This is a genomic window from Paenibacillus sp. P13VS (assembly GCF_015143645.1).
Classification (GTDB): Bacteria; Bacillota; Bacilli; order Paenibacillales; family Paenibacillaceae; genus Paenibacillus; species Paenibacillus xylanilyticus_A.
Genome location: NZ_WYEV01000011.1, coordinates 1 through 163,241, shown reverse-complemented (window position 1 = coordinate 163,241; position 163,241 = coordinate 1). Strand labels below are relative to the sequence as shown.

Genomic DNA, 163,241 nt, shown 5'->3' with positions numbered 1-163,241 from the left:
ATTTCCCAGTATGTAAGACCCCTTGAAGACGACGAGGTAGATAGGCTGGGGGTGGAAGTGCAGTAATGCATGGAGCTGACCAGTACTAATCGGTCGAGGGCTTATCCAAATTGCAGGTTTTAAGTCGCAGGTTTCGTTTCGGATCTAGTTTTCAGAGAATGATCTCTGAGCGTATAGCAGCATCGTTTGGTGGCGATGGCGGAGGGGTTCCACACGTACCCATCCCGAACACGACCGTTAAGCCCTCTAGCGCCGATGGTACTTGGACCGAAGGGTCCTGGGAGAGTAGGACGCTGCCAAGCGATTCCCTTTGGGGTATTTTTTTTGCCCCCCTCGTAGAGGAAAAGGGATTTATATACGGGCCCTTAGCTCAGTTGGTTAGAGCGCACCTCTGATAAGGGTGAGGTCGGTGGTTCGAGTCCACCAGGGCCCACCATACAAGTTTTATGAAATTCACGGGGTCCCCGGAAAGTAATCGGAATAAACCTCGAAGCTATACTTCACTTTGTGGGGTAAACAAACATGGGGCCATAGCTCAGCTGGGAGAGCGCCTGCCTTGCAAGCAGGAGGTCAGCGGTTCGATCCCGCTTGGCTCCACCATTCCCTGATAGCTCAGTTGGTAGAGCACTCGACTGTTAATCGAGTTGTCACAGGTTCGAGTCCTGTTCGGGGAGCCATATGGAGAGGTGTCCGAGTTGGCCGAAGGAGCACGATTGGAAATCGTGTAGGCGCCACAAGCGTCTCGAGGGTTCGAATCCCTCTCTCTCCGCCAGAAGATTTTTTAGTAAGGCCCGTTGGTCAAGGGGTTAAGACACCTCCCTTTCACGGAGGTAACAGGGGTTCGAATCCCCTACGGGTCATATATGGAGGCTTAGCTCAGCTGGGAGAGCATCTGCCTTACAAGCAGAGGGTCGGGGGTTCGAGCCCCTCAGCCTCCACCATATAACTTTTATAACGACGCGGGGTGGAGCAGCCCGGTAGCTCGTCGGGCTCATAACCCGAAGGCCGCAGGTTCAAATCCTGCCCCCGCAATTATACTTTCCTAACAGAAAGTGATCTGGAACCGTGGTGTAGTTGGCCTAACATGCCTGCCTGTCACGCAGGAGATCGCGGGTTCGAATCCCGTCGGTTCCGCCATTTTAATAAATTCCACACTTTACACCGTGCCGGTGTAGCTCAACTGGTAGAGCAACTGACTTGTAATCAGTAGGTTGGGGGTTCAAGTCCTCTCGCCGGCACCATTTAATACCTTCACATCTTAATCTATAGTAGAATGTATATTATAGACAAGGATGGGAATACTGAGATACTCTCAGGTTGAATTATGGCGATTGTGGCGAAGTGGTTAACGCACCGGTTTGTGGATCCGGCATTCGGGGGTTCAATTCCCCTCAATCGCCCCATGATTTTATTGGGGATTAGCCAAGCGGTAAGGCAACGGACTTTGACTCCGTCATGCATAGGTTCAAATCCTATATCCCCAGCCATTTTATTAAGAGTCATTAGCTCAGTTGGTAGAGCACCTGACTTTTAATCAGGGTGTCGAAGGTTCGAGCCCTTCATGACTCACCATTTATATTTTGCGGTCGTGGCGGAATTGGCAGACGCGCACGGTTCAGGTCCGTGTGGGCTAACCCCCCGTGGAGGTTCGAGTCCTCTCGACCGCACCATATATTCTGCGGACGTGGCTCAGCGGTAGAGCATCGCCTTGCCAAGGCGAGGGTCGCGGGTTCGATTCCCGTCGTCCGCTCCAATAATATATGCGCCCTTAGCTCAGCTGGATAGAGCGTTTGACTACGAATCAAAAGGCCGGGAGTTCGAATCTCTCAGGGCGCGCCATTATTTCCATTAATATCGGGATGTAGCTCAGCTTGGTAGAGCACCTGGTTTGGGACCAGGGGGTCGCATGTTCAAATCGTGTCATCCCGATTTTTATCATTATGCGGGTGTAGTTCAATGGTAGAACTTTAGCCTTCCAAGCTAATAGCGTGGGTTCGATTCCCATCACCCGCTTACAGTAAGCCTCTTGCCTTGTGCAGGAGGTTTTTTTATTTTTCTATTTATACTCTCATATGTACCTCATCTTATATGAACAGCTCAGAATGTAGTAACTTGCTCTTGCCGAATGATTTTGTTTAAATAGGTAGATAGAGGAATATTATGGGTAAAAATGGTTCGGACTTAAAGAGGAGGAATCGTGTGAAAAGAGCACTTGTTATTGGAGGACATGGAACGTTAGGAAAGGCGATTGTTGCCAAGTTGAATGAGCTGTCTGTAGAAGTGGTTACAGCAGGCAGAAGCTCAGGTGATTATCAGGTCGATATGACCTCAACAGACAGTATTAAGGCTCTTTTTGAAGCTGTGCAAAGCATTGATTATGTCATTGTCGCGGCTGGGCAGACACATTATGCCAGACTGGAAGAGCTGACCCCTGAGAACAACATGATTAGTGTACAGAGCAAATTGCTGGGCCAGGTCAATATCGTGTTGATTGGTCAACACTATGTCAATGACAATGGGAGTTTCACGCTGGTTAGTGGTATTATCAAGGATCATCCTATTGCACAAGGTGCTTCTAGTGCTATGGCCAACGGAGCAATCGATGCGTTTACCAAAGCGGCAGCCTACGAATTGCCAAGAGGTATTCGTCTGAATTCGGTCAGCCCTAATTTGTTTGAAGAGTCTGCTGAGAAATATAGAGACTTTTTCATTGGTTTTAACCCGGTACCTGTGGAACGAGTGGCTAATACGTTTATTCAAAGTGCGCTGGGCATCGAAACGGCACAAACCTTTAAAGTATACTAAATATTCAGAGTAGGCTGATCAATTCATCGTTGAATCGTCAGAAAGTTTAATGCAGGCAGCATCTAGTTGATCTCCATAAAACTAAGCTTGCTAAAATAGGATGATATTACTTAGGATACACCCAAAGTAAAAATAACAAAGGACATTAACAGGATAAACCTGCTAATGTCCTTTTGATTATATCTATGCTTTGCAATTCCAGGCGATTAGTATCTTTCCAAAATCGTTTGAGTCTTCAGGCCATCGGCAGGTATAAGCCAGTTGTTGCTTTCCAACACTTGCAGCAGCTCGGTACGCAGGCCGGATACAGCTGCAGCATCTTCGGTTTTGAAAGAAACCTCTACAAGATTCTCGAAACCTGTCCCATCTGCGTTGCGAATAGGCCATACCTCAAACGACAGCTCTTGTCCATTCCATGTACCTGCATAGCGTTGGAACGTTACAGGGCCGTGAGCACGGGATTGTGAGAGCGTTTGTTTACCCCAGTTGGAAGAGGACCAGTTTTTCAGTTTGCCTGGCAGCTTGTCCAGGAGCATATCGAGCGCATCCTTCTCGGAAGGAAGCTGCACGCCTGTAGCTTTGGTATCCACCTTTTTGGTATTGGAGAAGCTCAGCGTTTGTTTGCCATAACCCCAATCGATCTCAGCCTCATAGTTATCATCTGATGCATCAAATCCCTCTTGATTAGCCAAGGTCAGTGCAGCGTTAATGTCACCGTTAATTACGGGATAGCGCTTTTTGTAGGTCAATTCATAGTTGTTTTTGTCATCCTTCTTCCGGAAACGGACATCCCATCCCGCTTGGTTCAGATTCAGAGCATTGGTGTCAAAGTACTCAGCGCTGATGTTTCTCGGTGTAGAATCCAGGGACAACGTCTGAATAACTTCACTGCGAGGCGTTCCATTCGAGTTCAATACCAGCTCCGGTTTAGCCAGAAACTTCACTTCGTAGGCAGGTACGGCATTGGCAGCCGCTGAAGCCTGGGGTGCCTGGAATGCCAGACTGCTCCCCAATGTGACGATACTCAGCATCAATGAGGTTGTTACCTTTTTCCACTTTTTCAAAACCAATCACTCCCTAGGCTGGATTAATGTACAGACCCACTTTAGCGCCCGAGTATATGAAAGTGATTAACGTTGGACAAGCATTGCGTTAACCCTGCATAGATTTGATGAATGGCGAACGAGAGTTTTTATGGGATCAAGCCAAGAAATGAAGGGGAGCCCGAGACTCCTTCTTGAAGAACTTCCTTGAACCGATTCATTTGAACCGAAGGATGTCGATCCTTATTATGGACCGTGTATATATGCCTAGGGGCTTGTTCCCCGGGAATGGGCAGAACTTGAATCAAGCCATGCTGCTCCTCCCACTGAACGGCCATGCGCGACATGAATGAAATATGACCACCAAGCAGAACCAGCTGCTTGATTGCCTCGAGTGAATCCATCTCTACCGTACTGCGAAGCCGCACGGCATGTTGTTCCAACCATTGGTTGGTCAAACGGCGAGTGCTTGATTCGTTCCCATGGAGGGCGAAGGGAATCTGAGAAATGTGGTCAGGTTCAAGCACTTCTCTACTAGCCAGAGCATGCTGAGGAGCACAGATTAATACCAGATCATCTGCGCATAGCGGATCGGCTTGAAGGATCGGACCAACAAACGGTTCAGAAGAGATGACTCCCAGATCAATCTGGTGCCGCATTAACATCTCGCGAATGACAGGCGATGGTTTGACCGATAACACAATTCGAATACCGGGAAACTCTTGTGAGAATGTATTTAGCATCGGAGGCAGCAGATAGGTTGCAGGTACATAACTCGCCCCAATGTGAAGCGTGCCCCGGTAGAGGCTGTCGTATTCTTGGACTACCCGGCGGGCCTCCTGGGTCAGGGCATTGATTTTAACAGAATAATGAAGCAGGGCCTGTCCAGCCTCCGTTAGGAACGTCTTCCCGCTGCGCGATTCGAATAATCGCACTCCCATCTCTTCCTCCAGGGATTTCATATGAAACGTAACCGTGGGCTGCTTAATGCCCAAAATCTCTGCGACACTGGTCATGTGATGATGCTTGTCAATCAGCTCTACAATTTGCAGTTTAATCAAATTCAACGAATTCACACTCCTCTCCCTTATCCAGGGCCTCCATAATAGAAGATGATTTAATGCTTGTTTTCATAAACACGGAGAGTACAGGACCAATCTGAGAAAGCGAAGCTAAACCCTTTCTGAAAAAAAGCTACTTCGGAAGCATACACTTCGCCTTGATCTCCTGATGTCTCCCTTCGAAAAGGGGATCAAGGAAATTCGGGGATAACAATGAACAGCGATCGGAAGATGGTGCTGTAATCTGTGCAACCAAATGAAAAATTAATTTGAATCACCTTATATAGATTTAATCTATGAACATCAACAGAATTCATCTAAAAAGTTAATTTCATTTTTACATTCCAAACATACAACTCGCGAGAGCGGGAGTTAGACTGAGTACAGTACAAGAAGACAGGCAGGGATGCTTATGAAAATGGAGATTTCAGGAGTTCAAAAATCATTCAATCGCACGCCTGCACTATTGCCTACGGATCTCACGCTTCAGCATGGTCAGTTTACAACGCTGCTTGGTCCATCAGGCTGCGGAAAAACAACATTACTGCGGATGCTTGCCGGACTGGAGCAGCCGGATGCGGGAGAGATTGTTGCGGGTGATCAGTGCATCTTTTCAGCAGCCAAGCGGATTGATGTACCTACCCATAAGCGTAATCTGGGCATGGTGTTTCAGGATTTTGCATTATGGCCGCATATGACGGTATATGAAAATGTGGCATTTGGCTTGAGAGCCGGAAAGCAGAAAGCAAATTTACGGCAGAAGGTAACCGAAGCACTTAGCATGGTTCGCCTGCAAGGCATGGAAGATCGTTATCCTCATCAGCTGTCCGGTGGACAGCAGCAGCGGGTTGCTTTTGCCAGAGCGGTAGCCGTAAGACCTGGTGTTATTCTGTTCGATGAACCACTTAGTGCACTCGATGCTGTACTGCGGGAAGAAATGCGGATTGAGATGATGTCCCTCGTTCGGGATATGGGGCTAACCGCACTATATGTCACTCACGATCAGGTGGAGGCGATGTCGATGTCGGATGAGATTGTGGTCATGGAGAAGGGGCGGATATTGCAAAAAGGTAGCCCCGAGACGATCTACTCCTCGCCAAGCGATCCATTCGTTGCTTCGTTTATCGGCAAATCCAACTGGTTAGCACCTAATCAGTCCATGGTACGGCCGGAGCATGTGACCTGGAACAGGATAAGTCATGACGACCTGCGTTATCAGGCCACGGTACTGAGTGTCAGCTATGTAGGGGAGCGTTATGAAATCCGGGTTCAAATGGAAGGGCTAGGCATATGGACGGCTTACCTGGATCGAAGAGTTCGCGTAGGCGAGCAGGTTCAGCTGTATATCTCGCCGGAGCGTATCTGCCGTATGAACGGGCAGGATCGCATGGATGCGAAGCGGGAAGTTATAGCTGCAGCAAACTAGAAGCTTGAATGAGGAAATGAGAAGAAGTTTAAGTTTACTCGAAAAAACATATAACCAAGGGAGATGGAATGTGATGTTGGGAATGAAAACACGGAAAAAAAGCGCATTGCTGCTGTTAACAGCGGTGATGAGCATCAGCTTGTTCGGATGTAGTACGAATTCTACCGCTGGAAACGCAGGACAATCTGCGGGAGAAGGCAGTGCTGCAGCAGCACAACCAACCGAAACAGCAGGCGGCAAACTGGTGTTGTATAGTGCAGGGCCGCAAAAGCTGGCAGATAATATCGTGAGCGGGTTTACAGCTAAAACAGGGATTGAAGTAGAGATGTTCCAGGGAACAACCGGTAAAATTCTCGCCCGTATGGAGGCAGAAAAATCCAACCCTGTGGCCGATGTAGTTATTCTTGCCTCTTTGCCTTCGGCACAGGCACTCAAGGCTGACGGTTTGACGCTCCCATATCCTGAAGCAGCCAATGCCGACAAGCTGAACAAGGACTGGTCAGATGCAGAAGGTAACTATTTCAGTTCAAGTGCTTCAGCACTCGGAATTGTGTACAACACCAAGCTGGTGTCTACGCCACCGACGAGCTGGGCTGAACTCGCTACACCAGCCTGGAAAGATGCTGTAAATATCCCGGATCCAACGTTGTCTGGCTCTGCACTGGACTTCATTACAGGGTACCTGAGTGTGAAAGGTGACCAAGGATGGGATCTGCTGGACAGCTACAAAGCGAACGGTGTCGCCATGGCAGGTGCGAACCAGGAAGCTCTTGATCCGGTAATTACGGGAGCTAAAAGCATCGTTGCAGCAGGTGTTGATTACATGGCCTATTCCTCCAAGGATAAAGGTGAACCACTAGATATCGTATATCCAGAAGAAGGGACTGTAATCAGCCCAAGACCGGCTGCCATCCTGAAATCAAGCCCGAATGTAGAAAACGCCAAGGCGTTTATCGACTATCTATTGTCCGATGAAGCACAGAAGCTGGTTGCCGATGCGTACCTGATCCCGGGCCGTGAAGATATTGAAGCGACCAACCGGGCCAATCTGAAAGATATTCCTCAGCTGAAAGTGGACTGGAACTGGATGAGTGAACACGGTGATGAAACAGCGGCTCGTTTCTCCGAGATTTTCAAATAAGACTGCTGAAACATATTGAAGAACATTCGGCAACACGTGTGACGCGTGTTTTGGTGGAAGTCATGTGAGGTGAAATCAGTGAAACCTGTTGTACTGGACAACAACCGTATTTTTCGGAGAGTGGGCGTGATTCTGGCCCTCTTTCTGCTGACTATAAGTATTGGCGTACCCTTGCTGCTGATTTTCTGGCAGAGCGTGTATCCGGATGGACAATGGGACTGGATGGCTCCGATCCGGACGATTACTGGTCATCATTTGTCGGGTGTGCTGCTCAATTCTGTCTGGCTTGGCATCTGCGTTGTTACCGTCACCACCTTGCTGGCCCTGCCGCTGGCTTGGATGATGGCCAAGACCCGAATGGGCCAGCACCGCTGGGTGGATGTGATCCTGATGATTCCGTTCATGACACCTCCGTATATCGGCTCCATGGGCTGGATTTTGTTTATGCAAAAAGGAGGATACCTGCAGCAGTGGGTGTCATCAGCTGAGAAATGGAGCGAACTCTTCTTCAGTTTCTGGGGCATGGTGCTGATTATGAGCCTGCATCTATTCCCATTTCTATACTTGCTGCTGCGGGATGCACTGATTCGCATTGGCGGCAATCTCGAAGAAGCAGGATCAGTGCACGGAGCACCAGCAGGCTATCGGTTCAGACGCATTATATTACCCTTACTGTTATCTTCCTACGGGATGGGGATTATGCTTGTTTTCGTTAAAACGATTGCGGAATTCGGAACTCCGGCCACCTTCGGCCGCCGCATCGGATACTATGTCATGACCTCGGAGATCCACAAATATATCTCCAGTTGGCCGATTGACTTCGGTAAGGCCACCTCACTGGCATCGGTCTTGTTATCCGTATGTCTCGTCATGTGGTACATGCAGTCTGCTATGAGTCGTAAATTCACGTACCGTCTAGTGGGAGGCAAAGGACAGCGGTCCAAACGGTATTCCCTTCGCGGGGGAGCAGGCTGGCTATGCGGTCTGTATCTCGCGGTACTTCTCATTCTCTCCGTGGGGATTCCGTACTTCTCCATTATTGCGGCGTCGACGATGAAGCTGCGCGGGGCCGGATTGTCTCTGGACAATGTAACACTGGATCACTATCGGGATCTGCTCTCTTGGGGCTCGGTTAGCATGAAAGCCATCGGAAACAGCCTGGGATTATCCCTCGCCGCTTCCACCGTTGCGGTTGTGATTGGTACAGGTTTTGCCCTGGCGATTGGCAAGTCATCCTCATTCATGCAGCGAGTCATTGATCTGTTTAGCCTGCTTCCCAACACCGTACCCGGCATTGTCATGGTTGTGGGTCTGATCCTGTTCTGGAATTCACCTTGGATGCCTGTCACCCTGTATAACACGTACGGGATGGTGGTTCTGACGTATGTCGTACTGTTTTTGCCATATACGGTGCAATACGTAAAATCGAGCTTTACTCAGATTGATGGTACTTTGTTTCAGGCAGGTCAGGTGTTTGGCGGAAAGCCGCTGTATATCCTTCGGCGCATTCTTGTGCCGCTCATCATTCCCGGCATGCTGGCCGGTTGGATGATGACATTCACCATTGCTACACGCGAGCTCGTAGGCTCATTGTTGATTCTCCCGCCGTCCATGCAGACGTCGGCAACATATATCTTTGCCCAGTTTGAACAAGGTCAGGTCTCGCTCGGAATGGCCATGGCGGTTGTAACGGTCGGCATGACCGTACTGATGCTGCTCGGCATTGAACTACTGAATTCAAAGAGAAAGTGGAATGCATCATGATCAAACTGAACATATGGGGCGGGGCAGGGGAGCATGGCCGCTCCGCCTATCTCTTGAGCGGAAACAGAACTCACATTTTAATGGATTGTGGCGTGAAAAAAGAAGGAGCGGGAGCATACCCGCTTATCCAGCCCGAACTTGTATCAACACTGGATGCTGTTCTGCTGTCCCACGCGCATGAGGATCATTCCGTTGCTATTCCTTTATTGTATAAAATGGGCTATCAGGGTGAAGTATGGACGACACGTGAGACAAGGGAGCAGCTGAATACCTATTTCCGGGCGTGGCGCAGCAATCTGGAGCGTGCAGGACATGATCTTCCCTATGAGGAGACAGACGTGGAGTCCATACGTTACAGGTATCTGGAGGATCAGGCGAAGCCTGGGATCTGGTTCGAGATGATTCCTGGTCTGCACGTGTTATGGGGACGCAGTGGTCACCTTGCAGGATCGGTATGGTTTGCACTTGAGATGGAGGGTAAACGGATCTTCTATTCCGGGGACTATACGTCCGAGTCCATGCTTTTACAGGAAGATTGTGCGGCAGAGGCGCTGAGATTGGCAAGCCTGTTCAGGGGCAGGGAGCACAAAAGCAGCCGTATAAATCATTCACGATTGACTCAAGGCTTGGCTGTTAGTGATGGCATACCATTTGCTGGAGAACCGCGGGTGGAACTAGCGATAGCAACTGAGAATTCTGAAATTTCCAAGATATCCATGACTCCTTTGTTAACAAAGAGCGGCTTGAATCAGCCGTTGGATCTGGCGATTGTGGATGCTGCATATGGAACGGACCGGGATACGCAGGCAGACAAGCTGGAACAATTGGACCGTGCCATACGCCAGACCATTGCTCGGGGTGGTAAGGTGCTTTTACCAATGCCTTCGGTAGGCCGTGGTCAAGAGATCATACTGTGGGCACATCAGCAGTTCCCTGGCGTTCCGATGATCGTTGAACAGGGGCTAGTAGATGGCATGAAGCAGCTGTTGCGTGTCCCGTACTGGCTAAGAGAACAGGGAACACATCTCGAGGGTCTGTTAACGGGCGCCATTGAACGATTTCTAAAGGGACAATCCTGGCATTTGCCCAAAAGTCAGGAGGATCGGGGGCGACTGCTGAATCAATATGGTGCTTCCCTATGGTTTATTCCCGACGGCATGATGCAATCTTCCCTTGCCCGTTGGTACTATAGCCAGCTGGCGGCGAGTGTTGAAAACCTGATCCTGCTCACCGGGCATGCGGCTGTGGGCACTTTTGCACAGCAGCTAGCACAGAATCCGGCGGAGTATGGGATCTGTGAGGTGCAGAAGATTCGTTATAAAGTGCATCAAGGCTGGCTGGATGTCGAGAGAATGCTGCAGCGGCTGCCTGCTCGGCATACCTTGCTTGTGCATGCAGATAAGGCCGAGACGGACAGATTGAGAGAGGGCTTGTCCATAACATGTCAAAGTTCAGGAGCAGTTTATTCGCTCTCTCCTGGAGATGAGTTGTTTTTTTAGAGTAGATGCACAACGAATTAGAGATGCTTTTATAGGCGTCTCTTTTTTATTTTTACACAGAAATCCCCGGGGAAGGGGAAGTAAATAAGTAAATCAATTTGCCTCAATTCACAGCTATATTGCCTGAAGTTGTTTCTATCTCCACAGAATGTGTCCCCTTTCCTGTCATTCCCCGTGACGAGTGTCTTTCTTCAATTATGTTCTTCAAGTCCATTGCATGGGAGCGCCTCCCGCTTTTTGATTTCAACACCCAGTTCACATCAGGATTCTTATCGCCAAGATTTAACGTAACAGTTCCGCTAGTGGAAGCGATCTGTAGATTTGAACGAATATTATCCATATTTAACTGAATAGAACCGCTTTTCCCTTTAATCGATAAGTCAGATCGTATATGATTGGCTGTTACTCTTCCGGAGGAACTTATGACCTGTAGATTACCTGTGTAATCCATAGGGACTCTAATCTGGATCGAAGGCTTGTTCATAATATTGAAAATCCGAAAAGCATGATTATTCATAGAAACTTTTATTAGCTGCTCGTCTTGATCGATATTAATGACAGGCTTACCATCGTAAGCTGTGATCGAGACTTCCATTGATTTTAGTTCCTTTGCGGATTCGATAACTACCGGAGTACTACCGTTTTCAATACATATGGTGTCCACGGATTCAAGGGATACGCTCTGTGTACCTGTAACAGCACTTCCTTGGCACGAGCTCAGTAATAGAACGATAGATAACAGAACAATACCACGTGATAAAACCATTATATGTGACGTTCTCATTCATTCACCTCATTTTCAGTATTCGTTAGGGCTTAATTTTACACACTGACGCAACGTCAGGATCAAGCCCTATCACAAAAAATAAAGCTTGAAGCTGACGTTACGTCAACTTGTATAATGAACGCTATCTTGAATCCGACGATCCTAAAAGGAGGTTAACGATGAAAACCGAAGATATTCTTATATACAGTTGTGTTATTATCGGGGCAGGGATAGGCCTGACCTTAGACAGTATATTGCCGGGAGTTTTGATTGGGTTAGGAGTGGGCTATTTGTTGAAGTATGCGTTGTTAAATGAGAAAAATAGGGATACATGAATGTGTGGGAGGTGCTGGGCCCTTGTATATCCATATCAAGGATCTTGCTCGCAAGACAGGTATCACGGTTAGAACCTTGCGATATTATGACTCCATTGGACTGCTGAATCCGGCCTCCAAGACAGATGGTGGGCATCGACTATACGTGCAAGAGGATATGAGAAAGCTTCAGCAAATTCAATTTTTCAAAAGCCTGGGGTACTCATTGAAAGAGATTCAGGATATCCTCACTGATCCTAAATGGAATTGGGAGCAAGGCTTGAGGGGCCAGTTGGCTTACATTATGGAGGAACAGGAACGGTTGCGCTCCATGGAATCGTCCTTAAGGGAATTGATTCATAGTCTTATTGTTGAAGAAGGGGATCAGGGGGAAGCCGTTCAGAAACTGATTCGGTTGACCAAGCATAGTACGGTTAAACGGCATTCTTTTAGAGAAGGTATGTTTAGCAGCGATGAGATAGAGCAGTGGGAGAAGCTGCCCAAGATGGGAGGGAATGATCCAGACTCCCTGGAGTGGATTGCACTTATTGGCAAGTTGCAGAGCTATATGGAGGATCCTCCCGACTCCGAAAAGGTACAGAATGTCATTCGCCGTATGCTGGAGAAGCAAAAGGAGCAGTTCAAGGGAGAGGATGCGTTCCTGGATAAATTATGGAGTGCAAGGAAGTCAGCCCAATCGTCGGAGGAATTAGGATTATATCCATTGGAGCCGGAGCTGCTGCATTATATGGAAAAGGCCTATCATATCTTTCTGGTTAACGAGAGAGGTCAATCTGGTGCTGAGTCCAAATAGGTTGTAGGGGGCTACAGACTAATGAATTCTGAATTGCTGGTTTACGTTGGGGGATTTGCATTGTTGGATACCTTAAGTCCGACCCTTATCGGGGTGACGTTGTATTTGATGATCGCAGAGAACCGAAGATTCGGCTCAAGGCTTATGATATATATCATGACCGTCATGATACTCTATTTTTTGCTTGGCTGTGTGCTCATGTTAGGTCTTGAAATATTGAAGGAGGTATTCACTTCCTTTTTCGAAAACAAAGTAGTGAGCTGGTTTCTGTTGATCGGGGGCGGGTTGCTTTTTGCAGGCAGTTTTTTTATTAAGCCGAGTCATACCAAAAATAAAAACTACCACACCCCCCGCTCTACGGGAGTTATGGGTCTGCTTGCAATGGGATTGACCACATTCTTGTTGGAAGCTGGGACAGCCCTGCCTTATTATGCAGCGGTTAGTCTAATGACGACCGAAGGACTAATCACAGTGGAATGGGTATCCATTTTACTTGGATATAATCTTGTGATGGTATCTCCCCCCATAATTATCTATATGTTGTATATTTGGCTGGGCTCCTCTGTGCAAAAGAGAGTCGAAAGGCTGCAAAATAAGTTGGAAAAGCAGTCCGGCTCGGTACTGTCTTGGGTGATGTGTATTGCCGGACTGGTTCTCATCTTCAATGTTCTTGATTATTTATAGCGTTTTCTCTATTAGGGCCAGGTTGCTGTCAAAGACTGGCCCTATAAGGTTAGCTTCTTATTACAGTTACGTGATATTGGGATTGCGAAACAGAAGAGAAATGGAATGTAAAGGATGTCCTGGGGACGCCCTTTGCTAAACATCATGCTTATGGTTCACGTTGAATGGGGTGTTCAAGTTCTGAATGACCCATCAGACTATCCAGTGCTTCACCATCTACAAGCACTTCCAATTGATTTATTTCATCAAACTGAAACATCGTTGTAGTTAAAGCTTCCAAGGCCAGCAATTCTCCACTGCTGCCAAGCTTGGCTTCATCGGGGATATGCACATCCAAAGTCAACGTATCCTCGGCAGATTGGACGGAGAGCAGTTCAACCTTTTCCCATAGAGAGACCAGTCCAGTATCGTCATTGTTTTGTAAGGCTTCAAATGTTTTTTTGTATTTTTCGTCGGTCTCTACAAACTCCAGCTCAACTTCTCTTTTTTCCAGTTCCAGCACCTGTGTATCGGCGAAGTATACTTCAACAGTCTGCTTCTCTTCCTTGTTCGGCTCAACCTGAGTCCCGCCATTGTTGGAAGGCTGTACGCTTCCGGAATGGTTGGGTTCATTCGTTCCGGATTCACTCACTGGTTTCTGGGCACACCCTGCGGCCATGATAAGAATGAACAAGAATAGTAGTCCGTATCCCATCTTTCGTTTCAACAAATCACATCCTCCGTATGGTATAACGTTATTTTTTATATCCCTAGATATTCCTTAATTCCATCAACTATTGCTTGTGCAGCTTTCGCCTGAACTTCTTCGGATGACATGGCCTTCTCTTCAGCCGCATTGCTCAGGAAACCGATTTCCAGAAGCACGGCAGGCATGGTGGTTTCTCGGATCACCTGCAAGTTGCCATTCTTGACACGCCGATCCTTGAATCCCAGAGCCTTCACCAAGCGTTCATGAATGATATTGGCCAGGTCCTTGCTGCTGCTGCGCTGATAATAAAAGGTTTCTGTACCTGATGCCTGAGGTGAGGATGTGGCACTGTTGCCGTGTATAGAGACAAAGACATCCGCATTTAACTCATTCGCCAGTTTAACGCGCTCGGAACGTGTGGGATAGGTATCGCTGTCACGTGTCATGACCAGATCAATATCAGGCTCATTGAGCAGAAGAGCTTGTACTTTTAGACCCAATGCCAGAACGTATTCCTTCTCCGGTTTATTGGTGATACTTATAGTCCCTGGGTCACTGCCTCCATGACCTGGATCAATCACGACGACCTTGCGTCCTGTATCGATGACGGGAGTCACTGGCACGGGCGGTATGCTATCCCCCGAAACGTTGAGATCGATCAGCAGCTTGCCGGCAATCACGTTTTGATCGAACTGCACGTCCTTCACATTGTTTAATTCAACCACAATCCGAACTTGCCCGGGATCTCGTTTAAATAGGGAATATCTCACTTCCGATACATTGGGATATCCGGTTACATCCAGTTTTCCATTAAACCCCTGATCAAGCGGCTGTGCCAGGTCACCAAAGACGGTTCCAGGCAGATCCACAACCAGTCGATCCGGGTTCTTCAAGGTAGATATGACAGGCTGCACTTGTTCCCCATCCATGGACACGACAAGCTGATTATCGGCAAAAACAATATCTGTTACATGGGTTAACGACGTGGTGTCGCTACCTCCTGAATTATCTCCAGATGCTTCGTTGGATTCATTATTGCTGCCAGTTAAGTATACGATCTTCTCCTGGTTGTTCCACTTTACGCTAAGCCCCATCTGTTCACTGACAAAACGAATGGGTACCACCAACGTTTGGTTTAAAATTTGTGGAGCCGTATTCAGGGTAACCTGTTTGTCAGCAACCATGGCTTGCTTCTGATCAACGGTGAGAGATATTACTTTTTCATTTTGCTGTATCTTCACCTGACGGGCTTGTTGATTCCAGTCGACATCAAACTTCAAATTTTCTGCAACGACTCGGATCGGGATCATCACATTTTTATTGACGATGGTCACCTGAACGTCATTCGGAAGAGACAATTGCTCTCCATTTAAGAAGATTTTAGACGTGTTTGCAGCGGCATTTACCTGAATAGGAAACAGAAAAAGGAAGAACAGGCTCATAAACATAAGTACAATTATTTTCTTCATGAATACACCTCAACATTTTTAGAGCTTGTAACTCACCGACATGGAAATTCAGAGTTTCTATCGGTAAAAAACAATTTATCTCCCATAATTTTACTACATTATATAAACAACGAAATTGTAAAAATGTTTCTTTTATTGATTTATTTCATTTATGTATGGAGAAATTGTACTGATTTACACTGGTTTTAAAAGGAATTACGTATGTTAAATGGATAAGTGTAATTAAATTTCATAATATAATTGACTTGTGAAATTTTATATCATATACTGGGTGAAATTATGGCAGGATTCGTGGACATGAAGTTTGGCAGGAGGTAGGAAAACATGGATACAGGCAGCTATCCGATGTGGGAACAGTATCGCTTGAAGCAAGATCATTATGTCATAGGGCTCATGTCCGGGACATCCCTTGATGGGACAGATGCAGCTCTGGTACACATTCAGACGGATGCCAGCGGGGCATTAGCCAATATCAGCCTGATGGATTTCATCTGTGTTCCATATTCCAATGAGCTGAGGAACGTATTGATTCGATTGTGCTCTCCAGAAACAGCGAGGGTGGATGACCTGACGACGGCACACTTCGGCGTATCAGAATGGTACGCACACAGTGTCATGAAGCTGATTCGTTCGGCAGGCCTCTCGCCTGGACAAGTGGATGCGATCAGTATGCACGGACAAACCGTGTGGCACTCACCGGTCCCGTCAGCGTTTTCCGGACCGGAGGGAAGTCTTCAAGTGGCATCTACATTGCAGATCGGTGAAGGGGCCGTCGTGCGGGAACGGACCGGACTGCCGGTAATCAGTAATCTGCGTGCAAGAGATGTAGCTGCTGGCGGAGAGGGAGCACCGCTCACACCATATGCGGATGCTCTTATGTTTCGCAGCACGACAGAGGGCCGACTGGTACAAAATATCGGCGGTATTGGCAATGTGACCGTGCTTCCAGCTGCTTCATCGCAAGTAGGCATCTCTGCATTCGATACAGGACCGGGAAACATGGTGATAGATGCCATTGTGCGACAGGAAACGAACGGCAGACAGCATTATGACCCCAATGGAAGCATAGCCGCCAAGGGGACACCTGTTCAGGACCTGGTGGAGCTGTGTCTGGACGACGATTATTTCAGAAGAATACCTCCCAAAAGCACCGGGCGGGAGGTTTACGGTGCTGCTTATGCAGAGCGTTTGATGGACCTGTCAGCTGCACGTTCCTTATCCCTGGAAGATACTTTGGCTACGGCCACTTGTTTGACAGCAGAGACCATTGTGCGGGCTGTAGAGGACTTTGTGCTGCCGAATGTATCGATCTCGGCCATGCTCGCTTGCGGCGGGGGAACTTCGAATGCCACATTAATGAAAATGATTCAAAGCAGACTTCCGAAAGGTATCCGATTGGAGCGGACCACAGATTATGGCATCCCAGACGATGCCCGCGAGGCTATTGGGTTTGCACTCCTGGGTCATGAAGCACTAATGGGTAGAACGAATACACTTCCGGAGGTCACTGGGGCCAGGCATGCTGTCATTTCGGGTACCCTTACACTGTAGATACGAGGTTACGATCCGGCAGCAGAATGACGAAGAGCGTTTACGGATTAGACTCGAGTGAAATTATAGGATAAAATGCTTGTACATGAACACAGTACGGAAAGGTGGAACGAATGGAAGGCATGAAAGGTGGACTCGTACGTTTACGCGCATTAATGGATGACCTGACCCCGTCGGAACGGAAGATTGGGGCCTACATTCTTGATCATCCCCAGGAGACGGTCCAGTCTTCCGTGGCACAGCTGTCCGAACGGAGCGGTGGCAGCCCTGCTGCCATTATCCGTCTGTGCAAATCATTGGGGGTATCCGGATTTCAGGAGCTGAAGCTGAAGATTGCGGGCGATTTGCAAACGGGTGAGCAATATCACTATACGGAGATTCGTCCTCAGGACTCGATGGAGAGCATCATTCAGCATGTATCCGCAAACAATATCCAATCGGTGAAGGACACGGTCCATATACTGGACCCACGACTGGTTGAGCAGGCTGTTGATGCACTGCACCGGGCAAAGCGGATTTTTTTCTATGGCGTAGGGGCCTCGAACCTGATTGCACTGGATGCACACTACAAGTTCATGCGAATCAATCGCACAAGCTTTTCGTTTGCGGATCCTCACATGCAAATTTCCTCTTCCACTACCCTTCGTGAAGATGATGCCGTTGTATGTATCTCCTACTCGGGGGAAACCTCAAATGTCATTTCGTGTCTGAAGCATGCTCTCGAAGGTGGAGCAGCAACAATCAGCATTACCAAATGGGGGAGTAACACGCTCAGCAGTCTGGCGGATGTGCCCTTAAAGATTACTTCCACTGAAAGCGATATCCGAAGTGGAGCCACATCTTCGCGAATTGCGCAGCTGAATGTAATTGATATTCTCTACCTGGCCATTGCCAGCCGGGATTATAACCAGTCTATTGAGTATCTGGAGAAGAGCCGTCAGGCTATTTTGGAACATAAATGATGAAGCGGAAAAATCCCTTACTGTATATAACAGAAGGGATTTTTTTTTTGGACCCATGCTGATGCTGATCGGGCGTAAAAAATAAGTGAAAAGGAGCCAAGATCAATATCAGGCTCCTGTAAAAAAAATATGAGTTAACGCATACTCTTTGCATTCGATCAGGACGGCCCTGCAATAGCTGTACGAACGAAGCCGTCAGCCAGATCCAGTCTGCGCCGTGCTTCGAGCGCATTCACGTCTGCCATCAGCATGACGATGGCTGTTTTAACGTGTCCGCCTGAGGCAGTGAAGGTCTGTTCAATATCGGATTCACTCGCACCGGTGGCAAGCTGTATCATTCGTTTGGCCCGATGGACAAGCTTCTCGTTGGAGGGGTTCAGGTCGACCATGAAGTTCCGGTAAACTTTGCCCAGTCTGATCATGGCTGTAGTCGTCAGCATATTCAGGATCATTTTCTGTGCACTGCCTGCCTTCATCCGAGTCGACCCCATCACAACCTCGGGGCCCATGACCGCTTCAATGCTCACATCAGCCAGGAGGGTCATTGGTGTACCGGCATTATTGCTCAGGCTGATGACACCTGCTCCTTTTTCCCTCGCATACTTCATTGCTCCGATGACATAGGGAGTTCGCCCGCTGGCAGCAATGCCCACCACAACATCATTCTTATTCAGACCATGCTCACTCAGATCAGAGGCGCCTTGGGATTCACTGTCCTCAGCTCCTTCCACAGGATCCTTCACGGCCCGAAAGCCCCCTGCGATAATGCCCTGTACCATAGAAGGTGGTGTTCCGTAAGTTGGTGGACATTCCGAAGCATCAAGTATCCCCAATCTGCCACTGGTTCCTGCACCGACATAGAACAGTCTTCCTCCCGACTGAAAGGCTTCCACAATTCGATCTGCCGCCCGTGCAATCACGGGGATGAGCGGTTGGATTAATTCGGCAATGCGTTGATCTTCCCTATTTATCAATTCCATAATCTCTGCCGAGGGCAGCTCATCTATATGATCCGTCTGCGGATTAGGCTGTTCCGTTAGCAATGAGTTAAGCATATGGTTCATCAGTATGGCCTCCTTATCTCTTTCAAAGTGATCCATGAAGGGAACATCGCATTTTGGCCAGCTGTGCCGCACCAACCGCCGGAGGCGGGGCATTATCCTGCTGGACAAAGCCGAGCTCACCGTAGGTTGCCGATAGTTTGTGTATAAATTCGCTTCGGAATAAGGCAGAGTGACGGAACAGAGACCCTGACAGGACGACCTGAGCCGATTTAAATGTGACATGACGGGCAATCAGAGCCTTGGCTGTATTCGCCAGTTGCCCTGCTTCTTCAGTAATGAATGCCCTGGCAACTTCATCGCCATGTTCCCCGGCTTCAACGGCAAGACGGGCTAGAGATGCCGTATCGGACTTACCCCAATCGGATTGATATACCTTCTTCTTCAGTTCAAAGGGAGAGTGCAGACCCAGCTCTTGCAAAATGAGTGGGGTTAGTTTGGTTGGGGGTAGAATGCCATCATGGCTTTGCATAACAGCCTGAAGCGCTCGTTGCCCGATGCGATAGCCGCTGCCTTCATCCCCAAGCAGGTGGCCCCAACCCCCAGCACGATATCGTTCACCTTCCGGTGTAAATCCATAAACAATAGATCCTGTACCTGATATACATAAGACTCCCTGAGTATGACCAAGTACGGCCATAAGGGCGATCTCCCCCTCAGATACAATCCAAACAGGACAAGCCTTCACACTCTGATGAAGACTGTGATTGGTATAGTCTGTTACGGCTTCAGCAATCATCTGTCTCTCCTGCACGCTGTCTACACCTGACATTCCAAGACATATACCTTCACAATTTGTCGATAAATCAGTTCTTAGGTTAAACAGCCCATCCAGTACCCTCCGCAGTTCTGAAATGGCCTGATCGGGTGGTACGCTGTGTGGATTGGTAGGTCCGCCGCTGAACCGGGCAAGAACTTCACCAGATTCAGAAATGATTGCTGCATCAGTATTGGTACCGCCTCCATCAATGCCTGCATATACTCGCAACTTGGCTCACCTCGCTTGCGTAGGTTTTCTTTTTACATAGTATAAGAGCATAAAACGAAAAAGTAAAATTAAATTTTATGTTAAAAAATAATATTGAATTTTTATTTCATAGCTCATATAATGAACTCAATCTACAATTTTGGAAGGAATTAATACTGTTAATGTCATGTAAGTTGACGTTAATATTGCATTTAGTTGAACTCTGCATAAACGCAGGTCAATGGACGGGGAGGTGCTGTTCCTTACTGCCGCACTTACGGGGCGGTTCATCATTTTTATGTTCAAGGATTTCAAAGGGGCATCGAGTTTGGCAAAGGAATGATTGGGAAACGACTCGCGAAGGAGATGAAGGGATGAAGAAAAAGGGTCTGGTTTTGGCAATGGTACTAATGATGGTCTGGATTACAGCCTGCGGAAATAGCGGTGGGGCTGCTTCGGAAGACCCCAATGCGGACGACACCGTGACGGTATGGACCTATCCGGTGCATGGTACTTATGAAGACGAATTGAAAGAGCTGATTGCCGACTTCAATAAAGAACACCCGAACATTACCGTGAAGACGGAGATGCTCTCCTGGGCGGAAGGACCCAAAAAGTTCGATGTGGCGCTAAATGCGGGAAATCCGCCGGATCTGTACTTTCACAGTGTGGATGGAACGTATGTAAATACGGGACTTGCGCTTGAACTGGATAGCTATCTGACTCCCGAGATCAAGGACGACTACCTGCCCGGTACGCTGGAGTTAGGTCAGATTCAGGGTAAACAGTACGGCCTGCCGTTATATCAATTCCAATGGGCTTGGGGAGGCAACAAACGTATTCTGGAGGAGGCCGGCATCGATTGGAAGTCCATTCAGCAAAATGGCTGGACCTGGTCGGAATTCAATGAAGCAGCCTCCAAGCTCACCAAAACGCTGGATAGCGGAGCTAAGCAGTATGCACTCGTTACCGACGGCACTTCCCTTGATTTCATTGAAATGCTCTCCCGGAATAACGGCATGATCGACGTTCTGGATCAAGAGGGTGCGTTCCAATGGAATGATGGCCGGATTCTAGATACGCTCTCATTTATCAAAATTCTGATGGACCAAGGTTACATGCCGAAGGAGACAGCAGCTATTGCCCCGGCGAAACGGACGGATATGTTCTATGCAGGAGAGACTGCCATGATCTCCAAGGCCATTCCTTATTACGATGTGATGATCCAGAACCGCAACAAGGACATTGATGATGGCAAAGTGCAGGGAGAGAAAATCGACTTTGTCCTACTGCCTGTTCCGCATAATGACAATCAGCAAGCGGCAACTACAATGGGCGGTGAAGGGTACGTAGCCTTCAAGCAGAAGAAGGACAAAGGTGAACAGCATGCCAAGAATACGTTCCTGGTTATGGAGGCGTTAAGCGGTGCAAAAGCGGGGAACTCTGCCAACGAGCTCGCACTCCCTTTTGTGAGACAATCTCAAGTTGATCTGTTTGCAGGCAAAGAATTGGGCAAACCGGATAATCTGGAGGCTGCCCAAGTAATGGCTGAGAACATTGCAATGCCTGTTGTGCTGGAGCTGGACATTGATAAGGCTTCACAGCAAAAGCAATTCAAGGAGCAGGTTGTAAAACCGAATATTCAGGCCCTGTTCTCGGGAGAGAAAACGCCGGAGCAGATTGCAGAAGACTTTAAGAGCAAAGGCCAGCAGATGTTTGGACAATAAAAGAAAAACATAGCGCATATGTAAGACCACAACGATTAGGAGAGGAGGATTTGCCATGCAGACCGCCCTTGCGCCAAAGTCGTCCGCACCCCGGACTTCCCGGATTGCCCGGCTTTGGCGAGACTATGGGTGGGCGTATTTATTTATCCTGGCGCCTGTCCTGCTGTTTCTCATCTTCACCCTCTATCCGGTTCTGACCGCTCTTGTGATGAGCTTCCAGAAATATAACATTATGAATTCAACCTGGGTTGGACTGGATAATTACGAGCGTCTGATCAAGGATGAAACGTTCTGGAAGTCGATTAAAAATACAATCATCTTCACTGTGGGTACGGTTCCGGTCAATATTCTCATTACATTTGTCCTGTCTTATTTCATCTTCCAGATGAAAAGCAAGTGGCAGACCTTTTTCAAAGCTACCTTGTATCTGCCTGCGGTGGCATCAGGAGTAACCATCTCCATCGTGTGGCTGGCGATCTTTGATCCGACCGATTCGGGGCTCTTGAACCGCTTCCTTGGCCTTTTCGGACTTGATCCGGTGATCTGGCTGGGCCAGTCGGGAACGGCACTGTTTTCACTCATCCTGATGAACTGGCTCGGTTCGCATGGTGCAGGCATTATTTTGTATCTCGCAGCCATGGGAGGCATTCCGAAATCGCTGTATGAAGCAGCGGACATTGACCATGCCAGTGGATGGACCCAGTTTAGCAAAATAACCTGGCCGCTCCTTAAGCCAACCACGTTGTATCTGCTGGTTACGGGTGTAATTACATCGTTTCAGGTATTTATCTCCGTATACTTGATGACACAGGGCGGACCCAACTTCGCAACAACAACAATCGCCTATCTGATCTACGAAACGGCGTTTAAGTTCTATGAGTTCGGATTGGCATCAGCGCAGTCCTTCGTGCTCGCAATCATTATCATTGTCATCTCCGTTATCCAGTTCAAGTATTTCTCAAGCGATATTGAATGTTAGGCATTTTGATATTTTGGATCTAGCATCCGGGGGTGAACAAATTCATGAAATCAACTCAGAAAAGGACGCTGCTTGTCGTAGCCTCCATTCTGCTGGCCGTTTGGGCACTGGTGACCATCATTCCGATGTACTGGATGCTCGTCGGTTCGGTACAGGACACTACGATGTCTGCCTCTTTCAAACCGCAGATGATTCCGGAGCAGCTGTCGCTGTCACCGTATGAACGTTTTTTTGCCAAAACCGATGCGTGGCGCTGGCTCTATAACTCATTATTGATCTCGATCATTCTGACTGTGACGAATGTGTTTTTTGCATCCCTCGCGGGATATGCATTTGCCAAGCTAAAATTTCCCGGCAGCCAGGCCGTATTCTGGGTTTTGCTTGGCACGATGATGATTCCGGCTCAGGTGACGCTGATTCCGCTATACATCCTGATGGTCAACGTGTTTGACCTGGGGGACACGTATACAGCGATCATTCTGCCAGCGGCGGTCAGTGTGGGCAACATTTTCTTGATGAAACAGTTCATGTCGACACTGCCGACATCGCTGATACATGCGGCACGCATTGATGCATGCAGTGAGTTCGGCATCTTCTGGAAAGTGATTCTGCCTATGGCGAAGCCGGGGATTGCTGTGCTTGCCATCTTCACCTTTGTGGCTTCATGGAATGAATTTTTCTGGCCTTTCTTAATCACCAATTCCAATGAAATGAGAACCATTCAGGTGGGGCTGGCTTCGTTCGTATTTGCCGAATCAACCGACTTCGGTGCCATGATGGCCGGGGCAACCATTGGTGCTCTGCCCATGATTATTTTATTCTTCTCATTGCAGCGTTACTTTCTGCAAGGGATTACCATTGGTGCAGTTAAAGGTTAAGGCTAACTAGCCTTCAGACAAGCGACAACGTAAAGGGGGATCTACCTATGGCACGCGTGGAGTTTCGCCAAGTGCGCAAAGAATTCAAAGACGATCATAAAGGAACGTTCACGGCTGTGGCCGGCTCGGACTTTGTTATAGAAGATAAGGAATTCGTTGTGTTTGTTGGTCCTTCGGGTTGTGGAAAAACAACATCACTGCGAATGATCGCCGGTCTGGAGAAGCAAACGAGCGGGGATATTGTCATCGGCGATCGGGTCGTTAACGACCTGCATCCGAAGGACCGGGATATTGCAATGGTATTTCAGGATTATGCACTCTACCCGCACATGACCATTCGGGAGAATCTGTCCTTTGGCCTGAAAAATCTCAAAAAGCCAAAATCCTATATTGATGAGCAGGTGCAGAACGCTGCTTCCATTCTTGGGCTTGAGGCAATGTTGGAGCGCAAGCCGCGTGAATTGTCTGGTGGTCAACGTCAGCGGGTAGCGGTGGGCCGGGCCATTGTCCGTGATCCGCAGGTATTCCTGTTCGATGAACCCCTGTCCAATCTGGATGCGAAGCTGCGTGTGCAAATGCGAGTAGAACTGGGTGAACTGCACAAGCGGCTTGGAGCTACCATTGTGTATGTCACGCATGATCAGGTGGAAGCCATGACACTCGGAGAACGAATTGTGGTCATGAATCATGGAGACATTCAGCAGGTAGCCTCGCCAAAAGAGCTGTATGCGAGTCCTCGCAACATGTTCGTTGCCGGATTCATTGGTTCTCCTGCCATGAACTTCATTGATGCACGCATTGAAGGAGATCAGGTTGCCGTGGAAGGAGCATCCTTCACCTTGCCGGAGGAGGTGCTCGTCCGTCTGAAGAGCCATCAGGGCAAGCGAGTGATTCTTGGTCTGCGCCCAGAGCATATTTTTGGAGATGATGTCGCACCTAATATTCCAACAGACCATATGCTGCAGGCTCGTGTTCAGGTTGTGGAGCATCTGGGCTCGGAAAATCTGGTGTACTTTCACCTTGGTGCCCGTACCGTAACGGCCAAAGTACATCCGGAGACCCATGCGTACGTTGGTATGGATAAAAACTTCGTGCTGGACTTGCGAAAAGCACATTTTTTCGATCCGGAGACTGAGCTGGCCATTGGCCGGGAGTAGCCAAGCAAGAACCATTAGAAGGAAGGGTAAGAAAGGGGAGATGCGGGATGCGCAAATTAAGTGAGGTGCTGGTCAAATCCGGGGTTGAGATCTACCGCGACATTATTCCTGTAGCCTTGTTCAGTGCAGCCAGCTCGTTGGTTCTGGTTCCCATTCTGATGCTGGCTCCGCTGCCGATCGCGATCATGCTGCTGGCCGTGATCTATATGCCCATGTTGTTCGGTGTTTGTTACACCATACATCACAGGCTGGAACGGAAGGAACGCCGTAATGGACCCCGCGATCTGTGGGCAGGCACCTTGAAGGGAATTATACCTGGTGGTGCAGTAGGTATCCTCATTGCTGTGCTGGGCTTCATCCTGTGGTCAACCTGGTGGTATTACGGCGAACAGGGCGGCATGCTGGGGACGGCTGTGAGCGTATTCCAAACGTTCTTCGTACTCATGGCCCTGATGTCACAGTTCTATACCTGGCAGCTTGTATTGCAAAAGAATATGGGAATCATCCAGGCGATGGGGGAAAGTGTGAAGCTTTTTTTCCGCCATCCAGGGTATACGATGGGAGCTTGCTTTCAAGCTTTATGTCTGACGGCATTACTCGGTCTAACTGTGGTTGGTTTCGGAGCGTTATTCGCAGGCATGTTCGCCATCTATCAGCATAAGGTTGCGCAAAATGTGCTTGAGCCTCAAGAGGAACCCAACATGTCTGCTGGCAATGATCATCAACATGCGGGGTGGATGAGTCAGGAGAATGCCGGATGAGCAGAGGGGCTATCGTAAGAACTGGACTTGACCGATTGTTCGAGGGGGATTCCCACCCGTGGTTGCTGGGGGGTTCCCGCCTTGGTCTGATAACGAATCCAACCGGCATTACGTCTGATTTTGTCTCTTCAGTGGAGGTGTGCGCCGGATTAGCAGATGCGGAGCTGACGGCATTATATGCCTGTGAACATGGATTGGACGGTGAGCTTCAGGCCGGAGTCCGATTCGGGGATACGGTGCATCCGCGTTTGGGCATCCCTGTGTTCAGTCTCTATGGAGAACACAAGAAACCGACCCCATCCATGCTCGCCGGAGTGGATACCGTGCTGTTCGACATTCAGGATATAGGTGTTCGCTACTACACATACGCCTCAACCTTATTTCAAATGATGGAGGCCTGTGCTGAAGCAGGCAAACGCATGTTGGTGCTCGATCGTCCCAATCCGCTTGGCGGGGAGGCAGTGGAAGGCGGGGTGCTGAGTGCGGGATACGAATCACTTGTCGGTGCCTGGCGTATTCCGATCCGCAGTGGATTAACGGTCGGTGAGCTGGCCCTAATGGTGAACAGCCAGGCCGATGTTCCATGTGAACTTGACGTCATCACGATGGACGGGTGGAAGAGAGACTTTCATTTTACGGATAGGGGACTGCCCTGGATGCTCCCATCGCCCAACGTACCTACCTTAAATACGGTACAGGTATATCCGGGTACTTGCCTGTTCGAAGGTACTAATGTGTCGGAGGGGAGGGGAACAACAATCCCGTTCGAGTGGATTGGAGCACCGTGGATCGATGGGCACCAGCTGGCTGCACGATTTCGGAGTTATGGGTTGAAGGGGGTGCATGTGCATCCTGTGTACATGTCTCCGACGTTCTCCAAGCATGCAGGTGAGTTATGCGGAGGCATCCGGATCTTTATTACGGATAGCAGCGAGTTCCGGGCTGTGGAAACAGGACTTGTTCTACTGCATGAACTGGCTTCGCTCTATTCCGAAAAATTCCACTGGTTGGAGCCGCCGCGGCCTGGTTCGAGGTATTTTATTGATTTGTTGACAGGAGGCAAGGAAGTCAGGGAAGGGATACATATCCAAGAGAAATTATTCGATCTGGTTGAAACATGGAATGCGCAGGCGAAGGAATGGGGAGAGCGGCGTAAGCCGTTTTTGTTGTATCCATGAGAGGTGCATTGATGCGATGCCTAATGAGGGATGATATTCGTCGTAAGGAGGCGCGGAATGACGGAGCTACTGGAGCAGTACCAACATAAGCTGGCAAGGATGACTTTGCGTGAAAAAATTGGACAGATGCTGCTGTGCGGTTTTCATGGTACCGAAGCAGCTGGAGATGTAGAACGCCTGCTTCGTACGTATCCGATTGGAGGCGTAATTTATTTTGCGCGTAACATCGAGTCGCCAGAGCAGGTAGAGCGGCTATCTGCCGGGTTACAGGGGATTGCAGCTAAAAGCGGTCAACTCCCACTCTGGATATCCATCGATCAGGAGGGGGGCATGGTTGCGCGGATCACGAATGGGGTTACTCTGATGCCGGGACAGATGGCCATAGCCGCCGCGGGTTCCAACGAAAAGGCGTATGAAGCAGCATATATCAGCGGGCTGGAGCTAAAAATCGATGGGGATCAACATGAATTTTGCTCCGGTCCTCGATATTAACAATAATGCGGCGAATCCGGTTATAGGAGTTCGATCGTTTGGTGAATCACCTCAATCGGTCGCAGACTACGGTGTGAAGACCATCGCGGGGCTTCAGGGGGCAGGTATTGCTGCGACAGCGAAACATTTCCCTGGTCATGGAGATACAGATACGGACTCTCATCTGGATCTTCCCGTAATCATGCACGACAGAGAGCGGGTGGAACGGGTGGAGCTCGTCCCCTTCCGGGCTGCCATAGCAGAAGGAGTGGATGCCATAATGTCCGCCCATATTTATTTTCCGGCACTGGAACCAGAGCGGCTTCCGGTGACGCTGTCACATACTGTACTGAGTGGGCTGCTGCGGCAGGAGCTTGGATATGAGGGGATCATTGTAACGGATTGCATGGAGATGAATGCCATCGCTGTTCATTATGGTACGGTTGAAGCTGCGGTGATGGCTGTTGAAGCAGGAGCCGATCTTGTACTTATCAGCCACACAGCCAAGCTTCAGGAGGCAGCCTTCGAAGCATTGGAAGCAGGAGTGAAGAATGGACGGATCAGCGAAAAACGCATTGATGAATCCGTTGCCCGCCTGCTCATGTACAAGGAGAAGCATGGACTGCTCCAGATAAACATGCACACAGATGATGAAATTGTTAGTGGCGGGTCAGAACGTTCATTATGCAAGGTACGGAATGATCAGACATCATCAAATGAGCAGCTGGAGCGCAGCAGTCTGCAGCATCAAGAGGTGGCGAGGTACATTAGCGAGAGGAGCATCACGCTGGTGAGAGACCAGCTGGATATGCTTCCGCTGAAGCCGGAACGAACACTGGTGATTACTATTGCTGCATCGGTGACAACCATCGCCGACGAGCAGCTCAGCCAGGCTGTTACACTTGGTTCTGCATTGGCGAGACATGGACTTGATGTGATCGACTTAACCGTAACCCCGGAGGACGTTGCGCTTTCATCTGCCCGCCTGCTTCAGGCTGCGGAAGAGGAGAGCATCAGCCAGATCGTGGTGGGTACCTATAATGCGAGCAGTCCTTCAGGTGACCCGCAATGCCGGCTAATCGGATGGCTTCAGCAGCTGGGTAAACCGCTGGCTGTTGTAGCGCTGCGGAGTCCCTATGATCTGCTGGCTCTTCCGGACGCGAAAGTCTATGTAGCGGCTTACGAGAGCCGTCCGCTTGCCATGGATAGTGCCGCCAGAGCAATGATGGGGCATATCCCTTTTACCGGAAAGCTTCCCGTGAGTCTGATATAACATCTGTATCAGCTGTTCATCAAATGTACTTCATACAATAGAGGAGTTAATCTCCCAACGGTAACATGGCATTACCTAAACGAAAGAGACGACCCTAAGGAGGGTCGTCTCTTTCGCTGCGTATAAACCATTATTGCAATTTTAATGCTTTGGCTGTGCGCTGTTCTACTTCATCCATCAGAGAGGTCATATCCATACCCGCATGATTACCAAGCAGAATAATCGTTACGTCGTCTGATAGATTACGAGAGAAGGCTGTGGCATAACCGCCTCCGCTGCCATTGTGGAAGACGGTGCGATTATTGCCTTTCTCCTTGAGAATCCAGGCGTAGCCGTAATTTTTGTCCGAATAGGGCTTGTACATCTGTTCAATTGTCTCCTGACTGAGGATCTGATCGGTGTACAGTGCACGGTCCCATTTGAGCAAATCGTCTACCGTCGAATAGATCGTCCCTGATCCCGATTGTGACACGTAATAAGGAGCAGGCACCCACTTGTTATTTTCTGCAACGAAACCACTAATGGTTTTGACCTTGCGTGATGCCTCTCCCGAGTTTTTCATGCCGAGCGGGGTCAGAATTGTTTGTTGAACATAGTCGGCATAACTCATGCCGGATACCTGTTCAATCACATAGGCTAGCAGCACATAGCCGCTATTGCTGTAGAGATAGGCAGTGCCCGGTTCGAACTTCAGCGTTTTGTGCCTGATCTCCTCTACCGTTTCTTCCAGTGAGGTTCCCTCACCCCGGCCAAATGCAGACGGAAGCCCGGAAGTTTGAGATAACAGCATATGCAGAGTTATCTCGTCACCCTTTGGAATACCAGAGATGTATTTGGAGATGGGATCTTCTACATTCAGCTTGCCATCTTCCGCGAGGCTGAGAATGGAAGCTGCCGTGAAGGATTTGCTCAGTGAAGCAATTCTTGTTTTCTGATCCGGGCGGTTCAACGTTTTTTCATCGGCCAGTCCATATCCTTGGCGAAGCAATACGTCACCATTGCGGGCTATCAGGGCCATGCCAGGGAATTGGACTTCACGTAAATAAGCATCCACGCTGGTCACTTCCTTGTCCAGCAAACTGACTTGGTCTGTTTGGATGTTCACGCTCATCTGACCCGATGAGGTGCGGCCGACTTTAATATCGGCTTTCAGGGCATTCGCTATAGGACGGACAGGTACCATAAGCGTACCGTTAACTGTACGGGATTTCACGCCTGCATCGAGGCGGACATGGTTGACCTTGATCGAGTCGCTGCCGGCCTGGTACACCAAAGTATCACTTCCAACGGTGATGGTAGCCGTTTTGGTACGGTTATCCCATTTCAAGGAACCTTTCACCGACTGGACGACATCCCTAAGGGGTACGTATGTTGATCCGTTATAGATCTGAGGTGTATTCTTCCAGGATTGTGGTTCGCCATTCACTTCAATAAGAACTGCTTGCGTGTTCTGTGCAGCCGATATGGATGTGCTGAATTGTCCCAGCATCGGCCCTGCAACCAGAATAAACGCGAGTAGAATACGAAATAGGGATAAATAGGCCTTGGAAACCGATTGATGCTCGTGAGGCGATCTGCGTGTGATTTGAATCCTCTCCTTCCAGACTCTTCATGAATAACCAGCTTAAAATATTGTAAACGATCTCGTGAAGAGGGTCAAAATGGATGGAGAACAAGAGAATAGAAGAGCCTAACAAAAATAATAGAATTTCGATGATATTTAGTATTCATACATAATGTTTTCATGATGTTCGTCCGATAAAAAGAAAGGTGAAGATGATGATGGGGGATAGTTCATATGAAGAAAAGGTTTCAACAATGGTTTGCGCCAACCGTTAAAAAACGTCTGGTCGCGGCGCTGCTTCTATTTTTGATTGTGCCAAGCATCACCGTTGGTTGGTTATCTTACGATAAAGCAGCAGAACGGGTCAGGGAGGAGCTCCTGCATTCTGCACAGGCCAAAACAGAGATGCTCAGTTTACAGATTGATCAGATGCTCAACATGGAGAAGGATAACGCCGCACAGCTTGCTGCGGGTTTTACTTCCGAGGATGTTATTAATAAATCGCCTGCACTGCAAAAACAAATGGACCATATGTCTGAAAATCATAAAGAACTAGGCGTTCTGACGATCGGTGCCGAGGATGGAAGCTGGATGAAGTCACCTGATCCTGGACAACAGATCTATGATCCGCGGGAACGCAGCTGGTATACGATGGGCATGGCAGCAAGTGAACCTATTATTTCGGATACATTCCAGTCCGCAACAACAGGAGAGTGGGTCGTGACAGCTGCTGCCAAGCTGGCTGATGGCAAAGGTGTATTTGGAGCCAATGTAAGTCTTAACCACTTGAAAGAAAACGTGGACCAGATTCATATCGGTGAAAAAGGAAAGCTGTACATGTTGGACAATGGCGGAAAGTTCCTGTTCCATTACAATATCGAATCGGGTGTGCAGTCCGATCAAGACTACATTAATGAAATGTACACGAGCGACAAAGGAACCGTAACGTATACGTATGAAGGACAAGAAGTGGAAGCTGTATACTTTACCAACCCGGCAACGGGGTGGAAAATCGTTGGTGAGATGCTGCCTTCCGAAGCGGATGAAGCAGTTAGACCGATTATGATTCGAACCTTTACGCTTGTGGGAAGTTCACTCGTCATCGGTATGATCCTGCTCATATTCATCATCCGAGGCATAGTTCGTCCATTGCAGCAGCTCACCCAGGCCGCTTCCAAGGTCAGCGCCGGGGACCTTACGGTTCGTGTTGGACTGAAGCGGCGGGATGAATTTGGACAGCTTGGAGACAGCTTCGATTCCATGACTTCATCGCTGCGCAATGTTCTTGGAGAGGTGCACGATACGTCGAGCCAGCTCGCGGCATCTTCAGAGGAATTGATGGCCAGTTCGGAACAGACGTCCAAAGCCACAGAACAGGTCGCCGAGCTAATGCAAAATGCAGCAGAAGGAACGACCAAACAAAATGACAGTCTTGCGGCAACGGGGCAGCTTGTCGGAGAGATGTCCATTGGGGTCAAAGAAATCTCTTCCAGCGCTGAAGAGACAGCCCGCATTGCAGGGGAAGCTTCGAACAAGTCCGAAGCCGGAATGGTAACCGTGGAAGAGGCGGTCGCTCATATTCAGCAGGTCAACGAAGAGAGTGAAGCCATGGCAGCGGTCATTGAGGATCTCCGGGCAAAAAATGAAGAGATTATTCAGATCGTTACCGAAATTACCTCCATTGCAAAACAGACCAATATTCTCGCGTTGAATGCGAGCATTGAGGCCGCCAGAGCTGGAGAGCAAGGACGCGGATTTGCTGTTGTAGCCAATGAGGTTAAAGCTTTGGCTCACAATTCAGGAAGTTCTGCCGAGCGGATTAATGAGTTAATGCGTGAAATGCAGGAGAAAACGTACGCGGTGCAGTCCACCTTTGCACGTACAGGTGAAGGTATGATGAAAGGTTCGGAGCTGATTACCGAAGCGGGCGATGCGTTCCGTACCATTCGAGATGCGGTGCAGCTCGTTGCTGCTCAAGCCGGAGAAGTGTCTGCCGCATCCCGTCAGATTGATGGAGGAATGAATCACGTAACCAAAGCGGTCAATGATACCATTGTCTTGTCTGATCAGATCGCATCCGGTACGGAGGATGGCTCTGCTGCAGCGCAGGAGCAGCTGGCCACGATGGAAGAAGTAGCAGCTTCCTCTGCCGCATTGTCTCGAATGGCTGAAGATCTGCAGAGCATGATTGAACGTTTCAGGCTATAACCGATTAAGTGGAATAAACCGGTGCCTCTGTGTTAGAAGGGGATAAACCGTAAAGTGCCAGCGTCAGCATGACGATGACAACGAGACTGCAGGGTCAATTCCCTGTAGTCTTTTTTTATTGGAAAAAGTATGCCTTGGTAACTTCACTGGAGAGCTCAGCTCATTGAGAAGAGAGCAATACAGGAGGTGATGATTGACATTAAACAAACAAAATTATATTATATCTATAAATAAACAAACCTAACGCGAATTATTGAATGATATCGATGGTCGATGGGGATATCTAAATAAAAGCATAAAAAGGAGTTAGTCTTAATGAAATCATCGGAACCATTATTGCAGACGGCTACGCTCGAAGAGATCAAGCGGGGATATCTTGCGGAAGGGCCAACCTTTACATGCATCTGCTGTGGCTATAAAACGGAAGCGGGAATTATCTATCCCGAGGAAGGTGTTCTCTATGAGGCAGAAAGATATATGCGTGTTCATATCGAGAAGGCCCATGGATCTGTTTTTGAATATTTGCTGGAGCTGGATAAAAGTGTAACAGGTTTGTCCGACGTGCAGCGGGGGTTACTTGGCCAGTTTTATGAAGGGAAGAAGGACACCGAAGTGCAGAAGGCACTGGGGATCGGCAGTGCGTCCACCATTCGGAATCACCGGTTCGTGCTGAAGGAGAAGGAACGGCAGGCCAAAATCTTTTTGGCATTAATGGAACTGCTAAAAAGCAAAGATGATTATGCTCCTGCCGAGCTCGTATTGCCTGTCACAAGACATGTGCATACGATCAACGATAAACAGTTCGATATCTCGGAACAGGACCGGGAAAAAGTGCTGGCCAAGTATTTTCCAGAAGGAACAGATGGTCCGCTATCGAGTTTTCACATGCAGCAGAAGCATAAATATATCGTTCTCACTGAAATTGCCAAACGGTTCGAGCCAAAACGCCACTATACCGAGAAACAGGTTAACGAGGTTTTACAACAAATCTATGAGGACTACGTGGAACTGAGGAGATATCTGATCGACTATGGTTTCCTGAATCGTGAAGAGGACGGCAGTCAGTACTGGTTAAACCTCACGGCAGAGCAAGAAGAGAACAAGAATACTAAACAAACGAAAACGGGAAGCGGGAATGGAGAGAATGAAGAAATGAATCGACGCAAAGAGCTTCAGGAGCAGGCCAAGGAGATCAAGACGGAGGCCGGAATATACCAGATTCGGAATGAACGAAACGGTAAAGTCTATCTGGATAGCACATTGAATCTGAAAACGATCAATGGGCAGAGATTCATGCTGCAAATGGGCAGCCATCTGAACAAGCAGCTGCAGGCGGAATGGAATGAATACGGTGATGATGCGTTTACGATTGAAGTGCTGGAAGTATTGAAAAAAGAGGATAACCCCTATTTTGACACCAAGGATGCACTCGCCAAATGTCTGAATCGTTGGATGGATCAGCTTGAGCCATATGGCGAACAAGGATATCACGGGGACAAAAAAGATAGTAGTGCGTAATTCCCCAGCACATTGATTTCTGGCTTACCAAGTCCATGGCCTTAACAGGTTATGGGCTTTTTGGCGTGATAGATCTATTGAATCTGTTCTGTAAAGGAGAAATCTGTCTCTCCCTCATTCGCTTAACTTGTGGTATATTTCTAAATTAATATAAAGGAAACGTATTTACATCTCTGAAGGGATGAGAAGGAGTTGCAGCAGAATTGGATAAATCAATGCCCATGGTCACAAAATCGGAAGACATCTTAGAGACTCGGGATCATGCCACGTTTATGCAGGGGGTAAAGGATTGCATTCCAACCCTGCTTGGCTATCTGAGTATTGGGTTTGCAGCAGGCGTCATCGAAATGACAGCAGGACTCAGTATGGCGGAAATCGCCCTGCTGAGTCTGATCTTATATGCAGGTTCGGCCCAATTTATTGCCGCAGGCATGCTCGCATCAAACGGATCGGCAGCAGCGATCATATTCACGATTTTCTTTGTCAATCTGCGACATCTATTACTCAGTGCAGCCGTATCTCCGTATTTCAGGCACCTGACCCCACTCAAAAACATGTGGATTGGCTCCCTGCTCACGGATGAATCGTTCGGAGTGGCGATGACTCGCGCAATTGGCCGCAAAACATTAAGTGAACGGTGGATGCATGGATTAAATATTACAGCTTATCTGAATTGGTTCGCAGCCAACATGGCAGGAGCCTATTTCGGGCGCTGGATTACGAATCCGGAGCAGTTTGGACTGGATTTTGCCCTGCCGGCCATGTTTATCGGCCTAATTGTGCTTCAGTTAATCCATCGTCAAAACAGAAAGCTGCACATCAATGTAGCCATTATTGCTGTGGTGTGTGTGGTACTCGCAAGTATGGCCTCTTTGGGCAGCATGAGCATTATAGTGGCTGCAGTTGTTGCAGCAACGATGGGAGTTGTCATGGAACGATGGAAGTAAGATGGGATGTATTTTGGATTATTATCGGGTCCGCCTTGTTGACCTTTATTCCCCGGGTGCTGCCCCTAATGCTGTTTAGCAAAATACAGATTCCGGTATGGCTGCTTCGCTGGCTGGAATATGTGCCTGTTGCCGTGATGGCAGCACTGATTGGCCAGGAGCTGTTGATGTCTGGCAACCAGCTGGTACCGCTCACCCAGAATGCTGCACTGTGGGCGGCCCTGCCTACCTTTGTGGTAGCGATCTGGACGCGAAGTCTTCTCGGTACGGTTCTTGTGGGCATTGTAGCGATGATGATTTTGCGTTATGTGATCGGGTAGAGACGCAAGCTGTACAGGTAATTCCTTCAGACTAACGGTTAATAATGTTCTATAGACCTATGTAGTAGAGCTGAAGTATCCGTTAAGAATGAAGGGAGCGAAGGTGAATGGCTAATACGAGGAAAAAGATACTGATCACAGGAGCTGCTGGCGTAATCGGTCGCAGTCTGCTGGATGGTCTGAGGGAAATGGACAAGTATGATATTGTTGCGGCTGACCTTCAGGAGGAACCAGGAACAGGTATTGTCCCCATGGATGTTACGGACGCGGAAAGGCTGCAGGAGCTGATGCAAGGAGTGCATACCGTGCTGCACATTGCCTGGGCCAAGGATGAAGAGGACTTCTTGGGCAAAGTTCTCCCGATTAATGTAACCGGTGCTTACCATGTATATGAAGCAGCACGAATGAATGGTGTTCAGCGTGTCATTTTTGCAAGCTCTAACCATGCAACCGGCTTTTACCGTACAGGTGAAGAGATTGAGGTCGACGACCCCTATCGTCCTGACAGCTTCTATGGTCTCAGCAAATGTTATATTGAACTGCTTGGCCGATATTACGTGGACAAGTATGACCTCTCTTCATTCAACATTCGGATCGGCAACTTCTCCGGCGATGATCATCCGCATTCCGAGCGCTCTGCCCATATCTGGATATCTCCGAGGGACATGGTGCAGCTCGCGGTGTGCTGTATTGAAGCTGATTCCGGGATGAAGTATCTTAATCTATACGGAACCTCCGCGAATAGCGACAATTATTATGATATCGGTTATTTGGCTGAAAAAATTGGATACCGTCCAGAAGACGATGCTGCCGAGCTCTGGGAAGAGGCGAAGCGCAGAGGTGCGCCGGATAAGCAGGATGAGACGAAATATCAGGGCGGAGGATATGTGGCAAAAGACCAGAAGGGCGTTTAGTTGAACTTTTGAAAACGCTATTCTCTATTGAACCGGAAAGGGATAAAATGGAGACGGTAGAATCAAGGTTTCCATTTTACATAAGAGGAAGGAACGGTTCAAATCATGAGTACAAGTCCATCCGTTATATTGTTTCAGGGAGACTCCATTACAGACGGAGGAAGATCGCGGAACGATGATCCGAATCACTTTTTGGGACATGGCTACGCTTATCTGATCTCAAGCAGACTGGGTGCGGAGCTGGCAGAGAAGCAGCCCACCTTCTACAACAGGGGAGTCAGTGGGGATCGCGCATCCGATCTGTATGCACGCTGGAATGAAGATACCTTTAGTTTGAAGCCGGAACTGATCAGCATTCTGATTGGTGTGAATGACGCCTGGCGTATAATCAATAATGAGCCCAGCGGGGTAACGGATCGTCTCGGACGGGCATATCATCATCTGTTAGAAGAGACGCGGGAAGTGCTCCCGAATACGGGGCTCGTGTTGATGGAACCCTTCATTCTGAAAACCGGTGCTACGGTGGACAAATGGGATGCATGGCAGGAGAAAATAGGCCAATATCAACGCCTTGTCCGGGAGCTCGCGGGTCAGTTCGGTGCTGTGTTCGTTCCATTGCAGGATATGCTCAATCAAGCGACAGAGAAGGCAGAAGCATCCTACTGGTTGTGGGATGGTGTGCATCCAACGGCGGCAGGTCATGAACTGATTGCACGTCAATGGTTGTCTGTCGTACAGGACAGCAAACTTAAAATCCAGTAGGAATAAGAGCAGAGGGTCCTGTGCGACCCTCTGCTCTTATTTACATAGAAGAACATTCAAAAATAAATTATAGAAAAGTGGAATTTCTAGAAATCAATTGTTTTATTTCCATAACAGAGGGTAATTAAGAAGCGTAGCACACTATACTCAATACCCGATAAGGAGTGAATTCAAAATGGCACAGAATAACCAAAACGGAAAAATGAGCCGTGAAGAAGCAGGACGTAAGGGTGGAGAAGCAACCTCCAAGAATCATGATCATGAGTTTTATCAAGAAATTGGCAGCAAGGGCGGAGAGGCAACCTCGAAGAACCATGACAAGGATTTCTATCAGGAGATTGGCAGCAAAGGCGGGGAAGCAACATCCAAATCCCACGACCGTGAGTTCTATCAAGAGATTGGACGTGAGGGCGGAAGCGCCCGGGGCAGCAGTGACGGAAATGATGATCAGGATGGCAAAATGAGCCGCGAAGAAGCAGGGCGCAAGGGTGGACAAGCCCGGTCACGGAATCGGAAAAATTAATTGTTGATATAGAAGCAAGCGTGAATAAAACGTAATTCCAGCAAACAAGGCCAGATCTCACCTGTGGAAAAGGGTGGGTCTGGCCTTGTTTATTCATTTAATATTGATTGTGATAATCTAGGCAATATGTGGTTCAATGGCTTGGCGATAGCTGAGCAGGGATTCATCAATGATGGTATGCAAGAAAACAGGATCCATGCCCTGCAGCAGTGATTCTGCATAACGCCAGGCGTTTTCTTCAATACGCAACCGAATCTCTGCCTGCTCATGAGCCGATAGGGGCCCATCAAGAAGGCTGGACAGATATGCTAATTCCGTATCCTCGGCATGACCCAGTTCATGAGCCAGAATGACATAAATATAGGCTTGCAATGGAGCTAACGTACCGAAGAGCATCCGGCATTGCTCCATGATCTCTTTTTTGTACAGATATACGGTGTGACTGCCCATGTGATATTTACCCCCGACGAGACGATTGTCCGGAAAATGGGATTCGACCTGCACAATCACTCGGCTATCCGAGCGCTGCAGCAGCTCCGTTACAGTCTGATCAAATAATTCAGTATTCAGTATGGTTCACCTGTCCTCATAATGGAATAAAATGCATATGCAATGAGTACCGACAACTCTTTTACGAGAAAACAGTCTGAAAAGTTTCAGTTATTTTCATATTATTTGTTCTTTTACATAAGATTAGCCGAATTCCCTTCATTTTTACTACTTGATAGGCTAAAATGAAATCGGTTACAAAAATGGGGAGGAATTCTTATGACGGTTCACCCTGGATTACGTTGGACGACAGATACAATCGCTGCGGCTATGAAACATGGAATGTCCGATGGTTTGGAGATTATCCATCACTGGAAAGACAGGCTCACGGACACGTGGAATGACCCCGTTTACGCCGGCTTTTGGTCGGATTTAGAAGTATATGAACAGAAGGCACTTACGGAGAACCTGCCAGAACTATCTTTTTCCCTATTTCGTCAATTCAGGGATACGGGTGAGCGTCAAGCGTATGAGCAGGCTTATTTTGAAAGGCGCGGTAGGCTTGTTTCGCTGGGGCTGCTGGTGGCGGTATCGCCGTCTTCCTCTCGTTTGCATCTGCTGGAGGATCTGATCTGGAGTGTTTGTACCGAACAAACCTGGTGTCTGTCTGCCCATATACCGGAAGGGGAAGAAGCTGGCGCAAGAACACATATTGATCTATTCGCTGCAGAGACCGCACAGATGCTGGCAGAGCTGGTCGTAATACTGGATGACATGCTGGATAAGCGCCTGATCCGGATGGTCAAGGCGGAGGTAGAAGACAGGATATTTACTCCATTGTACAGGGAGCAGCGGACTTACGGTTGGGAAGAAGCAAATCACAACTGGTCAGCCGTTTGCAGTGGAGGATGCGGAATTGCTGCTTTACTTTTATTGGAGGATGAGCGGCTTCGAACCATGGCTGTGCAGCACACCATTCGATCCATGAATGCCTTTTCGAGTGGTTACGGGACGGATGGAGGATGTGCTGAAGGTGTGGGCTACTGGGTGTATGGGTTCGGATTCTATACCTATTATGCAGAGATGCTGAGATTGTTCAGTGCAGGTGAACTGGATATGTTGTCAGATCCCAAGACGGGAGCGATTGCTGCTTTCCCGGGAAATATTCATTTGTCGGACGGGGTGTATATTAACTATTCGGACAGTCGTGAGCGGGAGACGATTCCGTCCGGATTGCTTTCCCTTTTGTCCGAAAGGCAGCAGATTCTAATCGATTCAGGGCTTCACATCCCGCTTCTCTCCCAGGATCCCTGCCGCAGGTGGGCTCATGCTCTCCGCAATGTACTGTGGACTAATCCGGCTAAGTTCGATAGTGAGACTGAATCGGGTGAGCCCGGGGCTCCGATTTACTTGGAGGACTTATCGTGGGTGATAGCACGAGGGACGCTGACAGCAGGTGAACAGCAGGAAGTGAAGGTGGCCTTTTCGGTAAAAGGAGGTCATAACGCAGAGCCTCATAATCATAATGATCTGGGACACTTCATCCTTCATGGCGGCGGTGAAAACATTCTCTGTGATCCAGGTTCAGGCGAGTATACTCAAGCCTACTTCGCACCTGGCAGGGAAAGCATTTTGCAAATTGGCTCTCAGGGGCACAGCGTTCCTGTCATTGAAGGGACCCATCAGCAATCCGGAAGACAAGCTGAAGCCAAAATGCTACATATTAAGCACCTGCCTTCACAGGGGATAGAGGCTGAATTGGATCTGACGTCGGCTTATCCTATGGCTCCTACACTGGCAAGATATATCCGGCGATTACGATGGCACGGTTCAGCCGGAAATTCCGAAGCAGAGCTTTTCCTTGAAGACCACTACCAATGGAGTCCACCTTCTTCCGGTATTCAGATCGGGGAGCGCCTGATTGGAGAACCGCGAGTCGCCCAGCATTTTATCAGTCGAATCGAACCTGTCTTGCAAGAAGCAGGAGTACGATGGGAAGGAAGCAGGGCTGTGGTGTTCATGGAGTACGATGTGAAATGCTGGAGTGCACAGATCGAAGTGATCGAGACCGTGGATCATGATCATCTGCCACAGAAGTTTTACCGCACCGGATTAATCTTACGGCAAACCGCAGATGAAAGTGGAGTAGTACAGGAGACAAGGTGCAGCTTCAAATTCACCATGTATCCGAGGTAATTCAATTCGAAGAATCAGAATCAAAGACAATCCGGAGTGGACCGATGCAATGAAACCACTGAAGGCGGTGTGCAGATCTAGTCCATTAAAGTTGCGTACGTATATGAATAAATAAGGATACGAAAAGAGGAGGCAAAGCTCGTGAGTACATCGACATCGGTAACATGGATTGAAGAAGCTTGGCGGCAGGGCGCGGACAAAACCATTCGCAACGCACAGCGAATCAAGGATACCTTCCCACACATCTCTCCGCAGGGGACGTATGACCAGAACGATCCGGAATGGTGGACAGCCGGCTTCTGGCCAGGATTGTTATGGCTTGTGTACGGAGAGTCCCCGGAAAATGTGGATGCTGCTTCATTGTCCCGTATTGCAGATAGCTGTGAACGGCAGCTGGAGGGATGCCTCCGCAATCCGGATTCGGTAGATCACGATCTGGGTTTCATCTGGCTGCTCAGCGGCGTAGCATCCTACCGCCAGAGTGGCAGCATGGACAGCCGGCGGCGGGGCTTGCTTGCTGCCAATCTATTTGCTGCTCGCTTCAATGTACGTGGTCAGTTCATTCGTGCCTGGAACTTCAGCTCGTCCACAATGGATACGCGCGGCGTAGCCATCATCGACAGCATGATGAACCTGCCGCTGCTCTACTGGGCATCCGAAGAGAGCGGCGATCCCCGCTTCCGCTTGCTGGCGGAAGCACACGCGGACACGGTTGCGCGCGAGTTCGTTCGCGCAGACGGGTCCATCTGCCACGTGGTGGAGTTCGACCCACACACGGGGCAGAAGCTGCGAGAGCATGGCGGACAGGGCCATGCTCCGGGTTCCGCTTGGGCGCGGGGCACCGCCTGGGCGCTGCATGGTTTTGCGCTGTCTTACCGGTATACGGGCGAAGCCCGCTATCTGGAGACAGCGGAACGCGCGGCCGATTTCTTCCTCGCCATGCTTGGCGAAGATATCGTGCCGTTCTGGGATTTTCGCGCACCGGCGGAGCATCAGGTGGCGTGGGATTCGTCCGCTGCTGCGATTGCGGCGAGCGGTCTGCTTGAGCTGGCGAAGCTGTCGCCACGCGGAGAGGAGTATGCCGCAGCGGGCGAGCGTATCGTTCGCGGCCTGCATGAGCGCTACAGCTCAGGCGAGTCAGCTGCGGAAGAGGGGCTGATCATGCAGGGAACCGTGCATTACCCGGAAGGAAGGGGATTGAATGTGCCGATCATCTACGGCGATTATTTCTATATGGAAGCGCTGGCGAAGCTGCGCGGACGTCCGGGACTATTTTAACCTCAAACATGTCGGAGAATGAAATCGGTAAAATAAAAAACCACCTGAAGCAGCCTATCTTTCACTGGCTGTTTGGGGTGGTTTTTCGTGAGTTTGATGATTTATTTATTTTTCTTCGATGGCACGCGCCTGAGGATCACAAAGTCGGCTGAAGATTGATCGGGATATCGCTGCGGGATGATCTCTTGAACCTTGAAGTCGGGATAGTCAAATAAATAATGGAACAGGTTGCGATCCTGGATCGTGTCCACGCCTGGGTTGCCGTTTTCCTTCAACCGGGTGTAGAGAACAACCCATTCCTTCGATGAATGCAAAATATCATATAAGGTATTGCGGAAATCGGTCTCATCCGTGATGTGGTACAGCACATCCAAACACACTGTAAGGTCTGCCGTCAGAAAACCCCTATTGATCCACAGGCCAGGTGTATATAACATGAAGCTTTTGGAGGAGTCCGTGGCAAATTTTGAGGCACACAGGCGCACCGAAGAAGCAGCGACATCGACACCAAGGTATTGTTTATAATTCATATATTGCAGCTGGTTGCCGTCGCCACATCCAAATTCGATTACGCTGGTAATGCCCTCCTGCTGGATCAATCCGTTCACAATCTCTGCTTTGAACTCAGCCAGAACCCCGTATGATCCACGTCCAGAAGTTTCTCCGGAACGGTATGTCTGCTCCCAATATCCAATGTAATCAAAGGGCTGCCGCATGTTTCTCCTCCTATCAAGTACAATTCAGTCGCTTGGCGCTTGCAACATAGCATTATAGATAGGTTATGCGGAATGCTGGCGGGTATGATTCCCCGGAGAAGGATGAGACTGCGGAATTGTTTTCCAATCATTTTTCTGAAAAATCGCTGAAAGCCTAAACATCTGGAAAGAACTTGCCGACATTAAAATTAAGGAAAAAAATGATGATAATCGGGGGGAAATGATGTTAAAGCCAAGATTGACCAAGTACATGGTGATGATGCTGGTATTCGTGCTGAGTATTTCCAACGTAGGCTTGGCCGCTGCGGCAGATAAGGAACTGTCCAAAATAGTGGTTTCCAAAAATGAAGTGGCGCTTGAAGTGGGAGAATCGAGTTCTGTAACAGCTACAGGAGTCTATACGGATGCTTCAACAAGCAATATTACAGTGAATGCAAGCTGGAGCAGTGATGACACTGCAGTGGCTACGGTATATAACGGAACAATTACAGCCAAAGGTGAGGGACAGGCAACCGTCATCGTATCCTATGAAAATAAGCCACAATCCATTCAGGTGAACGTCACCAAAAAGGTTAAGGCGTTGACCAAAGACAAGCAAACCATTGATATTCGTAAAGGTGAATCCGAGCAGATTACACTGACTGCAACTTACAGTGATAACAGTTCTGAATCCGTATCCGATATCGCAGAATGGTCTTCTGATGACGATCAGGTAGCGACTGTAGTTAATGGTAAAGTTACCGGACAAAGCGCGGGTACAGCATTAATTACAGGTAAGGTAGGAAAACAATCCGTTACCGTAGAGGTAAACGTCGAAGTCGTGAAGCGAATCGATACAGATAAAAAGCAAGTAAACCTCTTGTTGAACAAAAGCGACAAAGTCGTTTTGACAGCAACATATCCGGATGGAACGACCATGGATGTAACTTCTCTTGCTGATTGGAGTTCCAGTGATGAGAAAGTTGCTGATGTGCTGAAGGGTACCATCACAGGTTATGCCGCGGGATCTGCTGTAATCACAGCTAAATACGGTACAAAAACCGTTTCGATCGATGTAGACGTGGACCGGACAAGCAATCTGAAGGTCGACGAGCAAAAGTTATTCTTCAAATTAAGCAATACGGATCGCTCCAAACAACTGACGTTGACGGCAATCTATCCGGATAGCTCAGACGCAGATGTAACCAATACGGCAGTGTGGACATCCAGTAACGAAAAGGTTGCTACTGTATATAAAGGTCAAATTACAGCCATTGGCCAAGGTTCAACTACAGTTAAAGCCAGCTACAGTGGTAAAACCGTTGAAATTACGGTAGATGTAGACACCGCTCGTTATCTGGACGTTGTAGACGTTGAAGATAAACTGGCGATGAGTTTGACCGGAACAAAAGAAAAAGAACTTACGGTCAACGCGGAGTATGTGGATGGAAGCACGGAGAACGTGACATCCAAAGCAACGTGGACTTCAAGCGATGAAGATATCGTCTATGTATCTGCAGGTAAACTTACGGCTTACAAATCGGGACAGGCAACCATTACAGTGGCTTATGGCGGCAAAACGGTCAAAATCACTGTAAGTGTAGATGTGCCGGACAAATATGAAATGCAAAACAAGAAAAAATCTATCGGTGTGGGTGATACCTTTACTGCAGAGGTTCTAGCTGTATATGGCAACACATCCAAAGTTGTTACTGAAGATGTGGAATGGAGCAGCAGCAGTGATAAGGTTGCCGAAGTGTCCAAGGATGGCGAAGTAAAGGGTATTGCTGTCGGCAAAGCAACCATTACCGCTAAAGTGGATGGAAAAACATTGACCATGTCTGTTGAGGTTGGTATGGCAAGCGGCCTCGAGGCAGACGTAAACTTTATCGCACTGGCTTCCAAAGAAACACAGCAGATTACTCTGACGGGTACAGATGAAGACGGTAATACGCTGGATGTAACTTCAGAAGCAACTTGGAAAACGAGCAATGCTCGGGTAGCTGATGTTAAAAAAGGCTTGGTAACAGCAAATGGTAGCGGTAAAGTGAACATCACAGCAGAATATGGCTCCCAAAAGGTTACGATTGCCATTGAGGTGGATGTCATTGCCCGCATTGAAGCATCAGAGCCAGCCGTATCTCTGAAATCTGGCGAGACAGCTGATATTACCGTTGTGGCGTATTTTAATGACGGTAGCGAACGCGATGTAACCGACAAAGCCGAATGGAAAACCAACAGCTACAAAGTAGCTCAGGTAACCAAAGGTAAAGTAAAAGCGGTTGGTTCAGGTAAAGCGAAAGTAACAGCGAAATACGGCAGTAAATCCGTAACCGTGGCTATCGATGTAGACACATTGAAATATCTGCAAACCGATAAAGTGACCCTGACCATGAAACCAGGGGATAAGGTTACCGTGGTAGCAACGGCAACGTATGCAGATGGCAGTGAAGCAAATGTCTCCAAACCGGCACTCTGGAAGTCCTCCCGTATTGCAACAGCGTCGGTGAAGGATGGGATCATCCAGGCTAACGGCAAAGGTAAAGCGACCATCACGGTGAGTTATGCTGGCGTGAAAACAAAAGTGACCATCGTTGTTGAAGCGAAATAAAACTTAAAACTTGCCTTGAAGGTGAGATGTAAACGGGAAAACGGTGATGCCAGCTTGGATGCTGACACCACCGTTTTTTTTGGTATAAACAATTATATTTTCTCCATCAACGGATTACATCGTATGAGACAGAACCAAGGCACCATAAGCAAAAGCGATAACAATTAAAATAGCTGGATGCAGTTTGGTCTTGGTCATGACCCATAAGGAGATCCCCGCAATGATCAGTGTCTGCCAGATCCCGATGGAGTCGGTGGATACTTGGCCGAATTCCCATGTGAGCAGAATCATAAGCACCGCAATAACTGGCTGCACAAGCAGCGTCATTCCTTTGACTTTCGGCGATGTACGATGCTTGTTGAGCAAACGAAGCAGCAGGATCAGCGCGGCAGCAGAAGGTACAATCGTGGCAAAACTGGCGATAAACGCTCCGAACCAGCCGGCCACCTGATAACCGACAAATGCGGCAATCTTGGTAGCGATTGGACCAGGGAGCGCATTCCCAATGGCGAGCACATCGCCGAATTGCTCTGTGGTCATCCACTGATAATGGTTCACCACTTCTTCCTGCATGAGCGGGATGGAAGCAGGACCGCCCCCGTATCCCAAAATATTAGCTACGAAAAATCCCCAAAACAATTCCCACCATGTTTGAAGCATCGTTTATGACACCCCCTTGTCGGAGCTGCGTTTGGACTTGTAACGCTGAACCAGATCCAGGTGGAATACGCCATAGCCCAGGAAGACGGCAATAACGATGCCTGGATGAATATTCAGCAGCTGCAATAACACAAACGCAATGACACCAAACAGGATGGCAAAGGTTTTGCCGAGTCCGGACCATGCTTTTTTTGCGAATTCATAGGCCATCATGCCCAGCATTACAAAGATCACGGGGCGCACAGCCGCTACCATGCCTGCTACGATCTTCGACTCACGCAGTGCGTACATGGAGCCAAGCAGGGCGATGATGGCGATGCTTGTGGGTAAAATGTGTGCCAGCACGGACACGATGGCGCCGAGCACACCTTTGGTTTTGTAACCGAGGTAAGCAGCCATCTTGGTTGCAATCGGACCGGGCAGGGCATTGGCTATGGCCAAAATTTCGCCGAATTCCTCATCAGTAACCCATTGATAACGGGTGACGGCTTCATAACGAATCAACGGAATAACCGAAGGACCACCGCCATAACCTAATATCCCGGTTCGCACCATACCCGTAACAAGACCGGTGTAATCTTTCCAACTCATGCTGTTTTCCTCCTACAGTCTCATGCCCATTCGGCTTTTATAGCGTTTCAATAACAACTGTGATTCGACCTTCACAATGCCAGGCATCTTATAGAGCTTCTCCAGCAGAAACTGTTCCATCTCTTCCATGTCCGCAAAAATGCCGTGCATGTGCAGTGTGCTTGGGCCCGTCATATGATAGAGGCTGGTGACCGCCGGTTCCTCGTCCAGTTTCTCGGCCACTTCATCGAGGAAGGGCGGCTCCACATCCACATTAAAAAAGGCAGAGACCTGAAGCCCAACCTTACCCGGGTTAATAACAACCGTGAACCGTTCAATAATGCCCTTTTCGGATAATGCATTGATGCGAGCCTGAACCGCTACACGTGAAAGTCCAATCTGTGCGCCCAGATCCGTATAGGATATACGGCTGTTCTGATGCAGGGCGGCTATGATTTTCCGATCGATCGCGTCCAGGTTGTACATTTGCGGGATTTCTCCTCCTTTAGAGGAGCGTTTATCTGACATGATTGATCATCCTTTTCATTCTCTATGTGGAATCTAAAATGTAAACCTTCAAAAATGCATTTTGCATGCAGCATTCATATTTTAATGACGAATCGTAATTCGAGTCAACCTATTTATCCATTATATTAAATTTATCCGATTAAAGGCTTTCATTTTGTCATTGGCACCAAAATTGGAACGCAAAAAGGCCGCTCTTGGAATAAAACCGAGAGCAGCTCTCTTTCTTGATATTGTAGATTGTGCGTATAGGACTAGCCACACAGTGGTTCCATTCTATATACCTCTGGGAAGGTGAAACGTAATGCATGTACCCTCACCAGGCTCAGACGATAACGTTAACGTTCCCCCTGCTCCACGAGCACGTTCTTCCATGCTGAACAGTCCGACACCCTGACCTGCTGTTTGTATATTGAATCCGGCACCTTGGTCCGAAATCGTTACGACGGTGCCCTCCTGGGAATCTTCCACTGTCACCTGTGCTTCGGCTACATCTGCATACTTGGCGACATTGGTAAGTGCCTCCTGGATAATGCGGTACATGGCGATCTCCCGATTCATCTCCAGCCGTCTGCGCAGGTTGCATTCCAGATCGACTTCGATACCGTAGTGGCGGGTATAGTTCTCAATGTAAGTCCGGATGGCCGGAACGACACCCAGATCATCCAGCACGGAAGGTCTCAGTTCCCAGGCCATGCCACGGACTTCTTCCATAATCCCCGTGACTTGCTTACGCAGCGCTTCCACACCGGAATGAGGCTTGTCCGCCAGCAGCTGATCGATCTGAATCACGAGCGAGAAGAGACTCTGTCCGATTCCGTCATGCAGCTCACGAGATATCCGGCGGCGCTCCTCTTCCTGAATGTTCATGACCTGGGTCATCATCTTCTGCAATTCAGCTTCGACGCGTTTCAGCTTCGTCACTTCGCTGCGTACTGCCAGGTATTGATATGGTTCTCCGTCATTGTCGAGAAAAGGCACAATCGTTGTATTCACCCAGTAGTGGCTGCCATCTTTCGCACGGTTACGAATCTCTCCGTTCCATACTCGCCCTGAAGAGATGGTTTCCCACAGGGTTTTCATGAACGTTTTGCCGTGGTATCCCGAATTGATAATCCGGTGGTCCTGACCGATCAATTCTTCCCGGTCATATTGTGAAATTTCGCAGAATTTATCGTTCACATACTGTATCTTCCCTTTACGATCCGTGAGGGCAACGATGGAGGATTCATCCAATGCAAACTTCAGATCGCTTAGCTGATGCAGCGAGCCTTTCAGCCTGCTGCGGAATTCATCATCGGTGATATGATTGTCCAGGTCATCCAGCAGCTGCAGTACAGGCTGCTCGGCCAGTCCGCTAAGTCTGTTCTCACGTGCGCTACTCAAAGTTCAGCAACCCCTTTTTCATGGCAAACTTGACGAGTTCAGGTCTGGTCCGCAGGCCCAGCTTATCCATTAGATTGCTTTTGTGGGATTCGACCGTTTTGACACTGATGACCAGGTGCTCGGCAATTTCCTTGTTGGCGTAACCCTTGGCGATCCAGGACAATATCTCTTTCTCCCGTTCGGAAAGTGTGTCATACGGCCCGGCGTTTTCCTGTTTGGATTTGTCCAGGTATTCACTCATCAGCCGTTTGGTGGCACTGGGATACAGATACGCACTGCCCTCTGCTACGGAGCGAATGGCTGCCAGCAGTTCCTCATGCGGTGCGCTTTTGAGAATATATCCTGAAGCTCCGGCATGGATTGCACGGAACAGATACTCTTCATCATCATGCATGGTCAGAATTAAAATGGCCACGTCAGGCATTAACTTTTTCAATTCTGCGGTAGCAGTCAACCCGTCCTTGCCTGGAGGCATGCTGAAATCCATCAATACCACATCCGGTTTCAATTCCTGTGCCTTGGCAATGGCCTCATCACCATCTGCTGCATCCCCCACGATCCGGATATCATTCTTGCCGTCCAGCAGGGCGATCAGCCCGGAACGCACAACCACATGATCATCCACAACCAATAGTTGAATCACTACATATTCCCCCTGTCCGCTTCCTGGTTCTCTCTTCATGATACCAAAAAAAGCTATTCAGAGCTTTAATCTCTGAATAGCTTTTCTGCATGATTTACGCCGGGCCTGCTTATCTGTGAATGGCTCGCTGCAGCTGCTCTGGCCGCCAGCTCTGCTTCCCTGACGGTGTCCGGTGAGAACGTACATGGCTGCCTGCTGCCAACAAGCAGCACGGCACCAGGGATGCTGCTCTCCAGGAACACAGGCACGGCGATGGCGCATAATAGCCGCTCTGCGATCATCAACGGACAACGGCCAGGTGTACTGGCTGTTGTTGTACCTGCGTCCGACAGAGACGTGCGTCCTGTCCGTAGAGCAGTGCCCACAAGATCTTGTCCGGGACGCATCTCCATCCGTGTAACGCGATCATTGGTTGCACCGGAAGTGTACTTCCAGCGCAGCATGGACCCCGAGAGATAGGCCAGTCCGCAAAAATCGGTGGATGTGTTCAGGCGCAGATTATGGATCATCTCCTGAATGCCGGAAGGGAGTTCATCGTGCATGAGAGACACTTCCTTTTTGGAATTACACCATTAGATTAGACCTGGTGACATGGATATGGTTAACCTTTGACCAAGGTGTCCTGAAATATAAGTTTATACGGTAGTTCTATTGTAGTCTCATTCGTCTGAGTTGTAATTCAGGGAATTCCCCGATTTCGTTTCTGCAAAATACTGATCTTGATTAACGCACGGCCTCAATCCGTACACAGCAAGAACTTTACCATATCACAACATGCGGTTGCCTTCATAGGATGTGACTTTTCTCACAGCAAATTCAGGGAATTTCTCAGCCAGGTTCAGGTAATCCCCCGATAACGTTCACACCGGTTTCGCGATAAGATAGATTCATAAGGAAACACGAGGGGGACGAAAGTGATGGGTACGATATTTACAGAAAGAACAACCCAAGCGACAGAACGTAAAACGGAGGGAAGCAAAATGACACGAGAGATAGGTGGAATACTTTCGTTCGTAACAGCTGAAAAGTGGGCCTGGATTGAGGACAAAATGCAGCCCAAACGGGTGAAGTCGGGATATAGTCTCTTTCTGGAAGGTGATGAAGCCGGATATCTGTACTACATTCGTTCGGGACGCGTGAAAATGACCAAATCGACGGAAGATGGCAAGGAAATCATTTTGTCGATTCAGCAAAAAGGGGACCTGATCGGGGAATTTGGTGGCATTGGCGGCCAGAATCACAGCTACAGTGCAGAGATGACGGAGAAAGGCGAACTCGCGATCATCTCGCTCAGTGATCTGGAAAGCGTGCTTAGCAAACATGGGGACCTTGCCTTGAAATTCCTGCAATGGATGGCACTTTCACAGCGGATTACCCAATCGCGTTTCCGGGATCTGCTGCTCTATGGCAAAGCTGGGGCGTTGGCTTCGACACTGATCCGTGCCAGCAACTCGTATGGCAAAATCACTCCTGAGGGGATCGTACTTGAGATGAAGCTGAACCATACGGAGCTTGCGGAGATGATTGGAGCTACTCGGGAGAGTGTTACACGGATGCTGGGGGCCTGGAAAGAACAGGGTACACTGGACACACTGGATGGCAAACTGATGATTCGCGATCTAGCCGCATTGCGCTGCATGTGTGGGTGTCCTACGTTCCCGAGCTGTCCAGCAGAGTTATGCCGCCTTTAGTCTCACCACATGGATCACAGATCAATCTTCACTGGCGATTGGGGTCGTTACGGAGAAGAAAAAAGCTGATATCGGTATTAACCGATATCAGCTTTTTGGAGTTGAGCATATTCCCTCGCGAGAATCGAATAGACCAACGAATCGTGAAATGCTCCCTTGTAAAACCAATGCTCCCGCATCATGCCTTCATATTCCATGCCGATCTTCTGCATGACTCGCTCCGAAGCCTTGTTATTCGGTCGGCATTTGGCGTAGATCCGATGTACACCAAGGGTATTAAAGGCCCAACCCAGCAGTGCTTGACTTGCCTCGGCGGCATAGCCTCTACCTTGATACTGTGGATTCATCACATATCCCATCTCCGCATTGGTCCCCTCCGTGTATATGCCAACGCTGCCAACCAGCGTTCCATCTGTTTTCAGGCAGACAGCAAGGTCATATTGGGATCTGGGCTGTTCCTGTTGCGATTGCAGAACCTGTTCGATGTACGCAGTGGTATCCTGTTCTGTGTTGGGTCCCCAAGCTGTGTACTTGGTTACTTCAGGTGAAATGGTATACGTATGTATGCTTTCCCAGTCGTCCAAGTTAATCTCTCGTAAAATCAGTCGTTCTGTCTCTGCTAACATGCCATTCACTCCCCTGGGCGATAATTATGTTCATTTTACCTGTATCGATTGGATTATTAAAACAAAAAAATAACTCATGAAGCAGATTCAAGACCTGAATCCCTCATGAGTTATTGAAAAGGTGTTATTGTGGTTGTTTGCATGGAACCGCAGGATAAGTATAAGCCAATTTACGGACGATTTCCTTCTGCCACTTCGTATCACCCAAGGTGATGGCCAGGTTCAGAAGATCCAGATAATCGTCAAGCTGCAGTGAAGTCTTTTGCAGTGTTGTATTCATTGATGTTCGTTCCCCTTTAGCTATATGATCGATAATTCATGTAAAGTTCAATTGTGAATAAGAGACAACCTCAAGAATGATAATCATTATCACGTATACTTGTATTATGCTACGAACACAGCGAAAAAGCAATGTTGAGAAACCAATTAACCATTATTTTTTTTCGAAAAAAGACTGATCCATAACAGAAACGGAATATACACGCCCAAATAGGCCGACGGATAGAGAAACCAGCCATTCAGCAGAAAATGATGAATTTCCGTTGTAAATGTAGTCATATGTGCATTGGTGGAATACACATCTCCGGCAATGACCGTGGCAGCACAATAAAAACATATAAGAGCCAAGGCATGGAATAACTTTATGACCGTTCGGGAATGAAGAGCCAGAAAGACCATCACGAGCGGGACAATGATTAGAAGCAGCAAAAATACAAATCTCATGGTACATGTTCTCCTTTATCATGCTTTTGGTAAACAGTATGTGCAGTTGGGAAGCAGAGCAAACTTTTTTCAAAAATTTTACATAAACAAAGAGGAATTCATCATGTGAAGGATTAAATTAAAATGGACAACCCATTAAAAGGTAATCTGAGGAGGAGAAGGAGAACATGAAGAAGGCGTTATGGCAGCACTGGATCGGGGCATTCCTAATTTTCATTCTGACGGCAACAGCACTGCTGGGGCCAGGTTCACAAGGTCCGGTACAAGCTGCGGCAGCACCGCTTACTGTATCGCAGGCTATAGCTGCTCAGAGTGGTGGAGGAACGGCGACGGTAGAGGGTTATATTGTTGGACATGCTACCGGCTCACTTACAGCCAAATTTACATCTCCTTACGCCAATGATTTTAACTTCCTGATAGCAGATTCTCCGTCAGAGAAGGCCAACGCAAAATTGTTGGACGTACAAGTTTCCTCTTCCTTCCGCTCACAGTATGGACTTGCTACCAATCCGAGCCTTGTAGGCAAAAAGGTCATCGTAACCGGAACACTTGGTGCATACAACAGCTATGCAGGGCTCAAAAACCCAACCTCAATCACACTCTCTACCGGAACAACCAATCCTGACCCAGAACCGGGCCCAGGGACGACACTGCCTGATGGTACAGGCAAGAAGGTATTGTTCGATAATACCCATGCCCAGACAGCTGGTGCAGCAGACTGGATCATTGATGGGGCATTTTCCGACTTCGCGAACGGGCTTCGAAACGCAGGCTTTGCCGTGGATCAGCTTGAGCGCAGTATCCCGTATACTTTTGGTGAGCAGGCCATCACCTACAATACATTAAAAGATTATGATGTCTTCGTCATCGGCGAAGCCAACGTGCCGTTTAAAGCAACGGAGCAGGCTGCCCTGCTGCAATACGTACAGAACGGGGGCAGCGTCTTTTTCATCTCCGATCACTATAATGCAGACCGAAACAAAAACCGTTGGGATTCCTCCGAGGTGTTTAACGGATACCGCCGTGGAGCATTCCTGAACCCGGCCAAAGGCATGTCCTCGGCAGAAGCCGAATCTCCAGCGATGCAGGGAGTTACGAGCTCTGACTGGCTGGCAAGCAACTTCGGTATCCGTTTCCGCTACAATGCACTGGGTGACGTCAATGCCACCGATATTGTGGCTCCATCACAGTCATTTGGAATTACAAGTGGTGTAAATGCGGTGGCGATGCATGCCGGATCTACCTTGGCCATCATTGATCCGAACAAAGCCAAGGGATTGGTTTATGTACCAAACGGTGTATCCAAATGGAGCAGCGCCGTGGATCAGGGCGTGTACAATGGCGGCGGACGTGCTGAAGGCGCATATGCAGCCATTGCCAAGGTAGGTGCAGGCAAAGCCGCATTTATCGGCGATTCCTCACCGGTGGAAGATGCGACTCCGAAATATTTGCGAGAAGAAACGGGAGCCTCCAAGAAAACCTATGACGGATTCAAGGAAGTGGACGATGGCACGTTCCTGGTCAACACGGTAAAATGGCTTGCGGTAAAAGAAAGCTATACGAGTCTGTCGCAGGTATCTGGCCTGACATTGGACACACCGACGAGCCTGCTTGCCATAGAGACTCCGGCTAACTCCACAGAACCACAGCTTGAGCCATGGTCTGCTCCGGCTGCAGGATATAAGTGGTACGATCCAACGACGTTCAAGAAAGGTTCTTATGGCGCTGTTACACCTTAAGGTAGAATCTTAGAGAGCTGCTTAGCTGTTCTGGAGCCTGTTTGTGACGCTAACGTTGCAAACAGGCTTTTCCTATTTGCTGAAACATGACAAGGTTCTGACCGGTATAAATGAATCGTACCGCGGGAAACGTATAGGTTAACAATGTTGGCATCAATCCAGAAGGAGAGGCGGTAAATAATGACCCGGCAAGCAGACTGTGACAGTTCGACCATCAGACAGAGGTTGAAGGAAGATTTGCATCGTGTAGCGGATCGCATGAATCGGACATTGACCCGTTTTGACAATGACAGTGTCTGTCTGCTCGCGCAATTCGCTGAGATTCGTACCGAGATCAAGCAGATTGAGGTGCTCGCCTCTTCCTTTTATCTGGATTGTTACCTGTCTCCCTTTACTGAAAAATTCGCTGAGCTGACGGCAAGTGTACAGCATCTGTCTGATCGCAGATATGGTGCTCTTATCGTTATAGAACGTGAAATCCCTCTTGAACCTATACTTCATTCGGGTGTTGCTGTGGATGCGCGAGTGACCCATGCACTGCTTGAATCCCTTTTTATCCCCGGTGCACCGCTGCATGACGGGGCAGTTCTGGTCCGCGGCAACCAGATTGTCTCCGCAGGCAATGTCCTCCCATTGTCCCAGGCTGCAGCAGGGGAACGTAAAATGGGTACACGCCATCGTGCCGCTCTGGGGCTAAGTGAATTGACAGATGCCGTTGTACTGGTTGTTTCCGAAGAAACGGGACAAGCTTCTTTTGCCGTGGACGGGGATTTGCATCCCATAAATGTCGTTGAGACCATTCATTAACGAAAGGCGATAGGAGGCTTCCTAGCTTCGTATTCGTCTTACATCGTGATGTGATTTTGCACATTCTGAGATTATCTAGGTACAATAGAGGATGGCAAAGATACAGAAGCCTTGTGGATTACTCGCAAAAATGGTTGGAGGAGACGGTTAAACATGAGTTGGTTTGAAGTAATGGAGCAGCATGATTATGAGGAACTGGTCCTGTGTCAGGACAAAGCTTCCGGGTTAAAGGCGATCATCGCCATTCACGATACAACACTCGGCCCTGCACTCGGTGGTACTCGGATGTGGACATATGCTTCAGAAGAGGCTGCTATAGAAGACGCACTGCGCCTTTCGCGGGGGATGACATATAAAAATGCCGTATCCGGCTTGAATCTTGGCGGCGGTAAAGCTGTGATTATCGGCGACCCGCGCCGCGACAAGAATGAAGCGATGTTCCGTGCATTCGGCAGATACATTCAAGGTCTGAATGGGCGATATGTAACTGCAGAAGACGTGGGGACCTCGGAGGAAGACATGAACCTGATCTATCAGGAAACGGATTATGTAACTGGCATATCGCCAAGCTATGGGTCGTCCGGGAATCCATCTCCTGCTACGGCCTGGGGAGTGTACCGGGGGATGAAGGCAGCTGCCAAAGAGGCCTTTGGCACGGATCTGCTGGAAGGCAAAACCGTTGCGGTTCAAGGTGTCGGCAACGTGGCTATGAGTCTGTGCAAGTATTTGTACGAGGAAGGTGCCCGCTTGATTGTGACGGATATTCATAAGGATTCCGTGAAGCAAGCAGTGGATCGCTTCGGGGCAACGGCTGTTGATCCGGGGGAGATTACCGGCGTTGAATGTGACATCTATGCACCATGTGCGCTGGGCGGAACAATTAATGACGATACACTCAAAACGCTCAAAGCCAAAGTGGTTGCAGGCTGCGCCAACAACCAGCTGCTGGAACCACGTCATGGCGACATATTGCATGAGAGAGGTATCGTTTATGCTCCGGATTACGTGATTAATGCAGGCGGAGTCATCAACATCGCGGACGAATTGAATGGTTATAACTCGGAGCGTGCGTGGAGCAAAATCGGAGAAATTTACACCAGTTTGGAGAAAATTTTCGAAACCTCCCGTACCGAAGGCATTGCAACGTATATTGCCGCAGATCGTTTGGCTGAACGCCGAATTGAGCTGATGAAGAATACACGCAGCACCTTCCTGCAGCAAGGTCATCACGCACTGAGTGCTCGCCGACTGCGCGGGTAAGTCCAGAAGGAACCATGAGTTGCATACAGCTGAATGTGTTAAAAAGATAGCCAAAGAGGCAGGTATTCCCGAGGGGGGAATGTCTGCCTCTTTTTTTGGTAGGTTACCTTGGTACAGCCATATTGGCTGGGTTACTTTTGCTGCTGCATTTGATCCTTGAAGCCGCCTTTGTAGGTGGTCGTTGGTGCTTTGACTTTGTCGATTAACAGAATGCCATCATATTGTTCAGTCGGAATGAAGTTCATCGACATCGGATGAATGACTTCATCTACCATGCCGTCCTCTGCTGCAAAGACCGGGCGGAACAACCAGGCTGCAGCACCTGCAGCATCTTTGGCTTCCGAAAGATCGATATATGTATTACGGTAGCCAGACTTCATTAAGGTATACTCCAGACTGCCGCGAGGCATTGGAGAGATATCAAACGTTTGGCCTGTGGAGATCTCGCTCGCTTGTCCTTCATTCATATAAAGCCCGATCACATACATGTCATTCTGCAGCTTCTCATGCATTAATTCGCCCATGCTTTTGAAGCTGGATTGCCACAACCCGGAGTTCCCGTTATTTTCTCCGATTGGAGGATTGAGAATGCTCGATGTGCTCTTGGCGAGATGGTCATTGTGAGCCCAAAGAATGAATTTTTTACCTGGATACATGACGTCCATTAGCCACTCCAGATTATCGGCCATGGCACGATCGCGGAATTCGTAACTCTCCCGAGTGTCGTAAGCAGCCATCTCGATAAATTTGCTCCGGTCCTTCAGCACACGGATCATCATGTCAGCCAGTTTCGGGTTATCCGGGAATGACTTTACGAGTTCCTGCTTATGCTCGGTGATCCATTGAACCAATTCCTCGTACTGCGGGGCATAAGCATCCTTCACTTGATGAATGGCCGCCTTGAATTCGGGATTGTTGTCGCTGTCGATCCCATATTTGTTAAGGACGGCATACAAATCCGTGATGCCCTGCATCTCAAACACATAGAACTGCTTGCCTCTGGCAGGATCCAGACTGCTAATCCAGTCACTGATAAATTGGGTCAAGTACCCGGTCGTAAACTGCATATCATATCCTGCCAGAATCAGTGGATGATCCGTCTTGCTCTGCTCCTGAATGTATTCGTAGAGGCCAAGTGTCTCCTGCGAGTGCCAGATTGGGAAAATGGACAGCTCCATCATCTGGGCAGGCGTCAGGTTTGCGCCTTGTTCATAGGCAACGGCGGCATCCCCCATGCCGGATTCGAAGGCAATGACATCATAGCCGAGTTCCTCATGCAAAAATTTGATCATGCGCGTTTTGATGGCACTGTATTCGGCAACCCGGTGAAAGTTCTCTCCCAGGCTAACTACTTTCTTGTCCTGCAGCAATGGCTTCAGAAAGGCAAGGTCACTGTAGTTGTCCGAGGTCAGGGATGTGATCTCATGGGCATGCTCCTGCACCCACTGCTCCTTGGCTATAGGTGAGGCTGCTGCCGAAGTGGAGCCAGCAATCATGGCCATAGCCAGGCCGAGTACGGCTGTTTTTTGAATAAAACGATGTTTCAGGTTCATGATATGTATCCTCCGTATGAATGATATGTTGAAAACCATAACCCGAGGATACTGACTAATTCTAAAGAAAGTATAACGCGGAACTATAATGTCATGATTTTTCTTTTGGCAGCTTGTTGGGTCATTTAAGTGAATGGGCAGACATTGATAAAATGTGAACCAAGGAGCCTAATCTCTCCGGGACCAGGCTCCTTGTTATTGATTAAGGGATACAGTTATGAGCTGCTGACAATGCCGGGTTTCTTTTCAGTGAAATAATAACCGAGGGCCAGCAGCGGCATGATCAGGCCGATCAGTGTCGTCAGACTCCAGCCACCTGATGCGTAAGACCAGCTTCCAATAGAGGAACCAAGGGCACCACCAATAAAGAAGATCGACATGAAGATTCCGTTCACCCGTCCTCTGGCTTCGCCAGCAAGGGAGTAGATGACGCGCTGCCCCAGAACGAGATTGCCCGAGACGGCCATGTCGAGCGTAATGGCAACAACGACCAGCAGAACCAGCTCAGCAGTCGAATGTCCCTGGAATACGTACGCAAGGCCGAAGGATAGAACAGCAATCACTATGGCGAGCCCGGTCAATATCCGGGTCAGGCCTTTGTCTGCCCATCTGCCCGCGATGGGAGCCGCAATGGCCCCTCCCACCCCGGCTAGGGCAAACCAGGCAATGCCCTGCTGAGTCATGCCAAAATCATTCGCCAGCCGCAAGGGTACGGTGGTCCAGAAGAGACTAAAGGCACCAAACAAGCTGGCCTGATAAAGCGCCCGGCGGCGCAGCATGGGCAGCGTTTTAAACAGGGTACCCAGTGAAACAATGAGCTGACCATATTTCATTGCAGGCTGAGGCTTGCGTGCAGGAAGAGCACGTGATAATAGCAGAGCGAGCAGTGCAATAACGATAGCGGAGAAGATGAAGACAGCCTGCCAACCAAAAGCATCCGTAATGAAGCTTGCCACCGGACGAGCCAGCATAATGCCAAGAAGAAGGCCGCTCATGACATTGCCTACAACCTGCCCGCGCTGTTCTTCCGAAGTAAGGTAAGTCGCGTAGGGTACGAGAATCTGGGCAACGACGGAACCTACACCGATAACCAGAGAGGCCGTCAGAAATAATACAGCATGAGTGGAGAACGCTGCTGCAGCCAAGGCAACAACCAGTAATACCAGAAAGGAAGTTACGAGCCGGCGATTCTCCATAATGTCACTGAGCGGTACGATAAACAGCAGTCCGATGACATAACCAATTTGCGTTAACGTTACAATTAATCCTGCCGCAGCTGACGACAATCCTGTCGTATCACTGATCGGCCCGATTACGGTCTGTGCGTAGTACAGATTAGCCACAATGAGTCCGCATGCGGCAGCCAAAAGGAAAACCAGCCAACGGGGAACCTGTTTTGCTTGCACATCATTTTTCATGTTCATGATTATCATCCTCCACATGGTATTAAATTACTACTCAGTATGAGTCAATACAGCTGGAATCATTATTTTCTAAACAGTTCGTTCACTAATTACAAACATATAATAAACTAAACGTTTAGTATTGTAAATAGGCACAAACAAATTATTTGGGTTAATTAGCGTTGTGTTGGGAGTCAAATTGTTTATGTGGAGGGCAATTTAGTATAATGAACGTATCGTTTTTAAGAAAAAAGAAATGCAATGTATGGTTAGAAACAAGGAGGGGCTTAGATGACAGCCAAAAGAGGGCGTCCCCGCAACATGGAAACCCAGAATGCCATTCTGGCAGCTGCTTATGAGTTATTGCTGGAACATGGCTTTGCCGCGATTACGGTTGAAAAGATAGCTGAGCGAGCGCAAGTGAGCAAAGCAACCATATATAAATGGTGGCCCAGTAAGGGGGCTGTCATTATGGATGGATACATGTCGGCCATGACAGCAAGATTGCCTGTCCCGGATACAGGATCGGTATTGGAGGATGTACGTATTCATGCAAGTAATATGATTCAATTTTTGACCAGCCAGGACGGAAAGGCCATTACAGAGATTATCGGAGAAGGGCAGTCAGATCCAGGTCTTGCGGTAGAATACCGGACCAGATATATTCAGCCTCGTCGGCGTGAAGCGTGGGGAATTATTGAAAAGGGCGTAACGCGTGGCGAATTAAAGAGTGACCTGGATATCGGTTTGTGTATCGACATGATCTACGGGCCAGTATTCTATCGCATGTTAGTGACGGGAGAGCCAATGGATCCAGAGTTTGTACATAGACTATTGGATTCACTATTTGCAGGGATTAAGTCTGATTAGTGGAGCGAAAGAACGAAAGCCGAAGGGGAGCAGGGCGATTCTCATGAATCACCCTGCATGAAGGCGTATCTGGCGAGGCTGCGTCATACCTGAAACAGGGGAGAGATGGCTGGGGGCCAAGAAGCAGAAGGGTCGGAGGCAGAGGAAGGAGATTGCTGGCTTAACATGGGGGGATCGTTCCATACCACACTCGGCAATTCTCGTCGCAATACAGGGGCTACATCTTGGGCAAAGCGCTCCACTTGCTCCAGCTGCTCACTATGACTGAGTCCATCCACACTAATGCTCAGCACTTGATGTCCAAACGCGGCGTGGTAGTCCATGATTTTCTCAATGACCTGTTCCGGACTACCAATAAGCACGGGGCCACGTGCAATGTTATCTTCCAGATCTGTGAAGGGTGACTGATTATGCTGTGCGGCTGCGGTAGCATGAAAAGCATTATAGTAAGGTTTGTAGCGACGAATGGCCTCCTCACGAGTATCTGCGAGATACAGGCTGCCTGCTCCCGATCCGATCACCGCGCGGCTTGCATCATGACCATAATGATCGAGGCGTTCAAGGTAATGGTCAATCAATGCTTTGTATTTTGCCTGGGGATGAAAAGAATTCGAAGTGAAGAGCGGCTCACCATATTTCGCTGCCAGTTCAGTAGAGAGGGTACTCGACGCGCTGCCATGCCAGATTGGAATGGATTGCTGGAGTGGTCTCGGCCAAGTGGTAACCTCATGAAGGGGAGGTCGATACGTGCCCTGCCAGGTTACGTTCTCCTCCGTCCACAGGCGCTTCAGCAGTTCATAACGTTCAGCAAGGGAAACCCACTGTTCCTCTTCACGAATGCCAAACAGCGGATAGTGCCGGGGGTCATTGCCTTTCCCGATGATCATCTCCAGCCGCCCACCAGATAACTGATCCAGCGTTGCATAATCCTCTGCAACCCGCACTGGATCGAGTACACTTAGAACAGTGACTGTGGTAAGCAACCGGATACGTGAGGTAGCTGCAGCTATAGCAGTCAATACAACTGGAGGTGAGGAGGACAGAAAAGGTGCCCCGTGCCGCTCACCAATCCCGTATGCATCGAAACCCAAACGTTCGGCCAGTCTGGCTTGCTCCAGAATGTTGTGGAATTTCTGCTGTGTCGTGAGAGCTTCGCCAGTGACCGCATTAGGCAGGTTCATCATGAGGCTAAACAAGGCAAATTTCATCTGAACTTCTCCTTGAACTGGATTGGCCAGTATGTGTTGTTTAATCCTATGGAAATAGTAGGATATTATGAATTAAACTTACTGTAACATGTCCGTTTCGATTCTTCTAATGGATTTTTTCTATAAGACGAAATATATTCAATATAAATGTCTAAATGTGCAGGAAATTGCCACGATTTTTATTGACCGCTGTAAAATTTAGGATTAAAATTGTACTTATCATAGAAATTCAAATTTCTGGATTTTCATTGTGGAGGTGGGAGACATGGAACCTACAACTACGATACGCTCAAATATTGAGGATTACATCAGGAAACAGGGGTATACCCTTCAATACTTTGCTGATATATCGGGGGTTAACGCCGGGACGTTAAGTGCAATTATCAAAGGTACACGGCCGATCGCCATGGCTCAATTGGACCTCATCACTCAGGGCATGAAGCTGGAAGAGGGCCACTTCTACGAAATATATGGTGCTGAATGTTTTGTGGAGTCCGCACCGCACTGGAGAAGGCTGGAGCCGTTCCTGCAACGCTGCGCTGAGTTGGACAAGCTGGACTGCATACAGAGGGTAATTCAGCAAGTGACGGATGATCGCTCCTATGTGTCCGAATTGTTCGAGCTGGCCGAGTATATGCTTGAACGTGATCAGAAGAAGGCTGCGCGAATGCTGTACGAATGTGTCGCCGAGTGCGAGAAGTACCAGCACTCCGAACGTCTGGCACTATGCCATTATCGCATTTTCACCTTGTCTCTTGGCCAGGACCAACATGAGAATCTCAGGGCCGCAGTTCACTTCGAGCCGTATATTAACCGGCTGGATGAAGAGCGACAGCTGGACGCGATCAGGGAATTGGCTAATACATATAGTGGATTGCGCCACTGGGATAAGGTATTTCAATTAGCTGGTGAACTAGAGCAGCGAGTTGGCTTTTTGGAACAATATCAAACGAAGAAAAAAGGTTTAGATAACCATAGAGTTTCCAAGCACCCTCTATTCACCTATAGATCTTATGCGCATTTATTGATGTCTAATGTGTGGGGCGAGCGGGGAAATTACGAAAAGGCTTTGAATCTTACAACGCTGTACTCCAATGTTGTTGTGGATGACCCTACAGCAGAGGATCTTATATTTATTAAAAGATTTAAGGATTGGGCGGAAGTTAATTCCTACCTTTATAAATTGATGTTGGGTGATTACGAAGCCTTAAATTCCTATTTGGATTTTATTGATGAAGACGAAAATGAAACACTTCTTGGGTTGGTTAAGGTTATGGAAGCAGCAAATCTATACAATTTGAATGTAGACCACGCCCTCAGGAGGTTTGATCTATATATTCATCTTTTATTTGAGGAAGGCAATCACGAAACTAGCTATGTGGTTCAAGTCAAAGATGATAGGTACACCAAATTTTGGGCGGAATTAGCGTTCTATCAGCTATCTAAGGAAAGATATGAAGAAGGATTTAGGAGTTTAATGACTTGTTTGTCATCAGCTCATAAAATCAAAGATGACTCAACAATCATTTACTGTGTAGGTTTATTCGAAGAATACAGGCATCAAGCGACTGAATCTGTGAAGCTAAATTATTCAAATCTTATCAAGGAGGTTTATGGTCGATATGCTAAAAAAAGCCACGTTAGTATTAATGCTGTTTAGTTCAATCCTTTTGTTTACAGGTATGATTAACCCTATGGATTCCATGAGAAGTTCTGTATCTAGTCACGGTACAGGTGGATACTAAAAGGCCTTTGGTTTGTGTATAGATTTTGTTAAATGTGGACGAGCGTTCTTTCCGAATTCAGGAAATGAACGCTCTTTTGTGAATGTATTCTAATATGAATCACAGTAGTAATTTAGTTATGTTAATAGTTAGCTGCAATTAAGAGTTGGTTAATTGGAATCCGTACGTGAAAATAATTATTTGATTCTATACAAGATGTGGAAAGTGAATGCGGTTAAACACCTAAAGTTGGTTAGTCTTTAGTCTATATCTTGAATTGTTGCAAAATGCTTGGTAATGAATGAATACCCTCTGTAAATAAACTTTTTGATTTGCAAAGGAATAAAATATGAATTTTTTGGCAATCTATCCTAAAATGGTCTATAAAGAAGGGGGTGCATGCTATGAAAGGACCAAGTCAGGTTGTGGACCAGATTGAACGAAACAGGCAAGAATTAAGTCGTTTGGCGGAGCATCATGGCATGCAAGACTACAAAGTCCTTCAACAATCGATGGTACTGGACGAACTGATTAATGAATATAACCGTTTTAAATATAGAAAACAACAATATAGGAACAGACAGCCGATTGCATAATGCAGTCGGCTTTTTAGTTTCAAGAAAACGACGTAGTATTATTCCATCCACTGGTAAAGACATCTCGTCTTATTGAATTAATTAGTTCATAGAAATAGTCGACTGTAGAGCGGTACAGTCGGCTTTTTTTGTTTTTCATTGAAGGGAGGGTTGGTTTATCTTGAAATTCCATACCAATCCCAGTGTTGGCAGGATAGCCAACCATCAATGAAACTCGTTATGATATACGCCAACTATATATCCAGCGTAGTTTTTGAAGGTGATTCATGAATGACAGAAGTGGGAGGGATCCATTAAATGGACAAGGTGCTAGGTTGTTCAACAAGAAACATGAACCTGCGTACGAAGCTGCTGGTGTTGTTCGTTGTTCTCACTTTGCTTCCGCTAAGTTTGCAGGGAGTGGTCAACTATTACCATTTTTCACAGACGATTGATCGAAAAACCGAGCAGTTCACCATTGATATGATCCGGCAGATCAACACCAATCTGAATCGGCTGTTGAAGGATTTCGAGCGTATATCGCTCTTGCCGCTCTATGATCAGACGGTGCTGAGTATTCTGGGAAAGTACAACGCCCCAATGGGGACTGCTGCTTGGGCAAGGTCCGACGATTACTTGAAGATGAAGCTCTATACTTCGGGTCAGGCCTATGATCGTCCGGAAATTCGCGGCATTCACTTGATCTCGAACAGTGGCATTCTGTTCTCCAATCTGGATTCATTGGCGGTGAAGCCGGTATGGGACAGTAGGCAGGATCATTGGTTTGCAGAGTTGGACGGATCGGAGGGAGAGTGGCGACTGCTCCCTCCGCATCATCCGAGCTATTACACAGACAAGGTTGAAGAAGCCTATATCTCCGTTGCCCGAGAGCTTCGTGATCCAGGCACGCTTAAACGACTGGGATATATTCTGATTGATATCCGGCTGGACGCCTTCCGCAAGCTGCTCTCCAATCTGAATTTTGAGGAAAATGCGAGTCTCATGATTGTGGACAGTAAGCAGCGGCTTGTGTTTGAGCGAACTTCACTCGGTGGAAAATCCACATACAATCAGCTGCTGCAGCTGGAGCAGCTTCAAGACTATGCAGGAAATCAAAAGGTGGAATTGGATGGGAGCTCCTATCTGTATGTACGGCACCATTCAAACTATTCTGGATTATCAGTCATTAGTCTTACACCCATTTCTGTCATTCAAAAGGAATCAGGTAAAATGCTTTCGTTCACTTTTGGATTCGCTATTCTGTGCATGGCGGGCGTAGCCATTCTGGCGGCTCTTATATCCTATCGTGTAACAAGGCCGTTAATCAGCCTGAAGCAAAATATGATTCGGGTGGAGCAGGGTGACTTTACCCAGCGTGTGGCAAGTTTCGGCAGTGATGAATTCGGACAGATTGGCCGGGGGTTTAATCGAATGATGGAAGAGATTCACCGCTTGTTTAACGAGGTGTTTCTACTCGGTATTCGAGAACGGGAAGCGGAGTTGTCAGCACTGCAAAGTCAGATCCATCCTCACTTTATATACAATACGCTGGAGTCCATTAATATGATGGCCATCCGCAGGAAGCATGCAGAAGTGTCCAGCATGGTGACGGCGCTGGGCAAGCTGCTGCGTTACACCATTGATAAGGTGGATCGAATCGTACTCCTTCAGGAGGAATTAGCTTTTGTGCAATCATATGTACGCATTCAACAGGTGCGTTATAACGGAAGGCTGCAGGTGATTTTTGAGGTTGAAGAAGAGGTCATGGATGGTTTAATTCCCAAGCTGATTTTGCAGCCGCTCGTGGAGAACGCAGTATACCATGGAATTGAAGAGCAGGAGGATGGGGGAATGATTTGGATATCGGCCTTGAAGTTTGATCAGGAGCTGCTGCTTACCGTTCGAGATAATGGTGAAGGTCTAAGCCAAGAAGAGATTGACCAATGGAACGAGTCATTCTCCCAGCTCCCCTCGAGTGAATTCCTGCGTTGTAATGCTGGAGGTCATTTAGGGCTCACCAATATAGCACAACGGCTCCATCTTATTTATGGACAAGGCGCCAGTCTGAGCGTTGACGGAAGTCTCGGGCAGGGTTTGGCTGTCACAATTACTATACCGCTGCAGGAGAAAGGGGATAACGTGCATGTATAGCGTTTTGCTTGTAGAAGATGAGAGGGTTATCCTCGACGGGTTACGAGAGTTGATTATTCAAACAGCTCCTGAGTTTCGCGTTATTGGTGAGGCTTCTGGAGGAACTGAGGCTCTGGATTTTATGAGAAGTAATGTGCCTGATGTACTGATTACGGATATTCGCATGCGAGAAATGGATGGACTAACCCTGGTATCCAAAGCGCGGGAAATGTACCCCGAACTGCTGATCATCGTCATCAGCGGCTATGGCGAGTTTGAGTATGCGCGCAGAGCGATGGAATATGGCGTACTGAATTACCTGCTGAAACCAGTGGAACTCCAAGAGTGGGTTACCGCCATTCATAAAATTCAATTGCTGCTGAACCGCAGGTACGGCATTTCATCCAGCCAGACGTTAGATACAACGAAGGAAGCACAGTGTAACAGTGGAGATACCCGGAAGACGATTCGTGATGTAAAGGAATATATCAGGCTTCACCCGGATGGAGATCTGCGCCTGCAGACCGTAGCAGCAATTGTTCATCTGAACCCAACCTATCTAAGCCAGCTCTTCAAAAATGAAACAGGGATAACCTTTTCTGAATACATCGCTGAGGTGCGCATGGAGCGGGCCAAGTGGCTGTTGGTCAACACCCAACTGAAAATCTATGACGTTGCAAGGTTGTCCGGACATCAGAGTCCCAAACACTTCATGCTGGTGTTCAAACAGCAGGTGGGTTGGACGGCAGGGGAATATCGGAACCGATTCAGTACGGATGAGCAGCTATAGCAGGTGTCCTACAGCATAAGTCCTTGAAAAATCGTACCATTTCTATAGCTGGCGTGATTTAGAACAATTGATTCCTTCGCTATAATTTGGTTGCACGTGTACACCACTAAGCCACAAGGGGGATTTCCATGAAAAAAGCAGGATGGATGTTCATGCTCGTATTCATCATTGTTGCATTAACTGGCTGTGCAGGCTCCAATTCCGGTAGTGACCCTGAGAATGCATCCGCAGGAGATGAAGAGGTTGAACTGAAGTTCATGATGTGGGGAAATCAGGCGCACATGGACGTCTATAACAAATTGATTGATAGCTTCACACAGGAAAATCCGGGCATCAAGGTGACGATGGAATCCGTACCCTTTGCGGAATACCAGCAAAAAATATCTGTGCTTGCAGCTGGAGGCTCGCTACCGGATATCGCCTGGGTCTCCGAGCGGATGATTCCACAATTCAAATCCAATCACATTCTGGCAGACGTATCCGAATTCAAGGATGATGCAGCGTTCAAGCTGGATGACTATATTCCAAGTACGCTGGATCTGTTTCGGGATGGTGAACAACTGCTTGGCTTGCCGTTCTCCACGCCTCCGGTCGTCATGTTCTACAACAAATCGCTATTCGACCAGGCTGGTCTTACGGATCCCAACACGCTCGCCGCTCAAGGACAATGGACGTGGGAGCGATTTGAAGAGACAGCGAAGGCGATTGCCAGCAAGGAAGCGACTAATCGAATTTATGGTGCCAACTTTTTTCGCGATTGGAAGACTTGGGCTGTTCTTTCCTCCTATTCCTGGTCCAATGGCAGCGGGCCTTTTGATGAGAGCATGACGAAGTTTACCTGGAATGATCCTTATGGTGTGCAAACCTTGGAATTGCTTGAACGGATGATGTTCACCGATGAGTCGCATCCGAAGGCAGGCGAGCAGGTCAGCTTCGATGCTGGTAATGTGGGAATGTTCTTCGACAACTACAGCTACGTGTCCAAAGCAAGAGAGATTGTGGACTTCGAGTGGAGTATTGCCCCGATGCCTTCAGGATCTCAGGGTAGTGTGCCCATGCTGGGTCAGGCAGGATATGCCATGTTTAATGACAGCAAACATCCCGAAGAAGCAAAGAAACTGCTGAAGTTTTTTGCTAGCGAACAGGGAATTCAGGCTACGGCAACCTACTTTGTTCCTCCGCGTACCTCTGTGCTGAATTCTGATGTTTTCATTAATCAGCCGAATAATCCTAGCAAGGAACATATTGTTCAGGCAGTCATTGATGAAATGCCGAAAGCTCGCTTGATTCCGGGCCACATTCGATGGCAAGACATCGACAATGCAGTATTGCAGGGTTTCGATCGATTATTTGCCCGCTTAGCCACACCTCAGGATAATCTGAAGCAGATGCAGGAAGAGATTCAAGGCCTGCTGCAATAATTAAATAATGGCATATCTAAAGGAGGTAACGGTATGGGGCAATTGGAAGAAGCGCTGAACGGACAACGCATGTTGCTTGTAGTCAGCCTGCCCGCTAACGATGCAGCACTGGCCCGGGCAGCCATTGAAGAAGGGGCAGATGCACTAAAAGTACATTGCAATGTCGGACACCGCGCCAGTGGAAATCATTTTGGTCCGCTGGATGAATACATTGAAAACTTCCGTGAAATCCGCTCCCAATTCAACGGTCCGCTTGGAGTGGTCCCGTCGGGTAGCATTGATGGGATTCAACGGGAAGATGTGATAAGGCTTTCCGGTTTGGGTTTTGATTTCTATTCCATATATGCTCACCATTTACCATCCTTCATGCTGGGTGAGCTCGGTCTGGATAAAACATTCGCGATCAATGAACACTACGATCCTTCCCTGGTTAAGGAGGCTAAACATTATGGTTTTACCGCGTTAGAAGCATCGATTGTCCCTGGAGAAGAGTATGGGACATCGCTAAGCTTCGCAGATGTCCTCCGGTATCGCCGGTTAGTGATGCAAGCAGAGCTTCCGGTGTTGGTCCCTTCCCAGAGGAGACTGGTACAGGAGGATGTGCAGGTGCTGCATGATACGGGGGTTAAGGCGATTATGCTCGGGGCCGTCGTAACAGGTAAAACGGAGGAGCAGCTGCGAAAAGCCGTTAACGGGTTTCGCAATGCCATGGACAAACTGAAGTAGAAGGAAGACGGATGAGATGAGGAGGGCCAGCGTTGACCAATTCACGCAAATATTCAGGAAGAGGACCGCTTGCAAGAGAGGCCCAGATTGCAGGATGGCTATTCGTATCTCCGATGGTTCTTGGTTTTACTCTGCTGCTGCTCTTTCCCATGGGCCTTGCGTTATACATGAGCTTGACCGATTGGCCATTGCTCGGAGACCATCACTTTATTGGGCTGAATAACTACCGCGAGATCATGGTAGATAAGATGTTCTGGCGGGTACTGGGAAACACCGTATATTTCACAGCTGGACTTGTTCCGCTCAATATCGTGCTGGCGCTTTTACTGGCTTTGCTGTTATCCAAAAGTCTGCGTGGCATCGGAGTATTCCGCACTGCCATCTTCGTTCCGGTCATGACGTCACTTGTTGTGTGGGCCATTGTGTGGAAGCTTATGTATGCGACAGAGTCGGGACTGATCAATCAGCTTCTGTTGATGATAGGCATCAAAGGACCGGCTTGGCTCTACAATCAGGATCTGGCGATGCCCGCGGTGATTGTGACCAGTGTGCTAAAAAATGTTGGCCTAAATATGGTACTGTTCATAGCCGCAATTCAGCAGGTACCCAGATCACTGTACGAAGCGGCCAAACTGGATGGTGCAGGCAAGCAGAAGACTTTTTTCCATGTGACGCTTCCAATGATTACACCTACGGTATTTTTGACCGTGGTCATGACGGTTATTGGATCGCTCAAAGTGTTTGGGCAGATTTATGTAATGACACAGGGAGGTCCAAGCAATAGCACCAAGGTGTTAGTCTATTACATCTGGGAAAAGGCTTTTAAACTGTTTCAATTCGGTTATGCTTCCGCATTGGCGTATGTGCTATTTTTTATCGTAATGATTTTGACGCTGCTGCAATGGCAGCTGCGAAAGAGGTGGGTTTTCAATGAAGGCGATGCCTAAGCCATCTGTTCATACAGCAGGAGGGGCAGTGGGTACGTATTTATTGCTGACCTTGATCTCGCTGATCATGATTGTACCCTTTATTTGGATGATATCCACATCGTTCAAGGAGCCTCAGAGTATATTTACGTATCCACCGCAGTGGATACCGGAATCGTTCCGATTTCAAAATTACATCGATGTCTTTCGATTAATTCCATTCCATCGTTTTTATTTGAATAGTGCGTATATTGCTGTTTTGGTTGTCCTGGGCACGGTATTCTTCGCCTCCCTTGCGGGATATGCTTTCGCCAAAATTCCATTCAAGGGCCGCAATGTGGTATTCCTTGTGTTACTCAGTGCCATGATGATTCCTCATGAGGTGACAGCAATCCCGATGTTTTTGTTTATGCGGCAGCTGGGCTGGATTGATACACATCTCCCGCTGATTTTACTTCCAATCTTCGGGGCAGGTGGTGTATTCGGAATCTTTGTGATGCGACAGTTTTTTATTACGGTCCCAACTGAACTGGAGGAAGCAGCGATGATTGATGGCTGCAGCAGGTTCCGGATATATGCGCGCATCATGCTGCCAATTGCCAAACCCGGCATGGCGACGCTGACGATCTTTACCTTTGTCACCATTTGGAATGAGTTTTTTGACCCGTTAATTTTCATTAATTCACGCGAGTTAATGACGTTACCGCTAGGCTTGTCCCTGTTTACGGATGAAGTGGGTACGGCCTGGCAATATTTGATGAGTGCTACGGTTATGGCGACTATGCCATTGCTGATTGTCTTTTTCATAGCTCAACGGCGATTCATTGAGGGTGTTGCGATGACAGGACTCAAAGAATAGTCAGCTAAACAAGGAGAGGAGGAGTAGAATGAACGACCTAAGGAGCATGAAGATAGAACAAGCGGATGTTGTCATTGTGGGTGGAGGCCCTGCTGGCATTGCGGCGGCAATCGCTGCCGGACGACAAGGCGTGCGTACGGTGCTGGTAGAACGGTATGGGTTTGTTGGTGGGATGTCGACCGCAGCTATGGTCTATCCTTGGATGACATTTCACACGGAGAGGGGCGAGCAGGTAATTAGAGGTATCGCTCAGGAGATCGTTGACAGGTTGAAGGAGCGGGGGGGATCTCCAGGACATCTTCGCGATACAGTAGGATTTGTGCATAGCGTTACACCATACCACCCGGCCATTTATCAGGTGGTTGCTGCGGATATGCTGCAAGAGGCAGGTGTTCGGCTGTTGTTACACAGCTTCGTGGATGAAGTGGTTGCTCTGGAAAATCGGGTGGAAGCGGTTAGATTAACAAACAAATCGGGCCGAATGGAGCTCAGGGCAAAAGTATTTGTCGATACCAGTGGAGATGCAGATGCAGCTTATCTAGCTGGCGCTGCTATCGCAAAGGGACGGGATGGAGATCATCAGTCCCAGCCCATGACCATGAAATTTCGAATGCGTGGCGTTAACCTTGAGCGAGTCAAGCAGTATATTCTGGAGCACCCGGAAGATTTCTATGCCAAAACACCTGTTGCAGAGCTGGATCGTATTCCGTTAACCGGGGTGAGTGGTTTTTATTCGCAATGGCAGAAGTCAGGTATTCCGATTAACCGTGATCAGGTATTATTTTTTACCGGGCCTGCTGAGGATGAAGTGTTGATTAACTGTACCAGGGTCCAGGGACTGGATGCTACCAATGCGGAGGATCTCACCTCTGCTGAACAGGAAGGCAGGAAGCAGGTACTCATGATTGCTGAGTTCTTGCAGCGCGACGTGCCTGGATTCGAGCGGGCTTCGATATCTGCAGTTGCTCCCCAGATTGGCATACGTGAATCGAGACGGATTATTGGACAGTATTCTTTGACGAGGGAAGACGTAGTTACGGGGCGAAAGTTTGACGATGTGATCGCCAGAAGTGGTTATCCCATTGATATTCATGATCCTTCTGGTCAAGGCGTAGCGGCTGCATTTATAGAAGGGGATGGAGCATACGATATTCCATATCGATGCCTGATCTCCAGCAATATCCGAAACCTGCTGGCAGCAGGACGCTGCATCTCTACCACGCATGAGGCCCATGCTACGACAAGATTGACTCCCAGCTGCATGGCTACGGGGGAGGCAGCCGGAACATCAGCTGCATTGGCAGTGCAAATGAAGCTTGATCCACTGTCAATCCCGGTTGCGTTGCTGCAGAAAGAATTACGGCAAAATGGAGTGGCGATTTGAAATTGGAACCAACACGCAAATAATAAAGAGTCCAGCTAGACACAGCGATGTGTTTAGCTGGACTCTTATGTGCATCCACAATGCCTTTCGATTGATCTAACCGAATCAATTCATTCTTGCCTCAAGGCGCCGGGCTACGATGGAAAGGGTGTAGTTGATGACAAAATACAAGACCGCTGCGAGCAGGAGCGCCGGGATTACGTAATCGAAGCTCTGGCCGCCCAGGATCTGCACGTTGTGCATCAGCTCCGGCAAGGAGATGATAATGGCCAGGGACGTATCCTTCAGCAGGGAGATGAATTGACTGACCATCGGCGGCGACATGCGGCGCAGTGCCTGAGGCATAATGATGCTGCCCAGGGTCTGCATATAGCTGAGACCGGAGGAACGGGCGGCTTCCACCTGTCCGCGCTCAACCGATTTGAGACCGCTGCGAACGATTTCGGCGATCATGGCGCCTTCGAATAGGCTAAGCCCAACGACGGTGGACCAGAAGACGGACATCTTAATCCCCAGTTGGGGCAGGACAATATGAATGAAGAAGATGATCAGTAGCAGCGGCAGGTTCCGAATCGTATCCACAATAACCGCAATGATCTGTGACAGAACCGGAATACGTGTATACCGGATGGTACCCAGCACGGTGCCGAGAACAAAGCTGAAGACGATTGACAGTCCTGCCACCTGCAAGGTGATCAGGAATCCATGCAGCAGGAAACGAAGGTTGGGCCAGGCATAAGCCCCGCTAAAGTCCATAGTACATCGACCTCCTTCTGTGAGTAATGCTTAGGCTGAATAGTGGTATGGCTAAATCACATGGTAACCTGCCCGGCCGGCTTATTTTTCTTCGGCTTGCCCTTGCGGCCTCGTGCTTCGGCGTCGCTCTGTCCAAACCTGCGCTCCATATAATGAACCAGAAAACTGAGCGGCAGCGTTAGTACGAGGTAGAAGAGTGCAACAATGGTATACACGCTCAGCGGCTGGAACGTATCCGAATTGACCAGATCGGCAAAATACATCAGGTCCATGCCGGCAACAACGGCAAGAATGGAGGAGTTTTTGACCAGGTTGATAAATTGATTGCCGATGGATGGAAGCACGATCTTGATTGCCTGCGGCAAAATGATCAGGTTCATGGCCTGTACGTAGGACAAACCTGAAGATCTAGCGGCCTCCAGCTGTCCCCGGGGGACGGTCTGAATGCCTGCCCGGATGGCTTCTGCAATAAAAGCTGCCGTGTAGATGGTAAGACCCAGCGTACCGGAGACAAACCCGTCCAATGAAATGCCAAGGGAGGGCAGTCCAAGGTAAAAAAAGAACACGACCAGCAGAAGCGGAATATTTCGAATGAATTCCACAAAAGCGGTACCGATCCAATTGAGCGGCTTGATGGGGGATATCCGGAAGATGGCCATGATTGCGCCAAGGATAAAACTGCCGATCAACGCCATGATGCTTACTTGAATCGTATTGAGGAATCCCTCCAGGAAACGATCGGAATGCTTGAACAATACATCAAAATCCAATTTGCCCATGTAGGCGAAGCCTCCGTTCTCCAGATGTGAAGCGGCGACTCATGCTGTACGGGTGGTTTAGTCCCTACAGATGAAAACCGCCGCTCGTTCATCGTTAATCGAGGTTACTCGGGCTTGGTGCCAAGCCATTTTTCATGTAACGTATCGTATTCACCACTGTCTTTCATGCTCTTGAGCAGGCTGTTTACTTCTTCTACAAAAGCAGAGTCGCCTTTGCGGATGGCCATTCCATATGGCTCACTTGTGAAGTTGCCACCAACCAGCTTGTAGTTGTTGTCCGTTTGCTGCATGCCGATCAGAATGATATTGTCCGTCGTCAGTGCCTCACCTTTGCCTGCTTTGAGCGCAGTGAAGGCATCCTGATAGTTGTCGAATTCCAGCACTTCGGCATCCGGAGCCTTTTCACGAATATTCTGTGCAGAGGTTGAACCTTTAACTGCGAGCACTTTCACGCCTCCAAGGCTCTCCAGTCCGGTGATGGCACTATCATTTTTTACAAGAAGGGACTGTCCTGCCTCGAAGTAAACGTCACTGAAATCCACCTGCTCTTTCCGCTCGTCCGTGATCGTCATGGTAGCGATGATGATATCGATGTCACCGTTCTGGAGCATGGGAATCCGGGTTTTGGATGTGACCTCTTTCAGCTCAACCTTGGTCTCGTCCCCAAGGATCTGTTTGGCAAGTGCCTTGGCAATATCGATATCGAATCCTTCGACCTCACCACTTGCCGGGTCCTTCAAGCCAAAGAGCTTTGTATCATATTTGACCCCGGCAATCAGCTTGCCGCGCTCCTTAATCTGTTCAATGGTTCCTTTGGCTGCAGTATTCTCATCACCGCCACCACTACCGGTACTGGTAGCTTCCTCTCCCGTACTACAGCCGGCCAATGCCAGCGAGAGAACCAAAACAAGGACGAACGACGGCCATTTCAGCAAATTCTTCATGAATAAAGACCCCTTTCAAAATGAAATATTCTATCATTCTCAATGATGAATTAGACGACTTAGGAACTGCTGTGCCCGCTCTTCCCGCGGGTTATCGAAAAATGCTGTGGCAGAAGCCTCTTCCACAATCCGCCCTTCGTCCATGAAGATGACACGGTCTGCCACTTCACGGGCGAAGCCCATTTCATGGGTAACGACAACCATGGTCATGCCATTATGTGCGAGAGAGCGCATGACATCCAGGACTTCCCCGATCATTTCGGGGTCGAGCGCAGAGGTGGGCTCGTCAAATAGCATAATTTTGGGCTCCATGGCGAGTCCCCGCGCGATGGCGACCCGCTGCTGCTGTCCACCGGACAACTGGGAGGGATAGCTGTCAGCCTTGTCGGCAATGCCAACACGGGTTAAATATTTCATTGCCGTAGCAGCTGCCTCCGCTTTGGGCTGTTTGCGTACCTTTACTGGGGCAAGTGTAATGTTATCGATGACTTTTTTGTGAGGATAGAGATTGAAGTGTTGAAATACCATGCCAATGTCGCGACGGAAGAGGTTGATGTCCACCTTTTTCTGATGTAAAGGGACACCGCTGACGACGAGTTCGCCTTCCGAAATGGTCTCCAGACGGTTGATGCAGCGGAGCAGTGTACTTTTGCCGGAGCCGGAAGGGCCAATAATGACAACGACCTCTCCTTCTTCAATGTGGAGATGAATATCTTTGAGGACATGAAAATGACCAAAGTGCTTCTGCACACCCCTAAATTCAATCAAGAGTAACCCATCCTTTCTGCAACGTTGATTTGAAAAAGGAATAATAAGGAATAAATTGAAACTAGTTATTTAATCATACATAGTCATCCTTCTTCTGGCAATTGGTTTGTAATAAAACATGACATAAGTACGAGGTTGCGTAGGGCTGCAGGCTAAAAGTGCGTTATGTATTTGTTAAGTTGGTAAGTTGTTTGTGACGAATCCTGACAGAAAAATGAATCGAATCTCCTAGAGTTTTTACAACCTTTGGAATAGATGTATAGAGTATACTGATATTGATACCTATTCTATGTCCAGGGTAACGGAACAAATAACCTCAAATTCTAACGCTACATGGCAAAAAAGCACAACCTTGGTCCAGATCCCGTTGATATGATGGGTGATAATACTCATTCCTGAAAGCGATGCTATGTCAATCACAGTCCAATCCCAATACAGAGAAGAGAGGATGTTCTGAACGATGAATACATACTACTCCCCATTACGTACAGGAGAAGGTATCCAAGCGGATACGAAAGCCTATGAGGTTGCTCTACCTGACATTCCTGCTCGGGATTTCCGCATCACGGACTACGGAGCCAAAGGAGACGGCGTGACGGACAACACGGAGGTGTTCAGGCTTGCTATAGCGGCGTGTGCTGAAGCAGGTGGCGGACGAATCGTTATTCCGGCAGGAGTCTGGCTGACAGGTCCGATTGTGCTTCGCAGTCGCATTGAGCTGCACACAGAGGTGGGAGCATTGGTTACGTTCAGTCGCGAGTTTGATCATTATACTCTAATTGCTTCGAGCTTCGAGGGGTGGCAGGTGGTGCGATGCCAATCTCCAATTGACGGAGAATCGTTGGAGGATATCGCGATTACAGGTGAGGGAATATGGGATGGCAGCGGAGAAGCATGGCGTCCAGTCAAACGGTCCAAGATGACCGCTTCACAATGGAGTCGACTCGTTGCTTCCGGTGGTGTTGTAGAGCGTTCGGGTGAAAATGAAGAAATCTGGTGGCCTTCGGCCTCGGCCCTCGAAGGTGGCGCCATCGCCAACCGGCTTCATATGGAACAGGAGCGTGATTTGTCTGCTTATGAGGGAGCTAGAGACTTTTTACGTCCGAACATGGTCAGTTTGCGTCGGTGCAAGCGGGTGCTGCTGGATGGTCCAACATTCCAGAACTCACCTGCATGGAATCTGCATCCGTGGGCATCGGAGCATGTTACCATACGTAACGTGAGTGTGCGAAACCCGTGGTTTTCACAGAATGGCGATGGGCTGGATATTGAATCATGCCGTCATGTTGTCGTGGAGCACAGTGTGTTCGATGTGGGGGATGATGCCATCTGCCTGAAATCGGGCAAGGACGCCGAAGGCCGAGAGCTCGGTCTGCCATCTGAATATATTACCATTCGGAACTGCACCGTATATCATGGTCATGGCGGATTCGTTATTGGCAGTGAGATGTCGGGTGGCGTACGGCATGTGCGGGTATCGGATTGTACGTTTATGGGGACGGATATTGGACTAAGGTTCAAAAGCGCCCGCGGGCGCGGTGGAGTTGTTGAGGATATTGAAATTCAGCGTATCTATATGAAAGATATCATCATGGAAGCCATCTCATTTTCCTTTTTCTATGCGAATATGGAAGGATCAGCCCGCGGCAGCGATCTGTTTCAGGACATTAGTGAAGAGACCCCGGTGTTTCGTGATATTCGCATATCGGATGTTATCTGTGCAGGTGCAGAGATGGCTTTATTCGTAAGTGGGCTGCCGGAAATGCCTCTGGACGGTGTAGTGATCGATGGATATGACGTCACTGCTCGAAACGGTATACAGTGTGCTCATGCGAAGCACTTGAGAATTGCCAATCTTAGAGCCCGGATTTCCGAAGGATCATTGATCCATCTACACCAGTGTAAGGGAGCTGAAATAGAGGGAATTCAGGGAAAAGGGCCTGACGGCAGGCTTCTGATTGTAACAGGACACGAGTCTGCCGGAATTGTGTGCCGGGAGGACGATGCAGATGAGGAAGGACGCCAGATTTCCATGGGTCCTGAGGTAAGAAGCGGTGTGCTCATCCGCAGATAAGAGTCCTTGATACGAATGAATAGTAAGTTGTTCGTTGATTCACATTCAGCCGCAGTGGTGTAGCATGTGTCTCCAGATATCATCCTGATTTTTGTGATATAGAGACACCTTCATCCGGGTAGGGCTACCCACTCGGCTTCTATCTTCAACTTTCCAAGATTCCCCCGTATTAGCGATGCTCTTTTCGATAGCGCAAAGGGGTGGTTCCGGTCACCTGCTTGAATGTTTTGTTGAAATGAGCCGTGTGCTCAAACCCGACCTTCTCCGCGATCAACTGCACCCGCTCCTGGGTGGACAATAGCCGCCGCTGCGCTTCCCGCACCCGCACGACCCGTAAATATTCACTGAAGCGAAAACCGGTAAATCGGCTGAACATCCGGCTCAGATAGGATGGGCTGATATAGAAACGGGCTGCCGCATCCTCCAGGGTAAGCGGTTCGTTGTAATGTCTGTTCACATAAGCGGCAACCTCGCCGATTTTATCCTGCATCGGGTGAATTGGGCCGGGTGACATCAGGCGACTATTCTCTTCTACCCGATAGATATGAATCAGAAGCTGAGCAAGCAGGCTTCGGACAACCATCTCATAGTGAGGGCGGCGCTCCTTGCATTCGCGCAGCATCTGCCATAGCATGCGTTCCATCTCTTGCTGCTCGGATTCGGGGAAGTGAAGCAGCCTTGATCGTTCGAAAGGGAGCAGACCGCACACACCGAGTTCCATCCCGGTGGCAAACGAAGGAGAGAAGCCGATAAGAATTCGTTCGAATCCGGGCTTGTTTCCTCTGGACGTTGTATGTACATCATGCGGATTAATGAGGATCAGATCACCTTTTCTCGCGGTCAGGAGCTGGCCGTTCATGGAATACACCCGTTCTCCTTCAAGCAGGTAATACAGCTCGTAAAATGGATGAGCGTGAGGCTGAGGCATGGCATTGCCTTCATGTCTGCGCATGTATTCAATGGTGAATGAATTTTCCCCAATGCGATATTTGGGTCCAATTCGATCCTCAATCATACTCATGATCAGGCTCCCTTCGACTTCGTCTGATTTACGTTTATATCCATATCATAACGGAAAATCCAGTTTGTTGTAAACGCTATCAAAAGTTTCGTTTAAATGGAATGCACGGGTTCCAAGGGTGACAAACGAACAGCGATGTTTTACAGTAGGGAGAGTGAGGCCAAACTCTGGAAGAGGGTCTCCAATATGATTTGGAAGGAAGGAAACAGGTTATGACGACACATGAATTATCGCCTCTGGTTGCTGCGCTGGATATGCAGCCCCACGTTGAAGGCGGTTGGTATAAGGAAGTATGGAAGGCTTCTTATCAAATCCCGCAATCCGTTCTGCCGGAAGCTTATTCGGGTCCAAGATTCTCCGCAAGCTCGACGTACTTCCTGCTGCACCCGCATGAAATTTCCGAGTGGCACACCGTTTTGTCCGATGAGCTGTGGTTGTGGCACAGCGGAAGTCCCATTGAATTGAAACTGGGCGGCAAAGGAGAAAACCCTGGGAATGAGGAAGTGCTTGTACTCGGCATGGATCTTGCTGCAGGGCAATCGCCGCAGGTACTTGTTCCAGCCGGAGTATGGCAAACGGCACGTCCGCTTGGCGACGAGCCTGTGCTGGTAACGTGTGTGGTTGCGCCAGGGTTCCACTATGATGATTTCAAGCTGGTTTCCAAAGGCTGATCGGTTACAGCGATTGAATGGCAAAATCCCGATTCGGATGCAGATGCATTCAAATCGGGATTTTTTGGTTTTTCTCTTATTCATGAAGCTTGTCTAAATGACTGAGCTTAAAAGTTAAAGTTATCCGGATCCGAACCAAAGCGTTTGTTTTCGTTCAGTCCATTAATCTGTTCAATCTCATCCGCAGTCAGTTCAAAATCATATAGATCAGCATTCTCTCGAATACGCTGTGGCGTAACGGATTTTGGTATGGTTACGATGCCGTTTTGAAGATCCCAGCGCAAAATGACCTGTGCGGGGGATTTGCCGTACTTCGCTGCAATATCCTGAAGAAGCGGGTGCTCCAGCAGATTCCCTTGGCCGAGTGGAGACCAGGCCTCAATCTGGATCTGGTGTTTACTGCAGTAGTCCCGGAGCTCCGATTGAATCAGCAGCGGGTGAAGCTCGACCTGATTCACAGCAGGTTTGATAGTGGCATCCGTCATCAGATCCTCCAGATGGTGAATCTGGAAGTTGCTTACGCCTATAGCGCGGATGCGTCCTTCCCGGTGCAGTTTCTCCAGTGCTCTCCACGTATCCTTGTATTTGCCCTTGACTGGCCAGTGAATCAAATAGAGGTCCAGGTATTCAAGTTCGAGTCGTTCCATGCTGGCTTCGAAGGCGGCCAATGTTGATTCATAGCCTTGGTCGCTGTTCCATACTTTGGTGGTAATGAACAGATCCTCGCGGGCAACTCCGGATTCACGAATACCTTGGGCTACACCGGTCTCGTTGTTGTAGGCTTTGGCTGTATCGATGCTGCGATAACCTGCCTGAATGGCCGTTTTGACGGCTTCAACCACTTCTTCTCCATCTTTCACTTTGAATACGCCAAAACCCAGCCAAGGCATTTTGACTCCGTTATAGAGTGTCGTTGTGTCCTGCACGTTTTTCATGATCCGAATTTCCTCCCCTATTCCTTCAATTGTCCCACTATGTAATTACCCTGCTGCAAGGCAGCCAATCGTATATGATAGGCCATCTTTCCTGATTATACTAAAAGCCCTTGGGAAAGGAAAAAGATAGGCAGCAATTTTACGGAAAATCAATCTCTTTTGCTCTTTTTTGGCAGCTGGAGGTTTGGTTTTGGTGCTTGCGGGTGATAAGATGAAGTATACGCGATGTGGAAGCGAAAATAATGAAAAGTAAAGTGCTAATTAACCGCTTTGGAATATTCACATTCGAAAAGAACGGAATATGCACGGAAGGGTCCAATTGGGATCAGTCGTGTGATTAATGATAAAGGAGCAAGAATGATGGCTAAACCTAAACAAACCAAAAAGGCAGCAGCCTGGTCACTCGTCGTAATGGGGGCAGGCTTTGCCGCTTCATTGCCGTTTCAGGGCAGTGTTGTAGGCAAGCTGCTGGTGGGTTCATTTGAAGCGGGATTGGTAGGGGGGCTTGCCGACTGGTTCGCTGTAACGGCATTGTTCCGACACCCGCTCGGCATTCCGATTCCGCATACGGCCTTGCTGCCGAAGAACCGGGATAAGATGACGGAGGGCCTTGTTTCTGCGGTGGAGAACAATCTGCTCAATAAAGACAGCATTACCGAGAAAATTGCCGGTTTCAAGGCAGCGGAAACGGTGCTCGACATCATGTCACGTGAACTTCACAATGATGGCGTCAAAACGATGATCGACACGATGTGCAAACGTATTCTGGCTGGGCTGCCGCTGGAGCAGATTGCGCCGCTGGTTGCGAGCGAGATCAAATCACAGGCCGGGGCTTTCGACCTTGGACCGATCCTGGAACGGGCGTCCATTCAACTGAGTGAACGTGGATATGACACGAAGGCACTGGACTACGGCTTGAAGCAGGCGGAAGAGTGGCTGGTGAAGCCGGAGACCATCACGTTTCTGGGTGAGAGCGGCATGAAAGCGATTAGTGGCATTCAAATGAATGGCCTTATGCAATTTGCCATGAATGCCTTCCTTGGCTATATGAACGAGGAGAAGCTTGGCAGCATCCTGCAGGGATATTTGTTTGACCAGGTAGAGGATATGAAGCGTGAGGGAAGTGCCCTCCGGTATAAGGTGTTAGGTCTGGTTCGAACTCAAGCGGTGCGTCTTGCCTTGAGCGAAAGTGTTCGCGGCGGATTGAACGGCTGGAAAGACAGCCTGCTGGACAGCTGGAACGCGGAAGAAACCGTGCTGAACAAGCTTACCGAACTGAGGGATAGAGCACTCACCGCTATGGAGGATGGAAAATATGTGGAGACGTATGCGCTCCCTGCCATTGAGCGGGTATTGTCCGATCTGCGCTCAGACGGTGCATTGCTGGATGGCATGAATGCCAAGATTGTCGAAGGCGTAACAACGCTGCTGGAGAAAAACCATTCCAAGATCGGTAATCTGGTCCGTGAAAATGTTGATAAAATGGATAATGCCTCATTAATCTCATTGATTGAGGACAAGGTAGGCCAGGATCTTCAATGGATTCGGATTAACGGTGCCGTGACCGGGTTCGTTATCGGTATTGCGCTGACTGCCCTGCGGATGGTACTGGAATAAGATTATAGGCTTAGTAAATTGGAGGGCTGCCCCTAATATGGGTAGCTCTCTTTTGCGTGTCTGCGCAAATACCGCAAAATTGTTGCAAAAATCAGGAAAATGGGTAATGTAACCCGAATCCTTTACTGGAACCATTTAGGAGGAAAGTTATATAAAAACGATGCCGTGAGCCGATGTAGGCATGTTGATTTTGTACTATGATGCAGTTAACAACATTAAATTGAATGAATGAAAATCAAAGAGAAGGTGATCATCGTGCGGTGGATACGCAAATTATCATGTTTATGCTTATTAACCATATTATCTGCTTGTATTCTGGGAGGGTGTCAAAACATGAAGGAAAGTGAAAAACAAGCCTATTTTACTGAGGCGGAGACAGAAGCAATAAAGTATTTTAAAGATAAGTTTGAGTTGAACGTCGTTATTACAAATAAGGAATTGCTACCTGAGATGGCGCTGGACTCCATCGCGCTGGAGGGACATGTGGCCGAGCATGAGGATCAGGAGTTTACGATCTCATATGATTATAACGAGAAAAAGATGAAAAATTTTGGCATGAGTCCTGCCATCAAGGAAGCGATTATAGCTAAAGGCTATGACCCTTATGAAAAATAGAAGTCCAATGATTCTTTTTGGAGGTGAAGCAGTGTGGGGGACGCGCAAAAAATTGATGATGAAACATATCGTTTAATGTCCGAACTGGCTTATGAAAATGCAAAAGCGGGCACGGAGTATGCGAATCTGCCTGGCTGGCAGGTTCTCGAAGATACGCATGGTAATTCCTACTCCGGATTCGATGCCGTGACATTTTATAACCCGGAAACCGAACAGGCTGTCATTGCTTATCGGGGCACAGAGGGAAGTGCCGGATGGGATCGAAAAGGCCGTGACTTTTACGCGGATGGACAGATTGCCATTCCGGAGCTGGGAAGGAAGATTGAGCAGAGCACGGACATCACACCCGATTGGTTATCTAGTGGAATCCAGAAAGTCAGGGATGTGACAGGTATAACCACCGTGGAGAATGCTGTGGGGGAACTGGATAAAAAGCTGGATAAGACATTCAGCATAGGTCCTAACCAAATGTATGAAGCCGAAGACTATGCCAAAGACATGCAGAATAAATACAAAAATTTGGATTTCTCATTGACGGGACATTCGCTCGGAGGAGGAAATGCACAATATGCGGCTGCATATACAGGGCTTCCGGCAGTTACGTTCAGTGCACCTTCCGTGATCTCAAGCCTCACGCCAGAGATGAAACGAAAGGCGGAGGAAGGTGGATTTGATGATCAGATTATTAACTATGGGCATCCAGGAGATTTTGTAGCAAGTGGTTTTTTCGGAGGGTATGATCGTCATGTTGGGTCCATGTATTACATCAATTCCAACTACAAAGACATGAATGACAGCATGAGTATGATGGATAAGATTAACAATACATTTGGCGGAAAGGAATACCATGACCTGAAACAATATCAGTTCGAGAATGGTTATATCTCCAATGATTTGTACGATCCGGTCACAGGTGAGAAGGTGGGATATTCTCCACGTCAGCCGTCGAATGCTTTGTTGGATCTCGCTGCCTTCATGCGAAATATAGGGGCGCAAGCAAGCAACTTGACCAGAAACATGGCTGCAATGGGGGCCGCTTCCGGTCTGATTCAGGTAACGCCGGAAGAACTGAAGAGCGTCGCTTCCCGTTGGAAGCAAAATGCACAGCAGTGCAACGCTGAGCTCAATCAGGTGCGCAGCCGCATGGCTCAATATCTGCATACCAGCCGCAGTCGCAGACTGGAACCTATTGTAACCCAGCTTGATGCGTCCATTAACGAATTAAGTACATGGCATATGAAGCATACGAGTCAATTCCTCGACTTCATTGATCAGAAGGCAGATGCCTTCCGCCAGGCGGATGAGAGTCCGGTTCATTTTAATTAAACACCGGAGCAGCCAGGAGATCGATAATGATATGTACATAAGGGGAGGGGATAAGCATGAGCGGACAATTGCTGGTGGAACTGAATGACCTTCGAATTGCGGAGAAGGAGCTTACACGGCTGCTGGCCCGCCTGCAGGCAGATGAGCAGGAAGCCAGAGCCCTGTATGCGCGGCTGAATGACTGGAAGGGTCAGTCGGCTGACTACACCAGGCAGCAGATTGAAGGATTCTTCGCAGGGCTGTCCAGTCGAATCCATTCAATAGAACAGCAGAAGCAGAGCTTGCTGCAATATATTGAGATCATGATTCAGACGGATCAGGAACGTTAATCGTAAACGTTGAAAACGAAGAATGGGAAATCTGATCTTACAAGAAAGAGCCTTGGCATATCTGCCAGGGCTCTTTTGTTACGCTCAACTATATTTAAAGACTGTGTATTATTTCTTTTTGCGGCGTGTGGCGAGTGCAATGCCCAGGAAGGACATAATCAGTGCCAGAATGGATACGATCAGTGTTGCCTGCTGCAGCTTCAATGTACCCGGATCTGAATCCGTATTATTCGGCTCACCTGTAACGGTATCGGTTAATGCATCGCCGAGCGTGGTATCATCGTCAGACTTGGTGTCGTCTGCGGCATTGTTATCTCCAGCGGCTGCTTCGTCATCGCTTGCATTGCCAGCTGTACCTGCACTGTCATGGCCACCTGCTGCGGCTTGATTGCCTGCAGCTGCAGGATCTTCACTAATAGTCGTAATGCTGTGAGGTGAGCTTTCGTTCGGCTGGCCTGTCCATTCTACGATACTGCCATCGCTATAGTATTGGAACGCGTCCCATGCTACTTCTGTTGCTGTATCCGGATTTTGCGCGACAAAGTTAAACTGCTGGAATTGTCCGGCGAGGATCCCCTCGTTATCTCCATCCACTTCCCAGGTAATCGATGTTACTTCGTTCGAGCTGTTTTTCTCCGTGGTGATTTTCCATCCAGCCAGTGGCTGATATTGCTTGAATGCTACACCTTCCGGAACCTTCATCGTGATCTTGGTTGTCGGCAGATCCTTCTCGGAAGGGATCTTAATCGTGTACGTCTGCCATGCTCCAGTCTGTGCAGCCGCCGGGCTGACAGTAACGTGAGCGCTCGCGAAGCCGGCGAACAGCATGAGCGCTGCAGCACCTGCCGCTATAGTGGATGTAAGTTTGGAAGTCCAGGATGTTCTTTTCAAAATAATTACCCCTCTCTTTTTCTAGAAAAATTATGGATTCGCTGTGTCGATCTCGAACTCGGTATCCAGTGAATCGAGGGATCGAGTCAACAGGTGAACCTTGATGCTCCAACGTCCAGGCATGGAGATATATTCTTCTGCTTGATACACGCCTGATTCGTTTTTTGGTATGGTGATTTCATAAATTCCCATATCCATATCCAGGTGGGTCAGCGTCAAGGTGATCTGCTCCAGATCATTTACTACGCTGCCGTCAGGTGCTTTTACAGCAACCTCGAACTGATTCTCACCAGTGACATTAGGGCTGACCTGGAGCATGATCGCTGAGCCATCCTCTGTCGTTTGTACTTCCTTGAAAGGACCAGCGGCTTCAGGCTGTCCGGGGGACAGATGGGTAAGCACAGCAGCCAGAGCCAGCACAACGGCACCTGTAGCGAGCTCTGCTTTAAGACTGCCTGCCAGTCGGCTATCCTTGCCCTGTCTGGCCGTTCGGGCATGACGCCATGCGAATGCGATCATCACCAGCAGCAGAACGATCTTCGCGAGCAGCACATAACCATAAGTGGTAGTGAACAGGGACGTCAGTACAGGTTCGGGTAAAATGACCAAACTGCTATAGATCCCTGTAGCAACCAGAGCGGCTACAGCACCAATGCCCCAAGCTGCAAACCGGCGGATAGCTCCCCAATACACCTCTCCTCGTACCTTCGGAGGAAGCTTGTCAGCCAGTGGAGGCAGACAAACCGCCATGGCCGTCAGGGCACCAATCCAGAATGCTGCTGCAATCAGGTGGATATAATCCATGGTTATGGCAAGTCCACGCAGGTCGGCTGCTGCAGGATGACCTGTCATAGCATGCGTGAGCAGCCATCCCAGTACAAGTACCAGTGAACCATAAGATGACCAGATGCGGATCTTCAATGAGCGATCCCGGTCATATCCAGACAGGATTGTGACTGCAAGCAGCATCAGAATGAGCATCTGTGCCATCCAAATGAGGCCAAACGACGTTAGCTTCAAGGCACTGCCCATCAGTGCCCAGCTGAATTCATGGATAGCTACCCCTGATTCGTAAATGGTGTTCAGCGGCAAACTGATGATTGCGGCAACAGAAGCTGCGGCATAGCTGATCCATAACAGCTTATAGCTGCCTGGCACCTCCATGGGCTCTCTTGCCATGGATGACGGAGCAATCCGGAAGAGCAGGAAGGCGAGCGTGCCCAGGATGACAGACAATGCAAGATATTGAATCCAATCGGTAAGCGACAGTATCCATTTGATTGGACCGCCCGTTTGACCAGTACCGGAGGTCAGATCGGCCAGACCTGCAGGGGCACCTGACGGTTCCCCGATATGAAATACATAGGCCCCTTGAATGGGATGGCCATCGGCCGACACGGCTTTCCAGCTGACGGCATAGGTACCATTGCCAAGTCCGCTGCGCAGCCCCGTTTCAAGCACGTGAGGAAGCTCGGCATCTATCTGCACGCTGCCGTCATCCGCTTGTGTGCCGTCAGGTGCAGTAATTTTAATATCATAGAAGGCCGTTTGCAGCGATTCATTAAATTCCAGTGTCAAGCGCTCTGGAGCAGTGGCTACCAGCTCGTCCTCCCCTGGCGAGGCCTGAACAATATAAGCATGGGCTGAAGCCCATTGCGGCATAACCAGACAACACATGAGCAGCAGGGAAAACATTACGGCCCAGTGCCGTTTATCCCATCTCATCGTAAAACGTCCTAAACTCAAAAAAACATCACCCTCAGGTTATAGAATTGTAGTTATTCTTCGGATGCCGATAACAATCTATACCATTATAACTTTGTCCAAAATAACGGCGTATGACTACATCGGGCTATAAAAAAACGATTATATTCCAAGAATTGTGACAAAAGCATGAATGCTAGCTACTTGCGCAGTTTTCGTCCGGCTAGGCCGGTTTCAAGTGCGTAGCGGGTCAGCTGAACACGATTTTCGAGCTGCAGCTTCTGCAAAATATTTTTGAGATGATTCTTCACCGTTTGATCGGAAATGCCGAGCTGGTCTGCTATTTCGCGGTTGGTATAACCGGCGGATACCCACTGCAGAATCTCTAACTCCCGCGTGGTAAGCGGGTTATCCGGCACATCTTCACTTCGAGGCGCGGGGAACTCCTGCAAAATCCGGTATGCCAGCTCCTTGCTGAGCGGTGCATCGTCCGAGACGATTGCGCGTAGATATTCCAGCCAGGTGGAGGGGGACAGGTTTTTGAGCAAATAACCCTGTGCACCCTGTTTCAGTGCTTCGAACAGATACGTTACATCGTCGGAGACCGTCACCATAACGATGATCACGTAAGGATAGCGGAGCTTGATCAGCCGGGTGGCCTCGAGACCATCCATATCGGGCATCTGCACGTCCATCAGAATAAGATCTGGCATCCACTGTTCGGTCAGTTCCAGTGCTTCCTGTCCATTTGATGCCGTACCAATGACTTCAAATAGGCTGTCTTCCGATAAAATACTGCATATCGCTTCGCGTGCATGGGCGTGGTCATCCACAATCAGTACACGTACATGTTCCATATTAAGCATCCCCCTTACCTATCGTCATTCGTGTTAGGCCCGGTTTGGAATCCAGGGAAAAGGACCAGCCCATCTGAATGGCACGTTCCTTCGTAATCCGCAGTCCATATCGGTCCTTAAGATGCAGTGGATCACCACTGACACCTACGCCGTTATCCTGAATGCGAACAGACCAGGAGAGAGAGTTGCCCTCCGCTTCCACTTGAACATGGGAGGCCTGCGCGTGTTTGCGTACGTTAATCAGAGCTTCCCGAATACAGGAGAGGAGCTCAACTTGTTCTTTTGGCGTAAAAAAATGACTGTCCAGTTCCCAATGAACCTGGGCTCCAGGTATCGTTTCCTGCGTTAAGGATTCGACCTGTCCTTGAAGTGAAACTCCCGTAGGCATGGCGGTATGGCTGGGCACATATCGCAGCTGGGCGATGGCCTGCCGGACATAGGCATTTACTTCGTGTACGGTCTTGCGGATTTCCTGAATTTCATGTTCGTGCCCGGTGCCGGCCATAGCACGCTCGGCTTTGTCAGTTTTGACAGACAAGAGAAAGAGGGATTGCGCAATTCCGTCGTGGAGCTCGCGAGCCAGCTGGTCCCTGGCCTCAAGGGCTGCCTTGGAGGCACGTTCCTGTTCCAGTGCAGCTCTTGCACCTTCCAACATCTTGAACAGACGGCTCAGCAGCGTTACGCTGACAAGGTATACGATTACGGGAGTGAGCCAATTCCCTGCATCCATGGAGAGGTAGGGCATTAAAAATTGATGACGTATGTATTCCCAGAGGCCAACGGTTAGTGTGGGAATCAGCAGGATCATCCACTTGATTTGTTTGTAGGACATGCATCCAGAACTCCTTTAATATCGACTCTTGGTACGAATCTATGCCCCATTATAACCCAACCTGTCTCATGCACCTAGTCTGTTGGTCTCGGAGGATGTATAGGTGGATACGGGAGTATATAGAAGGATATCTAAGAACGACATGTCGTGACAGAATGTCACGGAGTGTGAGGGTGCATGTATACGGGAGAGGGGAGCTGTGCCTGTTTTCCCTCAGGCGGAAGGTTCTTTATACTTATATAGAACGTGAATTCATGACAAACCATGTTAAGGAGTGAACGCAACAACATGAATCAAGAGGTATTGGAACGTCGTAGTGAGTTGCTCAAGAAGAATATTCATCAGATGCTTCTTCAAGACAATCAGCACGGAATCAGTCGCCAGGATAACATGTTTTTGCAGCAGATGATCAAAGAGCTGCATCAAACTTCACATGAGCTGAACACCACCCGTTAATTGGAATTGGTTCGTTAAGAACTGTTCTGAATTCCAAGATTGACCCAGTGATGAAAATGAAAATGGCGCTATCCCCAATGAACCGGGGGTAGCGCTTTGGCATTATATAGGGATATAGTGGTGGACAGCCTTACGTTATCGTGCGTTAGGATAACAGCTGCTGTGCTGTCTTCTTCTGAATGTAACGGATGAAAAGCTCCGCCAGCTCAGGATCGAATTGGGAGCCTGCACATGCCCGCAGTTCGTTGATCGCTTCATCCACCGTTTTGGTTTTCTGATAAGGTCGTTCGGTGGTCATCGCGTCGAATGAATCAATGACAGTCAGCATTCGGCACAAGCGGGGAATTTCACGGTCTCTTAAACCGTAGGGATATCCTTTGCCGTCAAACCGCTCATGATGCAATTCAATATACGGGATCAGATCGTTGAAACGTTCGTTGGTCATCACCATTTTTTTGCCCCAGGTGACATGTCCTTTAATCGTTTCCCATTCCTCTGCGGTAAGCTTTTCCTTTTTGTTCAGGATGGACCACGGAATCTCCAGTTTACCGATATCATGAATCAAGGCACCCAGTACAAACCGCCGTTTCTCCGCATTGTCGAGTTCCAGCAGCTCACTGAGATCCAGGGCGTATTTATATACTCTTTTGGAGTGTTTGAATGTGTCGATATCCTTGTACCTGAACAGGTTCAGCTGTTGCTCGATATCCCGCACATCCTGCACCAGGTCAATTTCATGTTCCATGCCGTCATTGCTGCCATGACGATGGACATTGTTTTTACCTTGTTTTTTGGCATAATAGAGCGCCTTGTCAGCTTGGTCCACAAGCTGTGATTTATTGTACATATCGACCTGGTATCTTGCGACCCCTGCGGAGAAGGAGAGACAGCCGTGCGGGAACACCTCGACTCCTTCAAAAGGAGTATCGTTCAGCTGCTTGCGCAGTTTGTTCATAAAGGTATAAGCCTCGTCGAGCTCCATGCCTGGCATGAGCAGTGTGAATTCTTCCCCGCCATAACGAAAAGCAGTGACTTGGGTACCCTCCGTCTTGCGGTTTAGAAATTCTCCTAGCAGAGCAAGCAGACTGTCACCCTGCAGGTGACCGAAGCGGTCATTATACTTTTTGAAATCATCAATATCGATTAGCCCCAAGGAGAGCGGGGTTCCTGCTGCACGGGCAGATGCCAGCTCATTTTCCAGCATGTTCTCGAAGTGGCTGTGGTTAAAGAGACCGGTTCGTTGATCGGTATTTGCCTTTTCTTCAATGCTCTGGTACATCAGGAACAGCTGTTTGAACGCGTGAGATAACAGAATGCTGAGACTCAAGTAGAGCAGCAAGCCCAGAATGCCGTTATGAATGACCAGTATCGTCAGCACTAACGCCAGAATCAGTGTACATAGATAGACGAGCAGCGACTCGGTCACGAACGCACGTTTCATCTGCTGGAGAGCATCCTTGGTGGAGAAATGAAAGAATAAGCCCAGCGTGATCGTATTAATGATAAAGTATGCGGCCAGTGCTGCAAAATAAGGAAACAGATTATACCCGTCCAGCGCTCCTGGAACACCGCCTGTCCAGGTAAATATGGAACCAGCTCCCGCAATCATAAGGCTGTAAATGCTGAAGTTAACAATGTGTTTCCACCAGGCAAGCTTGCGATCCTTGATTAATAAAATGAGGGAAACGGGCAGCAGCACAGACAGGCTGAACGCACCACCGAACATGAAGATACAGGCAAGATACACGGAAGAGTCCATGGATTGCTGATTACCCTTGGGTGGGATCTGAAAGGTGAAGTAATCCAGAATCAGCGCAGCACCCAGCATGGTGTACACCATAACCCATTCCCCAGTGGAGAGGTGCAGATAAGACAACTTGTTCATATACAGAAAAATACCGATGCCTGCACAGCACAGCAAAACAACATACATGCTGCTTCGGTCTGCTTTATGGATAAGATTACGAATAAAGTTCATACAAATTCTCCTGCTTGGTTTAGTCGGCTCTTGATGTATAGATATCGGTTCATACCATATAGATGTATAACATAACAAGTTACCTGGTAAAAATCCAGAAAGAAAAAACAGGCCGCTGGCAGCCTGTTTGTCTTGGTTGGCAAGTATGTACTAGCCGCCCAGCTTGTATCCCGAAGTCAACGCGACAACGACAGAAGCTACGATGATTGCATTGATGACGATACGGGAATATTTAATGCCTTCGAATTTTTTCATGGAAAAGACCTCCCTTCCTTGGAGTCTGTCCTAATCTCTTCAGGCCGGATGGATGTCGCTGGCGCTGCAGCCTTGCCGGAACGATTCACCATCATGTACTGGATAAACAGGAATATACCAATGTTCATGACCACATCGCCGATGCTGATCACCTGGGTCCGCGGATAGGGACTGGAGAGCGGGATGATATCACCCAGGAAGGAAAGGTGGGTAGATGCATCCATCATATAGTGTTTCGATACCGCTCCACCTTCACGAAGCATATCCACATAGTAAGGTCCGAGTACAGCGGAAGCCTCCACCGAGACAGGCATGCGTCCACCATTCACCGCCATAACGATGAAATTGAGGAACACGCCAATCCAGATCAGCGTAAATCCCCGGTGATGCCGGTTCAGCCACAGAAATGCAAGTCCTGTGACGTACACCGCCGCAAAGAGGTACCCATTGATGGATGCAACCCAATCCAGTCTTCCCTGCAAGAAAAAGATAAGGAATTGGGCAAGCAGCAACAGTGGGAATATCCACCCGCCGCGAAGTTGAAGTGTTGCAAATTGGTGGAGACCATACCGGTACCCGCCCCGGAACAGTCCAACGATCAAACCGAGCAGAATGCCGTCATATACCATGATTAACTCCTGTCATTCAGATATGTGTGATTGCGGTTTCTTTTTGTGTACATATGTTATTCGACCTTTTACTGGTAAATCCTGCAAAGCAAAAATGATTTTGAAGAAGAATTTTGCAAAAAAATAAATGAAAAGCCGTCTTTACGGAACCCATGGATTGAATCCATCGCGCGGTTCGCGAAAAACGGCTGTTTGTGTGACAAATTACGAGATTAGTTCTAGCTAACAGGCAACGCTTATGGGTTTACTCTGATTCCCCGTTCAGATAATTGAAGAAAGGCTGATCTACCCAGAAGTTGTAGCTGGTAATGTCAGCATCTGGAGCAAGCTTCCGGAAGCCTTCCTGGATCCCTTTGGCATTCTCCTTCAATGAGAAGGATTGAGCGTAGTAGTTGCCAAGTGCGATCTTGTTGTTGCTAATGACCGGGTAGCCCTGAACAGCTGTCGGTGAATAATACAGTGGTTGCCACCAGGAAGCATAAATGAGGGCAGAGGAATCATCGCTGTTCTTTTTGGCGTATTTCAGAATAATGTCATTGAAGCGGGCCTTGTCTGCCGTGTTGTTGAATTCGAATTGAATATCATACTCCTTGGCATATGCAATATAATTACCATTTTCAATTTGGGTCACCTTGTAATCCGGCGTTTCCTTGGGCTCGCCCCATTCCTTCAAATAAATGAAGGCAGAGGTTTTCGGTTGGAATTGCACATCGGCATCGATTCCCTCGCTGCGAAGCAGGCCAATCAGCTGCACGGCGTGTTTGATATCATCATGTCCATAAGTCAACGTCAGTTCATCGATAAAGTTGGAATCGAAACGGCTATCCTTCAGGTTGTATCCTGTAACGAGGTCATCCCGGAGTGCCTGATCCACAATCTCTCTTAATTCGGGTGCTTCAATCAGATCTGCTGTGCGATACGCGGCATACAGTTTGGAGTAGATGTCGGCATCGCCAGAGCGTCCGATCTCATGCTTGTATTTTCCCTGACTGGTCAATACCCGGCCAAGCAAGATGTTGGCAAAATTAGTACTCGCCGCTCCACCCTTGCGCAGGGCAGGGTAGAGGCTTTCTGGAACCAGACCGGTATCGATGGCAGCGGCGAGCTCCTGAGCCGCCTGACCCTGAACGCGATTCGGGCTGATGCCAAGCTTGGTGAGCGCTTGTTTTGTTTTCTCTTCCGGATATGTATACGCAAGTTCCTTGAATCCAGCTGCCTTCACGGCAATGAATACCGCAGCATAAGTGCTTAGGGTGTCATTGGCACGAACTTCTGTACCAGACAGGATACCATTATTATGTAGGGTGATAGCTGCATCATAAGATGAATCTCCCGAGCTCAGATCGGTAAAAGCAGGAGCCTGGGTTTGACTGTCGCCGGCTTCTTCCGTTGAGTCTGCTGCCGAATTTGCTCCAATAATAGCTGCTATGGCCTGGATGAAGTCGCCCTTGGTCAGCTGCTGTGGCAGCTGGATGCCATACTTGGCCTGCAGGAACTGAGCATAATCGGCTGCACTCTCCGTATACACGGATGGAGTCTGGGGTGTGGTTGCTTTTGCGGTTTGCGTGGCGGATGGCACGACGGGTGAAGCGGATGCAGCGGAAACTGAAGCAGGCAAGCTGAGGCTGCCGATCGTGACTGGCGCGGCGAGCAGGGCCGCCAGGGTGAGCTTGGTGATTTTTTTCATATGAATAGCCTCCTTAAGATATGGTTGGAAAATGAAACAGTTTGCGCTATAATTCTGACAAAACCGATGTGAATTTAATAATTGGATTGACTTTAGCACGGCGAAGCCATCCATGTCAACGGAAAAAAGCCATTCTGGAGCGCTTCCCAAAGTATCTTCGTAGGTGATGAAATAATTATATTTAATTTGAATGTTTATGCACAAAGATTTATTGACAAGGATCGACAGTATCCGCTAGGATTATTAAAAAAAGAATGTGGAAAAGGGGAATCTTCAAAATGAAAAGAGGCTTATCGTTCGTCTTATCGATCATCATGTTGGCAGTTTTGCTTGCGGCTTGTGGAACTTCGGCTTCCAAAGACGAACAATCGGCCCAAGGTGGCGACAGTGAGAAATCACTGCGCATGGCACTTGTACTTCCTGAAAAAATCGGGGTAAACCCGTTCTTTGTACAAATGGATGAAGGTTTCAAAAAAGCAGGCGAAGAGTTTAAAGTGGATACCAAAACAATCGAATCTACAGACCCGGCAGCTTTCGAGCAAAATCTGCGTGCTGCGGTTGCGGAGAACTATGATCTGATTATTACGGCGACATTCCAGGCAGAAGATGCACTGAAAAAGGTGGCTGCCGAGAATCCGGACAAGTCGTTTGCCATTGTGGATACAACGGTTGATCTGCCTAACGTACGTAGCGTTGGTTTCCGTGAATACGAGGGAGCGTATCTGCTTGGTGCGGCTGCCGGACTATCCACCAAAACGGATAAAGTCGGCATGATCGCAGCAGTGGACGTTCCATTGATCAAGAAATATACAGAAGGTTTCAAAGCGGGTCTGGAATCCGTTAACCCGGATGCAGAATTCCTCGTGAACTATGTTGGTGGCTTCAGTGACCCTGCCAAGGCAAAAGAATTGGCATTGGTACAATTCGGCAAAGGCGCAGACTTCATAGCTGGTGCATCTGCAGTAGGTGACCTTGGCGTATTCGAAGCAGCGAAGGAAAAAGGCTTCTATACATCCGGTCAGGATACGGATCGCACGGTTGAAGATCCGGAGCACATCGTATTGTCCCAATTGAAATCCACAGATACGGTTACTTATGAGACGGTGAAGGATTTCGTAGAAGGAAACTTCAAAGCAGGTGCTGTAAACTATGGCCTGAAAGAAGACGGTGTTGGTTTGACTTTCGTTACACGTGATAGTGAATCCGCACTCAGTGATTTTGTTGGACAAGAAGTTATCGACAAGGTAAAAGCAATTAATGAAGATATCATATCCGGCAAAATCGTTGTGAAGGATCCATTGCAGCAATAGTTTTGATTGTTTGATGGAATGGTATTGATCAGCCGGCTGCCCGATCAGGCAGCCGGTTTTGCTGCTATTTAATGCCCGAGACCGAAAGGAGCGAACGCGAGACATGCTGTTGGAGATGGATCAGATTACGAAGAAATACGGCGGCTTCACCGCCAATCGGGATATCCGTTTTAATTTGCGTGAGGGAGAGATCCACGCCCTCGTTGGTGAGAATGGAGCGGGTAAAACAACCCTGATGCGCATGCTGTACGGAATGGAGCAGCCCACGTCAGGTACGATCAAAGTCCGGGGGCGCGAGGTAAGCTTCGCCACTCCGTCTCAAGCCATGGCAAGCGGTATTGGCATGGTGCATCAGCATTTTATGCTGTTTCCTTCCTTTACGGTGGCCGAGAACATTGTCATTGGCCGCGAGCCGGCTGCAGCGGGCGTATTTGACCGTAAGCAGGCAGCCGCTCAAGTGAACGACCTGGGCCAAAAATACGGCATGCCCGTTGACCCATGGAAAAAAGTATCCGAATGTCCTCTCGGCATGCAGCAGCGTGTAGAGATTCTCAAAGTGCTGCATCAGGGTGCAGATATTATTATCCTGGACGAGCCCTCAGCGGTACTGACACCACTGGAAGTCAAGGAATTGCTGGCAAATATGAAATCTCTTGCGGCGCTGGGTAAGACCTTCGTATTGATTACCCACAAACTGCAGGAAGTCATGGACGTGGCTGACCGGATTACGGTTCTTCGTGATGGTCAGGTCACGGGCACATTGGAAGCGAAGGACACCAATATAGAGGAATTATCCCGGTTAATGGTTGGGCGTGAATTGGTACGTCTCGACAAGCAGCCATCCGTGCCTGCAGAAGCCGTACTCCAGGTGGAGGGCGTAACCTTGTCCGGAGCGAAGGATCGCTCGGCGCTGAAGGATATCCATATGCAAGTTCGAAAAGGAGAAGTCGTTGGCATTGCAGGCATCTCGGGTAACGGGCAGTCCGAACTGATCCAGGTTATTGCCGGACTGCGCACTGCAGACAGCGGCCGTGTCCTGCTCTCGGGGCAGGATACAACGAATTGGCCTGTTCGCCGCATTCGAGAGCATGGACTTGCCCACATTCCCGAGGATCGGTATATGTGGGGCGCAGCCAAGGATGCCAGCGTGCGTGAGAATGGACTTATGGGACATCATCACCGGCTTCAGACACGAGGTGTTATTAAGGCCAAAGCAGCACGGGCTATGGTGGAGGGCTGGATCAAACAGTTCAGCATCAAGACCGGTTCGGCAGAGACGAAGGCACAGTTCCTGTCAGGAGGTAATCTGCAGAAGCTGATTGCTGCACGTGAATTTGCGCAGGATGCTCCGTTCCTGATTGCAGCGGAACCGACACGTGGCGTCGATATCGGAGCGATGGAGACGATTCATGCCGAGCTGCTTCGCAAACGCAACGAAGGTGCTGGTGTGCTGCTCGTTTCGTCCGAGCTGTCCGAGATTTTGCAATTATCCGATCGAATTATTGTGATGTATGAAGGCGAGATTGCCGGGGAACTGAAGGCAGATGAAGCCACGGAAGAACAGATTAGCTTATTGATGGCAGGAGGGAAAGAGCGGGTATGAATCGGGTAAAAGAAACACTTCGCGGACTCGTACAGCCGCTGCTTGCCGTAGTAATCGGTTTGCTTGCAGGAGCTGTGGCAATTCTGGTTGTTGGCGGGAACGTCTTCGAAACATATGCAGAGATGTGGAAGGGAGCCTTCGGGAACTTCTACTTCTTCACAAACACACTGGCTCGTTCGACACCCATTATCCTTGCTGGACTGGGTGTAGCACTTGCATTCCGTGCGGGATTCTTCAACATGGGAGCCGAAGGACAGATGATCCTCGGGGGGCTCAGTGCAGCGCTCACAGCGCTCTATCTGCCAGGCCCGGGCTGGTTTGTCTGTATTGCGGCCATTGTGGCAGGAATCCTGGCCGGAGGAATCTGGTCCCTATTTGCCGGCTGGCTGGATGCCCGGTTTGGCATGAACCTGTTGATTACAACGCTGCTTCTTAACTATATTGCCATCTATTTCGGCGGGTATATGGTATCTTATCCGTTCAAGGATCGCACGGGATCTGCAGCGATGGCGCAGACGCCGATGATTGATCAGGGAGTCTGGCTGCCGAAGCTGTTCCAGGGCATGGGACTGCATGCCGGTTTCATCATTGCGATTGTAGCTGCAATCCTGATCTATTGGTTTACGCACAAAACGGTAACCGGTTATGAGATTCGCATGCTCGGAAGCAATCCGTCGTTCGCGACGTATGGCGGGGTTCGCCGGATTCGGATGATGATGCTGTCCATGGTGATCAGCGGTGGATTGGCAGGTCTGGCGGGGGCAGGCGAAGTGCTGGGAACACAGTACCGTTTCCTGGATGGCTCGCTGTCATCTGCAAGTTATGCATGGAGCGGTATCATGGCGACACTGCTCGCCCGCTCGCACCCACTTGGTACGGCTGTAGCGGCCATTTTGCTTGCTGCTCTGCAGACAGGTGCAATGGGGATGGAACGAAATACGGATGTGCCGCTTGAAGTCGGTAGTGTAATCCAGGCCGTGCTTACGTTATTTGTATCAGCCCAGATCGGGTATTCATTCCTGAAGCGGAGAAAGGAGAAAAAATCCAATGCAGCAACTGTTTGATGCAGCCATGTTCGGCTCGACCTTGCGGATTATGACTCCGATCCTGCTTGCAGCGCTCGGCGGGGCATTATGCTCCCGTGTTGGCCTTTTCAACGTGGGTCTCGAAGGACTCGTGCTGATCGGTGCTTTCTCCGCGATCGTCGGCAACTATTTGTTTGGCAACGTACTTCTGGCCGTTATCTTCTCTATTATTATTGTGATGCTGTTCTCAGCACTATTTGCCTTTATTAGTATCAATCTCAAGGCCAATGCCATTGTGGTCGGGATATCGCTCAATTTCCTGGCAACAGGTCTGACGACCTTTGCATTACGGGCGATTTTTGATGTAAAAGGTGCATACTACGACAAGGACATGGTGGGACTTCCCAAATGGGATATTCCACTGATTAAGGACATTCCGTGGGTAGGCAGCGTATTTTCCGGGCACAGCCCGCTCGTGTACCTCGGAATCATACTCGTTATTGCACTACAATTTTATTTGTTCAAAAGTGTATCAGGTTTCCGTCTGCGTTCCGTCGGCGAGAATCCCATTGCAGCGCAAAGTATCGGGATTAAAGTGCGCGGTATTCAGTACGGTGCGGTTCTGATGTGCGGTATCCTGTGTGCCCTGGCTGGGGCTCAGTTGTCGCTCGGTCAGGTGACGATGTTTACAGAGGGCATGACCGCGGGTCGCGGCTTCATCGCCTTGGTAGCAACGATGCTGGGACAAGCGAATCCGCTGGGCGTAATGGGTTCCAGTGTACTGTTCGGCTTCATGGAAGCACTCAGCATTCGTCTGCAGGGCTTCTCCCTGCCAACGCACTTCACCCTGATGCTTCCATACATTGTGACGCTGGTGGCTATGTTCTTTTTCAAAGACCGTACGTATGCACAGGATGCACTGAAAGCGGGCGGAAGCTCGCGCTAATGTAAAAAGAAGGAGGGGTATCATTGCATAACAAGGCTGAACGTCTGAAGAAAACCAAAACTCCAGCGCCCAAAGCGGGTGCTGAGCATGGAGATCGGCTGCCGCCGGGACAGATGCTAACCGAGAAATTCCCGATTTTGCATGAAGGAGAAGTGCCTGAATACGACCTGTCCACCTGGGATCTGAAAGTGTTCGGGGAGGTTGAGGAAGAGAAAGTGTTCTCCTTTGCCGAGCTTCAGGCCATGCCGCAGGTCAATACGGTGAGCGATATTCACTGTGTGACCCGCTGGTCCAAGTTCGATACCCCATGGGAAGGCATTCGCTTCTCGGATTTCATTAAGCTTTTGGGCGTTAAACCGGAAGCCCAATATGTCATGATCCATGCTGATCACGATTATGAGACGAATGTTCCGCTCGAAGAGTTGATGCATGACGACGTCCTGCTTGCCTTCAAATATAACGGCGAGCCGCTTACACCGAAGCATGGCTATCCGCTGCGCCTGGTGGTGCCGCAGCTGTACTTCTGGAAAAGTGCGAAGTGGATACGCGGTCTGGAGTTTATGACCGAAGATCGCAACGGATTCTGGGAGAGCAACGGGTTTCATCACTTTGCCGATCCGTTCAAGGAACAGCGCTTCTCGGGCGAAGATCTGCCGATCCCCGAAGATGAATGGACGAAGAAGGAGTTTGATTGACGATGTTAATGCCCATTTTGCAGATTCATTCGGAAGATATGCCTGCTTATGCCATTGTCTGTGGTGATCCCGCACGTGCGGAGAAGATCTCCCGGAAGCTGGAGCAGGTGAGAGAACTGGCGTTCAGCCGGGAGTATCGTACATTCGTTGGACTATATGAAGGAGTGCAGATGGCTGTTGTCAGCCATGGCGTAGGTTCTCCGGGAGCGGCCGTCTGCTTCGAGGAACTGATTCGGGCAGGGGTGACAACCCTGATTCGAGTCGGAACAGCCGGCTCCTATACGGCAGATTACCCTGCGGGCAGCGTCATTGTCAGCACGGCAGCAGTCCGTTCGGACGGATTGACCCGTCAGCTGGTTCCAGATGGTTTCCCTGCAGTAGCGGATATTGGAGTCACCCAGGCACTCATTGAAGCTGCACAGGAAAAGGGTGACCATGCAGATCCGGCTATGAATGCAGGTAAAGTCGGTGTAGGCATTACCGTTACACTGGATGCATTCTTCACAGGGGTGGAGGAGATCCCTCACCGCAAGTACAAACAGGCCGGCGTACTAGCGGCCGAGATGGAAATTGCCGCACTGTACATCGTCAGCACACTGCGAGGCGCGCGTGCCGGTGCGATTGTGGCCATCGACGGCTTCGCCGACAGCGATCTGGCTGCTGAATATGATCCGCATACAGATGCGGTAGCACATGCGGTTGAGCGTGAGATCAACGCGGCTCTGCGTGCACTTGCTGCGCTCGCTCGGCAGGATCAGGCGTAAGCAGCGTTCAACGAATGCTGAGAATATAACTGTACACAAAACAATTTTAAAAAAGGACGTCCGCTTGGTCATGTAATGTGACTTTGTGGATGTCCTTTTTTTGTGTGTTTAGCTGCGCTGTCCAAACAATTGCTGCGCCGTCTCGATGAACAAACGGGAAGCTGGAGAGGCCTCCACCAGAGAAGGGACGGCGATCTCGATGTGGCGATAAGCCTTCGGTTCGGTAGGGAGTGCCTTCACACCAGGAGGGAGCCAGGACAGAGAGATGGCAGGCAGCATGGCCGTTCCAAGCCCCTGTTCAATCATGTTCAGGCATGTGTTGACGTTATGGACAACAAACCCGAAATGGAGTTCCGTTTCCGCACGTTTGAACAGATCCACGATCGGCACTTCGTATCCGCCTTGGCATACAATCATCGGATGTTGATTCAACATCTTCACTGGCAGGATCTCCTGATCGGCAAACGGCTCATCGTCCCGAAATACAGCCAGCATTTCTTCGTTATAGAGCGGCATTGTTTCATAAGCCTTCTCTACCGGCTCCTGTTCCGTCACAATAATGAGAGCAACATCAATCGCGCGTGAGTTAAGCCATTCCTGAATTTCATGAATATTTCCTTCATGCAGTTCAAATTCGATGTTAGGGTAACGATCGCGAATGGATCGGATAATCTTGGGCAGCAGATGAGCCGATGACATGGGAAAAGAACCGACGCGTATCGTACCGATTTCGAGCCCCTTTTCTGCTGAAACGACCTGCTGCACCTTATCATATTGCTGTAAAATCCGGCGGAAAATGACGAGTATTCGCTGTCCTACATCGGTCAGCACAATACCGTTTCGCCGGTCCCGTATAATGAGGGTGACGTCCAGTTCATTTTCCAGCGATGAGATAGCCCGGCTAACCGCGGGCTGTGTCATATTCAGTTCTTGCCCGGCGCGAGTGAAGCTTCCGGTCTCGGCAATTTTTACGAATAATTGTAATTGTGAATTGTTCATAACAAATATGCTATGCTCCTTATGATTAACATGCATTTCAATTATTACGCTTGTTATTGTATCATGGAGAAACAGAACGATCAACGGGAGGGCATGGGCCCGTTCGACGCTGAATATAGATGGGCTGAGGCAATGGCATGAATCTGGTGCCTGATTGTGGAACGGCTCTGAAACTGTGCCAGATAGGAGAGGTTGATTTATGGCTTTATCACGTGCAAAAGCAGGCTGGGTTCTGGCTTTTCTAGTACTCATGTGGGGAGTGAATTGGCCCCTGACCAAATACGCTTTAAACTATGCACCTCCGCTTTTATTTGCAGGCATGCGCCTGTTGATTGGCGGACTGGTGCTCGGTATCTATGCCTTTCCAAGGTACAAAACGCTGCGGCTTCGGGAAACCTGGCATATCTATGCGATCTCTGCGGTGCTGAATATCATTTTCTTCTATGGCTTTCAGACTGTAGGTCTGACGGAAGTACCCGCAGGTTTATTTTCCTCCATCGTATTCCTGCAGCCTGTGCTGCTCGGTATTGGAGCTTGGCTGTGGCTGGGCGAGTCGATGTATGGGCTGAAAATTGCCGGACTGGTCCTCGGTTTTGCAGGAGTGGCAACGATCAGTATCGGCGGCATGACTGGCAAAGTATCACCTGAAGGAGTTATGCTCGGACTGTTTAGTGCCATAAGTTGGGCAATCGGAACCGTACATATGAAGAAAACATCGACGAAGGTGGATGGAATCTGGATGACGGCCATTCCGATTTTGATTGGCGGGGTTGTCCTGACATTGACGGGTACAGCGACAGAGAACTGGTCTGAAGTGCAATGGGTACTTCCATTTATATTGGATATGCTGTTCATTTCGGTCTTCGTCATTGCGCTGGGATGGCTCGCATTCTTCAAACTGGTCAGCTCAGGAGAAGCGAGTAAAGTGGGATCCTTCACATTTCTGATTCCGCTGATTGCACTGTTCTGCAGTGTATTGTTCCTTGGGGAATCCGTGACGGTTAATCTGATTGCCGGCTTGGTCATGATTATTGCTAGCATTCTGCTCGTAAACATGAAGATGAAGGGCAGCAAAGTGGCTAAAATATAAAACCTTGTGGCGAACCTCTTCGCACCCGGCTATCTTAGCCGGACGAGAGGCTCGTCTTTTTTGTTTTGCAAAAGCGTTAATTGCAGTCTATGAAGAGGGAGCGAACCTAGAGTAGCGAATAGTTTCTATTAGATACTGATATTCATTGGGTACCTAAGTCAGTGGTGAACTTTAATATTGGGAGGAGATTAGCATATGAGTTCAGGTTGGAGTGAATTTCGTGTCATCCCTTATGAGTACAATGATCAGGTACGGCAGATTGATGAACAGATGCTTCGTTTGGTCGCTGAGCGGAAGCATATAACAGGAGCGGTTCAGTACCATCCACCTCAGGAAGTCATAGACGAATGGACAGCGTCTCTGGATTTGAAGGAGGAAGACATCCGTTATGTCCTGCGTAGTGTACAACCAATGCCTCAGAGGCAGTTTTTCCCGCCTGAAGAGCTCCCATTAATCGGTGTTGTTCCGATTATGAAGAAAACGATTCAGGATTCCTGCGAATATCTCATCACCCATTCAATGCAATACGAGACGGAAAGTATTGTTCATTTGGAGATTCACTATAAAGGAAATGAAACGGACCGTGTACGTGTGGTGCCTCATTTGGCGTTAGAAGTGATTAGTGAACAGAACCATATGTCGACGAGACATAGCAGTCGTGGAGGAGGCGGTGAGACACATCTGAGTTATCGGGTCGTGCCCGCGCTGCCTTCCTCTCTCGAACAGGTTCAATTTTCACTGGTCCCTTCAATTCCGGAACTGGAACATAAGATGGAAGAAGTTATTTTGGATCAACAGGTGGATTTCGAATAGCCACATGGCGAATGGGAATGAAAAAATTGGGTAAGTTATATAAAGGAACATCATTATGATGATGAAATATAAAGGAGGACTCTAAGATGACACAGAATAATCAACCTCAAGACGAGGCGGAAATTCGCAACAAGCTGGACGAAGACGGGGATTCCTTGATGGAAAAAAAGAAAATCATGAACGGTGTAGATATCGAACCGGAAGCGGACGATTGGGCAGCTAAGCCATCACCAGTTGCATTTAATGAGGGTAAATCCTCCAAAGAATAAGACGAAACGAATGAGTCGTTTCTGACGAAGCAGATACCGCATGAGGTATCTGCTTTTATTATATTTTGTTGTATAATAATGTAAATTTAAGCAGGAAGGTGTGATTGAAGTGGATCCAATCCAGATTAGAAAGGCAGTGGCTAGTGACTATCCCGGTGTTTCCCTCTTAATGGATGAGCTGCATCAAATGCATGTTGAGGCTCGGCCTGATGTGTATCGAGCATTACAACCCAGAATGGAGAAGCAGGAGTTCATATGTTTGCTGGAGACGGATAAGCGTTATCTGTATGTTGCAGAATCGGTAAGCACGGGGGATATTCTGGGATACGGTAGTGCGCAGCTCACATTGATTCAGGGGGTTGAACTGCTGTTGGATCGCAAGATGCTGTATATTAATGAATTGGTCGTCGGCAGTGATGGGCGGGGTCAGGGAACAGGTAAGAAATTAATGCATGCTCTAATTGAACTGGGCAGGGAGCTTCAGGCAGATAGCGTAGAATTAACAGTATCCACATTTAATACGGGTGCGCAGGCCTTTTATGAACAAATGGGTCTAGCCGTCCGCAGCAGCAGGATGGAATACATACTGTAATGATGAGTTGCACAAGGTATAACGTAAAGGGGTAAAGGTTTCTAAGAGCTCTCATGGTTAGAAACAACATTAATTTTAATGCTTGAATACCCCCATGGGGTATGTTACACTGTGAAAAGAACGAAGAAAAGAGGTGTTCATGATGGATCATCAGAGCCATCCCAAGGAACCCTTGGAACCATCCGTAACGCCGTCCCAAGATCATATACCCGATCAACAAGCAGCGGCATGCCATGCCGAGAGCAGTGACGGGAAGCATGTGCGCAAGAGCCATCACTCGCAGGAGATGAAGAGCAACCTGATCTCCCGTTTGAACCGGGTAGAAGGGCAGATTCGCGGAATCAAGGGATTGATCGAGAAGGACACGTATTGTGATGATGTGCTTACCCAGATTGCAGCTGCACAGTCTGCACTGAATTCAGTGGGCAAGCTGCTGCTTGAAGGCCACATGAAGAGCTGTATTGTCGAACGGATTCAGGCAGGGGAACACGAAGTAGTGGATGAACTGCTCGTAACGGTAAGGAAGTTGATGAAGTAATTCGATTTGCAAGGAATAAAGCCATCATTTATATATCCCAAGGAGGAATGAATCATGTCTAATGTTACGCTGAATGTTACTGGAATGTCGTGCAATCACTGTGTCAAATCGGTTGAAGAAGCGGTGAAGAACGTAGGTGCCAAAGGACAGGTTGACCTGGCAGCCGGAACCGTTGCCGTGGAATATGATGAGCAGCAGGTGAATGTAGAGCAAATCAAGGCTGCTATCGAAGATCAGGGGTACGATGTGGTCTAACCTATAATGGCTTAAACGGATTTCTCATTGTCTATGGTCTGAACCAAGGCGGCGATAGACTTCAGATGCGAGAGATCATCGTTTAAGCCTAATTTTTGGTCTTTATTATACCCTCTAGGGGTATGTGTGTGAATAGTTCATATGAAAGGAGAACCCAATCATGGATAAATCATCATCAACGGAACATACACCTGCTGCCAGAACACAGCCGGATGGAGCGCAGACAACGCTGCAGATTACGGGCATGACCTGTGCCGCCTGTTCCACGAGAATCGAGAAGGGACTATCGCGTATGGAAGGGGTTCAGCAGGCCAGTGTTAATCTCGCTATAGAACAAGCAAACGTTACGTATGACCCAAAGGCTGTAAGTGTCAACGCATTGCGGGATAAGGTGGAGGCGCTCGGCTACGGCACAGTAACGGAATCCATTGATCTGGACATCACAGGCATGACCTGTGCGGCGTGCTCCGCCCGGATTGAGAAGGGGCTTTCCCGCCTGCCGGGTGTATCGCGAGCGAATGTAAACCTGGCACTGGAGACGGGACACGTTGAATTTGCGGCGGGAGCACTGAAACCTTCCGATATTACAGCCAAAATCAAACAGCTGGGATATGGTGCCGAATTGCAGCAGACGCAGGAAGAAACCTCATCCGTTCGCGAACGTGAGCTGCAGCGCAAAAAATGGAAATGGATGATCTCCGCCTTATTATCCATACCGCTGCTGTGGGCCATGGTCGGCCACTTCTCATTTACATCATGGATTTGGGTGCCGGATCTGTTCATGAATCCATGGTTCCAGCTGGTACTGGCCGCACCGGTGCAGTTCATTATTGGGTGGCAATTCTATGTCGGGGCTTACAAGGCGCTGCGTAACGGCAGTGCCAATATGGACGTACTGGTCGCTCTGGGTACAAGCGCGGCATTCTTCTACAGCCTGTATCTGACACTCACGAGTGGAATGATACCTTCAACGGCACCGATGGATCATGGCGGGATGGGCACGAGTGCGGGTGCGGGTGGCGCTATGCCTTCGGTTGAGCTGTATTACGAGACGAGCGCGATTTTAATTACATTGATTTTGCTTGGAAAATGGTTCGAAGCCGTAGCGAAAGGCCGCTCGTCCCAGGCCATCAAAAGCCTGATCGAACTGGCTCCTCGCGAAGCCCGGGTCATCCGGGACGGCCAGGAAGTGCTTGTGCCTGCAGCATATGTAGCAGTAGGTGACATTGTGTTGGTGAGACCAGGGGACAGTATCCCGGTGGATGGGGTTGTGGAAGAAGGGCAGTCCTCGGTCGATGAATCCATGCTCAGCGGCGAAAGCTTGCCTGTCGATAAAAGGCCAGGGGACGCCGTTACGGGTGCTACACTGAATAAAAACGGTGCACTAAGGCTGCGCGCAACACGAGTCGGCTCGGACACCGCATTATCTCAGATCATTAAAGTGGTTGAACAGGCACAGGGGTCCAAAGCACCCATTCAGCGGATTGCGGATGTCATTTCGGGCATCTTTGTCCCGATTGTAGTTGGCATTGCTGCGCTGACATTCTTGATCTGGTATCTGTTTGCCAGTCCCGGTGACTTCGCTGGATCTCTGGAAAAAGCGATTGCCGTACTGGTCATTGCCTGTCCATGCGCCTTGGGTTTGGCAACACCAACCTCTGTCATGGCTGGATCAGGACGGGCGGCTGAGTATGGCATCCTGTTCAAAGGTGGAGAACATCTGGAATCGGCACAGCAGATTCAGACGGTTGTTCTGGACAAAACAGGGACAGTCACTCAAGGTAAACCAGTGCTGACGGATGTGATCACAGCACAAGATTGGACAGAAGCAGAACTGTTGAAATGGGTTGGAGCGGCAGAACAAAGCTCTGAACATCCGCTGGCGGAAGCTATCGTAGCCGGAATTCGCGACAAAGGGATCGTATTGTCCCAATCAGAGCAGTTTGAGAACATACCTGGATATGGCGTTCGGGCCAGAGTACAAGGACAGGAAATTCTGGTTGGAACACGTCGGCTGCTTGCCGATGCTCATGTGGAGGTAACGGAGGCAGCCGCTCGCCAGATGAATGAACTGGAGGAGCTCGGCCGCACAGCAATGCTGATAGCAGTCGATGGCCGCTGGGCAGGTATTGTAGCTGTGGCAGATACAATCAAGGATACATCACGCGAAGCCATTCAACGTTTGCAGGCGATGAACATCGATGTCATCATGATTACGGGAGACAATGAGCGTACGGCACGTGCCGTGGCGGAGCAAGCAGGTATCCATCATGTCCTGGCAGAGGTCCTGCCTGAGGGTAAAGCAGCCGAAGTGAAGAAGCTGCAGGATAGCGGGCTGAAAGTGGCAATGGTTGGTGACGGCATTAATGATGCGCCTGCCCTAGCTACAGCAGATATCGGCATGGCCATTGGGACTGGAACAGACGTAGCGATGGAAGCGGCAGATATCACACTGATGCGCGGTGATCTGAACAGTATAGCGGATGCAATCGAGATGAGCCGGCGCACCATGGGCAATATCAAGCAAAACTTGTTCTGGGCGCTTGGCTATAACGTCATTGGTATTCCAATCGCTGCAGTGGGTTTCCTGGCCCCTTGGCTCGCTGGTGCGGCCATGGCATTCAGTTCCGTATCGGTTGTATTGAATTCGCTGCGTCTGCAGCGGTTGAAGCTGGAACGCAATCCAAAGTAGAGTGCAGGGGATAGGTGTAGGATTACCTTCAGCTAGCCTGTAATGAAGCGCGGTTCGCTGCGGTGAACCGTGCTTTTTCTTGCTTTTTTATGAAAAAAGGAAATGAACTTTATGAAATAAGAATGATGTTTCTGAACATTTCAGAAATCAGTTGACAATAATGACATATGCCTTTAAAATTTAAACAATTGTTTGATTCAAACGATCGTTTAAATCAAATGTGAACTAATCAATATTGGAGGACCTTATTCTATGCTACAGGCATTACGCATTTTATTGAAAAAACCGCCAGTGATTGTGGGGATCGTAACAGCACTTATGTTCCAAGTGATCTTCAGTGTCATCTGGATGACTGCATACTCCGGCGTGAACGACCGCACGACTGAATTGACAGTAGCCATTGTGAACGAAGATGGCCAGATGTCCCAAGGTATTGCGGATAGTCTGACTAAGACGTTGCCTTTCCATACGGTATCGGATCTCAGTTCCGCTGAGGCATTGGATCAGCTGAACCACCACCAGGTTCATATGGTGCTGAATATTCCGGCTGGTTTTAACGAGCTTCTTCAGACTGCAGGTTCCACAGCGGAGATCAAGTACACCATTAACGAAGCTAACCCGGTGACGATCAAAAGCATGATGCAGGGCGTCTCCCAAAGTGTGACAAACACAATCAATAAGCAAGCGACTGCGCAAGGCGTACAGACCGTACTGACTGCTGCAGGAGCACCTGCGGATCAGGCGGCTGATGCTGCTGCCAATCTGGCTACCCGGGTTGAAGGCACAACAACTTCGATTAATCCGGTGAACGGCATGAATAATCAGATGGTACCGATGATGATGGTACTGGCTTCTTATGTTGGCGCCATGATCATGGGTATGAATCTGCAAACGGCTATGGGAATGCTCTCGGCAACCCACTCCCGCTTGACCCTGTTTGGTGCGAGAATCGTGATTAACATCGCATCTGCTCTGGTTGTTTCCCTTTTGGGTTCATCGCTGATTGTTGCGCTCGGAGGACAGATTGCCCAAGGATTCATCGCCTTCTGGTTGTTCCAGGCTCTGTTCCTCTGCACGTTCATGTTCTTCTCGCAGTTTTTCCTGATCTGCTTCGGACCTGCAGGAAGCCTGTTCAACATCATCTCACTGTCTCTGCAATTGGTATCTTCCGGTGCAATGGTACCCCGTGAGCTGCTCAACGGTTTCTACAGCGGTATCGGGCAGTACTTGCCTGCAACGTACGCAGTTCAAGGTATTCTAAGCGTTCAACTTGGTGGACCTGGCGTTCAGTCGGCAGCCGGATCTGTTGCGATTGTTCTGGTCATCGCGGTTGCCCTCTCCCTGGTAGTGACCTTGCTCAAAAAACGGCGCATGCCAGCAGGTGCACCAAGCCCGGCACAAGTGAACAGCTAATATTACAGATGTAAAAGATGCTATAGTATTGGAGCAGGCACCCCGGTGGATCTCAACCGGGGTGCCTGCTGTGTATCAAGGACCAGTTAGAGCTCTGACATGATATGGTCATGCCTTGCGCTTTGAAAGTTAAACTTTCATAATAAATAGATGAGACAGCTAGCTGCAGCCCCGGAAGCTGGAGCAAGATAAGAACGGACAAGAGGAGCGAACGGAATGACGGAACCGGAATTGGATATCAAAACGAGGATTTTGCTCGCAGCCAAAAAACTTTTTGCACAGCAGGGGTATGACGGGACAAGCGTTCGTCAAATCTGTGATGAGGCGGGTGCCAATGTGTCACTGGTCTCGTACCATTTTGGAGGGAAGGAAAAGGTGTTTGAAGCGATATTTGAGCACTTCTTTCCTGGTCATATGCTGACTGATTTGGCTGCGGAGTCCTTGTCCCCTGTGGAGGGTATCAGCAAAATTGTCGGTGAAGTCGTGAAGTTCACGATGACGGACTGGGAGATGAGCGACATTGTACAGCTTGAAATTACACTGAACACTCATCGCACGGCCACCGTATTCCGGTTCCTGGACCCGGTCTGGACCAAAGTGAATGATTTGCTGCAGGAAGGCAAAGACCAGGGTGTATTCCAGATTGATTCCGTATCTTATGCAATGCTTCAGGTCATGGGAGTGGCTCTGGCACACAAACGTGCCAAAAACTCACGGTTTACGTTTAACTATGAGGACATGGATACAGAGAAGCTGGCTGAACAGACGATTGAGTTCGTACTACGAGGATTGGGAGTGAACAGACATGAATGAAACCATTGAATTGATGATGAAACACCGCTCGGTGCGGAAATTCAAGCCGGATCCGGTAAGCGAGGAGCAGCTTGCGACAATCGTGGCTGCCGGGCAGATGGCTTCCTCTTCCAGCAGTGTACAGGCATATAGCGTCGTTGCCGTGACGGAACCGGAACTAAAATCGAAGCTCGCTGCATTGGCAGGCAACCAGGCTTATGTGGAAGAATGCCCTGTTTTCCTCGTGTGGTGTGCAGACCTGTATCGACTGAGTGATGCGGCGAAGCGCCACCATCCCGAGAAGGAGTCGTATGCCGATTCCACAGAGAATTTTATGGTAGCGACGATCGATGTGGCTCTTGCCTCCCAGAATGCCGCTCTGGCAGCAGAGTCGCTCGGTTTCGGGATTGTATATATCGGGGGTCTGCGTAACAAGATTGAAGAAGTGACGGAACTGCTGGGACTGCCGGAAGGCGTATACCCTGTCTTCGGCATGTGTGTCGGTATAGCTGATCAGGAAACCGGCATCCGTCCGCGTCTGCCGCTGAATGCTGTTTTTCATCGTAATCGCTATGATGCCGAAGAGACGCTTCGGGGTGTGGAAAGTTATGACGAAACCACGAAAGCCTATATGGCCGCCCGTACGAATGGCGAACGTACAACGCCATGGTCGGAATTGATGGCCAAACGTCTCACCGAGCCGGCACGTCTGCAGATGAAATCGTATCTCGAAGGCAGAGGGTTTATGAAACGTTAATCAAGGTCAACGAAAAGGGTCAGCCGGGAAGTCCGGCTGACCCTTTTTTCGTCTAGCTGTGCTGTGCATTAAGGTAAACGGTAGAACCGCTTCGTGTTCTGGTAAAAGAGACGCGCTGCCCGATCGGTTCCCATGCCCGTGATCTCGCTCCAGGCCTGAATCACCTGTCTCGTCATGGCGGGATGTGTCATTCTTCCCTGAAACGGCCCTTCGAAGGGCCAAGGTCCGTCCGTCTCTGCCATGACCTGTTCAGAGGGATATTGTCTTGCCAGCTCACGAATCTCCTCTTCATACTGAATGTCTGGCGTGAAGGAGATGAAGTACCCGTTATCCGCCATTCGCCGCACGGTTTGACGGGAACCCTTGAACCAGTGGAAATGGGCGCGTCTGACCTGATATTGCTCCAGCAAGTCGCATGCGATATCGGCATCCTCGTAAACGGCATGAAGCACGATGGGTTTGTTATGCCGCTTGGCAAGTTGAATAAACCGCTCGAGCAGCTCGATATATCCACTCTGATCAAAAGCAAGTCCTGCCTGTTCTGCTTCCTGGCGATTGTAGTAGGGCAGTCCAACTTCCCCGATGGCTGCAGCTTGTTCGATATGCTTTTCAATCCAGTCGAAGAACAGGTTCTGATCCTGCGCCGATGGCAGGGGCTGTTCCGAGTGAAAGCCAAAAGCCGGATAGATGAATCGGGGATTCTGTCTCGCCAGCTCCAGATTGTCCTGTGCCGAGGTGATATTCATGGAAACGGCGATGACAGCCTCAACCTGTTGATCGGGGAAAGATTGCAGCATATGCTGCTGTTCCTCCACGGTATATTTGTCAAAATGGATATGAGCATCAATCAGTGGTGCAAAAGCTTGGGAATGCATGAAAGTGGCCCCTCCTAATTATCTTTTATCTTTTGAAGGTTGATACGTAAATATCATGAATGCGGATCACCGTTTTGGAAAAATATAACGAAAAACCCGTGCTATGGAGTTAGCCGGGCTTTTTTCTGTTCTTCTTTCATCCACTCCGAAATCTGCCGTTTGCGTTCGAGGAAAGCCTTCTCTTCCGTTATTTCTTCACGTCTTGGACGATCAAAAGGGACATGTACCTCATGCAGCACAGTCGCAGGTCGGTTGGATAATACATAGATTCGATCGGCAAGCAGCAGTGCCTCTTCGATATTGTGGGTGATAAACAGGACGGATCGGCGGTTTTGTTCCCATATATCGAGCAGCCATCGCTGCATGTCACTGCGTGTCAACGCATCGAGGGCGCTGAAGGGTTCATCCAGCAGCATCAGTTCCTGCGGGCTGAGCAGGGCACGTAAAAAGGCTGCCCGCTGCTGCATACCGCCCGATAACATGTGCGGATAAGCCTGTTCAAATCCGCCCAGACCGACGCTGGAAAGCCATTTCCGTGCTTCCGCAAGCGCTTCTGCCTTGGGTGGCGTATGTGCTGATACTTCCCCGGCCAGCAGCACGTTGTCTTCAATGGTACGCCAAGGAAAGAGAGCGGGCTGCTGCGGCATATAGCTGATTTTGCCCCGCTGCCCGGTAACATTCTGTCCGTTCATGAGAACCTGGCCGGTTTGGGGTTTCAACAGTCCGCCAATGATATGGAACAACGTACTCTTGCCGCATCCGGAAGGCCCAACGATCGCTACGAATTCGCCCTGTTCTACGGTCAGGGATAATCCGTTCAGGACAGACAGCTTGTTCCGTCGTTCCCGGAAAGAAGCGTGGACGTCCTGAACTTCCAGTGCAGGCAGGCTCTGCTTACCCGAATCGGAGGTAGCGGCGGAAGCAGTGCGGAGTGATTCTTCTTGAGTTGAAATTCCAGCGCTTCCGCCTGGTGCAGGTGGCGCCTGTTCGTTATATTTGAGTGTCATCTCACATTCACTTCCTAACCTTGTATAGTGCTTTTGCTGCGAATCAGCGCTTCTGTGGTCGCCAGCGAACGAGCAGCTTCTCCAGCAGGGCAATAAACAGGAAGAGCAGCAGGCTGAGCGCGACAATAATCATGATCGCAACGAATAGACGATCTGTCCGGTAAGCGGACTTCTGAAGCATCATGTAATACCCGATCCCTTTGTCGGCTCCGATCCATTCAGCAATAATGGCACCCATGACGCTGTAAGTCGCGGCAATCTTGACACCAGAGAAGATGGAAGGCAATGCGTGCGGGAGCTCCAGCTTCCAGAAAATTGGGCCGCGTCTCGCTCCCGCCATGCGCATGTAATTCATCATGGCGGCATCCGTACGTGTCAAGCCATCCATGGCTGCGACAGCAACGGGAAAGAAGCAGACCAGGATGATGGTAATCAACTTGGGCAGCAGTCCGAATCCGAACCAGATCAGCAGGAGCGGAGCGAGCGCAATTGTCGGTATATTTTGACTAAGGATAAGTAAAGGATACAGGGCAGATTTCAGAAAAGGAATCAGATGCAGTACCATGGCGATCAGCAGCCCAACCAGCGTGCCGGCCGCGAAGCCAATTAACGTAAGTTGAATGGTCGCCCATGCATGCATGCCCAGACGATCTGCTTGGGAGGCTGCTTCCTGTGCGATGTCGGAAGGTGCGGGCAGCATCCATTTCTCAATATGAAACAGGGACACGGCACCCTGCCATAGGGCTATAAAGAGAATAACCGCCACAATGGGCGGCCATACACTTTTGAAGTACGTATGCATTAGCGATATTTCTCCGTCAGGGTATCCATGCTGAAGCCGTTCGGGCTATGGGCGATTTTGATCTGGGAGATGATGCTTGGACTGCCAGCCTCCACGAGCACCTCATGCATTTTACGGACAACTTCCAGCAGTTCCTCCAGTTCACCCTCCATTGTGGTATCCAGTGGATTAACCTGATATTTCAAGCCGGATTGCTGGATCACTTCGATCGCCCGATCTACATACGGATACGAATTTTCGCCATTCGGCGTTTTGGGAATCACTTGAATGCTAAGCAGTGTGCTTGCCATGAGAGATCACGGCTCCTTTCGATTCAACATTATTGGGGTAAAAACTCGTTCGTATATGCTTTGCTCACATCGATCTGCTCATCCAGCAGATTTTTGCTGAACATCCAGTCTGTGTAGTTCTGCCACACTTCCTGTTTTTGCTCACCCCAGCGCGGAGCGTCATCCTTGTATTTCGGGCTCATCCATTTCTGACTTGCCACCACAAGGTCCTTATCGAGATCAGGTACAGCCTTGATTAAAATGTCCGCAGCTTCTTCGGGATGGTCAATCGCATATTGATACCCTTCAGAAGTAGCCTTCATAAATGCCTTCACCAGTTCGGGGTCGTTCTGAATGGTCTGCTCGTTCGTCACGAGTACAGGCGTGTAATAGTCCAGCGCATCGGAATAATCCTTCACATACAGCATGTCGAGGGGTTCTCCGCGCAGCTCGGCTTCAATGCCGGTCCATGCATAGAAGATCCATGCAAAATCAATGTCCCGTTTCACTGCGGTAAAAAAGTCGGCGTCGCCCATATTAATATTTTTTACTTTGGACACATCGGCCCCTTCGCCTTCCATAATGGACTGCATAACCGCTTCTTCAACGGGGGATCCCCAGCCGCCATAGGATTTGCCTTCGAAATCTTTGGGTGATTTGATGTTTCGATCCACCGGAGAGGCGAATCCAGACGTATTATGCTGAATAACGGCTGCAATGGAGACGAGCGGAACGTCCTGTGTACGGGCCTGTGTTACGCTCTCCTGATAACTTACCCCAAAAGGAACTTCGTTTGAGGCTACCATCGTATCCGCACCACCAGCTCCCGGCTGCACTATCTCGACATTCAAGCCTTCTGCCTGGTAAAATCCTTGATCCACGGCGGCATAAAGCCCGGTGTGGTTCGTATTGGGTGTCCAGTCGAGCACGACCTTAACATCTTTCAATGCTGCACTGTCACCTTCGCTGCTGTTTTCAGTGGTGCTGCTGCCATTCTGTCCTGCAGGTGCTGCTTCCTTGCTGCCGCATGCAGCGACGGTGACCAGTGTCATACACAAGAGCAGGAGTCCGATCATTTTACGCCATCTCATCTTGTTTTTTTCTCTCCTTCATATGGTCCGGCCAGTGGCGCGGGGTACTCCTTGGCTTCATATCCAAGCATGGTGCATAAATCCTTCGATTTATACCAGCTATGATCCGGATGACGTACTTTTTGTGTCAAAAAGATACCATCAAAAAAAGCGCCCCGTAATCCGGGACGCGTGCAGGCGTTAGAGAGGTGGCTGCAGCACATGGCTGGGCCAATTCGATATACTCCGATTCCTACGCTGGCATGATCCAGATCAGGTCTAAGGGTTAGTATCTTGATGGGATACACTCTCAGCCGGCCAATTCCGACTCCCCTGGGAAACTATGAAGTTACGGGCATTACTAGGTGTAATTATAGGCCAGAGGCCGGAATGTGTCCAGTCAGGAACTGGTGGAATAGCCAAGGGAGGATTGCTTTGGGGAATGTACCTTATATCAGGAAGGATATGCGGATCGGAATCGATACTTGTTTGAAGCAGACGGGTACAGGTTATTTCTGGTATGGAATATTTCTTATGCAATATATGGTTTAGCGCTGGAAAAACTCAATCCATTCCTTTTCTGGTCCATAGATGAAGAAATATCGATAGCCGTTGGGCAGCGTAATGATCTCCCCGTCGATAAACTCGGCCTCCGTCGCCTGGATACGCTTATATTCTGCATCAAGGTCCTCCACGTGGATGGCGAAATGGTGCACCGTTCCTTCCGAAGGCAGTTTATCACTGTATCCCTGAATCAATTCAATCTCCGTTTCATCACTACCATTGAAGCCAAGGAAAGCGAGTTGAATGACACCGTTCGTGTGAGTTACCCGGTCTTTCAATTCGAGTCCTACAATCTCCGTATAGAAACGCAGTGTTGTCTCCAGATCACGTACAGCAATACCGATATGGTCAATACGCTTTTGAAAACCCATCATGAAAACCTCCCAAGTTCAGAAAATTGTTTCTTACATATTAAGGGATATGATAGATTCCTAATTCCGAGTTGTCAAATGAGATTTAATTTTAAATTGTTAGAATGTTCACTTATAGATATTCACGATATTTTTTACTCCAAAAATGGAATAACCTGCCGCAAACTATTTCCTGGGCAATCATGATGTAGACCATTGGACCGCATGAGTTTCAGTCTACATTACAATTATTGAAGCAAAAATGGCTCCAAAGCATACGCTGCGGAGCCACTTTTCATTATAGCTAAATTGGTAAATTTATAATTTAATACGAACGCAATGCGGTGATCAAACGGAAGCTGCACGTTGTCTGCTCTGCCACTGATAAGTAACAAGGCTGATCACAAGCAGACCCCCAGCAAATAGCGCAAGCATCCATGTGGATTGATTAACGTCCAGATGATCCAGACTCCAACCGGTAAGCAGAGGCAGAATGGCGCCGCCGACTCCGCCAGATGCAATCAGGATACTGGGGGTAGACTCTTCTGTTCCTGGCAGCATTTTGCTGGCAAAAACGAGAGCAATGGAGAAAACTCCGGAAAACGCCAGTCCAAGCAGGAGAATAATTAGAAAAGCAGACCAGATCTGGTTGGTGAACGGAAAAATAGCCATAAGCAGAACAGCTGCCAGACAGCTGTACAAAATGTACACGCGATACTGGAACTTTTCAGCGATATACCCGGCGAAGAGTCTTCCAACAGACATCGCGATTCAGAAGCAGGTAACACTGAGAGCTGCCCCAGCTTCCTTCATGTTCATTTTTTCAATCAGAATGGCTGGCATGAAATTGGCAAGACTCATCTCCGTGCCGACATAGAGAAAGAAAAATGCAACGAATAGGATCATCAGGGCCAGATTACGGCCTCGGTAGGTTGAACTGGTTGTTTTACTGCCTGATGAAGACACACTATCTGAAGCTTCCATCGCATGGGTGTGTCCAGCAGCGGCATCTGGCGGACGCCTGCTGAGTGCGGGATCCAGCTCCCCGAATGACATTCTGGCCCAGAAGAGAAAAGTCAGTGCTGAACAGACGGCAACGACGAGGAAGGACATGCGCCAGTACCCTGCCGAGATCAGACCGCTGGCGATAAGCGGCATGACCATGGCTCCGATACCGAATAATACTTCAAGCCTGCTCATTGCCACTGCGGTATTTTCTTTGATGGCAGCAATGATGATCGTACCGATTACGGCTTCGATCATACCGAATCCGAAACCGGCTGCGGGTGCAATGACGAACATAAAGCCCCAGGGAGGCAGCAGCATATAGGATAACTCTGCGATGCATAGCAGAGCTGCAGCGATAAGTAATCCGCCGCGTTTGCCAAAACGACGATTTAACGGAGGAGACAACAGTACACCGCCCAGGAATCCGGCAAATTGGGCAAAGATCAGTGTTCCTCCCTGACTGTAATCTTTGCCGTAATGTTCTAGTGCGACAGGCAGAATGGAACCGAGGACCACGTGTGCAAGTCCGATAAGAAAATAGGACAGACAGCCGATCCATAACAATTTTTTCATGGATAACTCCTTCTATACCTATGTGCAATTTGAGGTCAGCTACTTCGGTTCATGCGTCCGAGTGCAAACAAGTCTATCATAACAGCATGTGTAAGGATTTGGTAGGACTTGCAAAGTGGTTCATGGTTCGTATATACTGAGACACAACAATTACAGATCGGAACCATGCCGTTGAAGAGCATCCAACTCGGAGGCGTTATCGCCAGGGGAGCGAATCCATCCCCAAGTTAACCGGAACCGCCCGTTATCGCGGACCAAGAGGCTGGAACAGGGTATCCTGATTCGGCAAGTTGGGTGGCACCGCGAGCAGAGCGCTCCTCGTCCCAAGGGATGAGGGCGCTCTTTGCATTTTTTTAGCCAAAGGAGACGGTGACCATGTTGGACATGAAGTGGATTCGGGCCCATGCAGATGAAGTGCAGGCGGCGGCAGACGGGAAGAAAATTAATATTAGCATTCGTGCATTGCTGGAGCGGGATGAGGAGCGCAGAGCGCTTTTGCAGGAAACAGAAGAAGGACGCCGGATGCGGAACACCTTATCAGCGGATATCGGAAAATTGATGCAATCCGGGGACCGTGAACAGGCCGAAGGATTGAGAACTCAGGTGAAACAGCTGAACGAGAAGCTGGAAGAGGTCGAAGCGAAGCTTGCGGGCGTGCAGGAGGAAGTGACCCGGCTGCAATGGCTGGTGCCTAATGTCGTATCACCGGATACGCCGGTTGGAGCATCGGACGAGGATAATGTGGAGCTGCGACGTGTGGGGGAAACACCGACATTCGCTTACACAGCCAAGGACCATGTGGAGCTCGGGGAGCTTCATGATCTGATTGATATCCCGCGAGGGGTGAAGATCGGAGGGACACGAAGCTATGTGCTGAAAGGAGCAGGGCTGCTTCTGCACCGGGCGGTACAGCAGCTCGCACTTGATCTGCTGCTGCGCCAAGGGTTCACCCCTATGGAAGTGCCTCTAATGGTCAGAGAGGATGCACTTGAGAACACGGGGTTTTTCCCGACAGGACGCGATCAGGTCTATGAATTGGAAGGTGAGGACAAGTGGCTGGTTGGCACCTCCGAGGTACCGCTCGTATCGTATTATGCCGATGAGATTGTAGATGTACAGAAGCCGATTAAACTGGCTGCCGCATCCACCTGTTTCCGCAGTGAGGTGGGGTCAGGCGGACGGGATGTACGAGGTTTGTACCGGGTGCATCAGTTTGCGAAAGTCGAACAGGTCATTCTCTGTGCACCGGATGCAGAGGAATCGGAGCGCATGCTGCAGGAAATTACCGGACATGCAGAGGAATTGCTGCAGCTGCTTGAACTGCCTTATCGGGTCGTGGCGGTATGTACAGGCGACATGTCGCAGAAAACGTATAAACAATACGATATTGAGACATGGATGCCGAGCCGGGGAGCTTATGGGGAAACCCATTCGTCGTCAAACCTGCATGACTTTCAAGCACGTCGTTCGAATATTCGCTGCCGCAATGCCGAAGGTCAGCTAGCGTACTGCCATACGCTTAACAATACGGCCGTGGCATCGCCGCGGATCCTTATTCCATTATTGGAGAACCACCAACAGGAGGATGGAAGCATTCGCATTCCGGCAGCTCTGCGGCCTTATATGGGTGGGGCTGAATATTTGACATCGCCTCTTCAATGTGAAGAGTAACCGTAAAGTATAAGTTGGTAGCAAGACAGAAGCGGAACCATTTCCAAAAAGGTTCTGTTTCTGTCTTTTCAATGTGAATGTCGTATGGCTTTGGTAGGTTGAGGTGCATTGGAAAATTGTCGAATCTCACTTCTTTTGACCATCCTGGCGCTATAAAATTCATTATTATGCATCCAATCTCCGATATAATATAATAGAAGTAAAATATTGGATTATGGGAGATGGAAGATAGCAATGAAAAGAGTAAAACGAACACTTCGAGGAATGCTTGCACTGATCATGGTATGTGCCATCTTGGCTCCATCACACATTCTGGCGGCTACGGGTGACGTGACCTCCATTGAAATTACCAACAGCAGCCCGCAGAAGTTAAGTGTGTCACAGACGGTTGCGCTGAAGGTGATGGCAGAAGTTGAAGGGTTTGATAACAAACAGGATGTGACTGCAGGGGTTACGTGGTCTACGAGTAATGCAGCAGTTGCAACCATTGTGAAAGGTAAAGTAAAGGCCGTAGCAGCGGGTGAGGCAACGATTCATGCTGAAGTCGATGGGGCCAAGGCGCAGCTTGTTGTCCAGGTTTCCGAGAAAATTAAAAGCATCAAGGCATCGCCCAAATCCTATAGTTTTGTCAAAGGCAGTGAAAGTGCGCTGCCCAAAGTCAGCATTGTACGTGCGAGCGGCAAGGAAGAAGATGTAACATCAGAGATCGTGTGGAGCGTTTCGAATGCAGCAGCTGTCGTGGAAAACGGCAAGATCAAAGGTAATACGCCTGGCCGGGTGCTGTTGCAAGGCAAATACGGCTCGGAAACAGTTAAGGTGCCTGTCGCCATTACCGACATTATTACCAAAGTGGAAGTTACTCCTACTGCAATGCAGTTGAACATCAAGAAATCCAAGGCACTGAAGGTCATTGGTACATATGCCAACGGAAAAACAATTAATCTGTCGAAACAGGTGACATGGACTTCATCGAACAATGCAGTGGCAACCGTTAAAAACGGGACGGTCAAAACGCTAACTGAAGGAAATGCAACCTTGACAGGAACCTACCAAGATCAGACAATAAAGACAGAAGTTACGGTTGTTCCATTGCTCAAAAAGTTGATTACAGGTCAGAAGAAGCTGGTGTTATCCCCGCAGGGAAGCACAACGCTAACCGTTATGGCGCAGTATGATACAGGCAAAACAACGGTGGTTACCAACAATGCAGTCTGGAGCAGTACGAAGCCGGGCGTAGCTACGGTAACCAATGGCAAAGTGGTGGCTGTGGGTAAAGGCAAAACGAGCATAACCGCCAAGTGGAACAACAAGAAAGTGACGATCCCGGTAACGGTAAAATAAAGCTAATTTCATACCAGCGAGTGACCATAGCTTTTGACATCATAGAGACAGACAGCAGAGGGACGTAGAATATACGTCCCTTTTTAGATACAAAAATGCGAATGCACCGCAAATAAGTGGCTAAGCTGCGTGGGCCCAGAAACAAAAACGGAGAGGACGTGATCCGCATGAAGGCTACAATTATAAGTTCAAGCGGGGATCTGAAGGATTGGGCGTACCTTAGGTATCTTTTTCTTTCGATCATCTCGGTACTGTCGTTTCAGAAGTGCATTAAGGTTGAGGAAATGAAACAAAAGGCAAGTGAGATGTATAAAACAGGTTACCATCTGAGAACCAACTACAGATCATAGAATTGCTGTACAGATAGAGAACTGCGGTTTAGTTCCGATGGATCGTAAGCATTGGAGAAGGTGATGTTGATCAGAGGAAGACATATGTACTTTATTGCGGTAGTCATTACCATGGCAGCTGGGCTGGCATCCCGTCGCTATGGGGATATGCTGTCTGTTTTCTTACATGAACATGCGGGAGATGCCTTGTGGGCAGGCATGATCTATTTCGGATTTCGGATGGTTTGGATCAGGCGAAGTAAGGCTTGGGCTTTTCTATTAAGCTTCGTGTTTAGTTGGGGAATAGAATTCTCGCAAATGATTCAGATGCCATGGCTCAATGAGGTACGTTCAACCACGTTGGGTGCCTTGATTTTGGGACACGGTTTTCTTGTCATAGATCTCGTCAGATATACAGCAGGGATTCTGTGCACGTTCGTGATAGACCATTATTTCCTGAGCAATAGGAGGAGTTCGTATGAACATTGAAAAGTTATTCGCGGAGTCGCCAGAATTTGAAACAGAGCGGCTGCTGCTTAGACGTCTTACATTGGACGATACGGAGGATTACTATGCATTTGCTTCCGACCCCAGAGTGAGCGAGCAGAGTCTGTGGAACCGCCATGAGACGGTGGATGACTCCGTTCAATACATCCAACGGGCCTTGGACAATTATGAGAACAAATCTGTGTATCTATGGGGATTTGTTCGCAAAGACACGGGGCGCCTGATTGGCCGCGGGGGGATTTTTCATTTCAATGAGCTTATGCAGAGTGCTTCTTTGGGATATGCCATTGCAAGCAAGGAGTGGAATAAGGGGATTGCTGCTGAAGCGATGCAGCCCATCGTTCATTACTGCTTTCAAGAACTGGACTGCAATCGGCTGGAGGGCAGATGCAATGCTGGCAACATCGGTTCGGCGCGGGTCATGGAGAAACTGGGCATGTCGTATGAAGGCCTGCTTCGCAAGCAATTGAAGATCAAAGGCGTATTCACGGATCAAAAATTGTACTCCCGTATCCGGGATGATCTATAATACTTGCAATGATACACAGGATACATAGAAGAGATTGATAAGGAGGCGGCGCAATGATTTACAGCATTATTTCTCAATCGGTATGGGAACAGGTATCCAAGGAAAGCGTGTATGCACCGGATAGTCTGGAAACGGATGGATTCATTCATTGCTCTACCAAAGAGCAGATTCCATGGGTAGCTGCGCAATATTACGCAGGGCGTACGGATCTGCTGCTGCTGGGTATTGATGAAAAAACATTGAAGCCAGAACTCGTATATGAAGACCTGTATGAGTTAAATGAACTGTTTCCTCATATTTATGGGGAGCTTAATCTCGATGCGGTGAAAAAAGTGATTCCTTTTCCGCCGAATGAAGAAGGCGTACTGGTATTTCCCGAATAAAGCAAGCCTTGCACTCACTATGGATATAGAAAGGTGTTGGCCAATTGGATATGAATATGAATCAGGTATTTCTGGAGACAGCCGAGAAGCAATTTCTGTACTATAAGCAGCTTGGAGAGAAGGCCATGGAGCAGCTGGAGACGGAGCAATTATTTCAGGCATGGCATGAGGATACCAACAGCATTGCCGTTATTGTGAAGCATCTGTGGGGCAATATGTTATCCCGCTGGACGGATGTGCTCACAAGCGATGGTGAAAAGCCTTGGCGGGCGCGAGACGCGGAATTCGTCAATGACATCTCCACACGAGAAGAGCTGATGGGCAAGTGGGAGGAAGGCTGGAACTGCCTGCTGAGTGCCATTCGTTCTTTTGCACCGGAACAACTCTCACAGATCATATACATTCGCAATGAAGGTCATACCGTCATGGAGGCTATTACACGGCAATTGGCGCATTATCCGTATCATGTGGGACAGATTATTTATGCAGCCAAAATGCTGAAAGAAACACCATGGGCCAGCCTTTCTATACCAAGAAATGGATCAGCAGTATACAACGGCAGCAAGTTTGCCAAACCAAAAGAACGCAAACATTTTACCGCAGATGAGTTAGACACGGATTGAATGATCGGCAGCATGAATAACGCCTACTATAGAACAAAGTGAGGGACACGATGACACAGTTTGCATTAATACGTCACGGAAGCACGGCATGGAATAAGGAGAAACGGTCTCAGGGACAGACGGATAATCCACTGGATCAGGAAGGGAGAGAACAGGCGGTTTTGCTTGCGGAAAGGCTGAGTTCGGAATCGTGGGATGCCATCTATGCGAGTGATCTGGGGCGTGCACATGAGACGGCGAAGATTATCAGTGAACGGCTGGGTATTCGTGAGATTCATCTGGACCCAAGGCTGCGTGAGATGGGCGGCGGTCAGGTGGAAGGAACAACGGAGGCAGAACGTATAGCCAAATGGGGCCCAGAATGGAGCACTCTTGAGCTGGGACGAGAAGCTGCTGAAGCTGGGACGTTGCGTGGCAGTGCTGCGATCGAGGATATATGCAAAGAGCATCCTAATGGGAAAGTGATTGTGGTTAGTCATGGGGCCATTCTGCGTAATACCCTCCGCGGATTGGTACCCGCGCTTGATGTTAGTACGAAGTTGTCCAATACCTCAATTACCCGAATAGAAAAGAAAGCCGGGTCCTGGGCCTGCGACTTATACAATTGCAGTGTGCATTTGAATTCGAAATAGAACATGATCAATCCTAACTTACCAATAGGGGGAGATGGCGTGAGCAAAATCAAGTATGAATGGACAGAAGAGATGCTGTCTCCACTGGGTGAGGCTGGGGTAATGATTCGTTGCGGAGATGCAATATCGGGTGAAGTTCACCGCAGAGTGATCTCGGTTTGTGCTTGGGTGGAGGGAAATTCCTTTCCGGGTTTGGTGGAGTTGGTTCCATCATTCGCGTCGGTTGCACTGTTTTATGATCCAATAGTTGTTGCAGAATCGGCTCGATCGGCTTTAGGAAAAGGAACACATAGAGTTTCTCCATATCAACAGGTGTGCAGGATGATATTGTCCCGGTTAGAGATGCTGGAGGATTCCGTACATAATCAATTCAGAACCATAGTAATCCCCGTGTGCTACGGAGGTCCATTCGGGCCTGATCTGGAGTATGTTGCGAGTGAAAACGAACTGACCCCAGATGAGGTTGTTGCGATTCATACATCCGGGGAATACCTGGTCCACATGATTGGATTTGCCCCGGGGTTCCCCTACCTTGGCGGATTACCCAAGCGGATTGCGACACCCCGAAGAGCAACTCCGAGGCTGAGAGTGGAAGCTGGGACCGTCGGAATCGGCGGCGAGCAAACCGGAATATACCCGGTAGCCACGCCTGGTGGTTGGCACTGCATCGGACGAACACCTCTGAAGCTGTTTCGTCCTGAACATGATCTGCCGAGCCTGCTTCAGGCAGGGGATCGGGTCCGGTTTGAAGCGATAACGGAGCAGGAGTACATGGAGTGGAAGGAGGGCGAAGGATGAAAATGGAGGTCATTCGCCCAGGCCTGTTGTCTACAGTTCAGGATGAAGGAAGGTACGGATATCGACGGCATGGGGTACAGCCGGGTGGAGTCATGGATACATTTGCAGCAAGAACAGCCAATATGCTGATGAATAATCGCCGTAATGCAGCTGTGATGGAAATAACCATGACGGGTCCTGAGCTTCGATTTCATGAAAATAGCCTCATCGCTCTATGTGGTGCAGATCTGTCGGCGACCGTGAATGATCAGCCTGTTCCCCTGTGGCGTCCGGTCGCGTTAATGGCGGGAAGTGTATTGAAATTTGGGCGATGTCGATCCGGATTGAGAGCATATCTGTCCATTGCTGGTGGGATAGAGGTAAATGAGGTCATGGGGAGCCGAAGCACGGACCTGAAAACAGGTATTGGTGGCTTGGAAGGCAGAGCTTTGCGGGCAGGAGATATATTATCTGCTGCGGAGGCTTCTTGGGAAGCACGAGCCATGCTCCAGCAATTGCTGGAACAAGCGGAGCTGGAGAAATCACAAATGAAGGGGCCAAGATGGCACTTATCCAGTAGAGAATGGCCTTTATATCAGAGGGATCCAGTAATCCGTGTGATGTCGGGTGCGGATACCTCCAAGTTTACTAGGGAAAGCCTGGAACGACTGTATAGTGAACAATATGTGATTGCTCCTCAGTCGGATCGGATGGGATATCGATTGGAGGGCTCAAGGCTGGAGCTTGAGCAACCCATGAGTCGGTTATCGGAAGCTGTAACCTATGGCACAGTACAGGTCCCTGCAGATGGTCAGCCCATCATCCTGATGGCAGATCATCAGACCATTGGAGGATATCCTGTGATTGCACAGGTCGCCAGGGTGGATTTACCGGTATTGGCTCAGGCAAGGCCTGGGACTCGGGTGGCTTTTCAGCCAATTACACATGAAGAAGCGCAGCAGTTGTTCCTGGAGCAGGAACGCGGATTACAGCTGAGCGCTGCGTTCATCCGCAGAAGATTGACCGAAACGGGGGATCGCCAATGAAGACGGTAGATATTAATTGTGATCTGGGCGAAAGTTACGGTATATACCGAATGCCGTGGGATGAGGCGGTTTTGCCGCTGATCACTTCGGCCAACATTGCTTGCGGATTTCATGCAGGCGATCCGGCCACGATGCGATCCACGGTGGAAAAGGCGATGGAGCATCAGATTGCAATTGGAGCACATCCGGGATTGCCGGATATGCAGGGTTTTGGCAGGAGAAGCATGGATATAACCCCGCAGGAAGCCTATGACATGGTCGTATACCAGATTGGGGCACTGGATGCCTTCGTACGCGCATACGGTGGATGCATGCATCATGTGAAGCCGCATGGCGCGTTATACAATATGGCCGCGGAGAATATGAGGCTTGCTGAAGCCATTGCTCAGGCGGTTTACAACGTAAGGCCAGAACTATACCTGTATGGTCTTGCAGGCAGCGCGCTGATTGAGGCGGCGGACCGTACCGGTCTGCGCAGCGTAAGTGAAGTGTTTGCTGATCGGACTTACGGTTCGGACGGTAAATTGACGCCCCGCAGTCATGCCGGAGCAGTCATTGGTCAGCCAGAACAAGCGCTGGCTCAAGTGCTGCGCATGGTGAATGAAGGTGTCGTTGTGTCCACGGAAGGCATAGCGGTTCCCCTTAAAGCGGAAACCATATGCATACATGGTGATGGGGAGCATGCCCTATCTTTTGCAAGAGAAATCCGCAGATTACTTGAAGCTGAAGGGGTAACTCTATCGGCTGCAGGTCATGCTTGAGATTGGTTCGGTATCGAAACCGACCGAGATCAATACATATGAATGAATTGGAGTCGATAAACAGATGAAACCGATACGAAATTCCGCGAAGGCGGTCATCGTACAGAATGGAAGGCTGCTCGTCATCCGTTTGGAGGATCAATACGGTGCAGCTTATGTTTTTCCAGGTGGAGGCCAGGAGAAGGGTGAAGAATTGAAGGATGCGGTCGCCCGCGAATGCTTGGAGGAGATCGGACAGGCGGTGACCGTGGGAGACTTACTTCATATCCGGGAATACATCGGGAAGAATCATGAGTTTGCCGAATGGGATGCTGACATTCACCAGGTCGAATTTTATTTTGAATGCAGTCTGAAGGATATGAATGCTACAGTATTTGAAGGCACCAACCCCGATGACAATCAGGTCGCGGTCGAATGGATCGCCCTTGAGGAACTGGCTTCCGTCCGTTTGTATCCCCAAACGATTGGCGAAATGCTGCTGAAACATGAACCATCGCGAATTTATCTTGGGGATATGAACTGATAACCTTTCCAATATTGTCACGTTTACGAACGGATTCATGGATTCACCATAGGTGGGGTGGGTACACTATAAGTACAGGCTTTTATGTCACAACAAACTTATAAATAAGCAGGCCGATGTTTACTCGATAACATCAAAAAATGTCCTTAAGATGGGTATTTAATGAGGTGTCCTGTAAGCCTATGGCTTAGCTATCTCTGTTTTGAAGAGCTGTGGGAGCAGTGAAGGGGACGGAATCGATTCTGAAGAAGCGTCAGCGGTCACGTTTGTCTCTGAATTATAACCTTACAACAATAAAATTAAGAAAATTTAGAGACAACAGTGATCGGAAGAACGATCCGTAACCGTAACGACTGCCCATATGTACTTCAAAACTACCCCCAAACCGAAAGGAGCATGTCCCATGAATAAGTCAGAACTCGAACAAAACATTGTTAAGGCATTGGAAAACAACCCTTTTTGCAGCTTCTCAACTGTGGAAAATGGTAAACCGAAATCCCGCTATATGGCGCTTTTCAATGATGGCATGAATATTCACTTGGCGACGAACCGCCGCACGCATAAGGTGGAGGAGCTGGAGAACAACCCGAATGTCAGTCTTTTGCTCGGCTATGAGGCGGGTGGCTCCAAAGAAGTGGTTGAGATCGAAGGAACCTGTGAAGTGACCAAAAATGAAAACCTGCGCGAAGAAGTGTGGAATGATGAACTGAAAGCATGGTTTGACGGACCGAATGATCCGAATTATGTCATTTTGGATATTACACCAGTACGTATTGAGTATACAGGCAAGGACCATGAGCATCAGGTGTGGGAACAATAAAATAACCGAATGAAGTGCTCTCTGGCAGCACTGAATCATCGGATATATCCTGATGGACATATAAACCGTGAGGCCGCAGGGCTTCGCGGTTTTTTGCTGGCTAATGAGCAGGGGGAAATGGATACATATGTGATTGTTATGTAATATACGTATTTAACACATCTCGTAAACTATATATTAACAAAAAAAGAGAGAATAATGTCGAAATTCCGCATGATTATGTAAAGTCAAACTTTTATGTGCGGATAATGTAAAAAATAATGCTTTTCAACCACGCTTCATTGCGTTATGATTTGGAATGTAAACGATACGCACAGATATGAATAGATGTTCATGTGAGATAAACTAACCTGAATTCAGCTGGTGAAGACCTTGATTTCAGCACGCACAACCCATGAAATCTATGCTATTTCTGCGCTTTTCGTTTGCACACTATGGCATGATTCAATGTACATAACCGGGAGGGGTTATTTTGAAAAAGAACAAAAAAGTATTATCAAGCCTGACTGCCGCATTGGTTGCATTAAACGTGCTTGCAGTATTTCCGGTACCAGTATCGGCTGCAGATGCTGCCAAAGTAAAATTGCGGATCATGGAAACCACGGACATTCATGACAATCTGCTTAACTACGACTACTACTCCGATAAAGAGACCGATCAATATGGACTCGCCAAAACAGCTACGCTGATCAAAAAAGCCCGTGAAGAAGCGAAAAACAGCCTGTTGTTCGACAATGGTGACCTGATTCAGGGTAACCCGCTCGGAGACTATGTAGCCAAAATCGATCCACTTCAAAAGGGTGAGACTCACCCTGTATATAAAGCAATGAACCTGCTCGATTATGATGCCGGTAACATCGGAAACCACGAGTTTAACTATGGTCTGGATTTCCTGGACATGACGCTGGAGGGTGCCAACTTCCCTTATATTAATGCGAATGTCTATGTCGATGACGGCGATGATGATGAAACGAACGACAAGAATTACTTCACACCTTATGAAATTTTGGACAAAAAAGTAACGGATGAGAGCGGTAAAGAGCACACGATCAAAGTGGGTGTTATTGGATTCGTACCGCCACAAATCATGCAGTGGGACAGTGCTAATCTGGAAGGCAAGGTCATTGCCAAGGATATTATTGCTACGGCCAAGAAATTCATTCCGCAAATGAAGGCTGAAGGTGCAGACATTATCGTTGCCATTCCTCACTCCGGTTTTGAAGATATCCCTCAAACGGATCTGATGGAAAACTCGGTGCTGTACCTGAGCCAGGTAGAAGGCATTAATGCGATTCTGTTTGGACATGCCCACAAGGTATTTCCAAGTGCTGATTTTGAAGGCAAAAAGGGAGTAGATCTTGAAAAAGGCACCATCAATGGCGTTCCAGCGGTGGAGCCAGGCTTCTGGGGTGATCATCTCGGAATCATTGATCTTGATCTGGAGCTGGTGGATGGCAAGTGGAAAGTGGTAGATTCCGCGACAGAAGCACGTCCAATCTATGACACTGCGAACAAAAAGCCATTGGTTGACGCAGATCAGGAGATCATCGACGCGGTTCATGAAGAGCACGAGGGTACGCTTGAGTATGTACGTGGTCCGGTCGGAGAGACAACGGCTCCAATCAACAGCTTCTTCGCGTTGGTTCAGGATGATCCATCCATTCAGATCGTGACGAATGCTCAGAAATGGTACGTGGAGAAACACATGCAAGGAACCGAGTATGAAGATATCCCGGTATTGTCTGCAGGAGCTCCATTTAAAGCAGGCGGTCGTTCAGGTGCTTCGTACTATACGAATATCCCTGCAGGCACCATCGCAATCAAAAACGTAGCGGATCTGTACGTATACCCGAATACGGTACATGCTGTTCTGGTTAACGGTGCTGAAATCAAAGAATGGCTGGAATGGTCTGCAGGCCAGTTCAATCAGATCGACCCGGCTAAGGGTGGACAGCAGCAGCTGATCAACATGGATTTCCCAACGTACAACTTTGATGTTATCGATGGTGTAACGTATCAAATCGATGTGACTCAGCCTGCCAAATACGATTCCAAAGCAACCGTGGTGAATGCATCGGCTAGCCGGATCAAGGATCTGAGCTTCAATGGCAAACCGATCGATCCGGAGCAAAAGTTTATCGTGGCAACGAATAACTATCGTGCTTCTTCGTCCAAACTGGCCAACCCGGATGGTAAACGTATCGTTTTGGCAGCACCGGATGAGAACCGTCAAGTCATCATTGACTATATCCGTGATAACAAAACAATCAATCCGGCAGCGGATGGCAACTGGTCACTGGCACCAATTAAGCCTTCTGCAAGTGTAACTGCAGCAGCACTGAACGATCTTGAAGTGGTGTTTGCGTCTTCTCCGGATGCCAAAGCGCTGGTTGAAGCTAACCCGGCAATGTCGTTCATTGGTACGAATGACGAAGGTTTTGCCGAGTATGGCTTGAAATTGACTGGAGAAGCAGCGGTGACTCCTGAACCGGGAACGAAGCCTGCTCCAGCACCAACACCTGCCCCAACACCAAAACCAGAACCGCAACCTGAGAAACCAGCAAGCGGCAAAGTGGTATATGTGGTGAAAAAAGGGGACAACCTGTACCGCATCGGCTTGAAATATGGTGTGGACTGGCGCAAGCTTGCCACAGCCAACAAAATTTCAAATGTACATCAATTGAAAGTTGGACAGAAAATCGTAATTCCCGCTTCTTAATATATAGCGGATACTGAAGGCCGACAGTCAACAGACTGGCGGTCTTTTTTACTGCAAAAATGTTTAAGACTATAGCAAAAACGTTCATACCGGAAGTCATCAAAACACTAGAGATTAATTTTATGACCCATGCTATAATATTTACAAACTTTGGGTATATACCTTTTTACATTAATTGAAATAGAAACATAAACCGGCAAGGGGGTTCTACATGAATTGCAGTGGCTGCAGTCCAATCTATCCAATTGAGGATCAAGGTACTCTGTATCTGCGTCCCGTTTTCCCCGTTTTGCTGGAATTGCTGAGAACGTTGGGTGTGCATGTTGAATATTCGGATGAAGCGATATGGATGAACTATACGAATGCCGAATCTGTACAAAACTGGCTGGAAGCCATACAGAAGCTCGAAGTCATCCGTCCGGAATCCATTACAGTACAGGTAACTCCAATTCATGAACAGGTGGATCAAGCAGGCTGGATTAGTCTTCAGATGATGAAATCTCGATTCAAGCATGCAGATCTGGTATCGATTATTTTGAACAATCAATTCAGCAGTCATATGCAGCCTATTGTTGATGCCAATGAACAGATTGTCGGATTCGAGTTTTTGCTTCGACCTTCCGAAAATGGCAAGACGTTTAGCCCGTATAACTTGTTTGAGGTTGCCCGGGACACGGGTTTACATTCCTTTTTGGATCGGACCGCAAGAATCACAGCAATCGAAACAAGTGCAGCTTTTTTGCCTCATGGTGTTAAGCGCTTTGTGAATTTTCTGCCCTCCTCTATATACAATCCTGAATTTTGCCTGACCCATACGTTTGAAGCGATTGAGCGCTTGGAGCTGGATCCCAAGGATTTTGTGTTTGAAGTTGTGGAAACGGAACAGATCCAGCATATGTCCATTCTCCAGCATATTTTTTCGGTGTATCGTTCCCATGGAATGTCGGTAGCACTGGATGATGTTGGGGCAGGGTATTCGACCATCGAATTAATGAATCGGCTGGAGCCTGATTTTGTTAAAATTGATCGCAGTCTGATTGATCAGTGTGATCGTGACCCGGTGAAACAACAGCAAATTATGGATATTGTGCAGATGTCACGCCGATTCGGGGGACGTGTGCTTGCTGAAGGCATCGAACGCATGGAGGAATTCGATTTTTGTCGCTCCATAGGGATCGAGCTGGCTCAGGGATACTACTTTGGCAAACCGTCGCCCAAGCCGCCACAGGGCCCATACCGTCAAACATCCGCCTAGATAAATGCCTTTTTAATGTGTACATATAAACAAGTCACTTCCAATTAGCGGAGTGGCTTGTTTGACATGTCATGTAAATTATTGTAATCAAATAAATTTGAACTTAATCCGATATATAAGATAACCCTATCGCGAAGATTTGGTATGAAGAGAAGGGTTAAGGTAGACATGGAGAGGGTCCAACATACAAACAAAGAAGGATTGAACTTTTTAGAGGGGGAAAAGCAGATGGGGGAGAATCTGGACCAAGGGCAAGCGAAAAAGGCTGCCAAACCAGTCAAACAGAAAGAAAATAAAGCAAAAAAGAAGAAGAACAAGAAAAAGGGCTTTGTCTGGAGTATACGAAATAAATTGCTGGTATCCTTTCTGGCCGTATTGCTCGTGCCTAGTTTGATCATTGGAATGATCACACTGTTGATTGCCGATCGCACGGTAGAAGGTCAACTGATGGATAGTGCCAAACAAAGTGTAAGCACGACGAATTCAATTATTGAAACCCATGTCAATGCGAAGATTCACGATATCAATTATTTTGCCGATTCCATTCGGACAGACATGCTTAATGAGGATAGTGGTATTTCTGAAGTGGAAGTGAAGTTACAGCAGTATGTCGGATTGCATCCCGACGCGTTGAATATATTTGTAGGAACTGAAGATGGAACCATGGTTAGGGGGAAAGAAACAACCGGCAGTGCACAAGGGTCCAACTATGATCCAAGGGAGCGGGAATGGTACAAGCTGGCGATGGCCAACCCGGGCAATCCCGCTGTGTCGGCCGTGTCCAAGAATACGGATGGAGTAACGGTTGTGTTTATCTCCAAAACACTGGAAGATCAATCTGGTGTAGTAGGTCTGTCTTTGGATCTAACGGAACTTAGCGAACAGGCTTCCATTAAGGTGGGCAAGGAAGGGTACGTTATTATTATGGATCCGGAGAGAAATTATATCTCCTCACCTGTGGTGGAATCTGGCACGCAAGAAACGTCAGAGGCTTTGGACCCCATGTTTGCAGAACAAGAGGGATCGTTCGATTACACCTACAATGGTGATTCCAAAATGATGATCTTCTCCACCAATGAAGCTACGGGCTGGAAGATTGGCGGAACGATGTTCCAAAGTGAATTGTCCCATGCCAGTAAAGACATTCGGATGGCAACCTTAATCGTCATTCTGGCTGCGACCTTCCTCACGCTAATATTCATACTCTGGTTTACACGTTCCATGCTGCGTCCAATCCGGCGTCTGCAGGAGTCTGCTCGTGCTGTGAGCAAAGGGGATCTGACGGTCAAGATGGAAACCGGACGAAAAGATGAAGTCGGTGATCTCGCCAAGTATTTTGAGCGAATGGTAGATAACCTTCGTATGATGATTCTGGGTGTACAGGAGACGACGGAGCAGGTATCGGCTTCCTCTCAGGAATTGTCGGCGAGTGCGGAGCAAACGACCAAAGCCATTGAGCATTCGACCCTTTCAATTCAGGAACTTGCGGAAGGTGCAGAGCAGCAGGTGAAGAGCGTGACGGACGGATCGGGCCAGATGAGTCGTATGGTCGAAGATGTCCGCATGATGTCTGAACGTGTGCAATCCATTACGCAGAACATGCGGAATACATCCGGAGCAGCTTATTCCGGTAATGAAGCAGCGGGACAGGCCATGGATCAGATGAGCAGCATTCAGGAGACGGTGGAACAGCTGGCGGTGGTGGTTCAGTCATTGAATGCGCGGTCGACAGAAATCGGAAACATGGTTAATGTCATCGCCACCATCTCCAAACAGACCAACCTGCTTGCACTGAACGCGTCCATTGAAGCGGCGAGAGCGGGGGATGCTGGTCGTGGATTCGCAGTCGTAGCAGGTGAGGTTCGGAAACTGGCAGAAGAATCCGGCAGCTCTGCAGCGCAAATCGGTGAACTCGTTCATAATATCCGTCTGGATATGGATGCCGCTATGGATGCCATGACAGCTGCCCAGACCCGGGTAGAGGATGGCATTCAGGCAGTAAATACTTCGGGCCAATCATTCGCACAGATTCGTGTGGCCGTTGAAGATGCAGCCCATACGCTCGATGATCTGTCTCAAACAACGAAGCAGCTGGAAGAAGGAGCGGCTCGTGTTGCCCAAGCCATGAATGATATTTCTGTCGTAACCCAGGAGAGTGCTGCGAATACGGAATCCGTATCGGCTTCCTCTGAGGAACAGCTGGCATCTGTAGAAGAGATTGCGTCATCATCCGCACATCTGAACAGTATGGCGGAACAATTGCAAGGCCTGCTGGGCATGTTCAAAATGGTGGAAGATACGCCGAAAAACAAGGACCAGGCATAACCCGGTGATATTACTTGTTCATAGAATAAAATAAAGATAGACAATCCTCCTGTTGCCCTGTATAACTATATCGTTGGTTTTTCTCTTAGATTGCGGTGTATTTATAATAGTAGTAATAGGGTGAAGTACAGGAGGATTTATGACATACGTAGCTATACTAATTTTTGCATTAACCGTTGCGCTGGTGATCTGGCAGCCTCGTGGACTGGGGATTGGCTGGTCTGCTTCAGGTGGAGCCGTGCTCGCCCTGCTATGTGGTGTCGTCAGTCTGAATGATGCCTCCGATGTGGCATCCATCGTATGGAATGCAACACTGGCATTTGTCGGCATCATTATGATTTCACTGATTCTGGATGAGACCGGGTTCTTCGAATGGGCTGCACTTCATATGGCGAGACTTGCTGGAGGGAATGGACGCAGACTATTCATCTATTCCATATTGCTCGGAGCAGCAGTGTCTGCTTTATTTGCCAACGATGGCGCGGCGCTTATTCTGACTCCGATTGTTCTCGCCATGGTGCGTGCGCTGAAATTCGATGAACGCATGGTACTTGCATTTGTCATGGCAAGCGGGTTTATTGCCGATACCACGTCACTGCCGCTGATTGTCAGCAACCTGGTGAATATTGTGTCAGCCGATTATTTTGGAATTACGTTTGTGGAGTATGCTGTGCGGATGATTGTTCCCAATATCTTTTCCATGGTAGCGAGTACAGGAATGCTGTATCTGTTTTATCGTAAAAGTATCCCTCATCGCTACGACATCTCCGCCGCTCGCGATCCCCAGGAAGCCATTCGCGATCCGCGGATGTTCCGTATTGCCTGGTATATGCTTGCACTGCTTTTGATAGCCTACGTCTCAAGTGAGTTTCTGCCGATCCCGGTATCGGTTATCGTGGGCGCCGTCGCTCTGCTATTCGCCATATTGGCACGCAAGAGTGAAGCGGTTGACCTGAAACGTGTTGTCAAGGAAGCGCCTTGGTCCATTGTGGTCTTCTCGGTAGGCATGTACATCGTTGTATACGGACTGCGTAATGCTGGGTTAACAGATTATCTGAGCCGCTGGCTGGATGCCATAGCAGAGCATGGCCTGCTGGCTGCATCAGTGGGCATGGGATTGATTGCAGCGGTGTTATCGTCGGTGATGAATAATCTACCAACCGTGTTAATTAACGCACTGGCCATCCAGGATGCACATACGGAAGGCATTGTTCGAGAAGCGTTGATCTATGCCAACGTGATTGGATCTGATCTGGGTCCCAAAATGACGCCGATCGGTTCACTTGCCACATTGCTCTGGCTGCATGTGTTGTCGCGGAAGGGTGTAAAGATTACGTGGGGATATTATTTCAAGGCAGGTGTAATCCTGACGATCCCGACATTGTTGATTACCTTGGCTGGACTGGCCCTGTGGCTGTGGATTTTGAATTAGTAGAAAAGGCTGCTTATCTCAGGTGCCATGCACTTGAGAAGGCAGTTTTTTTATTTTCTTCTATATATGAAGTTTAAATATCATTAACAAAAAGTATTTACAAAAAGACCAGCCTTTTATTGGCTGGTCTTTTTGTATTTTCTCACCTCTCCCCAGGCGGTGGATTGGAACGTCTGGAAGCGACCATACAACACCGAAGCAGCGGAGGGGACGGAATCGATTCTGAAGAAGCGCTGGCCTGCTGCTTGAAGTTTTTTTACATTACATTGGAACGGAGAGGACAGCAATAATCTGTAGAAGCGAAGCGTTCGCGTTTATCACCGGATTTTTACCAAAGGGAAAAATAATGAAATCCGGGGATAACAGCGATCGGAAGATTGTTCTGTCAGCGTAGTGGCACGATGTAATTTACGTGAGGCTGAGCCAATACAGCGATCGGAAGAACGATCCGTAACCGAAACGGTCGCTCATGGAGTTATTTGCCTTCCAGTTATTTCAAAACACCGCCCATAATTTTAACATTGCGTTTACAAAACATTGATTTTGAGATGACATACCGAAACTACAATGATAAAAGAGTTGATGGTGAACAAACAAATTCACAAAACGCCATCACTACATTGGGGGAGGAAAACAAAACATGTTTAAAAAGTTGCCGTTTATTTTGATGACCTTAACGTTCGTACTGGTACTCGCAGCATGCGGATCCAAAAATGACGCTGGTACAGAGGGCGCTACAAGCAATGGTTCAGGAGCAGGCGGAACAGAAACAGCTGCTGAGCTTAGCGGAAACATCCTGGCTGTTGGTTCAACAGCACTGCAACCTCTGGTAGATCAAGCTGGACAAAAATTTATGGCAGTTGATGAATATAAAAATGTAACAGTGCAAGTGCAAGGTGGCGGTAGTGGTACGGGTTTGACTCAAGTATCCGACGGACAAGCTACAATCGGTAACTCCGACGTATTTGCAGAAGAGAAGCTGGAAGATGAAGCAAAAGCAAAAGAACTGGTTGACCACCAAGTAGCAGTAGTGGCGATCGCACCAGTAAGCAACAAAGATGCAGGTGTGGAAGATCTGACGAAACAACAATTGATCGACATCTTCTCCGGTAAAATCACAAACTGGAAAGACGTTGGTGGTGCAGACCAAGCAATCGTTATCGTTAACCGTCCAAGCAGCTCCGGTACTCGTGCAACATTTGAGAAATTCGCTCTGGGAACAAAAGTAGAAGATATCCAAGGTTCCATCCAAGAAGATTCCTCAGGTACAGTGAAGAAGCTTGTATCCGAGACTCCAGGTGCAATTGGTTACCTGGCACTGTCTTACCTCGATGACAGCCTGCAAGTATTGAAATACGAAGGCGTTGAAGCAACCGTTGAGAACGTAGAATCTGGAACATATCCAGTATGGGCTTACCAGCACATGTACACGAAAGGTGAGCCGGATGCAGCTACAAAAGCATTCCTCGACTACATGCTGAGTGACGAAATTCAACAAAATGATGTAACGGAACTGGGTTACATTCCGGTATCCGGCATGAAAGTAAAACGCGATGCAGCAGGTAACCTGACTCAATAATCTTTGAACTTGCTCATACAGCGAGAGAGGCGGACTAAGGTCCTGCCTCTTTGCGCGGTTTGAACTGAAATAATCCCATATTTTACATTAATCTATTATAGAAGGATGGTTGTTATGGAACAGACCGAAGGGGGGACGGTAATGAACAGCAAGATCAAGTCACGCCGGCCCTTGAGAGAGAAACATTTCTGGGAAGAATGGACAGGACGCATCTATACGTCGATTTGTGTCGTATTGTTGATCGTTGTCATGTTTTCCATCGTTTATTTTGTGGCGTCCAAGGGTCTCTCCACCTTTTTTAAGGATGGTGTGAGCCTGAGTGAATTCCTGTTCGGCAAAACGTGGAGTCCATCATCAGAACCAGCAGCCTATGGAGCATTACCGTTCATCACCGGTTCCTTCACAACCACCCTGCTGGCCGCTTTGATTGCAAGCCCGCTCAGTTTATGTGCAGCACTCTTTATGACGGAGATCGTGCCGGGTAAAGGGAAAAAGATACTGCAGCCTGCCATTGAATTGTTGTCCGGTATTCCGTCTGTCGTTTACGGTTTTATCGGTCTGAGTGTTATCGTGCCTCTATTGCGCAGCATCTTCGGCGGAGCCGGCATCGGGATTGCAGCCGGATGTCTAGTTCTATCCGTAATGATTCTGCCTACCGTAACAAGCATTATGGCCGATGCTCTGTCTGCTCTGCCCAAAGGTTTGCGTGAATCGTCCTATGCTCTGGGCGCTACGCGCTGGCAGACGATCTACCGCGTAATTATTCCAACGGTTCTGCCAGCTTTGCTGACAGGGATCGTTCTGGGTATGGCTCGTGCCTTCGGTGAAGCACTCGCTGTACAGATGGTTATCGGTAATGCACCGCATGTACCGACATCCTTGCTTGAATCAGCTTCTACATTAACAAGTGTAATCACCCTGAGTATGGGTAACACCACAATGGGTTCAGTTCATAATAATGCGCTCTGGAGTATGGCGCTTGTCCTGCTTGTAATGACGTTTGTATTCGTCATTCTGGTTCGTTTGCTCGAAAGGAGAAACCGGGTATGAAAATGAAGGCAAAAACGGTCGATAAAATTGCTACATCCGTCATAGTTGTTTTGGCCTTGTTCATCGTGGTATTGCTGCTCGGTTTGCTGGGATTCATCCTGTTCCGGGGAGTAGGGCAAATCAACTGGCACTTCCTGACGAGTGCACCGCAGCTGCTCAAAGGGGGCGGCGGGATTGGACCACAGCTCTTTAACTCCATCTTCCTGTTAATCTTAACGCTCATTATCACTATTCCGCTCGGTTGGGGCGGAGGAATCTATATGGCGGAGTATGCGAAGCCAGGCAAAATTACAAGTTTTATCCGATTGGTTGTTGAGGTATTGTCCTCATTCCCGTCGATCGTTATCGGTTTGTTTGGTCTCTTATTGATTGTAAATACGTTCGGCCTAGGCTTCTCCCTGATCTCGGGTGCCATGGCGCTCGCGATATTCAATCTGCCGCTGATGGTGCGGACAACGGAGCAGGCTTTCCGGGCCGTTCCGAAGGAACAGAAGGAAGCGGGCCTGGCACTGGGCCTGTCCAAATGGAAGATCATCACGTCCATCCTGCTGCCTGTGGCGCTGCCAAGCTTGATTACAGGTACAATCCTGGCTTCCGGCCGGATCTTCGGTGAAGCGGCAGCCCTGATGTTTACGGCAGGGATGAGCAGTCCGCCGCTGGACTTCACGGATTGGAATCCGACAAGCCCAAGATCGCCGCTTAACCCATTCCGTCCGGCAGAGACACTTGCCGTTCATATCTGGAAAGTCAACAGTGAAGGCATCGGGCCAGATTCCAAGGAAGTGGCAGCCGGAGCATCTGCGGTGCTTGTTATCCTTGTACTGGCGTTCAATCTGAGTGCGCGCTGGATCGGCCGGGTTGTATACCGCCGCATGACAGCTTCGAAATAAGGAGGAACCAACATGGCCATACCTTTTGGTACGGAACAGTTAAGCATATATTATGGGCATTTCCAGGCAGTCAAGCAGATCAGCCTTGCGTTTCCTGAAGCCAGCGTTACAGCGCTGATCGGACCTTCCGGTTGCGGTAAATCCACGTTTTTGCGGTCCCTCAACCGCATGAACGATGAGATTTCCGGTTCCCGCACAGAGGGGCACATCTGGATGGATGGTAAAGACCTGAACGAGCCAGGCACCGACGTGATCAAATTGCGCCAGAAAATCGGCATGGTGTGGCAGAAGCCAAACCCATTTCATAAGTCCATCTATAACAATATCGCGTTTGGCCCCCGCTACCGCGGTATCAAAGGCAAGAAGGCACTGGATGAAATCGTGGAGAAAAGCTTGCGCCGCGCCGCGCTGTGGGATGAAGTGAAGGATCGACTGAATGAGTCGGCCCTGTCTCTCTCTGGTGGACAACAACAGCGTCTGTGTATTGCCCGCGCACTGTCTGTTGATCCTCAGATTTTGTTGCTCGATGAGCCTGCATCCGCGCTGGACCCGGTATCAACGGGTAAAGTGGAGGAACTCATTTCCGAGCTTAAGAAGGATCTCCGAATCGTAATCGTAACCCATAATATGCAGCAAGCAGCACGCATCTCGGATTATACAGCGTATTTTTATCTGGGAAGCATGATTGAACACGGGGATACGGAACATATTTTCACCAACCCCGACAACCGTTTGACGCAAGAGTACATTATGGGACGTTTCGGTTAAGGAAAGTGCATGACATTGGATGGAGTATAATATAGAGTCATAAACAGAGAAGAAAGCATAACACCCAAACGGCAACGTATGGGGTTATGCTTTTTATATTTTAGGAATGGTAGAGTTTGCCATAACAAAAACAATCATGCTACGATAACCAGAGTTACAAGATAATGAGTAGCACTGATCTGATCTATATTTCTGAAGGTAGAGATGACAAGTTGAATATCTAGAATTCTGAAGGAGATGTTGATGATAACAACGGACCACGAACGATTCCTGGACAGCTTGGTAACGGATGCGATAACACATTATCCCTTAAGGAAGCCCGTTGCCTCCTTTATCCGTCACAATGAGAACCTGACATATCATATTATGGACGAAGCAAGTGGACAGAAGTATCTGCTGCGTATACATAAAGCTGCTTATGCAAGCATGACCGGTATTCAACATACACGTCCGGCGCTGGAAGCGGAGATGAATCTCCTTCATGAATTAAATTCAACGACTGATCTACGCGTGCAGCACCCTGTTCGTAATCTGTCGGGAGATTGGGTTACCGTCTGCTTCCTGGAAGGCGGGGAGGAAATCTGCTGCACCATGCTGGAATGGATTGAAGGCAGGGACATTCAGCAAGGAGAGCAGCTGACAAGAGAGCAGATTCATGACTTGGGAATACAGATGCAGACACTTCACCACTATGGTCGTATGAAGGATACATCTGGACCAACCAGCAACGGACCAGAAGTGAAGGAGGGCTGGACAGGCCAGACTGAAGTTCGTCCATCATATGGCAGTATCAAGGAAAATCTAAACATGCTTGGGCAGCTTGAGGAAGGTGTCAGATTGGGCATATTTACACCTGAGGACTTTGCCTTAATACGTGAGACATTTGCGAATATCAACAACCAGCTGGAAGCATATCCTACTCGCCCAGAGACATGGGGAGTGATTCATGGTGACATCACCCGGGGGAATCTGCTGGTGACGGAACACGGAATCTCCATGATCGACTTTTGCTTATATGGTGATGGCTATTATCTTTTCGATGCTGCAGGTGCAGCCTTGATCTTCAATCGGGAAGAACGGGATATCTTCCTGTCGGGTTATACCAAACAAACAGCTCCGCTTACCGAACAAGAAATCAGGCTGATGGAAGGATTCATGCTCATTTTTACGTTCGGTTACTATGCCTTCCAGATGGCCAACGAGTCCAGACATGAATGGATGAAGGATCGGATGCCGAAGCTCTGCAGCAAATATTGCAGACCCTACGTCGAGAACCACAGTATCTTCTATGAATTATAAGATTGCTATTTAATACAGTAATGAAGGCATCACGACATCACAACATTATGACCACATGCTTGAGCCAATATAATTGGGGCGTCCTGAACTCAGGGGGCTCTTTTTGTATACTCTTGGCTTTTTTGCTTCAAGAACCATTTATGAAGAAAGTATAAACTCTGCGGAGAGAAAGATGTATTTCGTTACAATACAGTCATGGGAGGATGAAGCAGCGATGAGAGACAACGTGAACATACTGCTGGTGGAGGATGATCCGGAAATTGCCCGCATTTTGATGGACCATCTTCGGCGTGAGGGATATGGGGTGACCTGGGCTTCGAGCGGCCTGGAGAGCTGGGAAGATTTCAGGAAGGGGACCTATCAGCTGGTCCTGCTCGATCTGATGCTGCCGGAGATGGACGGGTTCACGGTATGTAAAAATATCCGGCTGATCAGCGACGTTCCGCTGCTCATGATGAGTGCACGCATCGAAGAGGAGAGCAAGGTTAGAGGGCTTGGTCTGGGCGCTGACGATTATATTACCAAGCCGTTCAGCCTGGCGGAGCTTACAGCCCGTATTGAATCCCACCTGAGCAGATATCGCCGATATCAGGGCATCAAGCCGGAAGCAACCCATCAAGCGTACAACGACGGCTTGGCGATCAACCCATTGAATCAACAGGTGCAGGTTCACGGGGAAGATGTCGTACTGACGGGCAAGGAGTGGGCTTTGCTCACGCTGCTCGCCTCTCATCCGGGCCGTGCATTCACCAAAGCGGAGCTGTACGAACATGTGTGGAACCAGCCGGCAGCAGGAAGCTCAGGTACGGTTACCGTCCATGTCAAAAGCCTGCGGGCCAAACTGGGCGACGAACCACATCAACCACGCTGGATTCAGACCGTGTGGGGCAGCGGATACCGATTTATAGGAGATATAGCAGAATGAAGCTGAAGTACTGGTTGATGGTTGCTTTTCTCATTGTGATGCTGCTTCCTGTCGCTGCGGGCTGGGCACTCTTCTCCCTATACAACTACTATAATGACCAGCGCTCCGTAGCGGAATATGTAGAATTAACCGGGCGGCTTGCCCCCATTGAAAAGAGGTTGTCCGATCCGGGCCTGTACCGTCTGCAATCTTCGGATGCCTATGCTTCGCTCTCCGAGCTGGTTAGTGATCAAGTGAACGTTGACCTCTATCTGCCTTCAGGGATCCGGGTGTATACATCCGGTGGGGATACGTGGGCTGCCGGAGCTTATACCGTAAGGGGTTCGGAATTATATCGTGATCTGTACGACATGCAGATTCGTCATCGCACGTTTACGCTGAAAAAGCCGGTATGGGAAAAGGGTGAACTGATTGGCATTTACGAGATTACCATGCTTCGCGGAGAGTGGCTGGAGGGCATCTCGGTTCGGACAGCCTGGGTCGTTGGGTTCGCTGGTATTTTCTTCATCTTGTTATATGGCACCGTGCTCTGGCTGCTATCCAGAAAGCTCTTCCGTCCGATGAGACATCTGATGGGCCGAATGCATGCGTTTGCGCGGGGTGAGGTCCCCGTAGATAGCGTGCCTGCACGTCGGGATGAAATGGGCATGCTGCTGGAGCAATTTGATGCCATGCAGGAGAAAGTCAGGCAGACTCAGGCAGAGGTGGAGAAGGAGCAAAAAGAGAAAGAGCTCATGGTCGCTTCGCTGTCTCATGATCTGAAGACACCATTAATGTCCATCAGTGCCTATGCGGAGGCACTCAGTGTGAATGCTCCGCTGGAGCCGTCAGAGAGACGGGACTACCGGGATGTGCTGTATGGTAATGTGGAACGGATGAAACACATGATTGGTGAACTTGAAATGTATACGGCGCTGGGTTCCAGTGAATTGGAGATGGCCATGGTGGAGGTGGAAGGAGAAGAGTTCTTCGATATGCTGCTTGGAAGTTACGGGGGACTTGCCGAGCGTGGACAGATTGAGGTGAGAACGGCTGTCCGCACGGACCGCCTTTACCGGCTTCATCCCGAACAACTGATGCGTCTGACAGATAATTTGATCAACAATGCCCTGCGTCATACAAGCCAGAACGGTTTGATGGGTCTGGGTGTGATTGCTTCAGATCAGCCGCTGCCGGAATGGGTTATTCCAACACTGGCGCAGGAGCTGAATGAGTACAGAACGGGGGCAACATTAATTCTGGTGCAAAATGAAGGGACTGCTATTCCCGAAGAACAGCTGGATCGTATTTTCGAACCCTATGTTCAACATCAGAATCAGGAAGAGAAGGCGTATGCGGGCAGTTCGGGTCTCGGATTAAGCATAGCCAAACGGATTGCGATCAAGCATGGAGGTGAGATGCGCATGTGGTCGGCTGAAGGATATGGCACGCTGGCTGCATGCCGATTGCCCGAGTTGTAATGCCCTTAAACGAATGAGAGAGGATGAACGATAATGATGAAAAAAGGTTGGATGATGCTCGGTACAGCGCTACTTGCGGGGTCACTGCTCGGAGGCTGCGCTGAGAAGGATCTGGTTGGCCTGTCTGGTGATGAGATGATCGAGAAGGTTGTCACTGCAGAAACGAAGCCCGCTTCCTACTATGCCGAAGGTGTAATGAAAGTGTGGTCAGATGATAAATTGAGTCACACCATGCACATTAAGGAATGGGTTGACGGAGAGACCGGGCGTAAGCGCACCGAAACAGAGGAGAATGGCCATATCAGCTACGCGGTCAATAACGGAACAGATATCACCATTTACGAAAAAGAGACCGGTACGGCCTATTCGATGAACGTAGCTGCCACGGGACAACAGCCAGAACAGACTCAAAAGCAGATGCTGGTGGATCAGCTGGAACGGTTGCGGGATTCCCATGATGTGGATATGATGGGACAGGAAGAGCTTCACGGACAAGAGGTCATTCACATCAAGCTGATGCCGAAAGAGAATGGCACCTTATCCATCTCCTCCGAATATTGGGTTGACCCCAAAACGTGGATGATTGTTAAAGTCATCAGCACATATGGTGATGAAAAGTCAGAAATGGTCTATGATCCGATTCAATATGATCCCGAATTTTCGGAGGATACGTTCGTAATCGACATTCCCGAAGAAGTGGAAGTGAAAGATCTGAACGATCTGAGCCAGCGTTCGGAAGTGAGTCTGGAAGAAGCCGAACAAGCGTTGGGCCAACCCTTTTTACAGGATATGAGCGGTGAGCTTGAGCTGTCTCGGGTCGAGATGTTTTCATCAAGCGGAGAGTTGGGCAGGGATGAAGTGACTTTGTATTACGTCAACAACGACAAGGTTGAAGTGAGTCTGTCCGTATTCAAGGCACCGGATGAAAATGTGGATGATACAATGCTGCCTGATGAGTCCAAGGTGGAGGTTCGGGATACCGAGGGTTCGTATATGAAGAGCATACGAAACATATCATGGACTGAAAATGGGTTGCGTTACTCCATCATGGGTGAGAACGGGGAATGGACGAAGGAGAAGCTTCAGGCTTGGGCGAAGGATCTGAAGCTTCCTAATCAGCCTTAATTTTGAATGGTAGGAGAGTGTGAGTCACGCAATGGATTACACAGAGGTTAACAACGGAGAACTGCGACGTCTCCACCCCAAAGCCAAACAAGCTACAGCCCTGACGGCCCTTATGGTCAATGGGCTGTTGACTCTTTTGGCTGCTGGATATCTGATAATCGCATGGGTTAGAGACTGGGTGCTGTGGCCGGGCTGGTTTGGCTTAGGGCTTTTTGTTATTTCACTGGTCTGGTACACATGGATTTTGCCCGGCTTGCGACACCGACACTTTAGTTTTCGGGTGGCTGAGGATGAAGTGGAGATTCATTCCGGCTGGTTATGGCATACGGATACGATTGTGCCGATGACGCGTGTACAGCAGGTGGAACTGGAGAGCGGTCCGCTGCTGCGAAAGTATGGACTTGCCAAGGTCAGCATCGTTACTGCCGCAGCCACACTCCATATCGCCGGACTGGAAAGAGAGGAAGCAGAGCAATTGAAGCGCAGTATCGGACATCTGGCGAAGGTGGAAGATCCCGATGAATGAACCCAAGCATCTACATAAGCTGTACATGTTATTTCCCTTTTTTAGCGTAATGAAGTCCATCATTCCCATCCTCGTTCTACTCATCATCAAAGGTGTGAACTGGAGCAAATTTCCCTGGTATGGTTATGCTGCTGTCCTTGTTCTATTTACGCTTCCTATTATTCTGTATGGGTGGTTTAAATGGCGTAAATTCAGCTACACGCTTCAGGATGATCGGATTGTGCTGCGTCAGGGCATCTTTGTCCGGGAGGAGAAATCGATCTATTTCAGCCGTATTCACTCCATCCAGACACAGTAGCCTCTGATTCAGCGCTTGCTCCGGCTAGCCCAGCTCAAGATTGAGACGCCGGGCGGCAGCAAAGAGGCCGATGGTGTATTACCTGCTCTGGCAGTTGCGGAGGCCGAACGGATAGAGCAGTGGTTGTATCAGAAACGGAATGAGGCTGTGAAGAAAGCGGAAGCACCTCTCCCAGCTGAACATGCTGAAGATCTTAACTCTGATGAAGAGGGAGAATCTCCTGAGCAAAAGGAGAAACACATCCAGGCATCCGCTACGCTTATGCAGCCAGAACGGGAAGTTCTGCTGGGGCTGTCAGCCGGAAGACTGTTTGCCGGAGCGCTGACCACGATGAATTTGCCGCTCGTCGTCGTATTCGGTACGGGGGTTTATTCCTTCGCGGATGATCTGCTCCCTGCGCACTTCTACAGCAGCTTGGTTGAGCGGGCTGGACAGCTGCCGGCGATCTGGTGGCTCGGACTTGTTCCTGTCATGTTTTTGCTGGCCTGGATCTTGTCTGCTGTCCTGTTCACGATAAAGTATGCCGGATTCACAGTGGAGCAGGAAGGCGGTAATATTACGATAGTTTCCGGATTGCTCGACCGAAAGAAGCATGTGTTCTCTCCAGGGAAGGTCCAGGCGGTAGAGATCAGGGAGGGACTGCTGCGACAGCCGTTTGGTTATGCCGAGGTGGAGATTTATGTTTTGACTTCAGAGACGGAGAAAAAAATGATGCTTCATCCGCTGCTGCCGCTCCGCGATGTCAATGAGCTGCTTGCCCGAATTGTACCGCAATTCGTCATGCAGCCACCCGCCAACAGACCACCGGACCGAGCTCGCTGGTTATTCTTGCGCTGGAAACTGCTTGGCGCAGCCCTACTGGGAACAGCGGGGACGGTGTTTCTGGGCCCGGTGGGTGCATTTCTATTTCTCCTTATTCCCTTATGTGCTGTCTGGGGGTACGGGTGCTTCAAGGATGAAGGGCTGAGCATTCAGGGCAAGCTGCTAACCATTCGCCACCGGGCCATCTCCCGCAGAACAGCACTGATGCGCCGGCCTCATGTGGTCACAGTGGATACGGTGGCTACCCGAAGACAGCGAAGCAAGTCCTTGTTATCCGTTCGGGCGAGGCTGATGGTGAATCGAGGCGGCTTCAAAGCCATATTCCTGGAATATGGTCAGGCTTATGCCGTAAATGAATGGTTTCGGCAGGCTTCGGATTTGACCCAAAAATGATATAGAAAAGCAGCTTGGATTAAACCGACTTGGGACTGCCAGATTAATGGCGGTCTTTTTTGTACGGTAAGCCCTGCGAAATATGATGATCGACGCAGGTATTGTCCATTTTTTTTACTGCGAAAAAGAATCAAATAGGAGATAATACAATTATTGGGTTTTAAATTAGCGCATTGAATAATTTAAGGAATGAATCCGGGAGGGATATGATGGATGAGCAATGATCGTGATCAAGGGAAAGGAAAGGGTGCCGAATCAGGTGGGTGGAAACATGCCGGCTTGCTGCTGGGCGGAGTAGGCATATCCAATCTGGGGGATTTTATCTACATTGTGGCCATTAATTTGATGGTGCTTAACATGACACAGTCCCCGGCGGCAGTCGCAGGCTTGTGGATTATCTCGCCAATTGCCTCGGTATGCACCAAGTTCTGGTCAGGCAGTCTGATTGACCGCTACGACCAGCGGCAGCTGATGATTGGGGCGGATGTGGTGAGAGCTGTGCTCGTGGCATTGCTTCCGCTGATGCCCAGTCTATGGATGATGTACTGCATTATGTTTCTCGTCAGCATGTCCTCATCCATATTCGTACCTTCTTCTCAGGTGTACATCTCCCGGCTGGTTCCTGCTGAGCGGCGCAAGCGATTCAATTCCCTGCAGGCAATGATCAGTTCAGGTGCTTTTATTACCGGTCCGGCCATAGCCGGAGTCATGTTGATCTATCTGTCTCCTGTAGCGGCGATCTATGCCAATGCAGCTTCCTTTGTGGTGTCGGCGCTCGTCCTGATGTTACTGCCAAGGCTGGGCACTGGAGAGCAGACCGGCGGCAGGACAAGGCTAACCCCTCGTCTGATCGCCCAGGATTGGCGAGCGGTCATGCTATTCAGTCGCCAAGCAGGATATGTGGTGGGCATCTATGCCTTGTTCCAGATTATTCTTGTTATCGGCATGTCGCTGGATGCACAGGAAGTGGTGTTTATCCGTCAAGTCATGAACCTGTCCGAGTCACAGTATGGCGCATTGATGAGTGTTACTGGAGCTGGATACATGGCGGGTTCTCTGCTGGTGTGGTTGTTCGCCAAACATTTGTCCATCCGTCACATGATGGGCGGGGGCGTGCTCTTGGTCGCGCTTGGCTATTTCCTGTTCGCTCGTTCGTTTTCGTTCGAGCTTGCCGCATTCGCCTTTATTCTGCTTGGGTTGTGTTCGGCGCCGGCAAACACGGGACTGGTCACCTTTTATCAGAATAATATACCGGTAGACTTGATGGGGCGAATGAGCAGCGTACTTGGACTCATGCTGAGCGCATTGCAGGTCATTTCGATTTTGGTCATGGGTGTAGTTGCCGAAGTGATCTCTCTTCGAACGGTATATACGGTCGTTTCGGCCGTTCTGATGCTCGGTGCCCTTCTGTTGTGGCTTACGAGCTGGCTTCCTTCAAGACAGTCATATTATAAGGATCACAGCTCATCATCAAAATCTCTCCATAGCTAGTCTATATCCTATTGAAAACTGAACGATTCCGTGGAAGGCTGCATATAATATTAGTGGAATTTTGCCAAGATGATAATGATGCGTTACTTTTGTTGACATTACGTGTGTTGCATATTAATCTGTTATATGAATGATCAATCTCATAAGTACAACGTTTGATATGTGTTCAAGCGAATATATACGATACAGCGGATGAAAACGAGCGGGAGAGACCTGGGTAGGCCAATGGTTTCAGTAGGCTGCCAGGCACCGAAGGAGCAAGCTGCTGCGCACCCGGCGCAGGTGGTTAATCTCTCAGGTAAATGTACCATCGTTGGACGCAGCTCTGGAGAGTGCGCGAATGCGCCACCCAAGGGGTATATGATGAGAAGGGTACCCCATGGGGCGGCCTCTGATCATGAAACTCTCAGGTAACGAGGACAGAGAGAGGGCCTAAGGCCTTCTACTGTCCTTTTTTGATGTCATCATTCAGTAATTAAGGAACATTATGGTGCATGTCTGGATGGATATGACAATATGGAGGGGTGCAGGATGCGATTTAAAGATGTTTTTTCAATTATTGGTCCGTCGATGACGGGCCCTTCAAGTTCACATACAGCTGGGGCAGCGAGACTGGGGAGAATTGCAAGGCAGTGGCTGGGGTGTACGCCTGAACGTGCCAAGCTGACACTGTACGGCTCATTTGCCGATACGTATCAAGGTCACGGTACGGATCTGGCGTTAATTGGTGGTTTGCTTGACTATGTCACGGATGATCCGCGGATACCAGACGCCGAGAAATATGCTGAAGAAGCGGGCATGGAGGTGGAGTTCTACACGAGTGGACTGCCTGCTCCGCATCCGAATACGGTCAAAATTGAATTGTGGCACGGTGAGCGTCAATGTTCACTCGTTGGTGCTTCGATTGGCGGCGGCAGTGTGTCGGTGCATGCGCTTAATGATTTTCGGGTACAGATCAGTGGGGAATTCCCCACACTCGTTCTGCGTCATGCGGACAAGGCAGGGGTGCTTGCTTCCGTGACGTCTACAATAAGCTCCTCAGGGGTTAACATCGGTTATATGCAGGTAGACCGGAAAGCCCGGGATGGAGAAGCGCTAACAGCGATGGAAATGGACGGAGCACCAAGTGCCGAGATGCTGGAACGCCTGCGTTCACTGGATCATGTGCTGGATATTCGCGTCATTGATTTGAAGAGAGGGGTTGATTCGGATGCGGTTTAAGCACTTGCATGAGCTGAATACAATCTGTACGGCTGAATCCAAAACCATTGCCCGGCTAATGATCGAGGAGCAGGTTCAGGAGACGAATACGCCGGAAGCTGACGTTGTGCGGCAGATGTCGGAATATTATCAGGTGATGAAAGAGGCTGTACGGAAAGGGCTGACGGAGGACACCACTTCGCGCAGTGGCTTGACTGGCGGAGACGGCAAAAAGATGGCCGAATATATTCGCCAGGGCGAGACGTGCTCAGGTGACGCTTCCGCACTGGCAATGGCCTATGCCCTGTGTGTATCTGAAGTCAACGCATCGATGGGGCGGATTGTGGCTACACCGACGGCTGGTTCTTGCGGGATTATCCCTGGTGTATTCATCAGCTCCCAGGAGCGATTCGGATGGAGTGATGAGCATCTGGTGAACGGCTTATTCTGTGCAGGTGCAATTGGATATGTCATTGCCAATAACTCATTTATTTCAGGTGCAGAGGGTGGCTGTCAGGCAGAAGTCGGTTCGGCAATCGGCATGGCTGCCGGTGCAATGGTAGAGCTGCGCGGAGGGACGCCGGAGCAGGTCGTTCATGCCGTAGGTCTCGCGTTAAAAAATACACTGGGCCTCATCTGCGATCCGGTTGCAGGGCTTGTTGAAATTCCATGCATCGTCCGCAACGGACTCGGTGCGGTAACGGCCCTGGCTGCGGCTGATATGGCGCTGGCTGGGGTAAGAAGTGCCATCCCATCGGATGAAGTCATTGATGTCATGCTGGAAGTGGGAAGTGCGATGCCGAGCAGGCACCGCGAGACAGCGCAGGGCGGGTTGGCCCAGACGCCAACGGGCCGGAAAATGATGGAGAAGCTGGCGAAACCCAAAGCGAAGCGTGCGGAACCTGAAGCTGAGTCCGAACCACAGAGCACGACCGATAATTCGAAAGAGCAGGCTTAGAACGAAGCCGATAGGATAGGATTTATTATACGTAAGACAAAATGGAGAAAAGCGTCCGCTGGCCTTTACAGGTCATGCAGGACGCCTTTTTTTATTTGAAGAGAAAGGGCTTCAGCCTAACTATGGGTTTTACAGGGGAAAGCTCATGTAATCTACTACGATGAGACATAAATATTTCCGTTTATCCCTGACTGATATCCGTACTTAACACGGCATAACCGTATGCTGGCAGTTCAACAGCGAGAACATCGCCGTCTTTAGCTGTGCGGTGGTTACCGTCCAACAATTCGGTCCATTCGCCCGCGCCACCCTCGAATTCAATGATCGCCGTTTCCTCCGAACGATTGAACAGAACGAGAATGCGTTGATCCTCACTCTGCCGTTCGAGAACAAGCTGGCTGCCCTCAGGACGGGCTTGCAGGAATCGGACGTGACCTTCTGCACGGAGAGCGGGATGGGCATGGCGAAGAGCGATGAGCTGCTGATAAAAGGTGAACAACTCACGGTCCTGCTTCGCCTCGTCCCACTCCATGCATTTCCGGCAGCCCGGATCTTGGTCGCCATCCAGCCCGATCTCGTCTCCGTAATAGATGCACGGCGTGCCCAGATAAGTGAACTGGAACAATGCGGCCAGTTTCATCTTGCGCTGATCGCCTTCACACAGCGTCAGCAGTCTTGGCGTATCATGGCTGTCCAGCAGGTTGAACGCCACTTCGCTGGCTTGCAGCGGATAACGTGACAGCTGCCGTCCGATGGAATTTGCGAACGTCTCGGCATTCATTTTATTTTTGACAAAGAAACCATTCACGGCATCGGTAAACGGATAGTTCATGGCAGCGTCGAACTGATCGCCTTGCAGCCAGGCCGAGGATTCGTTCCAGATTTCTCCGAGAATATAAGCTTCAGGATTCGCAGCCTTGACCACCCGGCGGAAATCGCGCCAGAACGCATCATCCACTTCGTCCGCAACGTCCAGCCGCCAGCCGTCCATGCCCACTTCCTTGATCCAATACTCCGCTACCTTCAGCAGATAGTCCTTCACCTCCGGATTTTCCGTGTTCAGCTTCGGCATGTGAGGCTCGAATCCAAAGGTCTCATACGTAGGGATGCCATCCTTCACATCCAGCGGGAATTCATGAGCATGGAACCAATCCTTGTATTTGGACTTCTCCCCGTTCTCCTGTACGTCCACAAATGGGGCGAACGTCTTCCCGGAATGATTGAACACCGCATCGAGAAGCACCCGGATACCGCGTTCATGACACAGCTTGACCAAGCGTTTCACGGTGTCTGCATCACCGAAATGCCGATCTACCCGGAGATAATCCTCAGTATCATATTTATGATTGGTGGTTGCTTCGAAGATGGGGGTAAAATAAATGGCATTAATGCCTAGCTCACTGAGGTAGTCCAGATGATCCATTACACCCTGAAGATCACCTCCAAAGAAGTTGGATGGTGTAGGCTCGCCGCCCCATGGCTCAACATTCTCCGGATTCAGCTCTGGATTGCCGTTGGCAAATCGCTCGGGGAAGATCTGATAGAAAACCGCATCCTTGACCCACTCAGGCGGTGTAAAGACCGCACCCTGGTGAATATAGGGGAACTGAAACATCTGCCCCGGATCGTCCGGTTCGTCTTCCTGGAAACCCGTTTCGGACATCCAGATCTGCTCGTCTCCGCTTTTGAGCAAAAAGGAGTATTTCAGACGATGGTACGGAGGCTTTATTTCACCTTCATAGTAGTCGAACATGGAGTCTGAGGTGAATTTGGTTAAAGAGATCTGCTTTTTGGTATTTTCCCATGCGTATTTGTCGCCAGTCATGGCGTATACCTCGGTGAGATCATTCTTCTTGGCACGCAGGCGCAGGCGAACAGTATCCTTATCGTAGGCATATGCCCAGTTCCGCTTGGGTTGATGATAGATGGCTTCCAGCAGCATGTTACAATTCCTCCCGTCTATTCACTTCATATGTACATCATGGACATCATGCATGGCATTTCTGTAACTGAAGATTAAGGTATAATACTAATGAAAGTAACGGAGTAGTCCCTTTCGATGGTGCTTCGTTCGTACATACAGCTTACTCCAATATGTTCAGATATATAATTAACCCAAAGGGTGCAGAAAGGAAACGAATCCACGCATGAAAACAAAACTGCTATACATTGAGGACGATACAGAAATCGCGACATGGGTCAGAGCTGACCTGGAGGAACGCGGTTATGAGGTAATATGGCTGGGAAGCGGTGAAGGTGCAGCAGAAGCTGCCGGGGGCTGCTCACTGATTATTTTGGATGTTATGCTGCCTGGGCTGGATGGATTTACGGTAGGACAGCGGCTGAAAAAGGAACATCCTTCCGTGCCCATCGTCATGCTCTCGGCCAGAACATCCATCGATGACAAGCTGCATGGGCTTGATTTTGCCGATGATTATGTAACCAAGCCGTTTCACCCTGATGAGCTCGCTGCACGCATTGAAGTACAGCTGCGCAAGGCAGGAACTACCGTTTCGTCCGATGCTGCCCTGAAGCTGGATCACCTGTCCATCTATGAGAAGGACAATCGGATCGTCAATGAGGAGACGGGAGAGGAAATCATTTTATCGGGCAAACAATTTCACATCTTCGCGTACCTGCTCAGGCATATGGGCATGATCCGTACGAAAGAGCAGATTTACGAGGCTGTCTGGAACGAGCCTTATCTGGATGGGGATAAGACATTAATGGTACATATTCGCCATCTGCGCGAGAAGCTTGAACGGGATCCGGCTAATCCATCGGTCATTCAAACGGTACGCGGGGTTGGATACCGTGTGAAGAAACCATGATCAGGCGGTTCAGAAAGCAAGAGAATCGGGGAGATCAGAGCGCAGGAAAGAAGAACGAACAACGAAAGCTCCGATTCGGCCGCTCGCTGATGTCCCGTTATATGCTTCTGATTCTGTGTGCGGTTTTGTTCGTCCCCGTTGTTCTTCCGATCACATCTTTCATTTATGTCCTAGTCGTTAATAACGTGAGCAAGAGCAGCGCCGCTCCTTACGGTGACGTTACGCACATAAGCAATCTTTGGTCCAATGAATCGAAGAAGCTGGGTCAGGCAGCACCCGCCAAGATCGACGATCGCATAAAGCAGTTACATGCCAAGTATCCCAAATCTTCAGTGTACAGAGTGGATGAGAATGGGAAAACCGCTTTTATACTTGGAGGTGAGGGTGTAGAAGTAGTTGAAACTCCGATAAATGGCTCAACCCTGACTACTTTGAAATGGCCGCTGAGTGATCAGAACAAGGTCGAAACCCGCATTCCCGCAGTATGGGATGCTTCCTACTCGATGGCATTCATGAAGGAGGCCGTCTACCGTGACCCGTTAACCGTCGTTTCATTTATAGGTGGAGGCAATCAGGACAAGGGAAAAGGCTTCATGGTCATTGAAGTGCCGAGATATCTGCTCCAAAAATCCCAGAGCAACTGGCCGATGGAGCTCCTGTATCTTGGTTTGCTGATGACGATCATTTTTCTGTTCTTCATTGTGATGTCTGTTCTGTTTTTTGCACGGATTCGCAAACGGCTGATCCGTCTGCAGACAGCCATGATTACGCCAGGTAAGGAAGGCATACCGCTTCCAGTTGATATTCGCAGATCGGACGAGATCGGTCAGCTGGAAGATTCCTTCAATCAGATGGTGTATCAGCTGACCGAAAGCCGTCACAGGGAACGTGAGGAGGAACAGTTCCGCAAACGTCTCATTGCAGGACTTTCCCATGATTTGCGTACGCCACTAACGGTCATTCGTGGGCATATGCATGCTCTTCACAAGGAAGCGCTCAGCGATAAGGGCATCAGTTCATTGTCACGCATGGAGTCCAAGATGGATGATCTAAGCGGACTTATTGATAACATGTTATCGTACAATCTGCTTGCGAGTGGTAAGTACACGCTGAAGCTGGAAGAGAAAGATGTTCTCCGGATTGTCAGGGAAACGGCCGCGGCATGGTACCCCGTATGGGAGAAAGAGCAGTTCGACATCGATATTGACCTGCCGGATGAGCCGCTGATCTGGAACGTGGATGAACAGGGCATGCGTCGTATTCTGGATAACCTGTTTCAGAACGTGGTTCGGTATGCAGGAGACGGAAAATACATTGGCATATCCACTGAACGAATTCACGACAGAACAGCTCTGGTTATTCGGGATCAGGGTCCGGGTATGCAGCAAGAGGTGGGGGCGAAGGGTACGGGACTCGGGCTGTCCATTGTGGATCTGCTCGTTCGCGAGATGGGCCTGCGTAAAAAGGTGGATAGCTCACCCGAAGGAGTGCGGATATTTATCTATTGACTTAAGGTCTGACCTAGCACGATTTAAACTAAACTTAAACTTCGGACAACTGTAGTTTTAACCTTGGACGGTTACGATGATATCCGAGGTGATTAAACAGTGAGTGATAACATTATTCAAACGGCTAATTTATGGAAAACATATCGAGATCGGGCGGCGGTTCGCGAATTGGATCTGCATATCAAGAAGGGGGATATTTACGGTTTTCTGGGACCCAATGGTGCGGGTAAAACAACAACCATTCGCATGCTGCTGGGTTTGATCAAACCGACAAAAGGGGTCATTCGTGTCTTCGATAAAGACATTCGCAAGGATCGCATGGATATTCTGCGCCGTGTTGGTTCGCTCGTAGAGTATCCGTCATATTACGGACATCTGAACGCAGTCGAGAATCTGGAGGCGCTGCGGCGGATCCTGAACGTGCCCAAATCGAGAATTGCCGAGGTATTGTCCATAGTCGATCTGACGAGGGATGCAAAGCGTGCGGTTAAAGGATATTCGCTCGGAATGAAGCAGAGACTCGGGATTGCAAGTGCCTTGCTGGGTCAGCCGGAACTGTTGATATTGGATGAACCTACGAATGGACTGGATCCGGCCGGTATTCAGGAGATCCGTGAGTTAATTAAACGCATGCCGCTGGAACATGGCATTACGGTATTGGTATCGAGTCACTTGCTCAGTGAGGTGGAGCAGATGGCTAGCCGCGTAGGGATTATTCGCGAAGGCAAAATGGTGCTTCAGGATACCATTGCAAATCTGCACAGCCAGACAGGCAGCTCTATCCGATTGATTGTTTCCGAGCCGGAAGAAGCCATGAAGCTGGCAAGAGAACAAGGGCAATTCGGTCAGCGTCAAGGGTCTGAGCTGACATTCCCATACATGGACAACAGTGCGATTGCGCTGCTGGTACGCAGACTGGTTGAGCAAGACCACGCCATTTACCGGGTGGAGGAGCACCGACAGTCTCTCGAAGACCTCTTCATGCGGGTCATTGGTGAGGGGGCTATGGTATGACGGGGCGTGCATTATCGTCGGACTGGCTCAAAATTCGGGGCAAGGGCATTTGGTTTCTTGTCTTCCTTGCACCCATCGGCCTTACCTTAATGCAGGCTCTGAACTTTGGACTCCGTCTGGATTATTTAAAAGGATTATATGGGGATAACCTGTGGAATGGGCTTCTGGAGAATGTGGTTGTTTTTGTACCGCTAGCTTTAATGCTTGGCGCAACGATCCTGAGCTCCATGATTGCAAATGTTGAGCATGAGCAGGGTTCATGGAAGCAGCTTCTGGCCATGCCGATTCCGAGACCAGCAGTTTATCTGGCGAAGTTCTTATTGGCGAGTATACTGCTTGTGATCTCTTGTCTTCTTTTGACTGCCGGAATCGTGATTCTGGGCCTCGTGTTCGGTTTCAATGCCGGAGACATTCCATGGATTCAAGCATTCAAGCTGGGCCTGCTGCCACTGGCCGGGGCACTTCCTGTACTATCCATTGAACTGTGGCTAACGATGGTTGCCAAAAATCAGGCACTTCCGGTGACCTTGGGCATTGTCCTTGCAATCACAGGCATGTTCGCACTTAGTATCTCACCAATCTTCCCGCTCGCATGGGCACAGATGGCATGGAATGGGCCGAATCCATTCATGTACGCAGGGATGGGTTTGGCAGCAGGGATTCTGATTATGCTGCTTGGAATGATGCATTTCAGCCGGAAGGATGTGGCTTAGGATGAACTTTGCTGCGACGTATTTCCGAATCCTGTCCTCCGAACGGCTGAAAATGGGCAAATCACCCGCATGGCTCCTGATTCTGCTGAGTCCATTGTTAGCTTTGCTTATTGGGCTGCTCAGTGAGCCATCAGGACAGTGGAAAGTTCTGATGGGAACCATGGTCTTTTTGCATGGAATGCTGCTTATGCCAATCCTTACGGGGGTATTCACTTCATTTGTCTGCCGCTTCGAACATGCTGGTGGGGGGTGGAAGCAAATGCTGGTGCTGCCTCTCACCCGAACGGGCGTTTATGCAGGCAAGTTGACGATTGTCATTTTGCTGCTGCTTTGCACCCAAGTGCTGCTGCTGATATCCATTCTGCTGGCAGGTTGGATTCAGGGTCTTACCGAGCCTGTACCGTGGTCGTTCATTATCGGCAAATTGCTGCTCGGCTTGTTCGCCTGCCTGCCCCTTGCCGGACTGCAAATGCTGGTTTCCCTGATATGGAGCAGCTTTGCAGCACCCCTTGCTCTGAATTTTGCCTTGACGGTACCGAACATACTGATTGTGAATTCGGCGAAAATCGGCCCATTCTATCCTTGGGCGCAGCCCATGCTGCTGATGACACCAACGGATGGCGGAGGGTTCGGGGCTTACAATGTACCGCTTGGTACGCTCCTTACCGTGGTAGGAGGAAGTGCGGTGCTGTTTATTCTTATGGGCATTCTCTATTTTAGAAAAAAGGAAATTTAAGATGGTGTGATGTAAAACTGATCTTCATCAGACAATATCCCCCAAGACCGTCAACCGAGTATGTATTCGGGTGTGGTCTTGGGGGATTTTTGGCACGTCCTGTTCTACTTCGTACTGGATTAAGTACGTGTATATTGATACAGGTAGGCTCTTTGTGTATCGATTATAGCTAAAATGATACAAAATGTATCTAAGACGTTGTAACTAATATCCAGATTTTCAAATGCGATTTTGGGAAAGGGGACCCCGATTAGAAGTTGATTTGAAGCAAAAAAGGGAAGGTTCCAACTTTTTCAATTTGAAATATTGCAATTTTTATACCAGATTGTAAGCAAAGTGAGACTGGAATCTGGTAAAATAAAAAAAGCTGTTTCTATGCAGCCTTACTTGGTTATTCGTGGGTAGAAGCTTTAAACTATAAATGACGTTAATGAATTGTTAGAAGAAGATACAGGCTGAGAAAAGAGGGGTAAGCCTTGGATATTAATAAAACGGAAACCCTGAAGCGGATTATTTCTGAAGGTAGTTCTTACCAATCACTGTTTTTTAATCACCCGGATGCCATATATGTGATGGACATCCATGGAAACTATATCGATGCCAATCCATCTGTAGAGCGTATATCTGGATATACGCTCGACGACTTGATGCGCATCCATCCAGGTCAGGTCTGTCCGCCAGAGAGTGAACAGTCGAGGCGGGACTATATTCGTGAGGTGCTTACTGGCCGTTCAGTCAGTAACAACATCACGTTTTATCACAAGAATGGTTCTGTAAGACAGGCTGAGATCACCTACGTGCCCATTACAGCAGGAGAAGAGGTTGTGGGCATCTATGGCATTGCCAAAGATATAACGGAGATCGTTGAAGTGGAGCGGAAACTCCAGGAGACGCAAGAAAAGTATCAGGTGCTTGCTGAACATGCTCAAGACCTCATTACGACAAGTTCGCTGGATGGCGAGCTGCTCTATGTATCTCCATCTGTGTATCCTCTGCTTGGGTATCAGCCGGAAGAGGTGACGGGCAAGTCCTTCAAGGATTATTGTTATCCCGGAGATTTCCCTGACCCAATGGTACTATCCGAGATTGGTAATGGCTGCAAGATGCGCGTGCGGCACAAAAAAGGGCATTACATCTGGATGGAAACTTTGGCTAAGCCTGTAGCTGGAGAGAGGGGAAGAGGTGTCCAGATTGTAAGCATAAGCCGGGATATTACCCAGCACAAGGATGCAGACAGACGCCTGAGAGAGAGTCGTCAGCGTTACAAGTCCCTGTTCGAGCATAATCCGGCTGCGGTGTACTCCTTGAATCTGGAAGGCAAGTACAGTGCGGTGAATCGAAATCTGGTCAAAATGCTGGATATTCCGCGCAGCAAACTTATCGGACAATCGTTTTTGTCCAATCTGGATCCATGTGAGGTAGGGCGCGGCAGAACCTACTTTGAGCTGGTGAAGCAGGGGAAACCGCAGCATTATGAAACTCGCATTGTGAATTCCTCGGGCAGGAAGTTCGATGCATCCATCATTAATGTACCTATTATCGTCGATCAGGAATTGGTTGGAGTATATGGAATATTGTCAGACATTACGGAACGCAAGGAGTATATGGAGCGTATTCAGGAGCTCAGCAAGCAGCATGCACTGATTCTGAATTCCGTTACAGAGGGCATATATGGTCTGGATGCAGAAGGGGTCACCATGTTTATGAATCCGGCGGCCGCTTCCATGTTTGGTTATGAAGTGGAAGAATTTATTGGCAAAAGCGCCCATCCGATTATCCATCATTCCCGTGCGGATGGAAGCTATTTTCCCAAAGAAGAGTGTCCCATTCACATGACGGTGATGGATGGAAAAGGACGCTCCGTGAAGGAAGATGTGTTCTGGCGCAAGGACGGCAGCAGCTTCTTGGTGGAATACCAGGTTACGCCGATTATTGACCAGGAGCAGATCCAGGGCGTAGTCATTGTGTTCAATGATGTAACCGGAGAGCGAGAAATTGTGCGCGCCAAGGAGACGGCTGAGCTTGCAGCGCAGGCCAAGTCGGAATTTTTGTCGATGGTGAGCCATGAGATTCGCACGCCGATGAACGGAATTGTTGGCATGACTGAACTGCTGATTGGAACCGATCTATCGGAAGAACAGCGGGAATATGCCCAGATTATTCAGGAGAGTGGGGATGCGCTGCTGAATATTCTGAATGATATTCTGGATTTCAGCAAGCTGGAGTCCGGTAAAATGGCTCTTGCATACGAACCGTTCTCTCTTCGTAAAATGCTGGAGCAGGTGGCGGAGCTGTTTAAACTTCGTGCAGACGAGAAACAGCTGCAGATCAGGTATCGCCTGAATCCCACCATTCCGGAGTTCATGGTGGGGGATGCCATGCGTATCCGTCAGATTCTGGTCAATCTGGTCAGTAATGCACTGAAATTTACGGACAAGGGCAGCATTGATGTCAATGTGGATATTATTAAGGGCAGAAAGCCAGAAGATAGCGTGCTTGATTTTGCAGTGAAGGATACCGGGATCGGCATTCCTGCGGACAAGCTGGATCAGCTGTTCCAATCCTTCTCCCAGCTGCACCCGGTCATTAATCGCAAGTATGGAGGTACAGGACTTGGTCTTGTCATCTCGAAGCGGCTTGTGGAGATTATGGGCGGTAGTATTAGCGTGGAGAGTGAGGATGGCAAAGGATCAACGTTCCGTTTTGCCGTACCTGCAACAAGTGTAGATTACGCGTCAGAAGACACAGCACGTCAATTCAGTCACGATCGCACACGTCAAGGTGACAAGGTGGCTATGCGGATCCTGGTAGCTGAGGATCACCCGGTGAACCGGAAGATTTTGACCGAGTATCTGGAAAAGCTTGGCTATGAAGCAGATGTATGTACCAACGGAGTTGAAGCCATTGAGGCCATCTCGCAGAATTCGTATGATATTGTGTTGATGGATATTCACATGCCGGTCATGGACGGGCTCAAGGCAACCGATCTGGTACACCGTCTGATTCCACAGGATCGCATTCCGGCTATTATTGCCGTAACGGGTAATGCCAAACGGGAAGACAAGGAAGCTTGTCTTGAGATCGGTATGCGTGACTTCATAAGTAAACCGGTAATGCTCAGTGAACTGAAGCGCGTGCTTCAGCAGTGGGGGCCGACAGATCAGCCTCAGCTGGCACCGAATTAAATATAACCCTGAGTTGTTAATCCAAACAGGCCAGCGATTTCTCCTAGCAGGAGGTCGCTGGCCTGTTTGATTGTTCATGCTTTTCGATTTCCGAAATGAGTCTGTTGTAAGGCTGACGGAACAATTACAATCACGCCAAGGTCAGGCGGTTAATGTTGCCAGATAATATTTCACAGGAACGCTCGAACTTCTCACGCTCGGAAGCGTCCAGATTCAGTTCAATAATTTCCTGAATTCCGTTTCCTCCGATAATGGCTGGAACACCTGCACAGACGCCGCTCTGACCGTACTCCCCCTCCAGAATGGCTGAGACGGCAATGATTTTATGTTCATCATTAAGGATGGAGCGTGTAATATGAGCCAGTGCATTGCCGATACCGAATTGGGTGGAACCTTTGCGGGTAAAGATTTCCCATCCGGCATCTTTGGTTTTGCGGGCAATGTCGTCGAGATCCAGGTGTTTGAAGCGTTCCTTATGCTGCTCCATAATGTGCATGATCGGTTTGCCTCCAATCGTCACGTGGGACCAGGCAACGAATTGTGACTCCCCATGCTCCCCGAGAGCATATCCGTGCACGCTGCGCGGATCAATGGAGAACACTTCAGATAGCAGCGTTTTGAGACGGGAGGAATCAATGGAGGTCCCGGTACCGATGACACGCTCACGCGGAAGACCGGATAACTTCCATACCATATAAGTTACTATGTCAACCGGATTGGCAGCGACAACAAAGATACCGTTGAATCCGCTATTCATGATGGGGAGTACGATGTCTTTGGCAATCGATTCGGCCTCCTCCAGTATATCCAGGCGTGTCTGGCCTGCTTTTGGATTGGCTCCTGCAGTCAGGACAATGACATCCATGTTTCCACAATCTGCATATGTTCCGGCATATACTTTGGTACGATTATGTGTAAAATCCATACAATGCGAGAAATCCAGCGCCTGCGCCACAGCACGGTCATACGTCCGATCCACCATCATGATTTCCCTGCATATCGACTGATTAATCATGGAATATGCACAACTTGAGCCTACAAGACCCGCCCCGATGACCGCCACTTTACCTGATTTGCCTAACACTGTCGTTCAACCCCCATATCCTAATCATGTAATTGTCCTGACTTCAAGCCATATGTTAAGTATAGTCCTTTAATTTATGCCGAAATCCGTTTCTACGTTACATAAGATAACACATGGAAAAGCAGTGCAGCAATGATATCCTCTGTCGCGGGAGCGTATTGGAGCAGTGGAGTTAATAAAATTGACATGAATATCCTGTTTTCATAAACCGACGGCGTCTGCACCAGCATCATTCGACGTGACAGGATTCATCCTCCATGTCGGAATAGGAGAGATTTTTACGAATAACACACGTGACAAAAGTTCTTATGAATCCGCAGAAACAGAACAAAACCGCCAAAGGGATCGAGCCAGACGTTGACGAATACCTATGGCAAGCTAAACAAAAGCGATTTGTTCATGAGACAGGTTGACCCGATCCGATGACAGTTCCAGAAGGGAACGCTGAAGCCACCATTTCGAAATTCAAAAGACTTCATTCCGGGAGGGAATAATGATGATTGAAGAAGTTGGAGCAACGACGGAAACGGCCAAGAGCCTGGGCATAGGAGCCAGTACTCTTCGTAAATATGCGGCAGCACTTGAGGAACAGGGATATCGATTCGAGCGTTCCGCCAACAAGTCCAGATTGTTCAGATCGGACGATATTCAGTGCATTGAACGATTAATGACGGAGCTGAGGGAGCATAACCTGCCGCTTGCAGATGCCGTGGTGACGGTCCTGTCCCCGAATGTGCCAGAGAGCACGGTAGAGATGACTTCTGAGAAGGAATGTGCAGCAGCCGTGCTGCCTGCCGTACTCTCTGAAGAAACGGAGCCGACTGGCCATCTCCGGTCCTATGAAGGTCTGGGTCAGCTTGTGAATGAAGTGACCTTCGGGATGATCGAGCCACAGGATGATCGTGTGCAAATGCTTCAGCAGCGAGTGGATGAACTGGAGTTAACGCTGAAGCAGCTTGCAGATACGCATACGGCTCTTCAGGATCAGATGGAGAAGCAGCGTCTATGGATGAATGAGAAGCTGGAGGAAGAACGGGATCGTGAACTGGTCACCAATCTGCGCAGCTTCCAGGGCCGTAAACGCAAACCGAAAGGGACTTCGCTGCGTATGCTCTTTGGCTTGCTGCCCAAAAAGCATAAGGAAGCGTGATGGCAGAGGGGCGGCCGTGATTTCGTGCAGGCAGCCTGATATAATAAGCTCCATAGTACAACAAGAAAACTGGCTGTTACGACTGCTCGAACGTGCCTGTGAAGGGTCGCGTGAAGTTCAGAAGTCGCCGGTGTGGGAGGACAAGTGGAGCTGCAACGAAGCTGGCAAAGATTTGTGGGTCTGTGGACAGACCGTCCCCGGCGGGAAGGTTCTCTGATCTCGGGACGTTACCGAATCCAGGAGCTGCTTGGTATGGGGAGTTATGGACTCACCTATTTGTGTATCGACGAATTGAATGGCGAGGAAGTGGCGTTAAAGGAATCGAAGCCCAGCAAAGGCAGGCTTTCTGCCCGGTTGCTGGAACGGGAAGCGGACGTGATGAGCCGGATGGATCACCCGGCCATCCCGAAGCTGCTCCATGCATTCATATATAAGGGGAGAAGCTACATTTCCACAGAGTATATCCGGGGAGAGACGCTGGAACAGTGTATATTTGAACAGGGGCATAAATATACAGAGCAGGAATGCTTGGCACTGGCCCTACAACTGCTGGAGCCTGTGCTCCATGTTCACGAACGGGGATATATCCATGGGGATGTGCGCATACCCAACGTTATTTTGCGTAATGAGCGTGTACATTTGATTGACTTCGGTCTGGCGCGGCGTATGGGGGAGCCGTTACTGCCTGAGCTGAAGCGAAGAATGCGGGAACTGCCCACGCCGGAGGATGAGCCCGCTGCACCTGATCAGGATCTGCAGGATCTGGGACACTTTCTTCTGTTTATGCTGTACTCGGCATATGAGCCGGAGAAGGGCAAGGCACCTGCAAGCTGGCAGGAGGAGCTGAAGCTTACGCCTGGTTTGCACCACATGCTGGAGAGACTGCTGGGGCTTCGCCCGGGATACACAGAAGGAGCGCCTGAATTACAGGCCGAGATCGAACGTTTGCTGGATTCCTATTCAAAGTGAATCGGAAACGCCAATAGGGGATGTTCTGCTGCCGTAGATACGGCTGGCTGAACATCCCCTATTGGCATATATCATCATTGCAGCACCATATTAACTGGAGCTGTATTTTCTGCTCTTGTAATAACCGGAACCATGGCGGTTATCCCTGTATTTCATATCGGACGATGAATAGCGTTTATAGCTTCGTTTGCCTGAGGAGCTGCTGTAGCGTTTATAGGAGCGTCTGTCCGAGGAGCTATAGCGCCTTCGGTGAGATGAAGATTTGGAATCAATGAGTTTACCAATAATTTTTTTGAACATGGATAATCATCCTTTCTTCTTCAACCGTTTTAAGCATATACGCAGCCTTGGTGAGGAGGGTTTCGTGTTTTTTATGGAATGTGGTATTCATTGCACACGAGGTTGGCGTATAATAGGATGTTGGTGCTTTACCGATTGTACGAATTTTTTATTTTGTGCGTTTCGCGTTACAATAGAAGACAGGATAAGATCATAACGGACAGGAGAAGTTGGAATGATTACGTTAAAAACCAAAGAGCAGATTCAGAATATGAAAAAGGCGGGCGAAATTCTCGCTGCTTGCCATAAAGAGATTGCGAAAATGATCCGTCCAGGGATCACCACCCAGGAGATTGACCAGTTCGCAGAAGCTTTTATGAAGAAAAATGGCGCAACACCGGAGCAAAAAGGGTACAACGGGTACCAATATGCGACATGCGCGTCTGTAAATGACGTGATTTGTCATGGCTTTCCGGGAAAATATGTACTGCAAGATGGCGATATCGTTACGATTGACATGGTCGTGAATTTGAATGGCTGGCTGGCCGATTCCGCGTGGTCTTATGCAGTGGGTCAAGTGACACCGGAAGCCCAGCATCTGCTGGATGTCACCAAAACGTCCCTCTACAAAGGCATCGAGCTTGCCGTAGTTGGCAACCGGATCGGTGATATTTCCCATGCTATTCAGACGTATGCTGAAGGGGAGGGCTTGTCTGTCGTACGTGAGTTTATCGGTCATGGCATTGGCGAGAAAATGCATGAAGAACCACAGGTGCCCCACTATGGTCCACCGCATCGTGGTCCCCGCCTCAAAGAAGGCATGGTCATTACCATTGAGCCGATGCTGAACATCGGGACGTACCGGAGCAAGCTGGATGCGGATGGCTGGACAGCCCGTACGCAGGACGGAAGCCTGTCTGCTCAATACGAGCACACCATTGCCATCACAGCAGATGGTCCTGTAATTTTGACAGCGCAGGAATAGTGAATTAACTGTAGCAATAGAATGAATTTGATCTTTTCAAGGCGGCCCACGTTTGTGATCCGCCTGTTTCGGTTTAAACTATTAAGAGTCAGTATTTGGCATATGGGATACGAAAGAGCATCGTGGGGATTCTGAATTGCTAACGGTGGCTTCCAGATCAGCTATGTGCAAATGCTCGAAAAGATAACATATTGTGCTGGTGGTATAACATATACGATGATAAGGGTTATACGCAGGCCACTGGCAACAAGGAGGTCATGAAGTTGTCTCAAAATGAACAGATCGTACTAGCATCCCGTCCGGAAGGTGCACCATCCAGGGATAATTTCAAATTCATTCATACTCCGCTCCCTGAACCGGAAGCAGGACAGGTTCTGGTGCGTACATTATATTTGTCGGTTGACCCTTATATGCGGGGCCGTATGAAGGATACGAAGTCTTACGCACCTCCGTACGCGCTGAATGAAGTGATCAAAGGTGGGGCGATTGGACAAGTGGTGGACTCGTCAGAACCCAATCTGCGCAAAGGTGACTTCGTCTCCGGCATGTGGGGCTGGCAGCGGTATGCGGCTGTCAATACGGGAGATCTCTCGCTGATCGATACGGAGGAAGCGCCACTTACAGCCTATCTTGGTGCCCTTGGCCTGACGGGCCTGACGGCTTATTTTGGCATGGAGGATATCGGCAAACCGAAGGATGGCGAAACGGTGGTGGTATCCGGTGCTGCGGGAGCCGTTGGTATGATTGCCGGTCAGATCGGCAAGATTGTCGGAGCGAGAGTGGTTGGAATCGCAGGTTCTGACGAAAAATGCGCATATCTGAAAGAAAAGCTCGGGTTTGATGTAGTCCTCAACTACAAGCGGGAGAGTGACATGTCTGCAGCGATTGAACGAGTATGTCCAGACGGCGTGGATGTCTATTTCGATAATGTTGGCGGTGACATCTCGGATGCCGTGCTCAGACATATCAATCAAAATGCGCGTATTCCGCTGTGTGGGCAGATTTCGTCTTACAATTTGGAGAAGCCGGACATCGGCATGAGACCACAGACATTGCTTTTGACGAATACCGCGCTGATGAAAGGTTTTCTATTGGGGGACTATGCCAAGTCCTTCAAGGAAGGGCGCGCCAAGTTGGCCAAATGGATGAGGGAAGGCCTCATTCAATATGAGGAGAACATTGTGGAGGGGTTTGATCAGACACCGGAAGCCTTTATGGGACTGTTCTCGGGAGATAACCTGGGTAAACAGCTGGTGAAAGTTGCAGACCCCGAGTAAGATCACGCATTACCCTTTCTGCCTTGGAAGCAAGACGAGATAAACAACAAAAAGACACGTTCCGCATTCCTATATGTGAAGTGACCCCTAAAAGTTAGACACGGTTATTTCATTAGGCAGCTTGATTAAAATGAGTTCGGTATTCTACCGGGCTCATTTTAAATTTTGCTTTCATTCGTTTCGTGTTGTAGTATT

154 protein-coding genes, 17 tRNA genes, 2 rRNA genes, 1 pseudogene and 2 riboswitches are annotated in these 163,241 nt (G+C 49.0%); of the genes and pseudogenes, 125 read left to right on the top strand and 49 right to left on the bottom strand.

Annotated elements, in window-relative coordinates:
• The 20 genes from GUA98_RS23870 to GUA98_RS23775 all read left to right on the top strand — a co-directional run.
• Positions 1 to 109 (top strand): 23S ribosomal RNA (locus GUA98_RS23870); the annotation flags it as partial.
• A 76-nt stretch (positions 110 to 185) separates the two neighbouring features.
• Positions 186 to 302: ribosomal RNA gene (gene rrf, locus GUA98_RS23865) — 5S ribosomal RNA — on the top strand.
• Positions 303 to 359: 57 nt separating this feature from the next.
• Positions 360 to 436, top strand: a tRNA-Ile gene (locus GUA98_RS23860).
• A gap of 88 nt (positions 437 to 524) precedes the next feature.
• Positions 525 to 600: transfer RNA gene (locus tag GUA98_RS23855), tRNA-Ala, on the top strand.
• A gap of 1 nt (position 601) precedes the next feature.
• Positions 602 to 677: transfer RNA gene (locus tag GUA98_RS23850), tRNA-Asn, on the top strand.
• A gap of 3 nt (positions 678 to 680) precedes the next feature.
• Positions 681 to 772, top strand: a tRNA-Ser gene (locus GUA98_RS23845).
• 16 nt (positions 773 to 788) lie between these two features.
• Positions 789 to 860: transfer RNA gene (locus tag GUA98_RS23840), tRNA-Glu, on the top strand.
• A 5-nt stretch (positions 861 to 865) separates the two neighbouring features.
• A tRNA-Val gene (locus GUA98_RS23835) sits at positions 866 to 941 on the top strand.
• Positions 942 to 958: 17 nt separating this feature from the next.
• Positions 959 to 1,032 (top strand) — tRNA-Met (locus GUA98_RS23830).
• A gap of 27 nt (positions 1,033 to 1,059) precedes the next feature.
• Positions 1,060 to 1,137, top strand: a tRNA-Asp gene (locus tag GUA98_RS23825).
• Between the two features lie 28 nt (positions 1,138 to 1,165).
• Positions 1,166 to 1,241: transfer RNA gene (locus GUA98_RS23820), tRNA-Thr, on the top strand.
• A gap of 86 nt (positions 1,242 to 1,327) precedes the next feature.
• Positions 1,328 to 1,403: transfer RNA gene (locus tag GUA98_RS23815), tRNA-His, on the top strand.
• A 9-nt stretch (positions 1,404 to 1,412) separates the two neighbouring features.
• A tRNA-Gln gene (locus tag GUA98_RS23810) sits at positions 1,413 to 1,487 on the top strand.
• A gap of 9 nt (positions 1,488 to 1,496) precedes the next feature.
• Positions 1,497 to 1,572 (top strand) — tRNA-Lys (locus GUA98_RS23805).
• Positions 1,573 to 1,582: 10 nt separating this feature from the next.
• Positions 1,583 to 1,670: transfer RNA gene (locus GUA98_RS23800), tRNA-Leu, on the top strand.
• 8 nt (positions 1,671 to 1,678) lie between these two features.
• A tRNA-Gly gene (locus tag GUA98_RS23795) sits at positions 1,679 to 1,753 on the top strand.
• Between the two features lie 9 nt (positions 1,754 to 1,762).
• Positions 1,763 to 1,839: transfer RNA gene (locus tag GUA98_RS23790), tRNA-Arg, on the top strand.
• Positions 1,840 to 1,855: 16 nt separating this feature from the next.
• Positions 1,856 to 1,929: transfer RNA gene (locus GUA98_RS23785), tRNA-Pro, on the top strand.
• A 13-nt stretch (positions 1,930 to 1,942) separates the two neighbouring features.
• Positions 1,943 to 2,013 (top strand) — tRNA-Gly (locus GUA98_RS23780).
• A gap of 186 nt (positions 2,014 to 2,199) precedes the next feature.
• A complete protein-coding gene (locus GUA98_RS23775) occupies positions 2,200 to 2,805 on the top strand; it encodes a short chain dehydrogenase (protein WP_321573912.1) in 606 nt (201 codons plus the stop codon).
• 206 nt (positions 2,806 to 3,011) lie between these two features.
• On the opposite strand, the gene GUA98_RS23770 is transcribed toward GUA98_RS23775, so the two are convergent.
• Both GUA98_RS23770 and GUA98_RS23765 read right to left on the bottom strand, forming a co-directional pair.
• Complete coding sequence (locus tag GUA98_RS23770; RefSeq protein WP_193724601.1) at positions 3,012 to 3,869, bottom strand: CYTH domain-containing protein; 858 nt, start codon at positions 3,867 to 3,869, stop codon at positions 3,012 to 3,014.
• 128 nt (positions 3,870 to 3,997) lie between these two features.
• Complete coding sequence (locus GUA98_RS23765; protein ID WP_193724600.1) at positions 3,998 to 4,915, bottom strand: LysR family transcriptional regulator; 918 nt, start codon at positions 4,913 to 4,915, stop codon at positions 3,998 to 4,000.
• Positions 4,916 to 5,321: 406 nt separating this feature from the next.
• On the opposite strand from GUA98_RS23765, the gene GUA98_RS23760 reads away from it, so the two are divergent.
• The 4 genes from GUA98_RS23760 (at position 5,322) to GUA98_RS23745 (ending at position 10,739) form a co-directional block, all read left to right on the top strand.
• Positions 5,322 to 6,335 (top strand): ABC transporter ATP-binding protein, encoded by a 1,014-nt coding sequence (locus tag GUA98_RS23760; RefSeq protein WP_193724599.1) that lies wholly within the window; start codon positions 5,322 to 5,324, stop codon positions 6,333 to 6,335.
• A 73-nt stretch (positions 6,336 to 6,408) separates the two neighbouring features.
• Positions 6,409 to 7,476, top strand: a complete 1,068-nt coding sequence (locus tag GUA98_RS23755) for an ABC transporter substrate-binding protein (protein WP_193724598.1) — start codon at positions 6,409 to 6,411, stop codon at positions 7,474 to 7,476.
• A gap of 78 nt (positions 7,477 to 7,554) precedes the next feature.
• A complete protein-coding gene (locus tag GUA98_RS23750) occupies positions 7,555 to 9,240 on the top strand; it encodes an ABC transporter permease (RefSeq protein WP_193724613.1) in 1,686 nt (561 codons plus the stop codon).
• Complete coding sequence (locus GUA98_RS23745) at positions 9,237 to 10,739, top strand: MBL fold metallo-hydrolase (RefSeq protein ID WP_193724597.1); 1,503 nt, start codon at positions 9,237 to 9,239, stop codon at positions 10,737 to 10,739. Before GUA98_RS23750 ends, GUA98_RS23745 begins: the two co-directional genes overlap by 4 nt.
• Before the next feature lie 103 nt (positions 10,740 to 10,842).
• Here GUA98_RS23745 and GUA98_RS23740 read toward each other — a convergent pair whose 3' ends face one another.
• The gene (locus tag GUA98_RS23740; RefSeq protein ID WP_153976593.1) at positions 10,843 to 11,523 is read right to left on the bottom strand and encodes a DUF4097 family beta strand repeat-containing protein; all 681 of its coding nucleotides are present in this window, start codon (positions 11,521 to 11,523) and stop codon (positions 10,843 to 10,845) included.
• Between the two features lie 161 nt (positions 11,524 to 11,684).
• Here GUA98_RS23740 and GUA98_RS23735 point away from each other — a divergent pair, with 161 nt between their 5' ends.
• The 3 genes from GUA98_RS23735 to GUA98_RS23725 are packed head-to-tail and all read left to right on the top strand — an operon-like array spanning position 11,685 to position 13,317.
• Positions 11,685 to 11,840, top strand: a complete 156-nt coding sequence (locus GUA98_RS23735; RefSeq protein WP_167301677.1) for a hypothetical protein — start codon at positions 11,685 to 11,687, stop codon at positions 11,838 to 11,840.
• Between the two features lie 22 nt (positions 11,841 to 11,862).
• On the top strand, positions 11,863 to 12,633 hold the full coding sequence (locus GUA98_RS23730) for a MerR family transcriptional regulator (protein ID WP_227780035.1): 771 nt from the start codon (positions 11,863 to 11,865) through the stop codon (positions 12,631 to 12,633).
• A gap of 21 nt (positions 12,634 to 12,654) precedes the next feature.
• Positions 12,655 to 13,317: a GAP family protein gene (locus tag GUA98_RS23725; RefSeq protein ID WP_153976595.1), complete on the top strand. Its 663-nt coding sequence runs from the start codon at positions 12,655 to 12,657 to the stop codon at positions 13,315 to 13,317.
• A gap of 148 nt (positions 13,318 to 13,465) precedes the next feature.
• Here the strand turns inward: GUA98_RS23725 and GUA98_RS23720 are convergent, their stop codons facing one another.
• Both GUA98_RS23720 and GUA98_RS23715 read right to left on the bottom strand, forming a co-directional pair.
• Entirely contained in the window at positions 13,466 to 14,026 is a 561-nt protein-coding gene (locus GUA98_RS23720; protein WP_193724596.1) for a GerMN domain-containing protein, read from the bottom strand.
• A 32-nt stretch (positions 14,027 to 14,058) separates the two neighbouring features.
• The gene (locus GUA98_RS23715) at positions 14,059 to 15,474 is read right to left on the bottom strand and encodes an N-acetylmuramoyl-L-alanine amidase family protein (RefSeq protein ID WP_193724595.1); all 1,416 of its coding nucleotides are present in this window, start codon (positions 15,472 to 15,474) and stop codon (positions 14,059 to 14,061) included.
• 324 nt (positions 15,475 to 15,798) lie between these two features.
• Here GUA98_RS23715 and GUA98_RS23710 point away from each other — a divergent pair, with 324 nt between their 5' ends.
• Together GUA98_RS23710 and GUA98_RS23705 are read left to right on the top strand one after the other, a co-directional pair.
• Positions 15,799 to 17,025: an anhydro-N-acetylmuramic acid kinase gene (locus tag GUA98_RS23710; RefSeq protein ID WP_193724594.1), complete on the top strand. Its 1,227-nt coding sequence runs from the start codon at positions 15,799 to 15,801 to the stop codon at positions 17,023 to 17,025.
• A 122-nt stretch (positions 17,026 to 17,147) separates the two neighbouring features.
• Entirely contained in the window at positions 17,148 to 17,987 is an 840-nt protein-coding gene (locus tag GUA98_RS23705; RefSeq protein WP_153980521.1) for a MurR/RpiR family transcriptional regulator, read from the top strand.
• 158 nt (positions 17,988 to 18,145) lie between these two features.
• On the opposite strand, the gene murQ is transcribed toward GUA98_RS23705, so the two are convergent.
• Positions 18,146 to 19,051 (bottom strand): N-acetylmuramic acid 6-phosphate etherase, encoded by a 906-nt coding sequence (gene murQ, locus GUA98_RS23700; protein WP_193724593.1) that lies wholly within the window; start codon positions 19,049 to 19,051, stop codon positions 18,146 to 18,148.
• 22 nt (positions 19,052 to 19,073) lie between these two features.
• A complete protein-coding gene (locus GUA98_RS23695) occupies positions 19,074 to 20,036 on the bottom strand; it encodes an N-acetylglucosamine kinase (protein WP_193724592.1) in 963 nt (320 codons plus the stop codon).
• A gap of 353 nt (positions 20,037 to 20,389) precedes the next feature.
• Here GUA98_RS23695 and GUA98_RS23690 point away from each other — a divergent pair, with 353 nt between their 5' ends.
• From GUA98_RS23690 to GUA98_RS23660, 8 genes are read left to right on the top strand one after another with little or no spacing between them, the layout of a single operon-like run.
• A complete protein-coding gene (locus GUA98_RS23690) occupies positions 20,390 to 21,742 on the top strand; it encodes an ABC transporter substrate-binding protein (protein ID WP_193724591.1) in 1,353 nt (450 codons plus the stop codon).
• 55 nt (positions 21,743 to 21,797) lie between these two features.
• Positions 21,798 to 22,721, top strand: coding sequence for a carbohydrate ABC transporter permease (locus GUA98_RS23685; protein ID WP_193724590.1), 924 nt, complete (start codon positions 21,798 to 21,800; stop codon positions 22,719 to 22,721).
• Positions 22,722 to 22,765: 44 nt separating this feature from the next.
• Entirely contained in the window at positions 22,766 to 23,599 is an 834-nt protein-coding gene (locus GUA98_RS23680; protein ID WP_095291542.1) for a carbohydrate ABC transporter permease, read from the top strand.
• Positions 23,600 to 23,646: 47 nt separating this feature from the next.
• Positions 23,647 to 24,756, top strand: a complete 1,110-nt coding sequence (locus tag GUA98_RS23675) for an ABC transporter ATP-binding protein (RefSeq protein WP_193724589.1) — start codon at positions 23,647 to 23,649, stop codon at positions 24,754 to 24,756.
• 47 nt (positions 24,757 to 24,803) lie between these two features.
• On the top strand, positions 24,804 to 25,517 hold the full coding sequence (locus GUA98_RS23670; RefSeq protein ID WP_193724588.1) for a hypothetical protein: 714 nt from the start codon (positions 24,804 to 24,806) through the stop codon (positions 25,515 to 25,517).
• Complete coding sequence (locus GUA98_RS23665) at positions 25,514 to 26,695, top strand: exo-beta-N-acetylmuramidase NamZ domain-containing protein (RefSeq protein WP_193724587.1); 1,182 nt, start codon at positions 25,514 to 25,516, stop codon at positions 26,693 to 26,695. The genes GUA98_RS23670 and GUA98_RS23665 overlap by 4 nt, the downstream gene beginning before the upstream one ends.
• Before the next feature lie 57 nt (positions 26,696 to 26,752).
• Positions 26,753 to 27,187 (top strand): glycoside hydrolase family 3 N-terminal domain-containing protein, encoded by a 435-nt coding sequence (locus GUA98_RS30060; RefSeq protein WP_265333658.1) that lies wholly within the window; start codon positions 26,753 to 26,755, stop codon positions 27,185 to 27,187.
• Positions 27,159 to 28,439 carry a glycoside hydrolase family 3 protein gene (locus tag GUA98_RS23660; RefSeq protein WP_265333657.1) on the top strand — a complete coding sequence of 427 codons (1,281 nt, stop codon included), beginning with the start codon at positions 27,159 to 27,161 and terminating at the stop codon, positions 28,437 to 28,439. The genes GUA98_RS30060 and GUA98_RS23660 overlap by 29 nt, the downstream gene beginning before the upstream one ends.
• A 130-nt stretch (positions 28,440 to 28,569) precedes the next feature.
• Here GUA98_RS23660 and GUA98_RS23655 read toward each other — a convergent pair whose 3' ends face one another.
• Positions 28,570 to 29,928 (bottom strand): serine hydrolase, encoded by a 1,359-nt coding sequence (locus GUA98_RS23655; protein WP_193724586.1) that lies wholly within the window; start codon positions 29,926 to 29,928, stop codon positions 28,570 to 28,572.
• 309 nt (positions 29,929 to 30,237) lie between these two features.
• Between GUA98_RS23655 and GUA98_RS23650 the strand changes: the two genes are divergently transcribed.
• The 7 genes from GUA98_RS23650 (at position 30,238) to GUA98_RS23620 (ending at position 37,195) form a co-directional block, all read left to right on the top strand.
• The gene (locus GUA98_RS23650) at positions 30,238 to 32,211 is read left to right on the top strand and encodes a methyl-accepting chemotaxis protein (RefSeq protein WP_193724585.1); all 1,974 of its coding nucleotides are present in this window, start codon (positions 30,238 to 30,240) and stop codon (positions 32,209 to 32,211) included.
• A gap of 315 nt (positions 32,212 to 32,526) precedes the next feature.
• On the top strand, positions 32,527 to 33,729 hold the full coding sequence (locus tag GUA98_RS23645; RefSeq protein WP_153976608.1) for a DUF2087 domain-containing protein: 1,203 nt from the start codon (positions 32,527 to 32,529) through the stop codon (positions 33,727 to 33,729).
• A 221-nt stretch (positions 33,730 to 33,950) separates the two neighbouring features.
• Entirely contained in the window at positions 33,951 to 34,676 is a 726-nt protein-coding gene (locus GUA98_RS23640; protein WP_227780043.1) for an AzlC family ABC transporter permease, read from the top strand.
• On the top strand, positions 34,667 to 34,996 hold the full coding sequence (locus GUA98_RS23635) for an AzlD domain-containing protein (protein ID WP_153976609.1): 330 nt from the start codon (positions 34,667 to 34,669) through the stop codon (positions 34,994 to 34,996). Before GUA98_RS23640 ends, GUA98_RS23635 begins: the two co-directional genes overlap by 10 nt.
• A gap of 107 nt (positions 34,997 to 35,103) precedes the next feature.
• Complete coding sequence (locus GUA98_RS23630) at positions 35,104 to 35,910, top strand: NAD-dependent epimerase/dehydratase family protein (RefSeq protein ID WP_153976610.1); 807 nt, start codon at positions 35,104 to 35,106, stop codon at positions 35,908 to 35,910.
• A gap of 105 nt (positions 35,911 to 36,015) precedes the next feature.
• Complete coding sequence (locus GUA98_RS23625; RefSeq protein ID WP_153976611.1) at positions 36,016 to 36,672, top strand: SGNH/GDSL hydrolase family protein; 657 nt, start codon at positions 36,016 to 36,018, stop codon at positions 36,670 to 36,672.
• 175 nt (positions 36,673 to 36,847) lie between these two features.
• Complete coding sequence (locus tag GUA98_RS23620) at positions 36,848 to 37,195, top strand: KGG domain-containing protein (protein WP_153976612.1); 348 nt, start codon at positions 36,848 to 36,850, stop codon at positions 37,193 to 37,195.
• Between the two features lie 117 nt (positions 37,196 to 37,312).
• Here GUA98_RS23620 and GUA98_RS23615 read toward each other — a convergent pair whose 3' ends face one another.
• Positions 37,313 to 37,705, bottom strand: coding sequence for a hypothetical protein (locus tag GUA98_RS23615; protein ID WP_321573911.1), 393 nt, complete (start codon positions 37,703 to 37,705; stop codon positions 37,313 to 37,315).
• A gap of 258 nt (positions 37,706 to 37,963) precedes the next feature.
• Here GUA98_RS23615 and GUA98_RS23610 point away from each other — a divergent pair, with 258 nt between their 5' ends.
• Together GUA98_RS23610 and GUA98_RS23605 are read left to right on the top strand one after the other, a co-directional pair.
• Positions 37,964 to 39,880, top strand: a complete 1,917-nt coding sequence (locus tag GUA98_RS23610; protein ID WP_193724584.1) for a heparinase II/III family protein — start codon at positions 37,964 to 37,966, stop codon at positions 39,878 to 39,880.
• 141 nt (positions 39,881 to 40,021) lie between these two features.
• Positions 40,022 to 41,158 carry a glycoside hydrolase family 88 protein gene (locus GUA98_RS23605; RefSeq protein ID WP_193724583.1) on the top strand — a complete coding sequence of 379 codons (1,137 nt, stop codon included), beginning with the start codon at positions 40,022 to 40,024 and terminating at the stop codon, positions 41,156 to 41,158.
• A gap of 101 nt (positions 41,159 to 41,259) precedes the next feature.
• On the opposite strand, the gene GUA98_RS23600 is transcribed toward GUA98_RS23605, so the two are convergent.
• Positions 41,260 to 41,874: a class I SAM-dependent methyltransferase gene (locus GUA98_RS23600; protein WP_193724582.1), complete on the bottom strand. Its 615-nt coding sequence runs from the start codon at positions 41,872 to 41,874 to the stop codon at positions 41,260 to 41,262.
• Positions 41,875 to 42,097: 223 nt separating this feature from the next.
• Here GUA98_RS23600 and GUA98_RS23595 point away from each other — a divergent pair, with 223 nt between their 5' ends.
• Positions 42,098 to 44,464, top strand: a complete 2,367-nt coding sequence (locus GUA98_RS23595; protein ID WP_193724581.1) for an Ig-like domain-containing protein — start codon at positions 42,098 to 42,100, stop codon at positions 44,462 to 44,464.
• Between the two features lie 114 nt (positions 44,465 to 44,578).
• On the opposite strand, the gene GUA98_RS23590 is transcribed toward GUA98_RS23595, so the two are convergent.
• The 6 genes from GUA98_RS23590 to GUA98_RS23565 all read right to left on the bottom strand — a co-directional run bounded on the left by GUA98_RS23590 (position 44,579) and on the right by GUA98_RS23565 (position 48,790).
• Positions 44,579 to 45,124 carry a chromate transporter gene (locus GUA98_RS23590; RefSeq protein ID WP_095291571.1) on the bottom strand — a complete coding sequence of 182 codons (546 nt, stop codon included), beginning with the start codon at positions 45,122 to 45,124 and terminating at the stop codon, positions 44,579 to 44,581.
• A 3-nt stretch (positions 45,125 to 45,127) separates the two neighbouring features.
• A complete protein-coding gene (locus GUA98_RS23585) occupies positions 45,128 to 45,715 on the bottom strand; it encodes a chromate transporter (protein WP_193724580.1) in 588 nt (195 codons plus the stop codon).
• A gap of 12 nt (positions 45,716 to 45,727) precedes the next feature.
• Entirely contained in the window at positions 45,728 to 46,222 is a 495-nt protein-coding gene (locus tag GUA98_RS23580) for an Lrp/AsnC family transcriptional regulator (RefSeq protein ID WP_095361639.1), read from the bottom strand.
• Positions 46,223 to 46,495: 273 nt separating this feature from the next.
• Positions 46,496 to 47,605, bottom strand: coding sequence for a PAS domain S-box protein (locus GUA98_RS23575; protein WP_193724579.1), 1,110 nt, complete (start codon positions 47,603 to 47,605; stop codon positions 46,496 to 46,498).
• A complete protein-coding gene (locus GUA98_RS23570) occupies positions 47,598 to 48,248 on the bottom strand; it encodes a response regulator (RefSeq protein WP_095361637.1) in 651 nt (216 codons plus the stop codon). Before GUA98_RS23570 ends, GUA98_RS23575 begins: the two co-directional genes overlap by 8 nt.
• Before the next feature lie 65 nt (positions 48,249 to 48,313).
• Entirely contained in the window at positions 48,314 to 48,790 is a 477-nt protein-coding gene (locus GUA98_RS23565; RefSeq protein WP_193724578.1) for a GAF domain-containing protein, read from the bottom strand.
• A gap of 375 nt (positions 48,791 to 49,165) precedes the next feature.
• Between GUA98_RS23565 and GUA98_RS23560 the strand changes: the two genes are divergently transcribed.
• Positions 49,166 to 49,939 (top strand): Crp/Fnr family transcriptional regulator, encoded by a 774-nt coding sequence (locus GUA98_RS23560; RefSeq protein WP_193724577.1) that lies wholly within the window; start codon positions 49,166 to 49,168, stop codon positions 49,937 to 49,939.
• 77 nt (positions 49,940 to 50,016) lie between these two features.
• On the opposite strand, the gene GUA98_RS23555 is transcribed toward GUA98_RS23560, so the two are convergent.
• From GUA98_RS23555 to GUA98_RS23545, 3 genes are all read right to left on the bottom strand, one after another.
• Complete coding sequence (locus GUA98_RS23555; protein WP_193724576.1) at positions 50,017 to 50,565, bottom strand: GNAT family N-acetyltransferase; 549 nt, start codon at positions 50,563 to 50,565, stop codon at positions 50,017 to 50,019.
• 124 nt (positions 50,566 to 50,689) lie between these two features.
• Positions 50,690 to 50,845 (bottom strand): hypothetical protein, encoded by a 156-nt coding sequence (locus GUA98_RS23550; RefSeq protein ID WP_170948240.1) that lies wholly within the window; start codon positions 50,843 to 50,845, stop codon positions 50,690 to 50,692.
• Positions 50,846 to 50,991: 146 nt separating this feature from the next.
• Positions 50,992 to 51,288 carry a hypothetical protein gene (locus GUA98_RS23545; RefSeq protein ID WP_193724575.1) on the bottom strand — a complete coding sequence of 99 codons (297 nt, stop codon included), beginning with the start codon at positions 51,286 to 51,288 and terminating at the stop codon, positions 50,992 to 50,994.
• Between the two features lie 167 nt (positions 51,289 to 51,455).
• Here GUA98_RS23545 and GUA98_RS23540 point away from each other — a divergent pair, with 167 nt between their 5' ends.
• The 3 genes from GUA98_RS23540 to GUA98_RS23530 all read left to right on the top strand — a co-directional run bounded on the left by GUA98_RS23540 (position 51,456) and on the right by GUA98_RS23530 (position 55,094).
• Positions 51,456 to 53,027: a DUF6359 domain-containing protein gene (locus GUA98_RS23540; protein WP_193724574.1), complete on the top strand. Its 1,572-nt coding sequence runs from the start codon at positions 51,456 to 51,458 to the stop codon at positions 53,025 to 53,027.
• A 180-nt stretch (positions 53,028 to 53,207) separates the two neighbouring features.
• Positions 53,208 to 53,834 (top strand): sporulation-specific diadenylate cyclase CdaS, encoded by a 627-nt coding sequence (cdaS, locus tag GUA98_RS23535; RefSeq protein WP_193724573.1) that lies wholly within the window; start codon positions 53,208 to 53,210, stop codon positions 53,832 to 53,834.
• A gap of 153 nt (positions 53,835 to 53,987) precedes the next feature.
• Positions 53,988 to 55,094 carry a Glu/Leu/Phe/Val family dehydrogenase gene (locus GUA98_RS23530; RefSeq protein WP_193724572.1) on the top strand — a complete coding sequence of 369 codons (1,107 nt, stop codon included), beginning with the start codon at positions 53,988 to 53,990 and terminating at the stop codon, positions 55,092 to 55,094.
• A 131-nt stretch (positions 55,095 to 55,225) separates the two neighbouring features.
• On the opposite strand, the gene GUA98_RS23525 is transcribed toward GUA98_RS23530, so the two are convergent.
• Together GUA98_RS23525 and GUA98_RS23520 are read right to left on the bottom strand one after the other, a co-directional pair.
• Positions 55,226 to 56,647, bottom strand: coding sequence for an erythromycin esterase family protein (locus GUA98_RS23525; RefSeq protein ID WP_227780032.1), 1,422 nt, complete (start codon positions 56,645 to 56,647; stop codon positions 55,226 to 55,228).
• A gap of 215 nt (positions 56,648 to 56,862) precedes the next feature.
• Positions 56,863 to 58,071 (bottom strand): MFS transporter, encoded by a 1,209-nt coding sequence (locus GUA98_RS23520; RefSeq protein WP_415753057.1) that lies wholly within the window; start codon positions 58,069 to 58,071, stop codon positions 56,863 to 56,865.
• 270 nt (positions 58,072 to 58,341) lie between these two features.
• On the opposite strand from GUA98_RS23520, the gene GUA98_RS23515 reads away from it, so the two are divergent.
• Complete coding sequence (locus tag GUA98_RS23515; protein WP_193724571.1) at positions 58,342 to 58,920, top strand: TetR/AcrR family transcriptional regulator; 579 nt, start codon at positions 58,342 to 58,344, stop codon at positions 58,918 to 58,920.
• An 83-nt stretch (positions 58,921 to 59,003) separates the two neighbouring features.
• On the opposite strand, the gene GUA98_RS23510 is transcribed toward GUA98_RS23515, so the two are convergent.
• Positions 59,004 to 60,128 (bottom strand): LLM class flavin-dependent oxidoreductase, encoded by a 1,125-nt coding sequence (locus GUA98_RS23510; RefSeq protein ID WP_193724570.1) that lies wholly within the window; start codon positions 60,126 to 60,128, stop codon positions 59,004 to 59,006.
• A gap of 265 nt (positions 60,129 to 60,393) precedes the next feature.
• Between GUA98_RS23510 and GUA98_RS23505 the strand changes: the two genes are divergently transcribed.
• The 9 genes from GUA98_RS23505 (at position 60,394) to GUA98_RS23465 (ending at position 70,663) form a co-directional block, all read left to right on the top strand.
• The gene (locus tag GUA98_RS23505) at positions 60,394 to 61,788 is read left to right on the top strand and encodes a transcriptional regulator (RefSeq protein ID WP_193724569.1); all 1,395 of its coding nucleotides are present in this window, start codon (positions 60,394 to 60,396) and stop codon (positions 61,786 to 61,788) included.
• A gap of 468 nt (positions 61,789 to 62,256) precedes the next feature.
• Complete coding sequence (locus GUA98_RS23500) at positions 62,257 to 62,448, top strand: aspartyl-phosphate phosphatase Spo0E family protein (RefSeq protein ID WP_095291601.1); 192 nt, start codon at positions 62,257 to 62,259, stop codon at positions 62,446 to 62,448.
• 297 nt (positions 62,449 to 62,745) lie between these two features.
• Positions 62,746 to 64,578: a sensor histidine kinase gene (locus GUA98_RS23495; RefSeq protein WP_193724568.1), complete on the top strand. Its 1,833-nt coding sequence runs from the start codon at positions 62,746 to 62,748 to the stop codon at positions 64,576 to 64,578.
• Positions 64,571 to 65,347 (top strand): response regulator transcription factor, encoded by a 777-nt coding sequence (locus tag GUA98_RS23490; RefSeq protein ID WP_153976633.1) that lies wholly within the window; start codon positions 64,571 to 64,573, stop codon positions 65,345 to 65,347. The genes GUA98_RS23495 and GUA98_RS23490 overlap by 8 nt, the downstream gene beginning before the upstream one ends.
• A gap of 128 nt (positions 65,348 to 65,475) precedes the next feature.
• The gene (locus GUA98_RS23485) at positions 65,476 to 66,768 is read left to right on the top strand and encodes an ABC transporter substrate-binding protein (RefSeq protein WP_193724567.1); all 1,293 of its coding nucleotides are present in this window, start codon (positions 65,476 to 65,478) and stop codon (positions 66,766 to 66,768) included.
• Positions 66,769 to 66,801: 33 nt separating this feature from the next.
• Positions 66,802 to 67,494, top strand: coding sequence for a hypothetical protein (locus GUA98_RS23480; RefSeq protein ID WP_193724566.1), 693 nt, complete (start codon positions 66,802 to 66,804; stop codon positions 67,492 to 67,494).
• 113 nt (positions 67,495 to 67,607) lie between these two features.
• Complete coding sequence (locus GUA98_RS23475; RefSeq protein ID WP_397331204.1) at positions 67,608 to 68,441, top strand: carbohydrate ABC transporter permease; 834 nt, start codon at positions 67,608 to 67,610, stop codon at positions 68,439 to 68,441.
• Complete coding sequence (locus tag GUA98_RS23470; RefSeq protein ID WP_397331202.1) at positions 68,434 to 69,279, top strand: carbohydrate ABC transporter permease; 846 nt, start codon at positions 68,434 to 68,436, stop codon at positions 69,277 to 69,279. Before GUA98_RS23475 ends, GUA98_RS23470 begins: the two co-directional genes overlap by 8 nt.
• 46 nt (positions 69,280 to 69,325) lie before the next feature.
• Positions 69,326 to 70,663, top strand: a complete 1,338-nt coding sequence (locus GUA98_RS23465; RefSeq protein ID WP_227780029.1) for an FAD-dependent oxidoreductase — start codon at positions 69,326 to 69,328, stop codon at positions 70,661 to 70,663.
• Between the two features lie 105 nt (positions 70,664 to 70,768).
• Here GUA98_RS23465 and GUA98_RS23460 read toward each other — a convergent pair whose 3' ends face one another.
• The 4 genes from GUA98_RS23460 to GUA98_RS23445 form a co-directional block, all read right to left on the bottom strand.
• Positions 70,769 to 71,419 carry an amino acid ABC transporter permease gene (locus tag GUA98_RS23460; RefSeq protein WP_183525785.1) on the bottom strand — a complete coding sequence of 217 codons (651 nt, stop codon included), beginning with the start codon at positions 71,417 to 71,419 and terminating at the stop codon, positions 70,769 to 70,771.
• Between the two features lie 56 nt (positions 71,420 to 71,475).
• Positions 71,476 to 72,198, bottom strand: coding sequence for an amino acid ABC transporter permease (locus GUA98_RS23455; protein WP_183525781.1), 723 nt, complete (start codon positions 72,196 to 72,198; stop codon positions 71,476 to 71,478).
• A 104-nt stretch (positions 72,199 to 72,302) separates the two neighbouring features.
• Positions 72,303 to 73,142, bottom strand: coding sequence for an ABC transporter substrate-binding protein (locus GUA98_RS23450; protein WP_193724562.1), 840 nt, complete (start codon positions 73,140 to 73,142; stop codon positions 72,303 to 72,305).
• Positions 73,143 to 73,181: 39 nt separating this feature from the next.
• Positions 73,182 to 73,910 carry an amino acid ABC transporter ATP-binding protein gene (locus GUA98_RS23445; RefSeq protein WP_193724561.1) on the bottom strand — a complete coding sequence of 243 codons (729 nt, stop codon included), beginning with the start codon at positions 73,908 to 73,910 and terminating at the stop codon, positions 73,182 to 73,184.
• 460 nt (positions 73,911 to 74,370) lie between these two features.
• On the opposite strand from GUA98_RS23445, the gene GUA98_RS23440 reads away from it, so the two are divergent.
• Positions 74,371 to 75,984 (top strand): glycoside hydrolase family 28 protein, encoded by a 1,614-nt coding sequence (locus GUA98_RS23440; protein WP_193724560.1) that lies wholly within the window; start codon positions 74,371 to 74,373, stop codon positions 75,982 to 75,984.
• A 169-nt stretch (positions 75,985 to 76,153) separates the two neighbouring features.
• On the opposite strand, the gene GUA98_RS23435 is transcribed toward GUA98_RS23440, so the two are convergent.
• Positions 76,154 to 77,005: a helix-turn-helix transcriptional regulator gene (locus tag GUA98_RS23435; protein ID WP_193724559.1), complete on the bottom strand. Its 852-nt coding sequence runs from the start codon at positions 77,003 to 77,005 to the stop codon at positions 76,154 to 76,156.
• Between the two features lie 212 nt (positions 77,006 to 77,217).
• On the opposite strand from GUA98_RS23435, the gene GUA98_RS23430 reads away from it, so the two are divergent.
• Positions 77,218 to 77,676 carry a cupin domain-containing protein gene (locus tag GUA98_RS23430; protein ID WP_095291624.1) on the top strand — a complete coding sequence of 153 codons (459 nt, stop codon included), beginning with the start codon at positions 77,218 to 77,220 and terminating at the stop codon, positions 77,674 to 77,676.
• 107 nt (positions 77,677 to 77,783) lie between these two features.
• On the opposite strand, the gene GUA98_RS23425 is transcribed toward GUA98_RS23430, so the two are convergent.
• A complete protein-coding gene (locus tag GUA98_RS23425) occupies positions 77,784 to 78,611 on the bottom strand; it encodes an aldo/keto reductase (RefSeq protein WP_227780028.1) in 828 nt (275 codons plus the stop codon).
• 360 nt (positions 78,612 to 78,971) lie between these two features.
• Between GUA98_RS23425 and GUA98_RS23420 the strand changes: the two genes are divergently transcribed.
• The 4 genes from GUA98_RS23420 (at position 78,972) to GUA98_RS23405 (ending at position 82,498) form a co-directional block, all read left to right on the top strand.
• Complete coding sequence (locus GUA98_RS23420; protein WP_193724558.1) at positions 78,972 to 80,228, top strand: DUF445 domain-containing protein; 1,257 nt, start codon at positions 78,972 to 78,974, stop codon at positions 80,226 to 80,228.
• Between the two features lie 333 nt (positions 80,229 to 80,561).
• Positions 80,562 to 80,843: a hypothetical protein gene (locus GUA98_RS23415; RefSeq protein ID WP_153976644.1), complete on the top strand. Its 282-nt coding sequence runs from the start codon at positions 80,562 to 80,564 to the stop codon at positions 80,841 to 80,843.
• A 33-nt stretch (positions 80,844 to 80,876) separates the two neighbouring features.
• A complete protein-coding gene (locus GUA98_RS23410) occupies positions 80,877 to 82,169 on the top strand; it encodes a hypothetical protein (protein ID WP_193724557.1) in 1,293 nt (430 codons plus the stop codon).
• A gap of 56 nt (positions 82,170 to 82,225) precedes the next feature.
• Positions 82,226 to 82,498 (top strand): hypothetical protein, encoded by a 273-nt coding sequence (locus tag GUA98_RS23405; protein WP_153976645.1) that lies wholly within the window; start codon positions 82,226 to 82,228, stop codon positions 82,496 to 82,498.
• Positions 82,499 to 82,606: 108 nt separating this feature from the next.
• On the opposite strand, the gene GUA98_RS23400 is transcribed toward GUA98_RS23405, so the two are convergent.
• The 4 genes from GUA98_RS23400 to GUA98_RS23385 form a co-directional block, all read right to left on the bottom strand.
• Positions 82,607 to 83,389: a YcnI family protein gene (locus GUA98_RS23400; RefSeq protein ID WP_227780026.1), complete on the bottom strand. Its 783-nt coding sequence runs from the start codon at positions 83,387 to 83,389 to the stop codon at positions 82,607 to 82,609.
• 30 nt (positions 83,390 to 83,419) lie between these two features.
• Entirely contained in the window at positions 83,420 to 85,114 is a 1,695-nt protein-coding gene (locus tag GUA98_RS23395; protein ID WP_193724556.1) for a copper resistance CopC/CopD family protein, read from the bottom strand.
• A 179-nt stretch (positions 85,115 to 85,293) separates the two neighbouring features.
• A complete protein-coding gene (locus GUA98_RS23390) occupies positions 85,294 to 85,950 on the bottom strand; it encodes a response regulator (RefSeq protein ID WP_193724555.1) in 657 nt (218 codons plus the stop codon).
• Between the two features lies 1 nt (position 85,951).
• Complete coding sequence (locus GUA98_RS23385; RefSeq protein WP_153976648.1) at positions 85,952 to 86,782, bottom strand: sensor histidine kinase; 831 nt, start codon at positions 86,780 to 86,782, stop codon at positions 85,952 to 85,954.
• 288 nt (positions 86,783 to 87,070) lie between these two features.
• Between GUA98_RS23385 and GUA98_RS23380 the strand changes: the two genes are divergently transcribed.
• The gene (locus GUA98_RS23380; RefSeq protein ID WP_167301679.1) at positions 87,071 to 87,238 is read left to right on the top strand and encodes a hypothetical protein; all 168 of its coding nucleotides are present in this window, start codon (positions 87,071 to 87,073) and stop codon (positions 87,236 to 87,238) included.
• A 145-nt stretch (positions 87,239 to 87,383) separates the two neighbouring features.
• Here GUA98_RS23380 and GUA98_RS23375 read toward each other — a convergent pair whose 3' ends face one another.
• From GUA98_RS23375 to GUA98_RS23365, 3 genes are all read right to left on the bottom strand, one after another.
• Complete coding sequence (locus GUA98_RS23375; protein WP_193724554.1) at positions 87,384 to 89,216, bottom strand: diguanylate cyclase; 1,833 nt, start codon at positions 89,214 to 89,216, stop codon at positions 87,384 to 87,386.
• 251 nt (positions 89,217 to 89,467) lie between these two features.
• The gene (locus tag GUA98_RS23370; RefSeq protein ID WP_162009874.1) at positions 89,468 to 90,100 is read right to left on the bottom strand and encodes a DUF5317 domain-containing protein; all 633 of its coding nucleotides are present in this window, start codon (positions 90,098 to 90,100) and stop codon (positions 89,468 to 89,470) included.
• 244 nt (positions 90,101 to 90,344) lie between these two features.
• The gene (locus tag GUA98_RS23365; RefSeq protein WP_193724553.1) at positions 90,345 to 91,787 is read right to left on the bottom strand and encodes a hypothetical protein; all 1,443 of its coding nucleotides are present in this window, start codon (positions 91,785 to 91,787) and stop codon (positions 90,345 to 90,347) included.
• A 278-nt stretch (positions 91,788 to 92,065) separates the two neighbouring features.
• Between GUA98_RS23365 and GUA98_RS23360 the strand changes: the two genes are divergently transcribed.
• The 6 genes from GUA98_RS23360 (at position 92,066) to GUA98_RS23335 (ending at position 98,130) form a co-directional block, all read left to right on the top strand.
• Positions 92,066 to 93,097, top strand: a complete 1,032-nt coding sequence (locus tag GUA98_RS23360; RefSeq protein WP_193724552.1) for a BMP family lipoprotein — start codon at positions 92,066 to 92,068, stop codon at positions 93,095 to 93,097.
• A 103-nt stretch (positions 93,098 to 93,200) separates the two neighbouring features.
• On the top strand, positions 93,201 to 94,700 hold the full coding sequence (locus GUA98_RS23355) for an ABC transporter ATP-binding protein (RefSeq protein WP_193724551.1): 1,500 nt from the start codon (positions 93,201 to 93,203) through the stop codon (positions 94,698 to 94,700).
• Positions 94,697 to 95,764, top strand: coding sequence for an ABC transporter permease (locus GUA98_RS23350; protein WP_193724550.1), 1,068 nt, complete (start codon positions 94,697 to 94,699; stop codon positions 95,762 to 95,764). The genes GUA98_RS23355 and GUA98_RS23350 overlap by 4 nt, the downstream gene beginning before the upstream one ends.
• Entirely contained in the window at positions 95,748 to 96,671 is a 924-nt protein-coding gene (locus GUA98_RS23345) for an ABC transporter permease (RefSeq protein WP_095291641.1), read from the top strand. The genes GUA98_RS23350 and GUA98_RS23345 overlap by 17 nt, the downstream gene beginning before the upstream one ends.
• A gap of 23 nt (positions 96,672 to 96,694) precedes the next feature.
• Entirely contained in the window at positions 96,695 to 97,366 is a 672-nt protein-coding gene (locus GUA98_RS23340; RefSeq protein WP_193724549.1) for a sulfite oxidase-like oxidoreductase, read from the top strand.
• 2 nt (positions 97,367 to 97,368) lie between these two features.
• Positions 97,369 to 98,130 carry a nucleoside phosphorylase gene (locus GUA98_RS23335; RefSeq protein WP_193724548.1) on the top strand — a complete coding sequence of 254 codons (762 nt, stop codon included), beginning with the start codon at positions 97,369 to 97,371 and terminating at the stop codon, positions 98,128 to 98,130.
• 108 nt (positions 98,131 to 98,238) lie between these two features.
• On the opposite strand, the gene GUA98_RS23330 is transcribed toward GUA98_RS23335, so the two are convergent.
• Positions 98,239 to 99,129, bottom strand: a complete 891-nt coding sequence (locus GUA98_RS23330) for a LysR family transcriptional regulator (protein WP_193724547.1) — start codon at positions 99,127 to 99,129, stop codon at positions 98,239 to 98,241.
• Positions 99,130 to 99,328: 199 nt separating this feature from the next.
• Here GUA98_RS23330 and GUA98_RS23325 point away from each other — a divergent pair, with 199 nt between their 5' ends.
• The 10 genes from GUA98_RS23325 (at position 99,329) to nfsA (ending at position 108,340) form a co-directional block, all read left to right on the top strand.
• The gene (locus GUA98_RS23325) at positions 99,329 to 100,219 is read left to right on the top strand and encodes a DMT family transporter (protein WP_193724546.1); all 891 of its coding nucleotides are present in this window, start codon (positions 99,329 to 99,331) and stop codon (positions 100,217 to 100,219) included.
• Between the two features lie 195 nt (positions 100,220 to 100,414).
• Entirely contained in the window at positions 100,415 to 101,032 is a 618-nt protein-coding gene (locus GUA98_RS23320) for a hypothetical protein (RefSeq protein ID WP_193724545.1), read from the top strand.
• An 86-nt stretch (positions 101,033 to 101,118) separates the two neighbouring features.
• Positions 101,119 to 101,301, top strand: coding sequence for a hypothetical protein (locus tag GUA98_RS23315; RefSeq protein ID WP_095291650.1), 183 nt, complete (start codon positions 101,119 to 101,121; stop codon positions 101,299 to 101,301).
• A 100-nt stretch (positions 101,302 to 101,401) separates the two neighbouring features.
• The gene (locus tag GUA98_RS23310; protein WP_193724544.1) at positions 101,402 to 101,893 is read left to right on the top strand and encodes a GNAT family N-acetyltransferase; all 492 of its coding nucleotides are present in this window, start codon (positions 101,402 to 101,404) and stop codon (positions 101,891 to 101,893) included.
• 142 nt (positions 101,894 to 102,035) lie between these two features.
• Positions 102,036 to 102,431 carry a metal-sensitive transcriptional regulator gene (locus tag GUA98_RS23305; RefSeq protein ID WP_193724607.1) on the top strand — a complete coding sequence of 132 codons (396 nt, stop codon included), beginning with the start codon at positions 102,036 to 102,038 and terminating at the stop codon, positions 102,429 to 102,431.
• Between the two features lie 54 nt (positions 102,432 to 102,485).
• Entirely contained in the window at positions 102,486 to 102,686 is a 201-nt protein-coding gene (locus GUA98_RS23300; RefSeq protein ID WP_095361595.1) for a copper ion binding protein, read from the top strand.
• Positions 102,687 to 102,846: 160 nt separating this feature from the next.
• The gene (locus GUA98_RS23295; protein WP_193724543.1) at positions 102,847 to 105,378 is read left to right on the top strand and encodes a heavy metal translocating P-type ATPase; all 2,532 of its coding nucleotides are present in this window, start codon (positions 102,847 to 102,849) and stop codon (positions 105,376 to 105,378) included.
• A 252-nt stretch (positions 105,379 to 105,630) separates the two neighbouring features.
• Positions 105,631 to 106,791, top strand: coding sequence for a YhgE/Pip domain-containing protein (locus tag GUA98_RS23290; RefSeq protein WP_193724542.1), 1,161 nt, complete (start codon positions 105,631 to 105,633; stop codon positions 106,789 to 106,791).
• A gap of 216 nt (positions 106,792 to 107,007) precedes the next feature.
• Positions 107,008 to 107,604 (top strand): TetR family transcriptional regulator, encoded by a 597-nt coding sequence (locus tag GUA98_RS23285; protein ID WP_153976661.1) that lies wholly within the window; start codon positions 107,008 to 107,010, stop codon positions 107,602 to 107,604.
• Positions 107,597 to 108,340 carry an oxygen-insensitive NADPH nitroreductase gene (gene nfsA / locus GUA98_RS23280; protein WP_193724541.1) on the top strand — a complete coding sequence of 248 codons (744 nt, stop codon included), beginning with the start codon at positions 107,597 to 107,599 and terminating at the stop codon, positions 108,338 to 108,340. The genes GUA98_RS23285 and nfsA overlap by 8 nt, the downstream gene beginning before the upstream one ends.
• A gap of 68 nt (positions 108,341 to 108,408) precedes the next feature.
• Here the strand turns inward: nfsA and GUA98_RS23275 are convergent, their stop codons facing one another.
• The 9 genes from GUA98_RS23275 to GUA98_RS23245 all read right to left on the bottom strand — a co-directional run bounded on the left by GUA98_RS23275 (position 108,409) and on the right by GUA98_RS23245 (position 114,858).
• Positions 108,409 to 109,215 carry a TatD family hydrolase gene (locus GUA98_RS23275; protein ID WP_193724540.1) on the bottom strand — a complete coding sequence of 269 codons (807 nt, stop codon included), beginning with the start codon at positions 109,213 to 109,215 and terminating at the stop codon, positions 108,409 to 108,411.
• 101 nt (positions 109,216 to 109,316) lie between these two features.
• Positions 109,317 to 110,222: an ABC transporter ATP-binding protein gene (locus GUA98_RS23270; protein WP_227780024.1), complete on the bottom strand. Its 906-nt coding sequence runs from the start codon at positions 110,220 to 110,222 to the stop codon at positions 109,317 to 109,319.
• A 43-nt stretch (positions 110,223 to 110,265) separates the two neighbouring features.
• On the bottom strand, positions 110,266 to 111,024 hold the full coding sequence (locus tag GUA98_RS23265; protein WP_153976664.1) for an ABC transporter permease: 759 nt from the start codon (positions 111,022 to 111,024) through the stop codon (positions 110,266 to 110,268).
• Positions 111,024 to 111,314, bottom strand: a complete 291-nt coding sequence (locus GUA98_RS23260; protein WP_095291668.1) for an MTH1187 family thiamine-binding protein — start codon at positions 111,312 to 111,314, stop codon at positions 111,024 to 111,026. The genes GUA98_RS23265 and GUA98_RS23260 overlap by 1 nt, the downstream gene beginning before the upstream one ends.
• Before the next feature lie 29 nt (positions 111,315 to 111,343).
• Positions 111,344 to 112,384, bottom strand: a complete 1,041-nt coding sequence (locus GUA98_RS23255) for an ABC transporter substrate-binding protein (RefSeq protein WP_193724539.1) — start codon at positions 112,382 to 112,384, stop codon at positions 111,344 to 111,346.
• Positions 112,381 to 112,515 (bottom strand): hypothetical protein, encoded by a 135-nt coding sequence (locus GUA98_RS30055; RefSeq protein ID WP_265333656.1) that lies wholly within the window; start codon positions 112,513 to 112,515, stop codon positions 112,381 to 112,383. Before GUA98_RS30055 ends, GUA98_RS23255 begins: the two co-directional genes overlap by 4 nt.
• An 80-nt stretch (positions 112,516 to 112,595) precedes the next feature.
• Positions 112,596 to 112,708: riboswitch (TPP riboswitch) on the bottom strand.
• Positions 112,709 to 112,911: 203 nt separating this feature from the next.
• Positions 112,912 to 113,298: a VOC family protein gene (locus GUA98_RS23250; RefSeq protein ID WP_095361587.1), complete on the bottom strand. Its 387-nt coding sequence runs from the start codon at positions 113,296 to 113,298 to the stop codon at positions 112,912 to 112,914.
• 327 nt (positions 113,299 to 113,625) lie between these two features.
• Positions 113,626 to 114,042, bottom strand: a complete 417-nt coding sequence (locus GUA98_RS29775) for an MFS transporter (RefSeq protein WP_227780022.1) — start codon at positions 114,040 to 114,042, stop codon at positions 113,626 to 113,628.
• Positions 114,043 to 114,048: 6 nt separating this feature from the next.
• Positions 114,049 to 114,858, bottom strand: coding sequence for an MFS transporter (locus GUA98_RS23245; RefSeq protein WP_227780020.1), 810 nt, complete (start codon positions 114,856 to 114,858; stop codon positions 114,049 to 114,051).
• A 375-nt stretch (positions 114,859 to 115,233) separates the two neighbouring features.
• Between GUA98_RS23245 and serS the strand changes: the two genes are divergently transcribed.
• The 31 genes and pseudogenes from serS (at position 115,234) to sdaAA (ending at position 147,315) form a co-directional block, all read left to right on the top strand.
• Positions 115,234 to 116,529, top strand: coding sequence for a serine--tRNA ligase (gene serS, locus GUA98_RS23240; RefSeq protein ID WP_193724538.1), 1,296 nt, complete (start codon positions 115,234 to 115,236; stop codon positions 116,527 to 116,529).
• A 234-nt stretch (positions 116,530 to 116,763) separates the two neighbouring features.
• Positions 116,764 to 117,870, top strand: a complete 1,107-nt coding sequence (locus GUA98_RS23235; RefSeq protein WP_193724537.1) for an Ig-like domain-containing protein — start codon at positions 116,764 to 116,766, stop codon at positions 117,868 to 117,870.
• A 434-nt stretch (positions 117,871 to 118,304) separates the two neighbouring features.
• Positions 118,305 to 118,688 carry a DUF2809 domain-containing protein gene (locus GUA98_RS23230; RefSeq protein ID WP_227780018.1) on the top strand — a complete coding sequence of 128 codons (384 nt, stop codon included), beginning with the start codon at positions 118,305 to 118,307 and terminating at the stop codon, positions 118,686 to 118,688.
• On the top strand, positions 118,678 to 119,235 hold the full coding sequence (locus GUA98_RS23225; protein ID WP_193724535.1) for a GNAT family N-acetyltransferase: 558 nt from the start codon (positions 118,678 to 118,680) through the stop codon (positions 119,233 to 119,235). Before GUA98_RS23230 ends, GUA98_RS23225 begins: the two co-directional genes overlap by 11 nt.
• 53 nt (positions 119,236 to 119,288) lie before the next feature.
• Positions 119,289 to 119,618 carry a DUF952 domain-containing protein gene (locus tag GUA98_RS23220; protein ID WP_127539142.1) on the top strand — a complete coding sequence of 110 codons (330 nt, stop codon included), beginning with the start codon at positions 119,289 to 119,291 and terminating at the stop codon, positions 119,616 to 119,618.
• 50 nt (positions 119,619 to 119,668) lie between these two features.
• On the top strand, positions 119,669 to 120,241 hold the full coding sequence (locus GUA98_RS23215) for a DUF1572 family protein (RefSeq protein WP_193724606.1): 573 nt from the start codon (positions 119,669 to 119,671) through the stop codon (positions 120,239 to 120,241).
• 50 nt (positions 120,242 to 120,291) lie between these two features.
• Positions 120,292 to 120,873 (top strand): histidine phosphatase family protein, encoded by a 582-nt coding sequence (locus GUA98_RS23210; RefSeq protein WP_193724534.1) that lies wholly within the window; start codon positions 120,292 to 120,294, stop codon positions 120,871 to 120,873.
• Between the two features lie 72 nt (positions 120,874 to 120,945).
• Entirely contained in the window at positions 120,946 to 121,671 is a 726-nt protein-coding gene (gene pxpB, locus GUA98_RS23205) for a 5-oxoprolinase subunit PxpB (RefSeq protein WP_193724605.1), read from the top strand.
• A complete protein-coding gene (locus GUA98_RS23200) occupies positions 121,668 to 122,696 on the top strand; it encodes a biotin-dependent carboxyltransferase family protein (RefSeq protein ID WP_193724533.1) in 1,029 nt (342 codons plus the stop codon). Before pxpB ends, GUA98_RS23200 begins: the two co-directional genes overlap by 4 nt.
• Positions 122,693 to 123,457: a LamB/YcsF family protein gene (locus GUA98_RS23195; RefSeq protein WP_193724532.1), complete on the top strand. Its 765-nt coding sequence runs from the start codon at positions 122,693 to 122,695 to the stop codon at positions 123,455 to 123,457. The genes GUA98_RS23200 and GUA98_RS23195 overlap by 4 nt, the downstream gene beginning before the upstream one ends.
• 64 nt (positions 123,458 to 123,521) lie before the next feature.
• Positions 123,522 to 123,980, top strand: a complete 459-nt coding sequence (locus GUA98_RS23190) for an NUDIX domain-containing protein (protein ID WP_193724531.1) — start codon at positions 123,522 to 123,524, stop codon at positions 123,978 to 123,980.
• 403 nt (positions 123,981 to 124,383) lie between these two features.
• Complete coding sequence (locus GUA98_RS23185; protein WP_153976677.1) at positions 124,384 to 124,800, top strand: pyridoxamine 5'-phosphate oxidase family protein; 417 nt, start codon at positions 124,384 to 124,386, stop codon at positions 124,798 to 124,800.
• A gap of 9 nt (positions 124,801 to 124,809) precedes the next feature.
• A complete protein-coding gene (locus tag GUA98_RS30050) occupies positions 124,810 to 124,944 on the top strand; it encodes a hypothetical protein (protein WP_265333655.1) in 135 nt (44 codons plus the stop codon).
• A gap of 328 nt (positions 124,945 to 125,272) precedes the next feature.
• The gene (locus GUA98_RS23180) at positions 125,273 to 127,519 is read left to right on the top strand and encodes a bifunctional 2',3'-cyclic-nucleotide 2'-phosphodiesterase/3'-nucleotidase (RefSeq protein ID WP_193724530.1); all 2,247 of its coding nucleotides are present in this window, start codon (positions 125,273 to 125,275) and stop codon (positions 127,517 to 127,519) included.
• A gap of 211 nt (positions 127,520 to 127,730) precedes the next feature.
• Positions 127,731 to 128,774 carry an EAL domain-containing protein gene (locus GUA98_RS23175; protein WP_193724529.1) on the top strand — a complete coding sequence of 348 codons (1,044 nt, stop codon included), beginning with the start codon at positions 127,731 to 127,733 and terminating at the stop codon, positions 128,772 to 128,774.
• A 228-nt stretch (positions 128,775 to 129,002) separates the two neighbouring features.
• On the top strand, positions 129,003 to 131,099 hold the full coding sequence (locus GUA98_RS23170) for a methyl-accepting chemotaxis protein (RefSeq protein WP_193724528.1): 2,097 nt from the start codon (positions 129,003 to 129,005) through the stop codon (positions 131,097 to 131,099).
• Between the two features lie 139 nt (positions 131,100 to 131,238).
• Positions 131,239 to 132,531 carry an arsenic transporter gene (locus tag GUA98_RS23165; protein ID WP_153976681.1) on the top strand — a complete coding sequence of 431 codons (1,293 nt, stop codon included), beginning with the start codon at positions 131,239 to 131,241 and terminating at the stop codon, positions 132,529 to 132,531.
• A 640-nt stretch (positions 132,532 to 133,171) separates the two neighbouring features.
• A complete protein-coding gene (locus tag GUA98_RS23160) occupies positions 133,172 to 134,110 on the top strand; it encodes a phosphate ABC transporter substrate-binding protein (RefSeq protein WP_193724527.1) in 939 nt (312 codons plus the stop codon).
• 114 nt (positions 134,111 to 134,224) lie between these two features.
• On the top strand, positions 134,225 to 135,160 hold the full coding sequence (gene pstC, locus GUA98_RS23155) for a phosphate ABC transporter permease subunit PstC (RefSeq protein WP_236146679.1): 936 nt from the start codon (positions 134,225 to 134,227) through the stop codon (positions 135,158 to 135,160).
• Positions 135,161 to 135,162: 2 nt separating this feature from the next.
• A complete protein-coding gene (gene pstA / locus GUA98_RS23150; protein ID WP_095291810.1) occupies positions 135,163 to 136,050 on the top strand; it encodes a phosphate ABC transporter permease PstA in 888 nt (295 codons plus the stop codon).
• Between the two features lie 12 nt (positions 136,051 to 136,062).
• Positions 136,063 to 136,818 carry a phosphate ABC transporter ATP-binding protein PstB gene (gene pstB / locus GUA98_RS23145; RefSeq protein ID WP_095291715.1) on the top strand — a complete coding sequence of 252 codons (756 nt, stop codon included), beginning with the start codon at positions 136,063 to 136,065 and terminating at the stop codon, positions 136,816 to 136,818.
• 243 nt (positions 136,819 to 137,061) lie between these two features.
• Entirely contained in the window at positions 137,062 to 138,117 is a 1,056-nt protein-coding gene (locus tag GUA98_RS23140; RefSeq protein ID WP_193724526.1) for a phosphotransferase enzyme family protein, read from the top strand.
• Positions 138,118 to 138,331: 214 nt separating this feature from the next.
• Complete coding sequence (locus tag GUA98_RS23135) at positions 138,332 to 139,042, top strand: response regulator transcription factor (protein ID WP_193724525.1); 711 nt, start codon at positions 138,332 to 138,334, stop codon at positions 139,040 to 139,042.
• A complete protein-coding gene (locus GUA98_RS23130; RefSeq protein ID WP_193724524.1) occupies positions 139,039 to 140,502 on the top strand; it encodes a sensor histidine kinase in 1,464 nt (487 codons plus the stop codon). Before GUA98_RS23135 ends, GUA98_RS23130 begins: the two co-directional genes overlap by 4 nt.
• Before the next feature lie 36 nt (positions 140,503 to 140,538).
• Entirely contained in the window at positions 140,539 to 141,627 is a 1,089-nt protein-coding gene (locus tag GUA98_RS23125; protein ID WP_227780016.1) for a LolA family protein, read from the top strand.
• Positions 141,628 to 141,658: 31 nt separating this feature from the next.
• The gene (locus GUA98_RS23120; protein WP_193724522.1) at positions 141,659 to 142,153 is read left to right on the top strand and encodes a PH domain-containing protein; all 495 of its coding nucleotides are present in this window, start codon (positions 141,659 to 141,661) and stop codon (positions 142,151 to 142,153) included.
• Positions 142,146 to 142,565 (top strand): annotated as a pseudogene (locus GUA98_RS23115) (PH domain-containing protein); the annotation flags it as partial. The gene GUA98_RS23120 and the pseudogene GUA98_RS23115, both read left to right, overlap by 8 nt.
• Before the next feature lie 147 nt (positions 142,566 to 142,712).
• Positions 142,713 to 143,666: a PH domain-containing protein gene (locus GUA98_RS23110; protein WP_415753058.1), complete on the top strand. Its 954-nt coding sequence runs from the start codon at positions 142,713 to 142,715 to the stop codon at positions 143,664 to 143,666.
• A gap of 213 nt (positions 143,667 to 143,879) precedes the next feature.
• Positions 143,880 to 145,157 (top strand): MFS transporter, encoded by a 1,278-nt coding sequence (locus GUA98_RS23105; protein WP_193724519.1) that lies wholly within the window; start codon positions 143,880 to 143,882, stop codon positions 145,155 to 145,157.
• 193 nt (positions 145,158 to 145,350) lie between these two features.
• Positions 145,351 to 145,476, top strand: a riboswitch (glycine riboswitch).
• 212 nt (positions 145,477 to 145,688) lie between these two features.
• Positions 145,689 to 146,378, top strand: coding sequence for an L-serine ammonia-lyase, iron-sulfur-dependent subunit beta (gene sdaAB, locus GUA98_RS23100; RefSeq protein ID WP_193724518.1), 690 nt, complete (start codon positions 145,689 to 145,691; stop codon positions 146,376 to 146,378).
• Entirely contained in the window at positions 146,368 to 147,315 is a 948-nt protein-coding gene (sdaAA, locus tag GUA98_RS23095; RefSeq protein ID WP_193724517.1) for an L-serine ammonia-lyase, iron-sulfur-dependent, subunit alpha, read from the top strand. Before sdaAB ends, sdaAA begins: the two co-directional genes overlap by 11 nt.
• Before the next feature lie 181 nt (positions 147,316 to 147,496).
• Here sdaAA and GUA98_RS23090 read toward each other — a convergent pair whose 3' ends face one another.
• Complete coding sequence (locus GUA98_RS23090; protein WP_193724516.1) at positions 147,497 to 149,257, bottom strand: alpha-glycosidase; 1,761 nt, start codon at positions 149,255 to 149,257, stop codon at positions 147,497 to 147,499.
• A 205-nt stretch (positions 149,258 to 149,462) separates the two neighbouring features.
• On the opposite strand from GUA98_RS23090, the gene GUA98_RS23085 reads away from it, so the two are divergent.
• From GUA98_RS23085 to GUA98_RS23060, 6 genes are all read left to right on the top strand, one after another.
• Positions 149,463 to 150,146, top strand: a complete 684-nt coding sequence (locus tag GUA98_RS23085) for a response regulator transcription factor (RefSeq protein ID WP_095291732.1) — start codon at positions 149,463 to 149,465, stop codon at positions 150,144 to 150,146.
• Positions 150,143 to 151,654 (top strand): sensor histidine kinase, encoded by a 1,512-nt coding sequence (locus GUA98_RS23080; RefSeq protein ID WP_193724515.1) that lies wholly within the window; start codon positions 150,143 to 150,145, stop codon positions 151,652 to 151,654. The genes GUA98_RS23085 and GUA98_RS23080 overlap by 4 nt, the downstream gene beginning before the upstream one ends.
• Before the next feature lie 99 nt (positions 151,655 to 151,753).
• On the top strand, positions 151,754 to 152,668 hold the full coding sequence (locus tag GUA98_RS23075) for an ABC transporter ATP-binding protein (protein ID WP_153976694.1): 915 nt from the start codon (positions 151,754 to 151,756) through the stop codon (positions 152,666 to 152,668).
• Positions 152,665 to 153,381 (top strand): ABC transporter permease, encoded by a 717-nt coding sequence (locus GUA98_RS23070; protein ID WP_193724514.1) that lies wholly within the window; start codon positions 152,665 to 152,667, stop codon positions 153,379 to 153,381. The genes GUA98_RS23075 and GUA98_RS23070 overlap by 4 nt, the downstream gene beginning before the upstream one ends.
• Position 153,382: 1 nt before the next feature.
• The gene (locus tag GUA98_RS23065) at positions 153,383 to 154,117 is read left to right on the top strand and encodes an ABC transporter permease (protein WP_193724513.1); all 735 of its coding nucleotides are present in this window, start codon (positions 153,383 to 153,385) and stop codon (positions 154,115 to 154,117) included.
• A 476-nt stretch (positions 154,118 to 154,593) separates the two neighbouring features.
• Positions 154,594 to 157,302, top strand: a complete 2,709-nt coding sequence (locus GUA98_RS23060) for a PAS domain S-box protein (RefSeq protein ID WP_193724512.1) — start codon at positions 154,594 to 154,596, stop codon at positions 157,300 to 157,302.
• Between the two features lie 130 nt (positions 157,303 to 157,432).
• Here the strand turns inward: GUA98_RS23060 and GUA98_RS23055 are convergent, their stop codons facing one another.
• Positions 157,433 to 158,386 carry an L-lactate dehydrogenase gene (locus GUA98_RS23055; protein ID WP_153976698.1) on the bottom strand — a complete coding sequence of 318 codons (954 nt, stop codon included), beginning with the start codon at positions 158,384 to 158,386 and terminating at the stop codon, positions 157,433 to 157,435.
• Between the two features lie 496 nt (positions 158,387 to 158,882).
• On the opposite strand from GUA98_RS23055, the gene GUA98_RS23050 reads away from it, so the two are divergent.
• Together GUA98_RS23050 and GUA98_RS23045 are read left to right on the top strand one after the other, a co-directional pair.
• On the top strand, positions 158,883 to 159,536 hold the full coding sequence (locus tag GUA98_RS23050; protein WP_193724511.1) for a MerR family transcriptional regulator: 654 nt from the start codon (positions 158,883 to 158,885) through the stop codon (positions 159,534 to 159,536).
• A 144-nt stretch (positions 159,537 to 159,680) separates the two neighbouring features.
• Complete coding sequence (locus GUA98_RS23045) at positions 159,681 to 160,505, top strand: serine/threonine protein kinase (RefSeq protein ID WP_321573910.1); 825 nt, start codon at positions 159,681 to 159,683, stop codon at positions 160,503 to 160,505.
• Positions 160,506 to 160,595: 90 nt separating this feature from the next.
• On the opposite strand, the gene GUA98_RS23040 is transcribed toward GUA98_RS23045, so the two are convergent.
• Positions 160,596 to 160,805, bottom strand: a complete 210-nt coding sequence (locus GUA98_RS23040; RefSeq protein WP_193724510.1) for a hypothetical protein — start codon at positions 160,803 to 160,805, stop codon at positions 160,596 to 160,598.
• Positions 160,806 to 161,019: 214 nt separating this feature from the next.
• On the opposite strand from GUA98_RS23040, the gene map reads away from it, so the two are divergent.
• Positions 161,020 to 161,769 carry a type I methionyl aminopeptidase gene (map, locus tag GUA98_RS23035; RefSeq protein ID WP_095291747.1) on the top strand — a complete coding sequence of 250 codons (750 nt, stop codon included), beginning with the start codon at positions 161,020 to 161,022 and terminating at the stop codon, positions 161,767 to 161,769.
• Positions 161,770 to 162,026: 257 nt separating this feature from the next.
• Positions 162,027 to 163,046: an NADP-dependent oxidoreductase gene (locus GUA98_RS23030; protein ID WP_193724509.1), complete on the top strand. Its 1,020-nt coding sequence runs from the start codon at positions 162,027 to 162,029 to the stop codon at positions 163,044 to 163,046.
• Positions 163,047 to 163,158: 112 nt separating this feature from the next.
• Here the strand turns inward: GUA98_RS23030 and GUA98_RS23025 are convergent.
• On the bottom strand, positions 163,159 to 163,241 hold an 83-nt coding region (locus tag GUA98_RS23025), incomplete at its 5' end, for an IS3 family transposase (RefSeq protein WP_193724603.1).

Bases quoted from the DNA above. Each gene is read 5' to 3' on its own strand.
- GUA98_RS23760 (WP_193724599.1), top strand. From the start codon at position 5,322: ATGAAAATGGAGATTTCAGGAGTTCAAAAATCATTCAATCGCACGCCT.
- GUA98_RS23755 (WP_193724598.1), top strand. From the start codon at position 6,409: ATGTTGGGAATGAAAACACGGAAAAAAAGCGCATTGCTGCTGTTAACA.
- GUA98_RS23745 (WP_193724597.1), top strand. From the start codon at position 9,237: ATGATCAAACTGAACATATGGGGCGGGGCAGGGGAGCATGGCCGCTCC.
- GUA98_RS23740 (WP_153976593.1), bottom strand. From the start codon at position 11,523: ATGAGAACGTCACATATAATGGTTTTATCACGTGGTATTGTTCTGTTA.
- GUA98_RS23735 (WP_167301677.1), top strand. From the start codon at position 11,685: ATGAAAACCGAAGATATTCTTATATACAGTTGTGTTATTATCGGGGCA.
- GUA98_RS23725 (WP_153976595.1), top strand. From the start codon at position 12,655: ATGAATTCTGAATTGCTGGTTTACGTTGGGGGATTTGCATTGTTGGAT.
- GUA98_RS23715 (WP_193724595.1), bottom strand. From the start codon at position 15,474: ATGAAGAAAATAATTGTACTTATGTTTATGAGCCTGTTCTTCCTTTTT.
- GUA98_RS23710 (WP_193724594.1), top strand. From the start codon at position 15,799: ATGGATACAGGCAGCTATCCGATGTGGGAACAGTATCGCTTGAAGCAA.
- GUA98_RS23705 (WP_153980521.1), top strand. From the start codon at position 17,148: ATGAAAGGTGGACTCGTACGTTTACGCGCATTAATGGATGACCTGACC.
- murQ (WP_193724593.1), bottom strand. From the start codon at position 19,051: ATGAACCATATGCTTAACTCATTGCTAACGGAACAGCCTAATCCGCAG.
- GUA98_RS23690 (WP_193724591.1), top strand. From the start codon at position 20,390: ATGAAGAAAAAGGGTCTGGTTTTGGCAATGGTACTAATGATGGTCTGG.
- GUA98_RS23685 (WP_193724590.1), top strand. From the start codon at position 21,798: ATGCAGACCGCCCTTGCGCCAAAGTCGTCCGCACCCCGGACTTCCCGG.
- GUA98_RS23680 (WP_095291542.1), top strand. From the start codon at position 22,766: ATGAAATCAACTCAGAAAAGGACGCTGCTTGTCGTAGCCTCCATTCTG.
- GUA98_RS23675 (WP_193724589.1), top strand. From the start codon at position 23,647: ATGGCACGCGTGGAGTTTCGCCAAGTGCGCAAAGAATTCAAAGACGAT.
- GUA98_RS23670 (WP_193724588.1), top strand. From the start codon at position 24,804: ATGCGCAAATTAAGTGAGGTGCTGGTCAAATCCGGGGTTGAGATCTAC.
- GUA98_RS23665 (WP_193724587.1), top strand. From the start codon at position 25,514: ATGAGCAGAGGGGCTATCGTAAGAACTGGACTTGACCGATTGTTCGAG.
- GUA98_RS30060 (WP_265333658.1), top strand. From the start codon at position 26,753: ATGACGGAGCTACTGGAGCAGTACCAACATAAGCTGGCAAGGATGACT.
- GUA98_RS23660 (WP_265333657.1), top strand. From the start codon at position 27,159: ATGAATTTTGCTCCGGTCCTCGATATTAACAATAATGCGGCGAATCCG.
- GUA98_RS23655 (WP_193724586.1), bottom strand. From the start codon at position 29,928: ATGCTGGGACAATTCAGCACATCCATATCGGCTGCACAGAACACGCAA.
- GUA98_RS23650 (WP_193724585.1), top strand. From the start codon at position 30,238: ATGAAGAAAAGGTTTCAACAATGGTTTGCGCCAACCGTTAAAAAACGT.
- GUA98_RS23645 (WP_153976608.1), top strand. From the start codon at position 32,527: ATGAAATCATCGGAACCATTATTGCAGACGGCTACGCTCGAAGAGATC.
- GUA98_RS23640 (WP_227780043.1), top strand. From the start codon at position 33,951: ATGGTCACAAAATCGGAAGACATCTTAGAGACTCGGGATCATGCCACG.
- GUA98_RS23635 (WP_153976609.1), top strand. From the start codon at position 34,667: ATGGAAGTAAGATGGGATGTATTTTGGATTATTATCGGGTCCGCCTTG.
- GUA98_RS23630 (WP_153976610.1), top strand. From the start codon at position 35,104: ATGGCTAATACGAGGAAAAAGATACTGATCACAGGAGCTGCTGGCGTA.
- GUA98_RS23625 (WP_153976611.1), top strand. From the start codon at position 36,016: ATGAGTACAAGTCCATCCGTTATATTGTTTCAGGGAGACTCCATTACA.
- GUA98_RS23620 (WP_153976612.1), top strand. From the start codon at position 36,848: ATGGCACAGAATAACCAAAACGGAAAAATGAGCCGTGAAGAAGCAGGA.
- GUA98_RS23610 (WP_193724584.1), top strand. From the start codon at position 37,964: ATGACGGTTCACCCTGGATTACGTTGGACGACAGATACAATCGCTGCG.
- GUA98_RS23600 (WP_193724582.1), bottom strand. From the start codon at position 41,874: ATGCGGCAGCCCTTTGATTACATTGGATATTGGGAGCAGACATACCGT.
- GUA98_RS23595 (WP_193724581.1), top strand. From the start codon at position 42,098: ATGTTAAAGCCAAGATTGACCAAGTACATGGTGATGATGCTGGTATTC.
- GUA98_RS23590 (WP_095291571.1), bottom strand. From the start codon at position 45,124: ATGCTTCAAACATGGTGGGAATTGTTTTGGGGATTTTTCGTAGCTAAT.
- GUA98_RS23585 (WP_193724580.1), bottom strand. From the start codon at position 45,715: ATGAGTTGGAAAGATTACACCGGTCTTGTTACGGGTATGGTGCGAACC.
- GUA98_RS23580 (WP_095361639.1), bottom strand. From the start codon at position 46,222: ATGTCAGATAAACGCTCCTCTAAAGGAGGAGAAATCCCGCAAATGTAC.
- GUA98_RS23565 (WP_193724578.1), bottom strand. From the start codon at position 48,790: ATGCACGATGAACTCCCTTCCGGCATTCAGGAGATGATCCATAATCTG.
- GUA98_RS23560 (WP_193724577.1), top strand. From the start codon at position 49,166: ATGGGTACGATATTTACAGAAAGAACAACCCAAGCGACAGAACGTAAA.
- GUA98_RS23555 (WP_193724576.1), bottom strand. From the start codon at position 50,565: ATGTTAGCAGAGACAGAACGACTGATTTTACGAGAGATTAACTTGGAC.
- GUA98_RS23550 (WP_170948240.1), bottom strand. From the start codon at position 50,845: ATGAATACAACACTGCAAAAGACTTCACTGCAGCTTGACGATTATCTG.
- GUA98_RS23545 (WP_193724575.1), bottom strand. From the start codon at position 51,288: ATGAGATTTGTATTTTTGCTGCTTCTAATCATTGTCCCGCTCGTGATG.
- GUA98_RS23540 (WP_193724574.1), top strand. From the start codon at position 51,456: ATGAAGAAGGCGTTATGGCAGCACTGGATCGGGGCATTCCTAATTTTC.
- cdaS (WP_193724573.1), top strand. From the start codon at position 53,208: ATGACCCGGCAAGCAGACTGTGACAGTTCGACCATCAGACAGAGGTTG.
- GUA98_RS23530 (WP_193724572.1), top strand. From the start codon at position 53,988: ATGAGTTGGTTTGAAGTAATGGAGCAGCATGATTATGAGGAACTGGTC.
- GUA98_RS23525 (WP_227780032.1), bottom strand. From the start codon at position 56,647: ATGAACCTGAAACATCGTTTTATTCAAAAAACAGCCGTACTCGGCCTG.
- GUA98_RS23520 (WP_415753057.1), bottom strand. From the start codon at position 58,071: ATGAACATGAAAAATGATGTGCAAGCAAAACAGGTTCCCCGTTGGCTG.
- GUA98_RS23515 (WP_193724571.1), top strand. From the start codon at position 58,342: ATGACAGCCAAAAGAGGGCGTCCCCGCAACATGGAAACCCAGAATGCC.
- GUA98_RS23510 (WP_193724570.1), bottom strand. From the start codon at position 60,128: ATGAAATTTGCCTTGTTTAGCCTCATGATGAACCTGCCTAATGCGGTC.
- GUA98_RS23505 (WP_193724569.1), top strand. From the start codon at position 60,394: ATGGAACCTACAACTACGATACGCTCAAATATTGAGGATTACATCAGG.
- GUA98_RS23500 (WP_095291601.1), top strand. From the start codon at position 62,257: ATGAAAGGACCAAGTCAGGTTGTGGACCAGATTGAACGAAACAGGCAA.
- GUA98_RS23495 (WP_193724568.1), top strand. From the start codon at position 62,746: ATGGACAAGGTGCTAGGTTGTTCAACAAGAAACATGAACCTGCGTACG.
- GUA98_RS23490 (WP_153976633.1), top strand. From the start codon at position 64,571: ATGTATAGCGTTTTGCTTGTAGAAGATGAGAGGGTTATCCTCGACGGG.
- GUA98_RS23485 (WP_193724567.1), top strand. From the start codon at position 65,476: ATGAAAAAAGCAGGATGGATGTTCATGCTCGTATTCATCATTGTTGCA.
- GUA98_RS23480 (WP_193724566.1), top strand. From the start codon at position 66,802: ATGGGGCAATTGGAAGAAGCGCTGAACGGACAACGCATGTTGCTTGTA.
- GUA98_RS23475 (WP_397331204.1), top strand. From the start codon at position 67,608: ATGGTTCTTGGTTTTACTCTGCTGCTGCTCTTTCCCATGGGCCTTGCG.
- GUA98_RS23470 (WP_397331202.1), top strand. From the start codon at position 68,434: ATGCCTAAGCCATCTGTTCATACAGCAGGAGGGGCAGTGGGTACGTAT.
- GUA98_RS23465 (WP_227780029.1), top strand. From the start codon at position 69,326: ATGAAGATAGAACAAGCGGATGTTGTCATTGTGGGTGGAGGCCCTGCT.
- GUA98_RS23460 (WP_183525785.1), bottom strand. From the start codon at position 71,419: ATGGACTTTAGCGGGGCTTATGCCTGGCCCAACCTTCGTTTCCTGCTG.
- GUA98_RS23455 (WP_183525781.1), bottom strand. From the start codon at position 72,198: ATGGGCAAATTGGATTTTGATGTATTGTTCAAGCATTCCGATCGTTTC.
- GUA98_RS23450 (WP_193724562.1), bottom strand. From the start codon at position 73,142: ATGAAGAATTTGCTGAAATGGCCGTCGTTCGTCCTTGTTTTGGTTCTC.
- GUA98_RS23440 (WP_193724560.1), top strand. From the start codon at position 74,371: ATGAATACATACTACTCCCCATTACGTACAGGAGAAGGTATCCAAGCG.
- GUA98_RS23435 (WP_193724559.1), bottom strand. From the start codon at position 77,005: ATGAGTATGATTGAGGATCGAATTGGACCCAAATATCGCATTGGGGAA.
- GUA98_RS23430 (WP_095291624.1), top strand. From the start codon at position 77,218: ATGACGACACATGAATTATCGCCTCTGGTTGCTGCGCTGGATATGCAG.
- GUA98_RS23425 (WP_227780028.1), bottom strand. From the start codon at position 78,611: ATGAAAAACGTGCAGGACACAACGACACTCTATAACGGAGTCAAAATG.
- GUA98_RS23420 (WP_193724558.1), top strand. From the start codon at position 78,972: ATGGCTAAACCTAAACAAACCAAAAAGGCAGCAGCCTGGTCACTCGTC.
- GUA98_RS23415 (WP_153976644.1), top strand. From the start codon at position 80,562: ATGAAGGAAAGTGAAAAACAAGCCTATTTTACTGAGGCGGAGACAGAA.
- GUA98_RS23405 (WP_153976645.1), top strand. From the start codon at position 82,226: ATGAGCGGACAATTGCTGGTGGAACTGAATGACCTTCGAATTGCGGAG.
- GUA98_RS23395 (WP_193724556.1), bottom strand. From the start codon at position 85,114: ATGAGATGGGATAAACGGCACTGGGCCGTAATGTTTTCCCTGCTGCTC.
- GUA98_RS23390 (WP_193724555.1), bottom strand. From the start codon at position 85,950: ATGGAACATGTACGTGTACTGATTGTGGATGACCACGCCCATGCACGC.
- GUA98_RS23385 (WP_153976648.1), bottom strand. From the start codon at position 86,782: ATGTCCTACAAACAAATCAAGTGGATGATCCTGCTGATTCCCACACTA.
- GUA98_RS23380 (WP_167301679.1), top strand. From the start codon at position 87,071: ATGAATCAAGAGGTATTGGAACGTCGTAGTGAGTTGCTCAAGAAGAAT.
- GUA98_RS23375 (WP_193724554.1), bottom strand. From the start codon at position 89,216: ATGAACTTTATTCGTAATCTTATCCATAAAGCAGACCGAAGCAGCATG.
- GUA98_RS23370 (WP_162009874.1), bottom strand. From the start codon at position 90,100: ATGGTATATGACGGCATTCTGCTCGGTTTGATCGTTGGACTGTTCCGG.
- GUA98_RS23365 (WP_193724553.1), bottom strand. From the start codon at position 91,787: ATGAAAAAAATCACCAAGCTCACCCTGGCGGCCCTGCTCGCCGCGCCA.
- GUA98_RS23360 (WP_193724552.1), top strand. From the start codon at position 92,066: ATGAAAAGAGGCTTATCGTTCGTCTTATCGATCATCATGTTGGCAGTT.
- GUA98_RS23355 (WP_193724551.1), top strand. From the start codon at position 93,201: ATGCTGTTGGAGATGGATCAGATTACGAAGAAATACGGCGGCTTCACC.
- GUA98_RS23350 (WP_193724550.1), top strand. From the start codon at position 94,697: ATGAATCGGGTAAAAGAAACACTTCGCGGACTCGTACAGCCGCTGCTT.
- GUA98_RS23345 (WP_095291641.1), top strand. From the start codon at position 95,748: ATGCAGCAACTGTTTGATGCAGCCATGTTCGGCTCGACCTTGCGGATT.
- GUA98_RS23335 (WP_193724548.1), top strand. From the start codon at position 97,369: ATGTTAATGCCCATTTTGCAGATTCATTCGGAAGATATGCCTGCTTAT.
- GUA98_RS23330 (WP_193724547.1), bottom strand. From the start codon at position 99,129: ATGAACAATTCACAATTACAATTATTCGTAAAAATTGCCGAGACCGGA.
- GUA98_RS23325 (WP_193724546.1), top strand. From the start codon at position 99,329: ATGGCTTTATCACGTGCAAAAGCAGGCTGGGTTCTGGCTTTTCTAGTA.
- GUA98_RS23320 (WP_193724545.1), top strand. From the start codon at position 100,415: ATGAGTTCAGGTTGGAGTGAATTTCGTGTCATCCCTTATGAGTACAAT.
- GUA98_RS23315 (WP_095291650.1), top strand. From the start codon at position 101,119: ATGACACAGAATAATCAACCTCAAGACGAGGCGGAAATTCGCAACAAG.
- GUA98_RS23305 (WP_193724607.1), top strand. From the start codon at position 102,036: ATGGATCATCAGAGCCATCCCAAGGAACCCTTGGAACCATCCGTAACG.
- GUA98_RS23300 (WP_095361595.1), top strand. From the start codon at position 102,486: ATGTCTAATGTTACGCTGAATGTTACTGGAATGTCGTGCAATCACTGT.
- GUA98_RS23295 (WP_193724543.1), top strand. From the start codon at position 102,847: ATGGATAAATCATCATCAACGGAACATACACCTGCTGCCAGAACACAG.
- GUA98_RS23290 (WP_193724542.1), top strand. From the start codon at position 105,631: ATGCTACAGGCATTACGCATTTTATTGAAAAAACCGCCAGTGATTGTG.
- GUA98_RS23285 (WP_153976661.1), top strand. From the start codon at position 107,008: ATGACGGAACCGGAATTGGATATCAAAACGAGGATTTTGCTCGCAGCC.
- nfsA (WP_193724541.1), top strand. From the start codon at position 107,597: ATGAATGAAACCATTGAATTGATGATGAAACACCGCTCGGTGCGGAAA.
- GUA98_RS23275 (WP_193724540.1), bottom strand. From the start codon at position 109,215: ATGCATTCCCAAGCTTTTGCACCACTGATTGATGCTCATATCCATTTT.
- GUA98_RS23270 (WP_227780024.1), bottom strand. From the start codon at position 110,222: ATGACACTCAAATATAACGAACAGGCGCCACCTGCACCAGGCGGAAGC.
- GUA98_RS23265 (WP_153976664.1), bottom strand. From the start codon at position 111,024: ATGCATACGTACTTCAAAAGTGTATGGCCGCCCATTGTGGCGGTTATT.
- GUA98_RS23260 (WP_095291668.1), bottom strand. From the start codon at position 111,314: ATGGCAAGCACACTGCTTAGCATTCAAGTGATTCCCAAAACGCCGAAT.
- GUA98_RS23255 (WP_193724539.1), bottom strand. From the start codon at position 112,384: ATGAGATGGCGTAAAATGATCGGACTCCTGCTCTTGTGTATGACACTG.
- GUA98_RS23250 (WP_095361587.1), bottom strand. From the start codon at position 113,298: ATGGGTTTTCAAAAGCGTATTGACCATATCGGTATTGCTGTACGTGAT.
- GUA98_RS29775 (WP_227780022.1), bottom strand. From the start codon at position 114,042: ATGTCTGTTGGAAGACTCTTCGCCGGGTATATCGCTGAAAAGTTCCAG.
- GUA98_RS23245 (WP_227780020.1), bottom strand. From the start codon at position 114,858: ATGAAAAAATTGTTATGGATCGGCTGTCTGTCCTATTTTCTTATCGGA.
- serS (WP_193724538.1), top strand. From the start codon at position 115,234: ATGTTGGACATGAAGTGGATTCGGGCCCATGCAGATGAAGTGCAGGCG.
- GUA98_RS23235 (WP_193724537.1), top strand. From the start codon at position 116,764: ATGAAAAGAGTAAAACGAACACTTCGAGGAATGCTTGCACTGATCATG.
- GUA98_RS23230 (WP_227780018.1), top strand. From the start codon at position 118,305: ATGTACTTTATTGCGGTAGTCATTACCATGGCAGCTGGGCTGGCATCC.
- GUA98_RS23225 (WP_193724535.1), top strand. From the start codon at position 118,678: ATGAACATTGAAAAGTTATTCGCGGAGTCGCCAGAATTTGAAACAGAG.
- GUA98_RS23220 (WP_127539142.1), top strand. From the start codon at position 119,289: ATGATTTACAGCATTATTTCTCAATCGGTATGGGAACAGGTATCCAAG.
- GUA98_RS23215 (WP_193724606.1), top strand. From the start codon at position 119,669: ATGAATATGAATCAGGTATTTCTGGAGACAGCCGAGAAGCAATTTCTG.
- GUA98_RS23210 (WP_193724534.1), top strand. From the start codon at position 120,292: ATGACACAGTTTGCATTAATACGTCACGGAAGCACGGCATGGAATAAG.
- pxpB (WP_193724605.1), top strand. From the start codon at position 120,946: ATGCTGTCTCCACTGGGTGAGGCTGGGGTAATGATTCGTTGCGGAGAT.
- GUA98_RS23200 (WP_193724533.1), top strand. From the start codon at position 121,668: ATGAAAATGGAGGTCATTCGCCCAGGCCTGTTGTCTACAGTTCAGGAT.
- GUA98_RS23195 (WP_193724532.1), top strand. From the start codon at position 122,693: ATGAAGACGGTAGATATTAATTGTGATCTGGGCGAAAGTTACGGTATA.
- GUA98_RS23190 (WP_193724531.1), top strand. From the start codon at position 123,522: ATGAAACCGATACGAAATTCCGCGAAGGCGGTCATCGTACAGAATGGA.
- GUA98_RS23185 (WP_153976677.1), top strand. From the start codon at position 124,384: ATGAATAAGTCAGAACTCGAACAAAACATTGTTAAGGCATTGGAAAAC.
- GUA98_RS30050 (WP_265333655.1), top strand. From the start codon at position 124,810: ATGAAGTGCTCTCTGGCAGCACTGAATCATCGGATATATCCTGATGGA.
- GUA98_RS23175 (WP_193724529.1), top strand. From the start codon at position 127,731: ATGAATTGCAGTGGCTGCAGTCCAATCTATCCAATTGAGGATCAAGGT.
- GUA98_RS23170 (WP_193724528.1), top strand. From the start codon at position 129,003: ATGGGGGAGAATCTGGACCAAGGGCAAGCGAAAAAGGCTGCCAAACCA.
- GUA98_RS23165 (WP_153976681.1), top strand. From the start codon at position 131,239: ATGACATACGTAGCTATACTAATTTTTGCATTAACCGTTGCGCTGGTG.
- GUA98_RS23160 (WP_193724527.1), top strand. From the start codon at position 133,172: ATGTTTAAAAAGTTGCCGTTTATTTTGATGACCTTAACGTTCGTACTG.
- pstC (WP_236146679.1), top strand. From the start codon at position 134,225: ATGGAACAGACCGAAGGGGGGACGGTAATGAACAGCAAGATCAAGTCA.
- pstA (WP_095291810.1), top strand. From the start codon at position 135,163: ATGAAGGCAAAAACGGTCGATAAAATTGCTACATCCGTCATAGTTGTT.
- pstB (WP_095291715.1), top strand. From the start codon at position 136,063: ATGGCCATACCTTTTGGTACGGAACAGTTAAGCATATATTATGGGCAT.
- GUA98_RS23140 (WP_193724526.1), top strand. From the start codon at position 137,062: ATGATAACAACGGACCACGAACGATTCCTGGACAGCTTGGTAACGGAT.
- GUA98_RS23135 (WP_193724525.1), top strand. From the start codon at position 138,332: ATGAGAGACAACGTGAACATACTGCTGGTGGAGGATGATCCGGAAATT.
- GUA98_RS23130 (WP_193724524.1), top strand. From the start codon at position 139,039: ATGAAGCTGAAGTACTGGTTGATGGTTGCTTTTCTCATTGTGATGCTG.
- GUA98_RS23125 (WP_227780016.1), top strand. From the start codon at position 140,539: ATGAAAAAAGGTTGGATGATGCTCGGTACAGCGCTACTTGCGGGGTCA.
- GUA98_RS23120 (WP_193724522.1), top strand. From the start codon at position 141,659: ATGGATTACACAGAGGTTAACAACGGAGAACTGCGACGTCTCCACCCC.
- GUA98_RS23110 (WP_415753058.1), top strand. From the start codon at position 142,713: ATGCAGCCAGAACGGGAAGTTCTGCTGGGGCTGTCAGCCGGAAGACTG.
- GUA98_RS23105 (WP_193724519.1), top strand. From the start codon at position 143,880: ATGAGCAATGATCGTGATCAAGGGAAAGGAAAGGGTGCCGAATCAGGT.
- sdaAB (WP_193724518.1), top strand. From the start codon at position 145,689: ATGCGATTTAAAGATGTTTTTTCAATTATTGGTCCGTCGATGACGGGC.
- sdaAA (WP_193724517.1), top strand. From the start codon at position 146,368: ATGCGGTTTAAGCACTTGCATGAGCTGAATACAATCTGTACGGCTGAA.
- GUA98_RS23090 (WP_193724516.1), bottom strand. From the start codon at position 149,257: ATGCTGCTGGAAGCCATCTATCATCAACCCAAGCGGAACTGGGCATAT.
- GUA98_RS23085 (WP_095291732.1), top strand. From the start codon at position 149,463: ATGAAAACAAAACTGCTATACATTGAGGACGATACAGAAATCGCGACA.
- GUA98_RS23080 (WP_193724515.1), top strand. From the start codon at position 150,143: ATGATCAGGCGGTTCAGAAAGCAAGAGAATCGGGGAGATCAGAGCGCA.
- GUA98_RS23070 (WP_193724514.1), top strand. From the start codon at position 152,665: ATGACGGGGCGTGCATTATCGTCGGACTGGCTCAAAATTCGGGGCAAG.
- GUA98_RS23065 (WP_193724513.1), top strand. From the start codon at position 153,383: ATGAACTTTGCTGCGACGTATTTCCGAATCCTGTCCTCCGAACGGCTG.
- GUA98_RS23050 (WP_193724511.1), top strand. From the start codon at position 158,883: ATGATTGAAGAAGTTGGAGCAACGACGGAAACGGCCAAGAGCCTGGGC.
- GUA98_RS23040 (WP_193724510.1), bottom strand. From the start codon at position 160,805: ATGTTCAAAAAAATTATTGGTAAACTCATTGATTCCAAATCTTCATCT.
- map (WP_095291747.1), top strand. From the start codon at position 161,020: ATGATTACGTTAAAAACCAAAGAGCAGATTCAGAATATGAAAAAGGCG.
- GUA98_RS23030 (WP_193724509.1), top strand. From the start codon at position 162,027: ATGAAGTTGTCTCAAAATGAACAGATCGTACTAGCATCCCGTCCGGAA.